At 55.6% G+C, this 230,686-nt stretch carries 172 protein-coding genes, 1 tRNA gene, 2 pseudogenes and 1 riboswitch (1 of these 176 cut by a window edge); of the genes and pseudogenes, 75 read left to right on the top strand and 100 right to left on the bottom strand.

Annotated elements, in window-relative coordinates:
• The 10 genes from QN378_RS02505 to rnr all read right to left on the bottom strand — a co-directional run.
• Positions 1-730: the 5' end (the start) of a circularly permuted type 2 ATP-grasp protein gene (locus QN378_RS02505; protein WP_322206562.1), read on the bottom strand. Its footprint begins 1,757 nt before the window's first position; 730 of the gene's 2,487 nt are visible here — the first part of the coding sequence; the start codon lies at positions 728-730; its stop codon lies off the left edge, out of view.
• A 94-nt stretch (positions 731-824) separates the two neighbouring features.
• A complete protein-coding gene (locus tag QN378_RS02500; protein WP_323550519.1) occupies positions 825-4,115 on the bottom strand; it encodes a transglutaminase family protein in 3,291 nt (1,096 codons plus the stop codon).
• A gap of 386 nt (positions 4,116-4,501) precedes the next feature.
• Entirely contained in the window at positions 4,502-6,802 is a 2,301-nt protein-coding gene (locus QN378_RS02495; protein WP_322206560.1) for a YgiQ family radical SAM protein, read from the bottom strand.
• 226 nt (positions 6,803-7,028) lie between these two features.
• Positions 7,029-8,423, bottom strand: coding sequence for a replicative DNA helicase (dnaB, locus tag QN378_RS02490; protein ID WP_323550518.1), 1,395 nt, complete (start codon positions 8,421-8,423; stop codon positions 7,029-7,031).
• A 109-nt stretch (positions 8,424-8,532) separates the two neighbouring features.
• Positions 8,533-8,979 carry a 50S ribosomal protein L9 gene (gene rplI / locus QN378_RS02485; RefSeq protein WP_322167390.1) on the bottom strand — a complete coding sequence of 149 codons (447 nt, stop codon included), beginning with the start codon at positions 8,977-8,979 and terminating at the stop codon, positions 8,533-8,535.
• A gap of 19 nt (positions 8,980-8,998) precedes the next feature.
• Entirely contained in the window at positions 8,999-9,895 is an 897-nt protein-coding gene (locus tag QN378_RS02480) for a hypothetical protein (RefSeq protein ID WP_323550517.1), read from the bottom strand.
• A gap of 36 nt (positions 9,896-9,931) precedes the next feature.
• A complete protein-coding gene (gene rpsR, locus QN378_RS02475; protein ID WP_002551829.1) occupies positions 9,932-10,162 on the bottom strand; it encodes a 30S ribosomal protein S18 in 231 nt (76 codons plus the stop codon).
• Between the two features lie 28 nt (positions 10,163-10,190).
• Positions 10,191-10,616: a 30S ribosomal protein S6 gene (gene rpsF, locus QN378_RS02470; protein WP_322167388.1), complete on the bottom strand. Its 426-nt coding sequence runs from the start codon at positions 10,614-10,616 to the stop codon at positions 10,191-10,193.
• Between the two features lie 256 nt (positions 10,617-10,872).
• The gene (rlmB, locus tag QN378_RS02465) at positions 10,873-11,631 is read right to left on the bottom strand and encodes a 23S rRNA (guanosine(2251)-2'-O)-methyltransferase RlmB (protein WP_297838593.1); all 759 of its coding nucleotides are present in this window, start codon (positions 11,629-11,631) and stop codon (positions 10,873-10,875) included.
• Positions 11,628-14,255, bottom strand: a complete 2,628-nt coding sequence (gene rnr, locus QN378_RS02460; RefSeq protein ID WP_323549852.1) for a ribonuclease R — start codon at positions 14,253-14,255, stop codon at positions 11,628-11,630. Before rnr ends, rlmB begins: the two co-directional genes overlap by 4 nt.
• 236 nt (positions 14,256-14,491) lie before the next feature.
• Here rnr and QN378_RS02455 point away from each other — a divergent pair.
• Positions 14,492-14,578: transfer RNA gene (locus tag QN378_RS02455), tRNA-Leu, on the top strand.
• A 136-nt stretch (positions 14,579-14,714) separates the two neighbouring features.
• On the opposite strand, the gene QN378_RS02450 is transcribed toward QN378_RS02455, so the two are convergent.
• The 5 genes and pseudogenes from QN378_RS02450 to QN378_RS02430 form a co-directional block, all read right to left on the bottom strand.
• Positions 14,715-16,649, bottom strand: coding sequence for a methyl-accepting chemotaxis protein (locus tag QN378_RS02450; protein WP_322206556.1), 1,935 nt, complete (start codon positions 16,647-16,649; stop codon positions 14,715-14,717).
• Between the two features lie 151 nt (positions 16,650-16,800).
• Positions 16,801-17,142: pseudogene (locus QN378_RS02445) on the bottom strand (adenylosuccinate synthetase); the annotation flags it as partial.
• A complete protein-coding gene (locus QN378_RS02440) occupies positions 17,024-18,142 on the bottom strand; it encodes a hypothetical protein (RefSeq protein WP_323550520.1) in 1,119 nt (372 codons plus the stop codon). The gene QN378_RS02440 and the pseudogene QN378_RS02445, both read right to left, overlap by 119 nt.
• A 161-nt stretch (positions 18,143-18,303) precedes the next feature.
• Positions 18,304-19,608 carry an MFS transporter gene (locus tag QN378_RS02435; RefSeq protein WP_323549850.1) on the bottom strand — a complete coding sequence of 435 codons (1,305 nt, stop codon included), beginning with the start codon at positions 19,606-19,608 and terminating at the stop codon, positions 18,304-18,306.
• 46 nt (positions 19,609-19,654) lie between these two features.
• Positions 19,655-20,782: a HesA/MoeB/ThiF family protein gene (locus QN378_RS02430; protein ID WP_323549848.1), complete on the bottom strand. Its 1,128-nt coding sequence runs from the start codon at positions 20,780-20,782 to the stop codon at positions 19,655-19,657.
• Positions 20,783-20,849: 67 nt separating this feature from the next.
• Here QN378_RS02430 and QN378_RS02425 point away from each other — a divergent pair, with 67 nt between their 5' ends.
• Positions 20,850-21,086, top strand: coding sequence for a hypothetical protein (locus QN378_RS02425; RefSeq protein ID WP_323549847.1), 237 nt, complete (start codon positions 20,850-20,852; stop codon positions 21,084-21,086).
• On the opposite strand, the gene QN378_RS02420 is transcribed toward QN378_RS02425, so the two are convergent.
• The 15 genes from QN378_RS02420 to QN378_RS02350 all read right to left on the bottom strand — a co-directional run bounded on the left by QN378_RS02420 (position 21,061) and on the right by QN378_RS02350 (position 38,324).
• Entirely contained in the window at positions 21,061-21,831 is a 771-nt protein-coding gene (locus QN378_RS02420) for a hypothetical protein (protein ID WP_323549845.1), read from the bottom strand. The genes QN378_RS02425 and QN378_RS02420 overlap by 26 nt on opposite strands.
• Positions 21,832-22,506, bottom strand: coding sequence for a TfuA-like protein (locus QN378_RS02415; RefSeq protein ID WP_323549844.1), 675 nt, complete (start codon positions 22,504-22,506; stop codon positions 21,832-21,834). It abuts the gene before it with no gap.
• A complete protein-coding gene (locus QN378_RS02410) occupies positions 22,487-23,737 on the bottom strand; it encodes a YcaO-like family protein (RefSeq protein WP_323549843.1) in 1,251 nt (416 codons plus the stop codon). The genes QN378_RS02415 and QN378_RS02410 overlap by 20 nt, the downstream gene beginning before the upstream one ends.
• Positions 23,738-23,790: 53 nt before the next feature.
• On the bottom strand, positions 23,791-23,961 hold the full coding sequence (locus tag QN378_RS02405) for a hypothetical protein (RefSeq protein ID WP_323549841.1): 171 nt from the start codon (positions 23,959-23,961) through the stop codon (positions 23,791-23,793).
• A gap of 1,453 nt (positions 23,962-25,414) precedes the next feature.
• Positions 25,415-26,707 (bottom strand): adenylosuccinate synthase, encoded by a 1,293-nt coding sequence (locus QN378_RS02400; protein ID WP_322206555.1) that lies wholly within the window; start codon positions 26,705-26,707, stop codon positions 25,415-25,417.
• Between the two features lie 54 nt (positions 26,708-26,761).
• Positions 26,762-27,949, bottom strand: a complete 1,188-nt coding sequence (locus tag QN378_RS02395; protein ID WP_322206554.1) for an ATP phosphoribosyltransferase regulatory subunit — start codon at positions 27,947-27,949, stop codon at positions 26,762-26,764.
• 291 nt (positions 27,950-28,240) lie between these two features.
• Positions 28,241-29,110, bottom strand: a complete 870-nt coding sequence (gene hflC, locus QN378_RS02390; RefSeq protein ID WP_322206553.1) for a protease modulator HflC — start codon at positions 29,108-29,110, stop codon at positions 28,241-28,243.
• Positions 29,110-30,291: an FtsH protease activity modulator HflK gene (gene hflK, locus QN378_RS02385; protein ID WP_322206552.1), complete on the bottom strand. Its 1,182-nt coding sequence runs from the start codon at positions 30,289-30,291 to the stop codon at positions 29,110-29,112. The genes hflC and hflK overlap by 1 nt, the downstream gene beginning before the upstream one ends.
• 96 nt (positions 30,292-30,387) lie before the next feature.
• Entirely contained in the window at positions 30,388-31,689 is a 1,302-nt protein-coding gene (gene hflX, locus QN378_RS02380) for a ribosome rescue GTPase HflX (protein WP_322206551.1), read from the bottom strand.
• A gap of 12 nt (positions 31,690-31,701) precedes the next feature.
• Positions 31,702-31,962, bottom strand: coding sequence for an RNA chaperone Hfq (hfq, locus tag QN378_RS02375; RefSeq protein ID WP_299828917.1), 261 nt, complete (start codon positions 31,960-31,962; stop codon positions 31,702-31,704).
• A 92-nt stretch (positions 31,963-32,054) separates the two neighbouring features.
• A complete protein-coding gene (gene miaA, locus QN378_RS02370; RefSeq protein ID WP_322206550.1) occupies positions 32,055-33,026 on the bottom strand; it encodes a tRNA (adenosine(37)-N6)-dimethylallyltransferase MiaA in 972 nt (323 codons plus the stop codon).
• Positions 33,026-34,936 (bottom strand): DNA mismatch repair endonuclease MutL, encoded by a 1,911-nt coding sequence (mutL, locus tag QN378_RS02365; protein WP_323549837.1) that lies wholly within the window; start codon positions 34,934-34,936, stop codon positions 33,026-33,028. Before mutL ends, miaA begins: the two co-directional genes overlap by 1 nt.
• The gene (locus QN378_RS02360; protein ID WP_322206548.1) at positions 34,933-36,351 is read right to left on the bottom strand and encodes an N-acetylmuramoyl-L-alanine amidase; all 1,419 of its coding nucleotides are present in this window, start codon (positions 36,349-36,351) and stop codon (positions 34,933-34,935) included. Before QN378_RS02360 ends, mutL begins: the two co-directional genes overlap by 4 nt.
• A gap of 18 nt (positions 36,352-36,369) precedes the next feature.
• Complete coding sequence (gene tsaE, locus QN378_RS02355) at positions 36,370-36,837, bottom strand: tRNA (adenosine(37)-N6)-threonylcarbamoyltransferase complex ATPase subunit type 1 TsaE (RefSeq protein ID WP_322206547.1); 468 nt, start codon at positions 36,835-36,837, stop codon at positions 36,370-36,372.
• Positions 36,825-38,324: an NAD(P)H-hydrate dehydratase gene (locus QN378_RS02350; protein ID WP_323549834.1), complete on the bottom strand. Its 1,500-nt coding sequence runs from the start codon at positions 38,322-38,324 to the stop codon at positions 36,825-36,827. Before QN378_RS02350 ends, tsaE begins: the two co-directional genes overlap by 13 nt.
• A gap of 63 nt (positions 38,325-38,387) precedes the next feature.
• Between QN378_RS02350 and queG the strand changes: the two genes are divergently transcribed.
• Positions 38,388-39,467: a tRNA epoxyqueuosine(34) reductase QueG gene (gene queG, locus QN378_RS02345; RefSeq protein ID WP_323549832.1), complete on the top strand. Its 1,080-nt coding sequence runs from the start codon at positions 38,388-38,390 to the stop codon at positions 39,465-39,467.
• Between the two features lie 118 nt (positions 39,468-39,585).
• On the opposite strand, the gene QN378_RS02340 is transcribed toward queG, so the two are convergent.
• Positions 39,586-40,200 (bottom strand): trimeric intracellular cation channel family protein, encoded by a 615-nt coding sequence (locus tag QN378_RS02340; RefSeq protein ID WP_322206544.1) that lies wholly within the window; start codon positions 40,198-40,200, stop codon positions 39,586-39,588.
• 92 nt (positions 40,201-40,292) lie between these two features.
• Complete coding sequence (orn, locus tag QN378_RS02335; protein ID WP_323549830.1) at positions 40,293-40,829, bottom strand: oligoribonuclease; 537 nt, start codon at positions 40,827-40,829, stop codon at positions 40,293-40,295.
• A 99-nt stretch (positions 40,830-40,928) separates the two neighbouring features.
• Between orn and rsgA the strand changes: the two genes are divergently transcribed.
• Complete coding sequence (gene rsgA, locus QN378_RS02330; RefSeq protein WP_323549828.1) at positions 40,929-41,960, top strand: small ribosomal subunit biogenesis GTPase RsgA; 1,032 nt, start codon at positions 40,929-40,931, stop codon at positions 41,958-41,960.
• 98 nt (positions 41,961-42,058) lie between these two features.
• Here the strand turns inward: rsgA and motB are convergent, their stop codons facing one another.
• Together motB and motA are read right to left on the bottom strand one after the other, a co-directional pair.
• Positions 42,059-43,090 carry a flagellar motor protein MotB gene (gene motB / locus QN378_RS02325; RefSeq protein ID WP_322206541.1) on the bottom strand — a complete coding sequence of 344 codons (1,032 nt, stop codon included), beginning with the start codon at positions 43,088-43,090 and terminating at the stop codon, positions 42,059-42,061.
• Positions 43,091-43,093: 3 nt separating this feature from the next.
• Positions 43,094-43,945, bottom strand: a complete 852-nt coding sequence (gene motA, locus QN378_RS02320; protein ID WP_322206540.1) for a flagellar motor stator protein MotA — start codon at positions 43,943-43,945, stop codon at positions 43,094-43,096.
• A gap of 207 nt (positions 43,946-44,152) precedes the next feature.
• Here motA and QN378_RS02315 point away from each other — a divergent pair, with 207 nt between their 5' ends.
• The 4 genes from QN378_RS02315 (at position 44,153) to QN378_RS02300 (ending at position 49,560) form a co-directional block, all read left to right on the top strand.
• Positions 44,153-45,688, top strand: a complete 1,536-nt coding sequence (locus QN378_RS02315; RefSeq protein WP_322206539.1) for an HDOD domain-containing protein — start codon at positions 44,153-44,155, stop codon at positions 45,686-45,688.
• 168 nt (positions 45,689-45,856) lie between these two features.
• A complete protein-coding gene (gene rhdA / locus QN378_RS02310) occupies positions 45,857-46,672 on the top strand; it encodes a thiosulfate sulfurtransferase (RefSeq protein ID WP_322206537.1) in 816 nt (271 codons plus the stop codon).
• Positions 46,673-46,721: 49 nt separating this feature from the next.
• Positions 46,722-47,585 carry an archaetidylserine decarboxylase gene (gene asd / locus QN378_RS02305; RefSeq protein WP_323549824.1) on the top strand — a complete coding sequence of 288 codons (864 nt, stop codon included), beginning with the start codon at positions 46,722-46,724 and terminating at the stop codon, positions 47,583-47,585.
• A 187-nt stretch (positions 47,586-47,772) separates the two neighbouring features.
• Entirely contained in the window at positions 47,773-49,560 is a 1,788-nt protein-coding gene (locus QN378_RS02300; protein WP_322206535.1) for a molecular chaperone, read from the top strand.
• 38 nt (positions 49,561-49,598) lie between these two features.
• On the opposite strand, the gene serB is transcribed toward QN378_RS02300, so the two are convergent.
• Entirely contained in the window at positions 49,599-50,813 is a 1,215-nt protein-coding gene (gene serB / locus QN378_RS02295) for a phosphoserine phosphatase SerB (protein ID WP_322206534.1), read from the bottom strand.
• A gap of 130 nt (positions 50,814-50,943) precedes the next feature.
• Between serB and QN378_RS02290 the strand changes: the two genes are divergently transcribed.
• Entirely contained in the window at positions 50,944-52,503 is a 1,560-nt protein-coding gene (locus QN378_RS02290) for a histidine kinase (protein ID WP_322206533.1), read from the top strand.
• 245 nt (positions 52,504-52,748) lie between these two features.
• On the opposite strand, the gene QN378_RS02285 is transcribed toward QN378_RS02290, so the two are convergent.
• The 12 genes from QN378_RS02285 to QN378_RS02230 all read right to left on the bottom strand — a co-directional run bounded on the left by QN378_RS02285 (position 52,749) and on the right by QN378_RS02230 (position 65,074).
• On the bottom strand, positions 52,749-53,453 hold the full coding sequence (locus QN378_RS02285) for a PqiC family protein (protein WP_322206532.1): 705 nt from the start codon (positions 53,451-53,453) through the stop codon (positions 52,749-52,751).
• A gap of 182 nt (positions 53,454-53,635) precedes the next feature.
• The gene (gene parC, locus QN378_RS02280; protein WP_323567421.1) at positions 53,636-55,894 is read right to left on the bottom strand and encodes a DNA topoisomerase IV subunit A; all 2,259 of its coding nucleotides are present in this window, start codon (positions 55,892-55,894) and stop codon (positions 53,636-53,638) included.
• A gap of 7 nt (positions 55,895-55,901) precedes the next feature.
• Positions 55,902-56,426, bottom strand: a complete 525-nt coding sequence (locus tag QN378_RS02275) for a retropepsin-like aspartic protease family protein (RefSeq protein WP_322206529.1) — start codon at positions 56,424-56,426, stop codon at positions 55,902-55,904.
• Positions 56,423-57,400 (bottom strand): esterase-like activity of phytase family protein, encoded by a 978-nt coding sequence (locus tag QN378_RS02270; protein ID WP_322206528.1) that lies wholly within the window; start codon positions 57,398-57,400, stop codon positions 56,423-56,425. Before QN378_RS02270 ends, QN378_RS02275 begins: the two co-directional genes overlap by 4 nt.
• Positions 57,400-59,304 carry a DNA topoisomerase IV subunit B gene (gene parE / locus QN378_RS02265; protein ID WP_322206526.1) on the bottom strand — a complete coding sequence of 635 codons (1,905 nt, stop codon included), beginning with the start codon at positions 59,302-59,304 and terminating at the stop codon, positions 57,400-57,402. The genes QN378_RS02270 and parE overlap by 1 nt, the downstream gene beginning before the upstream one ends.
• 38 nt (positions 59,305-59,342) lie before the next feature.
• Complete coding sequence (locus QN378_RS02260; RefSeq protein ID WP_322206525.1) at positions 59,343-59,948, bottom strand: YqiA/YcfP family alpha/beta fold hydrolase; 606 nt, start codon at positions 59,946-59,948, stop codon at positions 59,343-59,345.
• Between the two features lie 107 nt (positions 59,949-60,055).
• Complete coding sequence (cpdA, locus tag QN378_RS02255) at positions 60,056-60,865, bottom strand: 3',5'-cyclic-AMP phosphodiesterase (protein WP_322206524.1); 810 nt, start codon at positions 60,863-60,865, stop codon at positions 60,056-60,058.
• Between the two features lie 150 nt (positions 60,866-61,015).
• The gene (locus QN378_RS02250) at positions 61,016-61,402 is read right to left on the bottom strand and encodes a hypothetical protein (protein WP_322206523.1); all 387 of its coding nucleotides are present in this window, start codon (positions 61,400-61,402) and stop codon (positions 61,016-61,018) included.
• Positions 61,403-61,857: 455 nt separating this feature from the next.
• Positions 61,858-63,330: a hypothetical protein gene (locus QN378_RS02245; RefSeq protein ID WP_323546800.1), complete on the bottom strand. Its 1,473-nt coding sequence runs from the start codon at positions 63,328-63,330 to the stop codon at positions 61,858-61,860.
• Between the two features lie 2 nt (positions 63,331-63,332).
• A complete protein-coding gene (locus tag QN378_RS02240; RefSeq protein WP_323546798.1) occupies positions 63,333-63,812 on the bottom strand; it encodes an Hcp family type VI secretion system effector in 480 nt (159 codons plus the stop codon).
• A 201-nt stretch (positions 63,813-64,013) separates the two neighbouring features.
• A complete protein-coding gene (locus QN378_RS02235; RefSeq protein ID WP_322167351.1) occupies positions 64,014-64,466 on the bottom strand; it encodes a DUF1249 domain-containing protein in 453 nt (150 codons plus the stop codon).
• Positions 64,457-65,074: an NUDIX domain-containing protein gene (locus tag QN378_RS02230; RefSeq protein WP_322206520.1), complete on the bottom strand. Its 618-nt coding sequence runs from the start codon at positions 65,072-65,074 to the stop codon at positions 64,457-64,459. The genes QN378_RS02235 and QN378_RS02230 overlap by 10 nt, the downstream gene beginning before the upstream one ends.
• A gap of 206 nt (positions 65,075-65,280) precedes the next feature.
• Here QN378_RS02230 and QN378_RS02225 point away from each other — a divergent pair, with 206 nt between their 5' ends.
• Complete coding sequence (locus tag QN378_RS02225; RefSeq protein WP_323546796.1) at positions 65,281-66,030, top strand: DUF3298 domain-containing protein; 750 nt, start codon at positions 65,281-65,283, stop codon at positions 66,028-66,030.
• On the opposite strand, the gene cytX is transcribed toward QN378_RS02225, so the two are convergent.
• Both cytX and thiC read right to left on the bottom strand, forming a co-directional pair.
• Entirely contained in the window at positions 65,999-67,291 is a 1,293-nt protein-coding gene (cytX, locus tag QN378_RS02220) for a putative hydroxymethylpyrimidine transporter CytX (protein WP_322206518.1), read from the bottom strand. The two genes, QN378_RS02225 and cytX, sit on opposite strands and share 32 nt — an antisense overlap.
• An 85-nt stretch (positions 67,292-67,376) precedes the next feature.
• Positions 67,377-69,266, bottom strand: a complete 1,890-nt coding sequence (gene thiC, locus QN378_RS02215; RefSeq protein ID WP_322206517.1) for a phosphomethylpyrimidine synthase ThiC — start codon at positions 69,264-69,266, stop codon at positions 67,377-67,379.
• Between the two features lie 157 nt (positions 69,267-69,423).
• Positions 69,424-69,528, bottom strand: a riboswitch (TPP riboswitch).
• A 141-nt stretch (positions 69,529-69,669) separates the two neighbouring features.
• On the opposite strand from thiC, the gene QN378_RS02210 reads away from it, so the two are divergent.
• On the top strand, positions 69,670-71,109 hold the full coding sequence (locus QN378_RS02210) for a TolC family outer membrane protein (RefSeq protein ID WP_322206516.1): 1,440 nt from the start codon (positions 69,670-69,672) through the stop codon (positions 71,107-71,109).
• Positions 71,110-71,193: 84 nt separating this feature from the next.
• Here QN378_RS02210 and waaA read toward each other — a convergent pair whose 3' ends face one another.
• Both waaA and QN378_RS02200 read right to left on the bottom strand, forming a co-directional pair.
• Positions 71,194-72,471, bottom strand: a complete 1,278-nt coding sequence (waaA, locus tag QN378_RS02205; protein ID WP_322206515.1) for a lipid IV(A) 3-deoxy-D-manno-octulosonic acid transferase — start codon at positions 72,469-72,471, stop codon at positions 71,194-71,196.
• Positions 72,472-72,485: 14 nt separating this feature from the next.
• A complete protein-coding gene (locus tag QN378_RS02200) occupies positions 72,486-73,370 on the bottom strand; it encodes a LysR family transcriptional regulator (protein ID WP_323546793.1) in 885 nt (294 codons plus the stop codon).
• A gap of 92 nt (positions 73,371-73,462) precedes the next feature.
• On the opposite strand from QN378_RS02200, the gene QN378_RS02195 reads away from it, so the two are divergent.
• The 4 genes from QN378_RS02195 to QN378_RS02180 are packed head-to-tail and all read left to right on the top strand — an operon-like array spanning position 73,463 to position 76,829.
• Positions 73,463-73,795, top strand: coding sequence for a multidrug efflux SMR transporter (locus QN378_RS02195; protein ID WP_322206513.1), 333 nt, complete (start codon positions 73,463-73,465; stop codon positions 73,793-73,795).
• A gap of 50 nt (positions 73,796-73,845) precedes the next feature.
• Complete coding sequence (locus QN378_RS02190) at positions 73,846-75,036, top strand: NAD(P)/FAD-dependent oxidoreductase (protein ID WP_322206512.1); 1,191 nt, start codon at positions 73,846-73,848, stop codon at positions 75,034-75,036.
• A complete protein-coding gene (locus tag QN378_RS02185; RefSeq protein ID WP_323546792.1) occupies positions 75,033-75,842 on the top strand; it encodes an aldo/keto reductase in 810 nt (269 codons plus the stop codon). The genes QN378_RS02190 and QN378_RS02185 overlap by 4 nt, the downstream gene beginning before the upstream one ends.
• Positions 75,843-75,881: 39 nt before the next feature.
• Complete coding sequence (locus QN378_RS02180) at positions 75,882-76,829, top strand: metal ABC transporter ATPase (RefSeq protein ID WP_322206510.1); 948 nt, start codon at positions 75,882-75,884, stop codon at positions 76,827-76,829.
• 99 nt (positions 76,830-76,928) lie between these two features.
• Here QN378_RS02180 and hldE read toward each other — a convergent pair whose 3' ends face one another.
• Together hldE and msbA are read right to left on the bottom strand one after the other, a co-directional pair.
• A complete protein-coding gene (hldE, locus tag QN378_RS02175) occupies positions 76,929-78,350 on the bottom strand; it encodes a bifunctional D-glycero-beta-D-manno-heptose-7-phosphate kinase/D-glycero-beta-D-manno-heptose 1-phosphate adenylyltransferase HldE (RefSeq protein ID WP_323546790.1) in 1,422 nt (473 codons plus the stop codon).
• A 193-nt stretch (positions 78,351-78,543) separates the two neighbouring features.
• The gene (gene msbA / locus QN378_RS02170) at positions 78,544-80,343 is read right to left on the bottom strand and encodes a lipid A export permease/ATP-binding protein MsbA (protein WP_322206508.1); all 1,800 of its coding nucleotides are present in this window, start codon (positions 80,341-80,343) and stop codon (positions 78,544-78,546) included.
• 106 nt (positions 80,344-80,449) lie between these two features.
• On the opposite strand from msbA, the gene QN378_RS02165 reads away from it, so the two are divergent.
• A complete protein-coding gene (locus QN378_RS02165) occupies positions 80,450-81,100 on the top strand; it encodes a toluene tolerance protein (RefSeq protein WP_322206507.1) in 651 nt (216 codons plus the stop codon).
• A gap of 3 nt (positions 81,101-81,103) precedes the next feature.
• Here the strand turns inward: QN378_RS02165 and QN378_RS02160 are convergent, their stop codons facing one another.
• The 7 genes from QN378_RS02160 to QN378_RS02130 all read right to left on the bottom strand — a co-directional run bounded on the left by QN378_RS02160 (position 81,104) and on the right by QN378_RS02130 (position 89,673).
• Positions 81,104-82,330 (bottom strand): O-antigen ligase family protein, encoded by a 1,227-nt coding sequence (locus tag QN378_RS02160; RefSeq protein ID WP_323546788.1) that lies wholly within the window; start codon positions 82,328-82,330, stop codon positions 81,104-81,106.
• Positions 82,330-83,211: a glycosyltransferase family A protein gene (locus tag QN378_RS02155; protein WP_322206505.1), complete on the bottom strand. Its 882-nt coding sequence runs from the start codon at positions 83,209-83,211 to the stop codon at positions 82,330-82,332. The genes QN378_RS02160 and QN378_RS02155 overlap by 1 nt, the downstream gene beginning before the upstream one ends.
• Before the next feature lie 292 nt (positions 83,212-83,503).
• On the bottom strand, positions 83,504-84,460 hold the full coding sequence (locus tag QN378_RS02150; protein WP_322206504.1) for a glycosyltransferase: 957 nt from the start codon (positions 84,458-84,460) through the stop codon (positions 83,504-83,506).
• 30 nt (positions 84,461-84,490) lie between these two features.
• The gene (locus QN378_RS02145) at positions 84,491-85,897 is read right to left on the bottom strand and encodes a PIG-L deacetylase family protein (RefSeq protein WP_322206993.1); all 1,407 of its coding nucleotides are present in this window, start codon (positions 85,895-85,897) and stop codon (positions 84,491-84,493) included.
• A gap of 8 nt (positions 85,898-85,905) precedes the next feature.
• Entirely contained in the window at positions 85,906-86,802 is an 897-nt protein-coding gene (locus QN378_RS02140; RefSeq protein WP_322206503.1) for an antimicrobial resistance protein Mig-14, read from the bottom strand.
• The gene (locus QN378_RS02135; RefSeq protein WP_322206502.1) at positions 86,802-87,932 is read right to left on the bottom strand and encodes a glycosyltransferase; all 1,131 of its coding nucleotides are present in this window, start codon (positions 87,930-87,932) and stop codon (positions 86,802-86,804) included. The genes QN378_RS02140 and QN378_RS02135 overlap by 1 nt, the downstream gene beginning before the upstream one ends.
• Complete coding sequence (locus QN378_RS02130) at positions 87,916-89,673, bottom strand: carbamoyltransferase (RefSeq protein ID WP_322206501.1); 1,758 nt, start codon at positions 89,671-89,673, stop codon at positions 87,916-87,918. Before QN378_RS02130 ends, QN378_RS02135 begins: the two co-directional genes overlap by 17 nt.
• Positions 89,674-89,955: 282 nt before the next feature.
• On the opposite strand from QN378_RS02130, the gene QN378_RS02125 reads away from it, so the two are divergent.
• Positions 89,956-96,006: a membrane-targeted effector domain-containing toxin gene (locus QN378_RS02125; RefSeq protein WP_323546786.1), complete on the top strand. Its 6,051-nt coding sequence runs from the start codon at positions 89,956-89,958 to the stop codon at positions 96,004-96,006.
• A gap of 27 nt (positions 96,007-96,033) precedes the next feature.
• On the opposite strand, the gene QN378_RS02120 is transcribed toward QN378_RS02125, so the two are convergent.
• The 6 genes from QN378_RS02120 to glnE all read right to left on the bottom strand — a co-directional run bounded on the left by QN378_RS02120 (position 96,034) and on the right by glnE (position 104,697).
• Positions 96,034-97,470 carry a lipopolysaccharide kinase InaA family protein gene (locus tag QN378_RS02120; RefSeq protein ID WP_322206498.1) on the bottom strand — a complete coding sequence of 479 codons (1,437 nt, stop codon included), beginning with the start codon at positions 97,468-97,470 and terminating at the stop codon, positions 96,034-96,036.
• 116 nt (positions 97,471-97,586) lie between these two features.
• Complete coding sequence (gene rfaP, locus QN378_RS02115) at positions 97,587-98,393, bottom strand: lipopolysaccharide core heptose(I) kinase RfaP (protein WP_322206497.1); 807 nt, start codon at positions 98,391-98,393, stop codon at positions 97,587-97,589.
• Positions 98,390-99,514 carry a glycosyltransferase family 4 protein gene (locus QN378_RS02110; RefSeq protein ID WP_322206496.1) on the bottom strand — a complete coding sequence of 375 codons (1,125 nt, stop codon included), beginning with the start codon at positions 99,512-99,514 and terminating at the stop codon, positions 98,390-98,392. The genes rfaP and QN378_RS02110 overlap by 4 nt, the downstream gene beginning before the upstream one ends.
• Positions 99,514-100,575: a lipopolysaccharide heptosyltransferase I gene (gene waaC, locus QN378_RS02105; protein WP_322206992.1), complete on the bottom strand. Its 1,062-nt coding sequence runs from the start codon at positions 100,573-100,575 to the stop codon at positions 99,514-99,516. Before waaC ends, QN378_RS02110 begins: the two co-directional genes overlap by 1 nt.
• A gap of 11 nt (positions 100,576-100,586) precedes the next feature.
• Positions 100,587-101,621, bottom strand: a complete 1,035-nt coding sequence (gene waaF / locus QN378_RS02100) for a lipopolysaccharide heptosyltransferase II (protein ID WP_322206495.1) — start codon at positions 101,619-101,621, stop codon at positions 100,587-100,589.
• 127 nt (positions 101,622-101,748) lie between these two features.
• Positions 101,749-104,697 (bottom strand): bifunctional [glutamate--ammonia ligase]-adenylyl-L-tyrosine phosphorylase/[glutamate--ammonia-ligase] adenylyltransferase, encoded by a 2,949-nt coding sequence (gene glnE, locus QN378_RS02095; protein ID WP_322206494.1) that lies wholly within the window; start codon positions 104,695-104,697, stop codon positions 101,749-101,751.
• A 383-nt stretch (positions 104,698-105,080) separates the two neighbouring features.
• Here glnE and aceE point away from each other — a divergent pair, with 383 nt between their 5' ends.
• The 4 genes from aceE to msrA all read left to right on the top strand — a co-directional run bounded on the left by aceE (position 105,081) and on the right by msrA (position 113,398).
• Positions 105,081-107,726 (top strand): pyruvate dehydrogenase (acetyl-transferring), homodimeric type, encoded by a 2,646-nt coding sequence (gene aceE, locus QN378_RS02090; RefSeq protein ID WP_322206493.1) that lies wholly within the window; start codon positions 105,081-105,083, stop codon positions 107,724-107,726.
• A gap of 153 nt (positions 107,727-107,879) precedes the next feature.
• A complete protein-coding gene (aceF, locus tag QN378_RS02085; RefSeq protein ID WP_322206491.1) occupies positions 107,880-109,541 on the top strand; it encodes a dihydrolipoyllysine-residue acetyltransferase in 1,662 nt (553 codons plus the stop codon).
• Between the two features lie 336 nt (positions 109,542-109,877).
• The gene (locus QN378_RS02080) at positions 109,878-112,586 is read left to right on the top strand and encodes a putative bifunctional diguanylate cyclase/phosphodiesterase (RefSeq protein WP_322206490.1); all 2,709 of its coding nucleotides are present in this window, start codon (positions 109,878-109,880) and stop codon (positions 112,584-112,586) included.
• Between the two features lie 164 nt (positions 112,587-112,750).
• Entirely contained in the window at positions 112,751-113,398 is a 648-nt protein-coding gene (gene msrA, locus QN378_RS02075) for a peptide-methionine (S)-S-oxide reductase MsrA (protein WP_322206489.1), read from the top strand.
• 132 nt (positions 113,399-113,530) lie between these two features.
• Here the strand turns inward: msrA and QN378_RS02070 are convergent, their stop codons facing one another.
• Entirely contained in the window at positions 113,531-114,367 is an 837-nt protein-coding gene (locus QN378_RS02070) for a 23S rRNA (adenine(2030)-N(6))-methyltransferase RlmJ (protein WP_323546782.1), read from the bottom strand.
• Between the two features lie 180 nt (positions 114,368-114,547).
• Here QN378_RS02070 and QN378_RS02065 point away from each other — a divergent pair, with 180 nt between their 5' ends.
• The gene (locus QN378_RS02065) at positions 114,548-114,808 is read left to right on the top strand and encodes a hypothetical protein (RefSeq protein WP_322167316.1); all 261 of its coding nucleotides are present in this window, start codon (positions 114,548-114,550) and stop codon (positions 114,806-114,808) included.
• A 109-nt stretch (positions 114,809-114,917) separates the two neighbouring features.
• On the opposite strand, the gene QN378_RS02060 is transcribed toward QN378_RS02065, so the two are convergent.
• Entirely contained in the window at positions 114,918-116,027 is a 1,110-nt protein-coding gene (locus QN378_RS02060) for a GlxA family transcriptional regulator (protein ID WP_322206485.1), read from the bottom strand.
• A 469-nt stretch (positions 116,028-116,496) separates the two neighbouring features.
• Positions 116,497-117,873, bottom strand: a complete 1,377-nt coding sequence (locus tag QN378_RS02055; RefSeq protein WP_322206482.1) for an L-serine ammonia-lyase — start codon at positions 117,871-117,873, stop codon at positions 116,497-116,499.
• A gap of 487 nt (positions 117,874-118,360) precedes the next feature.
• Here QN378_RS02055 and QN378_RS02050 point away from each other — a divergent pair, with 487 nt between their 5' ends.
• From QN378_RS02050 to betA, 6 genes are all read left to right on the top strand, one after another.
• Positions 118,361-119,308: a choline ABC transporter substrate-binding protein gene (locus tag QN378_RS02050; protein ID WP_322206481.1), complete on the top strand. Its 948-nt coding sequence runs from the start codon at positions 118,361-118,363 to the stop codon at positions 119,306-119,308.
• A 66-nt stretch (positions 119,309-119,374) separates the two neighbouring features.
• Positions 119,375-120,220, top strand: coding sequence for a choline ABC transporter permease subunit (choW, locus tag QN378_RS02045; protein WP_322206479.1), 846 nt, complete (start codon positions 119,375-119,377; stop codon positions 120,218-120,220).
• A complete protein-coding gene (gene choV, locus QN378_RS02040) occupies positions 120,217-121,395 on the top strand; it encodes a choline ABC transporter ATP-binding protein (protein ID WP_322206477.1) in 1,179 nt (392 codons plus the stop codon). Before choW ends, choV begins: the two co-directional genes overlap by 4 nt.
• A gap of 235 nt (positions 121,396-121,630) precedes the next feature.
• On the top strand, positions 121,631-122,224 hold the full coding sequence (gene betI, locus QN378_RS02035) for a transcriptional regulator BetI (protein ID WP_322206475.1): 594 nt from the start codon (positions 121,631-121,633) through the stop codon (positions 122,222-122,224).
• A 78-nt stretch (positions 122,225-122,302) separates the two neighbouring features.
• Positions 122,303-123,775 carry a betaine-aldehyde dehydrogenase gene (gene betB / locus QN378_RS02030; RefSeq protein ID WP_322206473.1) on the top strand — a complete coding sequence of 491 codons (1,473 nt, stop codon included), beginning with the start codon at positions 122,303-122,305 and terminating at the stop codon, positions 123,773-123,775.
• A gap of 125 nt (positions 123,776-123,900) precedes the next feature.
• Complete coding sequence (betA, locus tag QN378_RS02025) at positions 123,901-125,595, top strand: choline dehydrogenase (RefSeq protein ID WP_323546779.1); 1,695 nt, start codon at positions 123,901-123,903, stop codon at positions 125,593-125,595.
• Between the two features lie 584 nt (positions 125,596-126,179).
• On the opposite strand, the gene QN378_RS02020 is transcribed toward betA, so the two are convergent.
• Genes QN378_RS02020 through QN378_RS02005 form a run of 4 tightly spaced genes read right to left on the bottom strand, consistent with a single transcriptional unit; the run spans position 126,180 to position 132,355 of the window.
• Entirely contained in the window at positions 126,180-127,172 is a 993-nt protein-coding gene (locus QN378_RS02020) for a sel1 repeat family protein (RefSeq protein ID WP_323546778.1), read from the bottom strand.
• A gap of 58 nt (positions 127,173-127,230) precedes the next feature.
• The gene (locus QN378_RS02015; RefSeq protein ID WP_323546776.1) at positions 127,231-128,223 is read right to left on the bottom strand and encodes a sel1 repeat family protein; all 993 of its coding nucleotides are present in this window, start codon (positions 128,221-128,223) and stop codon (positions 127,231-127,233) included.
• On the bottom strand, positions 128,208-131,537 hold the full coding sequence (locus tag QN378_RS02010; RefSeq protein ID WP_323546774.1) for a LysM domain-containing protein: 3,330 nt from the start codon (positions 131,535-131,537) through the stop codon (positions 128,208-128,210). The genes QN378_RS02015 and QN378_RS02010 overlap by 16 nt, the downstream gene beginning before the upstream one ends.
• Complete coding sequence (locus tag QN378_RS02005; protein WP_323546772.1) at positions 131,534-132,355, bottom strand: hypothetical protein; 822 nt, start codon at positions 132,353-132,355, stop codon at positions 131,534-131,536. The genes QN378_RS02010 and QN378_RS02005 overlap by 4 nt, the downstream gene beginning before the upstream one ends.
• A 367-nt stretch (positions 132,356-132,722) precedes the next feature.
• On the opposite strand from QN378_RS02005, the gene QN378_RS02000 reads away from it, so the two are divergent.
• The 7 genes from QN378_RS02000 (at position 132,723) to yccS (ending at position 142,884) form a co-directional block, all read left to right on the top strand.
• Positions 132,723-133,418, top strand: a complete 696-nt coding sequence (locus tag QN378_RS02000) for an RraA family protein (protein WP_322167301.1) — start codon at positions 132,723-132,725, stop codon at positions 133,416-133,418.
• Positions 133,419-133,638: 220 nt separating this feature from the next.
• The gene (locus QN378_RS01995; RefSeq protein WP_323546770.1) at positions 133,639-135,081 is read left to right on the top strand and encodes a TldD/PmbA family protein; all 1,443 of its coding nucleotides are present in this window, start codon (positions 133,639-133,641) and stop codon (positions 135,079-135,081) included.
• On the top strand, positions 135,081-136,415 hold the full coding sequence (locus tag QN378_RS01990; protein WP_323546769.1) for a TldD/PmbA family protein: 1,335 nt from the start codon (positions 135,081-135,083) through the stop codon (positions 136,413-136,415). The genes QN378_RS01995 and QN378_RS01990 overlap by 1 nt, the downstream gene beginning before the upstream one ends.
• A 7-nt stretch (positions 136,416-136,422) precedes the next feature.
• A complete protein-coding gene (mdtD, locus tag QN378_RS01985) occupies positions 136,423-137,853 on the top strand; it encodes a multidrug transporter subunit MdtD (RefSeq protein ID WP_323546767.1) in 1,431 nt (476 codons plus the stop codon).
• A 54-nt stretch (positions 137,854-137,907) separates the two neighbouring features.
• A complete protein-coding gene (dbpA, locus tag QN378_RS01980) occupies positions 137,908-139,287 on the top strand; it encodes an ATP-dependent RNA helicase DbpA (protein WP_322167297.1) in 1,380 nt (459 codons plus the stop codon).
• A 107-nt stretch (positions 139,288-139,394) separates the two neighbouring features.
• Positions 139,395-140,573, top strand: a complete 1,179-nt coding sequence (locus QN378_RS01975) for an NAD(P)/FAD-dependent oxidoreductase (protein ID WP_322206457.1) — start codon at positions 139,395-139,397, stop codon at positions 140,571-140,573.
• Positions 140,574-140,700: 127 nt separating this feature from the next.
• A complete protein-coding gene (gene yccS / locus QN378_RS01970) occupies positions 140,701-142,884 on the top strand; it encodes a YccS family putative transporter (RefSeq protein WP_322206456.1) in 2,184 nt (727 codons plus the stop codon).
• 18 nt (positions 142,885-142,902) lie between these two features.
• On the opposite strand, the gene QN378_RS01965 is transcribed toward yccS, so the two are convergent.
• Positions 142,903-143,640, bottom strand: coding sequence for a substrate-binding periplasmic protein (locus QN378_RS01965; protein ID WP_322206455.1), 738 nt, complete (start codon positions 143,638-143,640; stop codon positions 142,903-142,905).
• Between the two features lie 284 nt (positions 143,641-143,924).
• Between QN378_RS01965 and QN378_RS01960 the strand changes: the two genes are divergently transcribed.
• Positions 143,925-144,383: a GNAT family N-acetyltransferase gene (locus QN378_RS01960; protein WP_322206454.1), complete on the top strand. Its 459-nt coding sequence runs from the start codon at positions 143,925-143,927 to the stop codon at positions 144,381-144,383.
• A 7-nt stretch (positions 144,384-144,390) separates the two neighbouring features.
• On the opposite strand, the gene QN378_RS01955 is transcribed toward QN378_RS01960, so the two are convergent.
• From QN378_RS01955 to putP, 4 genes are all read right to left on the bottom strand, one after another.
• Positions 144,391-144,687 (bottom strand): winged helix-turn-helix domain-containing protein, encoded by a 297-nt coding sequence (locus tag QN378_RS01955; RefSeq protein ID WP_322206991.1) that lies wholly within the window; start codon positions 144,685-144,687, stop codon positions 144,391-144,393.
• A gap of 20 nt (positions 144,688-144,707) precedes the next feature.
• Positions 144,708-145,229, bottom strand: coding sequence for a M48 family metallopeptidase (locus QN378_RS01950; RefSeq protein WP_322206453.1), 522 nt, complete (start codon positions 145,227-145,229; stop codon positions 144,708-144,710).
• A gap of 42 nt (positions 145,230-145,271) precedes the next feature.
• Positions 145,272-147,401: a putative bifunctional diguanylate cyclase/phosphodiesterase gene (locus QN378_RS01945; RefSeq protein WP_322206452.1), complete on the bottom strand. Its 2,130-nt coding sequence runs from the start codon at positions 147,399-147,401 to the stop codon at positions 145,272-145,274.
• A gap of 388 nt (positions 147,402-147,789) precedes the next feature.
• Positions 147,790-149,283 carry a sodium/proline symporter PutP gene (gene putP, locus QN378_RS01940; protein ID WP_322206451.1) on the bottom strand — a complete coding sequence of 498 codons (1,494 nt, stop codon included), beginning with the start codon at positions 149,281-149,283 and terminating at the stop codon, positions 147,790-147,792.
• Between the two features lie 448 nt (positions 149,284-149,731).
• Between putP and putA the strand changes: the two genes are divergently transcribed.
• Complete coding sequence (putA, locus tag QN378_RS01935) at positions 149,732-153,685, top strand: trifunctional transcriptional regulator/proline dehydrogenase/L-glutamate gamma-semialdehyde dehydrogenase (protein ID WP_322206450.1); 3,954 nt, start codon at positions 149,732-149,734, stop codon at positions 153,683-153,685.
• A gap of 316 nt (positions 153,686-154,001) precedes the next feature.
• A pseudogene (locus QN378_RS01930) lies at positions 154,002-155,777 on the top strand (putative bifunctional diguanylate cyclase/phosphodiesterase).
• Positions 155,778-155,880: 103 nt separating this feature from the next.
• Here QN378_RS01930 and QN378_RS01925 read toward each other — a convergent pair.
• Together QN378_RS01925 and QN378_RS01920 are read right to left on the bottom strand one after the other, a co-directional pair.
• Positions 155,881-156,813: a hypothetical protein gene (locus tag QN378_RS01925; RefSeq protein WP_323546764.1), complete on the bottom strand. Its 933-nt coding sequence runs from the start codon at positions 156,811-156,813 to the stop codon at positions 155,881-155,883.
• Between the two features lie 124 nt (positions 156,814-156,937).
• The gene (locus QN378_RS01920) at positions 156,938-157,402 is read right to left on the bottom strand and encodes a phospholipase effector Tle1 domain-containing protein (RefSeq protein WP_322206447.1); all 465 of its coding nucleotides are present in this window, start codon (positions 157,400-157,402) and stop codon (positions 156,938-156,940) included.
• Positions 157,403-157,493: 91 nt separating this feature from the next.
• Between QN378_RS01920 and QN378_RS01915 the strand changes: the two genes are divergently transcribed.
• Positions 157,494-159,296 carry an acyl-CoA dehydrogenase gene (locus tag QN378_RS01915; RefSeq protein WP_322206446.1) on the top strand — a complete coding sequence of 601 codons (1,803 nt, stop codon included), beginning with the start codon at positions 157,494-157,496 and terminating at the stop codon, positions 159,294-159,296.
• A gap of 37 nt (positions 159,297-159,333) precedes the next feature.
• Here QN378_RS01915 and QN378_RS01910 read toward each other — a convergent pair whose 3' ends face one another.
• Positions 159,334-162,456 (bottom strand): glycosyltransferase family 32 protein, encoded by a 3,123-nt coding sequence (locus QN378_RS01910; RefSeq protein WP_323546763.1) that lies wholly within the window; start codon positions 162,454-162,456, stop codon positions 159,334-159,336.
• Positions 162,457-162,725: 269 nt separating this feature from the next.
• On the opposite strand from QN378_RS01910, the gene QN378_RS01905 reads away from it, so the two are divergent.
• Genes QN378_RS01905 through selO form a run of 3 tightly spaced genes read left to right on the top strand, consistent with a single transcriptional unit; the run spans position 162,726 to position 169,377 of the window.
• Complete coding sequence (locus QN378_RS01905; RefSeq protein WP_322206444.1) at positions 162,726-164,468, top strand: potassium/proton antiporter; 1,743 nt, start codon at positions 162,726-162,728, stop codon at positions 164,466-164,468.
• A 36-nt stretch (positions 164,469-164,504) separates the two neighbouring features.
• The gene (mscK, locus tag QN378_RS01900; RefSeq protein WP_323546761.1) at positions 164,505-167,864 is read left to right on the top strand and encodes a mechanosensitive channel MscK; all 3,360 of its coding nucleotides are present in this window, start codon (positions 164,505-164,507) and stop codon (positions 167,862-167,864) included.
• A 49-nt stretch (positions 167,865-167,913) separates the two neighbouring features.
• Positions 167,914-169,377, top strand: coding sequence for a protein adenylyltransferase SelO (gene selO / locus QN378_RS01895; RefSeq protein ID WP_322206442.1), 1,464 nt, complete (start codon positions 167,914-167,916; stop codon positions 169,375-169,377).
• A 161-nt stretch (positions 169,378-169,538) separates the two neighbouring features.
• Here the strand turns inward: selO and QN378_RS01890 are convergent, their stop codons facing one another.
• Together QN378_RS01890 and QN378_RS01885 are read right to left on the bottom strand one after the other, a co-directional pair.
• Positions 169,539-170,234 (bottom strand): hypothetical protein, encoded by a 696-nt coding sequence (locus QN378_RS01890; protein ID WP_322206441.1) that lies wholly within the window; start codon positions 170,232-170,234, stop codon positions 169,539-169,541.
• Between the two features lie 83 nt (positions 170,235-170,317).
• A complete protein-coding gene (locus tag QN378_RS01885) occupies positions 170,318-170,767 on the bottom strand; it encodes a hypothetical protein (protein ID WP_322206440.1) in 450 nt (149 codons plus the stop codon).
• Positions 170,768-171,052: 285 nt separating this feature from the next.
• Between QN378_RS01885 and trxC the strand changes: the two genes are divergently transcribed.
• A complete protein-coding gene (trxC, locus tag QN378_RS01880; RefSeq protein ID WP_322206439.1) occupies positions 171,053-171,487 on the top strand; it encodes a thioredoxin TrxC in 435 nt (144 codons plus the stop codon).
• 131 nt (positions 171,488-171,618) lie between these two features.
• Positions 171,619-172,029, top strand: a complete 411-nt coding sequence (locus QN378_RS01875; protein ID WP_322206438.1) for a PAAR domain-containing protein — start codon at positions 171,619-171,621, stop codon at positions 172,027-172,029.
• A gap of 6 nt (positions 172,030-172,035) precedes the next feature.
• Here QN378_RS01875 and QN378_RS01870 read toward each other — a convergent pair whose 3' ends face one another.
• The gene (locus QN378_RS01870; RefSeq protein ID WP_322206437.1) at positions 172,036-172,815 is read right to left on the bottom strand and encodes a ParA family protein; all 780 of its coding nucleotides are present in this window, start codon (positions 172,813-172,815) and stop codon (positions 172,036-172,038) included.
• Between the two features lie 319 nt (positions 172,816-173,134).
• Here QN378_RS01870 and QN378_RS01865 point away from each other — a divergent pair, with 319 nt between their 5' ends.
• From QN378_RS01865 to QN378_RS01775, 19 genes are all read left to right on the top strand, one after another.
• The gene (locus QN378_RS01865) at positions 173,135-173,857 is read left to right on the top strand and encodes a beta-ketoacyl synthase chain length factor (RefSeq protein ID WP_322206436.1); all 723 of its coding nucleotides are present in this window, start codon (positions 173,135-173,137) and stop codon (positions 173,855-173,857) included.
• Positions 173,833-174,645: a lysophospholipid acyltransferase family protein gene (locus tag QN378_RS01860; protein WP_322206990.1), complete on the top strand. Its 813-nt coding sequence runs from the start codon at positions 173,833-173,835 to the stop codon at positions 174,643-174,645. The genes QN378_RS01865 and QN378_RS01860 overlap by 25 nt, the downstream gene beginning before the upstream one ends.
• Positions 174,620-174,880 (top strand): phosphopantetheine-binding protein, encoded by a 261-nt coding sequence (locus QN378_RS01855; protein WP_322206435.1) that lies wholly within the window; start codon positions 174,620-174,622, stop codon positions 174,878-174,880. Before QN378_RS01860 ends, QN378_RS01855 begins: the two co-directional genes overlap by 26 nt.
• Positions 174,881-174,904: 24 nt before the next feature.
• Positions 174,905-175,159 (top strand): acyl carrier protein, encoded by a 255-nt coding sequence (locus QN378_RS01850; protein ID WP_322170669.1) that lies wholly within the window; start codon positions 174,905-174,907, stop codon positions 175,157-175,159.
• The gene (locus QN378_RS01845) at positions 175,156-175,701 is read left to right on the top strand and encodes a hypothetical protein (protein WP_322206434.1); all 546 of its coding nucleotides are present in this window, start codon (positions 175,156-175,158) and stop codon (positions 175,699-175,701) included. Before QN378_RS01850 ends, QN378_RS01845 begins: the two co-directional genes overlap by 4 nt.
• Positions 175,698-177,377 (top strand): acyl-CoA synthetase family protein, encoded by a 1,680-nt coding sequence (locus QN378_RS01840; RefSeq protein WP_322206433.1) that lies wholly within the window; start codon positions 175,698-175,700, stop codon positions 177,375-177,377. The genes QN378_RS01845 and QN378_RS01840 overlap by 4 nt, the downstream gene beginning before the upstream one ends.
• Positions 177,370-178,104 (top strand): glycosyltransferase family 2 protein, encoded by a 735-nt coding sequence (locus QN378_RS01835; protein ID WP_323546757.1) that lies wholly within the window; start codon positions 177,370-177,372, stop codon positions 178,102-178,104. The genes QN378_RS01840 and QN378_RS01835 overlap by 8 nt, the downstream gene beginning before the upstream one ends.
• Complete coding sequence (locus tag QN378_RS01830; protein ID WP_322206431.1) at positions 178,101-179,039, top strand: glycosyl transferase; 939 nt, start codon at positions 178,101-178,103, stop codon at positions 179,037-179,039. The genes QN378_RS01835 and QN378_RS01830 overlap by 4 nt, the downstream gene beginning before the upstream one ends.
• Entirely contained in the window at positions 179,020-180,567 is a 1,548-nt protein-coding gene (locus QN378_RS01825; RefSeq protein WP_322206430.1) for an aromatic amino acid ammonia-lyase, read from the top strand. The genes QN378_RS01830 and QN378_RS01825 overlap by 20 nt, the downstream gene beginning before the upstream one ends.
• The gene (locus QN378_RS01820) at positions 180,557-180,982 is read left to right on the top strand and encodes an acyl-CoA thioesterase (RefSeq protein WP_322206429.1); all 426 of its coding nucleotides are present in this window, start codon (positions 180,557-180,559) and stop codon (positions 180,980-180,982) included. The genes QN378_RS01825 and QN378_RS01820 overlap by 11 nt, the downstream gene beginning before the upstream one ends.
• Complete coding sequence (locus tag QN378_RS01815) at positions 180,979-181,581, top strand: outer membrane lipoprotein carrier protein LolA (protein ID WP_322206428.1); 603 nt, start codon at positions 180,979-180,981, stop codon at positions 181,579-181,581. The genes QN378_RS01820 and QN378_RS01815 overlap by 4 nt, the downstream gene beginning before the upstream one ends.
• Positions 181,582-181,606: 25 nt before the next feature.
• A complete protein-coding gene (locus QN378_RS01810; protein WP_323546754.1) occupies positions 181,607-183,934 on the top strand; it encodes a hypothetical protein in 2,328 nt (775 codons plus the stop codon).
• Between the two features lie 76 nt (positions 183,935-184,010).
• Positions 184,011-185,258 carry an NAD(P)/FAD-dependent oxidoreductase gene (locus tag QN378_RS01805; protein WP_322206426.1) on the top strand — a complete coding sequence of 416 codons (1,248 nt, stop codon included), beginning with the start codon at positions 184,011-184,013 and terminating at the stop codon, positions 185,256-185,258.
• Complete coding sequence (locus tag QN378_RS01800) at positions 185,255-185,998, top strand: class I SAM-dependent methyltransferase (protein WP_322206425.1); 744 nt, start codon at positions 185,255-185,257, stop codon at positions 185,996-185,998. Before QN378_RS01805 ends, QN378_RS01800 begins: the two co-directional genes overlap by 4 nt.
• A complete protein-coding gene (locus tag QN378_RS01795) occupies positions 185,995-186,483 on the top strand; it encodes a DUF3261 domain-containing protein (protein WP_322206424.1) in 489 nt (162 codons plus the stop codon). Before QN378_RS01800 ends, QN378_RS01795 begins: the two co-directional genes overlap by 4 nt.
• Positions 186,480-187,676 (top strand): beta-ketoacyl-[acyl-carrier-protein] synthase family protein, encoded by a 1,197-nt coding sequence (locus QN378_RS01790; protein WP_323546751.1) that lies wholly within the window; start codon positions 186,480-186,482, stop codon positions 187,674-187,676. The genes QN378_RS01795 and QN378_RS01790 overlap by 4 nt, the downstream gene beginning before the upstream one ends.
• On the top strand, positions 187,673-188,128 hold the full coding sequence (locus tag QN378_RS01785; protein ID WP_322206422.1) for a hotdog family protein: 456 nt from the start codon (positions 187,673-187,675) through the stop codon (positions 188,126-188,128). Before QN378_RS01790 ends, QN378_RS01785 begins: the two co-directional genes overlap by 4 nt.
• The gene (fabG, locus tag QN378_RS01780) at positions 188,125-188,853 is read left to right on the top strand and encodes a 3-oxoacyl-ACP reductase FabG (protein ID WP_322206421.1); all 729 of its coding nucleotides are present in this window, start codon (positions 188,125-188,127) and stop codon (positions 188,851-188,853) included. Before QN378_RS01785 ends, fabG begins: the two co-directional genes overlap by 4 nt.
• Complete coding sequence (locus tag QN378_RS01775) at positions 188,853-190,079, top strand: beta-ketoacyl-ACP synthase (RefSeq protein WP_323546748.1); 1,227 nt, start codon at positions 188,853-188,855, stop codon at positions 190,077-190,079. Before fabG ends, QN378_RS01775 begins: the two co-directional genes overlap by 1 nt.
• A 17-nt stretch (positions 190,080-190,096) precedes the next feature.
• On the opposite strand, the gene QN378_RS01770 is transcribed toward QN378_RS01775, so the two are convergent.
• Positions 190,097-190,996: a LysR family transcriptional regulator gene (locus QN378_RS01770; RefSeq protein WP_322206419.1), complete on the bottom strand. Its 900-nt coding sequence runs from the start codon at positions 190,994-190,996 to the stop codon at positions 190,097-190,099.
• Positions 190,997-191,111: 115 nt separating this feature from the next.
• Between QN378_RS01770 and QN378_RS01765 the strand changes: the two genes are divergently transcribed.
• Positions 191,112-192,374, top strand: a complete 1,263-nt coding sequence (locus QN378_RS01765) for an MFS transporter (RefSeq protein ID WP_407074501.1) — start codon at positions 191,112-191,114, stop codon at positions 192,372-192,374.
• Positions 192,375-192,465: 91 nt separating this feature from the next.
• Here QN378_RS01765 and hemE read toward each other — a convergent pair whose 3' ends face one another.
• From hemE to QN378_RS01705, 12 genes are all read right to left on the bottom strand, one after another.
• On the bottom strand, positions 192,466-193,536 hold the full coding sequence (hemE, locus tag QN378_RS01760) for a uroporphyrinogen decarboxylase (RefSeq protein ID WP_322206418.1): 1,071 nt from the start codon (positions 193,534-193,536) through the stop codon (positions 192,466-192,468).
• Between the two features lie 89 nt (positions 193,537-193,625).
• The gene (locus QN378_RS01755) at positions 193,626-196,997 is read right to left on the bottom strand and encodes a dermonecrotic toxin domain-containing protein (RefSeq protein ID WP_322206417.1); all 3,372 of its coding nucleotides are present in this window, start codon (positions 196,995-196,997) and stop codon (positions 193,626-193,628) included.
• Positions 196,998-197,255: 258 nt separating this feature from the next.
• Entirely contained in the window at positions 197,256-198,674 is a 1,419-nt protein-coding gene (locus QN378_RS01750; protein ID WP_322206416.1) for an FAD-dependent oxidoreductase, read from the bottom strand.
• A gap of 123 nt (positions 198,675-198,797) precedes the next feature.
• Positions 198,798-203,243 carry a glutamate synthase large subunit gene (gene gltB, locus QN378_RS01745; protein ID WP_322206415.1) on the bottom strand — a complete coding sequence of 1,482 codons (4,446 nt, stop codon included), beginning with the start codon at positions 203,241-203,243 and terminating at the stop codon, positions 198,798-198,800.
• Positions 203,244-203,611: 368 nt separating this feature from the next.
• Positions 203,612-205,201, bottom strand: a complete 1,590-nt coding sequence (locus QN378_RS01740) for an AAA family ATPase (protein ID WP_322206414.1) — start codon at positions 205,199-205,201, stop codon at positions 203,612-203,614.
• Positions 205,202-205,211: 10 nt separating this feature from the next.
• Entirely contained in the window at positions 205,212-206,318 is a 1,107-nt protein-coding gene (gene aroB, locus QN378_RS01735; RefSeq protein WP_322206413.1) for a 3-dehydroquinate synthase, read from the bottom strand.
• Between the two features lie 159 nt (positions 206,319-206,477).
• The gene (aroK, locus tag QN378_RS01730; protein WP_322206412.1) at positions 206,478-206,996 is read right to left on the bottom strand and encodes a shikimate kinase AroK; all 519 of its coding nucleotides are present in this window, start codon (positions 206,994-206,996) and stop codon (positions 206,478-206,480) included.
• 4 nt (positions 206,997-207,000) lie between these two features.
• On the bottom strand, positions 207,001-209,088 hold the full coding sequence (gene pilQ, locus QN378_RS01725; RefSeq protein ID WP_322206411.1) for a type IV pilus secretin PilQ: 2,088 nt from the start codon (positions 209,086-209,088) through the stop codon (positions 207,001-207,003).
• A 55-nt stretch (positions 209,089-209,143) separates the two neighbouring features.
• Positions 209,144-209,671, bottom strand: coding sequence for a type 4a pilus biogenesis lipoprotein PilP (pilP, locus tag QN378_RS01720; RefSeq protein WP_323546745.1), 528 nt, complete (start codon positions 209,669-209,671; stop codon positions 209,144-209,146).
• A complete protein-coding gene (gene pilO / locus QN378_RS01715) occupies positions 209,668-210,291 on the bottom strand; it encodes a type 4a pilus biogenesis protein PilO (protein WP_322206409.1) in 624 nt (207 codons plus the stop codon). The genes pilP and pilO overlap by 4 nt, the downstream gene beginning before the upstream one ends.
• Positions 210,288-210,854, bottom strand: coding sequence for a PilN domain-containing protein (locus tag QN378_RS01710; RefSeq protein WP_322206408.1), 567 nt, complete (start codon positions 210,852-210,854; stop codon positions 210,288-210,290). The genes pilO and QN378_RS01710 overlap by 4 nt, the downstream gene beginning before the upstream one ends.
• Positions 210,854-211,918: a pilus assembly protein PilM gene (locus QN378_RS01705; RefSeq protein WP_322206407.1), complete on the bottom strand. Its 1,065-nt coding sequence runs from the start codon at positions 211,916-211,918 to the stop codon at positions 210,854-210,856. Before QN378_RS01705 ends, QN378_RS01710 begins: the two co-directional genes overlap by 1 nt.
• Positions 211,919-212,128: 210 nt before the next feature.
• Here QN378_RS01705 and QN378_RS01700 point away from each other — a divergent pair, with 210 nt between their 5' ends.
• The gene (locus QN378_RS01700; RefSeq protein WP_407074130.1) at positions 212,129-214,573 is read left to right on the top strand and encodes a penicillin-binding protein 1A; all 2,445 of its coding nucleotides are present in this window, start codon (positions 212,129-212,131) and stop codon (positions 214,571-214,573) included.
• 196 nt (positions 214,574-214,769) lie between these two features.
• Here QN378_RS01700 and QN378_RS01695 read toward each other — a convergent pair whose 3' ends face one another.
• From QN378_RS01695 to rpmE, 3 genes are all read right to left on the bottom strand, one after another.
• Entirely contained in the window at positions 214,770-216,038 is a 1,269-nt protein-coding gene (locus tag QN378_RS01695; RefSeq protein ID WP_322206405.1) for a malic enzyme-like NAD(P)-binding protein, read from the bottom strand.
• A gap of 180 nt (positions 216,039-216,218) precedes the next feature.
• Complete coding sequence (locus QN378_RS01690) at positions 216,219-217,022, bottom strand: thermonuclease family protein (RefSeq protein ID WP_323546743.1); 804 nt, start codon at positions 217,020-217,022, stop codon at positions 216,219-216,221.
• 21 nt (positions 217,023-217,043) lie between these two features.
• Positions 217,044-217,286 (bottom strand): 50S ribosomal protein L31, encoded by a 243-nt coding sequence (gene rpmE / locus QN378_RS01685; RefSeq protein ID WP_322167238.1) that lies wholly within the window; start codon positions 217,284-217,286, stop codon positions 217,044-217,046.
• 165 nt (positions 217,287-217,451) lie between these two features.
• Here rpmE and QN378_RS01680 point away from each other — a divergent pair, with 165 nt between their 5' ends.
• From QN378_RS01680 to QN378_RS01635, 10 genes are all read left to right on the top strand, one after another.
• Positions 217,452-219,671 (top strand): primosomal protein N', encoded by a 2,220-nt coding sequence (locus tag QN378_RS01680; RefSeq protein ID WP_323546739.1) that lies wholly within the window; start codon positions 217,452-217,454, stop codon positions 219,669-219,671.
• A gap of 211 nt (positions 219,672-219,882) precedes the next feature.
• Positions 219,883-221,619, top strand: a complete 1,737-nt coding sequence (argS, locus tag QN378_RS01675; protein ID WP_322206402.1) for an arginine--tRNA ligase — start codon at positions 219,883-219,885, stop codon at positions 221,617-221,619.
• Between the two features lies 1 nt (position 221,620).
• Positions 221,621-222,316, top strand: coding sequence for an SPOR domain-containing protein (locus tag QN378_RS01670; protein WP_322206401.1), 696 nt, complete (start codon positions 221,621-221,623; stop codon positions 222,314-222,316).
• A gap of 187 nt (positions 222,317-222,503) precedes the next feature.
• Positions 222,504-223,034, top strand: a complete 531-nt coding sequence (hslV, locus tag QN378_RS01665; protein ID WP_322206400.1) for an ATP-dependent protease subunit HslV — start codon at positions 222,504-222,506, stop codon at positions 223,032-223,034.
• Between the two features lie 67 nt (positions 223,035-223,101).
• Positions 223,102-224,439 carry an ATP-dependent protease ATPase subunit HslU gene (gene hslU / locus QN378_RS01660; protein ID WP_322206399.1) on the top strand — a complete coding sequence of 446 codons (1,338 nt, stop codon included), beginning with the start codon at positions 223,102-223,104 and terminating at the stop codon, positions 224,437-224,439.
• Between the two features lie 91 nt (positions 224,440-224,530).
• A complete protein-coding gene (locus QN378_RS01655) occupies positions 224,531-224,908 on the top strand; it encodes a DUF971 domain-containing protein (RefSeq protein WP_322206398.1) in 378 nt (125 codons plus the stop codon).
• Positions 224,909-225,253: 345 nt separating this feature from the next.
• Positions 225,254-226,933, top strand: a complete 1,680-nt coding sequence (phaC, locus tag QN378_RS01650; protein ID WP_322206397.1) for a class II poly(R)-hydroxyalkanoic acid synthase — start codon at positions 225,254-225,256, stop codon at positions 226,931-226,933.
• 135 nt (positions 226,934-227,068) lie between these two features.
• Positions 227,069-227,923: a poly(3-hydroxyalkanoate) depolymerase gene (gene phaZ, locus QN378_RS01645; protein WP_322206396.1), complete on the top strand. Its 855-nt coding sequence runs from the start codon at positions 227,069-227,071 to the stop codon at positions 227,921-227,923.
• 174 nt (positions 227,924-228,097) lie between these two features.
• Positions 228,098-229,780, top strand: a complete 1,683-nt coding sequence (gene phaC / locus QN378_RS01640) for a class II poly(R)-hydroxyalkanoic acid synthase (protein ID WP_322206395.1) — start codon at positions 228,098-228,100, stop codon at positions 229,778-229,780.
• Between the two features lie 138 nt (positions 229,781-229,918).
• On the top strand, positions 229,919-230,533 hold the full coding sequence (locus QN378_RS01635) for a TetR/AcrR family transcriptional regulator (RefSeq protein WP_323546734.1): 615 nt from the start codon (positions 229,919-229,921) through the stop codon (positions 230,531-230,533).
• Positions 230,534-230,686: the final 153 nt, after the last annotated feature.

Below are 230,686 nucleotides of genomic sequence, written 5' to 3'. Positions count from 1 at the left end.
GGTACAAATGTTCAAAATAACTTTCGTTGAATCGGCCTGGGGTCAACAGCACCACTAATGGCGGCTCTTTATCAGTCGGGGCTTGGCGGGCCAAGGTTTCCTGCAGGGCACGGAAAAAACCGGTCAGGTGTTGGACCTGCAAGTCACGGTACAGGTCGGGAAACGCCCGCGACACGATCTGCCGGTTCTCCAGCGAATAACCTGCACCCGACGGTGCTTGCGTGCGGTCGGCAGTCACCCACCAACGGCCATCCGGTGTGCGCGCCAGATCCACAGCGTACATGTGCAGAAAAACCCCTTCGGGCGGTTTTACCCCCTGACATGGCCACAAATAGTTGTTATGACCAAACACCAGTTCGGCGGGCAGCAAGCCGTCGGCGATCAACTGTTGCGGGCCGTATAAATCCGCCAATACGGCGTTCAGCAACCGCGCACGCTGAGCTATCCCGGCGGCGACCAAAGACCATTCTTGCGCAGGAATCAAGTGCGGCAGCAGATCCAGCTCCCACGGCCGGTCTGCGCCCTTGGGATCGGCATAAACGTTGTAGGTGACGCCGTTTTCTTGAATTTGCCGAGACAGCAGCGCTTGGCGCTGCATTAACTGAGCGGGCGTGCTGCGTTGCAAATGCTCATAAAAGTGGCGCCAATGCGGCCGAATAGCACCGCTGGCATCGAGCATTTCGTGATATGTACCCGTAGTCAGCGGATAACAGTCAAGCAGGTCGGGCATGGAGGGCTCGGCAGACAACAAAGGACGTCAAATTAGCGCAGGATAATGACGCGCCGAGACTTAAAACTCCACGCGCCATCCTTTGAAATGCGCTTTAGTGAAGACGCATATCCAGCGTCATCGGCAGCTCATCATTAACAGTCAACAACGGCACTTTCAATTTTCCGGGGCTATGGCCAATGCGGAAGAAGCGAGAAAGACGTCGACTTTCGGCTTCGTTGGCATTGACTGGCAAGGTTTCATAGTTGCGCCCGCCGGGATGCGCGACATGATACTCGCAGCCGCCCAAGGAACGCTGCATCCATGTATCCAGCAGGTCGAAAACCAACGGTGCATGCACCGGAATATTCGGCTGAAGGCAGTTGGAGGGTTGCCAGGCACGGTATCGCACCCCGGCAACGAATTCCCCGACGCGCCCCGTGGGTTGCAGCGGCACCGCAATACCATTGCAGGTCAGCATGTAACGCTGCGGCGGTAGACCATTGAGCTTGACCTGCAAGCGCTCCAATGACGAATCTACATAGCGAACCGCACCACCCGCCGCGCCCTCCTCACCCAATACATGCCACGGCTCCAGCGCCTGACGTAACTCCAACTCGATGCCGCTGACGGCGTAATCGCCGACTTTCGGGAAGCGGAACTCCAAATGCGCCGCAAACCATTCAGCACGCAACGGATACCCCCCGGCGGTCAATTCAACGATGACGTCGGCGAAGTCCTGTTCGATGAAGTGCGCAAGCATGAAGCGGTCGTGCAATTGCGTGCCCCAGCGCGCCAGCTTGGCCGGTGCGTAAGGTTCACGCCAAAAACGCGCAACCAATGCTCGCAGCAGTAATTGCTGGGCCAGACTCATGCGTGCATGAGGAGGCATCTCAAACGCCCGCAGCTCCAACAAACCCAAACGCCCGGTCGCGCCGTCCGGCGAATAAAGCTTATCAACGCAGAATTCAGCACGGTGCGTGTTGCCCGTGACATCAATCAACAAATTGCGCAGCAGCCGATCCACCAACCATGGCGCGCACTCTTCACCCAGCTTGGGCATCTGCGAGAAAGCAATTTCCATCTCATACAAGGAGTCATTGCGGGCCTCGTCGACGCGCGGCGCCTGGGAGGTCGGGCCAATAAACAAGCCAGAAAACAGGTAAGACAGCGACGGATGGTTATGCCAATAACTGAGCAGGCTGCGCAGCAAATCGGGCCGCCGTAGAAACGGCGAATCGGCAGGGGTCGCTCCGCCGAGGACGAAGTGGTTACCGCCGCCGGTGCCGGTGTGACGGCCATCGATCATGAACTTCTCGGTGGTTAGACGAGTTAGCCGCGCCTGCTCGTAGAGAAACTCAGTGCGCTCAACCAGCTCATCCCAACTGGAAGAAGGCTGTACGTTGACTTCAATCACACCCGGATCCGGCGTGATACGAAAGTTCGCCAGACGCGGGTCGCTTGGCGGCTCATACCCTTCGAGCAAGACTGGGCAATGCAACTCTTCAGCCGTGGCCTCCACCGCGCTAACCAGTTCGAGGTAATCCTCAAGCTTTTCCAGTGGCGGCATGAACACATACAAACGCCCTTCCCGGGCTTCGGCACACAGCGCCGTGCGGGTGAGCCAATGGGCAGACTCGGCCGCCTTGGGTTCACGCTCCCCATCAAGGTCAACCTGTTCGGTCAAGCTATTGAGCTGCGACTGCACCTGATCGCTGCTCGGCAGCTCAGGAAACTCCTGATTATGGTCGGTAGGGTGAACGAACGGATATTCCGACGCCTTTACCCAAGGTTGCGAGGCCAGCGGCAATCGATAACCCAACGCCGAATCTCCCGGTACCAGTCGGCAGTGTTCGTCACGCAGGAACCAGCGACCGCTTTGCCATCTATCGCCAGATTTCGCTCGAGCCAGCGGCAGCACTTGGCCGATAACTTTTTCTAAACCCTGGGTGAAGACCTTGCGCAGGCGCGCACGCTCCAGCGTGTCTTCAAGGCGGGAATCTTCGGCGCTAACGTTCAGTGGCAACGCACCTTCACGCCACAGGTAATAGAAATTGTCTTCGTACGCCGGGAACACGAAACGTACTGGCAGCTTCAGGCGCTCGGCAACACTGGCAAGGAAACGCCCGGCCATTTCGCTATCAGCACCGTACTCTTCAGTTTCATCGGCAATCAAAGCATTGTTGTGCCACACAGGCTGGCCATCTTTACGCCAAAAGCAGTTCAGCGACCAGCGCGGCAATTGCTCGCCGGGGTACCACTTGCCTTGACCGAAGTGCACGATTCCCAGCGGCGCGTAATGCTTGCGCATGCGCTGATAAAGCTCGGCGGAAAGTCTGCGCTTTTCCGGACCCAGGGCGGCGGTGTTCCATTCATCGCCATCGCGGTCATCAATGGAGACAAACGTCGGTTCGCCGCCCATGGTCAGGCGCACATCGTCGGCGATCAGATCGGTGTCGATCTTACGGCCAAGCGCCTGAATCGCTAGCCACTGATCTTCGCTGTAAGGTTGGGTCACTCGGGGCGCTTCCCAGATCCGCTCAACCGACATTTCATGGGTGAACTCGGTTTCGCACGGTTCAACCAAGCCGCTGATGGGTGCCGCAGAGGAAGGCTCAGGGCTACAGGCCAACGGAATATGGCCTTCGCCCGCAAACAGGCCAGAGGTAGCATCGAGCCCGACCCACCCGGCGCCCGGCAAGTAGACCTCGCACCAGGCGTGCAGGTCAGTGAAATCAACATCAGTACCGGAAGGCCCGTCGAGGGCTTCAACGTCGGCTTTGAGCTGTATCAAATAACCCGACACAAATCGTGCAGCCATGCCCAAGTGACGCATCAACTGGACCAACAGCCAGGCCGAGTCGCGGCAGGAACCAGACGCGTTAGCCAGCGTAAACTCTGGCGTTTGAACGCCCGGTTCCATGCGAATCAGATAAGCAATGTCTTGGCTTAGACGCTGGTTCAGCGCCACCAGAAAATCGATGGTCGGCAGCGGCGTGCGGTCGATGCTCGCCAAGTAGGCAGCAAACTTCGGCGTCAGCGGCAATGTCGCGAGATAGGGCGCCAACTCGCGTTGCTCATCACTGGCGTAAACGAAAGGAATCTTTTGCGCATAAGGCTCGAGAAAAAAGTCGAACGGATTGAACACCGCCATTTCGGCGACAAGATCAACCTCTACCCGTAACTCGTTGGTTTTCTCTGGAAATACCAGACGCGCTAAATAATTGCCCTGAGGATCTTGCTGCCAGTTAACGAAGTGCTGCTCGGGCAAGACTTTTAGGGAGTAGGACAAGATACGCGTACGGCTGTGGGCCGCCGGACGTAGGCGCACGATCTGGGGGCCCAGTTCAACCGCTCGGTCGTAGCGGTAATGCGTAACGTGGTGCAAGGCAATATGAATCGACACGGCGTGCCTCCTGCGAGCCTGAACGGTAATGGAACCGCGCAAGACTTATGCCATCCGGGTAAAGCGGGCGGTTTCTGAAGACAACGAACGCGCTCGGCACCATTAAAGCGCTGCTACTCACCTACCGTGCAAGCGTTGCACAGAAAAAGGGCGACGTGAGACTAATTTTTATGAGACGCCGAGGCACCAGTGCCTCCTCGCCTGCCGAGAGACCGAATTAGTTCGAGAAACAGCCGACGCAGTGTGTCAAAAATACCGAGGCGTGCCATTCGCAGGCAAGCCTGACTCCCACAGTGCTGCGTCAACCCGCTAACTTGAGCCCCGCAGAATACACGCGGGAGTTGGCTTGCCGGCGACGATGGTTCCACCGCCACCAATTAATGGATTTAGCGCGGAACGACGGGTTTACGCTTCGGCGGCTTCGGACCTTTGCCCTTCGCGGCATCGATACGCTCTTTGGTCGCTTGCTTGTTGCGAGCAAACGCAGCGGCCTTAGCCTCTTCACGCTTATCCCACGGGTTGCCGCCATCGCTGGCGCGGGGAGGTAATCCGGTGTGCTGAGTCTGAATCAACGTGGTCTTAGCAACTTTATGGCTACCAACCGGCGTCGAGTTTTTACGACGAGCGCTCTGGTAACCGTCAGTGGCCGGCTGATGCAGAGGAATCAGCTGATCTTTGCCAGAACCGATCAAGTCGGCGCGACCCATCCGGATTAGAGCTTCACGCAGCGACGGCCAGCCTTTGGGGTCGTGATAGCGCAGGAACGCTTTGTGTAACCGGCGCTGCTCCTCACTTTTGACAATGGTAACGGCGTCGCTCTTGTACGTAACTTTACGCAGTGGGTTTTTGCCTGAGTGATACATCGCCGTCGCCGTTGCCATCGGTGACGGGTAGAAAGCCTGTACCTGATCGGCGCGGAAACCATTGCCCTTGAGCCACAGTGCCAGGTTCATCATGTCTTCGTCGGTGGTGCCGGGGTGGGCAGCGATAAAGTAAGGAATCAGGTACTGCTCTTTTCCGGCTTCTTTCGAATACTTCTCGAACATGCGCTTGAACTTGTCATAGCTGCCAATGCCCGGCTTCATCATCTGATTGAGCGGACCTTCCTCGGTGTGTTCCGGGGCAATCTTCAGGTAACCACCGACGTGGTGTGTCACCAGCTCTTTAACGTATTCCGGCGATTCCACCGCGAGGTCATAACGCAAGCCCGAAGCAATCAGAATCTTTTTCACCCCCGGCAATGCACGAGCGCTGCGATACAGCTGGATCAGCGACGAGTGGTCGGTGTTCAAATTCGGGCAGATGCCGGGGAATACGCAGGACGGTTTACGGCAAGCGGACTCGATTTCGGCGCTCTTGCAGGCGATGCGATACATGTTCGCCGTCGGGCCGCCGAGGTCGGAAATAACGCCGGTGAAACCTGGAACCTTGTCGCGGATCTCTTCGATTTCGCGAATGATCGACTCTTCGGAACGGTTCTGAATGATTCGGCCTTCGTGCTCGGTGATTGAGCAGAACGTGCAGCCGCCGAAGCAACCACGCATGATGTTCACCGAGAACCGGATCATGTCGTAAGCAGGAATTTTTTCCTTGCCATATACCGGATGTGGAACGCGCGCATACGGCATGCCGAACACGTAGTCCATCTCTTCTGTGGTCATCGGAATTGGAGGCGGGTTGAACCAGACGTCGACTTCGCCATGTTTCTGTACCAATGCACGGGCGTTACCTGGGTTGGTTTCCAGGTGCAATACGCGGTTAGCGTGGGCATAGAGCACCGAGTCGGCGCGGACTTTTTCCATGGACGGTAAACGAATAACCGTTTTATCTCGCGTCATCCGAGGACTGGCCAGCAACTGCACCACCTTGGCTTCTTGCGGATCATCCACCGGGCCCTTTTCTTGCTCGATAGCGCAAGCCTGGGTGTCCTGAGTATTGACGTAGGGGTTGATGATCTTGTCGATTTTACCCGGGCGATCAATACGCGTGGAGTCAACTTCGTACCAGCCTGCCGGCGTGTCGCGACGGATGAACGCGGTGCCGCGAACGTCAGTGATGTCTTCAATCTTGTGGCCGTACGACAAACGCTGGGCGACTTCGACGATGGCGCGTTCGGCGTTGCCGTACAACAGGATGTCTGCGCAAGCGTCGATCAGAATCGAATTTCGCACCCGGTCCTGCCAGTAATCGTAATGCGCGATGCGGCGCAACGAAGCTTCAATGCCGCCCAATACGATGGGCACGTGCTTGTAGGCTTCTTTGCAACGTTGGCTGTAGACCAAGCTCGCGCGGTCCGGACGCTTGCCGGCCATGCCGCCCGGTGTGTAAGCATCGTCGGAGCGGACTTTTTTATCCGCAGTGTACCGGTTGATCATCGAGTCCATGTTGCCAGCAGCGACCCCGAAGAACAGGTTCGGCTCGCCAAGCTTCATGAAATCGTCTTTGGAATGCCAATCTGGCTGGGCAATAATCCCGACGCGAAAGCCTTGAGACTCCAGCAGCCGACCAATAATTGCCATGCCGAAAGAGGGGTGATCGACGTAAGCGTCACCGGTAACGATGATGATGTCGCAGGAATCCCAGCCAAGCTGATCCATTTCTTCCCGGCTCATGGGCAGGAAAGGTGCTGGCCCGAAACATTCGGCCCAGTACTTGGGATAGTCAAATAACGGCTTGGCTGCTTGCATATCGAAAACCTGCGCGTGTACACGTTGGAAAATCGCGGGCGCGGAATATAGCACAAAATTTGACCAATTCCGACGGTAGTAGTCGGAATTAGCAGCGGAAGAATTTGATACGGGCACACTGTGGGACCGAATTCATTCGGGAAGGCGTTGATTCAGTTACAAAGGTCGCCGGACGTGCAATCCATTCCCGAATACATTCGGTCCCAGAAGACCGGGAAGCGTCGCATCAATCCTCGTCGAAGTTGTAGCTGCCCGGCGCGAGGTTTTCGAATCGGGTGTATTTACCGATGAATGCCAACCGTGTCGTACCGATGGGGCCGTTACGCTGCTTGCCAATGATGATTTCGGCGATGCCTTTGTGCTCGGTCTCGGGGTGATAGACCTCATCCCGGTATACAAACATGATCACGTCAGCATCCTGCTCGATCGCTCCAGACTCTCGTAAGTCGGAGTTGATCGGGCGCTTGTTGGGACGCTGCTCCAAGGAGCGGTTGAGCTGAGACAGGGCGACCACTGGGCAAGCAAACTCTTTAGCCAAGGACTTCAACGAGCGAGAAATCTCAGAAATCTCGTTGGTACGGTTGTCACCGCTTGAGCCAGGAATCTGCATCAGTTGCAGGTAGTCAATCATGATCAGGCCGACTTCGCCGTGCTCACGTACCACCCGGCGAGTGCGCGCGCGCATCTCTGAAGGGCTGATGCCGGCAGTGTCATCGATGAACAGTTTGCGGTCATTAAGCAGATTGACCGCCGAGGTCAGACGCGGCCAATCATCGTCTTCCAGTCGTCCGGCGCGGACCTTGCTCTGGTCGATACGACCCAGCGACGACAACATACGCATGATCAGTGATTCACCTGGCATTTCCAGCGAATACACCAGAACCACTTTGTCGCTACGAAGAACGGCGTTTTCTACCAGGTTCATGGCGAACGTGGTTTTACCCATTGATGGACGTCCGGCAACAATGATCAGGTCAGACGGTTGCAGGCCGCTGGTTTTCTCGTCCAGGTCGGTATAACCGGTGGACAAGCCCGTTATCGCGTTATCCGTGTTGAACAGCGTGTCGATGCGATCAATGGCTTTGGTCAGCAGGTCGGTAACGCGGACCGGGCCACCACTTTTCGGGCGTGCTTCGGCAATCTGGAAGATCTGCCGCTCAGCTTCGTCGAGAATCTCGGCGGCGCTGCGGCCTTCTGGATTGAACGCGCTATCAGCAATTTCCGCACTGATGCCGATCAACTGTCGCAAGGTCGCCCGCTCACGCACGATTTGCGCATAAGCCTTGATGTTGGCGACGGACGGAATGTTTTTCGCTAATTCACTTAAATAACCCAGGCCGCCTACTTGCGAGGTGTGCCCTTCTTTGTCCAGTTGCTCGGACAGTGTCACAACGTCGATAGGGCTGTTTTGATCAGCTAGTTTGGCAATGGCACGAAAGATCAGGCGGTGATCATGTCGATAGAAATCGCCATCGGATACTTGATCGAGCACGCGCTCCCAGGCGTTGTTGTCCAGCATCAAACCACCGAGCACGGCCTGTTCGGCCTCGATGGAGTGCGGCGGCACCTTGAGGGCGGCGGTTTGCAGATCGTATTGCTCGGGGGCGGATATTTCGTTCATGGCCACTTAAAAATCAGGGAGAACAGAAAAACAAAGGGCACGACCTGTGAACAGGATCGTGCCCGATGTTAAACGTCTAGCGAGCAAGTCGCCAAGCGTTAAGTGCTGCTTAAGCAGCTACCACAATAACGCGTACGGTTGCTTCTACGTCGCTGTGCAGGTGCACGGCTACGTCGAATTCACCAACGTTACGGATAGTGCCGTTCGGCAGACGAACTTCGCTTTTTGCAACTTCAACGCCAGAGGCGGTCAGTGCATCAGCGATGTCGTGGGTGCCGATCGAGCCGAACAGCTTGCCTTCGTCACCGGCGGTGGCAGTGATAGTCACTTCCAGCTCAGCCAGTTGGGCAGCGCGAGTTTCAGCCGAAGCTTTTTTGTCTGCAGCCAGTTTTTCCAGGTCAGCACGACGCTCTTCGAACGCAGCCACATTGGCAGCGGTTGCAGCGGTTGCTTTGCCGTACGGCAGCAGATAGTTACGACCGTAACCGGCCTTAACATTTACTTTGTCGCCCAGGTTGCCCAGGTTCGCGACTTTTTCCAGAAGGATCAGTTGCATGTGAAAATCCTCTTAACTTTTAACCTTCACCGTCCGCAGAGCCGTTACCAACGTCTTTCGACGCAAAACGACCGCGAAAATCAATCAGGCTGTCGACGATGGCAAACACCACCAGCAACGGATAGACCAGCTGCATGAACAGCAACAACGTTACGTACAACCCTACTAGCCAGAACCTACCCAGTCGCTTTTCAGCAACCAGGCCATGAACCAAAGCCAGCCCGGCGAACATCAGCGGTACGCTGCACAACGGTGTCAACATCGCCATCTGTGGACCGAAATTCGGCCCCAGAAGCATGAACACCAGCAGCAATAACGCTGGCACCCTCGGGAGTCTTATGCTGCGAAATTCGCGGCCAAAACCACCAGGGTTGTACAACAACGCTTGCCAGTAACGCCCTAGGATCAGGGTCAGCACACTGACGATTTGCAACAAAGCCGCAATCAGGCCGTTTAGTACTGGTGCTATCAATGCTCCCAGGCGCGCTCGCTCTTCTACCGATAACTGCTGGTAGAGCCCATCAAGGACTTGCGGCAGAAGTTTTTGCAACTCCTGCGCCATCACTTCGATGGGGTCGCGGAAAACCGCTCCCAAAATCACTGCATACAACAGACCCAGTGCCACGCTAACCAACAGCACGCGGACCCAAGACTCGCTGGCGCGTAACAACGCTGCCAACCCCAATGAACCGAGCAACACCATAAAGGTGCGAGGCTCACCGAAATACCACCAGACCAAAGCTGGCAGTAAAGCCCAGGCGAGGATGCCAACGGCATCACTCAAACCGCGCCGCAAAAGCACAAGGCATCCTGCGGCAGCACTTAACCAAAACAACAACGGCAAAGCCGCACATCCGACCACTACAAGAGTGGCCTGCACGCGGCCGCGCATGATGAAATTAGCCATGGCGCGCATGCGTTCTATCCCTTACTACTTGTCGACTGCCTGGTCTCAGCGGCCGTGGCTGTCGGTGTAGGCCAGCAGGGCCAGGAAGCGGGCACGCTTGATAGCGGTGGCCAGCTGACGCTGATAACGAGCTTTTGTACCAGTGATACGGCTTGGAACAATTTTGCCGGTCTCGGATACGTATGCTTTCAGAGTGTTGAGATCTTTGTAATCGATCTCCTTCACGTCTTCAGCGGTGAAGCGGCAGAATTTACGACGACGGAAGAAACGTGCCATGTAATTGGCTCCTCAAAAGGTCCGTGGATTACTCGTCAGCGTTATCGCTGGCGTCGCTGTTGTCACCGTCATCGCCATCGGCGTTGTCGGAGTGCTCAGGACGGTCACGACGCTCACGGCGCTCGCTGCGGTTTTCTTCGGCCTTGAGCATCTCGGACTGACCAGTTACGGCTTCGTCGCGACGGATGACCAGGTTACGGATCACGGCATCGTTGTAACGGAAGTTGTCTTCCAGTTCAGCCAAAGCCTTACCGGTGCATTCAACGTTCAGCATCACGTAGTGAGCCTTGTGAACATTGTTGATTGCATAGGCCAATTGACGACGGCCCCAATCTTCCAGACGGTGAACTTTACCGCCGTCTTCTTCAATCAGCTTGGTGTAACGCTCTACCATGCCGCCGACTTGCTCGCTTTGATCCGGGTGGACCAAAAAGATGATTTCGTAATGACGCATGAATGCTCCTTACGGGTTGTAGCCTGCCGCTAAAAAGCGGTCAGACAAGGAGTGAATGACACTTGTGAGTCTTGCCCAGCACAGGCACAGAAGCACCCGCCATGACAGCAAGGGGCGCAATTGTAGAGAAGGTAGGGCGATGGCGCAAGGAGATTGGTGTACACATCTGTAGGAGCCAACTTGTTGGCGAGGCGGCAAGCACGGCATGACCGATACAACGCGCCAGGCCTTCGCCAACCAGTTGGCTTCTACAGGGTTACTTCTTGGCGGCTGCCTTCACGCTACGCTGGCGCAGAGCTTCGAACAGGCAAACACCAGTGGCGACGGACACGTTCAAACTGCTAACGCTGCCAGCCATAGGCAGTTTTACCAAGTAGTCGCAATGGTCGCGCGTCAGACGACGCATGCCCTTGCCTTCAGCACCCATAATCAAGATGGTCGGACCGGTCAGGTCTTGCTGATAAAGTTCTACTTCCGCCTCCCCCGCCGTGCCAACAACCCACAAACCACGCTGCTGCAGTTTTTCCAGAGTGCGCGCCAGGTTAGTCACGGCCACCAAAGGAATCACCTCCGCGGCGCCACAAGCAACTTTTCGCACGGTCGGGGTCAGCGTTGCTGACTTGTCTTTCGGCACAATCACTGCCAATGCCCCCGCCGCATCGGCGGTACGCAAGCAAGCGCCGAGGTTGTGCGGATCTGTCACGCCATCCAGCACTAAGATCAAGGGCGGACCTTCGGTACGGTCGAGAAGCTCATCAAGCATCGCTTCGCCCCACACCTGGCTCGGACTGACTTCAGCTACAACGCCTTGGTGAACCCCTTCGACCCAAACGTCCATCTCGCGCCGCTCAGCTTGACCTACCGACACCCGATTTTCGTTGGCCAACTGAATCAATACCTGAACGCGCGGATCATTACGATTTTCCGCCAACCAGACTTGCTTGACCCGTTTTGGGTGATGACGCAGCAATGCTTCTACGGCGTGAACGCCGTAGATTTTTTCCAGCGAACTCATGACTTGGCCTTAGGTTTACGCACTCCGCCGCTTTTGTCGGCAGGTGCCGAGCCCGCTTTGGGCGGGCCCTTACGATGTTTACTTGGTTTGGCTGGCTTACCCGTCAAAGCAGAGTCTGCTTTATTGGACTTTCCCGACGCCGCCTTTCCACCACCTTTCGCTTCAGACAGCAGAGCCTGCTTCAATTCACGGCTTTTGCGCACTTCAGCGTTTTTTGCGGCAGCGTCACTTGGGCGATAAGCCTCGGCCACTGGCGCAGCCTTGACCGGCGCGCCACGGCGCCCTGCGGACTTGGCAGGTGCTTGGGTTTTACCCACCGGAGCCGGAGTTGTTTCAGCACCACGACGCTTGCGGCCAATTGGCGCGCTGATGGTCTTTTCAGACATTTCGAAGTCGATTTTTCGTTCATCGAGATCGACGCGCATGACCCGCACTTCAACCGTGTCACCCAATCGAAAGCTACGGCCAGTGCGTTCGCCTGCCAAGCGGTGATGCACTGGATCGAAGTGGTAGTAATCGCCCGGCAAAGCCGTGACGTGCACCAAGCCTTCGACGTAGATGTCTGTCAGCTCAACAAACAAACCAAAACCTGTTACGGCAGTGATGACGCCCGGGAACGATTCACCCACGCGATCCTTCATGAACTCGCATTTGAGCCAATTGACCACATCACGCGTGGCCTCATCGGCACGACGCTCGCTCATGGAACACTGTTCGCCCAACTGTTCCAGTGCAGCTTCATCGTAAGGATAGATGCGCGCTTTGGGAATGGTCATGGCGCCAGCACGACGAACATGCGGCGTGTCTTGCTTGGAACGGATCACGCTGCGAATCGCACGGTGCGTAAGCAGGTCCGGGTAACGGCGGATCGGCGAAGTGAAGTGCGTGTAAGCCTCATAATTCAGGCCAAAGTGACCCTGATTGTCGGCGCTGTACACCGCTTGACTCAACGAACGCAGCATCACGGTCTGAATCAGGTGGAAATCCGGACGATCCTTGATGCTGGCCAGCAATGCCTGGTAATCCTTCGGCGATGGGCCATCTTTACCTTTATGCAACGACAGACCCAGCTCACCGAGGAAGGTACGAAGTTTTTCCAGGCGCTCAGGCGGCGGGCCGTCGTGAACCCGATACAAGGCAGGAATTTCGTGCTTTTTCAGGAAAGCAGCGGTAGCCACGTTGGCAGCCAGCATGCATTCTTCGATTAGCTTGTGGGCGTCGTTGCGCGTGGTCGGGCGAATTTCGGCGATTTTGCGCTCGGTACCGAAGATGATCCTGGTTTCCTGCGTTTCAAAATCGATCGCGCCTCGGGTATGACGGGCCGCCAGCAGGACTTTGTACAGCGAGTACAGCTGCTTCAAGTCCGGCACAACGTCGGAATACTCTTCACGCAACTGCTTGGCTTCAGCCGTTTTCGGCTGTTCCAAAATTGCGCTCACTTTGTTGTAGGTCAGACGAGCGTGGGAGTGAATGATCCCTTCGTAGAACTGGTAGTCGGTCATTTCGCCGGTTTTCGAGATAGTCATCTCGCAAACCATGGCCAAGCGATCAACGTGCGGGTTCAGCGAGCACAGGCCATTGGAGAGTTGCTCAGGGAGCATTGGCACAACGCGCTCAGGGAAGTACACCGAGTTACCACGAACTTGAGACTCGGTATCCAGCGCCGAGCCAATTTTGACATAGCTCGATACGTCGGCAATGGCGACGTACAGTTTCCAGCCACCTGAGAACAGGCGCAGCTTGCCCGGCTTGGCTTCGCAGTAAACAGCATCGTCAAAGTCGCGAGCGTCTTCACCATCAATAGTTACGAACGGCAAGTGACGCAAATCGACGCGGTGTTCCTTGTCCTTTTCTTCGACTTCCGGCTTGAGCTTGGCGGCTTCTTTGAGCACGGCTTCCGGCCAGACATGCGGAATATCATAGGTGCGCAGCGCGACATCGATTTCCATGCCGGGCGCCATGTAGTTGCCCACCACTTCTACGACGTCACCTTGCGGCTGGAAGCGTGCAGTCGGCCAATGGGTAATTTTCACCTCTACGAACTGACCCACCTTAGCGCTGGAGTTGCGCCCCGGAGTGATCAGTACTTCTTGCTGAATCTTCGGGTTATCCGGCACAACAAAACCAATACCGCCCTCCTCGAAGTAGCGACCCACGATGGTTTCATGGGCGCGGGAGATGATTTCCACGATCACACCTTCGCGGCGACCCCGGCGATCTAGACCAGAGACCCGAGCCAGACCGCGGTCGCCATCGAACACCAGACGCATTTGCGCCGGACTCATGAACAGGTCATCAGAGCCATCATCAGGGATCAGGAAGCCGAAGCCGTCACGATGACCCGAAATGCGACCGAGGATCAGATCGAGCTTATCCACGGGGGCATAGGTGCCTCGACGGGTATAGATCAACTGAGCATCCCGCTCCATAGCGCGCAAGCGACGACGCAGGGCTTCAAACTGATCTTCAGTGGTCAGCCCAAACTCTTCCACCAATTGCTCACGGCTTGCTGGCGACCCGCGGTCAGCAAGGTGCTGCAAAATCAGCTCACGGCTGGGGATAGGGTTTTCGTATTTTTCCGCTTCACGCGCGGCCTCGGGATCGAGGGACTGCCAATCGGCCATTAGAATGAGTTCACCTTATCTGTATATATTTAGTTTGGCATATACCGGATTGAAACGCGAAGACACCATTTGTTACTCTGCCCCGCTATTGGGAAAAAATATTTCACAGCGGGGGGGTTTACAGCTCCTAAACTCATCCGTAAGATGCGCCCCACAACGACGGCAACGTTGTTGTAGTTGAAAGTAAACGATAATTTCCGAGTTAAATCAGACCTTATTGACGAACCCAACGAACTGCCCAGATGGTGAAATTGGTAGACACGCCAGCTTCAGGTGCTGGTGACCGCAAGGTCGTGGAAGTTCGAGTCTTCTTCTGGGCACCAATTTAAACAAAACCGAGCCCTGCGCTCGGTTTTGTGTTTTATGCGTTTGAGACGCTATATCAAACTTTCACACCGCAGAGAGCGCAGAGAAAGAGAGCCCCTAACACCCCCCTTCTCTTTGTTTCGTTACGCTCTTTTAGGCGCGAAATTGCCCAAGGCTCGCCTTCAGTTGCGCAGCCAAGCCATCCAACACCTTGCCACTGGCCGTCGTTTCGACCACCGCTTGCGCTGCGCGCTGTGCCTGAGCATGAATTACTTCGACCCGCCCTCTTACCGCTTGCGCACCCTGCGCCTGATGCTCAGCTGCCTGCGTTGCCAGCCCAATGGCTGCATGTACTTGCTCGACCGAGGCTTGTACCGACAATTGCAGCTTTGCGCTGTCTCGCAGCACCGCCAACCCCTCGTTCGCTTGGCGCCCCGCTAAACCAATAGCCGCAACCGCCTCTTTAGCACCCTGCTGCAATGCACCAATGTGCGCTTGAATATCACCCGTAGAGCGTTGCGTCTTACTCGCCAGTGCGCGAACCTCATCAGCTACGACTGCAAAACCACGACCTGTCTCACCTGCGCGGGCCGCTTCAATGGCTGCGTTCAGCGCCAATAAGTTCGTTTGTTCCGCAATTCCATGAATGACCGTGAGTACCACTTCAATTTGTTCGCTCTGCTGCGCCAATCGCTCGATGACCTTGGCCCCGGTGTCGACTTGGCTCGCTAGTGCCTCAATCAATCCGCCAACCTGCGCAGACGTCCGGGTGTTTTCGTCGGTGGCCTGACGAATTCCTACCACCTGCTGCAAAGCCGATTGCATGGCCTGACTTTCTGCCTGAGCTTCATCGGCCATCTGCGAAAGGGCTTGTAGGCTGGCAGCCACCTCATCACGCTGAGACTCTGCTGCTGCACCAGCACCGGCATTGCGACGGCTCAATGCACCAATTTCTACACCCGTGAGCTGAGCGACATCGCCCGCCTCGCGCACAATGGGCTGCAACTTGTCGACGAAGCGATTGACCGCCGCCGCCATGTCACCAATTTCGTCGTTGCTGCTTAGCTGAACACGCTTGGTCAGATCACCCTCTCCGGCCGCAAGATCGTTCAGCGCCGCGATCAGTAGATGCAATTTACTTACAACCCGACGACCGAGCACCACAGCTAATAGCAGCAGCACGCCCAACCCGACCAGCGCCAGCCCCAAGCCTATGCGCCAGCGCAACGTAGCTGCTGCTTCCTGGACAGTGCTGCTGGTATTGGCGGCCATTGCCGATGCGGCGGATTGTGCCGACTGCAAACGCGTGCGTAATGCTTTCGAACTGTCCGCCGCTGCGTTCACCAAGCTGTCAGACACTAACTGCTCGGCACCCACAATTAAAGCCGAGAACCGCGTGTCCAACGCCGCCAAATTGGTCTCTACCGTGGAGGTGGTGACACCCATCACCACTTTGCCGATTTCCACACCGTTCGGACTGATCGACGCTTCGACGTAGTAAACCGACGAGTCATGCTGGGCAGCGTTCAGGACTTTATCGATAGGCCTATCGCCCTCGCCTTTGGCCAGCAAGGCCTTGATCTGCGGGTTATCGCGATTCAAGTAGCGGGTCAGATGCTCACCCTGTGCGTCGTTATAAACCACGAACAATACATTGGGGTTTCGCTGAGCCCGGCGGGCGAACTCCGACAATGTTGGCGTGTCGTTATCCCACATGGCGCGCGGGGCGACTGCCGCCAGCAATTGAGCCATGTCGTTTGCCGAATCATGCAAATCTTTTTCGAGGGTGCCGCGCAACTGCACCTGTTCGTCTTTAAGACGCGACGACAGTCCAGCGCTTAGGCGTTGGCGAGTGCTGGAGGAAAGGGCGTCGAGACTGGAGGTCACTTCGCTACTTGCCTGCTCTAACTGAGCAGTAAGGTTTTGCGAATCAGCACCTAGACGGATCGCTAAATCGGCTTCAAGCGCAGTAACGGTGCTCCGGGTCAGGGCAACTGCCACAACCACCTGCACCAAAAGGGCAACGCCAAGGGCGATGAACACGGGTCGCAACAAGCGACTCCGCAAAAGAGAAAGGACGGCCGACATGGTGGAATTCCCCTACTGCAGACGCCATTAAAATGATGGCGTTCTTTAATAATAGAATTCACAGCAAGTGCCGTGCCGCTCCAGCACCCATCACATCACTCAAAAACAAAGGGCCGCATAAGCGACCCTTTGTATATCTTTCAACGACTTATCAGGCAAACGGATGACGCAACACGATGGTTTCGTTTCGATCCGGACCTGTCGAAATAATGTCAATCGGCGCGCCGACCAGTTCTTCTACGCGCTTGATGTAAGCCCGAGCGTTCGCTGGAAGCTCTTCCAAGGTCTTGGCACCCACGGTCGATTCGGTCCAGCCTGGCATTTCTTCGTACACGGGCACCAAGCCGATGTAGCTGTCGGCGTCGGTCGGGGCGTCAATGACGGCGCCGTTTTCGTTCTGATAACCCACGCAGATGTTGATGGTTTCCAGACCGTCGAGCACATTCAGCTTGGTCAGGCAAAGACCGGAGATGCTGTTGATAATGGCTCGCTGACAATCGGGCTAACGCCCGTCGAAAACTCTCTAACTTTGATATATCTCCCCGCGTTTTATGAGTAATAGCGCCATACGCATACGGGAGCAAGCCATCAAGCCAGTCTTGTGGATGGATCTCGACGCTGCTCTCTAATGTCGAGACGACCCAGTCAGAGAGCCATGACATATCGCGGTCAGAGAAGTTAACTTCACCTGCGATTAGCAACGCCAGCGTAGTACGCAACGACGTCTTATCCTTAATTAATAGCTCTTGTAGCGCTAGGCAAGCGGCCGGGTCATCCAGTAATACAAGAAGGTCCTTGGGTTTGTTCAGCTTGTGCGAGGCCGGAAGCAACGCAGACAATGCAGGCAACGAATCCACCCAGCGCTTTCGTACCTCCAGGTCAATGCCGACGAAGTCTAGTGCCGGGGCTGCTAGCGGCGGATGCCGGATGTCCGCAGGTATCAGGTAGCGCAGGCGAAGGCTCATGATGTCCATAAACAGCCGGTCGCTAGAGCATAAAAACTCCATCGCAGGTTTTGTGCGCAGTGTCTTTGATATCGGAGGGCCAATAATGAACGTTGCATTGCGTCGGTGGGGCAAGTAATGAATGTCGCCCCAACTATCGCTCAGGCAGTGGGCAAGCCAAGCTTGAGGCGTGGGGCCGTTGAACGGGTCGAGGTTCATGAGAACGCCAAAACCGTTCAGCACCACGTGACCGAGGGGATTAAGCCGGCTTTTCAATAGCTGATGGAACACGCGATCAAACATGACCGGGGCATAACCGCTTTGGGTATAAAGATCGACGATAATGACGTCGTACCGATCGGGGGTGACGACCAGAAAGTGTGCGGCATCAGCCACTACGCTTTCAAAGGTAATATGCGCTGCAAGTCGGTTCCGATTTTCGAAGCTGCGCACGAATGCAGTCTCGTCCATATCAACTGCCACCAAGCTGACTACCCTGGTGCTGGCTGCAATCGGCGCCAACGCTACGCCATCTGAAAGCCCAAGCATTAGAACCGAGATTTGATCCTTGGACGGATCCCCCAAAAAACCTGTACATCCCATGTCGTCATAATATTGGCCGCAGAAAATCTGTTCATGCCGAACAGATTCAGATCGATCCTTAGGATCTTGCATAGTGGAATCAACTCCGCGTGTAAGAGTGCGGCGCGTCAATGCGCAAACGCTTCAGGGTACTTATGTAAGTAGGCATCATTGAGCTGCATATCTAGAGAACGCATGAACATTTTGAAGTCGGGCACCAAGAAAACCAACAGAGAAAGCATTAGCACCATGATGCCCAGTGAAGTGATTGTTAGTGCGACTCCCAGATTGTCGATCAACGTATTCATCGCGAAACTACCCAAGGGGCTGGCGGCCGCAGACAGAAATGAAACCGTGGCGAAAATCCGGTTCCGATGAAACTTGGGCGTAGCCAGTAACCTCACAGCAGAGGTGGGGATGTTGATCAACATCAGACCGACTCCACCCAAGAAGAAGGCCGCAGGAACAATTAACGACGATGACACGGTGCCAACCACCACCAAGTTACACCCCAACAATGCAAAGCCTGCCGAGACACATACGTCACGAGGAATCCGGCCAGATAACCAGCCAATGATCTTGTAACTACCTGCCAGAATGCCCAGCCCGAAACACGAATCCAACAAACCGATGTAAGTGACTGGGTACTGAATAACATCCTTTACGTAAAGCGGGATCAGAATGGTGAAAAACGGAAACAAAGCGAAGTTGATGAGCATTGCAACGATGGCCAAATAAAACTCAACCTTGACCCCGTAAACCACTTTGAAGCCGGAATAGATCATGCTGAAACCGTCGGCACCCGAGGTTGTTTCAGCCTGGCCAGGGGCACCAAGCCGACTCGGTATAGTAGCGATCAATGCTGTGGCGACGAGAATCGCAAAAAAATCGGCCGCAAAGGCGAACGTGACACCGCCCCCGTAAATCAACCCGCTTGCTAGGATCGGCCCCAGCAAAATGGAAAAGGACGACATCACGCTTTTGGTCCGAAAAGCCAAAAAGACTTTATCGTCGCCTGCAAACAAAGGAATGATCGACGCCTGAAGAGGATCGCGCACACCGACAATCGCACTGCTGATCATCATTAGCGCACCCACCGCCCATGGATTGAACGTTTCTGTGGCAGACAGCATAACCATCAATAACACTGTCAGCAGACTGATCCATGAAGCCAGCTTGATAATCAAAACTTTGTTGTACTTGTCACCTAGCCAACCCAGCAAAGGTTTGGCTAACACCTCCGCAGCTATGGAACAGGCAATCATGTTGGCGAAGTAGAGCGCAGAGCCGGTTTCCTGCAAGGCCCACCAAGCAACCGCCAGTTGATTACACCTTCCTCCGAGAACCATGAGCAAAAAGCTGAATTGCACTTTCAGCAGACGCCGGTCGTTATCGGGAAAGTCCCAGATGATGCCTAAAAAATTTCCACTCATTAAAGTACCTTTGATCCGTATAAGGCAACTAAGTAGGCAGTAGCACTTAGGAAACGACAGGGAGGCATTCATCGGGATAGATCGCCGAATACCGGTCTATGCCACCCTCAAGGCTATAGAGTTTAGCGTCTGGGTTGATGCTGCGAACTGCCAGCAACGCTGCCTTGCTCCGCGCGCCCGACTTGCAGTAGAAAACGATTCGGCAGGTAGTATTGAGCTCATCTTGGCGCGTGATGATGTCTTTGAGCGGAATAAGTCTTCCGCCTAGCGAGCCCTGCTGATGCTCGCTGACGTCGCGCACATCCACCAATTGAAATGATGCTTGTATGGCTATCCAGTGATGGAGCGTGTCGGGTGACAACGAGTTGCTGTCGCTCCATGCTGCTGTAGTTATGGCTCCAAGCGTTCCCGCCGAGGGCAAGTCTCGTGTTTTTTTGTTGATCTTTAATAGGTGGAAACTGTTGTCTAGGCAGTCGACTGACAAAACCCGGCCGCTCAAAGGCTCCCCGACACGCAGGATCAGCTTGAGCACTTCATTGGCCTGAAAGCAACCGATCAAGCCAGGTATAACGCCAAGGACACCCGCTTCTGAGCAGCTTTGCGTAAGGTGCGGGGGCGGCGGCGTTTCAAACAGATCCCGGAAGCACGGCCCCCATTGTTGAGTGAAATGGTCGAAGTAATTAAACACCGATACCTGCCCCTCAAACTGACTTATTGAGGCATAGATCATCGGCTTACCGCACTCAAGACAGGCGTCACTGATGAGGTATTTCGCGCAGAAGTTATCAGTTGCATCGACGACGATGTCGTATTGCGGCAGCAGCGACAGAATATTGTCCGGGTTCAGCATCTTGGCTAGGGTGTGAACAATGATGTCCGGGTTCATCTGGTTGATGCGGCGCTTGGCTGCCAGGACCTTTAGCTCGCCTACATCGGAAACTGTATAGAGAATTTGTCGGTGCAAATTGCTTACATCGACAACGTCACCATCAACGATGCCGAGTGTTCCGACGCCAGCACCCGCCAAATATAGGAGTACAGGGCAGCCCAGCCCCCCAGCGCCAACCACCAGCACCCGACTATCCTTGAGACGCCGCTGCCCCTGTGCGCCAACCTCGCTGAGGATGATTTGTCGGGCATATCGGGAAAAGTCCGGTTTCAGGTCGCACTCCATGTCATCCACCTGCCACTGCGTTTATCAAAATTAATTTCGCGTTACTCTCTAGGGGACGAAAACGGTCATGCTCACTGCTCACCGGCATTCCGTCGACAAACAGCCCTACGAATGGCAACGGGTAAAGATCCTCGGAGAAGACCGGGCCAATCAGGTCTGGAAACCGCGCCGTCAGATTATTCAGTACATCGCAGACGCACAGCCCTTCTGTGGCGTGTGTTTTATGGTGGTCGGTATATGGCAAAAACTGTCGGGGAAAGTGAACGACTACCATGGGGTCATCCTTGAAAATAGTCAGTTGTAAGTTCGCTGGAGAACGCATCCAGCCGGGAGGTGATCAATTTTCCCATTTCGGACAGTTCGACCGAAGCTTGGAGAGTCGCTAGGCTTTTGAGAAAATATTGGTGTAGGTGTTTGAGTCGCTCGGGACGAGATCGCACAGAGCCGCTGACCAATAAACGCTGGTGGTAATTCACAGCACTGACCGCAAACAGACAGGCCAGCAGCACTCCCCTAGGATTTTTGCCGCCGGTACCGGATGGAAGTATGTAATTGTTCGAGCTGCCTTTAACCTGGAAGTCGTAAATTTCGGCTATCAAACTGGACCAGATATGGGACAGTTCATGCACAAGTAACTCCTCAAGGTCTGCAATGCTTGTAAAAGCGGCTTCGGCCAGGAACATTTGTTGCGGCAGCAGGGGATTGGTTAGGCTGATCTCTTGACTCAACAATTTATGAAACTTAATCGGCAGGTCCAATAGACTGTTCCATTCTGGAAACAAGGCTTTGATATTATTTTTCGCTTCGGCAAGCATGAAATATTCAGCGTTGCCAAACTCTTGATGAGGCGGGAACGCGGGCGCGCCTTCTACGTGCCGATTGTATAGAGCTGATATAATGTTTGGTTGTAGATAGGTGCCCAGAGGCAACCCACCGCCTTCGATATTTTTACGTACAACGGCAACAAGCGTTAAAAGCTTTTTGCTATTGAATGATTGGTTCACGAAGGGCAAACCGTCTATTTCAAACAGTACTTCTGATGGCGACATTTATTTTACCGACCTCATCCATGGTTGTAATTTGAGAAAATCTATCAAATCAAGATTCTTTATTCTGTAAACAGAGAAGTTTTTTAATGCATTATCTATTTCTTTCGCAGCGACCGGTAGTGCCAGCAGGGCTTCTTTTAAACATTCAAGCGTTCGATGTCCGAACCACCTATTTTTAAGATTATGAAGTACGTGTTGTTCTTGTACCTCCGTAATAATCTCTTGGATCGTCCAACACCTTAAAAACTGCCGAATATGAATGAGTGGCTCGCTGATTGAAAGAAAAGGTACTTCTGCTTGATGTATCAGGGTCACCTCGTCGTCAGCCATATCCGGATCGTTGACGAATTGTCGATATACTTCACCGAAGCCTCTCATTCCCAGCGTATTCATTTCACAAGCGCGTATAGCTCCCATGGATGACAGTCCCCAAATATGCCAACCCGCGCGAAGGGCATTCAGTATTTCGGCATGGCCGACGGCAGGGTGTGCATGGAATACGCCATCGACAATTGCGAGGTTTGACGGAGGCAATTGTGCTACTAAGCGTTCGATATCGCCGCGTTTAACGGGCGGTCTTAACACCACGTTGCCACAGGACAGTAACTGGCTGTCTATTCCTTGCAGAGAGGGACCTGCAAACAGCGTGCATACTTCAAGCGCTTTGTTTGACATGCGTAAGCAACCTCGGGCCAACCCTTTTTAAACCAGGCTCAAAAGCTTCAAGCCCCGGAATAATGATCCTGACCACGCTGATGTTGTCGGTAGTTTTACTGAGCAAAACCCTTAGTACGGTACCGAGCCCGATACTCTTTAAGCGTTCGATGAGCAGATCCCAAGCCGATTCGATCGTAGGTATTGCGGCTTCATGGCAATCGATAGACGAATAATCAATCATCTGGTTCCGAGAGGTGGCCACGGAACGCAAGCGTGAGATGGCATGAAGCTCGACCGAACGGCCCGTCTTTTCAAAGTACTTAACGCGCTCGATAATGTCGTCCCGACCTCCGTGGATGTGACTTAAACGACTTTGGGCCGCCTCGCAAATGGCCCGGATCAAGGCGATTTCCTTGACGGGATGCAATCCTGATCCCGTAGCCACTGAGATGGGCGCTTGGGCGGACTCTTCCATGATAAACGCCTGAAAATAGGCCAGACCAAAGCAGTTCTCAGTGTAACGAACTGATAGGGTTAATCCTGCATCGTTTATCTTAGTGATCAGTTCGGCTGCTTCTGAACTGCTGTGGCCCAGATTGACGAGGCAGGAGCGGTCATCCATGTGATTAAAAGCTTGAACATCGCGCTCCATGAGTTCGCAGATAGCGTGCACTGATGCTTCTACCAAATCATTGCCTGAAGCCAGCCCACTGGAGCTTTCCCCGAAGAGTCGTTGCCCGGGGTTTTCGGTATAGGGAATGAATACTAGCTCGGCGGGTGCAAGCACCTTTTGCTTAAGCAGTACGTCTTCCACTTCAATGGCCATGATGGGCGAGTCAGGCTCGACAGAGAAGCCAAACAACATACAAAACTGATTGAACGCTATTCGCTCTTTGTGGCTCTCAATGAGCTCCCTCGGCGTCGTCTTTACTAATGGCAGTTGCGCAGTGTTATATTGCGCAAGGCTAAACTCTATAGCCTCCATGTAAGCACCTATTTTTGCTTCTGCTTGTCGAAGGCCCTTACCAGCATTGACGCACAATGAGCCTTTCGAGGCATCGGGCCGTATACTCGCAAACACCGGAATACCAATGCGATCCAGCCAAGTTGTGTCGGTCACTCGAGTAACACCCAAGCGAAGGGCTAAATCTCCAATACTTTTTAAAGTCTCTTCGGCACTGCGGCGACGAAGGCTCGAACTTAGCCTTTGCATAAAAATTACACCCGGAGTAATGAGAAGTATAAACAAGCACTCTGCCTGGCACTATAAAAACAGGAGGGAACCCCTTCCCTCCCGTTTTTTTATGCTGCGACTTTCAAATCTTCAGGCAGCATTAGCGTGTTGTTGTTCGACTGATGCGCCACAAAACCAGCATGCATCAAGCTTTCATCGTTAAGGATAGCGGAGAATTTCTCCGCTGTTTCAGCGTCCAGCTCAAGTTCAAAAACTGCATCATTAATCATAGATTCCATTTTCATTATCCTTTTTATAGCAATTTATTGGAGTAAGTTCTGTTGCGCAACACCCATAGTTTTTGCAGGCAACGATGACCATGTCAAACTAATATTTTAATTTCATTTTGTTTCGGGCCTGCAAACCAACAAGTTTTGACCAGTTGCTTAAAGCTAATAACCGATTACACTGTTGCACCTTAGAAACTATGCTCGTAGGAAATTTCTTTCATAATTACCTATGAATCACACATCTGCCTATAAACTTAACAACACATTAACAGCCATGTTTAAACGGATGAACAATATATTTAGCACTCAACCAACGGCTAACATCAGCCGTCGAGCACACCTTTCACTAGGTTGCCGTCGGAGCGTTCTTAAGCGTAGTTGGACATGTTGTCGCGCCTTCCGGAAATAAACGCTGGCGCATTTATGGAATCGCCACCTCAAAATGGCTGTGTCCTCTACGTCATTGGTATTACCGGCTAGCATGACAGGCGGAAAACCTTCATCTCCTATAAACACTCTCGCGACCAACCGACTTCTTCGACTGTTTCCGTGCGGGGCAAAATGAATAGGACGAAACTGCTAGAGAATTAATATAAGTGCGGCCCTCCGCCACCGACGATTCAACGTTCAAGCCAGCATGCAATAAACGTTGCGCCGCCGTTATTTCGATGAGCGGTCGCTTTGACTCGCTGAATGCTAGCCATGGAGGCACAACTTTTCTGCGCAGGTCATAATTTCTAGCTATTCGGTGGATGGGTGCCTGTGGGCCGCGAAGGTAGCACCGCCGTCTCGATCTCGTTATGCCACGCCCAATGCGGCAGGGTGCAGGAATGACAGACGAATCAATCCTCCTCTGGCATGCAGCCATTCACGATCCAGTGAGGCCGCCCTTTGATTAGATTCAGTTCAAGCTCGAAGCGCCCCGCCCTTTCTCGTACCCTCTGCAGCACTCGCTCGGGCACAGTGAACAGCTGATCGTTATTTGCGCCCCTGAGTACCACTTTCAATCGGTCGCCTACAGGCACGACTACAGCATTGAAGCCGAAATCGCTGATTCTTGGATATAGAACCGGATGCGGGCCACCTGACTGATGAAGCGATAGTTTTCCAGACATCGAAAACGTAGCAAATTGCTATTATCAATCGAAAAATGCCTTATGCCCTCATAGCGCCGCAACGTCAGTTTCATGGCATCGACTAGGGTCATCTGACTGGGTCTCACCGTCCTCCCACGATAATAAAACAACCATAAGGCGAAGGAACTCTCAGCCACCGATCAATCGTAACCCGTGAGTCATGCAGCCCTTCTTCCAGCACGCGACGGCCGGGCTTCTCAAAGTTTTCAGGCAAGGCACCATTGTAGTTTTTCAAGGCAAGCCTTAATCCCATCTTTGCCATCGCCTTGACCCCAGAATAACAAAGGGCCGCATGAGCGACCCTTTGTATATCTTTCAACGACTTATCAGGCAAACGGATGACGCAACACGATGGTTTCGTTTCGATCCGGGCCTGTCGAAATAATGTCAATCGGCGCGCCGACCAGTTCTTCTACGCGCTTGATGTAAGCCCGAGCGTTCGCTGGAAGCTCTTCCAAGGTCTTGGCACCCACGGTCGATTCGGTCCAGCCTGGCATTTCTTCGTACACGGGCACCAAGCCGATGTAGCTGTCGGCGTCGGTCGGGGCGTCAATAACGGCACCGTTCTCGTTCTGATAACCCACGCAGATGTTGATGGTTTCCAGACCGTCGAGCACATCCAGCTTGGTCAGGCAAAGACCGGAGATGCTGTTGATCTCGATAGCGCGACGCAGGATAACCGCATCGAACCAACCGCACCGGCGCGCACGGCCAGTAGTTGCACCAAACTCGTGCCCACGCTTTGCCAGAAACGCACCAACGTCGTCAAACAGTTCAGTCGGGAATGGACCTGAGCCAACACGTGTGGTGTAAGCCTTGGTGATACCGAGGATGTAGTCGAGGTACATCGGGCCGAAACCCGAACCGGTGGCGATGCCGCCGGCGGTGGTGTTCGAGCTGGTCACGTAAGGATAGGTACCGTGGTCGATATCCAGCAGCGATCCTTGGGCACCTTCGAACATGATGTCTTTGCCTTCGCGGCGCATTTCATGCAGCGCAGCAGTGACGTCGAGCATCATCGGCTTGAGCAGCTCAGCGTATTCCATGCACTCGTCGAGTGTTTTCTGGAAGTCGATGGCAGGCTCTTTGTAGTAATTAACCAGAACAAAGTTGTGGTAATCGAGCAGCTCGCCCAATTTCGCGGCGAACCGCTCACGATGGAATAGATCGCCGATGCGCAGACCGCGACGCGCTACTTTGTCTTCATAAGCCGGGCCGATACCGCGACCGGTGGTACCGATCTTCAGTTCTCCGCGAGCTTTCTCACGCGCCTGGTCCAGCGCGACGTGGTAAGACAGAATCAACGGGCAAGAAGGGCTGATACGCAGACGTTCACGTACTGGAATACCCTTTTCTTCAAGCTTGATGATTTCTCGCATTAGAGCGTCAGGCGCAACCACTACACCATTGCCGATCAGGCACTGCACGCCTGCGCGCAGCACACCGGATGGGATCAGGTGCAATACGGTTTTTTCACCGTCGATGACCAACGTGTGACCAGCGTTGTGTCCGCCTTGATAACGGACCACGGCGGTAGCGTGTTCGGTCAGCAGATCAACGATCTTGCCTTTGCCCTCATCACCCCATTGGGTGCCCAGGACTACGACATTCTTACCCATAACACTTGTCCTCATTCACACAAACTAGGTGCCGGCAGCGGCCGACAGGAAAACTCAAGAGGCCAGCGGCAGCAACTGCCATAGCCCTTCATGCTGAACCAACTGCTGGTCACAATCGGCATCGTGCGCGGCAGACAACAGCTGGCCAGGCAATGCCTGAACGACGCGGTGACCTGCGCTACGCAATTGGCAGACCTGTTGCCAGAGTGCCGCATCCGTACTGTCGGGCATCCAGATACCGCCAGACGGTAGCTCGATTTCCGCACGCCCCATTGTCACCAGGGTTTTCAAATCGGTAGAAAAACCGGTAGCAGGACGCGCCCGGCCAAAATCTGCACCGATGTCGTCATAACGGCCGCCTTGCGCGATCGACTGACCAACACCCGGCACGAATACCGCGAACACGACGCCGGTGTGGTAGTGATAACCCCGTAGCTCACCGAGATCGAAGTACAACGGCAATTGCGGGAAACGCGCAGAAAGGCGCTCCGCAATGGTCAACAAATCATCCAGCGCAGCCAATACCGGCGCTGGCGCACGAGCGAGTCGATCACGGGCCGAGACCAAAACTTCAGGTCCGCCGCACAAATCAACCAGCGCCCGCAACATCGTTGCCAGATCAACCGGCAAGTTAGCGGTGAGCGCAATGACTTCGTCTATTGCCTTACGCTGCAAAGCATCGAATAACTGCTGCTCGACTTCGCCCGACAAACCAGCCGCACGCGCCAGACCACGGTAGATACCCACGTGGCCCAGGTCCATATGCACGTCCGGCACATCGGCCAATTGCAGCATTGCCAGCATAAGGCTAATGACTTCGACATCACTGCTCGGACTGGCGTCGCCATAGAGCTCGGCGCCTACCTGGATGGGGCTACGCGACGATGACAGCGCTCGCGGCTGAGCGTGCAAAACGCTGCCGGCATAACACAGACGGCTTGGCCCTTCGCGACGCAGCGTATGCGCATCGATACGTGCGACTTGCGGCGTGATATCTGCACGGAAGCCCATCTGCCGCCCCGATTGCGGATCGATCACTTTGAACGTCCGCAAATCAAGGTCCTGGCCCGCGCCAGTCAACAGCGACTCCAGGTACTCGATATGCGGAGTGACGACGAACTCATAACCCCAGCTCTGAAACAGGTCCAACACCTGACGACGCGCTGTTTCAATGCGCGCCGCTTCTGGTGGCAGTACTTCTTCGATGCCATCTGGTAGCAGCCAGCGGTCAACCGTTGCCATTACGCCAATCCCCTATGATCCGGGCGGCCAGCCCTGAGGGCGAGCCTTGAGTGAAGCAGAGTGTGGTCACGCTCTGCGTGCCTGTTCAATAACAAGCCCAACAGAACTGGCGCCCTAGACCCGCCCGGCAACCACTCTCCTCGAAAAACCTTGCCCCGCGCGTTACCACGCCGCGGCCTATCCATCGTGCAGACGCAAAAAAGCCGGGATTTTCCCGGCTGCCGCATCATACACACGTTTTCCCCCGTGATCACCCCACCGAGCAGTTTTGCCGCCCGGCGGGTGAATCGATTACGGCTTGGATTTTTCCAGGTAACGGAAGAAATCGCTGCTTGGGTCCAGCACCATCACGTCACTTTTACTTGCGAAACTCTCACGATAGGCACGCAGGCTGCGGTAGAACGCATAGAACTCTTGATCCTGACCGTAGGCTTTGGAGTAGATCGCAGCGGCCTGAGCATCACCATCACCGCGAGCCTCCTCAGACTCGCGATAGGCCTCTGCCAAAAGAACACGGCGCTGACGATCAGCGTCGGCACGAATGCCTTCTGCCAGCTCGTTACCCTTGGCCCGGTGATCTCGCGCCTCACGCTCACGCTCGGTACTCATGCGCTCAAAGACACTGCGATTAACCTCCTTCGGCAGATCGATAGCCTTCACCCTGACGTCAATGACCTCGATACCCAGCTCTTTACTGGCCATCGCGCTCAGTGAAGCGGTAATGTCGGCCATCAGCGCGTCACGCTCACCCGACACGACTTCATGCAAGGTGCGCTTGCCGAACTGATCTCGCAGCCCGGATTCAAGACGACGAGACAACCGCTCATCAGCGATTTGCTTGAGACCCGAAGTCGCCGTGTAGAAGCGCTCGGCGTCCTTCACACGCCACTTGGCGTAGGCGTCGACCATGACGGCTTTCTTTTCGAGCGTCAGGAAACGTTGCGTCGGCGCATCGAGGGTCAATAAGCGACCATCGAATTTACGCACCTGATTCACGTAAGGAATCTTCACGTGCAAGCCCGGCTGGACGTCGGGCTGGACGACACGACCGAATTGCAACAGGACCGCACGCTCAGTCTGAGTAACTATGTAGAAGCTGTTCCAGGCAACGACCGCCAGCACTACACAAACAATCAGGGCGATCAGCGATTTATTGCTCATCAGCGACTCTCCCTTGTACGCGTATCATGCTGCTGTTGAGTATCGGTTGCAGTGCGTGCCCCGATATCCGTACTAGCGGCAGGTGAACCGATTGTCGGAGCGTTGGTGGCGCGACCACTTTCGATCATCTTGTCCAACGGCAGGTAAAGCAGATTGTTCTGACCTTTATTGCCACCGGTCACGAGCACCTTACTGGTGTTGGTGAACACCTCTTGCATGGTGTCCAGATACAGACGCTCACGCGTCACTTCTGGAGCCTTGCGATACTCGACCACTAGCTTAGTAAAACGATCGGCTTCACCTTTGGCACGCGACACGACTTCATCACGATAACCGTTGGCGTTTTCGAGGACGCGCTGAGCCTGACCACGAGCTTCCGGAATGACACCGTTAGCGTAGGTTTCAGCTTGGTTGCGCGAACGTTGCTCGTCTTCACGGGCACGGATCACATCATCGAAAGCTTCCTGAACCTCGCGAGGTGCAGCAGCGCTTTGTACGTTCACCTGGGTCACAGTGATGCCGGTGCGATACGTATCAAGGAAGCGCTGTAGACGCTCCTTGATTTCACTGGCCATCAACTCACGTCCTTCGGTCAGTACCTGATCCATCGCAGTAGACCCCACGACGTGGCGCAAAGCGCTTTCGGTCGCGTGCTGCAGACTGACTTCCGGCTGATCAACGTTCAGCACGAAATCTTTCAGGTTGGTGATCTTGTATTGCACGGTCAGTGGTACTTCGACGATATTTTCGTCTTCGGTGAGCATCTGCCCCTGCTTGCTGTAGGCACGTTCGCGAGTGACGTTTTCCTGGTATTTACGATCGAACGGCGGGAAATAGATGTTCAAGCCCGCACCGACGGTTTCATAGTATTTACCGAAGCGCAGCACCACGGCTTGCTCCTGCTCATCCACTACGTAAATAGCACTGTAGAGCCAGATCGCGACCAGCGCGACCAGCCCAATACCGAGAAGACCCAGACCACCGCCCTTGCGCTGTCCACCCTCTTCACCGCCGCCACTACCACTGCGTTTCTTACCACCACCGAACAACCCATTAAGGCTTTCCTGTAGCTTTCGGAAGGCCTCGTCGAGATCTGGTGGCCCCTTGCGGTCGCCGCCCTTGCGCTTACCACCCCAAGGATCCTGATTATTCGAGTTGCCACCCGGCTCATTCCAAGCCATAGCGCTCTCCATCTGATAAAGCAAAGACGCGCCCACGGCGCGCCAACCAATGCTACAGAATGCCTGCGTTAGCGGCACAGCCGCTTTCTCAAGCTATTATTGCAAAGTGTGTTGCTCAATGAATTCTAGCGGTTGCATTCCTTCGCGACTCACCAGGCGATTGAACTCAACACGCGGCAAACGAACCGCCAGCAAACTGCCACCCTCGTTATCATGCTCTTCGCTCTGCACAGCGCCCAACTTGAAGAACTGTGCGCGCAGTCGAGCAAAACGCTGGGGCAAGCGCAAGGTGCCAACGAATAAATCGTCACCCAGCAGCTCAGCCACAGCTTGTTTAAGCAGACCTAATCCACGACCATCACGTGCAGACAACCAGACCCGCTGCGGCTTGCCATCGGCATCCCGCTGAATCTGCGGCTCTACGCCTTCGAGTAAGTCGAGCTTGTTATACACCTCAAGAATCGGTATTCCATCAGCGCCAATCTCGCCAAGCACTGCCATTACCTGCTCAATTTGCGACAAACGCTCCGGCTCGTGCGAATCGATGACATGCAGCAGCAAGTCAGAATTGCTTGACTCTTCAAGAGTGGCGCGAAACGCTTCGACCAGTTTGTGCGGCAAATGCCGGATAAATCCTACCGTATCAGCCAACACTATTGGCCCGAAGTCATTTAGCTCTAGCCGTCGTAGGGTCGGGTCGAGGGTAGCGAACAGTTGATCAGCCGCAAAAACGTTGGAGTCGGTCACTGAATTAAATAGCGTCGACTTGCCAGCGTTGGTGTAACCCACCAACGAAACAGACGGAATATCCGCGCGTTGACGACCTCTTCGAGCCTGATCCCGCTGACTGCGAACCTTTTCCAAGCGGCTCTTGATTTGCTTCACACGTACCCGCAGCAAACGCCGGTCGGTTTCCAGCTGGGTTTCACCTGGACCGCGCATGCCGATACCGCCACCCTGCCGTTCCAAGTGAGTCCATCCGCGAACCAGCCGCGTGCTCATATGATCAAGCTGAGCAAGCTCGACCTGCAATTTACCTTCATGAGTACGCGCACGCTGCGCGAAAATATCCAGAATCAAACCTGTACGGTCAAGAACGCGACATTCGAATACGCGTTCGAGGTTACGTTCCTGACTGGGCGTGAGGATGTGATTGAAGATAACGATGTCGACATGTTCAGCTTTTACCAGGTCGCGAAGCTCCTCGACCTTACCGCTGCCAATCAAATATTTGGCTGAAGGCCTGTGACGCGGTACGGTTATGAACGCAACCGTATCGGCTCCGGCCGAAATTGCCAACTCCTGAAACTCCTGCGGATCTTCGCGCGCCTCAGGATCCTGGCCATCCAAGTGAACGAGAATAGCCCGTTCACCACCACCGTGGCGCTCAAAGAACAAAGCAGACTCCTATCAGGCGTTACCTGGCTCAGCGTCACCCGCTTCGGTTTCGGTCGCGCTTGGCAAACGAATTGGACGAACAGGTACAACGGTAGAGATGGCGTGTTTGTAAACCATTTGGCTGACAGTGTTTTTCAGCAAAATCACGAACTGGTCAAAAGACTCGATAGTGCCTTGCAGCTTGATACCGTTAACCAGATAAATCGAAACCCCAACCTTTTCTTTACGCAAAGTGTTCAGGTAAGGGTCTTGTAGCGAATGCCCTTTTGACATGTGCCGCACTCCTTTAAGGATCAATAGAAAAAAATAGTAAGAAAATTGGCTTACGCCGCCACCCCCCAAGGATAGACGGCAATTGCAAGGTCTCAGCTCAATATGGAGACCGATCCCAAGTATTTCAAGGCACGCGGCAGATTGTCGCAAGCCAGGCTGTCCAACCAGCGCAAATCTTCCCAGCTCCGTAACCAAGTGAATTGCCGTTTGGCCAGCTGGCGTGTGGCAATGATGCCGCGCTCCTGCATCTGATCCCACATCATTTCGCCGTCCAGATATTCCCAGACTTGTCGATAGCCAACAGCCCTGATAGAGGACAACCCGGCATGCAGGTCACCTCTGGCTCGCAGGGCTAAGACCTCATCAACGAACCCCTGTTCCAACATCTGTGTAAATCGTTGCGTAATTCGTTCATGCAGCAAGTGGCGATCCACCGGAGCGATGGCCAACTTCGCGACAGTATAGGGCAATTGATGGCGTCCCGAAGCGGCTGCTTGGGCACTTTGCGCACTTTGTTGCTCGCGATGTGCGGTCATACTCAAACCGCTTACTCGATACACTTCCAGAGCTCTAATCAGACGCTGCGGATCGTTTGGATGGATTCGGGCAGCAGACACCGGGTCGATTTCCGCCAATTGATCGTGTAAATCTTGCCAACCGAGGGCTGCGGCTTCGGCCTCAAGGTGCGCACGAACAATAGGATCGGCCGGCGGCATGTCCGCCAGCCCCTCCTGCAGAGCCTTGAAATACAGCATGGTGCCGCCTACCAGCAGCGGAATTTTGCCGCGGGAAGTGATTTCAGCCATTGCAGCCAATGCATCTGCGCGAAAATCGGCGGCCGAGTAACTCTGCACAGGATCAAGAATATCGATCAACCGGTGCGGAAACTCAGCCAACTGTTCTTTGGAGGGCTTAGCGGTGCCGATGTCCATGCCCCGGTAAACAAGTGCAGAGTCTACGCTGACCAGTTCACACGGAAGCGCTCTGGCGAGCGCCATTGCCAAATCGGTTTTGCCAGCAGCGGTTGGTCCCATCAGGAAAATCGCCGGGGGTAAGTCACTCATCAGCGACCGCGCAGAAACAGTTTGTCCAGATCATCCAGACCCATCTGTGTCCAGGTCGGGCGGCCGTGATTGCATTGGCCGCTGCGCTCAGTGTTCTCCATGTCACGTAGCAAGCCGTTCATTTCCGGCAGAGCCAGTCGCCGATTCGCACGCACCGCACCGTGACAGGCCATGGTGCCAAGCAATTCATTGAGGTGCGCTTGGATACGGTCGCTGGTGCCGTATTCCATCAGGTCAGCCAGCACATCGTGGACCAATCGGTTGGCTTCGGCCTGCTTAAGGAGCGCCGGAATTTGCCGAATCGCCAAGGTTTCCGGCCCTAATCGCTGCAGTTCGAAACCCAGACGTTGGAACCAAACCATGTGCTCGTCGGCGCAATCGGCTTCACGCTGACTGACAGCGATGGATTCCGGCACCAGTAGCGGCTGGCCGCTTAGCCCTTCGCTGGCCATAGCGATTTTCAGGCGCTCATACATGATGCGTTCGTGGGCAGCATGCATGTCCACCAACACCAGACCCTGTGCATTTTCCGCGAGGATATAAATACCCTTGAGCTGCGCCAGAGCATAACCCAGCGGAGGAATATCGTCTTGGGAATGGGGCAACGGTGCCGAACCCGCGCCTGGCAACGGCGCAAAGAACTCTCTGTATGCACTCTGGGCTTCAGCCGCTGGCAATACCGCACCAGCCCGCGGTGGCGAATATTGGTACTGGTAACCGGCCCCTGCCCCCGTGCCGGCAGGCCGTGCGTAGGGCTCGGCTTGCGGTTGCTCCAGTAGATTACTGGCCAGTCGCATTTCGCCCTGCGGCCCGAACTCGCCAGCATCTGGTCCGGTCGGACGCACGATAGCCGTCACCGGTACCGAGCCGCTCAAATGATCTTCAGGACGGACATCGCCAAGAGCTCGGTGCAACGTGCCGTATAAAAAGTCGTGAACCATACGCCCATCACGGAAGCGAACTTCGTGCTTGGTCGGGTGTACGTTGACGTCGACAACTGCTGGATCGACTTCGAAAAACAATACAAACGTCGGATGACGGCCGTTGAACAACACGTCGCGGTACGCCTGACGTACAGCGTGAGCAACCAGCTTGTCGCGCACGGCACGGCCGTTCACATAAAAATATTGAAGATCAGCCTGGCTACGAGAGAACGTCGGCAAACCGACCCAGCCCCAGAGGTGCAGGCCATTGCGCTCGACCTCGATAGGCAGCGCTTGCTCCAGGAAACCCGCACCACAGATAGCGGAAACACGCCGAGCGCGGGCGTTGTCATCATTGGCTTCGTGCAGGCTAAAAATGGTTTTCCCGTTGTGTCGCAGATGAAACGCGACGTCGAAACGCGCCAGCGCCATGCGTTTGATCACTTCTTGCAGGTGATCAAATTCGGTTTTTTCTGCCTTGAGAAACTTACGCCGCGCGGGCGTATTGAAGAACAGATCCCGAACTTCCACCGATGTTCCTACGGGATGCGCTGCGGGTTGCACCCGGGACGCCATATCGCGGCCTTCGGTTTCGACCTGCCACGCCTGATCGGCGTCTTTGGTGCGGGAAGTCAGGGTCAACCGTGCTACAGAGCTGATCGAGGCCAATGCTTCGCCACGAAAGCCCAGACTCATGACGCGCTCAAGGTCCTCCAGTGCGCGAATCTTGCTAGTGGCGTGACGCGCAAGGGCCAACGGCAAATCGTCGGAAGAGATACCACCGCCATCGTCGCGCACCCGCAGTAGCTTGATTCCGGCCTGTTCGACGTCTATGTCGATACGCTTAGCACCCGAGTCGAGGCTATTTTCCAACAACTCTTTGATCACTGACGCGGGCCGCTCCACCACTTCGCCAGCGGCGATCTGGTTAGCGAGTCGCGGGCTTAGCAGCTCTATCCGGCTACTGCCGCCGACCAACTCATTCATGGCTGAGCTACCAACGTTGTGTTTGGGATATTTAATCGCTGACCAATCAATAATTCGTCGGTCTTAAGGTGATTGGCATTGCGTAAACTGCCGACGCTTACCTGATAACGCACAGCTATCATTCCCAGCGTCTCACCTGAACGGACAGTATGATCACGCGGTCCTTGGACAATTTTTCCGTTATCTCGTAACCATGCGATATAAGTGCCCAGAGGCGGGTTTTGCTGGAAGAACTGCCTGACGCCAGCACTGATCGACCGCGCCAAGGCTTGCTGATGAGAAGCCCCGGTCAGCTTCGCAGCCTCCGCAGCGTTGGAGATGAAACCGGTTTCCACCAAAATCGACGGGATATCGGGGGATTTGAGCACCATGAACCCCGCTTGCTCAACCCGTGATTTATGCAAAGACGTAACGCGACCAATGTTGCTCAGCACCTTCTGCCCAACGTTTAGGCTTGACGATAAAGAAGCTGTCATGGACAGGTCGAGCAGCACGCCCGCCAGCATCTTGTCTTTGTCGTCCAGGCTTACTGCGCCTGCCCCGCCGATCAAGTCAGAACGGTTTTCGCTGTCGGCTAGCCAGCGTGCAGTTTCGGACGTGGCGCCGCGCTCGGACAGCGCAAACACTGAAGCTCCAAACGCCGCTGTTGACGGGGCTGCGTCGGCGTGAATCGAGACGAACAGGTCAGCGCCCTTTTTGCGTGCGATCTCAGTGCGCTTGCGCAGCGGGATAAAATAATCGCCGGTACGCGTCAGTTCGGCGCGATAGCCTTTCTCTGCGTTAATCTGGCGCTGCAGTTCTTTGGCGATGGACAGCACGATATCTTTCTCTTTCTGACCTCGTGCACCACCTGCGCCGGGGTCTTCACCGCCGTGGCCCGCGTCAATAGCAATCACAATATCGCGCTTGCCGTTGGGCACGGGAATCAGTTTGATTTCAGGTTTAGCGGGACTGACAGGCACGGCAGGTGCTGTGTTGGCCGCAGTGTCCGGGATGGTCGGACTTGGATTGGCATCGGCGGCATCATCGAATAGGTCCACCACCAGTCTATTGCCGTACTGTTGGTTCGGCGCCAACATAAAGCTTTTTGGCGTAACTGCTTTTTTCAGGTCGATGACCACTCGCAGATCAGTGGGTGAGCGTTGCGCAGAGCGCATGCTGATAATCGGCGTATTGGCCGTGGACAGCTTCAGCGGGGCAGCCATAGTTGCGCCGTTGATGTCGATGACTAAACGATCCGGGGAGGTGAGGGTGAACACGCTGTGCTGTACAGGGCCGGTAAGATCAAAAACCAATCGCGTGTTGTCCGGCGCACGCCATAGGCGAACACTTCGGACCTGTGAGGCAGCTATAGCATCAACAGCCAGTGCCGTGAGCAGCAGACCTACAACAGTAACAAGCGCGCGCATGCGCATACCTAACCCCATCATTTATTAAAATTTCGAAGCCAAAGCGGCACACCAGGTATCACCACGGGAGTTATTTGGACTCAAAGTCAGCGTTCGACCTTCCGCATGCGGCCCAATGGTAATGGTCAAGTCAGGCTTTGGCAAAAAACCCTCACCCTTTTGAGGCCACTCGATCAGGCAAAGCGCCCCGCCATCGAAGTAATCCCTAATACCCATATACTCTAGCTCTTCGGGGTCAACCAGCCTATACAGATCAAAGTGATACGCGCGAATCATGCCAATTTCATAAGGTTCTACCAACGTAAAGGTCGGGCTTTTAACCGCCCCTTCATGACCGAATCCCCGAATGATCCCTCGTGACAAGGTAGTTTTACCCGCGCCCAGATCGCCTTTCAAAAAAATGATGCCCACCCCGGCAGTAACCTGGGCGATACGCGAACCGAAGCTCATCATGGCGTCTTCATTGACCATATGCAGCGTTAGTTCAGACAAGGTGAATGCTCCTCCAATAAGCGACGAATGGTTGGTATCAAATCAGTGGCCGCCACCCCGCGCCCCTTTGCACCTGCCTGCTCACCTGCGCGAGCGTGCAACCATACAGCCAGGCACGCTGCTTCAAAAGCTGGCAGCTTCTGCGCCATCAACGCTCCAATTAGTCCAGACAGCACATCGCCTAGTCCAGCAGTTGCCATGGCAGGGTGACCGTGATTACAGAGCGCCAAGCGTCCATCAACGTCGGCGATCAAACTTCCCGAGCCCTTGAGCACTACTACCGATTGATATTTTTGCGCCAGCCCGCGTGCCGCTGCCGGACGATCTGCCTGAACTTGTTTAATACTGATCCCTAACAAGCGCGCAGCTTCGCCGGGATGCGGTGTGATGACACTGTGCGACGGTAACGAAACCCAGCCGCGTGCCAACTGATTCAAGGCGTCAGCGTCCCAGACCTGCGGCCGCTGAACATTAGCGGCCGCAGACAACAAAGCGCGCCCCCAACTTTCCTGCCCCAGCCCCGGACCGACGACCAGCACAGTCGCTGGCTCAATCAACGCACCTAACTCGTTGGACGAGCGAATACCTGCGCACATCACCTCCGGCAGACGCGTCAGGGCGGCAGGCACATGGGCTTGACGAGTTGCCAAGGTGACCATGCCCGCACCACTGCGCAATGCGCACTCAGACGACAATACAATGGCGCCGCCGAAACCGTGATCCCCACCGACCAGCAACACCCGACCAAACATGCCTTTGTTGGCTGTTACAGCACGGGCAGCCAAACGGGGGGCGTTTACCTCTTTTAATAACTGGGCGCTGACCGGCATTGAAGCGACAATTGCCGAGTCAGCTTGCAAGTCGTCGAAGACCAATTCGCCCACCTCATCCGCACCATCTCCGGTGAACAACCCGATCTTCAGCCCGATAAACGTCACCGTGAGCTGCGCTCGCACAGCAACGCCGAGCCTTGCACCAGTGTCGGCGGACAATCCGGACGGTATGTCCACCGACGCAACCGGCAGACCGCTGGCATTGATCGCGTTGATCGCACCGAGATAGGGTTCGCGAACATCGCCGCTCAGGCCGGTGCCCAGCAATGCGTCCAACACGATACCGCTCAAGGATTGTTCGGCGGTCCAACGTTCAATGACAACGCCTGCGATGACCGCATCCGCATGTGCTTGCCCCGCGTCACCGAACAGTTGCGACGGATCACCCACAGCCAGGACAGTCACATGCCACCCGGCTTGCCGAGCCAATACGGCGACTAAATAGCCATCGCCTGCGTTGTTGCCATGCCCTGCCATGACGGTTAACTCCCGCGCTTGTGGCCAATGGCGACGAAGGGCGCGCCACGTGGCATGGGCCGCACGCTGCATCAATTCCAGGCCAGGCGTGCCATTGGCAATCAGCTTGGCGTCAAGATCTCGCACCTGCGCGGCGCAATACAACGCGTCGGGTAATTGAGCTTTAGTGAGTTGCATGCGTTATCGGGCTCCAATGTCTGGCAGAATTATACGCACCTCAGCTCCGGTTGCCCCTTTCGCATGCCCGTTATTACTGCCGATCAGCCAATTACTGCCGACCTGGCCGACCTCGCCCAATCGATCAAGGACTGGGGTCGCGAGCTGGGCTTTCAACAAGTGGGCATTACCGACCTGGAGCTGGGCGAACACGAACAGCATTTACAACGCTGGCTGGAGGCAGGTCACCACGGCGAGATGGACTATATGGCAGCCCATGGCAGCAAACGTTCGCACCCGGAGGAGTTGGTGCCCGGTACGTTGCGCGTGGTGTCGTTGCGCATGGATTATCTACCGGGCGATACCGAGATGGTCCAGCGCTTGGCCGAATCAGAAAAGGCCTACGTCTCTCGTTATGCCCTGGGTCGGGATTACCACAAGCTAATCCGCAAGCGCGTACAACAATTGGCTGACCGCATTCAGCAGGTTATTGGCCCGTTTGGTTATAGGGCCTTCGTTGACAGCGCGCCGGTCCTAGAGAAAGCCATCGCTGAAAAAGCCGGGCTGGGCTGGATTGGCAAAAACACGCTGGTACTGAATCGCAAAGCGGGCAGTTATTTTTTCCTCAGCGAATTGTTTGTCGACCTGGCCCTGCCCGTCGATCCGCCCCACGCCACCGAACATTGCGGAAGCTGCACAGCGTGCATGGACATCTGCCCCACAGCAGCCTTTGTCGGCCCCTACCAACTAGACGCCCGGCGCTGTATTTCTTACCTGACCATTGAGCTTAAAACTGCGATTCCCGAAGAGTTACGCCCGCTGATAGGCAACCGGGTATTCGGTTGTGATGACTGCCAGATTGTCTGCCCCTGGAATCGCTTCGCTCGAGCCACCAGCCAAGGGGATTTTCAACCCCGGCACAACTTGGACAACGCAGGCCTGGCTGAGCTGTTCCTTTGGGATGAAAGCACCTTTCTCAGCAACACCGAAGGCTCACCGCTACGCCGTGCGGGTTATGAACGTTGGCTGCGCAATTTGGCGGTGGGGCTGGGCAATGCCCCGTCGACCATACCGGTGCTGGAAGCGCTTGAGGCAAGGCGTGATCATCCGTCAGAGTTGGTTCGCGAGCATGTTGACTGGGCGTTGCGGCGGCATGGTCGGTGAAGACCTGAACTCGGCACCGCAGGAACCTTGTGGGACCGAATTTATTCGGGAATGGATTTCACATCACCGACGCCTTCCCGAATAAATTCGGTCCCACAGATAACAACCCGGTGCTGCGCTATTGCGGCATGTCGCGATAGATGAACTTGGGCATTTCCCAACAGAACCGAATCGCCAGCAGCCTGAATAGCAGGCCTCCCGACAGAGTAATCAGAATCGCTTGCTCGTTCGGCAGCGCCAGGTAATGGCAGAGCAAGAAACACCAAGCGGCGGCAAACGAAACGCTGGCATACAGCTCGCGACGGAAGACCAACGGGATGTCATTGCAGAAAATATCCCGCAAAATTCCGCCAAACACCCCAGTAATCACCCCGCAAACCGAGGCCACCATCAAGCCGTTGCCGGTTTCCAGCGCCGTCATGCAGCCGATCAAGGTAAATGCCACTAGCCCCAAGGCGTCCAGCACCAAAAACAATGAACGCAAGTGACGCATCAACGGCGCGATGACGATCGTCATCAGAGCAGCAACGCTGGTCAGAATCAGGTATTCCGGGTGTTTGACCCACGTCAGCGGATAGTTTCCCAGCAGGACGTCGCGAACCGAACCGCCACCCAATGCCGTGACGCAAGCGATCAACACCACGCCAAACCAGTCCATTCCGCGGCGCCCCGCTGACAAGGCACCGGTCATAGCCTCTGCGGTTATGGCGATGAGATAAAGCATCAGCAACATGGCAGGGTCCCTGTAAAAAGGCGCGCAGTCTATTTGGGACTCAATAAGTTGGGTCCCAAATAGAATCTGCATCGTTCCGGTCTGAATGCCGATTACACCTTAATGAAGCGCTCACGGTAGTAGCGCAGTTCACCAATGGATTCGCGGATATCGTCTAGCGCCAAATGAGTGCCACCCTTTTTATATTTCAGTTCGGGCGCCCAACGTGCTGCCAGCTCCTTCAGGGTGGATACATCAAGGTTACGGTAATGGAAGTAGTTTTCCAGCAACGGCATGTGCCGATACAAGAAACGACGATCCTGGCAGATGCTGTTGCCACAAATCGGCGAGGTGCGCTCTGGAACCCATTGCTGGATGAACGCCAACGTCTGCGCCTCGGCTTCTGCGGCACTGATGCGGCTGTCGCGAACCCGTTGAACCAAGCCAGAACCGCCATGTTGACGCGTGTTCCACTCATCCATCGCCGCCAACGTCGCGTCGCTCTGATGCACAGCAATCACCGGACCTTCGGCCAGCGTGTTCAACTCGCTGTCGGTGATGATGGTCGCCATTTCGATAATGACGTCGGTATCAGGGTCCAAACCGGTCATTTCCAGATCGATCCAAATCAGATTTTGCGTGTTCTGCATGTCAGCGCTCCTCAACTTAGGCGCGCAGTTTAGCCTAGCCGAGCGTGCTAGACTCCTTCGCGTTTATCTAATCAGCTGCTTTATCAAATCGGAACACCCATGGCCAAACGCCAACTCAATCGTCGTCAAAACTGGCGCATCGAAAAGATTCAAGGCGAGCGCGCTGCGCGTGCTGCCAAACGTGAATCGGCAACCCTTGAAACCCTTGAGGGCGGTGACCTCGGTCCTGAGCAGACCGGGCTAGTCATCGCGCACTTTGGCGTACAGGTCGAAGTCGAAGTGCAAGAAGGTGAACAGGCCGGCCAGGTTTGCCGTTGCCACTTGCGCGCCAACCTGCCCGCTTTGGTTACTGGCGACCGAGTCGTCTGGCGTGCTGGCAATCAAGGCATCGGCGTCATCGTCGCGCAATTGCCGCGCACTACCGAGCTTTGTCGCCCGGACAGCCGTGGTCAGCTGAAGCCTGTGGCTGCCAACGTCGATATGATCGTAATCGTCTTTGCTCCCTTGCCTGAACCTCATGCCAACCTGATCGACCGTTATCTGGTTGCGGCTGAGCATGCAGGCATCCGCCCCCTGTTACTGCTGAACAAAGCGGACCTGATCGACGATCAGAACGCCCCGGCGCTGAACGCATTGCTGGCGGTTTACCGGCAGTTGGGCTATCCATTACTGGAGGTGTCTGCACACCAAGGCGACGGCATGCAACAGCTGCAAGATCAGCTGGATGGGCGAATCAGCGTGTTTGTGGGTCAGTCCGGGGTGGGCAAATCATCGCTGGTAAACAGCTTGCTGCCAGAAGTCGAAGCACGTGTAGGGCCGCTTTCGGAACAGTCCGGCCAAGGTACGCATACCACGACCACTGCCCGCCTGTTCCACTTCCCGCGTGGCGGCGATCTGGTCGACTCCCCTGGTATTCGCGAGTTTGGCTTGGGGCACGTCAGTCGCTCAGATGTGGAAGCCGGTTTTATCGAGTTCAATAACTTGATCGGCACCTGCCGGTTCCGCGATTGCAAACATGACCGTGAGCCCGGCTGCGCACTGCTCAAGGCCCTGGAAGAAGGTCGCGTGCAGCAGCAGAGGATGAACAGCTACCGCTCAATCATCGCCAGCCTGCCGGAAAACAGTTACTGACTCGGCCTGTCCAACGTTTTCTGTAGATGCCGCCTTGACCCTCACCACGTCACTGCCCTTCGCCAACAAGCTGGCTCTACAGAGAAACGGAACAAGAACTACTTTTTGGGCTGATCTATCTTCAATGCGTTGTCTTCAAAAATGTTGAGCTTTTGCCGAAGCTCATGTGGCTGCACAGCCTCATCGGGATTAACCGGAACCGGCGCGCTTGAGGCAGGAGCGTCCGGCGTCACGGGTCCGGTAGCGGGTGAAGGCGCGGGAGCGGTACCGTTCAGCGACGGTGACAATGTTCCGTCGATACGCTGCTGAGCTTTCTTCGTCAGTACAATAATGTCGATGCGACGGTTGATCGCGCTTTGCGGATGCTCCTTGTCGTACAAGGATGACGAGGCATAGCCTACAACCCTTGCCACCTGCGGTTCCGGATAACCACCTGCAACCAACGCCCGACGAGCCGCGTTAGCCCGGTTCGCCGACAACTCCCAGTTACCGAACTCGCCACTGACTGCGTAGGGCGTCGCGTCGGTGTGACCGCTAATGCTGATCTTGTTCGGCACTGCTTTAATGGTGTCGGCCATGGCCAACAAGATGTCTTCGAAATATGGTTTCAAGCGCGCACTGCCAATGTCAAACATCGGCCGGTTTTCCGCATCCATTATTTGGATGCGCAAACCATCCTGAGTAATCTCGAATTGAATCTGGTCCTTGAATTTCTTCAACTGCGGATTTTCATCGACCTTAGCCTGCAGCTCTTGCAAGAGCATATCCAAGCGTTCTTGCTCAACTTGTTCCGCCAGTGTTTCAGACTGGTCGGTCTCGGTCTTGATTTTATCCGGCTGCGGTTCGGACTTGACCTCAGGGTTGAGAGTCTTGTCCGGCGCCAGCGCGGGCGAGCCGCCCAAATCAATAACATAAGGCGTGCCGCTTTCGGTGAACCCTATAGGGTCTTTGAAGTACCCGGCAATCTGAATTTTTTGCTGAGGGGTTGCAGAGGACATCAGCCACAACACCAGGAAGAACGCCATCATCGCCGTCGCAAAGTCGGCGAATGCAATTTTCCATGCGCCGCCGTGATGCCCAGCGGCATAGCGCTTGACGCGCTTGACAATTATTGGCTGATTATTTTCCATGACTCAGCGACCGCGAACCGCTTGTTCAAGCTCACTGAAGCTAGGTCGGTGCTTGGGGTACAAGACCTTGCGACCGAATTCCACCGCCAGCGAAGGCGGCATACCGGACGCTGAGGCAACCAGCGAGGCCTTGATGGACTCGAACACATTAAGTTCTTCCTTGGCATCGTGAGCCAAGGACGTTGCCAACGGGCCAAAGAAACCATACGCAGCAAGAATACCGAAGAACGTACCCACCAGCGCCGCACCCACGTGCGTACCGATAGCAGCCTGATCACCATCACTCAACGACGCCATGGTCACCACGATACCTAGCACGGCCGCAACGATACCGAAACCGGGCATGGCGTCAGCAATACCGGTAACCGCGTGCGAAGGATGCTCAAGCTCTTCCTTCATGCTTTGCAGTTCCATGTCGAACAAGCCTTCAAGCTCGTGCGGCGCCATATTCCCTGATGACATGATCCGCAGGTAGTCGCAGATGTAAGCGGTCATACGCTCATCTTTGAGCACGCCAGGGTATTTAGCGAAAATGGGACTGGCCGAGGCGTCTTCGATGTCACCTTCAATCGCCATCATGCCTTCGCGGCGGCTTTTGTTGAGAATTTCGTAGACCAGACCCAGGATTTCCAGATAAAACGTGTGAGAAAATCGGGAGCTGAACATCTTCAGCGATTTCTTGATCACATGCATGGTCATGTAACCGGGGTTGGCCTGAAGAAATGCTCCAAAGGCGGCGCCACCGATGATCATGACCTCGAAAGGCTGGATCAATGCCCCGATCTTGCCGTGTGACAGGACGTATCCGCCGAGAACGCTCGCGAAAACGACAATAATGCCGATAATTTTAGCCATATAGAGAGAGTTCTTACTGAGTAGGGTTCGAGATCATGAGTGGAAGTTCTTGAAACTCTTCTTCTACTTATCGGCGTAAGTGCGCCAGACTATAGTCAGTTCAGGCGAAAAGCCAGTTCGACCCTAGTAGCAGGGCGCTTGCACTGACATGCCATGAGTGTTGCATCCAATATTTGTCCTAATTATTAGCCGTACAGGCCGCCTGCAATGCCACCAGAAGCATCAGCACCGCTCCCCATTCCACGCACCCTTGACGCATGGCACAAACAATTGGACGCGATTCGCCTGCCGGTACCAATCGACAGCCACGCCCAAGTACTGAGCGCGCTTGGTGATAACCGTCGGTCGCTACGCGACATCGCTGAATTGATGCAGGAAAGCCCTTCGTTGGTCCTCAGCGTTTTGCGCGAGGTCAACCATCACAGCATGGGCTTGAGCGAGCCAGCGGAAAGTCTAGAGGTGGCAATTAACCGTCTGGGTCTGAAGCGGACAGAAGAGCTCCTGCAACGTCTACCGGCCCTGGAGTTCGAAGATATTTCGCCGAATTTGCGACAATTTCAAATGATCAGCCAACATGCAATGCAGCAGGCCAACGGTCTGTTCGCCGGCCGCCTGGCGCGGCTATGGCAGGATATACATTGGGGTAGCCTGCTGTTTTTGTCTCCGCTCTGGCCGATGGCTCTCGCGCACCCGAAACTGCTTGAAGAATGGGAGCTACGCGTAATTCACAAAGGTGAGTCGGCGCGCATTGTCGAGAACGCATTGTTCGGGGTTAGCCTGCTCAAGCTATGCCAAAATCTGGCCGTCGCATGGCGTCTACCCATCTGGGTAACTCAGGGCTATAACGCGCTGATCAATGAGCGTCGGCTGCTGGTTAAAGCATTGCATATTGCTCGCGACCATCTGAATCCATTGCATCAGAGGCAATGCCTCGACGCAGACCCCGCACTGCGTCGCTGGCTTAATCAGCCCGCCAATACAATCCTTCTCGCAAACGGCATTGCATTGTCTGCACAACAAGCCTGGGACAGCCCGCACAGCCTGCGCTGGCAAACGCTGACCTGCCTTTACCTGCAAATTTCGCTGGATGAACTTCAACAGCAAGTACATCAACAAGCAGTACAAAGCGCTCGAAAACATTATGCGACAGGGCTATGGCACCCTGCCGAGGCGCTCATTTGGCCAGCGGAAACACGGCGTATTCATCGTGGAATGTTACCCGCCCCTCCACCCTCAGCCGAAGCTCTACACCAGTGGCGAAAGTATTGCACCGAGCTATTGGAGGAACCTAGTCGATTCAATAATGCCATGCACCTCACAACACTTGCCCGCGACGCACTGGTTGCCTGCGGTATGCAGCGCGTCATGCTGCTGATGATTGATCGTAATATGACTGTTTTACGTGTCCATCAAATTGCCGGGTTGGAAAAGGACGCCATGCACCTGACACTGGACATCGCGCAGAGTACGGTGTTGCAGCGCCTATTGGCTCAGCCGACTCAATTACGCCTGACGCCCGCGAATAATGCTCAATTTTCAGCTTTGCTGCCCGCAAGATTAAAAAGCCTGTTTAGCGGCGACCATTTATTGTTGCGCTCGCTCAGCAGCAAAGAGCGAGTGGTGATGTTGGTGTTTGCGGATCAGGGTGGTGGACCTCTTTCGGAAATCAGCGTCCAGGCATTCGGCAAAACCTCGCAATGCATCGAACGCGCACTTAGCAGCTTCAGCAATCGCAAAGTCTGAAGTCTCCGAATCAGGCGGTTGCCCCACGGGCGGCGTCGAAGGCCGGGCGGCATCTTGTAACGTAATTAAGTTAAGCCCGGTGCGCCTACGCGGGCGTCAGGCACAGCTGTCAGAGACGGCGATGGGATCTCTAAGCTACAATTCGCCTCTTTTTTCTGGAGATCTCACATGTCTGAATTCTCTAGCTTGCCGTTAGTCATAGAGCCCAGCGACTTGCTGTCCCGTCTTGACGCGCCTGAGTTGATCCTCATCGACCTGACCAGCAGCGCTCGCTATGGCGCCGGACATATTCCAGGCGCACATTTTGTTGACCCAAAACGCACCCAACAGGGGCAGGCACCGGCACCGGGGTTACTGCCCTCGCTCGCCCAACTGGAAGTGTTGTTCGGCGAGCTAGGGCATAACTCCAAAGCAGTTTATGTGGTCTACGACGACGAGGGTGGCGGGTGGGCCGGACGTTTCATTTGGTTGTTAGATGTGATTGGTCACTCGCACTACCACTATCTGGATGGCGGCCTGCACGCTTGGCTGGGTGAAGACCTGCCCCTGTCGACCGAGGCTCCAGAGACCGTTGGCGGCCCGGTGCCACTGACTTTGCACGGGGAACCCACTGCAACTCGCGAATATTTACAGAGTCGTTTGGGTGCGGCAGATCTGGCCGTCTGGGATGCACGCGGACCTACTGAATATTCCGGTGAAAAAGTCCTCGCGGCTAAAGCCGGTCACGTTCCGGGCGCAGTGAACTTCGAGTGGACCGCTGGCATGGACCCTACACGTAACTTGCGTATTCGTAAGGACATGCCGCAAATCCTCGAAAGGCTAGGCATTACCCCGGACAAAGAGATCATTACCCACTGCCAGACCCACCACCGATCAGGCTTTACCTATTTGGTGGCCAAGGCGCTGGGCTATCCCCGGGTAAAAGGCTACGCGGGCTCTTGGGGTGAATGGGGCAACCATCCCGATACGCCAATCGAGAAATAAGACACGCTGCAAACCGTAGCTATTTATTAAGAACATGTTAGGAAATGTAATGAAACAGCGTTTGTTTATCTTCAGCCAATACTTTCTTGCGCACCATCTGCTGTCCCGTCTGGCCGGCTGCGTAGCCGAATGCCGGGTCCGGTGGTTCAAAAATGCATTCACTGCCTGGTTTGCTCGGCGCTATCAGGTGGACATGACGCAAGCGCTGGTTGAAGACCTGACTGCTTACGATCACTTCAATGATTTTTTCACCCGTGCATTAAAGCCAGGTGCTCGACCGCTGGATCAAACTCCGGGTGCGATTCTCAGCCCTGCTGACGGAGCAATCAGCCAAATGGGCCCTATTGAGCATGGTCGAATTTTCCAGGCCAAGGGTCACAGTTTCAGCGTGCTTGAACTTCTGGGTGGCGATGCCAATCTTTCTGCGCCATTCATGGGAGGCGAGTTTGCAACGGTCTATCTGTCGCCAAAAGACTACCACCGTGTACACATGCCATTAGCCGGCACCTTGCGTGAAATGGTTTATGTTCCTGGACGCCTCTTCTCGGTTAATCAGACCACAGCCGAAAACGTTCCCGAGCTGTTTGCCCGTAACGAACGGGTCGTCTGCGTGTTCGATACCGAGTGTGGTCCGATGGCCGTCGTTCTGGTGGGTGCAATGATCGTTGCCTCGATCGAGACCGTGTGGGCCGGTCTGGTCACTCCCCCGAAGCGCGAACTGAAAACAGTACGCTACGACGAAACCGCTCGTGCACCGATTCACCTGGAAAAGGGAGCAGAGCTCGGACACTTCAAACTCGGCTCAACTGCCATTGTGTTGTTTGGACCCAATCAGGTGAATTGGGCGGGACAACTGGGCGCTCTCAGCTCGGTTCAAATGGGTCAAGCGCTCGGCCACGCTAACCAGGCATGACATCAAGTCACGCCGTTAGCAGCATCACACCGATAGGCTGTTAGGAACAATCTGACAGCCATGGCGGATAAAAGACCATAGAAAGCAGCCAGCGCAAGCCGATGCTGCTAGAGTCGGTTGTCGGACTTGGCTTTGTTTAGAATGAGCAACCGCTCTAGCCATTGCGTGATTGGAGTTTCCCGAGCAAATGAGTAATTCAAGTCTTCATCTGTCGTTGCGCGCGCCTATGCCTTCGCCGACGCAGTTGAGTCTGTCGTTTTGCGAGCCTACGCCGCGTGACTTGAAACGCTGGATTGCCGTTCTGCCCAAAGCCAATCTAGGTGAGACCGCTCGCTTGCTTTATCAGGCCTTGGGCGAACTTAACCATCTGTTGACACCCAGCGAAAACCGCCTACAGCTGCTTGAACTACTGCGCCCAGAGGTCTATTACGTCTGCAAGAACCTTGAGCGGCATTTCCTAAGTCAGGCCATCGTGCTCGACGAGCGCCCACGCAAAGTCGCCAACCTGTGCCAAGCACTTCAGAACCAGCTGGCGGCGGGCTACAAACAGATCATTGTCCGTATCTCACCGCGCTTTTCCAAAGACCGCACCACGCTGCTGGCCACGGCAACGCAGCGTGCACTACACAGCCTAAATGGCACGCTCATTCGAGCGAGCCAACTGTACTGTCCCGTGCCGGAAGGCTTATGGCTGGAACTGCATCAGATTTACCTGATTGCTCGCCACCATCAATTGCACAACATTGCGATACCCGACCCTCTCGCCAGCCACACTAAGACGATGAGCGCAGAACAAACCTATGTAGTGGCCGTCTTGCTGGGTTGTTCACGCTGCAATCAAATGCGCCAACTCAACATCGGTCGACTCGCCGAGGTTCTAGAGCCTTGGAGCCGACTGGTAAAGCTGCAATCTCCTGCCGAGCCTTCCAGCCTGTTCGCTGTAGCACAGGATGCTGATGCCCCTCCACGCTATAAGTCGCTCTACCTGGAGGAGCAAATGCCAAGTCTACTGGGTATCAACCCACTGTCTTTGGCGTCAGCAATCAAGGCATATCTCGATTTGCCCGTCGATAAGCGCGCAGGCTCAGAGCTTCTGGTACCCCACGGTTTTTCTCTCGACCTGCTACAACATTTGGCTGCTGCGTGGGGCGACGTCTCGGAAAGAACATTTCAGCGCACTGCGGGGCAAGGCCACCTCACGCTGTGCATCGGCATGAGTGCACTGCACTACTACCTGGGTGGCCAAAAGTCGTTCAGCGAAATGCTTAAAATCCCCGCCATGAACAAAGCCGCGCAATTTCATACCCAACTTTCGATTAATGCGACGATCGATCCCTGGTCAGCCGCCTTCGACGCCGCCCGGGAGTCTTCTGCACAGCCATATGAAGAAATTCGGTACGAGCACGTCGACGTCGACGGTGGTGATTTAGCTTCGAATACTCAGCACACATTCCCTACGTTCGCACTGAATGTCATTAACCACAGCCCCGGCGGTTACTGCTTGGCATGGCCGAAAGACGTTCCCAGCCAATTGCAGGCTGGGGAAATGGTCGGCATTCAGGATGGCAGCGGTCAAGGCTGGAGCATCGCCGTCGTGCGCTGGATTCGTCAGGTACGTAGCGGCGGCACGCAAATGGGTATTGAGCTGGTGGCACCGTTTGCCCAGCCCTGCGGCTTGCAGTTGATGCGTAACACTGACCCCGCCAGCCCCTATCTGCGCGCGTTATTGCTGCCCGAAGTGCGGGCAATCGATCAGCCAGCGACCTTGCTTGCGCCACGATTACCGTTTCAGGAAGGCCTGAGCGTAATGATCAACAACAGCGGCGATGAGCATCGCGCAGCTCTAGGTAAACGCCGCGCAGGCACGGGCAGTTTCAACCAGTTCGAATATAAAACCATCGAAATGCCACGTAAGTCGCCATCGCTCGATACGGTGCCCGAAGAAGAATTTGATTCGTTGTGGACATTATTATGATCGGTCATGCGGCGTGGCCAAAGCACCGCAATATTTTATCAACCTCGCCCGTCGCGATCCCGAAAGCCCAGCAGATAAAGAATTCCGTCCAGGCCCAATGTAGAGATCGCCTGCCTTGCTGATTGTTTCACTAACGGTTTGGCCCTGAATGCTACGCCTAGACCCGCGATCGCCAGCATCGGCAGGTCATTGGCGCCATCTCCAACGGCAATGGTCTGCTCCAGGCTCAAGCCTTCCTTTTGCGCCAATTCACGCAGCAGATCAGCTTTGCGCTGTGCATCGACAATGGGCTCAATGGCCACGCCAGTCACTTTACCGTCGACCACTTCCAGCTCGTTGGCAAACACATAGTCGATGCCGAGCTTCGCTTGCAGCTGTTTTGCGAAGTACGTGAAACCACCCGATAAAATCGCGGTTTTGTAACCCAGTCGCTTGAGCTCCGCGAACAATGTTTCGGCGCCCTCGGTCAAGCGTAACGAGGCGCCGATTTCATCCAGCACGCTGACATCCAGACCTTTGAGCAACGCCAGACGCTCTTTGAAACTGGCGCGAAAGTCCAGCTCGCCGCGCATCGCGCGCTCTGTGATTTCAGACACCAACTCTCCGATGCCGGCGGCCTTGGCCAGCTCGTCGATGACTTCGGCCTCGATTAATGTCGAGTCCATGTCGAACACCGCCAGACGCCGATTACGCCGAAATAAAGAGTCCTGTTGGAAAGCAATATCGACATTCAACTCCTGCGCGACACTCAAAAATTCAGCCTGCATCGCCTTCGGATCTGCAGGCTCGCCCCGCACCGAAAACTCAATACAACCTTTGCCTTTGTCGGCGGGCGTGTTTAAAGGCATCCGCCCGGACAGTCGATCTATCTGGTCAATATTCAAACCGTATTTAGCCGTGATCGAACTGACACGCTGCAACTGCTCCGCCGTCACCTTGCGTGTCAGCAACGTCACGATATGCCGCGCCTTGCCTTGGCCGTCAACCCACTGCTCATAGTCTTCTTCGGAGACAGCCGTGAAGCGCACTTGCTGATCGAGTTTGTAGGCCGTGAATAAAATATCTTTAAGCACTGAAGAACCTTGCTCAGTTCTCGGAATCTCAACCAGAATGCCAAACGACAACGTGTCGTGGATCACCGCCTGACCAATATCAAGAATGTTGACTCCACCCTGGGCAAGTACCCCAGTGATGGCCGCAGTGAGACCGGGACGGTCTTCACCCGTGATGTTTATCAGGACGATTTCGCGCAAGGCGCACCCCCGCAGTGGAAAAAAACCGCATTCTAACCACTTTCAGTGACCATCGGGCACAGCAAGCGCTTTGCCGCTCAAGGGTCGATCGTTATACTGCCCGGCAACTTCACCAAAAGAGCCGTGCTCAGTGAACCGGCCCACGCCAGTTAAAACCGATAACTTCTTCCTGCTGATCTTTCGGGCATTGCGCCATCGCCGTGTACCGCTTGCCTTGCGTATCGCTAGCCATAACGTGATCCTTGTCGCTTTGGCGCTGCTGATCTACGCCTGTGTCATGGGCCTGCAATTCAAGCAGGCCATGCACGAACAGGCCGACGCACTTGGCCAGGCGCTGACAACGCAGACAGCCACCTCCGCCACTGAACTGCTGGTGTCCAACGATATCCTCAGCCTAAACGTGCTGTTGGGCAACCTGGTGAAGAACCCGTTGGTAGCCCATGCCGCTATTTACAGTGTGGACAATCGCATTCTCGCCGAAGCCGGAAATCGTCCGAAAAATGGCCTACTGGGTGAAGCGGGCGGGTTGTACGAGATAAAAATCACCTTCCAGGATGTAACGGCCGGGCACTTGCGTATCAGTCTGGACATGACTCAATTCCAGCAGCCGATGACCATCAGCTTGCAGAGCATGGCGATTCTCAGCGGAATTTTGCTGGCGCTGGCGCTGGCGCTGAGTTTGCGTCTTGGCCGAAATATTTCTACGCCGCTGCTGCAATTGCGCGTGTGGCTTCGCGATATTGACGAACACACGCCAGCCACTGACCGTCAGGATGAAATCGGTGATCTGGCTCGGCAGCTGCACGCGTCATTCGCGCCCGAACCACCTGAGCCTCCGCCAATACGCGAACCTGAGCATAACGAAAGTGAAGGCCACGATCCGTACCTAGAAACGCAAGACGACGTTGAACCAATGTTCGCCAGCAACGAACTACACGACCGAGGCTTTGACAAAGCACCCAAAACTCGGGTGACAGGCACAGTGCCGCGGCGCATCCTCGCAGACGAAGATGAAGAGGACGAAGAAGATCCTTTTGCTGATCTGCGTGATCACTCCGTGTCAGCCCCAATGATCAGACCTATCGTGATAGCGCCCGCTGTACCGGTTCAACCACTGCACAGCGCGGTCCTGGCAGTGCAACTCGGGGCGCAAGATCAGCTACGTCGCCTACCCCGTGCACGATTGACAGACCTGCTGCAACGCTACCGCGACTGTATCGATCAGGCCGCCTCGCTCTATGAGAGCGAAGTGCACACGCTGAATGACGGCAGCACGCTGATGCTGTTTCACAGCCAACAAAGCGGTGATGACTACCTGACTAATGCGATTTGCTGCGGCGAACTGCTCAGGGCGCTTAGTCATGCCTTGCAAATAGAAGTCGCTGATAGCGGTATTACGCTGCAACTGCAATTAGGCCTGACCCAAGGTGATGACTTGTCAGACCTCAGCCAAATCGACCTGCTGCTCACCGACACGGCGCAAAGCGCATTGGCCCTTTCGCAACACAGCCGTAACTTATTGTTGGTAGAACGCAGGATCATTGATGACCCGCTGGTACATCAACGCGCCCGAATACGCCCTATCGCCAATCCGGAAGGCGCCTGCTGTGTCGAACGCCTGATGGAGCCGTACCCCTCGATGCTTGAACGCCAGCTGTCACGGATGCACGAGAGTCGCGGCAAGGTCTAACCGCAACGCCGCTATGCCTTAAAGAGTTACCCCCGTCGCGCAGCCTTAAGGCTATGGGGTGTCTAGACTTGACATGCTGTCATAGCATCTGTCATCGAACAGGTGATCCCGTGGTCGCAGGGCATTCGCTGATATCGATCAGAGCAGGCATGATGAACCCGAGGCGTCGGGGTTTTTCGTCCCGTAATTGCGCTTTTGAACGCTTTGATCAACCCACTGCGTATGCAGACTTTCCGTCCGTTCGACTAAAAGCGGAATATTTCCATATCTGTGCGAATCGGCGAGGCCATGGGCATCTTTGGCTTGTCGTGGTCTTTAATATTTCGGACCTGAGCGGGAGCTGCTTTTTTAGGTTCGTCTAACGGCTGGCTTGCCAAGGGTTTAACTGCAACAGCCAACTGATCGGCCAATCGCTGTAACAATACGCCTTGGGCTTTCACCTGAGCGGCTGAGCTGCCCAAGTGCGGCTCTTCCATGTGCACCAATTTGCTGTCACGAACTTGACCCCTGCGATCCAGCAAACGCCATTGAGCGTCCAGAATTGCAGGTTGGTTCACGCCTGAGTCAAGCCGGGTGATGGAGAGCACCACTTGCACATCAGGAGTGAAACTGGTGGTAGCCGGGGCCAGTACCACGCGCTGACTGTCAAGTTTCCAAGCCAGTTGGCGCAAAAGCAATTGATCGATATCTGAAGACAGACTGCCCGCCCAACGACCGTCAGTCGATGCAGTCAGGCTGCCATCTGGTTGACGCTGCAACAAAGTTTCCCGTTGCAGGTAATCGGCCACTGAAACTGGACCCAATAAAACGGCCACTCCAGCGCTTTGTTTAGGCTGACCCGGTTGCCCGGCATCGAGTTGATAAAGAGAAGTAGGCTGCTGAACGCTGCAACCGACCAGGCCCAGTACGCTGGTCATTAACACTACAAAAGATAGGCGCGCAAAATTCATCATCACATCCACATAGCCGCCACAACGCGGGCCACAGTCTAAAAATATTCACAATAAATATGAAGGCACTCAGCCATGCTGACGAGGCGAGACGCCATATCATCCGTGAATATTGATCATGACTCCAGCGATTATGCGTCGATCTTCCAGTCAAAACGAAGATCAGACGCCCAATATCGCCTTTATGATGCGCTTTCCACCAGCAACGCATCTACGCGCTGGAAACCACGTGGAAGCTTGTTACCGCGACGACCGCGCTCACCTTTGTAGTGTTCCAAATCATCAGCCTTGAGCGACAGCGTGCGTTTACCCGCTTGCAGAATCAACGTTGCGCCTTCTGGTATGACAGCCAGATCAGTAACGTACTCTTCGCGGCTAGCCACGCGCTCGCCGAGGATGCCAATGATCTTATTGCCCTTGCCTTTGCCCAACTGCGGCAAATCGCTGACTTTGAAGATCAGCAAACGACCCTCGGTTGTTACCGCTGCGAGCCAATTCCGTTCACGATCGGAAACCGGACGGGGGAGGATGACTTTTGCGCCCTTAGGCAAGGTGAGCAAGGCTTTACCTGCTTTGTTTTTGGCCTGCAAGTCTTCGCCCCTGACCACGAAGCCATAACCGGCATCAGAAGCAATGACGTACAACGCATCGTCATCAGGCAGCAGCACACACTCAAAGGTCGCGCCCGGCGGCGGCTGCAACTTGCCGGTCAGCGGTTCACCTTGGCCGCGGGCCGAAGGCAATGTGTGGGCCGCCAAGGAATAGCTGCGCCCGGTAGAATCGATAAACACTGCAAATTGGTTAGAACGCCCCGCTGCCGACGTTTTGAAACCATCGCCAGCTTTATAGGACAACCCTGTGGCGTCGATATCGTGGCCTTTAGCGCAACGCACCCAGCCTTTTTCCGACAACACAACGGTCACTGGCTCGGTCGGCATTAGCTCGTTTTCGGACAACGCCTTGGCTTCGGTACGGGAAACGATGGGCGAGCGACGGTTATCGCCGTAAGTTTCAGCATCGGCGATCAGTTCAGTGCGGACCAGCTTGCGCAACTTGGTTTCGCTGCCCAACAACGACTGCAGACGCGTTTGCTCTTTGCGCAATTCGTCTTGCTCAGCCCGCAGCTTCATCTCTTCCAGACGAGCCAACTGCCGCAAGCGCGTATCGAGAATGTAATCAGCCTGAATTTCGGTCAGCCCAAACCGTGCGATCAGCTCGGGTTTAGGATGTTCGGCAGTCCGAATGATGTGAATCACTTCATCCAGGTTCAGATAAGCCGTCAGCAAGCCGTCCAACAGATGCAAGCGGCGTTCGACTTTGTCCAAGCGAAACTGCAAGCGTCGACGAACCGTGCCGATGCGAAACACCAGCCACTCACTGAGCAGCGCTTTCAGGTTCTTGAGTTGGGGTTTACCGTCCAGGCCGATGATGTTGATGTTCACCCGGTAGCTGGACTCCAGCTCGGTAGTGGCAAACAAATGCTGCATCAGCTCATCGAGTTCGACACGGTTGGAACGTGGAATGATCACGATCCGGCACGGGTGCTCGTGGTCTGACTCGTCGCGCAAGTCGGCAACCATCGGCAGTTTTTTGGCCTGCATCTGCGCGGCGATCTGTTCCAGCACCTTGGCGCCGGACACTTGATGCGGCAACGCAGTCACGACGATATCGCCATCTTCTATACGGTATACCGCCCGCATGCGGACCGACCCCTTGCCGGTTTCATACATTTTCAGCAGGTCGGTACGCGGAGTAATGATCTCTGCTTCGGTGGGATAATCCGGACCCTTGATGTGCTCGCAAAGCTCTTCAATGGTGGCTTTAGGTTCGTCGAGCAAATGGATACACGCCGACGCGACCTCCCGCAGGTTATGCGGCGGTACATCGGTGGCCATGCCTACCGCAATACCCGTAGTGCCATTGAGCAAAATATTCGGCAAACGTGCCGGCAAAACGGCGGGTTCATCCAGGGTGCCGTCGAAGTTGGGCACCCAATCCGCTGTGCCTTGGCCCAACTCGCTGAGCAGCACTTCGGAATAGCGAGACAACCGGGCTTCGGTGTAACGCATGGCGGCGAATGATTTGGGATCATCCGGCGCACCCCAGTTTCCTTGGCCGTCTACCAGGGTATAGCGATAACTGAACGGCTGGGCCATCAGCACCATGGCTTCATAGCAGGCCGAGTCACCGTGGGGGTGAAACTTACCAAGGACGTCGCCGACAGTACGCGCTGACTTTTTGTGCTTGGAGTCGGCATCAAGGCCCAACTCACTCATGGCGTAAATAATGCGCCGCTGAACGGGCTTCAGACCGTCGCCAATATGTGGCAAGGCACGGTCCATGATTACGTACATGGAGTAGTTGAGGTAGGCCTGTTCGGTGAAGTCAGCCAGTGATCGACGTTCTACGCCATCCAGGCTGAGGTCAAGGGAATCGCTCATGCAAGCCTCATCGTTGTGTGGTCTGGCGCAGCAGCATGGTGCCGCCGCGCTGGGTAAATTCGAGTTGTTTCATTGCACTCATACCGAGCAGTATCTGTTCGCCGTCAAGGCCGGGCAACACCATGGCACGCACGTCATGCAGGACGATGTCGCCAATCTGCAAACGTTCCAGCGAAGTCCGAAAGCCCTGAGCCATGCCGTTGGCGGTGCTGGTGGTCACGGGCATGCCGCGTTTCAACTGCAAGGTGTCAGCCACCTCCGCAGGGATCGCAACATCTGTGGCGCCGGTATCGAGCAAGAATTCCACGGTCTTGCCATTAATCTGGGCGTTGCCGACAAAATGGCCCTGGGCATTGCCCTGCAATAAAACCTGGATATAGCCATCACCGTGCTGCGACGTCACGACCGGATTCGGATTTTCCTGACGCTGTTCCCACAACCCAAAATAGCGGGTCGCCAAAAACAAACCGGCACACCACGCAAGAATCAGAAGCACACGCCCGGCGCGCTTGCCCGGAGGCGACTGGTTCAAGGCTTGGCGCTCCAACCTTCCTTGGGTGCCGCGAACCGCCAGACAATCGGCCGGGTCTCACCATCTGCCCGCGCACCAAAGTTGTTATCGACGCCGATCCAGGCGCCCTCGGCATCTATGACCAACGCTTCAGCCAAGCCGAATTTCTGCGCGTAACGTTTTTCCGGCACCAGCGCGTCGTCAGCGAACGACCAGCAGCGCTCGACTGCCCCGGTGTCGAGATCACGGCGGCACACTTGGTAAGCCGCACGTTCCAAGGTAAATAGCTTCCCTTCATACAGCGAGATATCGGAGAAATCTTTCGAAGCGCTACGACTGCCCATTTGTGCAGGCATGGTCTGTTTACCGCCCTCGCTGAGCACCACGCAACTGCCTTTGCAGTCCCAGGCACCTTGCTCGCGGCGCACCAACAGCAAGCCGCGCTTTTCACGCTCTGCTGCAAGCCAAAGTTGATCACCACCCGGACTGATCGCAATGCCCTCGAAGATCGCATTGAAATTCTGCAACAGGCCGCTGTCCCGTGCCTGTTGAACCACGCTCTTGGGAAGGGGCAACCAGTTCGGCGCCCCTGTCACCGGCACTTGCAATACAGAGGCATAGCCTTCGCTAACCAGGTATCGATTGCCTGCGGCATCACACGTCACGCCTTCAAAATCCAGGCTACCGCCTCGAACCAGCGAGGAGGCTTTGGCCATCGAAACCAAGGTAAATGGCAGACCGCTGTCTGGTACTGGGGGCACCTGAATCGCCTGACCTTCTGCCTTCCATACGGTAGCCGACGTGTCGAGGCGATAGAGCAACGCATCGTCGCGGTCCGAGACGGTCCACAGCACGCCATTACAAGACGCCAACCCTGATAAGTTACCGCCCACCATGCCGTCAACCGCATGCTCGGCAAGCATTTTCAGCTGTGGCACAGGGGCAGCGAACACAGACGGCGCGATCAACAATAATCCGGTTAACCAACGTCGCATCAAGTCAAAACCTCAGCCAGGTTGCCTTTGGATTCGAGCCATGTCTTGCGATCACCCGCGCGTTTTTTCGCCAGCAGCATGTCCATCATTTCAGATGTGGCCGCGTAATCATCCAGCGTAAGCTGGACCAGACGACGAGTGTTCGGGTCCATGGTGGTTTCCCGCAGCTGCGGTGGGTTCATTTCGCCCAGACCTTTAAAGCGTGTGACTTGGGGCTTGCCGCGCTTTTTCTCAGCCACCAGACGGTCAAGAATCCCGTCGCGCTCGGCTTCGTCCAGTGCGTAATAAATTTCTTTGCCAAGGTCGATCCGGTACAGCGGTGGCATTGCAACGTAAACATGACCCGCATCAACCAGCGGACGGAAATGCTGAACGAACAACGCACAGAGCAAAGTTGCGATGTGCAGGCCGTCTGAGTCGGCGTCGGCGAGGATGCAAATTTTGCCGTAACGCAATTGGCTGATGTCGGCGACACCCGGATCCACGCCAATAGCGACGGCAATGTTGTGCACTTCCTGACTGGCCAGCACCTCACCACCATCGACTTCCCAGGTGTTCAGGATTTTCCCGCGTAACGGCAGAATCGCTTGAAACTCTTTGTCCCGCGCCTGCTTGGCCGACCCGCCAGCGGAATCGCCTTCCACCAGAAACAGTTCAGAGCGCATAGGGTCCTGACCAGCGCAATCAGCCAGTTTGCCCGGTAACGCAGGCCCTTGGGTGACGCGCTTACGCTCGACCTTCTTGCTGGCCTTCAGGCGGCGACCAGCGTTGTTGATCGCCAGTTCGGCCAGTTGCATGCCCAGCTCGGAGTTGGCGTTGAGCCACAGGCTGAATGCATCTTTGACGACACCGGAAACAAACGCCGCAGCCTCACGGGAGGACAACCGCTCTTTGGTCTGGCCAGAAAATTGCGGCTCCTGCATTTTCATCGACAAGACGAACGCAATCCGCTCCCACACATCTTCCGGCGCAAGCTTGACGCCACGCGGCAGCAGGCTACGAAACTCGCAAAATTCGCGCATCGCATCCAGCAGCCCCTGGCGTAAGCCGTTGACGTGAGTACCGCCCTGCTGAGTCGGGATCAGGTTGACGTAGCTTTCCTGAACGCTGTCGCCACCCTCGGGCAACCACAGCAGCGCCCAATCGATGGCTTCTTTATTGCCGGCAAAACTGCCGCAAAACGGCACGTCGGGTAGGCGCAGAAAACCACTGACCGCGTCCTCCAGATAGGAGCGCAAGCCATCTTCGTAATGCCATTCGATTTTTTCGCCGGTGGCTTTGTCTTCGAAGCTGACTAACAGTCCCGGACACAGCACCGCTTTCGCTTTGAGCACATGCTTGAGGCGGCTGACCGAAAATTTCGGCGTATCAAAATATTTAGGGTCCGGCGCGAAATACACGCTGGTCCCGGTATTGCGTTTACCGACGGCACCAATGACCGCGAGCTCACTGGCCTTATAGCCATCGGCAAAGGTCATTTCGTATTCGTTGCCGTCGCGCTTTACCCGCACCCGAACGTGATTTGACAGCGCGTTCACCACGGAAATACCTACGCCGTGCAAACCGCCGGAAAATTGGTAGTTCTTGTTTGAGAACTTGCCGCCAGCGTGGAGCTTGGTGAGAATCAGCTCGACGCCCGAAACACCCTCTTCCGGGTGAATATCTACCGGCATGCCGCGACCATCATCGGACACTTCCAACGAATTGTCGGCGTGGAGGATGACCTGAACTGACTTCGCGTGCCCGGCGAGGGCTTCATCGACGCTGTTATCGATGACTTCCTGGGCGAGGTGGTTTGGCCGCGTGGTGTCGGTATACATGCCCGGACGCTTGCGAACCGGGTCGAGGCCCGAGAGGACTTCGATGGCGTCTGCGTTATAAGAGCTAGCGCTGGGATTGGCCATGGGGTCTCGTCGTCAGTTATTCATTAAAATTCGGGATCTTACCTGTTTACATTTACAAGCTCTGGCGCGAAACCGGCCAGTATCAGTAACACCGGCAAGCACTCGGCGAAGCCCTGAAAACTGTGGTCGCCGCCCGCCTGAATGCGCAAAGCACAGGCTCGGTAAAACGTCTGAGCGCGGCGGTAGTCAAGGGTTTCATCCCCGGTTTGCAGCCATACCTGAAAACGCTGCGGGTCTTGCGGAGGCAGTACTTCCAGCTCGGCCAAGGCCGTCACATGATCGTGGGTCAGTTCCCAGCTTTCGCCGCTGTACAGGTTCTGCTGGGTGCCGAGTAAACCGTCGAACAATCGATGCGGGTTGACCGCTGGATTGATCAGTACGGCCTTGAGGCCATGGCGCTCAGCCAAGTGAGTCGCATAGTAGCCGCCGAGGGAGCTGCCGACCAGCAGTGGCCGACCCAGTTCGGCAATTGCAGCGTCAAGCTGGGCGATGGCCTCACGCGGATGATGATGAAGTGCAGGCACGCGCAGCTGTGCGGCAAGTCCCAGCTTGTGCATCAACGCTGATAACTGACTGGCTTTTTTCGACAGCGGCGAGCTGTTCAAACCGTGGATATACAACAGTGTGGAGGGTTCGCCGGTCATAATCGCTCCTGTAAACAATTGATCACACGTAAAGACGCGGAGTTTACAGGGACAATCGCCCGATGACTCACTCTCAGACATTTCCCGCTAAATTAAGGAGAAGTCGCTCAATAACCTTCGCCGCTGTAGTCCACCTCGAAATCCAGCCCCTCCACCCGGGAAACCCCTGTATCGAGTCGGCCATCGGCATACAAGCGCAACCAGCGATAACCCGGCGCTGTCGTGTCGACCTTAAATTCGACACTGCCCGGCGCGAACTGTATGCAGGTCGAGGGCGATGCCAGCAAGCGCGCGCCGTTACGCAATTGATCGTATTCCTGATGAACGTGCCCCCACAGCACCGCACGCACGTGGGGGAATCGATCAAGCACCGCAAACAGCTTCTCAGGATTACGCAGGCCAATGGGGTCCATCCACTGACAGCCAATGGGAACCGGATTGTGGTGCAGGCACACCAGATGATGGCGTTCCGGCGCTTCGCTCAATGAGCGGGCCAGCAATTGCAGTTGCGCGTCCTGCAAAAAACCGGGTACTGAGCCGGGGACGGCGGAATCCAGCAAGGTAATGCGCCAATGGCCGAGATCGATGATCGGCTCCAGATACTCACTGTGACGGGCGGCCTCAGCCATCTCCGGTAGCTCGTCGTGATTACCGGGAATCCAGCGAGTGGGTGCCGAAATTTGCGCACTGACCTGACGAAACGCCTCGTAAGACTCAACGCTCCCGTCTTGGGACAAATCACCCGTGGCTATTAGCAAATCAACAGCCGGTTGTTCGGCCAAGACACGCTCGATCACGGCATTCAGGCTGTCGCGGGTCTTCATGCCCAGCAGCTTGTCGTCCGCGTCGGCAAATAGGTGGCTGTCGGACAGTTGGACTACTAGCACCGACGATGCTGGATGGGATGCGCTCGGCAAAGGCCGTCTCCTTAAAGCGAAGTCAGGCGATTATGGTCGTAAGCGCACGGGTCGGCAAACCTTGGGGTGGCGAATGGGTCACATCATGGGTAAGCCGATGGCTCGTATCGGTCATAGATCATTGTGCGTGCGCTCCGGCAGTTATCAAAACTAGTCACGACCAAACTTGGCATACGCTGCAAGTCCACACATAACCAATAGCAGCCCCCAACCAGCCCACTGCATAACAATCAGTTGGCGCTTCAGACTGGCGGGGAAATTCTTAAGATCCTCGGCGCTAACCGCCCCCCTCCGAAGAGCCATACCAGGCGTGACCATCATCCCCATTATTAACCCAAAGACATGCATCCGCCCCCAAGGACCCGCGTGTATCAAAAACCTGCGAATCATAACTATCGGACTATTCTTCATGTGGCCCAACATCAGGTCCATTTTGGTGTAGGCGAGATACATCGCTATGGCGATCCAAATGAAAATACCTCCAAAATCAATCAGGCCAACACAGAGGAAGATTTTGTCAGCGGTACTCACGCTCATTTACTGACCTCGTAAATCACTTCGCTTATCGCTTCAATGCGGTTGATGAGGGCGAGTAAGTAACCGCAAAAGCTAGCCACGGCCGAACTTAGCATACGCTGCAAGTCCACACATAATCAATATCAGTCCCCAATTAACCCACTGCATAACAATTAGTTTACGTTTCAGATCGGCGGGAAAATTCTTCAGATCCTCGGCACTAACGACTCCCTTCCGGAGCGCTATACCATGAATGACCATCAGCCCCATTATTAACCCAAAGACATGAAGCCGCCCCCATAAACCCGCACGTATCAAAAACACGCGAATCATAACTATTGAACTATTCCTCATATGACCCAGCATCAGATCCATTTTGGTGTAAGCGAGATGCGACGCTATTCCAAGCCAAACGAAAATACCTCCAAAATTTACTAGGCCCACACAAAGAAAAATTTTGTCAGCGGTACTCACATTCATTTATTGACCTCGTAAATCACTTCGCCTAGCGCTTCACCAGTCATTCCACCAAAATACCCTCCGGCGAAAGACCCTCCCCCCACTACCACAAGACCACATACAAGTGTTCCCACCCCAGCAGTCGGAACCCCGATAGCAAAGCAGATCGCTCCAGTTCCGACGGCGCTTAAAACTCCGCCTGCGACAAAACCGCCCGCAGCCCCGCCGATAAAACCCCCTGCCTCCGTAAACTTCACCTTCTCACACGCCTCAGCATCCCCCGCACGGCATACATCCTGCACTTTCATATAAGAAGCCCCGCCGCCAATAGCGGTGCCCACCCAACCACCGTAATTTATGTACTTGGAGGCCTTGGCCACTTTGGCCAGATGAGTGGCATATCCAGGGTTCATGTCATGGGCACCGGCCCGGCCCCAGCGATGCACCAAACTACGGCTGGAAATACCCAGGGCGGTTTTCAGTTTCGGGTGGTCAGGGTAGTCGATGGTATGTTTGGTCAGTTTGGTGAGATGGGTGTCGAGTTGAGCAAACAGTTCTTTGCGTTCAGCAAAGAACTCGGGGGATCGCAGGTGCCCGTGTTGGTTGAAGGTGCGCTTGTGCAGGTCTTCTATGGCTTCCAGGATTTCTCCTACCGCGTCTATGTTGTCCTTGTAAACCGCCGCGGCCATGCTGGTCCCAATAGAGCCGTACTTGATTAAAGACTCGATTTCGTCGCGGTGGCGAACCATGAAGTCGGCTTCTTCAGGACTAAGATCCTCCAACGCCATATTCACCACTTTTGCCGCGTCCATCAGGCGCGCTTCTTCCTCAGTGCATTGTCCATTATTGGGATCACTGAGCACGATCATTTGCCCGGCTTTTATCTGATCCAACCCAGGGTTCAGGATCCTGAATTTAGCAATGACCGCAGAACTGGCTGAGGTGAACAACTGCGCTTCCAGTCGTTCAACCGTGGTGCTTCTGGGGACAATATAGAACCCGGGGTCGTGCAGTTCGATGGGTTCTGATTGCAGCTCTGGAGGAAAAAGCCTGTAACGTTTATAAATGGACGTCGGGACGGGCAGGTGCAGGGTTGCCAGGGTCTTTTCATTGCTTACCTTGAGATGTTGAGCAAAGACATATCGCAGTAAGCGTTCAGGATCAGGTCGCATAACCGGTTGGATGAGCCGTGGCACTGGAATGCGTTTGACGCTGTTGCTTATGGCACGCTGGCGATCACGCGCCAACGCCTGCGATTGACTCGCGAGACTGCGGTGCTCTTTCAATAGGGCGTCTATGCCCTGGGTGGGGGTTTTACGACCGAGTTCAACGTCATCAATAATATGCTTGGCGTAATAGGACACTTCCCGAATAAACCACACGCGCCCATTACCTTGATCAAGGTGTCGGGCGCTAACACTAATGGCTTGTCCTTGCAGTTGTCCTGCTGCTTGGTGGACATCCCAGATATCATCACGGCTGGCGCTCATCGTTATTCACCCCAAAAGCTATAGCCGCTGGTAGCCGCTTTGAGGTTCGTGTAATTAATCTCACGGTAACGAAAAGCGACTTGTTCTCGCATTTCACCGTCAGATTGAAAAATCACATCGGGCATATCCTGCGTCAGGTCGACAATAAGTCCGCCCTTGATCGATATCGAATAAAACTTCTCCTGCGTACCCGAGGGCGTTGTTTGATAAAAATCAAACGTGCACTCTAGCTCCTCTCTTCGGGTCAGGGCTTGTTCCAATAAAGGCGAAGATTTATCAACATATTTGGAGATAATGATAGGGCCATGAGTTGACTGGTTGTTATTTTCAAAATTGGCCAGGTTACGAGTATAAGAAAGCACCATTATTTCGTCGGTATGCGCTAACTGGTGTTTGTTGCCGATCGACTCTTTACTGGAGCAGCCTGCCGAAATCAATCCTTGAGCCTTGCCGGTAATCGTCATGTATGCAGGGTTAGCCATAATTACCTCTCCTTTTGATTGGAGGGTAGTTTATTGGAAAGTGAACCCGGCAGGCTGTAGGACGCGTCTGAAAATCAAGCGATAACAAATAGACTCAGATTTATATCACATCGACTTTCAGCACTATGTTGGGCAATTCTTCGTACGGTGTTGCGCAACTTATTGCGCAACTCAAGAACCCACTTATAAAAATGGAAACTCTCAACGCACCACTTCAAACTCATGCCCACACGCCAAACAATGACTCAGCCACTCACCCAAAAACAAGTTGAGTTGAGCCTTTTCATCCGGCTGGTGCATCGCTTCATTGGGATACGGGTAGATGCCACGAAAACGGCGGGCATGTTCGGCGCCGATGACTTCGGCCATGCGCGCGTCGTGATACACCTGAACTTCCAGCTTGGGCACCGGCAGCCATGGCAGGCTGTGCTCCTGGCGGACCTGTAAGGTGGTGGTGTAAGGACAATCCAGCAGGACTTCCACCGCCAACACGCCGAGCATTTGATCGCCCTGGGTAACCGCGACCCGGCGCGAACGTTGTTGATTGCGCATGTCCGGGAGCAACCGCATCAAGCGCGCATAGTTGGCCTCGCAGGCGGCTTGCAGCCCGACGAGGTCAACCCGGTAGCGCTCGCGCACAAGTCTCACGACCATAGCCCCCTGATTTCAGTTCGGTTCAATGCCAGCCATTGCAAAGCAATAAGCGTAGCGGCATTAAAAATTCGTCCATCGTTTATGGCTTTTAGGGCATCGTCAAATGCCCACACCGATACGCGAATATCTTCACCTTCCGCTTCCAGACCGTGCAAGCCACCCGCCCCTTCACTGTCACAATGCCCCAAGTACAAGTGAACGTATTCACTGCTGCCACCCGGGGAAGGAAAGTACTTGGTAATCGGCACCATTTCGCTGAAGACCAGACCAGCTTCCTCTTCTGCCTCGCGGTGGGCAACCTCTTCCGGCTGCTCATCCTTGTCGATCAGCCCGGCGACCAATTCAATCAGCCAGGGATTGTCGATTTTGCCCAGAACACCCACGCGAAACTGCTCGATCAACACCACTTTGTCGCGCTTGGCGTCGTAGGGCAGCACGCACACCGCATCATGGCGAACGAACAATTCACGACTGATTTCCTTGCTCATGCCCCCGTTGAACAGCTCGTGGCGCAGGTGTACGCGGTCCAGGCGGTAAAACCCCTGATAGCAATTTTCGCGTCGAGTAATCTCTACCGCCGAAGGGACGGAGTTGTTCGTGTCAGTCATAAGTTTCTCGCTACAGAGCCTGAACCGGCTTCGCAACATCCTAACGCGCCCTACCGCCAGATGCAGCCCCCCAACACTGCCATTGAAGCAACCAAGGTAGACTGCTTGCCCGCAGACGACTTCAGGTTAGCGTAGTGGCGAACTGATCGAGCCGCTTGCAGTCCAAGCACGTCGACCCGTCTTTTTTGTTTTTGCCAAGGATCACCATGTCATTGTTGAGGATCACTACACTGGCTTGCTTCGCACTGGCGCTGGGCGCCTGCCAAAGCTTGTTTCAACCCAACTACAACTCACCGCTGGAAGCACAGCGTGACGCCTCGGAACAGATCAAACCGGGCTACGCAACGCCAGACTGCCCGTTGGTGAATGTCGACACCGTGCATTTTCCTGACGAACCGAACCTGGACAGCCTGATCCAGAACACCTTGCTGCAGATGGCCCGCAATACACCGGGGGCTACGCCATTACCGGCATCGCTCAAAGCCTATGAACAGCAATTCCTGCAGCAAGCACCGAACAGTACCAACAGCTATTTGCAGGCCAAAGTACGTGAGCAGCATGACGGTCTGGTGATCATCGAACTGTCCAGCTATTTGGAAAACGGCAATGAACATGGCACGCCGGGGCGCGCGTTCATCAACTATTCCCGCCCGCTGCACAAAGCCCTGACGCTACAAGACATGTTGTTGCCCGGTCAGGAAGAGGCGTTCTGGTTAACGGCGCAGCAAGCGCATAAAGAATGGATGATCAACAACAAAGTCGCTCAAGATCCCGCGTTCGTGCACGCTTGGACGTTTCAGAAAACGCCAAACGTCGCACTGACGTATGGCGGGGTCATCCTCAAATATGGCGTAACTACGATAGCGCCGTACGACATGGGCCACATTGAGCTGAAGATGTCTTACCTCCAGCTCAATGGCATCCTCAAGCCGGAGCTGTTCCCGCGCCGCGGTTAAATACGCGACCCAGCAGCAATTGCAGCACGCCAGACACCACCAGCGCTGGCAGTGTTGCACCCACATTTGGGTAGAGATTCGCCAACAGGTGATAAGTGCTGACGCCGCCCAACCACGCCAACAGGCTCATTCCACGCAAACCAAGGGTGGCGGTCGGTAGGTTGCGACGGCGCAGAATGAAGTGATCAACCAATACCACGCCGAACAACGGCGCGAATACCGAGCCAATCAGCAGCAAGAAATTCTGATACTGCGCCAACGGCGCCAAACAGGCGATCAATGTGCAAATCACACCAATGCCCAACGCCAGGTGTTCGACCTTGATCCGCAACAGAATTCCGCTGGAGACCGCCGCCGAGTGAATATCGGCGAAAGCGTTTTCCGATTCGTCGATCAGAATCAGCAGCAGCGGAATGCCCATCCCGGCGCCAGCCAAGGCAAGCAACAGCGGACTCATTTCACCACTTGGCGCGAAGGCCAAGGTGTAGGCGACGCCCAAGCTCATCAGCCAGAAATTACCGATGAAGAAACCCAACGCAGTACCACCGAACACGCCTCTGGCGCGCTTGCCGAAACGTGAGTAGTCGGCAATCAACGGCAGCCAAGACAGTGGCATGGCGATTGCGATGTCGAAACCGACGGCAAACGGCATCGTCCCGTCACCGGCATGCGCCCACAGCGCGGTCAGATCGGTCTTGGTCAACAGGTTCCAGGTAAGCCACACACACGACGCCAGCAAAAGCCAAATGCCCCACTTACGCAGCACCTTGCGGACGAAGGTCAATGGTCCGCTGACGGCCAGAAAGGTCGCCAGCGCACCGAAAATTACGGTCCAGACCAGTGGATTCGCCCACAAGCTGCCTTCGGCAGATGCCCGCGCACCCAACAAACTAGCGGCGTCGCGCATCACAATGATCTCGAAAGCGCCCCAGCCAATCAGTTGCGCCAGGTTCAATATCGCCGGCAGCGATGCGCCGTGAGTGCCCAGGCTGAGCTTAAGCGCCGCCATGGCTGAAAGTCCGGTGTCGCTGCCAATCACGCCAACGGCCGCCAGCAGCAATACGCCAACCAGCGTACCGAGAAAAATAGCCAGCATCGAACCCGACATGCCCAGCCCCGGCGCCAACAACGCACCGGTTTGGAGGACCATCAGGCCGATGCCGAGGGAAAACCACAGGGAAAACAGATCTCGGCCGCCGAACACACGCTTGCCCAGAGGCACAGGAATGTCGGGAGAGTAGGTGTTGGATGCAATAGTCACGGGTGTGATCTCGGAGGAGCGGTTTATCCAAAACCTGTAGGAGCCAACACGCTGGCTCATACAGGGGATTTTTCATCGGTTCAAATCAAACCTTCTTATACAACTGACTACCTTCCTGCTTGAAGCGCTCGGCCTGCTCGCGCAAACCTTCCTGCACGGCAGCATCCACGGTGTCGATCTTTTGGTTAGCCGCATAGATGCGGACTTCCTGAGTGATCTTCATCGAGCAGAACTTCGGCCCGCACATGGAGCAGAAGTGCGCGACTTTAGCCGAGTCCTTCGGTAGGGTTTCGTCGTGATACGAGCGTGCGGTGTCGGGGTCGAGACCCAGGTTGAACTGGTCTTCCCAACGGAATTCAAACCGTGCCTTGCTTAAGGCGTTGTCGCGAATTTGGGCACCGGGGTGTCCTTTGGCCAAGTCCGCCGCATGGGCCGCGATTTTGTAGGTGATGATCCCGGTTTTGACGTCATCCTTGTTTGGCAGGCCCAAGTGTTCCTTCGGCGTGACGTAGCAGAGCATCGCGCAACCGAACCAGCCAATCATGGCCGCGCCGATACCCGACGTGATGTGGTCGTAGCCAGGCGCGATATCTGTGGTCAGCGGCCCGAGGGTGTAGAACGGCGCCTCGTCACAGCACTCCAACTGCTTGTCCATGTTCTCTTTGATCAACTGCATCGGCACGTGGCCTGGGCCTTCGATCATGGTTTGTACGTCATGCTTCCAGGCGATTTTGGTCAGCTCGCCAAGGGTTTCCAGCTCGCCGAATTGTGCTGCGTCGTTAGCGTCGGCAATCGAACCCGGACGCAGGCCATCGCCCAGCGAGAAGCTGACGTCATAGGCCTTCATGATTTCGCAGATGTCTTCGAAATGCGTGTACAGGAAGTTTTCCTGGTGATGCGCCAAGCACCACTTGGCCATGATTGAGCCGCCACGGCTAACAATACCGGTGACGCGCTTGGCGGTCAGCGGTACGTAGCGCAACAGCACGCCGGCATGAATAGTGAAGTAGTCGACGCCCTGCTCGGCTTGCTCAATCAGCGTGTCGCGGAATAATTCCCAGGTCAGGTCTTCGGCCGCGCCATCGACTTTTTCCAGCGCCTGATAAATCGGCACGGTACCAATTGGCACTGGTGAGTTGCGGATTATCCATTCGCGGGTTTCGTGAATGTGCTTGCCGGTGGACAAGTCCATGACCGTGTCCGAACCCCAGCGGATGCCCCAGGTCAGCTTGGCCACTTCCTCTTCGATCGAAGAGCCCAGTGCGCTGTTGCCGATGTTGCCGTTGATTTTCACCAGGAAGTTGCGGCCGATGATCATCGGCTCCAACTCAACGTGGTTGATGTTGGCCGGAATGATGGCGCGACCGCGGGCGATTTCGTCACGGACGAATTCAGCGGTGATGTGTTTCGGAACGCTGGCCCCGAAGCTGTGACCGGCGTGTTGCTGAGTCAGCAGACCCGCCGCGTGGGCTTCCTGCAGCTTCATGTTTTCACGAATGGCGACGTATTCCATCTCGGCAGTAATGATGCCCTGACGCGCATAGTGCATCTGGCTGACGTTGGCACCGGCTTTAGCCCGACGCGGGTTGCGTACATGGGCGAAGCGCAGTTTGGTCAGTTCGGCATCGCTGAGGCGCTGTTGGCCAAAGTTAGAACTCAAACCCGACAGGCGCTCGGTGTCGTCGCGCGAGTCTATCCACGGCGAACGAATGTCAGCCAAGCCTTTGCGCACGTCAATAATCACGTTGGGGTCGGTGTAGGGGCCTGAGGTGTCATAGATGACCACGGGCGCATTAATCTCGCCGCCGAAATCGGTCGGTGTTATGTCAAGGCTGACTTCACGCATCGGCACCAGAATGTCTGGGCGCGACCCTTGAACGTAGATTTTTTGCGAACGGGTGAACGGCTGAACTGATCCTGAATCGACTTGGGCCGACTCACTCAAGTTAGCGGTGTTTTTTGATTTTGTACTCATCACAGGCACTCCAGACATCATCCAGCGGCGGATTTATTGTCGGAGTGAAACCTGAAAGGCACGGGTGCACCAAGAACGGTGCTGAGCATAGAAAGGAAGCGCTGCTGCTCATTTCATGAACAATAGACCCCGGACGATACTCAAGAGGACTCGCCGGGAGACGAGAAATCTTGTTCCCTACGCAGGCGCTAACCTGATCAGGTTCAACGGGATCCGGATTAACCGATCTCAGCCTCATAGCAAGGCACCCCGACAAGAACGTCGCCAGTCTAGTGCAAGAGATGGGCAGAACGCCAATAACGTTGAATATCACTCGATAAATGGCTGATATGCAGGATTGTTGCGAACTACACCGGGCACTACACTCGCTACGCGAATTATTACTCTCTCTAGGAAACGCCTCATGCTGCGCAAACTTTCACTGGCTCTCGCCGTGTCTTGTGCTTCCAATGGAATGGTCTGGGCCGTTGACGTGCCTTTGCCGACCAAGACGGGCTTGGTCAACGTCTACCAGGAGGCTGTGGATAACAATTCAGACCTGGCCGCTGCCCGCGCTGACTACCAGGCTCGCAAAGAAATCGTGCCTCAGGCGCGGGCTGGCCTGCTACCGAACTTGTCGGCAGGTGCTAACGTTCAAACCACCCGCACCCAAATCGACCAGCCTTCGACAAACTTCACCCGTAGCGGCACGGTGTATCAGGCCACCTTGAGCCAACCGATCTTTCGGGCGGACCGCTGGTACCAGTTTCAAGCAGCCAAGGACGTCAATGAGCAAGCGGTGTTGGAGCTTTCTGCCACTGAGCAAAACCTGATTTTGCAAAGCGCTCAAGACTACTTTACGGTCTTGCGTACCGAAGACAATCTGGCGTCTACCAAGGCCGAAGAAGCGGCGTTCAAACGTCAGCTAGATCAGTCCAATGAGCGTTTCGATGTCGGCCTTTCAGACAAGACCGACGTGCTGCAGGCGCAAGCCAGCTATGACACAGCACGAGCCAACCGCATCGTTGCTAAACGACAGGTAGACAATGCCTTCGAAGCACTGGTGACATTGACCAACCGTGAGTACAACTCCATCGAAGGCATCGTGCATACGCTGCCGGTGCTTGCGCCGACTCCAAATGACGCAAAAGCGTGGGTCGACACGGCCTCGCAACAGAATCTGAATCTGCTCGCCAGCAACTACGCAGTGACGGCTGCAGAAGAAACCCTGCGCCAGCGCAAGGCCGGTCACGCTCCCACCCTCGATGCGGTAGCAAGTTATAAGCGCGGTGATAATGATGCGTTCGGTTTCAGCAATCCGAACTTTACCGGCCAGAACTATGGCGGCAACGTTGAGCAGCGCAGCGTCGGTGTAGAACTGAACATTCCGATCTACAGCGGCGGATTGATCAGTTCCCAAGTGCGAGAAGCTTACGCACGGCTAAACCAGAGCGAACAACGTCGTGAAAGCCTGCGCCGTCAGGTTGTGGAGAACACCCGAAACCTGCACCGCGCGGTGAACACCGATGTTGAGCAAGTTCAGGCGCGCAAGCAGTCGATCATCTCCAACCAGAGTGCGCTGCAAGCCACTGAAATCGGTTATCAGGTGGGCACCCGCAACATCGTCGACGTGCTTGACGCCCAACGTCAGCTCTACAGTTCAGTGCGCGATTACAACAACACGCGCTACGACTACATTCTCGACAACCTGCGTTTGAAACAGGCAGCAGGCACTTTGAACCCTGGAGATTTGCAGGATTTGTCGCGCTACTTGAAAGCTGACTACAACCCGGACAAAGACTTCCTGCCGCCCGACTTGGCTACAGAAGCGGCGAAAAACTTTCAAAAGCCTACGCAGAAGTGATTGGCTGAATGACGTGCTGGTGTGCCCAATACCGCCATCCCAAAGCTCTTCACAACGTTGAAGGGATTTGGGCAGGCAGGCCTGTCAAAGGCCTCCCACACGCGTCAACATGTCCAACAACCGCTGCAACGCGCCCTGGTTGGCGCCCATCACTTTCAGCCCGGCGACGGCCATTTGCTGGGCCTTAGCGGGTTGATCGACTAACTGTTGGATCGCAGCTGCCAGTCCCGTCGCATCGCTGACCTCTTCTAACGCTCCGGCAGAGCGCAGCAGTGCTGCTATTTCCAGAAAATTGAACAGATGAGGACCGCTTAACACCGGCTTCGCCAGAGCAGCCGGTTCCAGCAGGTTATGCCCGCCGTTGGGCACCAGGCTGCCGCCGACAAACGCACAATCGACCACTGCGTAAAGAAACAGCAACTCGCCCATGGTGTCGCCCAGCAACACCGAGGTGGTGGAGGTGACGGGCTGCGCGGTTGAGCGGCGAACCGTTTCGAACCCTTGCTGCAGACACAAATCGTAAACGCTGTTGAAACGCTCAGGATGGCGCGGTACCAAAATCAATAATGCGTCTGGATGGCTGATCAGCAGTTGCCGATGAGCGGACAACACGGTTTCGTCTTCGCCAGCATGGGTGCTGGCCGCGATCCATGTAGGGCGTTCCCTGGATTGCCATTGCTCACGCAAATCTGCCGCTCGAAGCAATAACTGCGGGTCGATACTCAAATCGAACTTGATCGATCCGGTGACTTCGACACATTCCGGTCGGGCGCCCAGATCAAGAAAGCGCTGCGCTTCCGTTTCAGTCTGCACTGCGAAACCACTCATTTCAGCCAGCATCGGCCGCGTCAGCTTGGCGAAACGTCCGTAGCCACGTGCCGAACGCTCAGATAATCGGGCGTTGGCCAGCACTACCGGAATTCTACGCTTGGCACACTGGTGAATATGATTGGGCCACAGCTCGGTTTCCATGATCACAGCCAACCGAGGCTGCACGTGATCCAGGAAGCGCCCAGCCGCCCAAGGCAAATCGTAGGGTAAATAACAATGTTGAATCCGGGATTCGCCTGCGAACAACGCCTTGATGCGTTCTGAGCCAGTGGGCGTCATGCAGGTTAGGGTAATCGGCAGGTGCGGGTAGCGCGCCAACAGAATTCGGATCATTGGGGCTGCAGCGATGCTTTCTCCAACGGAGACGGCATGCACCCAGATCCCGCCGGTTTGCATAGGCGCCAGCCCGAACGAGAAACGCTCGCCGATCCTCTGCGCGTAGGCAGGCGCCTTGCGCGCCCGCAACCAAAGACGCAGGGCTATCAGCGGCAAACCCACGTGAAACAACACGCTATAAAGGAATCTATTCATGGCGGCGGAGTTTATCAGCCAATCGCTTGAAGATGCTGGGCAAAGCTATCGGCCAGCCACCTCGCCGCAGGGCCCAGAGGCTCATCCCGGCGCCAGACCATTTCCACGACCAGCGCAGGCGGCGTCCAGTCGCTGATCAGCTCGACCATTAGATTTTGATACGCCGGGTACTGCACCACATGTCTTGGTAGCCAAGCCCAACCGAGGCCGCGCATCAACAGTTCGGCCATCACGTAGAAACTGTCGGCACGCCAGACCTGCGCGCTGATCTGTTCGCCTCCGGGGTAACCGCTTTGCTGCGGCGCGATCAATAGCTGACGGTGACGACCTAGCAACTGGCGACTCACGCGAAGCTCGCTGGCCAATGGGTGCCCTACCGCGCATACCGTGACCATCTCAACGCTACCCAATGCCCGTCGTTCCAAGGCTTCGGACATTTGCTCATGATGGAACAGCAGGCCCAAATCCGCCCGACGCTCAACCAGCTTGCGCGCCACATCACCTTGGGCGCCGCTGGCCAGCTGCATTTCCAACGTCGGAAAACGTTCGGCCAAGGCTTCAAGGCTGTCCAGCACTGGTTGATATGGCATGGCTTCATCGTGGGCCAACCGCAAGCGCGCCTCTTGACCGCGCATCAACGCCAACGCCCGGCCATCGAGGCGATCACACTGGCGCAACAACTCCCGCGCTTCTTCCAGCAATGCCCCGCCAGCTTCGGTCAACCGGGGTTGTCGGCCGCTGCTGCGGTCGAACAGGCTGACACCTAAGTCCGCTTCCAATAATGCAATGGCGCTGCTGACGGCTGATTGCGCGCGCTTCATGTCACGCGCCACCGCGGAGAACGAACGCTGTTCGGCGACGCTGACGAACAATCGAATTTGCTCAAGATTCCACTGCAAGACTGTTCAGCCTATCGATTTTGAAGATGGGTAATGACTTTACCCCATCTCTTGAAGCTCTAGAATGAGCAGCTTATGAAAAGGAGTACACCATGACCGCTTATTATTATCTGGCCATTGCCATCTGCGCCGAAGTTATTGCAACCGTCTCCATGAAAGCGGTTAAAGGTCTCAGCACACCAGTACCGCTGCTATTAGTCATCGTGGGTTATGGCATTGCGTTCTGGATGTTGACCTTGGTAGTTCGCAGCATTCCAGTGGGCGTTGCCTACGCGGTCTGGGCCGGCATGGGGATTGTCATGGTGAGCATCGCTGCACTGTTCGTTTACGGACAAAAACTCGATGTGCCCGCCATGCTTGGCATGGGCCTGATTGTGGCTGGTGTGGTTGTGATTCAGCTGTTCTCAAAAACCGCCGGGCATTGAAAACGCGATCCTCTATAATGGCGGCATTCGTATAGCCACTGAGGTCGCTCATGCCATCTGTGTCCACTCCCTCCATCCTGACCACTGACGTACTGATTGTCGGAGCTGGCGCTGCCGGTCTCTGGCTGAATGCGCGTTTGCGGCGCCAAGGGTTCTCGACCGTTGTAGTGGAAAACGCCAGCCTGGGCGGCGGACAAAGCACAAAATCCCAAGGGATCATCCACGGCGGCGCCAAATACGCGCTGCATGGCGCCTTGAGCGGGGCATCGGAAGCAATCGCCGACATGCCTCGCCGCTGGCGTGAAGCATTGTCAGGCAAAGGCGAGCTTGACCTGTCCAGCGTGCGCCTGCTGTCCGAAGCCCATTATCTGTGGTCTCCAGGCACCCTCGCGGGCAACCTCACCAGTTTTTTTGCCAGTAAAGCCGTGCGTGGCCGCGTCGACCAAGTCACCGGCGCTGACTTGCCACCTGCGCTGCAAAACCCCGCATTTAAAGGCAAGGTCTATCGGCTGGCTGAGCTAGTGATCGACGTGCCCAGCCTGATTGAACGCCTTGCCGAGCTGTCGGGCGACAGCTTGCTGGCCGGCGAAAAAATCGAGCCGCTGTATGCAGGGGAGGAGTTAGTCGGACTGCGGGTCGATGGCCGGGAGATTCATGCTCAGCGGGTGGTCTTGAGCGCAGGAGCAGGCAACGCAGAGCTGCTCAAATCTCTGGGTGTCACCTTCCCGATCATGCAACGCCGCCCACTGCATATGGTGATGGTCAAAGGTCCAACGTTGAAACCGCTGTACGCCCACTGCCTCGGCGCAGGGCCAAAACCTCGGATCACAGTCACGACTCATTTGGCAGCTGACGGTCAGTGGGTTTGGTACCTGGGCGGCGATCTATCTGAAGCTGATGGCGTTGCTCGCAAACCGGAAGCACAGATTGCGGCGGCAAAAAAAGAACTAGGCAATTTGCTCCCGTGGGTCGATTTGAGTCAGGCACAGTGGGCGACTCTGCGTGTTGATCGCGCAGAGCCCTCGCAGTCAGGCCTTGTCAGGCCAGACAACGCCTACTTATCGACACAAAAAAGCCTACTGGTGGGTTGGCCCACCAAACTCGCCCTGGCCCCTGACTTTGCAGATCGAGTACTGGCAGCGCTGGCACGCGATGGTGTTCACCCAACGCCGCAGCTGCCTTTGGTTGGCTTGCCAAAACCGCCGATGGCGATACCTGTGTGGGATCAATTACTGCCATGAAAGCCCTGCACGAACTGCATCGCCCATTGGGCAGCACGGGCTTGAGCGTTTCTCCGCTGGGTCTGGGTACCGTGAAGTTGGGCCGTGATCAAGGGGTCAAATACCCCAACGGTTTCAAAATCCCGGATGACCATGAAGCACGGATGCTGCTTAAATTGGCGCGGGATTTAGGCATCAACCTGATCGACACCGCACCGGCTTATGGCTCCAGCGAAGCACGTCTCGGGCCGCTGTTGCGCGGACAACGTCATGAGTGGGTCATCGTCAGCAAGGTCGGTGAAGAGTTCGAAAGCGGCCGGTCACGTCATGATTTCAGCGCGGCACATACCCGTCTGTCAGTTGAACGCAGCCTCCAACGCCTCGAAACCGACTTCATCGATTTAGTGCTGGTTCACTCCGACGGCAATGATTTAGCCGTACTTAATGACTCTGGTGTCTATGAAGCGCTGGCCGAAATGAAACAACAGGGCAAAATTCGCGGTTTTGGTTTCTCCGGAAAAACCGTCGAGGGCGCCTTGCTGGCGTTGCGCGAAGGCGATTGCGCAATGGTCACCTACAATCTCAACGAGCAAACTGAAAGGCCGGTTCTGGACTATGCCACCAGCCATGGAAAAGCCGTTCTGGTAAAGAAAGCGTTGGCCAGCGGGCATGCCTGTCTAAGCCCGGGAATTGATCCGGTTCGGGCCAGCTTCGAGCTGCTGTTTGCACATCCAGGTGTCGCCAGTGCTATTGTCGGAACGATTAATCCTCTGCACTTGGCCCATAACGTGGCAATTGCTGCCGCCGTGATTCTTGGCAAAACCTGAGTCTGGCGACAGCCGACCCCAACGAACGAAGGAGCCGCAATGCCGCGAACGTTGATTCGGAAAAACCCCAGCAACTTTAAAACCCTGCCATTAATTGTCGATGCCACACCTGAAGGTTTGAGTTACCAGAGCGTCGGCATGCCGTTGAATTTCTCCCAGACACTGCAGCGTCGTCGCAAGATCGACGTACCCGATGCCGATCGATTTTCGGTGGAGCTGGCCAATCTTGGGGTCTCAGTACGGCTGACCTTGAATTGGCAAAATCGCGATTACTGGGTGCTGGTCCGCCAGCGTCGGCAAGACCGTGGCGACGTAGTGCTCAAGTTAATTTCCGGCTATGTGCCCGCCCATGAATTAAATTTGCCCCTACACACCGCCATTCAAGAAGTCGCCGAAGAATGCCTGATCGAAACCCCGCAGGGCTGGCTTAGCGGGCGATTCGGCGACACGTGGCTGCCGGCGCCCTATGCTTCGGCGTTGCACTACCGTGAGGCCCTACCCTTTCGCTTAAGTCCGTTATCCGGGGCTGCAAGACCAGTGCGCTGTGGCAACATGATGCTGATGGAACGCCCGCGCGCATACGTGCATTTACCCACTTCATCACTGCAATTGATCTATGACATGCGCCTGGAAGTGCCCAAAGATGCACGGCCGCTTAGCCTGTTCCATGTCGATGAGAGCTTGGAAAACGACGAACTGGTGGCACGTCTGAACCGCAGCAAGCCGGACCTGTATTTAATGCCGCTAGAAGACGGCGTGCCCAAAGCCGAGTTGTACACGCTCAAGCGCGACAAGCTGCAACCGGCAGGAACCCGCGGACTTTACTTGGCAGAAAGCTTTGCAGAGCAACAGGGCTGGGTTGTAAGAGAAGAACGAATTCGCTGGAAGGACTGGCTAAGGCAGCAAGGCATGACACCGCCGCCGAGAAAGACCGGTCTTAAACGCTTGACCGGCAAACTGATGCAACTCGCCCGCGGGCGTTTGTAATTTACGCGCCGATAGTCTGTGGAGCCAACGTGTTGGCGAATGCCCTGACGCGGTTGATACACCGCCTCGCCACAAGTTAGCTCCAGATAACCCTTCAAATCACTGGTTACGAATTTTCTCGACGATCGCCGTGGTTGAGCTGTTCGCGACCAGGCCCAGCACTTTGACCGTGCCGCCGTACCCTTGAACAATCTCGGCGCCAACGACTTGATCGATACCGTAATCACCGCCCTTGACCAATACGTCCGGCTTCACTTGCGACAACAGATTTTCCGGCGTTCCCTCGCAGAAGCTGATCACCCAATCCACCGCCCCTAAGCCAGCTAATACGGCCATGCGCCGGTCAACGCTGTTGATGGGTCTACCCGGCCCTTTTAAGCGGCTGACAGACGCGTCATCGTTAACCGCTACGATCAAGCGATCACCTTGAGCGCGGGCCTGCTCCAGATAAGTCACATGCCCGGCATGAAGAATGTCAAAGCAGCCATTGGTGAAAACGATCGACTCTTTGTGCGCGCGCGCATCATCGATTGCTAGCAGCAGTTGTTCGAGGCTAAGAACACCTCGTTCAGATCCCTCTTCGCGTTGAATCGCACGACGCAATTCCGGTGCGCTGATGGCCGCAGTACCTAGCTTGCCGACCACAATCCCCGCAGCCAAATTAGCCAGTGCAACAGCGTGAGGAAGCTCTTCGCCTGCGGCAATGGCAGCCGCCAGAGTAGAGATCACCGTATCGCCAGCCCCGGTGACATCAAAAACCTCACGGGCACGGGCGGGCAAATGCAAGGCGGGCTGATCAGGACGGAGTAGGGTCATGCCGTGCTCGCCTCGGGTGACCAACAGCGCTCCTAGGTTCAGCTCGCTCATCAACTGCGCGCCTTTGGCGACCAGTTCAGCCTCGTCGGTGCAATGACCAACAATCGCTTCAAACTCGCTGAGGTTCGGGGTAAGCACACTGGCGCCGCGATAAATCGAGAAATCCTTGCCTTTGGGATCGGCCAGTACCGGAATACCTCGCGCCCGTGCCGCCTGAATCAGGACTTGATGGTTTTGCAATGCACCTTTGCCGTAGTCGGACAGCACCATGACTTTGATACCGTCGAGCATGTTTTCAACATCGGTGCTCAGCGCTTGCGCATCAGTGGCGAACGGTTCTTCAAAGTCGATACGCAGCAGTTGCTGGTGACGGCTCATGACCCGCAACTTGACGATGGTCGGCTGATGGGCAATGCGTTGGAAACGCGCATTTACACCTGCGCCTTTAAGGCTATTGGCGAGGCTGTCGGCCGCCTCATCTTCCCCTGTCACCCCGACCAAAGAGGCCGGCGCGCCTAAGGCAGCAATGTTCAAGGCAACGTTAGCGGCACCGCCTGGGCGATCCTCGATTTGCTCGACCTTGACCACTGGCACAGGCGCCTCAGGTGAAATCCTTGAGGTTCCGCCATGCCAATAACGGTCGAGCATGACATCGCCAACCACCAAGACAGGCGCCTGATCGAAACGCGGCATGGACAACTTCATCAAACAACCCGTTACTAGAATGAACAAGGGCGGAATCTTAGCACAGGGTTGGAAAGGGGACTCTAGGTGGCTGAACGGCCGATGACTCAGGATGCTCGAGGCGCGAGGCATAAAGCTTCTCGAATGAATTCGCTCCCAGTGGGGATTGCATATGCCCCGGTGGGAGCGAATTCATTCGCGAAGGATTTGACGGTCAGGCGATACCCGCTACCACTACTGGATCATCCAGACCCAAAGCATTCAGACGAGCGTAGTAGCCATTCTGGGCGAGCAATTGCGCATGAGTGCCGCGCTCGACAATGCAGCCTTGATCCATAACCAAAATCATATCAGCCTTTTCGATAGTCGATAGACGGTGCGCGATGACCAGCGTGGTCCGGCCTTTCATGACTTGATCCAGCGCCGCCTGAATATGACGCTCTGACTCGGTATCAAGCGCCGAGGTTGCTTCGTCCAGAATGAGCAGCGGCGCATTTTTGAGCAAGGCCCGGGCAATCGCCAGACGCTGGCGCTGCCCACCGGAAAGCAACACCCCGTTTTCACCCACTTGAGTGTCGAAACCTTCCGGCAACTGCTCGACGAATTCCAGCGCATAAGCATCGGCGGCAGCGGCTTCGATGTCCGCACGCGGTGCACCCGCCAGGTCACCATAAGCAATGTTATTTGCAATGCTGTCGTTGAACAGCGTGACGTGCTGAGTGACCTGAGCAATGTGCCGACGCAGATTGCGCAGGCGGTACTCTTCAATGTCAACGCCGTCCAAAAAGATTTCACCGCCACCATGATGGTAGAAGCGCGGGATCAGACTCGCCAACGTTGACTTACCACTGCCCGAACGCCCAACCAATGCAACCATCTGCCCAGGTGCTGCCGTGAAGCTGATGTTGTTTAGCACCTGCCGATCTGTACCAGGGTAGGTAAAGCTCAAGTTCCGCACTTCAAGATGGCCGCTAACACGGTCACGCTCAACAGTCCCGGTATCGAGTTCTGGTTCAACGTCCAATTGCTCGAAGATGCTTTCAGCGCCAGACACACCTTTCTGAATGGTCGAACTGACTTCCGACAGCTGGCGGATCGGTTTGGGTAGCAGGCCCGCAGCAGTTATGTAAGCTACCAGATCACCGGGGGTCGCATCGCCACGCAGGTACAGCACTAAAAACATCAGCACCGCCATGGCGGTATAAATCACCAGTTGCAACATTGGCGTATACACGGCACTGGTCTTGTTCATCCTCAGTTGCTTATCGGTATTGCCTTGGCTAGCAGCCCGAAAACGCGCTTCTTCATAGTGCTCGCCACCAAAGCTGCGGACCACGCGGTAACCTTGAATGGTTTCCGAGGCCACGTGGGTCACATCGCCCATGGCGACTTGAATCTTTTTACTTTGACGGCGAAATTTTTTGCTGGCACTGCCCACCATAATCCCGATCACAGGCAGGATTGCCAACATGACAATGGTCAGGTGCCAGTTCATCCACAGCAAATAGATAAACAGGAACACCACCGTCAAGCCTTCACGAATTACAGTTTTAATTGCGTCGGTAGCCGCGCCGGTAACCATGGTGACGTTGAACGTAATGCGTGAAATCAGGTGACCCGAGTTATGCGTATCAAAATAACGATTGGGCAACACCAACAGCTTATTGAATAATTCGACGCGCAAATCGTGCACCAAGCCTAGCGAGACTTTGGCCAGAAAATAGTTGCCCAAGTACGAACCCAAGCCTTGCCAGGCAGCAATCAACACGATCAACAACGGCACCGCTTGCAAAAGCTGCAAGTCTTGCAGATACGGAACATTGGGAAATAATGCGGCTTCCGGATTGCTCAGGCCATCGACAAAATACTTGAGGATACCGGCCAGCATCGGCTGAGTTGAAGCAAAGATCACGAAACCGATGATGCTGATGACAAAGATGCCGATATAAGGCATGACATAGGTCAGCAGTCGGAAATAGATTTTTATACTGGAGCTTTGTTCTGGGTTGCTCATAGTCATCGGTACAGAAAAGAGAGCCGGAATACTATCACAGCCCGGAGCCATTAAACCCTAGGCCACCCGGCTGGGGTATGATGGCCGCCATTTTGAAGGAGCCCGCATGCTCGCACTCGCTTACGCTGACTACCAGGCCTTACGCAAAGATGCGGAGGTGATCGAGGCTGATTTTTTTGGAGACAAGGTGTTGCGCCTCGAAGACGGCAACTTCATGAAATTATTTCGGCGCAAACGGCTGATCTCGTCCGCGGCGCTATTCCCCTATGCCCAACGGTTTTCCGATAACGCACTTGAGTTAAAAAAGCGTGGCGTGCGCTGTCCGGATATTCTTGCCACCTACCGGGTCGCTAATATCGCCCGTGACGTAGTGCATTACGAACCATTACCCGGCCTGACATTACGGCAAATAATCGCTGATCCCGCGCACTTCAGCGATCCTGAGTTACTCCAGGCGTTTGGCCGTTTCGTCGCGAAACTGCACAATTTGGGGATTTATTTCCGCTCACTGCACTTGGGCAACGTGGTGATGACGCCAGACAACGAACTGGGGTTGATCGATATTGCCGATTTGCGGACCTTGCGCGGTCCATTGCGCAAGAGCATGTGCCTAAGAAACTTCCAGCATATGCGCCGCTATCGGAGCGACCATGAGTGGTTACTTCAAGAGCACGGCGCACATTTCTTTAACAGTTACAGCGCCCACAGCAGTCATGGCTGGGAGCGCAGTACCTTGGCAGAAAAGCTAGCGCTTTAGGATTCAGAGGCGGTTACTCAATGTCCGCTCGCTGACCGGCGTCCTACTCAGGCATAAACTGAGCAGAAACGGCACCCAGACCACCATCCACATCGCGCGCGCGCGCCCGAACAATACAAACACATCAAACTGCAAGGCCACCGAGGCAAAGACCCACGCCAGCAGCACCGCCATGCCAAGCGCCTGATCGCGACAACGCCAGGCGCGCAGTCCAACCCAGCCCCAGAGAAACACCCAAAGCGCGGTAAAAATCACGCCATATTGCAACGTCGTATCCAGCACGAAATTATGACAGTGGTCGAAGATCACACCACCGGCAGATACGGCATAACTGGCGCCAAGACCTATGCCGAGCCAAGGGTGCTGCGCAGTAAGCTCTACTGCGCTCTTTATTAACGCCAGCCGTTCGGAATCACCTCGCTGTAACAAGGAAGGCTCAAGTAAAAACAGAAAACCTGCAGCGATCACCAATACCACTGCAAGGGTTCTGTAGAGCGGTCTTCCTCCCGCCAACATCACCACACCAGCAACCGCCACCAATGAAAGAAGCGGGCCACGGCTGCCGGTCATGATCACAAATGATAGTGAGCATGCTTGCAAAGCGGCCCACGCCAGCCGTGCCCACATGCGTTGAGGCCACCAAGTGCAACTTAGAACCAGCAAAAACCCGATGGTATAACCGGCTGGATTGGGATTATCCATATAGCTGCCGAAGCCATACATTCTCGGCAGACCGCGCATTGGAAATGCAATGATCGACACCAGAGCGTATACGCCAGCCATCGCGCCCCAAATAATAAGCAGACTTTGCAACTGCCTATTGAACATCCGACCCCAAACGATCCAGCCCAATACCAGCGACAGAAAAAGCAGTTCGCGCTTGATCAACGTCAGATAATTTTCACCCGTAACACTCCAGCTCAGGGAGATGACTGACCAGCAAAACAAAAGAAGAAACAGCCACAGTTCATGCCGAACTTGGACGGTATCGCGAAAATCCCCAAAACGTTTGATTAGCAAATAGATAGACGGTAAGTACACAAACGCCGTTAACAACCAATCAAAAAGCTTCATTGAGGGTGTCAACAGCACCCCTGCGACGCTCCAAAACAAACCAAAGCCAAGCAGTAGGCCAGCGATTCCGAAATGATTGCGGAGCGCCCTCAATTGCGTTTGGATGTCGCTGAAGCCGTCGATGAAATTACTGGAATGTTGAATATTGCGGCTCACTAAACACCCTTAACTTTATTAGTTTTGAAGAGAAAATGCCTAAAGCGTTTCCACGTGAGCCTGTTCCAGCGGTAAACCGGAATGCTGGAAAACAATCCGCGAGCGAATGCCTTGTCGGCGACCACCGACTCTTTTAACGCTTTATTGACGATTGCTAATTTAGCTGACGCATAAGCTGGGTTTTCTTTGTATAACTCAATGACCTGCAAGTCGTAAATCAACTGACTCTTGTAAGCCACCTTCGAAATGTTTGTATCGTGTCGACGGTATAAGGTGACGAAGTCAGGCAGGATATCAACGCGATAATCCAAATGCGCAATTTTCAGGGTCATCTGAAAATCCTGGACCTTGATGGATGGATCGTAGCCGCCAACCCTGTCGATTGCTGCACGGCGGTACATGGCAACTGGCGCACCTACCGCGTAGGCCTCTGCGAGAAGTTGATCGAACGTCCAGCGCTGCACCGATTTTTTGGGGGCCTCGCTGTGTTTGAGGAGCGTCCCTTCGGCGTCGATATAGATGACCCTGGCACCGAGCAGGCCAACGTCCGGGTGCTCTTGCAAATAACTGACCTGACGACGCAAACGGCCTTCGAGCATCACGTCATCGGAGTCGTGGGTAATGATGAATTCGCCAGCGGCATGGCTCAAAGCGGTATTCAGCGCGGCACTGACACCCTGGTTTTCCTGCTGATAGAACTGGAAGCCATGGATCTGGCGCAACGCCTCGATTTTCTGAGCGCTGGAATCCGTCGATCCGTCGTTAACGACAATCAATTCAAAGTTGTCATAGTCCTGCCGCAGGATGCTCAACAGGCACTCTTCGATGTATCGCTCGTGATTAAAACACGGCACCAAAATCGAGACCAAAGGCCATTTCATGTTTACATCCAATCCTTCGCTTAATGCCGCTGCTTGGTTGCAGTGGTGGTTCGCATCTGCTTGGAGTTTGCAAAAACAGCAATCTCGCCTGGAAATAAGTGCGCATCCTCACGCAGCGCACAGCTTATTGCCATCATTATTGTTAAAGCCGACATTTCATATAAAAGACTGCATGCTTACGCCAAACCACCCTCGCCCACGCATTTGCGTCTCCATGCAAAGCACGTAAAACCAAAGCAGCATCCCCTTAGAAACGGTGCCCGTCAAACCAATGTAGAGTTCATCCGACGCGTTAAATACCAAACTTCCCACGTAGACGGTCGACCCAGGTGAGCGGCGTTTGAGCACCCAACGCAGGCTCGAGCTCTTGGACAATGCGTTTACCAATAGCTGCGAAACTGAATTGGGATGAGACAAGATTTCTACCGCTGATCGCTATGCGCCCAGCCATTTGGGGGTCAGCGCGTAACAATGCGAGCTTTTGCTGCAACTGGGCAATAGTGCTGTAAAACACCACGTTATGCATATCTTGCAGACCTAATGCGTCGTTTTCGGCCGCCCCTTGATCGAAGGCCAACAGCACGCAGCCACACGCCATAGCTTCGAAGTTCTTGATCATGTATTCGCCCATGCCAACATCAGCGCTTACAAAAAACCGAATCCGATTCAACGTGTCACAGTATTCCTCACCGGATTTGGTACGGGTCACCACAAGTGTTTCAACTCGGCCTAACTCTTCAAGCAGAGCCTTGCGGCCGCTATAGGCAATGCTGTCAGTGCTGCCGACGAAGGCCAGTTCGATATCCCGCTCGCGCCCTTGGTCCTGCAATAAGTTCTGATCGTAGCCTTTGGGGACGAACACTGCGTCGAAACCTTCTTCGCGCAGGCGCTTGCTGACCATAAACCCTGAACTTATAACCCGCGCCCACGGCAGCTTGCGGTAATGCGCGCTAAATTTGCCGGTGTATTTGCAGGGAATATAATTTTGATAGGCATCGTGTTCAAGAATGACCAGATTAGGTACCGTACGAATGAACGGGACTTGGCGAATCTCTTGTTTGAAGCGGAGAAAGAAAACGATGCGATCGTAGCGTGTGATATCCACTTCACGCCGAAAGTAGCCTCGCAGATTTCGCTGTTCAGCAGAGGTCAGCCAGCGTAAATCACACTCACAATGCTCCGCGACGCCTTCATATAGACGATCCAGAATGGCACGCTGTTCCTTTTGCACCAAAAATAGAACTTTCATCGTTTTCCCCAACGCGCGCTGCAGGCTAAATCAATGGTCTTTGCGCCAGAACAATTCGTGTCGGCGAACAGCTTTTCTAAAAAATTCATTTTCACCTTCAGCCGGCCAACGTCGGCCAGCCAGCAACTGTTGCAACCAACGGCGAACCCGGCGCTTGAACGGCGGTAACGGCTGCAAATCGTGCATCATGCCCAGCGCCATGGCCTTGTCACGTTGTGCCGAGGCCGAAAGCTCAAGGCTGTAAGGGATCAAATCGACGCCTGCAAAATAAGGCGGCAAACTCACGCCAGTGTAGGCGTTACCCATGGGCCAACGGTCGTTATCATAAAGATGATTGGCATAGCCGAGAATCGTCTGCGGCTGCCATTCCAATCCATGCAGCGCCTCAAGCACTGCTGCCTGAGCGCAAATATGATCGGGATGCGGATCAATTGATGGATGCGGCATGACCAACACTTGAGGACGAGCCGTCAACAACAAAGCTCGCAGATCGGCGAGTAAGTTGTTCCAAGTCGGCGCACCGTCCGAATCGCCAGGCAGCAGCATCGGATTGAACTGCCGAAACAGTCGGGTATCGCTTAACTCGGCTTCGCGGGACGCTATAGGTTGCTCCGGCGCGGCCTGCATTGCCGGGAGCTGCAGACAGAAATACCCGAGCTGTACGCAGTGCGCTTCCGGCACCCCACCCCAACGCGGCACGGCGACGCTGTCCCATGCACGCAAACGACCTTTGACTCGGGCGGCTTCGGCAGGTTGCATGCCCATTTGCCGATAATGCTCGGCTTCGATTTCGCCAGCAGTGAGGGTCACGATCCAGGCTTCGGCGGCTTGGCTATATAAGCCGAACGCGGCCAATTCGGCGTCGTCAGCGTGAGGCGCAATCACCATGACTCGCTGGCGTCTGACGTCAGTGTGACGAAACACCCACAACCTCGGCAGCCCCTGCAAACGGCAAAACCGACCGCGCACACGAAGCGAACCATCCGCCAACGCGGCGCCAAGGCCAGTCAGATTCAGGTAGCGCAAACCGTCGACCCCGCGCTCGAAGGCTTGTTGGTCGCGTAGGTCAGTGCCCAGCAGGTTGATGGCAGGGTCAAGAAAGCGTCCAATCCACGAACTTTTAATCCGTAGCCCAAGGACCAAGGTTTCATCGCCGGTCAACGCCAACGGTTGACCCACTTGCAAAAATTCGCCCTCCAGACGGACATTCGGCTGTTCGCAGTCATCCGGAAAACGGTAGTGATAATCGTCTTTGGGGGAGTAAAACAAATGGTCGGCAAACCAGGCTTCATGGGCCACCCATGCGAGGACCGCCAACAGCAGCGGCAACCACCACGCTACCAGAATGCCTATTACGACTAGTAATAACAGGCCGATCAGCAGCACCGCGCGTTTGTTGCGACGATGGCGCTTAAGCAATTGCTGCTTGCGGTTCACGCCCGAATTCATACTTGAAACACCGGCACCTGGCTGCACCACCGGTCCTTGTATTCGCGATCAGCACGCCCAAAAGAGAAACGCAGCGGTTTGTTATTAGCACGCGCCTGTTCCCAAGCACTTTGAGTATTAAGAAAACTGAGGACGCTGCCAGGACTAAAACCGCGGTTTTCCGGATCGACACCGCCGTTGATGTATTCCACGCTGATCCACTCCGGCGCTTCGACCCGATACACCAACTGGATGGCGATAGGTGAGTCGTTAAGGAACAGCACCGAGCCAATCATCAGCTCACGCAACAACTCAATCACGTCCGCCATCCGTTCGGCGCCGGTAGCAGGGAACCCCCAGCGGCGCTGGAACAGGTCGCAATACATAGCGGCTAATTCAGCGCTGGTGAACTCAGCCACAGGGCGCGCTACGCCGCCCGCTTCTTCCAACAGACGCAACTCACGGCGTTGGTTGTAGCGGAATTTTTTCGACAGCTCTTCCGGCGCACGGGACATGGCCAGCGATTCTGGCTGAGGTTTCAGGGTACTGACCCGGCCTTCATTCAGGGCCGATAGATAGCGCGCTCTATGGCGCAACGCAACCTGCGCGCCAGCAGCCACAGGCAAAATCAATTCGGCATTGCCCAAATCGAACAGACCTTTTTTGCCCTGGCGCTTGAGCACGTCTTTTGAGAGGGCCAATGAGCGGCCCCACGTCGGGATCGCGGCCTGCAATTCGCCGCTCTGCTCCCAGCCTAAATAACGCACCGGGATATCAGCCAGCGCAGCCAAGCGTTCGACAACCAAGGGATGGGTTGCGACGCTGCCGCCAAAGCGTTGCCAAGCCTGGGCATAGGTTGGGGCATCGATAAGAGTCCAACCACGTTCACGCCAGCGTTGAAATCGGTTGAGCATCAGGACTCCGCGATCAGGCTGGTGACTTGCGGCAAGCGCCAGAACACCTCGCGTACAGATTGATCGGAGAACCGCTCTTGCAATCGCAGCAGCATCAACTCGGCGCAAGCCGTTCGCTGTGCCTCATCCAGTGTCGCCAGATGAATAAGCCCTTGGGCCAAACGCTGGTCATCGCCCAACGGAAACAGGATGCCGACGCCTTCAACCACTTCCTTGGCGCCACCCGCCGCCGTTGCCAGCAGTGGAACACCCGCGACCATGGCTTCAAGCAGCACCATACCGAACGGTTCGTGATCCGAGCTCAACGCGAACACATCGAACGCTTTGTAATAACGGTGAGCTTCACGGATCTGCCCAAGAAACAGCACCTGCGAACCAACGCCCAACTCCAGCGCTAACGCTTTGAGGTCTTGTTCCAGCCGCCCGGTGCCGAGAATTACCAGCTGGCTCTCGGCAGGCAGGTTCGGCAGCGCCAAAGCGAAACCGCGCAGCAACGTCGCTTGATCTTTGTCCGGGTGCAGACGACCGACGTTGCCGACGATCCATGCACTGAGCGGCAAGCCCAATTCAACACGCGCCTCGGCGGCAGACAACTGAGTAACCTGTAACTGCTCAACGTCGATACGGTTGTACAGGGTTTGAATACGCCCGACTGGCCACTTCGGCAAGCTTTTACGCATGTCATCGCGCACTGCGTCGGACACGCCCAGCAGGCTCAAGCGCCGGCGGAAGATATACGCGAACAGCTTGCGGGTACGGCGGTGATAGTCGCCAAACGCGTGGTGGATACCGATCACTGGCAAGCGCGTCGCCAACAATGCGATGTAAACCGGTTTGAAACGATGGGCGATGCAAAAACTAAAAGAACGCGTAGCGGCGATTTTTCGCAGATCGCGGATCGCCCCTAGCTTCAGGCCACGAATGGCCTTGGAGCTGTATTCGAGAAATAACACTTCGTCCGAAGCACAAGCAATTGCCACCTCAGGATCAGCGGCTCCGGTCAGGAATACCGTGGTCACTCGATACCCTTTACCGGCAAACAAGCTGGCGTATTGCCGGGCGCAGTCGAGAAACGGCCCGTCATAGCCGTGACAAAACTGCAGCACATGGCGATCAGCCGAACGTGTCATAAGCCTCTACACCGTCTTTGAGGACCAAGATGTCTTCCATAATCAGGTATTCCAGATCGGAACCGAAGAACATGTTCAACGCGTCAGTCGGAGAACAGATCATCGCTTCACCACGTCGGTTGAGCGAGGTATTGAGCGACACACCGTTGCCGGTCAATTCTTCCAGCGCTTTCATCATGTCGTAATAGCGCGGATTGAACCTGCGCTCCAGCACCTGTGCGCGAGAAGTGCCATCTTCATGGACGACTTCCGGCACGCGGGCTTTCCACTCGTCAGCCACTTCGAAGGTGAAGGTCATGAACGGCGCGGGATGATCGACTTTGATCATCTGTGGGCCAACCGTATCGAGCATAGACGGGCAGAAAGGCCTCCAGCGCTCGCGGAACTTGATCTGTTCATTGATCCGGTTGGCCACGCCAGGAATGCTCGGGCAACCAATAATCGAACGGCCGCCCAGTGCACGCGGACCAAACTCCATACGTCCCTGGAACCAAGCCACAGGATTTCCTTCGACCATGATCTTGGCGATGCGCTGCGGGGTATTGTCGATTTGGCGCCACACCGGCTTGCTCGGATGACGGGCGCAGGCAGCGATCACGTCTTCGTTGCTGTATTCCGGGCCGAGGTAAACGTGCTCCATCTTCTCGACCGGTACACCACGGGCGTGAGATACATAAGCAGCAGCACCCACTGCGGTGCCGGCATCACCGGACGCTGGCTGCACGAACAGCTCTTTGACTTCCGGGCGAGCAATGATTTTCTGGTTCAGTTTGACGTTCAGCGCGCAGCCGCCTGCGAAGGCCAGCTTACCGGTTTCCCGGAGGATGTCGCCCAGATAGAAATCCATCATCTGCAACGAAAGCTTCTCGAACAGCGCTTGAATGCTGGCCGCGTAGTGGATATACGGTTCGTCAGCGACGTCGCCCTGACGGCGCGGACCTAGCCATTCGATTAGTTTCGGCGAGAAGTAGAAACCCTTGCCATTCTCTTTATAGCGACGCAGGCCGACGACGTTGGCGTAATCGGTGTTAATCACCAGCTCGCCATTTTCAAAGGTCGCCAGACGCGAAAAATCGTATTTGCTGGCATCGCCATACGGCGCCATGCCCATCACTTTGAATTCACCATCGAGCATTTCGAACCCGAGGAACTCGGTAATCGCCCCGTACAGGCCGCCGAGGGAATCTGGATCGAAAAATTCTTTGATCTTGTGAATTTTGCCGTTTTCGCCGTAACCGAAAAACGTAGTGGCGTATTCACCCTTGCCGTCGATGCCCATGATCGCGGTTTTTTCTTTAAAACCTGAGCAATGGTAAGCACTAGAGGCATGAGCCAAATGATGTTCAACCGGTTCGATCTTGATTTTCTTTGGATCGAAGCCGAGCTGCTCCAAGCAGAACACAATCTTGTTGCGATAGCGTTTGTAGCGACGGTTACCCATCAACAGCGCGTCGAGGGCACGGTCAGGCGCATACCAATAGCGCTTGGCGTAATGCCAACGCGCTTTGCCAAACAGGCTGACCGGCGCGAACGGAATCGCCACCACGTCAACGTCTGACGGCTTGATACCCGCTTGCTCCAGACAGAACTTCGCCGACTCGTACGGCATACGGTTCTTTGCGTGCTTATCGCGAACGAAGCGCTCTTCTTCAGCGGCCGCTACCAGCTTGCCGTCGATATATAGGGCTGCGGAAGGATCATGGCTAAGGGCGCCGGACAGGCCAAGAATCGTCAATGCCAAAGGGGTCTAGCCTCATGAGTCTGTATGCAGGCGACGTGCGCCTGAGAAAATATGCCCTCGCAACAGGCGCGAGGAACAGCTAAAGCGCGAGATTATAGCGTAATGAGACTGTATGTGGTCGGGTGGCGACAGCATCGGAATACCGAGGAGAACTTAAGTTGTCTGGCCGGTTTTCTCGCTCAGGTTTCCGCCCCCAAACCCTGATAACTATCTAACACTACACAGGCTCGTTTTTTGGTTGGATTGAGGCGAACACCCATACAGCCATCAAAAGAGTTCCGCATGCAAACACCATCGAATAATCGCTCAACACTCCTCACCCGTCTGACAGCGCTAAGCACCACGTTGACGAAAGAACTTGTGTACTTGCCTGAGGCGCAAGACCTGACACTGCAAGAAATGCAGAACCGCATCGATTTTTTCTGGGTCGCGCCGAGCGCCCAAGGCACGCCACGACGGGAAGTGTTTATTGCGGGTATCGAGCAAGCCCTGCGCGATGAAGTCGCGCTCAAGATTTCCGACGGGTGCTTACACCCTGCCTACCGAGACTGCTTGCCATTGCCCGCAGCGGACAGTGGCGAGCGCCTCGCACCTGCATTCCACAGCCTGCAACTGAAGTTGAATGATCAAAACACCATTGAGTTAGCCGGCGCCCTCGTGATCATCAACCATCAAGGCCCGACTTTACTGGTACTGCCGGGGTATGGCGTGGAAGGTTTTGCCAGCCATGCGTTGCTGGTCGAGACCCTTACGAATTGGGCCAACGACTCCGCCCTGCGCAGTCTGCTGCTTAACAACGCCGAGCAACGCGTGCAGAACATGCTCCTCGACATTGAAGCCGATCCTGACCTGTTTCTTGAACCCGTTGATGCGCTGGATTGGCAATTGACCTTTATCGCTGATAAGCCCTTCGAGCACGCTTTCGAAAGACAACTGGACAAACAACGCGCTGATATTAGCTATGCGTTCGAGGGCAATGCACGTCAGATCAATCAGGCCATACGCATGGGCGGAAGATTTGGCCCGGCGGCAATGCTCGAACTGCGTGAGGTCAGCCATAACGCAAGCGAGCAGCGCAAAGCTCTGCCGGACTGGCTCTCGATCGCTAGCCGGGAGGAACTCCAGTGCTACGTTGAAAGCTTGAGAGCGTACGAGCAAATACGTGGCGCATTATCGAGCATGCTCGGCGGCGCTTCGTCACCAGAACAATTCGCCACTCAGCGCCTGCGTGCTCAAATCGAAAATGATCTGGGCCATGATCTGAGCCCGGAACATTTGATGATTTCCACATGGCGCCAGTTACCGCTCAGCAACGAGCCATATAAGGTTACCCGTTCGTTGACTCAGCTGGCGCTCTACGGACTGCACCCCGGCGACATGGACACTGGTTCGGTTTTCCTGACCTGGAGCACCATCAACCTTCAGGGGCAGCCACTGGCCTCTGACTACCCAGGACTGACCAACGCCTATATTGGTGGACTGATCCAGACACTGGATCTACGCAGGGCGTTTGGCCCGGCTCAGCGCGAAGCCTACGGCTCGCCTCACGCCCAAAGGATCATGCGCGACGTTACTCGACAGCAGGTGAAGGCCATGGCCTACGCTGCAAAGCTGAAAGGGCACATTTCACCTCGGGACTACGACCTGATAAGCGCTTTGAGCCAACCCGAGCGCGAAACAACAGGCGGCGCGACCCGTGTGCAACAGGTGACGTTGAACAATCGCCATGTGTTGAGCAACGTGCTGCTGTTTCGTCAAGAGGATGCCCAAGGTCGGCTCGAACGTTTGGTGATGTTCATGTCCGACAACCCGCGAGGCCGCCAATTTCAGGGATTCGACAACGAACGCCAATTGTGTCAGGAACTGGTGGGCTGGAGCGCCTTTGCTGACATGAGCGACTACCTGCTCACGCAAGTCAGCTCCACCCACCGTACCGCCCTGGCAAAGCAGTTATCAGCGCTGAAACAAAAACCTCAACCGCCGGCCGACTTCGTTAACCTTGCTCCACCGTTGCCTTATGAGGAAGCGTTACGCGCTTTGGTGAACAAGCGCATTGGTGTGATTCTCTCCGACCAGGAACATCACACTCCAAATTGGTACTTGAATGCCAATACAAACCAACGTCAACAGTTGGTTGCTCTGGAGGATGCTATCAATGCCGCGCAAGCACATTACCAGGCCAAAGCCCATGCACAGGTTCAGACATTTGATGACTACGTGCATAAAAGAGCTATGCAGAAGATTAATGAGTTGCTCGGCACCGCCGAAGGCCAGGTCGACCCCGACAAGATCATCATCACCACGAACCGAGAAACGCTGAACTACACCCAGATGCTGCGCAACGGCTATGACGACAGCATCAACCCGGTCAACACTAACCCTGTTGCCGATGCACGATTCAAGGGTCCAGACGGTATCGACCTGACTCCGTTGACTGCAGAGAAAGTAGCGCGCTCGGTACACGGTGCGTGGCTCAGTGATCAATACGTGGCCCACATCAAAAACACCCTGCTCAACGCGGACACCACGGGATACACATACCGTCGCCGTACCAGCCTGCTTATTGCTCAACTGCAGATGAACGCCGCTGCCCTGCGCAGTTATCTTAAAAGCGAGATCAATGCTCAGCAGTATCAATGGCTCAAGGCATCCATTGAGCAGATGCATGTAAGCGACCCGGCAACCCGTCGTCGCTACCCCCTATACCCGTTGCAGTTCAAATTGGACAACCCGTTGATCGCCACCAACGTAGCTGAACTTGGCAGCTTACTGGATTTTCTGCCGCTGCCTGGCACCCAGATAGAAACTGTACAAGGCTGCCATGTGCTAACTCCCGAGCTCTCCGCCAATACTCGAGACGCCCTGCTCTATACGCCAAATGCACCGGATGACGTGGACTTTCGCCCCTTCGGCAACTTCGTCGACACGCTCAAACGCGAAGGCATGAGCGACTACTACAAGGATCGCTGCCGCATTCGCGCCAACCGCAAGCTGGCGTTTTTTCTGGCAGACATGAAAGCAGGCGGCAACAGTCAGCCGCCAGCACTACCAGACTCACCGCTGACAGACCTTCACGATCAGCACTTCAACCAAATCATCCAACGCAAAATCCACGACGTCGAAGACGCCACCACCGGACGCAACGACATGCTTCAGAAGCTGATCTGGACCAGTGTCGAACTGATCGCCACCGCAGTCACCCTGCCGTTCCCCCCCGCCAGTTTCGCGGTAGGTGCCTTATTGTCGATGCGCGACAGCCTCCACGCGCTAGAAGCATTCAGCGATGGCGATCAGGAAGCCGCCAGTGGCTACATTCTTAGTTCCCTGCTCAATGGCCTCGGTGCGGCGGGCGATCTGCATCCGGGCCTCAAGGGTTTTGCCCATGTTCTGCGCACCGCGTCCCGCAACGCGGGAAAAAGTCAGATTCTCGACAGCGCCACACACCTCCAACGAATTTTGCCACCCCTGAAAAACCTTCGTCCGATGCAGGTTCATGGCGAGGTGTTTTGGACCACCCCCTCGACAACGAACGGACACGCGCCGTTGTTCAGAGTAAATGTCCGGCACCCCGACACGCTGATTCCCAGCGGTCAATTCGCGGAGAAGGATATCGCCGGCGTCTGGCAACCGTTACGCCGCGAAACCGACCAGGCAACTCCCCAAGGCACGCTCAATCGGAGCTATGCCGTGGGCGTGTCGCTGCGAGAAACCGCGCCTATCGCCAACGGACATGCCAAAGGCGTCACGCTGCTTCAGGGTCAGCATTACATCGAACTGGAAGGGCTGACGTTCAAGGTCCAGTTCGACGCTCGAATTCGTTGCTGGCACATCGTTGATAGCAACAACCCTTTTGCGTTTTTCGGCAAGCAGCCGGTTTGCCTCAATAACAAAGGTCAATGGCAGTTGGTGGACCTAAACCTGCGGGGCGGCGGCCGGCCGAAATATCATCCGTTTGAGGAGGAAATTGCCGGCCAAAACTCTGCAGCCAGCGACTTGAGCAACTATGAACTGCCCGCGGCAATGCGGCCTTACACCCACAGCATCGTCGACCCCACGGCAGCAGACGATCTTGGCGTCAGCGGCCTCGGAATTGAGCAATGGATGGGGCCGATGTTGACGGACCTGCGAAAAACTTACGCCGAATTCAGGAAAATCCTCTACAGCGACGCCAACGCGTTTTTTAATCAGGTAACACCTCCTATTCGGCCCGAACTGCCCATGCTTGACGAAACGGTGCGCCCTGAGAAGCTACTCAGCAGCATCTTCGAAAAAACCAATGGCTTGGTCATCAGCGAGGCGCCCCGGGCAGTTGTCAGCAAACAATGGCTGATCGACAACATGCCCCTGCTCGCCGAGCAAAAAATCGAGATCCTGTACATCGAACATCTATTCACTGATCTCCATCAGAGCAAGCTGGCCAAGTACAAAAAAGTGGGCAACAAGACAAAATCTGGATCGAGGGAAATCAAATTCCACCTTAAACATCTTGGTGGTGGCGCACTGGATAACCAGAGCAAGGAGTACGACTACTACCACCTGATAAAAGCGGCGCACAAATACGGTATTGAGGTTAAACCATTGAACTCAGCGGTCAGCTACCCCTTTAATAACAACCCGGTAGCGATTGCAGCGAATGACCCTGCAGCCGCACAAAAAATGAGTAACTTTTTCGGTCACAAGCTGATCAGTGCGGACATGAGGGCACGGCCAGAAAAGCGCTGGATCGCGTTGCTCGACCAAAAAATGGCGAACACCTGGCGACAGGTTCCGGGCATAGCTGACTTGAGCGGCGCAATCAGCCTACGATTTGAAGGCCTGCCCACCGGCAGTCTTTCGCGGATGCGTCGAGATACCGCTGGATCAATTGCGGGTGATCCGCTGGCCAAGGCCGACTTTACATTGCAAATGGCTGATTTCAGGATTGCAGCACTCGCGGCTTTCCCCACGACGACCTCAATTACGCGTCTGGACGATGCTTTATATTCGTTGCTCGAAGGCAGGATGAGAACGACTGCGGACAGTGTTCACCCGTATGTCGATGCTCATGGCTTTCAATTGGATGAGGCCGGTCATTGGCAACGAGCGGACCCTGACTCATGGCCGACGGAACACTCTATAACAGCCATTCAACACTCGTTACTCGACACCCGATATGATCTGCCCATTGAACTGCGACCGACGCTGCATGAGCTGGCGAACTTCCGTGATGGAGGTATTCATGAAGACTATGGTTTTACCGCCGACCATCTGACTCAGGCCCGGGAAGTATTTTTCGACCTGCGCAGGCAACTGCAAAAAGATTCACGACAGGTCATTTCCGGCGACCTACCGCCGCGTCCAACCCTGCCCGAGGTAGCTGCGGGCACAACGATTCCAGACTTCATAGATAACCTGTACGAGAACACCTCGGGCGTGGTGGTCGGCGAAGCGCATGCCTCCATTGGCAGTAAAAAATTTATCATCGACCACTTGCCGCAACTCTCGCGCAGGCAGGTAAAAACCTTATACATGGAGCATCTGCTGACGGACCTGCATCAAGCAGATCTCGATCGCTTCGCCGACACCGGGCAGATGAGCAAGACCCTGCTGCACGACCTGAAAAAACTGGATCAGGATTACCGCACGGATCCAAAAAAGGTCTATACCTTTGAAAACCTGGTCATTAGCGCGCGCAAGCAAGGTCTGGAAGTCAGGGCCATCGATTGTTCAGCCAGTTACTACCTGGAAGGGCTAAGTCGTTCGGCACCCACCACTCGCCAGCAAATGATGAATTTCTTCGCCTCGCGGACCATTCGCAAGCATCAAGAGGTAATGGGGCCGCACAACTGGATTGCGTTGGTGGGTAATACCCATGCCAATACCTTCCAAAAAATCGTGCCCGGCGTTGCCGAGCTCGAGGGAGCTATCGGGGTTCGTGTCGTCGACGTCGGCCCGGGGCAGGGACGTGCACCATTCAGGGATCTGGGCGAACAACTGGTCGAAAACCATGCCAGCACAAGCGTCTTTCTGCAGAGCGACTACCGCTTGGATATACCGACGCTAGATAGTGCGGCCGAGTCGATAATCGTAAACAGACCGCCCCTCGCTTTGCCCGCTGAAGCAGAGCTGACCGAGCCAGGAATGTTCCTCATCGATGAGTCAGTATCGGACCGCCCGGTGATCGTATATCGATCAGAAGAGGGCGGCGTTGAGCGCATGCTCATTGACCGGAATGAACACGGCCAGTTGTACGTCGAGCATCCGGCGTGGGAATCGGTTCATCAGCATGCTTACGCTGATCTGTGGGATTTGATTCAGGCGCTTGAGGGGTTGAATTTGATCCGGGTCGCCTGATTAATCCAGAGATAACGTGTAGGCAAATCAACACCGAGGCAAGCGCTGCTCCAGCAATTGGTGCAGCGCGCTTTCGGGTGGCCAGTTGCGCATGAATCGTGCCCGATCTCGCGCAAATGCAGATGAAAAAGAAGAAGCTGAGGTGTGTTGACACATGGCGTCGAGATCGATCAGCGCCCAACGGTCTTGATGCCAGAACACGTTGTGTCCTTTGAGATCACCATGGCTGATTCGCTCGTCAATCAGCCGAGCGAACAGGTGGTCAAGCGCCAACAACTCCGCTTGCGGAACATCGCCCGAGGCCACATGCGGCGCAAACTGCTCAATAATGTCCGGCCCCGGCAAATATTCAGTGATCAGGTATGCCTTGAACCGCAGCCAGAAAAATCGCAGCTCCAGCATCGCCAGCGGCTTAGGTGTTGCAATACCAAGAAACGCCAGCCGATTGCCTTCGCGCCATGAATGCCAAGCGCGGCTCGGACGCCAAAAACGTTTGAGCCAGTGAGCGAAATTTTTAACGTTGTAGCGTTTGATCACAAGCTGCCGACCTGCCACCTCAACTCGCCCTACGCTGGCCGCTCCTCCGGTCTTGTACAAATGACCGTGATCAAGCAACCCATCGGCGTCAGCCAGCACCGGCGACATTGCGGCCTCTTCTTCGCGACGAATAGCGCGCAGACTGAAAGGACCATCGTAGACGCTAAACAAACTGCAATCGCGCGCGACTTTGCCCAGGAAGTCTTTCAAACGCCAGTTGCGGGTCTTGTTGATCTGTTTTTGCAGTGCTTGCATGGGCAAGGCGTGTTCGCCATTGCTCAGCAAATAATGCACCAACAGCTCTTCGGTGAACGGTTCCAAGGCCTTTGGCAACTGAGCAAAAAAAACACCCAGATTTTCCAACACCCGCTGCCGCGACAACGGATTACCTGCCTGTTCGGCGCGAATGCCCGCCCCATCAATCAGATACAACTGCCCTTGATAACGCAGCAGGTTGTCCAAATGAAGGTCTTCTTGCCACAACCCTTTGCTGTGTAGCGTTGCGATTATTGACAGTGCCTCCCCCAATACCGTTTGCTGCTCATACGCGAGGGGGGGCAATGTTTCGACCTCAGCCCAACTATCGCCGAGGCTTTGCGCGCCTTCCAGAAACTCGAATAATAGCCAGCCGCCCTGACCTTCTTTGAGGCCTTCGACCAACAATAACGGGGTCGTCATGCCCTGCTCGGCTAGGTGGTGGACACCATCACGCTCGCGTTGAAAGCGTCGAGCCGCCTTAGAGCCGACCAACAGTTTCGCCAGCACCGTACGGCCGCGCCAGATACCGGCGCCAACATAACGTTGCCCCGGCAAAACACGCAGTAACGTCAACAATTGCAGTTCGGCTGGGCCAGCAGCATCGGCCAGCGCCAGGTTGATGGGCAGTATCGGCGTACGTCCGGCGAATTTCAGATCAGACAACTGCATCAACATACCTCTTTATAACTACTGCACTTTGTCAGACCCTTGTGGGCGAACAGCATCGGCCGCCGCTGTATCCACGTGCTCAGGTCAGTCCAGCTATCCACGTTTGCCTGCGGCCATCAGAGTGCATCACCGTAACGTCGTTTGCGCTCGTAAAGCTTACTGGCTTTAGTCTCCAGCCAAGCGAGCAATGCCGACTCTTGTGCGACGACTTGACGCAACGGAAGTTGAAAGTATCCGCACATGTAGCGCAATTTATCGCGCGAGGTCAGCCCAATGTCCAAAGCCGAGAAATACAGGGCGGCCAGATCCTTGTTGCGCCAGCGCAAGGTAATCGTCTTGCGCGTCTGGGCGCGGTGCAGATCGATCAGCGACAGCTTGAAGTCATCGGCGGTCACCGGTTTGTCGGTGTGCAACAGAAAGTGGCAGATGTAGCAATCGCGGTGGTTGACACCAGCGCGGTGCATGATGCCGGTCATGCGCGCAACTTCGGCTATTAACGCACGCTTGAGGCGCGGTGCCGGTGGCTCCTGACGCCAATGAATACTGAAATCTTCCAGGCTGACAGTAGGCGCCAGCTCCTCGGTGACGATGAACGAATGCTGTGCGGCAGGGTTATTCCCGCGCTCACCGTAGGCTACGGCGGTCATGGTTGGCACGCCGACTTCATGCAGACGGTTGATCGCCCGCCACTCCTGACCGGCACCCAGCACCGGCAACTTGGCGGTTACCAGATTTTTGGCCACTTCGCCCCAGCCAATTCCCCGATGAATCTTGACGAAATAACCGCGACCCTCGACTTCAGTACGTAAAGTGCGTCGACCTTCTAGCTCACGATAAACCTGACCGTCCAAAGCCTCGACTTCGGCGAACGCATCGCGACCATCCCAAAGTCTTTTGAACGGTTCAGCGAGAATCAGTTTCATCCGTGGTGCTCCGCCAGAATTACATCGGCCGCGTGCTGCGGCATGCTGTAAAGGTCCGCTGTATCGGCAAAGACCAAACCGTGCTGGCTCCAGGCTGCACGCGCCGAATCATCAGCCAACATGGTAGCGAGGTATTGATTGAGTTGCGCCTGTTCGAACGGGTGGGTCAGCACCCGCCCACAGTCAGCTTCGGCAATGTAATGCGCATAACCACATACAGCGCTGACCAGTACCGGCAGGCCCGCGACCAAGGCTTCGAGTAAAACAGTACCGGTGTTTTCGTTGTATGCCGGGTGAATCAATAGGTCGGCACCCATCAGGAAGCGGGGTATGTCGCTGCGCCCCTTGAGGAACTGCACCTGCTCGCTGATCCCCAACGTGGCGCTTTGCACCTGGAATACTTTGGGGTCGTCCTGACCGATTACAAACAGTCGCGTGCGCGCTTTCAGCTCAGGCGGCAATGCGGCCAACGCCTTAAGGCTGCGGTCCACGCCCTTGGTCTTGAACCCTGAACCAATTTGTACGACCAGCAAGTCGTCATCGGCAAGGCCGAACTCCTGACGGAACTCGGCACGAATCTGCGGCGCATCCGCAGGCGCTCGACGGTCCAACCCAATCCCCGGCGGCAGCAGATGAAAGCGCTCAGCAGGGGTGCCGTAGTGTTTGACGAACAACGGTTGCTGTACTTCGGAGATCATCAGCACGTCGGTTTTAGCGTCTTTGGCAAATACCGCTCGCTCGTAAGCAGCGAAGTGACGATAGCGGCCCCAGCGGCGATACAGCGAACTGCGCAGGTTTTGCGCTTTGTCTTCGAAGCAGCCATCAGCGGCGTAGTACACATCCAGCCCCGGCATTTTATTGAAGCCGATCAGACGGTCCACCGGACGCTTGAGCAGATCCGCCTCGACCCACGCGCTGAGCCTTTCGTAACGCGTGTGATTGAACAGCGCCTTGACCGGCACCATCACCACCTCAAATCCGGACGGTACTTCACCTTCCCAAGTTAGCGTGTAAACGCGAATATCATGACCGCGTTGCTGACACTCCAGGGCAATGCGCATGAAGTCGCGTTGCAGACCGCCGAACGGAAAGTATTTGTACAACACAAACGCCAATTGCATCAGTTGGGTTCCTTTGCCAGCAACAGCGAGCCCAACTGGCTCGCTACTCGCTCGGGATTCAAACGAGTGAAGCACAACGGCCACTCGCTACTTAGATCGAAACGACGCTGTTCTTCAACGGTCGGGCGATAGGTGCATTTCTTTTGCAGGCAGGGCGCGCAGGGGAAGTCGCTGGCCATGTGTACCTGGGATCTACCATAAGCACCGGTCAATACCGGGTCAGTGGGACCAAACAGTGACAGGGTCGGCACGTCCAGCGCAGCCGCCAAATGGCCGAGGCCGGTGTCCACCGCCACACATGCCTGAGCGCCAACCAACACCCGCGCGACACCCGCCAAGTTGAGTTTGGGCAGCACCACAACGTTATCGAGCCCAAGTGCGATGCGTTCTGCGCGGGCCAACTCGGCGGGATTGCCCCACGGCAGGCGCACTTGCAGCCCACGCCCGCTCATGATCTCAGCCAACTGCCGCCAGTAGAGCTCCGGCCAGTGTTTGGTGGCCCACGTGGTGCCATGTAAAAACAGCACAAACGGCTCGTCCACCGGCGCATCAATCAAGCGCGAACGATCAAGGCCGTAATCGCCGATATCGTCCGGCACCTCATAGCCCAACGCCTGGGCAAATAACAACCGCGAGCGTTGCACCGCATGCTGCTCAGGATTGACGGGGAAATGCCGATCATAGAATCGGCTCGCCAATGGTTCGCGGGCCGACAGCCGATCAAGGCCAACTACCGGCGCCTTGACGTAACGAGTAAGCCAGGCACTTTTTACCAGCCCTTGGGCGTCAATTACCAAGTCGTAACGGGTTTCGCTTAAGCGTTTCTTCAAGCCGCGCCATTCGCCGTTCCTGAAGGTTTGCCAGAGGTTTTTACGCCAGCGACGAATCGCCACCGGAATGACCTCAGCCACCGCAGGATGCCAAGACGGGATCTCGGCGAAGCTTTCTTCAACCACCCAATCGAACTGAATGCCCGGTAACGCACGAGCAGCGTCGGTCAACGCTGGCAACGCATGAATCACATCCCCCAAAGAGGAAGTCTTAATCAACAGTACCCGCAAACTACACAAAATCAGGAAACCTCGACCGGGGTGCCGCCCAAGCGACTCAGCGCCTCGACCACAGGTTTGGGTTCAAGCAGACGCAAGCAATTGTAATGACCGAAACGGCAGGTACGCTCGAAGCAAGGGCTGCACTCGATGCCCAATTGGACGATTTCGACGTGTTCAGCCAGTGGTGGCGTAAAAGCTGGCGAGGTAGAGCCGTAGACCGCCACCAATGGCCGGTTGAGCGCTGCAGCCACGTGCATCAGCCCTGAGTCGTTGGACACCACCGCGTCGGCGCAAGACATCAGATCGATGGCTTCGGCCAGCGAGGTTTCGCCGCAGAGGTTGATTGACTCTTCACGCAAACCCGGAATCAACCGTTCGCGAATACTTTCGCCGACCGGATGATCCTTCTTTGAGCCAAACAGCCACACTTGCCATCCCTCTCGAACCTTCGCCTCAGCCACTTTGGCGTAGTGCTCGGCTGACCAGCGCTTGGATTCGCCGAACTCAGCGCCGGGGCACAGCACCAACAACGGACGATCCAGGCTCAAGCCAAACTTCTGCAGTGCGACGTCGCGGGTAGCGGCATCGATTTGCAGGCTCGGGCGTGGATAAGGCCGTGGAATCTCAGCGTCAGCTTCGAAGGCCAGCGCCATAAACCGCTCAATCATCAGCGGGTAACGCTGTTTGTCCAGGGTGCGCACGTCGTTGAGCAATCCGTAGCGAAACTCGCCACGCCAACCGGTGCGCTTGGGGATGCCCGCAAAAAAGGGGACCAGCGCTGACTTCAGGGAGTTGGGCAGCAGTATCGCCTGGTCGTACTGCCCCTTCAGTGACTTGCCGATCCGGCGCCGAGTGGCTAATTCAAGTACGCCGTGGCCGAGCGGAAAGCTCAAGGCCCTACGCACTTGCGGCATGCGCTCAAGGATGGGCCGACTCCATTCGGGCGCCAGCACATCGATTTCACACTGGGGATGACGCTGCTTCAAGCATTGAAACAGTGTTTGTGCCATCACCATGTCGCCGACCCAGCTTGGCCCTACGATCAGAATTCTCATGCTTAATCCAAAAACCATCAGAAACGATCAGGGAGGCTTATCAGGTTGCGGAGCGGTTCCACACAACCTGACGCCTCCCTGTCATAGCTATAAAGGCATACCACCCTTGGCACGCCGGATAAGACTGTTAACTCAAACCCAACCCCGCCCAGATCCGCAGCACTTCGCGCCTTTCGGCATGAAACTGATCACCACTGACCACCCCGGCTTGCTTCTGCAAAGCCTGACGGTGCGCGGCTGCACGATAGACTTTATAAGCCTCCCGCAACAGATCTGCATCTGCGCTCGGGATTAGACTTGCGTGTTCCAGCCCTTCGAGTATGCGGATGTTGTCGGTGTAGCGCAGCAGCTCCGGGTGCTCCCAGGACCATGCCAAGGCGGCGTATTGCACCATAAATTCGATATCGACGATACCTCCGGCATCCTGCTTGAGATCGAACGGTGCCGTGGCTTCAAAGGCGTTGGCGGCGGTTCCGGCCACGGTAGCCTTGCTGCCGAGGGTGCCGCGCATCTTGGCGCGCATCTCACTGACGTCGGTCCGTAAGGCCGTTAAATCACGTTCACGACTCAGCACCGCTGCGCGCACTGCCTCAAACGCCGAGCCGACCTCATGACTCCCAACCAATACGCGCGCACGAACCAGCGCCTGATGTTCCCAGGTCCAGGCTTCGCTTTGTTGATAGCGATCGAACGCGCCCAATGAACTGACCAGCAATCCAGATGCGCCCGAGGGTCGCAGGCGCATATCAACCTCGTACAACTGGCCAGAATTAGTTTGGGCGGTCAGCAAATGAATAATTCGCTGACCCAGTCGGGTGAAGAACTGCGCGCTGTCGATGGGTTTGGCGCCATCGGTTTCCGCGTGGGGATCACCGTCATGGATGAACACTAGATCCAGGTCCGAGCCGTGACCCAATTCGATACCGCCGACCTTCCCATAGCCTACGATGATAAAGCCCGGATCACACAACGTGCCATCAGAATGCTTAGGTGTACCGTGTTTAGCCACGGTGTGTCGCCAAGCCAGCGCCAGTACTTGTTCAAGAATCGCTTCCGCCAGCCAGGTCAGGTAGTCGCTGACTTTCATCAATGGCAGATTACCGCTGATCTCCGAGGCCGCCACCCGCAAGCTGTGCGCCAGCTTAAAATGGCGCAGGGCTTCCATTTGCTGTTCCAGGTCGTCCTCAGGAATACGCGTCAGCCGTTCGCGTAACTCAGCGCCCAGCTCCGGGGCCAAAGGCGGGCTAAACAGACGGTCCTCGTTGAGCAGCTCATCGAGCAATAGTGGAAAACGCGCGATTTGCTCGGCGATCCACGGACTGGCCGCACATAGCGTCAACAGGCGCCGCAAAGCTCTCGGATTTTCAGTTAGCAACACCAGATACGCCGAACGTCGAGCAACAGCTTCGACCAGCGGCAGCACGCGCTCCAGCACCAAGTCCGGATCACTGTGCTCAACCGTTTGGGCCAGCAGCCTCGGAATAAACGCATCAAGACGCTCGCGACCCAGGCGTTGCATGGCACGCAGTTGCGGGCTATTGCGCAATCCCGACAGACGTTTCAACGCATTAGCGGCGTCAGCAAAACCGCCATCTTCCAGCTGCCGACAGGCTGCGCCTTCATCCTGAGAATCTTCCCATAACGGCAACCACTCTGTGCCCAACACTACTACCCGGCCTTCATCGCCGTCCTCCTCATCCGGGTCGGCGATGACCTGACGGAAATGCCACGCCACTCGGCCGCGCCAATACATTAGTCGCTCGAGAAAACTTGCCCAGTCGGCAAAGCCCAGCATGAAAGCCATACGCGCTTGATCAACTTCGCCATCGGGCAGCATCTGGGTCTGACGATCAGCGATTGCCTGGATTGCGTGCTCGGTGTACCGCAAGAACTCATAAGCTTGGCGCAACTCACCGACCACCGCCGGCGGCAAATAACCTTGGCCTTCCAAGGTATTGAGCACTTTTAACAAAGGTCGTTGCTGCAAGCTGAGGTCGCGACCACCATGGATTAGTTGGAACGCCTGGGCGATAAATTCGACTTCTCGAATACCGCCAGAGCCCAGTTTTATGTTGTCGGCCATACCTTTACGGCGGACTTCCTGATGAATCAGCTGCTTCATCGTGCGCAGCGCTTCGATGGCTGAAAAGTCCAAATAACGCCGATATACAAAGGGCCGTAGCAGGTCGATCAACAGGGCACCGGCCTGTTGATCTCCGCCTACCACTCGCGCCTTGATCATGGCGTAGCGCTCCCAGTCACGACCCTGGTCCTGGTAATACTGCTCTAGCGCATTGAAGCTAAGCACCAGCGCGCCGGATGAACCGTAAGGCCGCAGACGCATGTCAACGCGGAACACAAAGCCGTCCACCGTGATCGGATCTAGGGCTTTGATTAGCCGTTGACCCAACCGGATAAAAAATTCCTGGTTGTCGATAGACCGCTTGACCCCTTGGGTTTCGCCACCTTCGGGGTAGCCGAAGATCAGGTCTATGTCGGACGACAGGTTGAGCTCCACCGCGCCTAGCTTGCCCATTCCGAGGATCACCATCTGTTGCGGCTCCCCGCTGCGACGACCCATCGGCGTACCGAACTGCTGACAATGACGCAGGTACAACCACTGATAAGCCAAATCGATGCAGGCATCCGCCATGTCTGACAGGTCACGGCAGGTTTCTATAAGGTCGGCCTGGCGGCTCAGGTCACGCCAGACAATGCGAATTTGGTGGCGGGTGCGCTGTCTGCGCAGTAGGCGGCCCAAGTCGTCTTCGGTTTCGGCGGTCTGCACGGCGGCGGCTATTTGCTCGCGTAACTCCCCTGCCCAAAAACTGCGATCCAGTTGCCCGGAGTCCATCAAGTCCAAAAACATTGAGGTGTCGCGAGACATTTGCTCGGCCACAAAATCGCTGGCCGCGCACACCCGTTCGAACGTTACACGGCGGGAGTCGGGCCATGCATCAAGTTGAGCCAGGGCGGCATCCGATAAAGCGGTGGCATTAGTGCGTAAAGTCAGTTGCGCACGACCGACAAACGGAAGGAGGATGGCCGGCAGTTCGGCCAGCAAAGGGAGACTCATGGGCTATCCTTGGTCGGCGTGGGGAGGGACCGCCGCAGTGGCAGGAACAAATGCATAACTGACAGAATCGTCGAACAAAAGTTAGAAATAGCTAAAAACCAGAATTTATTGGCAGCTAACATCAACTTTTAACCTGTTACAGTTCACTTCGCACTCACATTATCGATTTACATCACAACACAATAGGAGCTGCACTTACGCTCTTCTGTAGTTTTACTACTAGGAGACAAAGTCGAAAGGCTGAAATGGCCGACGATTTGTAGTAAAACTACACAACGCCGGTACAACCTCCGGTCATCCAAGAATTTTATGTCGTCTGCCCACAAGGCCAGTCGCTAACTCAGGCAACCGATTCTGGAAGCCTTTCCGCCCTGGAGCAAGCCATGCAAGACCTCGATCCCGTCGAAACCCAGGAATGGTTGGACGCCCTGGAATCGGTTCTCGACAAAGAAGGCGAAGACCGCGCCCACTATTTGATGACCCGTATGGGCGAGCTTGCCACCAGAAGTGGCTCACAGCTGCCTTACGCCATCACCACGCCATATCGCAACACGATTCCCGTTACCCACGAAGCACGCATGCCTGGCGACCTGTTCATGGAACGCCGCATTCGCTCGTTGGTGCGATGGAACGCTTTGGCCATGGTGGTCAAAACCAACATGAACGACCCCGATCTGGGCGGCCATATTTCCAGCTTCGCCTCAAGCGCAACCCTGTATGACATCGGTTTCAACTATTTTTTCCAGGCTCCGACCGATGAACACGGCGGCGACCTGATCTACTTCCAGGGTCACGCATCACCAGGCGTTTACGCCCGTGCATTCATGGAAGGCAGGATTACCGAAGACCAAATGAACAACTTCCGTCAGGAAGTTGATGGCAAAGGCCTGTCGTCATACCCGCATCCGTGGCTGATGAAGGATTTCTGGCAGTTCCCGACCGTCTCCATGGGCCTGGGCCCGATTCAGGCGATCTACCAGGCACGCTTCATGAAGTACCTGGAACATCGCGGCTACATCCCTGAAGGCAAGCAAAAAGTCTGGTGCTTCCTCGGAGATGGCGAGACTGACGAACCAGAATCGCTGGGCGCAATCTCTTTGGCCGGTCGTGAAAAACTCGACAACCTGATTTTCGTCGTCAACTGCAACCTGCAGCGTCTTGACGGTCCGGTTCGCGGCAACGGCAAGATCATCCAGGAACTCGAAGGCGTGTTCCGTGGCGCTCAATGGAACGTGACTAAAGTCGTTTGGGGCCGTTTCTGGGACCCACTGCTGGCTAAAGATACCGACGGTATCCTGCAACGCCGGATGGATGAAGTCATCGATGGCGAATACCAGAATTACAAAGCCAAAGACGGCGCATTCGTTCGCGAACACTTCTTCAACTCGCCTGAACTCAAGGCGATGGTTGCTGATTTGTCCGACGACGAAATCTGGAAGCTCAACCGCGGTGGTCATGACCCGTACAAGATGTATGCGGCCTACCACCAGGCAGTCAACCACAAGGGTCAACCGACCGTGGTATTGGCCAAGACCATCAAAGGTTATGGCACTGGCGCCGGCGAAGCGAAAAACACCGCGCACAACACCAAGAAAGTTGACGTCGACAGCCTGAAAAGCTTTCGCGACCGTTTCGACATTCCGATCAAAGATGATCAATTGGATACCCTGCCGTTCTTCAAACCAGAACCAGACAGCGCCGAAGCCCGTTACTTGAGCGAGCGCCGCACTGCACTCGGTGGTTTCGTCCCTCAGCGCCGCGCCAAGAGCTTCAGCTTGCCGACGCCGCCGCTGGAAAGCCTTAAAGCACTGCTTGACGGTACTGGCGACCGCGAAATCTCCACCACCATGGCCTTCGTGCGGATTCTGTCGCAATTGGTCAAGGACAAGGAAGTCGGCCAGCGTATCGTGCCGATTATCCCGGATGAAGCCCGTACTTTCGGTATGGAAGGCATGTTCCGTCAGTTGGGCATCTACTCGTCCGTCGGCCAGCTCTACGAGCCAGTCGATAAAGAACAAGTGATGTTCTACCGCGAAGACAAGAAAGGTCAGATTCTCGAAGAAGGCATCAACGAAGCAGGCGCTATGTCCTCCTTCATTGCTGCCGGTACCTCGTACAGCAGCCACAACCAACCGATGATTCCGTTTTACATCTTCTATTCGATGTTCGGTTTCCAACGGATCGGTGACTTGGCTTGGGCCGCTGGCGACAGCCGCACCCGTGGCTTCCTGGTTGGCGGCACGGCCGGTCGAACCACGCTCAACGGTGAAGGTCTGCAGCACGAAGACGGTCACAGCCACATTCTGGCCTCGACCATCCCGAACTGCCGCACATTCGACCCGACTTACGGCTATGAACTGGCGGTGATCATCCGTGAAGGCATGCGCCTGATGTTCGAAGAGCAGCAGGACGTTTTCTACTACCTGACCGTGATGAACGAGTCCTACGCGCACCCGGCCATGCCGGCGGGTTCCGAGGCAGGCATCATCAAGGGTATGTACTTGCTTGAGGAGGACACCAAGGAAGCGGCGCACCACGTCCAACTCATGGGCTCGGGCACTATCCTGCGTGAAGTACGCGAAGCGGCGAAGATTCTGCGCGAGCAGTTCAACGTCGGTGCAGATGTCTGGAGCGTCACTAGCTTCAACGAACTGCGTCGCGACGGTCTTGCCGTTGAACGCAGTAACCGTCTGCACCCAGGTCAGAAACCTGTCCTGAGCTACGTGGAAGAATGCCTCACTGGCCGTAAGGGTCCGGTGATTGCATCGACCGACTATATGAAACTGTTCGCTGACCAGATTCGTCAGTGGGTACCGACCAAAGAATACAAAGTCCTGGGCACTGACGGTTTCGGCCGCAGTGATAGCCGCAAGAAGCTGCGTAACTTCTTTGAAGTTGACCGCCACTTCGTGGTGCTGGCGGCTTTGGAAGCCTTGGCTGATCGCGGCGACATCGAACCTAAAGTAGTGGCTGAAGCCATTGCCAAGTTCGGCATCGATCCTGAAAAACGTAACCCACTGGACTGTTAAGAGTCTGTCTCAAGATCGCAAAGGGCGCTGACAAGAAGCGCGGAACAGCTGAGGATGCGGAATTTACCCACGTAAATGAGCGTCCGACGCTGTGTTCGTCGCAACCAACACAGTGCAGTCGAGAGTGAACAGGTTCTCCGAAGGAGAGACATTGTGAGTGAGCTAATTCGAGTACCCGACATCGGCAACGGTGAAGGCGAAGTCATTGAGTTAATGGTCAAGGTCGGCGATCGCATCGAAGCCGAACAGAGCATTCTTACGCTGGAATCGGACAAGGCGAGCATGGAAATCCCTGCGCCTAAAGCCGGTGTCATCAAAAGTATGAAAGTGAAACTGGGCGACCGCCTTAAAGAAGGCGACGAACTGTTTGAGCTGGAAGTAGAAGGTGACGCAGCTGCGCCTGCCGCCGAAGCAGCTGCCGCCGCACCCGCTGCGGCCGCGGCTCCAGAAAAAGCAGCGCCCGCTCCAGCTGCGGCTGAACCGGCAGCTGCTCCTGCGGCTGCGGCTGCGGCTGCGGCCAGCGAAACCATTCAGGACATCCACGTTCCTGATATTGGGTCATCCGCCAAAGCCAAAATCATCGAAGTAATGGTTAAGGTCGGCGACACCATCGTGGCGGATCAATCACTGATCACCCTCGAATCTGACAAGGCCAGTATGGAAATCCCTTCGCCGTCCGCCGGCGTAGTGGAAAGCATCATTATCAAGCTGGACGATGAAGTCGGTACCGGTGACCTGATCCTGAAGTTGAAAGTGGCCGGCGCAGCTGCACCCTCCGCACCGGCTCAAGCCGCAACACCAGCAGCTCCAGCGAAGGCTGACGCGGCGCCTGCGTCAGTAGCAAAAACGGAAGAAGCACCTGCCTCTCAAGCGCCTGCACCCGCACCTGCTAAAGACGGGGCCAAGACTCACGCGGGACCGGCTGTGCGCCAATTGGCCCGTGAATTGGGCGTAGAGCTGGGCGCTGTCGGAGCAACGGGCCCACACGGTCGCGTGCTCAAGGAGGACGTGCAAGTTTACGTCCAGGCCATGATGCAGAAAGCTAAGGCTGCACCCGCTGCCGGTGCTACCGGCGGCGCAGGTATTCCGCCGATTCCGGTGGTTGATTTCAGCCGTTATGGCGAAACCGAAGAAGTGCCGATGACGCGCCTGATGCAACTGGGTGCTGCCAGCCTGCATCGCAGCTGGTTGAATATTCCGCACGTGACTCAGTTCGATCAGGCTGATATCACAGAGCTTGAAGCGTTCCGTATCGCGCAAAAATCCGTTGCAGAAAAGGCCGGTGTCAAGCTGACCGTATTGCCACTGCTGCTCAAGGCCAGTGCCTTCCTGCTTAAGGAACTACCGGACTTCAACAGCTCGTTGGCGCCAAGCGGCAAGGCCATCATCCGCAAGAAATACGTGAACATCGGCTTTGCCGTGGACACACCGGAAGGTTTGCTTGTCCCGGTCATCAAGAACGTCGATCAGAAAAGCTTGCTGCAACTGGCGGCTGAAGCCGCTGAACTGGCCGAAAAAGCCCGTTCAAAGAAGCTGTCTGCTGACGACATGCAAGGCGCTTGTTTCACGATCTCAAGCCTTGGGCACATTGGCGGTACCGGGTTCACGCCAATCGTCAACGCACCAGAAGTGGCGATCCTTGGCGTATCAAAAGCTACCATCCAACCCGTATGGGATGGCAAAGTCTTCCAGCCGAAACTGATGCTGCCGCTGTCATTGTCCTACGATCACCGTGTTATCAACGGCGCTGCTGCTGCACGCTTCACCAAACGCTTGAGCGAGCTGCTAGCGGACATCCGAACGATGCTGCTGTAACAAACGGTGCAAAAACCTGTAGAAGCCAACTTACTGGTGGGAGGATTGATGCGGTTTTCTTGAAAACTCGCCTCACCAACAAGTTGGTTCCGACAGGCACTATTTCCGAGCTGCCACGCTCGTACCTCAACCCCGCCAACTTGGCGGGGCTTTTTTTGCCTAAAAAGAAGCGCTAAACAGTATTACGTCAGATCTCATGCACTAAACCGATAGATTTATAGCACTAAGCCACCGCGCTCACTTGTCAGCCAGAGCTGCATGATGCAACCTTGCGGCACGCGACATAAAAGAGGGCTTTAGCCCGTGCGCGATCAGCATTCTGAAAGCGAGCCCTTGATGAAAAGCCAACCCGATGCCGTCGGTCGAACCGCGGCCGAGGTAGTGACGCAATTACCGGTGCCTTCTCGGCTCGGTATGTTGCGTTTCGAACGGCTGAACGAAGCTAACTGGGCGCTGCTGTACCTTGATCCCAATTGCGAAAAACAGTTCGGCTTGCCCGCAGTAGAGCTGTGTGCGCTGGTTGGCTCGCCGTATGCAAACCTGATGGAGCCGCAAGCGCGCCATCAGATGCACGAAGCCGTACAAGCACAATTGAAAGACAGCCCGTTCTATCTGATTCGCTACACACTGCACACTGCAAAAGGCGAGATAAGCCTGCTAGAGGTTGGTGAAGGATACCGACAACACAACCGCGACTTGCTGCGCGGTTACTTGATGGTGGTGCAAGGACTATTCGACAACAACGATCCGAGCGCCGCCCAAGATCTGGACACTCAAAACAACCGTTTGCACATCGCGCTTGAACTTAACCAGCGCGCTCAGCATGAACAGTTGCAGCACCTGGAGCGGGTACGCGCCCAGCAAAGCCTGATTCTACGGCTGGCCCGTCATCGCTACAGCACACATGACTCAGTACAAGAAGCAGCCAAGTTGATCACCCAAAGCGCCTGCGAGATATACGATATCTCGTGTGCAAGTATCTGGAATCTCAGCGGCAGTCATTTGGAGCCCATCGCGGCGTACCACCTCGACACTGGTGATTTCGTACAGCCCAAAGCGATTGATCTTGCCCATTTCCCGAATTACCTCGAAGCGCTGCACACCAGTCGAGCCATTGATGCCAACGATGTCATGCACGATCCGCGCACAAGCGAATTAGCCGACAAACTGAGGCCCAGAGACATCAATGCAATACTTGACGCAAGCATCCGCATTGATGGCTTGGTGGTTGGCGTACTGTGCCTTGAACAGATCGGCATAGCGCGCCCGTGGCAATCCGATGAAATTGCATTCGCTGGCGAGCTGGCTGACCAGTTTGCCCAAGTCATCAACAACCACAACCGACGCACCGCTACCAGCGCCCTGCACCTGTTTCAGCGTGCCGTGGAGCAAAGTGCCAACGCGTTTTTGCTGGTCAACTGCAACGGTGTGGTCGAGTACGTCAACCCTAGCTTCACCGCGATCACTCAATACACCACTGAAGAAGTACATGGTCACCGACTGTCCGAGCTTCCGGCGTTAGAAAATCTCAATGAACTGCTGATCGACGCCAACTCCAGCCTCGACAAAAGCAACAGCTGGCAGGGTGAGTTCAAGAGCCGCCGAAAAAATCTCGAACCTTACTGGGGTCAGCTTTCAATTTCCAAGGTGTATGGCGACGACCGAGAGTTGACCCACTACATCGGCATCTACGAAGACATTACTCAAACCAAGGCGGCACAACAGCGCATTGAACGCTTGGCGTACACCGACAATCTCACCAGCCTGGGTAACCGGCCGGCGTTCATCCGCAACCTTGATGAGCGTTTTGCCAGAGACAGCGACACGCCGATCAGCCTCTTGCTGGTGGATATCGACAACTTCAAACGCATTAATGACAGCCTTGGCCACCAGACCGGCGATAAATTGCTGATCAGTCTTGCCCGGCGCCTGCGCAATAGCCTGAGCCCCCGTGGCAGCCTTGCGCGTTTCGCCAGCAATGAATTCGCCGTGCTGCTAGATGACACTGATGTCGAGGCCGGTATACAAATCGCTGTCCAGGTACTAAAGACCCTGGACAAACCAATGTTCGTCGACAACCAATTGATCAGCGTCACCGGCTCCGTAGGCTTGGCCAGTGCGCCGATTCACGGGCGCGATCCACAAACATTGATGAAGAACGCCGGCTTGGCGCTGCACAAAGCCAAAGCAAACGGCAAGCATCAGGTGCAGGTCTTTACCGAAGCACTGGACGCAGAAGCCAGCTATAAGCTGTTCGTCGAAAACAACCTGCGTCGTGCACTGACTCAGAATGAACTGGAAGTTTTCTACCAGCCCAAACTGTGCCTGCGCAGCGGCCGCTTGCTAGGAATGGAAGCGCTGTTACGCTGGAATCATCCGGAAAAAGGCATGATCCGCCCGGACCAGTTCATCAGCGTTGCGGAGGAAACCGGGTTGATTATCCCTATCGGGAAATGGGTTGCGCGCCAGGCTTGCCGCATGAGCAAAGAGCTGACTGCCGCAGGGCTGCACCACCTGCACGTAGCAATCAACGTCTCACCCAAACAGTTTTCTGATCCAGACTTAGTGACTTCGATTGCCAACATCCTCAAGGAAGAACGCTTGGCTGCAACCATGCTTGAGCTTGAGCTTACCGAGGGGCTGCTGCTGGAAGCGACCGATGACACTCGCCAACAACTCGACTTTTTGAAACAGCTGGGCCTGAGTCTTGCCATGGATGATTTTGGCACTGGTTATTCATCACTGAGCTATTTGAAAAAATTTCCGATTGATGTGATCAAGATTGATCGCAGTTTCATCCGTGACATACCCGATAACCAAGACGATATGGAGATCACATCCGCGGTGATCGCCATGGCTCACAACCTTAAACTCAAAGTGGTCGCCGAAGGGATCGAAACCGTTGAACAACTGAGATTCCTGCGCCGACACCGATGTGACGTCGGCCAAGGCTATTTGTTCGACCGCCCCATTCCAGGCAGTGATCTAATCGAAAAGCTCCGACGTTACCCTCGCGGCCCACTGGTTGATCTCCAGTCCTGCTGATACCGCTGCCGCTCTGAATACTACGTTCGTCCTGATTCCTCCTTCTCCCCTTCCCTCATAGCTGAACTGTCGGGCAAACTGTCGGTCTTTCATCTATCACCCCCATTAAGACGTCATCGACCATCCCCATTCTGTTACCTCGCGCTGACAAGAGGACATGAATCATGGCTTTGCGCTCGGAGATACTTGTGAACAAAAACGTACTGCCTACCTCCGAACAAGCACTACCGGGTCGCGAAACTCCTATGAGCGTTCCGGAAAAACATTTCGTCAACGGCAATCCGCTGCTGGGTCCATTCCCTGGCAGTGTTGATTTTGCGATCTTTGGTCTGGGCTGCTTTTGGGGCGCCGAACGTCGGCTATGGCAGCAACCCGGCGTCTATAGCACTTCAGTGGGTTACGCCGGCGGTATTACGCCGAATCCAACGTATGAAGAAACATGCTCCGGCCTGACCGGCCATAGCGAAGTGGTGCTGGTGGTTTATGACACCGAACAAACGACGTACGAAGCGTTGTTGAAAGTTTTCTGGGAAGCCCACAACCCAACTCAGGGTATGCGCCAAGGCAACGACATCGGCACGCAATACCGTTCGGTTATCTACTGCACAAAAGAGTCACAGCTGGAAGCAGCGATAGCCAGCAAAGAAACGTTTCAAGCTGAATTAGATAAAGCAGGCTTGGGCAAAATCACCACTGAAATCGAAGAAGCGCCGACGTTCTACTACGCAGAAGCCTATCACCAGCAATACCTGGCCAAGAACCCGGCGGGTTATTGCGGGCTGGGTGGGACCGGGGTTTGTTTGCCGGCGTGAGAGCCAGGGGCGCCCAATAACCCGCATTTTTTCGGCAAGCCGGCTCCCACAGGTTTTGCCCTGCACACATCGATGGGAGCAGCAAGCCTGCGAAAGGGCCGATCAAGCACCAACGATTTGTCTGGTTACGCGCTACTCCGCAATCAACCAATCCATCTGCCAACCACCTTGGGTTTGCCCCAAGGTCTGGGCCAGCCATGGCATTAACTCGCGCAGCTCTTCCTCCAATCCCCATGGCGGATTAGCGATAACCAAACCCGAACCGTTCAAACTCTGCGGCGTGTTCAACGGATGCACGAACAACTCGACACGCAACAGCTTCGGCGCGCCCGTCTCGGCCAAATCCTGATAGAAACGACGCAGCAGACGCGTGTCTTTAATTGGGTACCATATGGCCGCCACCGTCTGACGCATACGACCGATGGTTTCTTTTAAGGCCACCGTGCAGCGTTTCATCTCATCCAATTGCTCGAACGGCGGGTCAATCAGCAGCAGTCCACGCTTTTCCGCCACTGGCAGCAGCGCACGCGGCACGTGCCAGCCTTCGCCTAAGTGCACGGCAACACGTCGATCACCACGCATGTTCTCTTTGAGCAAGCGACCGTCTTGCGGATGCTTCTCGTTTAGCAGGATGCGCTCGCGCTCACGGGTCAGGCGGCGGGCGATTTCCGGAGAACCCGGGTAATAGCGCAATTCGCCATCCGGGTTCATGTCGTGCAGCACTTGCATGTAATCGGCAGTGAGCGCCGGGAGGTCCGAGGCGCCCCACAAACGACCAACACCTTCAAGCCATTCACCCGTGCGGCTGGCCTGATCGCCCTTAAGATCATACAGACCAATCCCGGCGTGGCTGTCGATGTAAGCGAACGGTTGCTCTTTGCGCGCCATAAGGGCGATCAAGCGAGTCAGAGTCAAGTGTTTGAACACATCGGCGTGGTTGCCAGCGTGGAAAGCGTGACGGTAATTCATGGCGGCTCCTGGAAGGCCGCAAAGTCTACATGAATTTGCCTCAGGCAAAAAAACGCAAAGGCAGCGAGTTAACTGAAAACGACCTGTTTATAGGTATACCGGCCATTGCACTCACTGGGCCTTGCCGCCGAGCAAGAGCAGAACCAGAATCGACCCATACCGAATAAAGGAGCAGATCACATGATGCATGCGGATTTAATTGACCAAGAAGACCTGCTCGGCCAACTCAGGGCATTGGGCTTCGATATGCCCCCTGGCGCCACCGCTGAACAAGCGTGCGCCCAAGCGGTGTGCGGCCTAACAGAGGCCCGCGCCACGGCATTACGCCGAATGATCGAGCAAATGCTGACAGGCAGCGCAATGATTTTACCGGCCGTGCGCCAGGCGATTGATCAGCAGTTATTACCGGCGTTGGCGGTCTATAAACAGAGCCGAGGGTAAACGCATTGGCAAACCTGTGGAACCGAATTCATTCGGGAAAGGGCCGTATTTGACACACCCCCTTCCCGAATGAATTCGGTCCCACAGTGTGAGTTTGTCGTTACATCAACTACAACCTCACACTCGCAAAGGTAGATTCATTCCGCGCCTGGCTCAGCGCTGATAGAGGGCCAGACAAAGGTGTCAGCAGCAGTGATTGTGGAATAGGCATCATCGCCACTTGCTGTGCGGTATTTGAACCTACGCGCTCGTCGCGTGGTGGAATCCCGAAGTATTCGCGATAGCACTTGGAGAAGTGTGGGGTGGATACAAAACCGCAGACCGAAGCCACTTCGATGATTGACATCGGCGTTTGCTTGAGTAGTTGCCGGGCACGGATTAAGCGCAGCTTGAGGTAATAACGCGACGGCGAGCAGTGCAGGTATTTCTGGAACAGTCGCTCCAACTGACGACGGGACACCGCGACGTACACCGCCAGCTCGTCCAAATCAATCGGTTCTTCGAGGTTAGCCTCCATCAACGCGACGATTTCCTGAAGCTTGGGCTGATTGGTGCCGAGCATGTGCTTGAGCGGCACACGCTGGTGATCCTGCTCGTTGCGAATACGCTCGTAGACAAACATCTCGGAGATCGCTGCCGATAACTCGCGACCGTGATCACGACTGATTAAGTGCAGCATCATGTCCAGCGGTGCGGTGCCGCCCGAACTGGTAAAGCGAGTTCGGTCGAGGGTGAACAAACGAGTGCTCATGGAAACGCGCGGGAAAGCTTCCTGCATCGACGCCAAGCATTCCCAATGCACGCTGCAATCAAAACCATCCAGCAGACCCGCGCATGCCAACGCCCAACTGCCAGTGCAAACCGCGCCTAGACGACGGGATTGGCGTGCCTGGCTCTGCAACCAGCTCACGTGTTCGCGGGTTACCGTGCGCTGAATGCCCACACCGCCGCAGACAATCACGATATCGAGGACTGGCGCTTTATGCATAGAAGCATCGGGGGTGATTTGCAAACCATCACTAGCCCAGACTTGGCCACCATCCGCACTCAGAGTGGACCAGCGATATAGCTCGCGACCAGACAGCTGATTGGCCATTCTCAGCGGCTCTACGGCTGAAGCCAGCGAGATCAGCGTGAAGTTGTCCAACAGCAAAAAGCCGATGGATTGAGGCGTGCGGTTCTGGTTCTGGGACTGAGCACCAGAGTTGAACGAAGTCATCGCGGTATCTCCTCACACTAGGCGGTTAATGGCCTCAGGAAGAGGCTCTTGTTATTTCCCCCATTCGTGGAGGGTTTTGGATATCACAACGCAATTGCCATGCCTAAGTTGAATGGGCATTCAATAAAACCTGAAAACGACGTCGTGATGTGTCTATATAAGGAGGTTTACCACCACAGGCTATAAGGCGACAAACGCCGCGTAAAGCAAGGGTTTAGGGAGGTTGAGCAGTTCGGTATCACATGTGTGAAGCGCGTACCGGGTCTGACTAAAAGAGTGTCACTGCGGTGCACGAACAGACTGGCGGTCAGCGTTTGAGGTATTGCGCGCCAAAAGGTGGCGCTGGCTTCAGCAAATGATCGATAACCGGGCAGCCGTGTTTTAAACAACTCCTAATCGCGAATGAATAGGTTCCCACAGAGAAATCAGCTGTGGGAACCCATTCATTCACAAAGGCATCAGTAAGGGCTCAACACTCAACCGCACTTACCGCCAAACCTCCGCGCGAGGTCTCTTTGTACTTGTCGTGCATGTCAGCACCAGTGTCGCGCATGGTACGAATCACCCGGTCCAGCGAGATGAAATGCTGACCGTCGCCGCGCAATGCCATCTGCGCGGCGTTGATTGCTTTCACGGCGGCAATTGCATTGCGTTCAATACACGGTACTTGGACCAGACCGCCGACCGGATCGCAGGTCAGGCCCAAGTTATGCTCAAGACCGATTTCCGCCGCGTTGCACAATTGCTCCGGTGTTGCGCCCAAAATATCCGCGAGCCCCGCTGCGGCCATGGCACAGGCGGAACCGACTTCGCCCTGACAACCGACTTCAGCCCCTGAAATCGAGGCGTTTTTTTTGCACAGAATGCCAATGGCTGCCGCCGCTAGAAGGTAGTCGACCACATTGGCCTCGCTAACTTCGTCGCTGAACTTGACGAAATAATGCAGGACTGCCGGGATAATCCCTGCGGCACCATTGGTCGGAGCCGTCACCATGCGGCCGCCAGCGGCGTTTTCTTCGTTGACTGCCAAGGCAAATAAATTCACCCATTCCATGGCACTAAGCGTCGAGCCGATCACGTTAGGTTTACCCAATTCTTGCAGGCTGCGGTGCAAACGTGCAGCGCGACGGCGAACGTTCAAACCGCCGGGCAAAATACCTTCGTGCTTGAGACCCTGTTCGACGCAATCCTGCATGGCTGCCCACAAACGCATCAGGCTGCTACGGATTTCTTCTTCGCTGCGCCAGACCTTTTCGTTGGCCATCATCAATTGCGAAACGCGCAAACCGTGCTGATTGCAAAGCCGAAGCAGTTCGTCCGCGCTGGAAAAGTCGTAAGGCAATACGGTGGAGTCCATGTCCAATACTCCGCTGGCGGCCTGCGCTTCATCGACGACGAAACCGCCACCGACCGAGTAATACGTGTCGCGATGCACATCGCCGCTCTCGCCCTCGGCGATCAGGGTCATGGCGTTTGGGTGAAACGGCAGGTTTTCATCGATGAGCAACATGTCGCGCTGCCACTCAAAAGGGATCGGCAGGTCGCCATTGAGCAATAGCGTTCCGGTTTCTTTCAGCGTCTTAATGCTCAAGCCGATTTGAGACGGATCAATCGAGTCTGGCCACTGGTTCATCAGCCCCATGATCACTGCGTTGTCACTGCCGTGGCCGATACCGGTAGCGGACAGGGAGCCATACAGGCGAACTTCGATGCGACGAACTTGTTCCAGCTCGTTGCGTTCACGCAACCCTTGGGTGAACAGCGCGGCGGCGCGCATCGGTCCTACGGTGTGAGAGCTGGAAGGACCGATACCGATCTTGAACAGGTCGAACACGCTGATAGCCATTATCGCAAACCCTCTGTAGTCAAGACTCCCGACGCCCAAAGCGTCCGGTGACGGAGCTGCTACGCTGAAGCTGCTATCCGCCGAGATGGGCGCATCATCGGGCTTTTGCCCAGGCGCACGTCGTCTGACACCGACTCACCCATACCCACCAACGTCGTATTGACCAGGAGTTTTCACGCAACAGGATTTCCGACCGATTTGACCACTCGAACTGCGCAGTGACCCTTGAAAAGGGTCTTTTCGCCCGCTAATAAATCTGTAAGCGACCTTGCCGACACTGGATGCGACCCACTATGTACTGGATACGACTACCCCTGTAGGCGTTTGTTTTCCCCTGTTACATGATCAGTCTCGACTCGATTGCCAGGCGCAGTGGTAGAGCTGTCGCGTGAAACGCCTCGCCATTCAGCTGTAACACGCTAAACCACATGAACAGCGTCAGTCGTTACAGGCTGATGACGAGAAGAAAATACCTAGGAGTGCATCGATGAAAGGTTCTCAAACGTTGCTGTTGGCCGCCGCACTGAGTCTCCCCCTGTTGGCGCAAGCCGCAGAACCCGCCCAGTGCGACACCGTCAACTTTTCAGATGTCGGCTGGACTGACATTACGGTTACTACCGCGACCACCAGCGTGATCCTCGACGCTCTAGGCTACAAAACCAAGACCACGATGATTTCCGTTCCAGTGACCTATAAGTCGTTGGCCGACGGTAAAAACATGGACGTGTTCCTTGGCAACTGGATGCCAACGATGGAGAACGACATCAAGGCTTACCGCGACGCAGGCACCGTGGAAACCGTTCGCGCCAACCTGGAAAACGCCAAATACACCTTGGCCGTTCCTCAAGAGCTCTACGACAAGGGTCTACATGACTTTGCCGATATCGCCAAATTCAAGAAAGAACTCGACGGCAAAATCTACGGCATCGAACCTGGCAACGACGGTAACCGCCTGATCCAGAGCATGATCGACAAAAACGCCTTCGGCCTCAAAGATGCGGGCTTCAAAGTCGTTGAATCCAGCGAAGCGGGCATGCTGTCACAGGTGGATCGCGCTCAGCGCCGCAACACTGCAGTAGTGTTCCTGGGCTGGGAACCGCATCCAATGAACACTCGTTTTAAAATGAAGTACCTGACCGGTGGGGACGACTATTTCGGCCCGAACTTCGGTCAAGCAACCATCTACACCAACACCCGCAAAGGTTATACCCAGGAATGCAGCAACGTCGGTCAGTTGCTGAAGAATCTGCAGTTCACGTTGAATATGGAAAGTTCGCTGATGGGCAATGTCTTGGACGACAAGATGAAACCCAATGTAGCGGCTACCGCTTGGCTGAAGAAAAACCCCCAGGTGCTGGATGCCTGGTTAGCCGGTGTAACCACAGTAGACGGTAAACCAGGCCTGGAGGCCGTTAAAGCCAAGCTGGCCAAGTAACTGGTATGCAGACGGGTTCGCCCGTCTGCTGTTGTAATTATTCCCCGCATGCGGACATTCAATACCATGCTGACTGAACACAAAATCCCTCTGGGCGAGTACATCGCCGCCTTTGTTGAATGGCTGACAAAACACGGCGCCAACTATTTCGATTTGATTTCCTCGACCTTGGAATCATTGATCCACGGGGTAACATTTGCCCTGACGTGGTTCAATCCGCTGGCATTGATTGGCCTGATCGCGCTGCTCGCGCACTATATTCAGCGCAAGTGGGGCCTGACCGCATTCGTCATCCTTTCGTTTTTGCTGATCCTCAACCTGGGTTATTGGCAAGAAACCATGGAAACCTTGGCACAGGTGCTATTCGCGACCTTTGTCTGCGTCATCATTGGGGTGCCATTAGGCATTGTCGCTGCTCACAGACCCTTGTTCTACACCCTGATGCGTCCGGTCCTGGACCTAATGCAGACCGTACCAACCTTCGTTTACCTTATTCCTACTCTGACCCTATTTGGTCTGGGTGTAGTACCTGGCCTGATCTCGACAGTGGTGTTTGCGATAGCCGCGCCGATCCGCCTGACTTACCTGGGTATTCGCGACGTACCGCAAGAGTTGCTGGACGCTGGCAAAGCCTTCGGCTGCTCACGTCGCCAACTGCTTTCTCGCATCGAATTGCCCCACGCTATGCCAAGCATCGCGGCAGGCATCACCCAATGCATCATGTTGTCATTGTCGATGGTGGTAATCGCGGCACTGGTGGGCGCGGACGGCCTGGGCAAACCCGTGGTCAATGCGCTGAACACGGCGGACATCGCTTTGGGCTTCGAAGCAGGCCTGGCAATCGTATTGCTAGCGATCATGCTCGATCGTATCTGCAAACAACCTGATGCAAAAATACCGGGTGACGCATGAGCATAATTCGCTTTGAGAACGTAGATGTTGTTTTTGCCAGAGACCCCCGTGAAGCCCTGAAGCTTCTCGACAATGGGATGACTCGCGACCAAATCCTTAAGAAAACCGGGCAGATCGTCGGCGTTGAAAACGCGAGCCTGGACATTGAGAAAGGTGAAATCTGCGTCTTGATGGGGCTTTCCGGCTCTGGCAAATCCAGCCTGCTGCGCTGCATCAATGGCCTGAACACGGTCAGCCGCGGCAAGCTATTTGTTGAACACGAGGGCGCGCAAATCGATATCGCCTCGTGCACACCCGCTGAACTGAAGTTGATGCGTACTAAGCGTATCGCCATGGTCTTCCAAAAATTCGCGCTAATGCCTTGGCTTACGGTTCGCGAGAACATCAGTTTCGGCTTGGAAATGCAGCACCGTGCGCCTCAAGAACGTAACAAGTTGGTAGATGAAAAACTCGAGCTAGTAGGCCTTGTCCAATGGCGCAATAAGAAACCCAACGAGCTTTCCGGTGGCATGCAACAGCGTGTCGGTCTAGCTCGCGCGCTGGCCATGGACGCCGATATTCTGTTGATGGACGAGCCGTTTTCCGCGCTCGACCCGCTGATCCGCCAAGGCCTTCAAGACGAACTGCTGGAACTGCAACGCAAGCTGAACAAAACTATCGTGTTCGTAAGCCACGACCTTGATGAAGCCCTAAAGCTAGGCAGCCGGATCGCGATCATGAAAGACGGTCGGATTGTCCAATACAGCAAGCCTGAAGAAATCGTCCTCAACCCGGCCGATGACTACGTAAGAACCTTCGTTGCTCACACCAATCCCCTCAACGTGTTGTGCGGCCGCAGCCTGATGCGAACACTGGATAACTGCACTCGCGTAAACGGTGAAGTGTGTCTCGATCCGGGCGGTGATTCGTGGATTGGCTTGGGTGAAGGCAATTCCGTCACTGGCGCTCGACAAGGTGCAGCCAATATCGACCTTCAAAATTGGGCTCCGGGACAATCGGTGGAAACCCTAGGCCGCCGTCCAACCTTGGTGCATTCCAACATCGGCATGCGCGACGCGCTGCAAATCCGCTACCAGACCGGCAATAAACTGGTCCTACAGGAAGACAACAAAGTGGTCGGTATCCTGGGTGACAGCGAGCTATACCACGCATTGCTGGGCAAAAGTCTCGGCTGACACCTTATTCTCTGTAAGAGCCAACTTGTAGGCGAGAGGCTTTGGGCGGTGTACCGATTACATCGCCTTGCCAACAAGTGGGTGTCTGCAGTTTCCCCTTATCGACCTTCGCAAAGCTGCCCAACTATCCGCCCATCGTTTTTTATTGATTGAACGTTCAATTAAAACCAAATAGACTGGCCATCGCAGAAACGGTCACTTCAGGACCATTGAGCGACCAAAGGAGACGCTTGATATGCCCAAAGTCGGTATGCAACCCATCCGCCGTCAACAGCTGATCCACGCCACTCTAGAGGCGGTTGATCAAGTTGGAATGGGAGACGCCAGCATTGCGCTGATCGCTCGCTTGGCGGGTGTGTCCAACGGCATCATCAGTCACTACTTTCAGGACAAAAACGGCCTGATCGCAGCGACCATGCGTCATTTGATGAATGCCCTCAGCCAGAGCGTTCACGACCGCCGTCTGGCACTCGGCGACGACAACCCACGGGCTCATCTTCAAGTCATCATCGAAGGTAACTTCGATGCCAGCCAGGTCAACGGCCCGGCAATGAAAACCTGGTTAGCCTTCTGGGCCACCAGCATGCACCAGCCGTCATTGCACAGGTTGCAGAGGATCAACGATCACCGGCTTTATTCAAACCTGTGCTGCCAATTTCGCCGAGTGCTGTCATTGAGCGAGGCGCGCACCGCTGCTCGCGGCCTGGCGGCATTGATCGACGGTTTGTGGTTACGCGGCGCGCTGTCAGGCGATGCATTCGACACCGAGCAAGCGCAGCAAATCGCTTACGAATATATGGACTTCCAACTGGCAAAACAGGCGAGCTAGTGCGTTCTTGCGCATCTGCATATCAGCCCTGTGCTCAGTAGCCTTGAAACCCAGACATACCGCACTTGCGAGGACACCATGCCCCGATTCGAACTTCAAAAACTCTACATCGATGGCGGTTACGTCGATTCCAGTAGCGACGCTACGTTCGACGCCATCAACCCGGCTAACGGCCAAATCTTGGCTACCGTGCAGCGCGCAGGCAAAGACGACGTCGAACGCGCCGTGGTCAGTGCCGAAAAAGGCCAAAAAATCTGGGCCGCCATGACCGCCATGCAGCGTTCGCGGATCTTGCGCCGCGCCGTGGACATCTTGCGTGAGCGCAACGATGAGCTGGCCGACCTGGAAACCCTCGACACCGGCAAAGCGATTTCCGAAACCCGTTACGTCGACATCGTGACCGGCGCTGACGTGCTGGAGTATTACGCAGGCTTGGTGCCCGCCATCGAAGGCGAGCAAATTCCTCTGCGCAGCACCTCGTTCGTGTACACCCGTCGCGAACCGCTGGGTGTAGTGGCCGGGATCGGCGCCTGGAACTATCCGATCCAAATCGCCCTGTGGAAATCCGCACCGGCGCTGGCGGCGGGCAATGCGATGATCTTTAAACCCAGCGAAGTCACGTCGCTGACCACGCTGAAGCTGGCGGAGATCTACACCCAAGCCGGCGTTCCAGATGGCGTATTCAACGTGCTGACCGGCAGCGGCCGTGAAGTAGGCACATGGCTGACTGAACACCCGCGCATTGAAAAAATCTCGTTCACCGGCGGGACTGACACTGGCAAAAAAGTCATGGCCAGCGCGTCGAGCTCGTCGCTCAAAGACGTGACCATGGAATTGGGCGGCAAGTCGCCGCTGATTATCTTCGACGACGCCGACCTTGATCGCGCCGCCGATACGGCGATGATGGCCAACTTCTACAGCTCCGGCCAAGTCTGCACCAACGGCACACGGGTGTTCATACCGCGCTCGTTGAAGGCCGCTTTCGAGGCAAAAATCCTCGAACGCGTGAAGCGCATTCGGGTTGGCAACCCGCAAGATGAGAACACCAACTTTGGTCCGCTAGTGAGTTTTGCGCACATGGAAAGCGTGCTCGGCTATATCGCCAAAGGCAAAGAAGAAGGCGCCCGCCTGCTGTGCGGGGGCGAACGGCTGACTGACGGTGAGTTCGCCAAAGGCGCATTCGTCTCAGCCACGGTGTTCACTGACTGCACTGACGACATGACCATCGTTCGCGAAGAAATTTTCGGCCCGGTCATGAGCATCCTCAGCTACGACACCGAAGAAGAAGTCATCCGCCGCGCCAACGACACCGAGTTCGGTTTGGCGGCGGGCGTCGTCACCAAAGACCTGAACCGCGCCCACCGCGTGATTCACCAGCTTGAAGCCGGCATCTGCTGGATCAACGCTTGGGGCGAATCAGCGGCAGAAATGCCGGTAGGAGGTTACAAACAATCAGGCGTCGGCCGTGAAAACGGGATCAGCTCGTTGGCGCAATACACCCGTATCAAGTCGGTGCAGGTAGAGCTTGGGGAATACACGTCGGTGTTTTGATCCCTACTGGCATCTTCGCAAATGATTTCGCTCCCACAGAGAAATGAATATCACCTGTGGGAGAAAACTCATTGGCAAAGATAGCCTAACTGACCCACCCCACCCATTCATCGAGGGTGCATTTAATGTCCCAAGAATTCGACTACATCATCATCGGAGCTGGCTCCGCTGGTAATACCCTGGCCGCCCGCCTGACCGAAGACCACGGCGTCAGCGTGCTATTGCTGGAAGCGGGAGGCCCGGATTATCGCTTCGATTTCCGCACACAAATGCCTGCTGCGCTGGCCTTCCCACTGCAAGGTCGCCGCTACAACTGGGGCTACGAAACCGACCCGGAACCGCACATGGACAACCGGCGCATGGAATGTGGCCGTGGCAAGGGCCTGGGCGGTTCTTCGCTGATCAATGGCATGTGCTACATCCGTGGTAATGCCATGGACTACGACGGCTGGGCGAAAAACCCAGGTTTGGAAAACTGGAGCTACCTCGATTGCCTGCCGTATTTTCGCAAAGCCGAAACCCGCGATATCGGCCCGAACGATTTCCACGGCGGCAATGGCCCGATCAGCGTGACCACACCCAAAGTCGGCAACAACCCGCTGTTCAAGGCCATGGTTGAAGCGGGCGTACAAGCCGGTTACCCACGCACTGACGACCTCAACGGTTATCAGCAAGAAGGCTTCGGCCCAATGGACCGCACCGTGACCCCCGAGGGCCGGCGTGCCAGCACCGCTCGCGGCTATCTTGATCAAGCCAAACAACGCTCGACCCTGACCATCGTTACCCACGCGTTGACCGACCGAATTTTATTCGATGGCAAACGGGCGGTGGGCGTGGCCTACCTGGTGGGCGACAGCGATACGCGCATCGAAGCCTCCGCACGCAAGGAAGTGCTGCTGTGCAGCGGCGCGATTGCCTCGCCACAAATCCTGCAACGCTCCGGCGTCGGCCCGGCACAGGTGCTGCGCCAACTGGATATTCCAGTGATTCATGACCTGCCCGGCGTGGGTCAGAACCTTCAAGACCATTTGGAAATGTACCTGCAATACGCCTGCACTCAACCGGTCTCGTTGTACCCATCGCTGCTGTGGTGGAATCAGCCAGCCATCGGCGCGCAGTGGATGTTCCTTGGCAAAGGCATTGGTGCCAGCAACCAATTTGAAGCGGGCGGCTTCATCCGTTCGAGCGACGCATTCGAGTGGCCGAATATTCAGTACCACTTCTTGCCAGTGGCGATTAACTACAACGGCAGCAACGGCGTTAAAGAGCATGGTTTCCAGGCGCACGTCGGCTCGATGCGCTCGCCAAGCCGTGGCCGGGTTCAGGTGAAGTCCAAAGACCCGCGCGAATACCCAAGCATCCTGTTCAATTACATGGCCACCGAACAGGACTGGCAGGAATTTCGTGACGGCATCCGCTTGACCCGGGAAATCATGCAGCAACCGGCACTGGACCCCTACCGGGGTCGCGAAATCAGTCCAGGGCTTGAGGTGCAGACTGACGAACAGCTTGATCAGTTCGTGCGCGAACACGCCGAAACCGCGTTCCATCCGTCGTGCTCGTGCAAAATGGGCAGCGATGACATGGCCGTGGTCGATGGCGAAGGCCGGGTGCATGGTCTGCAAGGATTACGCGTGGTCGATGCCTCAATCATGCCGCTGATCACCACCGGCAACCTCAATGCACCGACGATCATGATCGCCGAGAAAATCGCCGATAACATCCGGGGTCGTACACCCTTGCCGCGCAGCACAGCGGATTACTACGTGGCCGGCAATGCGCCCGCCCGGGGCAAACCGCTGCGGGAAGTGAGCCGCTAACCTCTGTAGGAGGGTCCGCCACGTCTTCGACGCCGCGCTGTCGCGCAGCAAACTGTGTGGCACTTTGTGTGGTTTGAGGTTGCAGGGTGTCAGGACTGAAGCCTTCCCGAATGAATTCGGTCCCACAGATTTTGGCGCTGCACAGATTTTTGTAGGAGCTGCCGAAGGCTGCGATAGGTCCGAAGGACCTTCGCCACAAGTTGGCTCTACAGATGGCCGCCTGCCTGTAGATCACAAGTGAATTGAATATCAAATTACGGAAAGAGGCCCCGTGAAACCATGCGGCCGGAGTGAGGGAAGACCGAGCCTAAGCGAGGGCCCGCATGGTGGGGCAAGCGTTTTGGGTTACCTTTTTGCGGTTCGGCGTCCCGATGTTTGAAAAAGGTGACTCGCTGTAAAAGCGAAACCATAAGCTCAGCAACCACAAAGGCCGGATATACACACGTAACCCAGCGCCAACCCATTGCTTTTAAAAGATTAAAAAATAGTTTGATAAGAGCCAACGTGTTGGCGACAGGCTTGATGCGGCGAGCCACGCACACCGCGTCAATCCTTCGCGCACGGAAGCGATCCGTCAGCCGGCCTTAAAACCCGAACTTAGGTGGAAATCTCGACAGCGGCGGATGGGTTTTTGCCCATTCTTTGGCGTAGGCTTTGCCGGCTTCGATTTGTTCGGGAGTCATTTTGGCAGCGACCTCTGGCAGTACCTGCCCTCCGTAGCCTGGCGATGACGGCCCTCTTCCGGGATCAGCTTCTGCCATGAGCAGTGTCAGGCCATAGGCTTTTACCAGATCAAGCGGGTAGCCGACTTCGTCGGGCATGTGCGCGGTCCACGCAGCGTAGCCGGACATTGCACCAAAGTGGCCGGCTTTAGCCGACCGCTCGATCCAGTGACCATACCCTTGACGGTCTCCGCGCTTATGCAGCAAATCAGCGTAACTGTTCATGCCGGGTGGATAGCCGCCTTCTGCCGAGGCCTTGTACCATTTCTCGATTTCTTTTTCTCGGTTGCCGGGGATTAGAAAAGTGCCTACACCTTCTTTGTATAGAGAGCCGAGCCATTCCTGTGCATCAGGGAAGCCGGACTCCGCAGCTTTGATTAACCAATCAAAATGACCGGTTATCATGAAAAGTTGCTGCATGGCCTCACCATCCCCCTGAGCAGCCCTTTCTTTGGCCAGTGAACGAGCGCTTTCCAGCCACTCTTTAGGTGTTTTTATATCAGGAGAGCAGTTCTCCATGATGTGGCAAAGGTCATCACCTTTATCGGACAATCGCATCATGGCGTAAATATCACCTTTTTCGGCAGCCGCTTCGTGCAACGCTTGTGCCTTCGGTGTTATGAATTTTTGGTTCCGCCTAAGAATTTCAGCCAAATAATACTGTGACTCTGTATCACCAGCCTCGGCTGATATTTCAAGGAAAGGGCTTGCCATTGCACTCCTGATCATATTTAAGAAAAACAGACCTCGGCTGCGCGCCTCTTCTTGCTCTAATGTTAATTCAGCCCAAGCACTGTTACAGACAATGAACAACGTGAAGATCGACGTTGTGATGTAAACAAACAGTTTATGCATGCAGTTACCCTCCATAGTAATAGGCGCTTCACTTGTTGAATGAAGCGCCCAGCGACTATTAAAACCCGAACTTAGGTGGGAATCTTGATAGCGGCGGATGGGTTTTCGCCCACTCTTTGGCGTAGGCCTTGCCTGCCTCGATTTGTTCGGGAGTCATTTTGGCGGCGACCTCTGGCAGTACCTCCCCTCCGTAGCCCGGAGATGACGGCCCTCTTCCGGGGTCTGCTTCTGCCATAAGCAGTGTCAGACCGTAGGCTTTTACCAGATCAAGCGGGTAGCCAACTTCGTCGGGCATATGCGCGGTCCACGCAGCGTAACCGGACATTGCACTAAAGTGACCAGCTTTGGCCGACTGCTCAATCCAGTAACCATACCCTTGACGGTCTCCGTGCTTTTTCAGCAGATCGGCGTAACTGTTCATGCCGGGTGGATAGCCGCCTTCTGCCGAGGCCTTGTACCATTTCTCTATTTCTTTTTCCCGATTGCCGGGGATCAGAAAAGTACCGACACCTTCTTTATATAGAGAGCCGAGCCATTCCTGTGCATCAGGGAAGCCGGACTCCGCAGCTTTGATTAACCAATCAAAATGACCGGTTATCATGAAAAGTTGCTGCATGGCCTCACCATCCCCCTGAGCAGCCCTTTCTTTGGCCAGTGAACGAGCGCTTTCCAGCCACTCTTTAGGTGTTTTTATATCAGGCGGGCAGTTCTCCATGATGTGGCAAAGGTCATCACCTTTATTGGACAACCTCATCATGGCGTAAATATCACCTTTTTCGGCGGCAGCTTCATACAGCGCTTGTGCCTCGGCGGTGATATATTTTTTTCGGATCCGTATAAGTTCTGCCAAATAATATTGAGACTCTCCATCTCCAGCCTTTGCAGCTATTTCAAGAAAGGGCTTCGATGTATAGCCATCATTCATATTGTAAAGAAAGACACCCTTAACCCGTGCAGCTTCTTGCTCTGATGTTAATTGAGCCCACGCACAATTACTTAATATAAATAATAGACCGATCATCCTCACTGCGATAATCAATACATTGGCCATGGTGCCAGCTCCGTCCCTACCTCTGGTTTCCAGAACTGTGTCATTGATGCAAAATCACAGGCAGCATCCATCTTTTCGCCTAATACTTTTCTTGCGGAAAAATATCTTGCTTGCATTCTATTATCATCAGGCAACGCCCCGGCATTTGCCGCCATAAAATTACTCATTCGGTATACATTCTCGCAATAAATCACATCGGGACGAGCAGGTTTATTAAAAGATGAAAAACGCAGTACCGCTTTGCCAAACCGCTCTTGTGCCGAGGCGAGGCGTTCATAGCCGATCTTGCTGGACGCATTTGCCGTCGCATTCTCATAGATGGACGTTAAAATGATTTCTATCGCTTGCTGCTGCAATAAATGACATTGCTGCTCGGTATACCTCACCGTACTTGTGTCACCCATATCGCCCTGCACTGCTACTTCAAACGCTCTTGGCGTTTGAAGTAGCGTATCTAGCAGCGACCCCAACCCCTCTGGCGTTAAGCTGGAATACCACTGTTTAAAATCAACGTTTTTTACGTTTAGGACAACATCCCGCGCCATCGGTCCCGCCCGCCCGCCGGCCTTTATCGCGTCATACATCCGATTAACAATGTTATACCCCCTCAAGAACACCCACTGTATGTCCACGCCCAGCGCGCTGAGCAGTTGCAGTTTGCTGAAGTAAGCGAAAGCTTCCGGTTGCACCCAGGCCATTTTTTTATAGTTATTTTCAACCAGTGCCTTATTGAAGATGTCCAGGATCTGGATAATTGCCTTGTAGCCCACGATGAAGTTGAAGGCGCCCTGCACGCCGGGGCCGGCGATGATGGTGGCGTTCATGCGCAGGATCACGTAGCCGTTTTGCAGGGACAGGGTTAGCCCGGCATTGGTGCCGACACCCAAGGCGGCGGAGGCGTCAATGCCGAGTGTGGCGAGTTCCAGCCAACCGTCGTTGTCTACGTGCTTTTTGAAGACCGGGTGACGCAGGGTCAGCAAGTCGTCGGGCGGGGTCCAAAGCAGTGAGCCGTTGATTTTGATCCCGGCTTGCGCGCCGGCGAACAGGTTGAACTGTCCACCAAGCACCTCGTCGTGGCGGATGTGGGGCCTCAGGCCGGATTCTGCGCGGCTGAGACGGCGTTCCGCATCACGCCCGGTGTCGAGGCCGAGTTCGTCGTTTTCCTGTTTGTTCGGGCCCACGCGCAGGTTGGCGCTGAGCATCATTGAAGCGCCGGCGAAGCCCCAGGCTTTGAGGCTGCCGCTCAGGCAAAACGCCCCGATCGAGACAGTGCCGTTCGCGACTTTCTGGCCCTGGTCGTCGTTCTCGTTTGTGTAACTCAGCGTTAACGGTTTCGCCTCGGCCCGGCTTGGCAGCTCAAACGAGGCCACCTCGATTTCGCCCTGCGCCAGGTTGACGTCCAGCGTCACGTTGGCCGACGCGCCCAGGCCTTTTTTCATGCTGACGCTGGGGGCCAGTACTTGGCTGGCAAGTTGCACGTCGCTCTGGCCCTGGGTCAAGCACCGGATCAAGCGCGCTTGCGGGCTGTTGTCGTACAGGCGCAGGGGGCCGAGGGTGCTGTGTTTGAAAAGCATTTGCCGCAGGTCTTTACCCCACGCGTCGAAGGTGGCGTCGTCGCGCAGGTTTTCGATGTAGATTTTTTCGGTGTTGATGTAACGCTTGAACGTTTCAGGCTGAAAGAAGCCGTTGCGGTCGAACCAGCCGTCCTGGATGTCAAGGGGCCGAGCGTCGTTCATTCTCAGCCACGAGGTGAACAGGTCCGGGTCGGCAGAGGCAGTGCCCGCCGCCAGTTTTAAGTTAGGATCTTTGGCTTGGGCCAGTGTTTTTTTCAGGTCTTCCTTGAGCAGGTCCCGGGTGCGTTGATTGAGGTGTTTGAATACGTCGGTGAGGCTCAAGTGGCGCAGGCGCGTGCGCTCGGTGGGGACGCTGATTTCTCGCAGCGGGAAGTTTGTGCGCACCAGCCGTTGTTGCGGTTGTGGTGTGAAGCTCTCGGGGTTCCAGAGCAGGTGGCGTTGGGGGCTGGAGTGTTTGACGAATGCTTCGGCCTGTTTCTTCAGCGCCTGTTCCTGGGCGTCAAGCGCCTGCCACTGCACGGCTTCGGTGGTGAACAGGCTGCTCGGAGGCTGTTGTTTGGCGACGTCGACCCAATTGTCGAAGGATTTTTCCACGTGTTGATTCAGGGCTGCTTTTTGCCTGAGCAACGCGTGGTATTTCTCGTACGCTTCGAACCCTTGCTCAATATTCCCGTGGTCGCCTTGCAGGGCGTATTCGGGCAAGGCCAGGCCGTAAGCGGCAGCTTCGAGAAGGGTTTTGACCAATTCGCAATAGTGGAATTGGCCTCTGGACTGAAGAAGCCACAGCTCAACGTCCCGTCGCGGCTCGGTGCGGTGCGCATTTGCGTACTGCAACTCAGCAATGATTTCCGTGTATTCCTGTTGATACTTCTCCAGTTCTGCGGGACTAAAGTGTGCTTTGCCCTGATCGATGAAGACCTGGCGCTGCTTGAGGTAGCGTTGAATAATATCGCGAGCCCTCGTCGCTTCGGCGCTGTACAGATGACCGCCTTCAAAACTGTAGCCGCGTTCGAGGGCGATTTTATGACCCCGGGCGTCGAGTACGGCCCGCTCGCGGCGTAACGGCAAGGCGGCCTGTTGCTGTTGGTTGACGTGCTTGAGCTGCTCAACCGTGAGATTCGGTACGTGCTTGACGTCCTGCAAGCCCTCTTCGCGGACCCCGAAACGCCCGAGGTCGTGCCCTATCTGCTCCAACTCATGCTCGATCTGCAAATACCGCTGGCTGTCCTGCGCATCCAGAAAGCTGCTGGTTTTGGGCTCCAGAAAGGGTTCCAGTAAGTCCGCGTCATTCAACGCGCTAACCCGCGAATCCGGATCACTGGTCAGCAGTTTCTTTTTCAGGTCATCGGCGGCCTCGACCAGCGTATTTAATGTGTGTTCGCGCAGCAGCCAGAAGCGCTCCTGGCCGACCTCATAAATAATATCCGCGTAGTGCCCGGGGCTTTTACACGCCTGCTCGCCACAGAAATTGATGCTGCACTGTTCAGGCGCCGCGGCAATGGGGTCCAGGTGCAACACCCCCTGGGCGTTGGTATCTGCTGCGGGCGGTGGGCTGTCCGCCACAGGCGCCACGGGCACGTCGGTGGCGTCCGGCACGTTCAGCGTCCACCCCGTGCGGAGGTAGTTCGGGTTATTGATAAAGGGGTTGAGGCGCCGTAATTCGTTAACGCTGCTACTTAATCGTTGCGCGATAGCGCTGAGGGTGTCCCCTTGCTGGACGGTATAAAGAGGCGTGGTCATGGCTGTAACTCCTGAAGCAATTGCTCGACCCGATGGTGTGGCCGTTGGTGCGACGTGAGGATGGGGAGCAGGTCTTCGCGCTCACGCAGATCGCCATGGGTGACCAGCGCAGACAGCTGCAACAGGTGACCGTCAGCGCCGATGCCGTGCTTCATGAAAAAATCGAGGTTGCTGACAACGCGGGGCAGCTCGGGGTCTGGCACCTGAGCAAAGTGCTGCGGGTGCTGCCGCAGCCAGTGCAACCAGCGGATATCGGTGTAGGTCGAGTACAGGGTGTCAGGGAAAGCGAGGGGGTATTGGCAAGGCCCGGTGGCCGGCGTTTCGGCTTTCCAGACATGCCACTGATGGGCGGTGGGATCAACGGCAGGGACCGGGGTGTAGACCTCATGCCACGGACCAAACAGGCAGGCATGTTGCCCAACGTTCTCCATGGCCAGTGCGGCCCAGATAACAGGGTCGTGAATGGCCAATACTTTCGGCGGGGTCATGCTCAGCAATGTTCGGGCATGCGCCAATGCCTGCAACGGGTCGGTGCAAGTCAGGGCCATGCCAGCCGGGCGTTGATGACACACCTGCGCCAGCCCATCGACGCACTGCGCATTGACCACAAACCAGGAAGGCCCTTGGGCCATCTGCGCCTGAAACGGCGTGCCGGACCACAGGGGCTCAACCTTGAACTGCGCACCTTTTTGCATCAGTACCGCCCATGCGGCAGTGGCGTGGGCAGCTTCGATAAGGAACGCCATCTTCTGCCCATGTTCCAGGCGAGGACAGTCCAGAGTGGGGCGGTTAAGAAACCGGGGGATCGCGTCAGGCATAAAAACGGTTCGTCCTTATGAAGTGTCAGAAAGGGCGAAACATGCCGTGAATAAAGCGCTGCTTCAATGCGGGGAGCACGAAAGAGACGTTTCCAGTACGGTTTGAGGATTGTTCTTACAACGATAAAAAACCCACACGTGACGCGATCCGCCAACCCCCTGTAGCCAACTGGTTGGCCATAGGCTTCATCCGCCGGGTGTCACGCCAACACATTGGCTCGTACAGATCCCACCACACCCCATAGACCAAGGCATCACTTGTCCGGCCTTGATCCGACGGGTGCGCAGGCCTAATCTATCGCCACGCAAACGATCACCCCCCGCTCTATTCGACAAGCCGGCAATGACTGGCCACGAGGCTTTTTCCATGTTTGATGTAGTGTCTTCGAGCACCTGGCCCACCGGCTATTTGATTAATCCAAACGCTGAACCCCTCGATCCGATGTGGCTTCAAGCTTTTAGCAAAATCCCCGCTGCGGCAGTCAGTGACTGCTTGGGCCGCAATGTGGGCGGCCTGGGACTCAAAGCGTTTCACGGCAATGCGCCGATGCTGGGCAGCGCCTTGACCGTTCGCGTTCGTCCCGGCGACAACTTGATGATTCTCAAAGCCATGCAAATGGCTCGTCCTGGCGACGTATTGGTCATCGACGGCAGTGCCGACCTGACCCGTGCAGTGTTCGGCGGTATCATGCGCGCCATGGCACTCAAGGCCGGTATTGTCGGCGTGGTCATCAACGGCGCTCTGCGTGACTTGGATGAATGGCAAACCGGTGAGCTTCCCGCCTATGCCATCGGCGGCGTGCATCGGGGTCCCAGCACCGACGGCGGCGGCGAAATCAACGTACCTATTTCCTGCGCAGGCATGCTGGTCATGCCCGGTGATTTGATGATTGGTGACGGCGATGGCGTTGTTGCTGCCGCCCGTGCCGAGTTGCCTGAGTTGCTGGAGCGCTGCAAAGATTTGCTGGCGCGGGAACAAGCGACCTTGGCGGCCATCGAATCAGGCACGCTGGACCCGGATCGTTTTGACGCGATCCTGCGCAGCAAGGGTTGCCCGGTTTAAGCGATCAGGCTTTCGCGAATGAACTCATTCCCACAGTAGATTCGCGCAATTGCGGGGGACACTGTAGGACCGAATTTATTCGGGAAGCGGTCAACGCGGTGTATCTGATACTCCTCGTCGCGGCCTTCGCGAATGAATTCGCTCCCACAGATCTGCGTAAGCCCCTGTGAAGCCAATTCATCCGCGACGGCATCAGCCCATTTGACGGAGCCATTGTGCAATGTTCGATTTCTCCGCTCAGCTCAAGCAGCGGTTTAGCGCGCTGCGCAGCCCTGCCGAATTTTTCTCCCTGCGTTACGTCCGACAAACCAGCCAGCACTTATCCGTGCGCAAGAACGTCGCCGAGCCGCCTTACCTGAGTACTGATGAAGGCGCGATGCTGACCGTGCGCGTCAATGGCGTCGAAGCCTATGCGGCGACCAACGATCTCTCGCAACGCGGGCTGCAAGCAGCACTTGAGCAGGCCGAGCAACACGCCCGGCGTTTGGCGCCTTACGCCCTGCTCGACCTCCGCGATCAGCCGGTCTCCAACAGCCGCGCCGATTACCTGTCGCCGCATTTGGCCGATGTTTTCCCATCATTGGGCGATTGCTATCAACTGCTATCAACCGAATCGTCAGCGGTGCCCAGCGACAAACGCCTGGTGAGCTGGCAAGTCAGTCTTGGGCTGGAAAACGTCGAGCAAATCTACTTGAACACCGCAGGCGCCGAGGTTCGTCTGGCCCAGCGCTACGTTTATCCGGGCATGAGCGTCACGGCGTATGACGGCAGCGACAGCCAAACTCGAAGCCTGGGCCGCGATAATTTCGGCCAACAGGGCGGCGCAGAGGTCATCAGCAACTGCGGATTGATCGGCGCCGCTGCACAGGTCGCCGATCAAGCGCTGCAACTGATCATGGCGCCGAATACCCCGTCCGGGCCGCGAGACCTGCTGTTGACGCCCGACCAAATGATCCTGCAAATCCACGAGTCCATTGGTCACCCCCTGGAGCTGGACCGGATTCTCGGTGATGAACGCAATTACGCTGGCACCAGTTTCGTCAAAGCCAGTGATTTTGGCAGCCTGCAATACGGCTCCGAACTGCTCAACGTGACGTTCAATCCAGACATCCCCGAACAGCTGGCGAGTTACAGCCACGACGATGACGGCACCCCCGCCAGCAAACAATTTCTGATCCGCGACGGTGTGCTGGTCCGACCATTGGGCGGTGCGCTGTCGCAATTTCGATCTGGCATGGAAGGCGTTGCCAACAGCCGCGCATGCAGCTGGAACCGTCCTCCCATCGACCGCATGGCCAACTTGAACATTGAACCCGGAGACACGCCCCTTCACCAACTGATCGGCAACATTGAGCACGGTATCATGATGTCAACCAATCGCTCATGGTCCATCGATGACGCACGCAACAAGTTCCAGTTCGGTTGCGAGTGGGGCCAATTGATCGAGAACGGCGAACTCAAAGGCGTGGTGAAGAACCCTAACTACCGGGCGATCTCCGCACATTTCTGGCGCAACCTCGCGGCCGTGGGCGATGCCAGCACCTTCGAGGTCCTGGGCACGCCTAATTGCGGCAAAGGCGAACCCAACCAAGTAGTGCGTGTCGGCCACGCCTCACCCGCCTGCGTGTTCTCGCAGGTTGATGTATTCGGAGGGGACGCTTAATGGAACACCTGACTCAGCAACAACAATTCACCGCGCTGGTCGATTGGCTGCGTGGCGCGATTGCCGCCCCCGAAGCGTTCACCTTGGGCTACAACGCCGAAGCCTCAGAATTCATTCGTTTCAACCATGCCAAAGTGCGTCAGGCCGGGCATGTGCAGCAGGCTGATTTGAACCTCAAGTTGATCAACGATGGCCGTCATGCTGACTTGCGCTTGACCTTGTCGGGGGACGCCGAGGTTGATCAAAGTCGCTTGGCGGCGGCCTTGCAACAGTTACGGGAAACCCTGGTGTTGTTGCCGCAAGACCCGTACTTGCTGCCCAACACTGACGATTGGCAGATCAGCAACACTCAGCATCAACCCCTGCCAGACAGCGCGCGGGTGCTGGCGCAAATCAGCGAATTGGCCGAAGGCCTGGACCTGGTGGGATTTTATGCCGCAGGCCCGTTGTACCGGGGTTTCGCCAGTTCATGGGGCGCGCTGGGTTGGCATCAGGCGAATAGTTTCAACTTCGACTGGAGCCTGTTTCACGCCAACGGTCAGGCGGTGAAAGCGAGCTATGCCGGGGATCACTGGGACGACCAGACGTTCGCCCAGCGCTTCCAGCAAGCCCGGAAACAACTCGAGTTTCTTGGTCGACCCCTGCATGCCTTAGCGCCCGGCGAATACCGCGCGTACCTGGCTCCTGCGGCACTTGAAGAAGTGATCGGCATGCTCTGCTGGGGTGGCTTTTCCGCCGACGCCATCGCCAGTAAAACCAGCCCGTTACAGCGGCTGTACAACGGCGACGCGCACCTCAGCCCGTTGGTGAGCCTGAACGAACAGGTCACCGGCTCGTTGTCGCCTGCGTTCTCCGGCGAAGGCTATCCGCGCAGTGACTTGTCGCTGATCAGCGAAGGCCGCGCCCACGAACAACTGGTCGGTTCGCGCAGCGCGGCGGAATATGGCCTGACCGCCAATGGTGCGGGCGGCGGCGAATCTCCCAGCGCCCTGAGCATGGCCGGCGGAACCCTGGCGCTGAAAGATATCCTCAAGCAACTCGGCACCGGGCTGTACATCAGCAACCTGTGGTACTTGAACTTCTCTGATCAATCCGCCGCACGCTTGACCGGAATGACCCGCTTCGCCACGTTCTGGGTCGAAAATGGTGAAATAAAGGCGCCGGTCAACACCATGCGTTTCGACGACAGCGTCTACAGTCTGCTGGGCAGCGCACTCGAACAATTGACTAGCGAAAGGGAACTGATCTTGTCCACCAGCACCTATAGTCAACGTCAAACCGCTTCAAGCCTGCTGCCAGGTGCGCTGATCAGTCGCTTGACCCTCACGCTCTAAGGAACGCATGCCAACCAGTACACCGATTCTGGATGCCCGGACCCTGCGCTGGTTGCCTTGGGTCGTCGCCATCGCGTTTTTCATGCAGAGCCTCGACGGCACGATTCTCAATACCGCCCTTCCGGCCATGGCCCGCTCGCTGAATGAAGACCCCTTGCGCATGCAGTCGGTGGTCATTGCTTACATGCTCACCGTGGCGTTGTTGATTCCGGCCTCGGGCTGGATCGCCGACCGGTTTGGCATCAAGCGGATTTTCTTTGGCGCGATCCTGCTGTTCAGCCTTGGCTCGCTGCTGTGCGCGCTGTCCAACTCGCTGGGCATGCTGGTCGCGGCGCGGGTGATTCAAGGCCTGGGCGGCGCATTAATGGTGCCCATCGGACGCTTGATTGTGTTGCGCGCTTACCCGCGATCGGATCTGGTGCGGATCATGAGTTTCATCACCGTACCCGCTTTACTGGGGCCGCTGATGGGGCCGACCGTGGGTGGCTGGATGGTCGAGTACCTGAGCTGGCACTGGATCTTTCTGATTAATATTCCGGTGGGTCTGATTGGTTGCTACGCGATCAATGCGTTAGTGCCGAACTTGCCAGGCGGCGGTCGCACGCGTTTCGACGGGGTCGGCTTTCTGTTATTCGGCGCCTCAATGGTGCTGATCACCATCGCGCTCGAAGGTTTGGGTGAATTGCACCTGCCGCATATGCGCGTGGTGCTGCTGTTGTTTGGCGGGATGGCATGCCTGGCGGCCTACTGGTTGCGGGCCGGGAATATCAATTACCCGCTTTTTGCCCCCACGCTGTTCCGAACTCGGTCCTTTGCCGTGGGTATTTTCGGCAATTTATTCTCGCGCCTCGGCAGTGGCGCCCTGCCGTTTCTCGTACCGCTGTTGCTGCAAGTGGCGCTGGGCTATTCGCCGTCCCAAGCGGGGATGAGCATGATCCCGCTGGCGGTTGCCGCGATGATTTCCAAATCATTGGCGCGGCCGCTCATTGAGCGTCTGGGTTTTCGCATCGTACTTACCGGCAATACGTTTCTGCTGGGCTTGCTGCTGGCCAGCCTGGGTCTGGTGGATGCACAGACCCCGTATTGGTTGCTGTTGATCCACCTCGGATTTGTGGGTGCGGTGAACTCGCTGCAATTTTCCGCCATGAATGCGGTAACCCTGATAGACCTTGACGATGCGAGTGCTGCTAGCGGCAATAGCCTACTGTCAGTGGTGGCGCAACTGTCCTTGAGCCTGGGCGTGGCCTGTGCCGCAGCCTTACTCGGCGGTTTCACCGACGACATTACCGGCGGTGCAGTGAGCGGCTTATTGGGGGCGTTCCAAAAGACGTTCCTTAGCGTTGGGGTGCTGTCGATGCTGGCTGCGGGGATTTTTCTACAGCTACCCCCTCAAGGCGGACGAAGTGTTCCTCGTCAGGAACCCGAGATCCACGACTAGGACGGGACCGCGACCTGATACACTGCGCGACATTTTGTTTTGCAGGCCCGTCCCGTGACTAGCACCGCTTTTAACTCACTGCCTCTTTCCGCCCCCATGTTGGCTAACCTGGAGTCCCTTGGTTACGCCGAGATGACGCCGATTCAGGCGCAGAGCCTGCCGGTGATTCTCAAGGGGATGGACCTGATTGCTCAGGCCAAGACCGGCAGTGGCAAAACCGCCGCGTTCGGCATCGGCTTGCTCAACCCGATCAACCCACGCTTCTTCGGTTGCCAGGCATTGGTGCTGTGTCCTACCCGTGAACTGGCTGACCAAGTGGCGAAAGAAATTCGTCGTCTGGCGCGTTCGGAAGACAACATCAAGGTCCTGACCTTGTGCGGCGGCGTCTCCTTCGGGCCGCAAATCGGTTCGTTGGAGCACGGCGCGCACATCATCGTTGGCACGCCGGGGCGTATTCAGCAGCATTTGCGCAAAGGCTCGCTGGTATTGGACGGCCTGAACACGCTGATTCTCGACGAAGCTGACCGCATGCTCGACATGGGATTCTACGACGCCATCGAAAACATCATTGATCAGACACCAAAAAAACGTCAGACCTTGCTGTTCTCGGCAACTTACCCAGCCGGCATCAAGCAGCTGTCTTCGAAGTTCATGAAAGACCCGCAAACGGTCAAGGTCGAGGCGCTGCATGCCGACAGCCAGATCGAGCAGCACTTCTATGAAATCACCCCGGAAGACCGTCTCAACGCTGTGGTTAAAGTGCTTGGGCATTTCCGTCCACAGTCCTGCGTTGCGTTCTGCTTCACCAAGCAGCAGTGCCAGGAAGTGGTCGACCACCTGACCGCCAAAGGCATTTCCGCAGTCGGCCTGCACGGCGATCTGGAACAGCGTGACCGTGACCAAGTGCTGGCGATGTTCTCCAACCGCAGCACCTCGGTATTGGTTGCCACCGACGTCGCTGCTCGCGGTCTGGACATCGATGCGCTGGACATGGTGCTCAACGTTGAGCTGGCCCGTGACTCCGAAATGCACATCCACCGTGTAGGCCGTACCGGTCGCGCTGGTGAGAAAGGCCTTGCCATCAGCCTGGTTGCTCCGTCCGAAGCGCACCGCGCCCGAGCCATCGAAGACGTGCAGAAAGCCCCGCTGAAGTGGGAACAACTGGACGATTTGAAAAGCAAAGGCGGCGCACCGCTGCAACCGACCATGACCACGCTGGTGATCGGCGCAGGCCGTAAAGACAAGGTTCGCCCTGGGGATATTCTTGGCGCCTTGACCGGCGATGCCGGCATTCCAGGCACCCAGGTCGGCAAAATCGCCATTTTTGATTTCCAGGCCTACGTGGCCGTCGAAAGCGTCGTGGCCATGCAAGCGCTGGAGCGTTTGAACAACGGCAAAATCAAAGGTCGCTCGTTGCGGGTTCGGATTTTGTAAGACCCCAAAAAGCTTCCCGAATAAATTCGGTCCTACAGGGGGCGATTGAATTCGGGAAGGGGCCATGTCGGACCATAAAGTTTTAACCGTTACCTGAGGATTTCGCTTTGCCCGTTACTGACGTTGTGATCATCGGCGCTGGCGCCGCAGGTTTGATGTGCGCCCTCACGGCGGCCAATCGCGGGCGCAAGGTGGCGCTGATTGATCACGCGAACAAGGCCGGCAAAAAAATCCTCATGTCCGGCGGTGGACGTTGCAACTTCACCAACATGTACACCGAACCCGGAAATTTCCTTTCGCAAAACCCGCACTTCTGCAAATCGGCGCTGGCGCGTTATACCCAGTGGGATTTCATTGCGCTAGTCGCCAAACACGGTGTGCCGTATCACGAGAAGAAACTCGGCCAGTTGTTTTGCGATAACAAATCCAGCGACATCCTTGAGCTGCTGCTTAACGAATGCGAACAAGCCGGTGTCAGCCTGCATCTGGACACATCGGTACAAGACATCGAAAAAACCGACGACGGCTATAGCCTCGGCACGGCGCTGGGCACGTTGAATTGCCAATCGCTGGTGATCGCCACCGGAGGCCTGTCGATCCCGACGCTGGGCGCGACCGGGTTTGGTTATCAAGTCGGCAAACAGTTCGGTCATACCTTGCTGCCGACCCGCGCCGGACTGGTGCCGTTTACCATCACCGACCAACTCAAAGAACTGTGTACCGAACTGTCCGGCACTTCGGTGGATTGTCTGGTCAGTTGCAATGACATTAGCTTTCGCGAAAACCTTTTGTTCACTCACCGGGGCCTGAGCGGACCGGCGATTTTGCAGATTTCCTCGTTCTGGCACCCCGGCGAAACCGTCGAAATCAACCTGCTGCCGGATCACGATGCGCTTGAATGGTTACTGCAGCAGCAAGCGGAACGGCCTAACAGCGAACTCAAAACCTTGCTGGGTGAACTCTTCACCAAAAAGATGGCCAACCTGATCGCCGAGCATTGGTTCGCCTCCAAACCGATGAAGCAATACACACCGGGCGAACTCAACGACATCGCTGAAAAGCTCGCCTGCTGGAATGTGGTGCCTGCGGGGACCGAAGGCTATCGCACGGCAGAAGTGACACTCGGTGGTATCGACACCCGCGAGGTGTCGTCCAAGACCATGGAGTCGCTGAAATCACCGGGGCTGTATTTCATTGGTGAAGTGCTCGACGTCAGTGGCCACTTGGGCGGCTTCAACTTCCAATGGGCCTGGGCCTCGGCCTACGCGGCTGCGCAGTTTGTCTGAAGACAACAGAGGGTGGTGACCTGTTGGCTGCAAAAAGATTTTTGCTGAACCTTATGTACAGCTGACACTTAGCGCTGTAGATACTTATGTGGTCTGAATCAACAGCGAAGAAGGCCGTTAGCCCCTTATGCCGTCACCTACTTTTCGTCATACGCTCCGTCGTTTGTGGGCGCTGGATAAGTTCAGCTATAGCCTGCGGGTTTTCATTGCCCTGACCGGAGCAATGGCGCTGTGTTGGTATCAAAACGAAATGGCTCTTTTGATCCCGGTGTTTCTGGGGATTATTGCCAGCGCGTTGGCCGAGACCGATGACAGCTGGCAAGGCCGTTTGAATGCTCTGGCCGTGACGCTGGTGTGTTTCAGCATCGCCTCTCTATCGGTCGAACTGTTGTTTCCCTACCCGCTATTTTTCGTCTGTGCCTTGGCCATCGCAGCTTTTTGCCTGACCATGCTTGGCGCTTTGGGCGGGCGCTATGGCGCCATTGCGTCCGCCACCTTGATTTTGTCGGTGTATACCATGATCGGCGTCGATCAGCGCGGCGGTGAGGTAACGGACGTTTGGCATGAGCCAATGTTGCTGGTCGCTGGAGCTGCCTGGTACGGCTTATTGTCCGTGCTGTGGCAGATGTTGTTTTCCAATCAGCCGGTCCAACAAAGCTTGGCCAAGCTGTTTAGCGAACTGGGACATTATCTGGAACTCAAGTCGACGCTGTTTGAGCCCATCCGCCAATTGGACCTCGAAGGTCGGCGCCTGGCGTTGGCGCAACAAAATGGTCGCGTCGTCGCCGCGCTCAATGCTGCTAAGGAAATCATCCTGCACCGCGTGGGCGATGGTCGACCTGGGGCAAAGGTCAGTCGCTACTTGAAGCTGTATTTTCTGGCACAAGACATCCATGAGCGTGCCAGCTCGTCCCACTACCCGTACAACGCGCTGGCCGATGCATTTTTCCACAGCGACGTGCTGTTCCGTTGCCTTCGATTGCTGCGCCAGCAAGGGATCGCATGCCGTCGATTGTCAGAAACCATCCAGCTACGTCAGCCCTTTGTTTACGACGAAGGCTTCGCCCATGCGCTGGAAGACTTGCATGCCTCGCTAGAGCATCTGCGCATTCAGAGTAATCCGGCGTGGCGTGGACTATTGCGCTCGTTGCGTGCCTTGGCTGCAAATTTAGGAACGTTGGACCGTCTACTTAGAGACGCCAGCAATCCCGACAGTTTGGCAGATGCCTCTGACAGCAGCCTGCTCGACCGCTCTCCAAGCGGTCTTAAGGACGTGTGGAACCGAGTCCGGCTGCAACTGACGCCGACGTCGCTGTTGTTCCGCCATGCCTTACGACTACCGCTGGCGTTGAGCGTCGGCTATGGCATGGTGCATTTGGTGCATCCATCGCAGGGGTATTGGATCATTTTGACGACGCTGTTCGTCTGCCAGCCCAACTATGGCGCGACGCGGCGTAAGCTGGTGCAGCGAATCAGCGGCACGGCCATTGGTCTGACAGCCGGATGGGCATTGTTTGATCTGTTTCCGAGCCCTTTGATTCAATCAATGTTTGCCATTGCGGCGGGCATTGTGTTCTTCGTGAATCGCACCTCGCGTTACACCCTGGCCACCGCGGCGATGACCTTGATGATTCTGTTCTGCTTCAACCAGACCGGTGATAGTTACGGGCTATTTCTGCCTCGCTTGCTCGATACCTTACTTGGCAGTCTGATTGCCGGCCTCGCCGTTTTCCTTTTTCTGCCGGACTGGCAAGGGCGACGACTCAATAAGGTGCTGGCGAACACACTCACCTGCAACAGTATTTATTTGCGGCAAATAATGCAGCAGTATGCGCACGGCAAGAATGACGACTTGGCTTACCGCCTGGCCCGTCGTAACGCCCATAATGCCGACGCTGCACTATCGACCACCTTGGCCAACATGCTTATGGAGCCAGGACACTTTCGCAAAGACGCTGATGTAGGCTTCCGCTTTTTAGTGCTGTCCCACACGCTGTTGAGTTATCTATCAGGGCTGGGGGCGCACCGCGAAACGCAGTTGCCGTCCGAGACCCGCGAGCATTTGATCAATGGCGCCGGTGCCAGCCTGGCGGCGAGCATTGATGAAATCGCCCAAAGCTTGGCCAACAAGCAACCCGTCGCGATTCAGAGTGACGCGGAGGAAGCACTGGCTAATGAACTTGAACAGATTCCTGATGAAATAGACGACGGTCAGCGATTGGTACAAACCCAGCTCGCGTTAATTGGTCGTCAATTGGGGCCACTGCGAACGTTGGCCGCGCACCTGATCAAAGAATCCATCGCGGCCTGAAAAGATCATCAGTTTCAATTACAGGCCGTGCTCACGGAACAGACGATCGTAGCTGCCATCAGCTTTCATCGCGGCTATCTCGCGATCAAAGTTCGCAACGATTTGCGTGTGATCGGGATTCTTCAGGCTGACCAGAATATGCAGGCTGTTTTCGCGCAGTGATTTGGGCAGAAATTCGACGCTGTCTCGCACCTGCTGTGGCTCGTGACTCAAGTTGTAACGGGCGACATATTCATCTTCCAACGTCAGCGCGACCCGTCCTGCTTGCAGCATTTGCAACGCCATGGAAAAACTGTGGACCGGGACTCTTTGCAGCTGCACATCGCTATCAAACTCAACCGAATAGGCATATCCCCGCACGACAGCGATGGGGTATGAGTGAAGCTGTTGCACGCTATCGAAGACGATAGGGGAATTTTTACGCTTAAGAAAGCGGACGCGGTTGAGCAGGTATTCGTTGGAAAACTCGCCTAAAAGGGTACGTTCATGACTGAACCAGGCATCGACCAGCACGTCATAGCGCCCCTCGCCTAACCCAAATAACGCACGCGCCCAGGGCACTTGTTCAAAACCTGTGGAGTATCCAGCACGCTTTAATGCCGTACTGACAATGTCCGTAGCCAATCCACCGTTAACCAAATTGATGTCGGTAAACGGTGGCCATGCATCAGCGACCAAGCGCAACGGTGCCGCGTGGGCGCCGTGTGCCATCAATAACAATCCCAGCAAACCCATGGCTCGAAGCAATCGTGGCATGCTCAAAATCCTGAGGCGGACAACTGCCCGCCATACGGGGGACGCATTGGATCACGGCCCGAACTAATACCCGCTTTTACCCCACCGAAATCCAGAGACGGCGTGCAGATTACACAATCGAAAACCTTGCGACCAACAGTCCTGAGGGCCCGTCGTCTCGATCAAAAACTTTTTCTTTTCGGCCCCACTCGTAGCGTTTTGTATTAAAACGCTACAGTTCTATCTGGCATCTAATCGGACACTGGTTTTAGTATCCGCCCAGAATTCATTCTTAGGTCTGTCACATGTCTATCAACTGGTTATGCAAACACCACACCGACCTCAGCAAAGAACAGCTTTACGCCATATTGCGTTTGCGTGCAGAAGTTTTTGTGGTTGAGCAAAAGTGCTGGTATCAGGACGTCGACGGCCAGGATCTGGCGGGTGACACCTGCCACCTAATGGCGTGGGAAAACGAAATACTGGTGGCCTATTTGCGTCTGCTTGATCCGATCCAACAAGGCGGTGATGTCGTCATCGGCCGCGTTGTCACCGCACCCGTTGCGCGTAACAGGGGCATGGGCCACGCATTGATGGTTCAGGCATTGCTACATGCCGAAAAGAAGTGGCCTGATCAGCCGATCTACCTCTCAGCTCAAGCTCATTTACAGGGCTACTACGGACGCTATGGCTTCAGGCCTGTTGGCGAGGTGTACCTGGAGGACGAAATCCTTCACATCGGCATGCGCCGCGACCTGGACTAGTGCTTATTTACGGGTAGCCCAATACCGTTTTTATGGCGGACAGATTTTGAGCGATCCAGCCTTTGTCGAGGGCTCCCCACTCTCTGATCTGATAACTGCCGATATGATTGCGCGCGCCGTCTTGCTGCTCAAACTCACACACAATGTCAAGGTCTGCCAGCGCCGCGATGGTGTCTTGGGCTGTGCGGCGGGGCATTCCCGTTGCTTCACACAGCGCCGGAACACTGACGGCGGTGCCGCTATCAATCAAATACGCCACGTACAGACGGCGATAAAAACTGCTTTTAGTCTTGTTAACATCCATCGCCTGGGCCTTTGGGAGGTTCATTGGGCAGCTTTGCCTTGTAGATCACGGTACGTGAGGTAAATGCGCAGATCGAACTCCAACTGGTGATAGCCAGGCTGCATGTGCTCGCACAGCTGATAAAACGCTTTGTTGTGATCTGACTCTTTGAAATGCGCCAGCTCGTGAACGACGATCATTTTTAAAAACTCGGGCGCGGCGTCCTTAAACAGCGAAGCGATACGAATTTCTTTCTTGGACTTAAGCTTGCCGCCCTGAACACGAGAAATCGTCGTGTGCAACCCCAGCGCACGGTGTGTCAGGTCCAGACGATTGTCGAACAGCACCTTATCGATATTCGGCGCGTTGCGCAGATGCTCTTGCTTTAATGCCAGCGCATAAACGTACAACGCTTTATCGCTCTGCACCGCGTGGCGCTCGGGATAGCGTTGTTTTAAGTACGCGTCCAGTCGATTTTGCGCAATCAATTGCTGCACCTGCTCCTGGAGAGCAGGCGGATAGGCTTGCAGGTATTTCAACGGAGCAAGAGCAGGCGCGATCATATGGGCGCAACGAAGATTTCAAAGGGCGCCAGTGTACCGAATTCAAATCCCCTTGCACTCGTTCCAGTCGAACGGCTTAACAAATTGTCGGGCATCTTCAACCGTCAGCGGCGGTGCGACCCAGGCACCCTGAACCAGGTGACAGCCGTTTTCTGCCAGCCAGTGATACTGCTCTGCTTTCTCAACACCCTCGGCAATGATCAATATGCCCAACTCACGACAGAGCTGAATTACGCTGCGCGCCACCGCTGTCCCGCGCGGCGAATCGAATAGCCTGGCCACAAACTGGCGATCAATCTTCAACGTATCCAGTTCAAGCGTGTGCAGGAGGGATAGCGAGCATTCACCGACGCCAAAATCATCCATCGCAATACGTACCCCAACGTCACGTAGCGCTTTTAATTGCTTGCGTGAGTGATGAGGGTTTTGCGCTAACGAACCTTCGGTAATTTCAACCTCAAGCTGATGTGGTAAGAGTCCGTAACGGTCGATAGCGCGTTCAAGTTCCGTGGCCAGGTTAGGCATGCTGAACTGCGCTGTGCTCACGCTCACGGCCAGCACTAAATGTTGCGGAAAAATGACGTTCCAGGCTTGGCGCTGCTGCGCAGCCTGCTCAAATATCCAGCTGCCTAGCTGATTGATCAAACGCGTCTCTTCGAGCAGCGGGATAAACAGCCCGGGGGGCACATCGCCAACATCGGGATGTTGCCAACGCAGCAATGCCTCAAAGCCACGCACGCAGCCACTCGCGATAGAGACCTGAGGCTGGTACACCAACAAGAACTCATTCCCCTCAATGGCCTTTCGCACACTGTCTTCGAGCATCAATCGCGAGCGAGGGCGACCGTTCATTTCATGGTCATAAAAACGATATTGCTGACGCCCTGCGCGTTTGGCTTCGTACATGGCAATGTCGGCGGCGCGCAGCAAGCCATCGATATCAGCGCCGCAGTCCGGGTACGTTGCAATACCGATACTGACGCCCAAAGTGATATCCAGACCGTCGATCTGCTGCCGCACAGACACGCGCTCAATCAGTTTTTCGGCGATGATCGCCGCTTGCTCTGGATAATCCAAACCGTCTATCACTGCGGTGAATTCATCTCCGCCCACGCGCGCCAAAATGTCATAAGGGCGCAGACAATCCCGGAGCTGTTCAGCAACCCAGAGCAACACCCGGTCGCCCGCATCGTGACCCAGTGAGTCGTTGACACGCTTGAACCCATCAAGATCCAAGTACAACACCACCAGTGATTTTTCCACACGGTCGGAACGCGCCAACGTGTTTTCAACCGTTTGATAAAATCCGCGGCGGTTAAGTAGCCCTGTGAGCGGGTCGGTCACTGCCTGCTGCTCAAGTTGCTGGCACAAGTCGCGCACCACCGACATATCGAGAATACTCAGCACCATCGACCGATGCTCAGCGGGCAAAGGCGCGCAGGACAAGGCCACCGGTACTTTAGAACCATCAGCCGTGCGCAGTACCGCGTCGTGCATGCGGTACGTATCCGCGTTGCGATAACTGCGATAGAAATCCGATTCCGACCATTGCACAATGTGCGGCTTGCTTAGGTAATCAATCACTTCAGCGCCCTGCAACTCATCGACGGTTGCATTGAGCAATCGACAAATCGCCGGGTTGGCGAAACTGATTACTCCCCCTTCGTCGACAACCAAGATACCTTCGGCAACGTTCGACAGCACTGATGCATTAAAAGCGCGAGCAGCTTCCAGATCGTGGGTGAGGGTTTTCAGGTTTTGACAATGACGCTGATGTTCCAGCAACGCCTGGATTTTCGGCTTAAGCACCTGCGGATCGAAAGGCCTGAACAGATAATCCACAGCGCCACTGGCATAGCCTTTGTGGACAGATTCTTGAGAGTATTCGCTGGCGGTCAGGAAAATAATCGGTGTGAAACGGGTCCGCTGGCTGCCACGCATTAATCGAGCGACCTCGAAACCATCCATGCCCGGCATGTGAACATCGAGTAACACTAGATCGACGTCCATTGTAAGCAGGACATTCAGAGCTTCGGCCCCGGAAGCGGCCGTGACGACATGCCAATCCTGTCGATGCAAGACGGCACGCATGGTGATCAGATTTTCAGGGTAATCATCAACTACCAACAGAACAAAGGTAGCGTCCAACGGCTTTAATTGCAGGCATTCCATGCTGCTTCTCTTCCTATAGCCCTTACGCCAGGGCGTAGGGCGAGGCCAGAATTCTACTAGCGGCTTACTCTAGCCCTGGCAAAACAAAAGCAGAAGCGAGGCACGCATCATCTGGTGGCTAAATGCCGTCCACCCGACTAACGGTAGATGTTTGCACAAGGCCACTACACACCAAATCCGTTTTTTCACAAAAAAAGACCTTAGCTGTTGGACGAAAACATTGAACCCGAGCAGCCCAGCGGTCAATCAAGCGCGAGCGCTCTTTGTACCTCTGGGGTCGGAGGGCGAAGGAGATAAGCGACTTTCTACAACAGGGTTATTAATCACGTAAAGGACCAATAACCTCGAGTAAAACGGCTCATTGCATGGGCCGTTTGTAGCGGTTCACTCATTCAAGCGTAGCGGCCTTGAACTCTTTTTCCGCCGCCGCAAAGCGTGTCAGCATGCCCTCGGTCGGCGCTTTACCCAGCAGACTGAACACCAGGATTGCGACGCTGGCGAAGAGGAAACCCGGAATGATTTCGTACAACCCTAGCAACGCGGATTGCTTCCAGACGACAACCGTAACGGTGCCAACCAGAATGCCCGCGAGCGCGCCATTGCGCGTCATGCCTTTCCACAACACTGAAATCAGCACTACCGGGCCGAATGCAGCGCCGAACCCTGCCCACGCATAACTCACCAGACCCAAAACACGATTGTTCGGGTTCGACGCAATGAAAATCGCGATCACGGCAATTAACAACACCATTGCCCGACCCACCCACACCAGCTCGGAGTCTGATGCGCGCTTGCGGAAGAAAGCCTTGTAGAAGTCTTCAGTCAGCGCACTGGAGCACACCAATAGCTGACAGCTCAACGTGCTCATTACCGCCGCCAGAATGGCCGATAACAGCACACCGGCAATCCATGGGTTGAACAGCAATTTGGCCAGCTCGATGAACACCCGCTCAGGGTTCTCCGTGACCGGCGTGGCAAACTCTGGATGCGCTGAGAAGTAGGCAATCCCAAAGAAGCCCACCGCGACTGTGCCGCTCAGGCACAAAATCATCCAAGTCATGGAAATACGACGTGCCTTGGCAATCGACTTGACCGAATCGGCTGCCATGAACCGCGCCAGGATATGCGGCTGGCCGAAATACCCCAAGCCCCAGCCCAGCAGAGAAATGATGCCGATAAACGACGTATTCTTAAGCATGTCGAAATGGGTTGGGGCTTTCGCTTCGATAGCCAGCAAGGTGGCGTCTATGCCGCCCGTGGCCAGCAACACAATGATCGGTGTAAGGATCAGCGCGAAGATCATCAGAGTGGCCTGCACCGTATCGGTCCAGCTCACAGCGAGGAACCCCCCAACAAAAGTGTAGGCAATCGTTGCAGCAGCACCGGCCCACAAGGCAGTTTGGTAAGACATACCAAATGTACTTTCAAACAGGCGAGCGCCGGCAACAATACCTGAAGCGCAATAAATGGTGAAAAACACCAGAATCACCACGGCCGAAACAATCCGCAGCACCCCACTTTTGTCTTCAAAGCGACTAGTGAAATAATCCGGCAAAGTCAGTGCATCGCCGTTGTGCTCGGTCTGTACGCGAAGGCGGCCGGCGACAAACAGCCAGTTCAGATAAGCACCCATGGCCAGGCCGATGGCGATCCAGCCTTCGGATAGGCCCGACATATAGATAGCGCCTGGCAGCCCCATCAATAGCCATCCGCTCATATCCGATGCACCGGCCGACAAGGCAGTGACTACGGAGCCGAGGCTGCGGCCACCAAGAATATAGTCGGAAAGATTATTCGTAGAGCGATAGGCCATCAGGCCGATTAGAACCATTGCCGCGATGTAGATCACGAAGGTGATCAGAGTGGGATTACTGACAGTCATAAAATGGCGCCCTGGCGTTATTATTTGCACGGCAATCAATCGGTGCGCAACGATCAAAACGTTCCACACGGATGAATAACTAGCCGCACGCTGGACTGAAGTTTCCCCAGGAAAACGTCAGCTGATGTACCGAGAATGAACACGCATCACCTCGAAGGCTGGAATCCTAGTCAACAACGCAAATAGGGTGCAACCCATTTTTCCCATCAAGTTGTACCTGTAAGGTATTTTTAGTTACCTCATGTTTTGCTCCGTTTCAGAGCCTCGCGCTGTAATCAAGGGCTAAAAAGCACCGTTCTAGCGCCCTTAATATGGGGTCAAGCGTTGCAGGGACGGATCAATAATATTTCTGAAAAAAAACGGGTTGCACCGGGTTGCACCAGTAGAATTTCGAGATTAACCTGAGCGTCGGCTATGCCACACGATGGTGGCGATTAGAGGATGAGAAATGGCGACAACCACCTTGGGTGTCAAACTCGATGATGCTACCCGTGAGCGCTTGAAAGCCGCCGCGCAGTCCATTGATCGAACCCCCCACTGGCTGATCAAGCAGGCCATCTTCAACTACCTTGAGAAGCTTGAGGGCGGCGCGACCCTCATGGAGCTCAATGGCCTGACCGGAAAAGAGCCCGACGAACTGGTCGACCATCACGCCGATGTTGCCCATCAGTGCTTCCTGGAATTTGCCGAAAGCATCCTTCCACAATCAGTTCTTCGTGCCGCGATCACTTCCGCTTATCGCCGCCCCGAACCTGAAGTTGTGCCCATGCTGTTAGAACAGGCGCGTCTGCCAGGGGCCATGGCCGAAGCCACCCAGAAGCTTGCGGCGAGCATTGCCGAGAAACTGCGCAATCAAAAAAGTGCTACTGGTCGTGCGGGCATCGTTCAAGGCTTGTTGCAAGAGTTCTCGCTGTCGTCCCAAGAAGGCGTAGCCCTGATGTGCCTGGCCGAAGCGCTGCTGCGCATCCCGGATAAAGGCACTCGCGATGCGCTCATCCGCGACAAGATCAGCACCGGTAATTGGCACCCGCATTTGGGCAATAGCCCGTCGCTGTTCGTCAACGCGGCTACGTGGGGTCTGCTGCTGACCGGGAAACTGGTCGCCACCCACAACGAAGCCGGGTTGACCTCATCCCTGAGCCGCATCATCGGTAAAAGTGGCGAACCCATGATCCGCAAGGGCGTGGACATGGCCATGCGCTTGATGGGCGAACAGTTTGTTACCGGCGAAACCATCGCCGAAGCCTTGGCTAACGCCAGCCGCTTTGAAGCCAAGGGTTTCCGCTACTCTTACGACATGCTCGGTGAAGCAGCGCTGACCGAACGCGATGCGCAGAAATACCTTGCCTCCTACGAGCAGGCCATCCACTCCATTGGCAAAGCGTCCCATGGTCGTGGCATTTATGAAGGCCCAGGCATCTCGATCAAGCTTTCCGCCTTGCACCCCCGTTATAGCCGCGCGCAATACGAACGCGTTATGGACGAGTTGTACCCGAGATTGTTATCGCTGACCCTGCTGGCCAAACACTATGACATTGGCCTGAACATCGACGCCGAAGAAGCTGACCGCCTTGAGCTGTCACTGGAGCTGCTAGAGCGCTTGTGTTTCGAGCCGCAGTTGATTGGCTGGAACGGCATCGGTTTTGTCATTCAGGCGTACCAGAAGCGGTGCCCGTATGTTATCGACTACGTCATTGATCTTGCGCGCCGCAGCCGCCATCGCTTGATGATTCGTCTGGTTAAGGGCGCGTATTGGGACAGCGAAATCAAACGCGCCCAAGTCGATGGACTGGAAGGCTACCCGGTATACACCCGCAAGGTTTACACCGACGTTTCCTACATCGCTTGCGCAAGAAAGCTGCTGTCGGTGCCGGAAGTTATCTATCCTCAATTCGCGACACACAACGCCCATACCCTGGCCGCGATTTACCATATCGCCGGTCAGAATTACTACCCTGGCCAATACGAGTTCCAGTGCCTGCACGGCATGGGCGAACCGCTGTATGAGCAGGTGGTGGGCACAGTGGCCGACGGCAAGTTGAATCGACCGTGCCGGGTCTACGCGCCGGTGGGTACGCACGAAACACTGCTGGCCTATCTCGTCCGCCGTTTGCTCGAGAACGGCGCCAACACCTCGTTCGTCAACCGCATCGCCGACCAGTCTATTTCCATACAGGAATTGGTGGCTGATCCAGTGAACAGCATCGAGCAGATGGCGACGCAGGAAGGCGGCTTCGGCTTGCCGCACCCGCGCATCCCTCTGCCGCGTGATCTTTATGGCCCGGACCGCGCCAACTCCAGCGGTATCGACCTGGCCAACGAACACCGATTGGCATCACTGTCTTCGGCATTGTTGGCCACCGCACATAACGATTGGAAAGCCGGACCAATGCTGGGCAGTCCTGCGAGCGTTGGCATATTTGCTCCCGTGCTGAATCCCTCGGATTTGCGCGACGTCGTTGGCCACGTCCAGGAAGCCAATCTGGAAGACGTCGACAACGCCATTCAAAGTGCTTTAAATGCTGCGCCTATTTGGCAAGCAACCCCGCCTGCAGAACGCGCCGCTATTCTTGAGCGTGCCGCCGATTTGATGGAAGGCGAAATTCAGCCGCTGATGGGCCTACTGGCCCGCGAGGCCGGGAAGACCTTCGCCAATGCCATCGCCGAGGTCCGCGAAGCGGTAGATTTCCTGCGGTATTACGCCGTACAGGCACGCAATGACTTTACCAACGACGCCCACCGCCCGCTGGGTCCGGTGGTTTGTATCAGCCCGTGGAACTTCCCACTGGCTATTTTCAGTGGCCAGGTCGCCGCTGCGTTGGCCGCCGGCAATCCAGTGCTGGCCAAGCCTGCCGAGCAAACGCCGCTCATTGCTGCGCAGGCAGTTCGGCTACTGCTCGAGGCCGGCATTCCGGAAGGCGTCGTGCAATTGCTTCCAGGGCCCGGTGAAACAGTCGGTGCGCGTCTGGTGGGTGATGACCGAGTCAAAGGCGTGATGTTCACCGGTTCAACCGAGGTTGCCCGCCTGCTGCAACGCAATATTGCCGGACGCCTGGATGCACAAGGCCGACCGATCCCGCTGATCGCCGAAACCGGCGGACAAAACGCGATGATCGTTGACTCCTCGGCGCTGACTGAACAAGTGGTCACCGACGTTGTGTCTTCGGCATTTGACAGCGCGGGTCAACGCTGCTCGGCCTTGCGCGTACTCTGCTTGCAGGAAGACTCCGCCGATCGCGTGATCGAAATGCTCAAGGGTGCCATGGCCGAATGCCGTCTCGGCAATCCGGAACGCCTGTCTGTCGACATCGGCCCAGTGATCGACGCCGAAGCCAAGGCCGGTATCGAGAGGCACATTCAGGCCATGCGCGACAAAGGCCGCAACGTTTATCAGTTAGCCATTGCCGACAGTGATGAAATCAAACGTGGCACCTACGTCACGCCGACCTTGATTGAACTGGAAAGCTTCGACGAACTGCAGCGCGAGATCTTCGGTCCGGTGTTGCACGTTGTTCGCTACAAGCGCAAAGAGCTCGACCTGTTAATAGGTCAGATCAACGCGTCCGGTTATGGGTTGACCTTGGGCGTTCACACACGCATCGACGAAACCATCGCCAAAGTCATCGATAACGTCAACGCGGGCAACGTTTACGTAAACCGCAACATTGTGGGCGCGGTAGTCGGCGTTCAGCCCTTCGGCGGTGAAGGTCTGTCTGGCACTGGCCCGAAAGCCGGTGGCCCGCTGTACTTGTATCGTTTGTTATCCACGCGCCCCGTGAACGCCATCGAACAATCCTTCGCCCGTGGCGATGCGCTCAATACACCCAACACCCAAATGCGCGATGCCATGAGCAAACCGCTCAAGGCACTGCAAACCTGGGCCGCCAGCCAACAGCTTGAACCGCTTGGCGCCCTGTGCAATCAGTTCGCAGCACAGTCGCAAAGCGGCATCACTCGGGTGTTGAACGGGCCAACAGGTGAACGCAACAGCTACAGCCTTCTGCCGCGCGAGCATGTGCTGTGCCTGGCCGAAAGCGAAGCTGACTTGTTGACTCAATTGGCAGCCGTTTTGGCAGTCGGTAGCACGGCTGTCTGGCCTGACAGTGAACTGGGCAAAACCCTGCGTACTCGTTTGCCTAAAGACCTACAAGCGCGCATCCAACTGGTAGCAGATTGGAACAAAGACGACGTGGTCATTGATGCGGTTCTGCATCATGGCGACTCGGATCAGCTCCAGACCGTCTGTCAGCAAATCGCCCAACGCGATGGTGCCATCATTGGGGTTCACGGACTGTCCCACGGGGAAACCAATATCGCGCTTGAACGTTTGGTGATTGAGCGAGCGTTGAGTGTGAACACCGCCGCCGCAGGAGGGAATGCGAGCTTAATGACCATTGGCTGATACCTGATGCGCACGAAAAAAGGGGAGCTTCGTCTCCCCTTTTCATGTTTAGCCCCTCCTCCCCTGTCACGAAGCAGCGATTTTTACTAATACAAAGCTTTTACATAGATTTATTTATGTATAAGTTTATCGTGTAAGTATGTACAAGTTGGTATGCACTCACATCAAAGCGCCATCAGCGATGTTGCGTCTTTAGGCCGGGTGACCCTGTCGTGACGAGACTCGATATCGAGAATCGTGCGCGCCGTACGAACTGGACGTTGTACATAAGAAATGAGGCCCCCCCGTGACCCAACCGTATCTCGATGAACACATCATGGAAAGATTGCGGCTGCTGGAATCTGTCGTGGTTCATGCCAAGGACGCGATTCTGATCACCGAGGCCGAACCCGTCGATCTACCAGGACCCCGAATCGTCTACTGCAACGCCGCTTTTACTGCCACCACCGGCTACAGCGAAGCCGAGGTGCTGGGAAAAACACCTCGCATACTTCACTGCGATAACACCAATCGCGAAACCCTGAACCAGATAAGGACAGCCCTTGGAGGATGGCAACCGATCGAAGTCGAGTTGCTGAACAAGCGGCGCGATGGCAGCGAGTTCTGGGTTCAACTGAGTATCGTTCCTGTGGCCAATGAACACGGTTGGTTTACCCACTGGATCTCTGTTCAACGCGATATCAGCGAACGAAAGGAGGCCGAAGAGCTCGCTCATAAAGCACACGTGGTATTGGCCGAAAAAAATGCGTTGGAAATAAGGCTGGTCGAGCGGCAACAGATCGAGCAGGAGTTGTCCTACGCCGCGTCACATGATGCCCTCACCCAGCTAAACAATCGCGCATTCATCATGGCGCGGCTAAGCCAGGTGTTCGAGCGGCGACAACTCAAAGGGCATCCTCACGCCACTATTTTGTTCATGGACCTGGACCGCTTCAAGCTGGTCAACGACAGCCTGGGGCATCGCACTGGAGACCTTCTGCTCTCTGCCGTGGCTCGTCGACTTGAGCAGTGTTTGCGCCCATCTGAAATCCTCTCGAGATTCGGCGGCGATGAGTTCGTTCTTCTGGTCGAGGGCCAATTAACCGACGCTGATGCTGCCGCTCTGGCGATGCGAATCATCGAGCAATTACAGGCACCGCTCCATATCTGTGGGCAGGACATCTTTACCGCCTGCAGCATTGGCATCGTCAGCATCAATAAAAGCCATGAGACACCCGAAGAGCTACTGCGCGATGCCGACGTCGCCATGTATACCGCCAAGTCCAAAGGCGGAGGTCAATACGCACTTTTCGACCATTCAATGCGCGAGAAAGCCATTGAAGCCCTATCGCTACAGAGTGCCCTCAAACAAGCCATCGCTCGCAATGAGTTCGTGCTGCATTACCAACCGATCTACGACCTGCTGACGGGCAATATGAAAGCGGTCGAGGCACTGATTCGCTGGAATAACCCACAGCGCGGTCTGGTGAGACCTGACCTGTTCATCCCCTTCGCCGAAGAAATCGGCGTCATTCAGGAAATTGGCTATTGGGTCATGAGCGAAGCGTGCAGGCAGCTTCAATAATGGAAAAGCAGATACCCGGAAATGGATTTACAACTCAACGTCAATGTCTCCGGACGAGAGCTTAAGTACTCCGGATTCATCGCCCAGCTGGAACAGGTTCTGCACAATACTCACTTCCCTGCCAACCGCCTGCAGATAGAGGTTACCGAGAATATTTTTCTCCAAGAGCCCGAAGCCATCGGTTTGATACTCAAAAAAGTACGTGAATTAGGCGTGCGTGTTGCGCTGGATGATTTCGGCACCGGGTACAGTTCATTGGCTTACATTGATCGTTATCCTATCGACGCGATAAAAATCGACCGCTCATTTGTCTCACGCATGATGACCCATAGCCGGACCCTGGCGATTGTGCAAAGCATCTTGTGGCTGGGTCGAAAACTCGGGTTTGATATCACGGCAGAAGGCATCGAAACCCCAACGCAACTGGAGCGGCTTAAAGAATTGCGCTGCCCTTCGGCGCAAGGTTACCTGCTTGCGTATCCAATGCCGCCGCAACAGCTGGCAGAGTTGTTGGCTGCGCAGCGTTGAAGGTTCAGTTGACCTATAGGAGCGAACGTGTTCGCGAGGCGTTTTGTCAGGCATACCGCGTCAAACCCCTTGGCCAACACGTTGGCTCCCACAGGTGGGTGGATTAGCCACCCACGGCGCCTTTGATTTGGTCCAGCCAACTGGTTTTCTCTTCGGCGGGAAGACTGTCGAACAAGTCTTTGGCCATTTTTGCGACCTTCGCCGTTTTGTGGGCGTTGAGCAGGGCTTTAAGCTCTGGCGTGGTGGCGGTTTCTTCGCTGAGGGTGGGCGGAATCGGCAAGGCGTTAACCAGTTTCAGTACGTCGCCGGTGTCTTGGGTGAAGGCGCGGAGGTTGTCGAGGTTGCTCAGCATGGGCAGGGCCATGCCGGTCAGGGTGTCGAAGGCGCTGATGCCCGGCAGGCCGACTTTGCCTCGAAACACCGGAATCCCAAACGACGGTGCCAACAACCCCACCAGATAACGGGGGTCATGACGCTTGATGCTCAGGCCAATGCTGGCGACCGCGACAGCGACACCTATCACTTGCTCAGTGAACACCAGAGGTGACAGGGCTTTGCTCGACTCGTTGTCGAAGAAAATGCAGCGGTAGCGGAAGTAATCGGTGAATAACTCGCGCTCGCCCAGGGCGGCGTTCATGAACCAGGCACGGGAGTCGTGAACCTGCTCGTCGAAAAAATCGGTCAGGGTCTGCGCTCTATCGCTGAGGATTTCAAAACTGCGGGGGGCGTAGAGCTTGTTGAAGACGATATTGGCCTTTCGGCGCATTCGAATGTATTCCTCGGCTTCGTCCTCTTCGTTGGTCAAGTACACCCAGCCGCCCAGGGTGACGTGGGCGAGGGTGGCAAGGCTAACGGTATCGGCGTCCCACGACAGCCCCCAAAAAGAGGGCACGTAGTCACGGCGAAACTCGTCCATGGCGTTGTCCATTTGCGCTTGGTCAAGGCTGGGTTCGAAGGCTTTGCGCATGTTGAACGTCGTCGGTTTTTCAGCACCGATACGTTGTTCGTAGGCCAGTTTGATCGCCAGCTGTTCCATGGCCAGTTTTCTTTCTGCTCAGCGCTGAGCGCAATCGAGGGCGCTTGCAATGGGGCTCCGACGGAATAGGCTTCCGCATACATATGCTGCAGCGGAATTTGCGACAGTACATCCTGACTTCCCGCTATCGCCTTCCCCTGTTCACCCGGCGCATAACCACCGCCACATCCGAGTGGACGCCGGGGTACAGGTATTCAAACGTTCCATTACGGTAGGTTGACCCGCCGTTCGGATCGTCAGGATTGTCCTTGCGCCGAATCGAATCCAGTGGAAAACAGCCGCGCTGTTCATGAGCCGCGACCAAATGCACGCAGCGCTCCAGAAACTTCTCTGAATCCGGCAAACGCATGGAGTCATCGGCCCAACCCATGTGCCCGGCGGCAAACGGGGCCACGGTATCGAACAGTCCCATGAAGCCAATGCTGATGGGGATTCCGGCGAACAGGTAACAGGTTTCGCCCTCCACTTCGACCTTGGTCAGTGCCTCCAGCCAGTTGGCGAACGCCCGGGCCTCGGCAGCGCCCCGAGAGAAACCATAGATCCACAGGCGCATGCCGATGATGCGCGGGACGGTCTTGCGCACTTGCACGTTTTACCCCTCCATCACCCACATCAATCTTGCTATTCAGCCTCTCGCGTCTGCGCCTAGACTTCAGCCATTCCAAAATAGGTAGGCCGCCATGTCCGAGATGCTTCTGAGTTCACGCAACCTGGCTTTCGAGCTGTATGAAGTGCTGGACGCCGAAGCCTTGACCCAGCGCGAGAGGTTCGCTGAGCACAATCGCGAAACGTTCGATGCTGCGATCGGAACCGCACGGACCATCGCCGAAAAGTTTTTCGCCCCACATAACCGCAAGGGTGACGAAAACGAGCCTCGCTATGAAAACGGCGAAGCGGTGCTGATCCCGGAAGTAAAACCGGCAGTGGATGCGTTTCTTGAAGCTGGCTTTCTGAACGCCGCGCGCAGCTTTGAAGCGGGCGGCATGCAATTGCCCACGCTGTTGTCTCAAGCCTGCTTTGCACACTTTCAGTCGGCTAACGCGGCGTCAACGTCTTACCCGTTCTTGACCATGGGCGCGGCCAACCTGATTGAAAGCTTCGGCAGCGATGAGCAGAAGCAACGCTTTTTGCAGCCCATGATCGACGGGCGCTTTTTTGGCACCATGGCGCTGACCGAGCCCCATGCAGGTTCGTCGCTGTCGGACATTCGTACCCGGGCCGAGCCATCGGCGGACGGCACCTATCGTCTGCGCGGCAACAAGATTTTCATCTCGGGTGGCGACCATCCGCTGTCTGAAAACATCGTGCACATGGTCTTGGCAAAACTGCCGGATGCGCCTTCAGGGGTGAAGGGCATTTCGCTGTTCATCGTGCCTAAATTTTTGGTGAACGATGACGGCAGCTTGGGCAAACGCAATGACGTGCTCTTGGCGGGTCTGTTTCACAAAATGGGCTGGCGCGGCACGACGTCAACGGCGCTTAATTTCGGCGACAACGGCGAATGCATCGGCTACTTAGTGGGCAAACCGCATCAGGGCCTGAGCTATATGTTCCAAATGATGAACGAGGCGCGAATCGGCGTTGGCATGGGCGCTGTAATGCTCGGTTACGCCGGTTATTTGTACTCGTTGGAATATGCCCGCGAACGACCACAGGGGCGCCTGCCCGACAACAAACATCCCGATACCGCACCGGTTTCGATCATTCAACACGCCGACATCAAACGGATGTTGTTGACGCAAAAAGCCTACGTCGAAGGCTCCTTTGACCTTGGCCTCTACGCCGCTCGTTTGTTCGATGACACAACGACCGGCGAAACTGACGAGGTTCGGAAACAGGCTCATGAGTTGCTGGATTTGCTGACACCCATCGTCAAGTCCTGGCCTTCGGAGTTTTGCCTCAAGGCCAATGAGCTGGCAATTCAGATTCTCGGTGGGCATGGTTACACCCGTGAATATCCGGTGGAGCAGTATTACCGCGACAATCGTCTGAACCCGATTCATGAAGGCACTCACGGCATTCAATCGCTGGATTTGCTGGGTCGTAAGCTCGCGCAAAACGGCGGCGCCGGACTCCAGCAGTTGATTCGCTTGATTGCCGATACGACTGCCCGGGCGCAGGTGTACAAGGGATTAACTCCGCTACGCCAGCCGTTGGAACAACTGGTCGCGCGCTTGCAAACGGTAACCATTGGCCTTCTGACCGATCTGAGCGAAGGCAAAATCAACAGCAGCTTGTCTAACTCAGCTTTGTACCTGAAAGTTTTCGGTCACACCGTAATTGGCTGGCGCTGGCTGGAACAAGCAATTCGTGCTGAGGAAGGTTTAACCAAGGGTAACCCAGCTGACGCGAGTTTCTATAAAGGCAAACTACAGGCAGCCCGGTACTTTCTGACATGGGAAATACCGGGCTGCCATCATGAGTTAACGATACTGGAAGCACGCGACGATACGTGCCTGGCTATGCAGGATGACTGGTTTTAGCCCTTAAGACTAAGCGTGGAGCTCATCGTATGGCGACTCACCATTCGTTTGCGCTCCCTGCCAGGATCCGGGTTTTGCGTTTGAAGGGGAAGTAGAAGTCCCGCGCAGCCTCCATACGCTCGGTATAGGCGGCGGAAATAATCACCTCTGGCTTGAGGCTTCGTGCCAACAGATCAAAATAATCCGGCCGCAGCTTCCTGATGACATCAGAAAATAAGCCTGGCCCCGTCAATTCAAAGATCTTGGTCATATAAGGGGCCATTGCCGCTTTCGACCCAACACGCAGCTCTTCCGTTGATCTGTCTATATGGGGCCGCGGCGTCGTGAAAAACACAGGGTCTTCACTGACGAAACGCCCGTGCATTTCCCGCATCAGTTCTTTCAATACCGGATTTCGAGGATGGCTGGCAAAGTGACTCGTGTTGGGTCCGACATAATTAACTGATGGGGCACTGATTTCGTTCCCCATCAACACATCGCAAGGCCCCGCGTCGAGGCTGATCCCTTCAAAAGAACTCACGATGGTGTCGTCGCAATCCATGTAGATTCCGCCGTATTCGTAAATCAATCGATAGCGGAGGACATCGGACGCCGCCGCCAGGTTTTGATAGTCTCCATAGCGGAAATAATTAAACATTGGTGCCAGTTCGCTTTTCAGGAAGTCCGAATAAAAAGCCTCATCTCTCAACCTGGAAATATGAATATTAGGGTGGTTGGTGAAACGCGAAGACAGATCATGAAAGGCCAGATCGCTATCTATATCGATATGGAGGATAAAAGTCAGGTCCGAACTTTTTGCCGCGTTTCTTGAAAGGTTAATTAATAATTTTTCGCCGGGCAGTCTATCACCCATCCAAATGTAGTGAACTTCCCGTGCGATAGGTGTGGTATTGGTGGGTAGTCGTGGCAGTCGCGCAAACGTGTAGATCTGGTGTTCCTTACTTTGAGGAATCTTGTCTTCGAGTTTTCTATACACTTTCGCGTCTACGCTACGCCATTCGCCTTTCGCATCTCTCCAAACGTAGTCACCCGTATTCAACGTCCAGCCGGGTAGCTCCGGATCAGCGTCATAGTAAACCGGCGTCCTTTTACCTTTCAGGTGGATAAAATACTTATCTTCTGCGCTTTCAACTCCATCCATGGGCAGTTCTATTTGAATTTTTGGAATGTCCGGCTGAAAAATGAGCGGCACATCTGGTAGCGGCTGAACGGATGCAATACCTGGATCAAGAGGCGCTAGTGATGATGAACCGTCAAAACTTTCGCCGCCGCGCAATGCTGGCTTCAAATCCACGTCCCATCGACCAAGGCTTAGCTCCTTAACATATGGCCCTGGGAGACCTTCGCTATACGGCGCACGAATACGAAATTGGCTGGCCGCTTCTACCCATTCAACCCGGTAAATCCTGGAATGCAACCGAATGAAATACTCAGTTGTGTTCGCCTGAAAATTGAACGCCTGATAAACCTCATTAGTGCCGTTAGCAGATGACCATGCACCGTTTTTCAGCGGTGGCGAATACTCGAGCGCCTTAAGCTTCAATCGCATTTGCGGTTGCAATGAACGTAGACCTGCAGGTTCAATACCGAAACTACGCTCAGTGTCATCAATGGTTTTATGCCGGGCTTGCTCTGCGAGTCGCGCCTGTTCTTCTCTGGCGGCGAGGCTTGCGGGGGTCTCAGCATCTACGTCTACTGAGTCCCCCCATTTAACAGTAGCGACGTCGATCTTGGCCCCCCACCTAACGGCTTCGGCGCTATCCCTAACCGCTCGCCCAGCTTCCATCACGCTAACAACACCCTCTCCGATAAGAGGCAAAGCGTTTAATACACCAAATTGGATATGCCTAAGCCCTTGCTCTTTTTCAGCCTCATCTCGCCCCTCAACCACTTCGTCGACGCCCAGTCCCACTAACGCGATCGATAACGCGCCGAGAAGTGGAGCAACTTCAGGCGCCACCATAACGACCCCTCCCAAAACCAAAATAGCGTCGGTTATCCCGTGAGCAGACGCAGCTTTCCAATAATCACTTTGGGTATGTATCGATTGCACCGCGTCAGAGCCGAGCCGCTCTTTGAGACGTTCCCGGAAATGGCTAAACGGCCAGAGCGTGATAGCGGCCCCAAACTTGATGGTGGACTGAGGGGGCCAGTAACCCGTGGCTTGGTTCAAAAATTTTGGATAAACCGCCATGCCGGCTAACGCTGCATGCAACCCGCTTAAAAACACTCCATCGCCGTCATCTTCCATTCTGAAATGGCTTTCCAACGCTTTCCTTTTCCGAGGATCCCGGCACTGCCGCCCCAACCAATCCTTGGCCAAGCGCTCCGAATCAAAACCGTGTAATGGAGATGAATTACCGGGAATATAAATAATGACGCGACCCGTTAGTTCGTTTTTGATAGCCAGTATGTCGGTGGCCGTGTAACGGTAAACAATCATCTCGCGAAATGTGGCATTACTAGAAATGGGGGCGTTAACGAATTGATCCCAGGTGAGGCTTTCCCATGTCTGGCCTTCGTCCAGTCCCAAGGCATTCAATAAAAAACTTTTGTCCGCGACCGTTAATTCCCCCGCCGTCGCCTGCGCATAAACGACCTTTAATAACGAACCTTTGATCAGAAGGTTGTAATGGGGCTCATGTTCTTTCCAGAATTGGGCAAGCCTGGCTCTATAGTGAGCCTGAAGATTACAGTCCCACACGTACTGCTTGAATTCGTCTGCTCGAATATAAAGATGGGTGGAAGCGTCATAACGCTGCGGGGTGGTTTTGCGGTAAACAGCTTCATAGGCAACGCAGTCCCAAAGCGGTAGCGGACTCTTCACGAGATTGACTGCATAGCCTCCTGGCCTGTAACCCTCAAGCCTGCTGAGGTGCTCAAAAAATTCGCCACTGCCCTTTTGCTGCCAATTTCGCAGCATCGCTTGGGTTAGCGTCATGGAAAACGCTACGTCTGCGTTGAACGGAGCTTGCCTGCCTGCCGTTTCAATGTAGAGCGTGGCAATGACCATTTCGTCCGGATCAAGAAGAACTCCCCATTTCTGCTGCGCGTAAGTGCGAACTGTTTCCTTCGCGTATTCTTCTGGCGATTCGTACTTGATGTTCAGGCTTTTAAAAACCTCGTCAGCGAGAGCATCCGGAGCGTGTACTTCGTACATAACTTGACATCCTGTCGTTAGTTGGACAGAAACCATAAATAACGCCTGCTGCCTCGATGAGGTAAATACTTATCTCCTCATTAATTTATTGCTCGCGTCTTCAATGCCCGCTGAGCATCACGGCAACGGCTTCGCAGCAGCCCATTACCGGGGATCAAGATACAAAGCTTTGACAGCTCTCCAATTCAACAGGTTAGAATCCCTTGGCACGCGGACTGCATGGCCAGTCCCCGCCTTGCTTTCTCGATTTCGATTTGGAGTACCGCCTTTTGGATGCAAACACCATCAACAGCCTGTTCTTGATCGGCGCGTTGCTGGTGAGTGCAAGTATTCTGGTCAGCTCACTGTCCTCGCGCCTCGGCATCCCGATCCTGGTGATCATCCTCGCAGTCGGGATGACGGCAGGTGTTGATGGTGCCGGCATCGTTTTCGATAATTACCCCACAGCCTATTTAGTCGGCAACCTCGCACTGGCAGTCATCCTGCTCGACGGCGGACTGCGTACCCGTGTCGCCAGTTTCCGAGTGGCGTTATGGCCGGCATTGTCACTTGCCACGGTTGGCGTACTGATCACCACTGCACTGACCGGCATGGTCGCCGCATGGTTGTTTAACCTGAATTTGATTCAAGGCTTGTTGATCGGCGCCATTGTCGGTTCGACCGATGCTGCTGCGGTGTTCTCACTGCTGGGCGGCAAAGGCCTCAATGAGCGCGTAACCGCCAGCCTGGAAATTGAGTCCGGCAGCAACGACCCCATGGCGGTGTTTTTGACCGTGACCCTGATCGACATGCTGCACAGCGGCGAAACCGGTTTGCACTGGAGCCTGCTAGGGCATTTGATTCAAGAGTTCGGCATCGGCGCAATCATTGGTTTGGGCGGCGGATGGATAATGCTGCAACTGGTCAACCGAATTCACCTGGCAACCGGCTTGTATTCAATACTGGTAGTAGCGGGGGGGCTGGTGGTTTTTGCGCTGACCAACGCCATTCACGGCAGCGGCTTTCTCGCGGTGTACCTGTGCGGATTAGTCTTGGGCAATCAGCCAATTCGTAGCCGCCACGGAATTTTGCACATGCTCGACGGCATGGCCTGGCTGGCGCAGATCGGCATGTTTTTGGTGCTGGGCTTGCTGGTCACACCTCATGATTTGCTACCCATCGCGTTGCCTGCACTGGGATTGGCCCTGTGGATGATTCTAGTGGCCAGGCCGCTGTCGGTGCTGGTCGGACTGCTTCCATTCAAAGCGTTTCACACGCGAGAAAAAGCATTTATTGCCTGGGTAGGACTACGCGGCGCGGTGCCGATCATTCTTGCTGTGTTCCCGCTTATGGCCGGCCTTCCTCATGCTCAGCTGTATTTCAACCTGGCGTTCTTTATCGTACTGGTGTCGCTGCTGGTCCAAGGCACGAGCCTGCCATGGATTGCCAAACTGCTAAAAGTTACTGTCCCCCCAGAGCCCGCACCGATTTCCCGCTCTGCGCTGGAAGTGCATGTCACAAGCGAGTGGGAACTGTTCGTTTATCGCCTGGGCGCTGAAAAATGGTGCATCGGCGCAGCGTTGCGTGAACTGAAAATGCCCGAAGGAACTCGAATTGCAGCCCTGTTTCGTGGCCAGCAACTGCTCCATCCGTCGGGTAGTACGAAGTTGGAGGTGGACGATTTACTGTGCGTAATCGGCCATGAACACAATTTATCGGCCTTGGGCAAGTTGTTCAGCCAAGCCCCACAACGCGGCCTCGATCTGCGATTCTTCGGCGACTTCGTTCTCCAGGGAGACGCTCAGCTCGGGGCTGTCGCGGCATTGTACGGATTGAAGCTCGACGGACTGGACGCCAATATGCCGCTTAGCCAATTCATCACTCAAAAGAATCGTGGCGAGCCCGTTGTTGGTGACCAGATCGAGTGGAATGGCACCCTGTGGACTGTCGCAGTCATGGACGGGAACAAGATCCTTAAAGTCGGCGTCAAATTTCCCGAAGGAAGCCGCCCAGGCCCTGGATTGTTCCTTTAAACTCCCCTCTTTCTTCATTCGGTTCGACCGGTATTTATGTTGACCTTGCGACCTTTTTTTACTGCCGCCTTAATTGGACTTTGCCTTTTCATTACCACCGTTCAGGCTGCCGACCCACCCACAAGCGCCGCTGTGCAGCAAAGCTTGGCCAAAATTGCTGACCGTAAATTGGCTGATGCTGATCAAAAAGCCCTGCAGCAAGTCCTGGAGCAGACCCTTTCTTTTATTTCGAGCAAAGAAGACACCGAAAAGCGGCTGAGCGAACTCAAACAGCAATTGAGCCAGGCACCGCGCCAGACCACGGACAATCAGCGTGATTTAGCGCGATTGAAAGTCAGCAAAGTGGTCCCGATTGTTCAGCGTTTCGCGAACCTCAACGTGGCTCAACTTGAACAAATGCTCGCTGAACGCGGCACCCAGCTAGCCGATCTGCAAAAAGCACTCAACGATGCCAACAGTCTGACCATTACTGCACAGACTCGTCCGGAGCGAGCTCAAGGCGAAATCAGCGCCAATCAGACACGCAGTCAGCAAATCAATAACATCCTGAAATCCGGCAAAGACAGCGGCAAAAGTATCAATGCCGATCAACGCGACCAACTCAACGCCGAATTAGCTTCGCTCAATGCGCTCACCCTGCTTCGCCGTCAAGAATTGGCAGGCAACAGTCAATTGCAAGACTTGGGCAACAGCCAGCGAGACTTACTTACCGAGAAGGTCAACCGGCAAGAACAGGACATCCAAGACCTGCAAACGCTAATCAACGACAAGCGTCGTGCTCAATCACAACAGACCGTAACCCAGTTGTCTTTGGAGGCTCAGAAAGCGGGCAGCAGTAGCCTGCTGGCAACCGAGACCGCAACCAACCTCAAGCTGTCCGACTATCTGTTGCGGGGTACCGACCGGCTCAATGAGCTAACACAGCAGAACCTCAAGACCAAGCAGCAACTGGACAGCCTGACTCAAAGCGATCAGGCACTCGACGAGCAAATCAACGTGCTTCGCGGCAGTTTGTTGCTGTCCAAAATTCTCTATAAACAGAAACAAGCCCTGCCGTTGTTAACCCTTGACAGGGGTCTGGCTGACGAAATTGCTGACATCCGTTTGTATCAATTCGAAGTCAACCAACAACGGGAAGTGATGAGCAACCCTGGCGCGTATGTCGAAAAATTACTCGCTACGCAACCGCCTGAAGACGCGACCCCGGCGCTGCGCAAAACCTTGCTCGATCTCGCGGTGACTCGCACCGATTTGCTGGAACGCCTGAACAAAGAATTGAGCTCGCTGCTCAACGAATCCATCACCCTGCAGCTCAATCAAAAGCAACTGGTCGGTACCGCCGTCGGCCTACGCGCAACCCTTGACGAGCAAATGTTCTGGATCCCGAGCAACAAACCACTGGATCTGGACTGGATTGAGGGTATTCCACCGCGCCTCAGCAAACAAATCACCACCCTGCCCTGGGCCTCTAGCGTGAGTGAGCTGACCGATGGTCTGACACAACGCCCCCTGTTATTTTTGCCACTGCTGGTGCTGATCGGGGCTTTGGTGTGGAAACGAAAGGCGCTTTACGAAAAGCTCACTCGATTGCATTCGGATATTGGCCACTTCAAACGCGACAGCCAATGGCATACGCCGCTGGCAATTCTTATCAATATTTTGCTTGCCGTACCGGTAGCACTCGGATTGGCGCTGTGTGGATACGCCTTGCAGATAGACGCACGCGGTCAAAACGTCAATTTGGGCTCGGCATTGCTGCAAATTGCCTTGGCGTGGCTGATGTTTTACACCGCCTATCGCGTCCTGGCGCCAGGTGGGGTTGCCCAACTGCACTTCCGCTGGGAAAAGCCACAGGTTGAATTTCTTCAGGGTTGGATTCGGCGCTTGGGGCTGGTTGTGTTGGCCTTGGTTGCCGTAGTGGCCGTGGCAGAACACCAACCGGCGGCGCTAGCAGATGACGTGCTTGGCATCGCTGTGGTTTTGGCCTGCTATGCCTTGATGACTTGGCTACTAAGTCGCTTGCTGATCCGCAGTCCCACGCAGCATAGCGCCTCATTTTTTCGAAAAATCATCGGCGTGTTGTTCACCGCATTGCCGGTAGCGCTCTTTCTCGCAGTGTGCTTTGGCTATTACTACACCGCACTGAAACTGAGCGATCGATTGATCGACACCCTTTATTTATTGATGTTGTGGCTGGTAATCGAAGCCGCGTTCGTTCGCGGGCTGAGCGTTGCCGCCCGGCGACTGGCTTACCAGCGCGCCCAAAGCAAACGTCTGGCAGCAAGAGAAAACGGCGATGGCGATGTGGTGGAAGAGCCAGCGCTGGACATTGAAAAGGTCAACGATCAATCATTGCGTCTGATTCGGCTAGCGCTGCTTGCTGGCTTTATCGCCGCCCTGTATTGGGTCTGGTCGGACCTGATCAGCGTGTTTTCGTACCTGGACAACATCACGCTATACGAATACACCAGTGGCACGGGCGCCACGATGAGCATGGTACCCCTGAGCCTAGGTGACCTGGTGGGTGCACTGATCATCATCGGCACCACCGCAGTGTTGGCTGGCAACTTGCCCGGACTGCTAGAAGTGCTTGTCCTGTCGCGTTTGAATCTTGCCCAAGGCAGCTCGTACGCCACCACCACGTTGCTGTCATATACCATCGCGGGCATTGGTTTTGTTTCGACATTGTCAGCATTAGGCGTGAGCTGGGACAAGTTGCAATGGTTGGTGGCTGCACTTTCGGTCGGTTTAGGCTTCGGCATGCAGGAAATTTTCGCCAACTTCATCTCTGGCATTATGATTCTGTTCGAGCGCCCGGTTCGTATCGGCGACACCATCACTATTGGCAGCCTGTCGGGAACCGTCAGCAAAATTCGCATCCGTGCCACAACCATCACTGATTTCGACCGCAAAGACATTATCGTCCCGAACAAAACATTCATTACTGGGCAACTGATCAACTGGTCACTGACCGATACCATCACCCGCGTGACGCTCAAAGTAGGCGTCGATTACAGTTCGGATCTGGAACTCGTGCGCACCCTGCTGTTACAGGCCGCCAAAGACAACCCAAGGGTACTGAAAGAACCGGAGCCGCAAGTTTACTTTTTGAACTTTGGCGAGAGCACCCTCGACCACGAATTGCGCATTCACGTACGTGACTTAGGTGACCGCAATCCGGCAGTCGATGAGATTAACCGCTTCATCAATAAAGAGTTCAAAGCCAACAACATCAACATTTCGTTCCGGCAGATGGAGATTCACCTCAAAAATCTGCATGGGCAGGAATACAGGTTGGTGCCCACCGACGAACCGGGCGACGCAGGCAAACCCTCGCTTCCAGCCCCCTCTGCGATCAGCGACGTACCCGAGCCACCAGAGGCTAAGCTCGACTGATGGCTTTAATCCCAGCAGAATGGTCGGACATTCTGCTGGGAGATGGCCCTTGAAAGCCCTCGACGAACTGACCTTCGACAACCGCTTCGCCCGACTGGGGGACGCGTTCTCAACGTCGGTGCTGCCTGAACCCATTGCTGACCCACGGCTAGTCGTGTCAAGCGCGGCGGCCATGGCGTTGCTTGACCTCGATCCGGCCCAAGCCGAACTGCCGGTCTTCGCCGAAATTTTTAGCGGCCATAAACTGTGGGCCACCGCCGAGCCTCGGGCAATGGTGTATTCCGGTCATCAGTTTGGCTCTTACAACCCACGTTTGGGTGACGGCCGCGGCGTGCTGCTGGGCGAGGTCTACAGCGACGCAGGCGAACATTGGGACCTGCACCTCAAAGGCGCCGGGCAAACGCCGTATTCAAGAATGGGTGACGGTCGAGCGGTATTGCGCTCGTCGATTCGCGAATTTCTGGCGTCCGAAGCCCTGCATGCGCTGGGCATTCCCACAAGCCGCGCTTTGTCCGTGATCGGTTCAAGCACGCCCGTTTGGCGTGAAAAGCAGGAGCGCGCGGCCATGGTGTTGCGCCTGGCGCCGAGCCACATTCGTTTCGGCAGTTTCGAATATTTTTTTTATACCAAGCAGCCGGATGAACTCAAGGCGCTGGGCGAGCATGTACTTGCGATGCACTACCCCGAATGCTTGGAGCACGCCGAACCGTATTTGGCGATGTTCCGCCAGATCGTCGAGCGCAACGCCGAGTTGATTGCGAAATGGCAAGCCTACGGTTTTTGCCATGGCGTCATGAACACCGACAATATGTCGATCCTAGGCATCACCTTCGACTTCGGCCCATTTGCTTTTCTCGATGACTTCGATCAGAACTTCATTTGTAACCACTCCGACCATGATGGCCGCTATTCCTTCAGCAATCAGGTGCCCATTGGTCAGTGGAATCTCAGCGCCCTCGCCCAAGCCCTGACGCCGTTCATCAGCGTAGAGGCATTGCGTGAAGCCCTGGCTTTGTTCCTACCGCTGTACCAGGCTCATTACCTTGACCTCATGCGCCGTCGTCTGGGCCTGACCAGCGCTGAAGACGAAGACGCCACATTGATCGAGCGCCTGCTCAAACTGATGCAAACCGGTGGCGTCGACTACACGCTGTTCTTCCGGCGCCTGGGTGATGAATCGGCTGAAGTGGCGTGCAGTCGGCTGCGGAATGACTTCATCGACATTAAAGGTTTTGACGCCTGGGCCAGCGACTACCAAGCGCGAATCGGACGGGAAAACAACGGCAGCGAACTTGAACGCCAAACCCGGATGCACGCCGTCAATCCGCTCTACATCCTGCGCAATTACCTGGCACAAAAGGCCATTGACGCTGCCGAGAACGGTGACTACGAAGAGGTCCGTCGTTTGCACAGTGTCCTGACCAAACCCTTCGAGGCTCAGCCAGGAATGGAAAGCTACGCTGAGCGGCCGCCGGAGTGGGGCAAGCATTTGGAGATCAGTTGTTCGTCGTGACCCCATCTGCGGCGCAGTTCGTTCTGTAGGAGCCAACTTGTTGGCGAAGCGCCTGATCCGGTGACGCGGTATTTCAGCTAAGCCGCCTCGCGAACAAGTTCGCTCTTACAGAATAATGAGTGACTGTAGGAGCTGCCGAAGGCCGCGAAAATTTCGCGATATTATTTATTAGTTGCAATAGATCCGGGCCCAATTTTACTCTGCAGGTCGGTCGCATAGCCCTCAGGAAACTGCGCTTGTTCAATACGCGGTAAGGTTCGGTAATGAGAGAGCATTTCAGCCAGCACTTTGGGGGTCTGCGCGGTTCCGGTTCGGTTGTATTCTTCCATGGCCATGTCGGCAACCTTTTTGCACCATGCCTCCTCAATGTGGTCAGCACAGTAAGAAGCGGCCCGTCGCTCATTCACCGTATACAAGCCACTGTCGTCAAAAGTGATAAGAGCAAGCTGATCCCGTGACAGGCCATCAAAAGGGTTTTTCACTGTCTTGCCCCCTACAGCAGCACTGTTCACGTATTCAGTGGCCTGTTGGGCTCTAGCGATTAATTCAGGATCATTAGAATCGGGGGCTTCACGGTCATGTTGGGCCTTGTGAGAAAAATAGCCCTCACCCGAAAAAGTGTTGGTCAGTGTATTGCCCAACTCGGTGAGCTGTTTTCGACTCAAACGCTCATCCCGTAGTTCAGCGCGCGTTGCGCTATCACTCAGTTGACGGGAAAGTGTTGAAATCGTCGGCAAATTGTAGGCAACGCCATCAATTGCAGTCGGGTCTGCCGCCTTTTGCGGGTTGAGGCGGGCCGTAGTGATGGAGTCGACCACGGTACTGTTTAACATCGGGGCTTGTATATTATTAATCACTGCCACTCCTTAGAGCACCGAACCATAACCTTGTCGAGTGAAAGTGTGGACCCAACAAGGTTATGGAGTTCAATGGGCACGTCTTATTTCATCGTAAACTCGGCCGACCATCCATAATTTGAATAGTTAGTAGCCGTAATAGTCGCGGTGCAGACAGCGCCGCCCCCAGCAATTGCGTTTTTCTTCCACTTCGGAACTTTGACCCCGCCCCGAAGCATCGTGTTGACGAATGTCGTTGTAAACTGACAACTTTTTTGGCCTATCTGGTAACGAACAGTGGCGTAATTTGAATCGGGAGAAAGGCCACTTTGCACCGTGTAGCTGCTGCTACCTCCAGACTTTACAGTGGCTCTAGGTTTGGGCGAAGCATTAGTATGAGTACCCATTTCATTACGACCAGAAGCCGAGTACACAGCGCCTGCTGAACCTTGATTTTTAAAGGTGACCTGTACGGGCGGCCCTGCGTGCGCAAGTGTCGACAGCGCCGAGGCAGCCAACGCCATCGAAAACGCAATAGGCTTAACTATTTTCATGTTGAGATCCCCACCTTAACAATTGCCAAAAAATCGATTTAAAAATATCGAACAGTTCGTCGTTTGGCCGGATAACAATCTCGTCAACTAAATAAGTCATTGGAGATTACGGAGCATTAGCAGTGAGCACTACTCCCCGAACGAGTAGGCCCAAAGAAATAAGAAATACGGAGGTAATACGCTTGTAGATCCCACATCACATAATGAATATCTACGCGTTCCCACCTTGATAACGTCGCTATTGGACTCCAACTCAATCCTATTGGCCAACTATCGGATACCATCATGCCCCACCCTCTAACGATCCCTTGCCCGCACTGCAACGGGCTCAATCGCATTCCTGCCGACCGCGTTGGCGATCAGCCCAAATGTGGGCGTTGCAAGGACCCGGTATTGCTCAGCACGCCCTTTGCGGTGACCCAAGCCACCTACGCCAGCCAGATTAAAGGCGATTTGCCGCTGCTGGTTGATGTGTGGGCCGAGTGGTGTGGGCCGTGTAAGACATTTGCGCCGACCTTCGCGCAAGCAGCAACTCAGCTGTTGGGGCGATGCCGACTGGCGAAGCTGGACAGCGAAACCAATCAGACGTTGTCCGGGCAGTTGAACATTCGTTCAATCCCTACCTTGATCCTGTTTAAAGATGGCCGAGAACTCGCACGTCAAAGCGGCGCCTTCCCGTTGCCGCAACTGCTGGCCTGGTTGAAAAGCCAGGGTACTTGAGCCTTGCACAGGCCCAGTGGCACGCGCTGAGTTTTCCGTAGGGCATTTCCCAAACAGCTTTTTCGCATACTCACCGGCATTTTTCTGCTCTAGCCTTATCGACTCAAATTGAGCAACGGCCGGGAGCAGTCATGACGTATGTCATCAGGGAAGGTGATCGCACAACCACAGACGGATTCGTCATCAGCGCTTCGGGCAAGGTCGTCGTGCAATCGCGCAAGTTAGCGCGGATGGGAGACCTCGTCTGGTGTCCCGGTTGCGAGCGAGTCGGCTTCATCGCCGAAGGAAATCCGACGTGCATTGACCACTATGTGGCCGTCGCGACCCAAGGCCAAGCTGTACAGTGCGGGTGCCCACCGGGCAGTCATCGGCTGCTGGCAAGCGCGGACAGTATTGCCGCAGACATGGACGCGACCATTAGCATCCCGCCTGACTTGGCCGAGGTCGCACGCATGGCTGCAGAACAGCTGTTGAGCGCCATTCAGGCCGGCACGCTCCGCGCACAGTTGTTTTCACCCTTACGGCCACTCGTTGAGCCCTAACGCCTATCAATGCGGCGAAGCGCTCTCCAGCAAGCTATGCAGTTCGACGAATTGCTGAGTCAGCTTGTGTCGAGGATCGAGGTAGATCAGCGGCGTATTGGCTTGATGCGACTCACGCATTTTTACCGAGCTGTTGAGATAGACCGGCAACACTGGCAAACCTTCAGCAATTAACTCATCGAGTATTTGCTGCGGCAGACTGGCTCGAGACTGGAACTGATTGACGATAATGCCTTCAATTTCCAGGCCCTCATTATGGTCTTCCTTCAGTTCTTCAATCTCCTTGAGCAAGCCATATAGCGCCTGGCGAGAAAAGCTGTCGCAATCAAACGGAATCAGGACTCTGTCCGCAGCAATCAACGCTGAAACAGCGTAAAAGTTAAGCGCTGGCGGCGTATCCAGATAGATACGGTCATAGTCCTCATCCAACTCCTCCAGCAGTTTGCGCAGCTTGTTTATTTTATGCTTGGCTTCGAGCTTGGGCTGAAGGTCAGCCAACTCAGCGGTGGCAGTCACTACGTGCAAATTATCGAAAGGCGTTTCGTAGATATCGACCTTGTTTTTCTTGGCGAACGGCCCGGAAGACAAGGTTTGTTTGAAAAAGTCGGCGATCCCCATTGGGATATCGTCGCCGGTCAAACCAGTAAGGTACTGGGTTGAATTGGCTTGGGCATCAAGATCGATCAACAGCGTCCGATACCCTTCAGAGGCGCTGACTGCCGCAAGATTGCAGGCAATGCTGGATTTACCCACGCCACCCTTTTGATTGAACACCACACGCCGCATGCGAAAACTCCTTGGTTCTGAAATGAGTCCAGAATCGCCCGAGTCTATGCAAAGCAGCTCTCTAGGGCGAGTGAATGATCTAAGGACATCAGTAGTGGCACAGAGTGACACCCGTAAAGCGAATTTCCTACAGCACAACGTCAGAACAGAAAGCGAATAAACGTAGGAGAAAGCTGATTTAAATAAACTATCTGTAACAGAATTTGCTACTGATCATCGCCATCGGGATAATGCGCGCCACTCGGCTAAACGTCGCGCCAAGGCTGGCCCCGTTCGGGAAGCTGTACAAGAAGTAGTCCGCAGGGACGGGAAGAGAATCGTGATCACCTTCAACATCGCACAGTGGCGTGCCTGGGCTCCCGGCCTGAAAACGACCGAGGACTGGCAACAGTGGAACATCGGCCAGGCCAATGTCGACATTGGCGACACGGCGCCTGACGTCTCGTTCTTGCCAGCCATGCAGCGCCGACGCCTGAGCCGTCTGGCAAGGATGGCGTTCAGCGTCGGCTGGCCACTGGCCGACGGGCGAGAGCAGCTGCCTCTCGTCTTCGTCTCCCGCCATGGCGAAACCCCGCGCACTTTCGAAATTCTTAGCGAACTGGCTGCCGAGCAACCGCTGTCACCGACTCAGTTCAGCCTATCGGTGCACAACGCGGTGATCGGCCTGTGGTCGATCATGCGTGGCGAAACCAGCGAAATGACCGCATTGGCTGCGGCTGGCGACGGCCTTGAACATGGCGTGATCGAAGCGGGTGCGCTGCTCGCTGAAGGTGCGTCGGCGGTATTGCTCATCATCACCGAAGAACAGCCGCCAGAGGCCTACGTCGCTTGGGTCGACGACGTGCCCTTTCCTTACGCCGTCGGTCTGTTACTGACACCGGGCACAGACTGGCAACTGTCGCTGAGCACCACATGCGAGGCAGAACAGCCGCGCGTGCAGCTACCGCACACCCTGAACCTGCTGCGCACTTTATTGAGCGAGCATTCCTGCTGCCAACATTCATGGAAGAACCGCCTGTGGAACTGGCAACGACAAACTTAAGCAAAAGCCGCGACGCCTATTATTGGCGTCTACTGGCAACCGCCATGAGCTTTGCCCTTTTCGGGATCGTAGGCCTGTGTCTGCAATTATTGATTTTTCCGATCCTCAGGTGCTTGCCGGGCTCGGTAATTAGCCACCGGCGACGTGCTCGACGCACGGTTAGCCGACTGTTCTGGCTGTTTATTCGACTCATGGCCCGAACCGGCGTGTTGACGTATGACGTTCAAGGCGCTGAGCGCCTGGGTCGGCCGGGACAACTAATCATCGCCAACCATCCGTCGCTGATCGACGTGGTATTTTTAATCGGCCTAGTGCCTGACACCAATTGCGTGGTCAAACAAAGTCTGTTTCAAAACCCCTTTACCCGTGGGCCAGTAAATTCCACTCACTACATCAGTAACGACGGCAGCATGGACATGCTTGATGCTGCCGCCGCCGCACTACAAGACGGACAGACACTGATCATTTTCCCGGAAGGCACCCGCACCCAACCCGGACAGGCACCGGCCTTTCATCGCGGTGGTGCCGCAATTGCTCTGCGGGGTGCGAAACTCGTCACCCCGGTCACTATCCAAGTTAACCCCAGCACCCTGACCAAGGCTGAACCCTGGTATCGAATTCCACAACGGCGCTTTCACTTCAGTTTGAAAGTAGGTGCCGATATAGACCCACAAGCCTTTGTTGCGCTTGGCCCGGCACCCGTGGCGTCGCGCAAGCTAAACGACTATTTGCATCAATACTTCATCAAGGAGCTCGCCATAGATGAGCGATCTGCACCTGGAAATTAAGCAACTGATCATCGATGCCCTAGGCCTCGAAGACATCAGCACCCAAGACATCGGCAACGACCAGACTCTGTTCGGTGAAGGTTTGGGGTTGGACTCGGTAGACGCACTGGAACTCGGCCTGGCTATCCAGAAACACTACGGTATCAAGATCGACGCCGACGCCAAGGACACCCGCAACCATTTCATCAGCGTCGACAGCCTAGCGGCGTTCGTCAGCGCCCGACGGGCGGCTTGAGGCATGACCACTCAAGAGCATGTGATGCAAACACGTGAAGACATTTTTGAAACCCTGCGCACTGCGCTGGTTGAACTGTTCGAACTTGAACCCGAGCGTGTCACCCTGGAATCCAACCTGTATCAGGACCTGGAAATCGACAGCATTGACGCTGTTGATCTGATTGATCACATCAAACGCAAAACCGGTAAAAAAATCGCTGCCGAAGAGTTCAAAGCCGTCCGCACCGTCAACGATGTGGTCGAGGCTGTCTATCGCCTGGTTCACCCCGCCGCATGAGTCGGCTGATCGGCCTGGTGCTGTTGCTGGCAGGCATGTTGTACCCGTTCGCCGTTTATTTCGGTCTGGGCCACATCGCGCCGTGGCAGTTCGCCTTGCTGCTGGGTTGCCTGTGGCTGCTCCGGGGGCTGACCGGGGAACGAAAACCGGGAAGCCTGTGGATGGCGGGGGTTGCCATCGGTTTTTGCCTGTTATTGGGTTGGGCCGACAGCCCCGCGCTGTTGAGCTGGTATCCGGTGCTGAGCAGCGCTTTCATGTTGACTTTGTTTGGCGCAAGCCTGATCTATGAGCCGCCAATCGTTGAGCGACTGGCACGCCTGAGCGACCCGCAATTGTCTGACGTCGCCGTTCGCTACACCCGCACAGTGACCAAAGTCTGGTGCCTGTTTTTCCTCGGCAATGGGCTGATTGCGAGCGCATTGACCCTGTGGGCGCCGCTCAGTTGGTGGACGCTGTACAACGGATTGATTTCATACGGGCTGATGGGCCTGTTGTTTGCTGGCGAATGGTTAGTACGCCAGCGCGTAAGAGGCCGCGCATGAACTGGATAACCCTTGAGCGTCAGTTACTCGACGCTTTGCCGGGCCGTGAGCTGACCCGGGCCCCAGCCCTTGATCACGCTCACTTCCGCGAACAAGCGCTGAGCCTTGCTGCCGGGCTTGAAATCCGAGGCATCAAACGATTGGCGGTGCATTTGGAGGATGCGGGCGAATTGGCTGTGGCGCTGTTTGGCGCTTGGCGTGCCGGCGTTAGCGTGTTGATGCCGGCCGACTTGCAAGCGCCAACTCGGGCGCGCTGGTCGAGTGAAGTCGATCTATGGTTAAGCGATCAGGTCGAAGACACCCAGTTAAACGATCTGCGGGCTGAACCGCTGCCGCCTGCTCTGCTGGACCTGGACACCTGCCATCTAAGCCTGTGCACCTCCGGTTCCAGTGGCGAACCGAAGTTGATCAAAAAGTGTTTGCGCCAGTTAGCCAATGAAGTCGAGGCGCTGGAGCAACTGTGGGGCGCAAACCTGGGCAGCGCCTGCATCATCGGCAGCGTCGCCACCCAACATATCTATGGCTTGCTGTTTCGGCTGCTGTGGCCACTGTGTGCCGGTCGCACCTTTGTCCGCCATCAACTGCCCTTCCCTGAAGACTTGCAGCGCGCTAGCCGCCAATACCCGACATTTGCTTGGGTGGCCAGCCCTGCCCTGCTCAAGCGCATGGGCGACAATCTGGACTGGCCGGAACTGAGCGCCGTGCGACGAGTGTTTTCATCCGGGGGCGCGTTGCCGGCCGACGCAGCTCAAATCCTTCATCGACGCTTGGGGCAGTGGCCGACCGAGATTTTCGGCAGCTCAGAAACCGGTGGTATTGCCTGGCGTCAGAGCGATAGCCTGTGGCAAGCCTTTGAGGGCGTGAACCTGAGCCAAAGCAGCGATGGCGCGCTGCGCATTGATTCGCCCTATCTCCCGTCAGGTCACATCGAACAGACCGCCGACGCAGTATGCTTCGCCGCCGACGGCCGTTTCGAACTGCTGGGCCGTTTGGATCGCATCGTCAAGCTCGAAGAAAAGCGTATCTCACTGCCGCTGCTGGAACGCGCATTGGAAACACACGGCTGGGTCAGCGAAGCTCGGCTGGGCGTCGTTCAAGAGAGACGGGCATCGCTGGGGGCGTTATTGGTTCTCAGCCCAAGCGGCCTGCATGCCTTGCGCAATCAAGGCCGACGGTCATTAACCGAGCAACTACGCGAGCATTTACGCCCACATTGCGAAGCGCTCGCCCTGCCCCGTCGCTGGCGGCTGCTGCGCCAATTGCCCTTCAATGCACAAGGCAAACTGGCTCAGGCTGATGTGGACGCCTTACTGCACGCTCCTCGTCCACTAGGGCCCGAGCTGCTCAGTCAACGCCAACTAAACAGCGAATGGCACCTCGAATTGGTCGTCCCACCCGATTTGGCGTATTTCAGCGGGCACTTCCCGCAGATCCCCGTGTTACCCGGCGTGGTGCAAGTGGATTGGGCGATAAGCATGGGCCAACGCCTGCTGGGCCTTCCAACCCGATTTGCAGGCATGGAAGTGTTGAAATTCCAACAACTGGTACGCCCCGGCGATGAGATTTCCCTGACCCTGCGTTTCGATGCCGAACGCAGCAAATTGTATTTCACCTACCGCAACGCCGATGCGGCCTGCTCCAGTGGCCGGATCTTGTTGGAGGCCGCGCATGCATAACCCGTGCGCGGTGATCCCGGTCTATAACCACGAACGGGCGGTGTCTGCTGTCGTGCAGGAGTTGTTAAGCGCTGGTTTACCCTGCGTATTGGTGGATGATGCCAGCAGCCCACGTTGCGCCGCGGTACTACAGACCCTGGCAAAACAACCCAACGTCTATCTGCTGCGCCTGTCCACCAATCGGGGCAAAGGTGGTGCGGTGATGGTCGCATTTCGTGAAGCGGCGCGCTTGGGGTTCAGCCATGCGTTGCAGGTCGATGCCGATGGCCAGCACGACCTGCAGGATGTGGCGCTGTTTCTCGATGCTTCCCGCGCCAATCCGCAGGCGCTGATTTGTGGCTACCCGCGGTACGACGCAAGCGTGCCAAAGGGTCGTTTGTATGCACGCTACCTGACCCACGTCTGGGTCTGGATCAATAGCCTGTCGTTGGAGATTATCGATTCCATGTGTGGCTTTCGGATCTATCCCCTGCCACCGGTACTCAACCTGATGGACTCGGTACAGATCGGTCAGCGTATGGATTTCGACTCGGAAATCCTGGTGCGCCTGTCATGGCGTAATCAGCCTATGCGCTGGCTGCCCGTTCGGGTGCATTACCCCCAAGACGGCGTGTCGCATTTTCGACTGCTCCATGACAATGCGCTGATTTCAAAAATGCACGCCAAACTGTTCATCGGCATGTTGGGTCGGCTGCCGTTGATCCTCTGGCGGCGGTGGCTGCCATGAGCGACACCAAACACCATTGGGCTAATCACCGGGAACGTGGCAGCTTTTTACTGATGAAACTGACCGCCTGGGCCGTGCGTCATGTCGGCCGGAGGGTATTGAGCCCCGTCCTGCACGGGATTGTTTTTTACTTTTTCGTGTTCGGGCACACCGCGCGAAAAAGTGTCTGGCAATACCAGCAACACTTGGCCGACTGGAGCAACCAAGCGTTGCTACGCCCCACCCGCTGGCGCGTGTTCAAACAATTCAGGGCGTTTGCAGACTCGCTGCTGGACAAGCTCGACATATGGAACGGCAGACTTAAAGTCGAGCACATTGAAATCGTCGACCCCGCCTTATTGCGCCAGGATCTACGTGGTAAGCGTGGGCAAATGCTGGTGGGCGCTCACTTGGGTAACCTTGAGGTCTGCCGCGCACTGGCCGAGTTGGGCGAAAAAGTCACCATGAACGTGTTAGTGCACACCAAGCACGCAGAACACTTCAATCGATTGCTGGGAGAAGCAGGCGCGCCCCACCTGCGTTTAATCCAAGTCAGCGAACTTGACCCAGCGATCATGCTCCAACTGAGCCAGCGCTTGGAACGTGGCGAGTGGCTGGCCATCGCGGGTGATCGCGTTGCGCTGCGCGGCGGGCGCAACGTGCAAGTGGATTTCCTCGGCCACCCGGCACTGTTCCCGCAAGGTCCATGGCTGTTGGCCGGATTGTTGAAATGCCCAATTAATCTGATTTTTTGCTTGAAAGGCGCCCACGGCTATCGAGTCATTCTCGAGCCGTTCGCAGAGGCCATTCTATGGCGTCGCAGCGACCGCCAGCAGGTCATCGCCGAACACACTCAGCGCTACGCCGACCGCCTGGGTTTTTACTGCCTTGAGGCGCCACAGCAGTGGTTCAATTTCTATTCCTTTTGGAAAACCCATGACGACCCAAGCGCTTGAATCGGTAACCTTCGGCGAACGGCCGTTGCAGATCGAAGATGTCCTGGCACTGGCCAAGCGCCAAGCGCCAACCCGCTTGCAAAATGACGCTGCCTTTCGCCAGCGAATAGCCAAAGGCGCGCAATTTCTTGATTCCCTATTAAGCAAGGAAGGCGTGATCTATGGTGTAACCACCGGCTATGGCGATTCGTGCGTAGTGGCAGTTCCACTGCATCACGTTGAGGCGCTACCGCGCCATTTGTACACATTCCACGGCTGTGGCTTGGGCAAGATGCTTGACGCACAAACCACCCGTGCCGTGCTGGCCGCGCGTTTACAGTCCTTGTGCCAAGGGGTTTCCGGGGTCCGGGTCGAATTACTTGAACGCCTGCAAGCGTTTCTCGACCAAGACGTTCTGCCGCTGATCCCGGAGGAAGGTTCAGTGGGCGCCAGCGGCGACTTGACCCCTCTGTCCTACGTCGCCGCCACGTTGTGCGGTGAACGGGAAGTGATGTTCCGTGGCGAACGCCGTGAAGCCAGCGACGTGCATCGTCAGTTGGGCTGGGATCCCTTGGTGCTGCGGCCCAAAGAAGCCTTGGCGCTGATGAATGGCACGGCGGTGATGACCGGCATTGCCTGCCTCGCGTTCGCCCGGGCCGACTATTTGCTGCAACTGGCGACTCGCATCACAGCAATGAACGTGGTTGCGCTGGAAGGAAACCCTGAGCATTTCGATGAGCGCCTTTTTGCCGCCAAGCCACACCCTGGCCAAATGCAAGTTGCCGCCTGGTTGCGCCGGGACTTGGCCATTGATGCGCCGACCGCGCCGCTGCACCGCTTGCAAGATAGGTACTCATTGCGTTGCGCGCCGCATGTATTGGGGGTATTGGCCGATAGCCTGAATTGGTTGCGCTCGTTCATTGAAATCGAACTGAACAGCGCCAACGACAACCCGATCATCGACGCCGAAGACGAACGCGTGCTGCACGGCGGACACTTCTATGGCGGCCACATCGCGTTCGCCATGGACAGCCTGAAAACGCTGGTCGCCAACGTCGCCGATCTGTTGGACCGGCAATTGGCGCTGTTGGTGGACATGCGTTACAACCATGGACTGCCGAGTAACCTGTCAGGCGCCAGCGCTGAACGGGCGATGCTTAATCACGGGTTCAAAGCGGTGCAAATCGGTACCAGTGCCTGGACCGCCGAAGCGTTGAAAAATACGATGCCGGCCAGCGTGTTCTCGCGTTCCACCGAATGCCACAACCAAGACAAAGTGAGCATGGGCACCATCGCTGCCCGCGACGCGATTCGGGTGCTGGAGCTGACCGAACAGGTCGCGGCTGCCACCTTGATTGCTGCGAACCAAGGCCTATGGCTGCGCAGTCAGGCAGCAGACGCACGGCCACTGCCGCCTGCACTTGCGACAATGCATCAGCAGTTGCAGGAAGACTTTGCGCCGGTGATCGAAGACCGCGCGCTTGAGAGTGAGTTACGCCTGTGCCTCAAGCGAATCGCCGATCGCCATTGGAGGCTGCATGCGCAGTAATGGCCCTATTTACGCAGACACTGAAGTAGTGGTGCCCTTTTTCGATATCGATATGATGAACGTCGTCTGGCATGGCCATTACATCAAATACCTTGAAGTCGCCCGCTGCGCACTGCTCGACCAACTCGGCCACAACTACATGCAGATGCTGGAATCCGGTTATGCCTGGCCAGTGATCGACCTGCAACTGCGCTACGTGCGCGGCGCGGTGTTCGGTCAACGACTGAATGTTCGGGCCAACCTGATCGAATGGGAGAACCGCCTGAAGATCAATTACCTGATCTCCGACGCCCTCACCGGTGAGCGCCTGACCCGCGCCACCACAGTTCAAGTGGCCGTTGAGGTTGCCAGCCGCGAGATGCAACTGGCCTCGCCCAAGGTGTTTATCGATGCGGTACTGAGAGCGCTGCCATGACGGTTGTTTTAAAAATACTCTGCGCCGCAGCGCTGGTTTGCCTGTCATCGGTCGCTAATGCTTTCGACCTGCAGCAGCTCAGCGCGCAGTTGGGCAAACCTTCGATCATTCACGGCGATTTCATTCAGGAAAAACACCTGCGTGCCCTGCCGCACCCCTTGACCAGCAAAGGCAAATTCGTCCTGGCTAAAGACTTTGGCCTGCTCTGGCTACTGGCGACGCCGCTGAAACAGGATTATCGAATCAACACTGCCGGTATTGCCCGACGCGATGCCCACGGCTGGCAATTGTTGCCAAATAAAAACGCCGGAGCGGAACAGAACCGCTTATTTCTAGCGGTGCTGCAAGGCGACAGCAGCGGCCTACAACGCGATTTCGACTTGCAGTTGAAGGGTGACGCCCAGGCATGGCAGCTGACCTTGATCCCGCGCTCACTGCTACTGCAGCAGGTGTTCAAGCAAATAAATATCGACGGCGGCGCACTGGTGCAACGTATTGAACTGCTGGAAACCCAAGGCGACAGCACGTTACTGCAGATGGTCAACAGCACGGGCACAGAGCCGTTGAGCGACACGGAGCACCACGACTTTGTTGACTAGTCGCGGCCCGATAAAACATAGCTCGATGGAATACTGGCTGCCGCGCTTATTCCTGCTCGGCTTGCTGGCGGTGCTAGCACTCGCAGGCTGGCAATGGCGCGACGGTCCTCCGCTGTCGGCCAACTTGATGGAGCTGGTTCCCGGCTCGACCCCGGACACCTTGGAACTGCGTGCGCAAGAGCGCATGCAAGAGCCACTCAACCGCGAAATGCTGGTGCTGGTGGGCCACACCGACCGCCAACAGGCAATCGATCTCGCTCACAAACTCGGCGAACAATGGCAGGCCAGTGGTCTGTTCGAAAAGGTCCAGTGGAACCTGCAGGCGGACTTGCCGGGCCTACGCCAACAATTGCTGCAAGGGCGATTGGCGATGCTGGCGCCGGCTGATCGCAGTCAGTTGATCGAACAACCTCAAGCGTTTATTCAGCAACGTGTGGAAAGCCTGTTTGACCCGTTCACAGGTTTCAGCCTGGTCGCAAGTCAGGATGACTGGCTGGGTCTGACTGGACGTATTCAAAACAGCCAGCCACAACAGGGTTCGGTACAGCTCGACGTCGGCAGCGGTGCGTTGATCGCCACGGCAGCCGGCAAAAGCTGGGTGTTGCTGCGCGCACGAACCAAGGGCAATGCGTTCGACATGCACTTACCGATGAAGGTCGCGGACTTGCTCAGCGCTGCACGTTTGCAGGCCCATCAAGCCGATGCGCAATTGCTCGCTGCCAGCGGCCTGCTGTATGCCGCTAATGGACAGCGTCAGGCCACTCGTGAAATCACTTGGGTAGGCGGCGGTGCAACGCTTGGAATTCTGTTGCTGCTTTTATTGGTGTTCCGTCGTTGGCGAGTGCTGCTGGCATTCGTGCCGGTGGCGGTCGGCATGCTGTTCGGCGCGGTGGCCTGTGTCGCGCTGTTCGGTCATATGCACGTCATGACGCTGGTGTTGGGTTCAAGCCTGATCGGCGTGGCGGTGGATTACCCGCTGCACTCGCTGTCGAAAAGCTGGAGCATGAAACCCTGGCGCAGTTGGGGCGCGCTGCGCCTTACACTAAGCGGCCTGAGCCTGAGTTTAGCCACCAGTTGCATCGGTTATCTGGCCTTGGCCTGGACACCGTTTCCGGCACTTACGCAAATTGCAGTGTTCTCGGCAGCCGGTCTGGTAGGCGCTTATTTGACCGCCGTGTGCCTGTTACCAGCAATGCTCAATAACCTGGAACTGCGCCCTGCCCGATGGCCGTTACTTATCGCCGAGCGCTTGATGAGCTGGCGTGAAGCCTTGCTCCTCCGCGTTGGCACACCCGTGCTATTAACCCTGTTGCTGATGTTTTGTGCCGCAGGGTTGTGGCAACTGACCACTAAAAATGACATCCGCCAATGGGTCGGTGCACCGCCGCAGTTGCAGGCCGAAGCGCAGGCCATCGCGCGCATCACCGGCTATCAACCCACCAGTCAATTCTATTTGGTGCGTGCAGCCAACCAACAGCAATTGCTAGAACGTCAAGCCGAGTTAAGCAAGCGCCTCGATCAACTGGTCAGCTTGGACAAGTTGCAGGGTTACTTGGCGCTGAACCAGCTGCTGAGCTCGCCTTTTGAACAACATCGAGTGCGGAATGCGTTAGGTAAACTGCCTTTGTTTTGGCAGCCGCTGATAGACGTCGGTGTTCCCGAAGCCAACTTGCAAGCAGAACTGACCCGGTTGCAGATGCTGCCGGACCAAGACATCGACGCTGCGCTGGCCGGACCACTCGGCGAACCTTGGCGCACGTTATGGCTAGGTTCGACCGCCGATGGCGTTGCAGGCATGGTCAGCCTGCGAGGCTTAAACGATGCCAACTTGTTACGCGTACAGACGCTGGACATCGAAGGCGTACAGTTGGTTGATCGTCTCGGCGACTTGAACAACGTTTTTGCCGCCACACAAATCAGTGCAGCGGAGTTGAAATTGCTGTCCTGCGCGTTGATCGTACTGCTGCTGATTCTGCCGTTTGGTCTCAAAGGAGCTTTGCGGATCATCGCGCTTCCGCTGCTGGCGGCGCTGTGCAGTTTGGCGAGTCTCGGCTGGATGGGTCAGCCGCTGACTCTGTTCAGCGTGTTCGGGCTGTTGTTGGTCACCGCCATCAGTGTCGATTACGCCATTTTGATGCGCGAGCAGATCGGCGGGGCAGCGGTAAGTTTGCTCGGAACCTTGCTGGCGGCGGTCACCACGTGGCTGTCATTTGGTTTGCTGGCGATTTCCAGTACGCCTGCGGTGAGCAATTTCGGTCTGTCGGTCAGCCTCGGCCTGGCCTTCAGCTTCATGCTCGCGCCGTGGGCCGGGCGTCCAGCGGATACCCAGACTGTTAATGAGCCCGCCATATGATGATCGTGCGGCTGTTTGCACTGGCGGGCATGAACCGAACTTTTATCAAGATTGCCGAACAGGTAAGGGAGCCTCTGTGCCAATAGCTGAAATGGAGCGACGCCAGATTGTGGTCATCGGGGCGGGGCCTTCCGGTGCAATTGCCGCTGCACTGCTCAAACGCCAAGGTCACGACGTACTGATCATAGAGCGTCAGCTTTTTCCGCGTTTTTCCATCGGTGAAAGCCTGCTTTCGCATTGCCTGGATTTCGTCGAAGAAGCCGGCATGCTCGACGCGGTAAACGCGGCCGGGTTTCAAATCAAGAACGGCGCGGCTTTTGCCTGGGGAGATCGTTACTCTCATTTCGACTTTGGCGACACGTTCAGCAACGGCAAACCGACCACCTTTCAGGTAGAGCGCGCCAGCTTCGACAAGCTACTTGCCGATCAGGCTGCGCTGCAAGGGGTGGAAATCCGTTATCAGGAAGAAATCATTGCGGTCGATTTCGACGCAGTAAAACCCACCCTTCGTGCGCGCCGTGAAGATGGCCGCGTGTACAGCATAGAAGCAGATTTCGTTCTCGATGCCAGCGGTTATGGCCGCGTTTTGCCGCGTTTACTGGACCTCGAAGCACCGTCGAGCTTTCCGGTTCGCCACGCGGTGTTCACCCACATCGAAGACCGTATAGATGACCCACATTTCGACCGTCAGAAGATTCTTATCACCACCCATCCCGAACATCGCGATCTGTGGTTTTGGCTGATCCCCTTCAGCAACGGCCGCTGCTCACTGGGCGTGGTCGGGGCGGTCGAAAAGATCAAAGATAAACCCGCAGACTTCGATGCGTGCCTACGAGCGTTCATCGCCGAAGCGCCAGTGTTGGAAACACTGCTGCACGCCGCCGTGTGGGATACCCCGGCACGGACCATCGCAGGCTACTCCGCTAACGTGAAATCCCTGCATGGCAAGGGCTTCGCGTTGCTGGGCAATGCCGCTGAATTTCTCGACCCGGTGTTCTCGTCGGGCGCCACCATCGCCATGCGCTCCGCGAGCATGGCCGCCGCCGTATTGAATCGTCAGTTGCAGGGCGAAACCGTCGACTGGGAAAGCGAATTCGCTGTGCCGCTCAAGCGCGGTGTCGACACCTTCCGCGCCTACGTGGAAGGTTGGTATGACGGCAGCTTTCAAGACGTCATTTTCCATCCCGGCAGCTCTCATGAGATTCGACGCATGATCAGTTCGATTCTCGCGGGTTATGCCTGGGACGAACGCAACCCGTTTGTCAGCGAACCCAAGCGCCGTTTGCGCATGATCGCTGAAATTTGCGCGAGCACTGCCCAATGAGCACCGATTACTTAAGCGAAACCTACGTCGAGGAAACCCGTTTCGGCTTGTGGTTTCTACGCAGCCACACGTGGCAGCATCATGTGTTGCGCGTCGCAATCAATGACCTGCAGCGTCTGTTCAATGACTCTGGCACGCCCCCACCCGCCGACCCGGTGTTGCTTGATGTGGGTTGTGGTCAGGGCAAATCGTTTCTGCGCTTGAAACAAGTGTTCGCCCCGGCTCGCCTACTGGCCGTGGACGCCGATCCGAAAAGCCTGACCCTCAGCCGGACCGAAGCGCGCAAGCAGGGTATTAGCGTCGAGCTGACTGGCAGTGATTGCGCGCAACTGCCGATGCCGGACGCCAGCGTTGACCTGCTGTTTTGCCATCAGACGTTTCACCATTTGGTGGAACAGGAAAAAGCCCTCGCCGAATTTTATCGGGTGCTGAAACCGGGTGGTTATCTGCTGTTCGCTGAATCGACCAAGTCTTACATCGATACCTGGGTCATCCGTTGGCTTTTTCGCCATCCCATGCAGGTACAAAAAAGCGCGGCGCAATACCTGGACATGCTACGCGGCCAAGGATTTGAGTTCGGCCCGCAAAACGTTTCATACCCGTACCTGTGGTGGAGTCGCGCCAAGGATTTCGGTTTGTTAGAACGTTTCGGCCTTAAGCGTCCTCCACCCTTTGGCCAGCGTGATGAAACGCTGGTCAACGTGGTGGCGCGCAAACCCATGCAAGGCGCTGCCGGATGATCCGTCGTCTGCTGCTCAGTGTTGGCCTTCTGCTGCTGTGTGCCTGCGCCAGCCATGCGCCACTGCCTGAGCACTCCCCACAACTGGCGCTGCCGATGCAGCTGCATATTTTGCGCGAACAGGCTGAGCAGCGTCAGGACTGGTTATTGGTGATCCAACAGGAAAGCGGCGGCTTGCGTTGGTCGTTGATCGACCCATTGGGGATTCCCGTGGCGCGCCAACGCCTGATTAACGGTAAGTGGCAGGCCGATGGTTTGTTGCCGCCCAACCCTCAAGCCCGCGAACTGTTTGCTGCATTGCTGTTCGCCCTGACGCCTGCCGCCGAACTGCGTACTAACTATCCGCAAGCGCGAACTAAAGACGGGCAGCGCGACCTTGGCAGCCGTTGGCACGTCGAGTACCGCCGACCCGATGTGTTCGAGATGCGGATGGATCCAAGGTTGGTATATCACGTCAGCCCATTGGATGACGAGGTCAGCCCATGACGGCATACCTCAATGCGATGGGGGTTATCTGCGCGCTTGGCAATAACAAGCCCGACGTTGCGCGCACTCTATTTTCGGGGGATTGTTCGGGCATGCTTGACGACAGTAGCCGGGGGACTGGGCGCTCTTTCCCAATCGGGGCTGTTCAGGGGGAGCTGCCATCTATTCCCAACGAATTGGCCGAGCACAGCAGCCGCAACAATCAACTGTTGTTGGCGGCTGCACTGCAAATCGAAGACGAAATCCGGCAGGCGATCAAACAGTTCGGCCCATCACGGGTTGGCGTAGTTCTCGGCACCAGTACCTCGGGTATCGATGAAGCAAGCCGTGGCCTCGCCTCCTATCTGCGGGATCAGAAATTTCCCGCCGATTATGACTATCAGCAACAAGAGCTGAGCGCACCCTCGAACTTTCTCGCGGCGTGGCTGGACCTCAGCGGTCCCGCCTATGTGATTTCTACGGCCTGCACATCCAGCGCCAGAGCCTTACTCAGTGCCCGGCGCTTGCTCGACATGGGCTTGTGCGATGCGGTGTTGTGCGGCGGCGTCGACAGTTTGTGCCAGCTGACACTCTGTGGGTTTTCCGCGCTGGAAGCGATCTCGGCACAACGCTGCAATCCGTTTTCAAGCAACCGCAATGGGATCAATATCGGGGAAGCCGCCGTGCTGTTTTTGATGACTCGCCAAGCCAGCGACACCCACTCGATTGCTCTGCTAGGTGCGGGCGCCACGTCGGACGCGCACCATATTTCCGCGCCAGAACCCAGCGGTCGAGGCGCACGCGAAGCCATGCATAAAGCGCTGACCAACGCCGGGTTGACGGTCGAGAACATTGATTACCTGAACCTGCATGGCACTGCGACGCTACACAATGATGCTATGGAAAGCTTCGCGATGGACGCGGTTTTCCCGCAAGGCGTGCCCTGCTCTTCAACTAAACCGTTGAGCGGCCATACCCTCGGTGCCGCCGGGGCACTGGAAGCTGCGTTTTGCTGGTTGTGCCTGGCCCCTGAAAATAGCGAAAACGCGCTGCCCCCGCACATATGGGACGGTCAGGCAGACCCACAGTTGCCTGCGTTGCAGTGGGTCGAATCAGGGCAGCGCCTGACGCCTACTCGCCCACGCCACTTGATGAGCAATTCCTACGCTTTCGGTGGCAACAACATCAGCCTGATTATTGGAGACGCCCCATGATCGACTGGCCAATTGCCGAACTGCTGCCCCACTCGGGGAACATGATCCTGATCGATCAAGTGCTGTCGTTCGACGATGAGCAAATCCGCACCCAGTTGACGGTGCGCCCCAGTGGATTGTTCAACCGCGTCGATGGCAGCCTTCCGGCGTGGGTTGGCGTTGAGCTCATGGCGCAGAGCGTGGCCGCGTTCGCCGGCTGTCGAGCTCGGCAACAAGGCAATCCGGTGCAGTTGGGGTTTCTGCTGGGAACACGCAAGTTTGAATGCAACGTCGAACACTTTCCCGTCCGCACTGAATTGACGATCCACGCCCTGCGCTCTTTGCAGGATGACAATGGCATGGCGGTATTTGAATGCCATCTGACGGGCCTCGGCATTCACGCCACGGCGCGCCTCAACGTGTACTGCCCGCCTCAAGCCGCCGCCTATCTTGCCGAAGGACTTCCCGCATGACTGAATCGATACTGGTCACCGGCTCTAGCCGTGGAATCGGCCGCGCCATTGCCCTGCGTCTGGCTCAAGCCGGGTATGACCTTATTCTGCATTGCCGCAACGGTCGAACTGAAGCTGAAGCGGTGCAGGTTGAGATCCAGGCCATGGGGCGCTCCGCACGCATCCTGCAATTCGACGTCGCCGACCGAGCGGCCTCCAAAGCTGTTTTAGAAGCCGACGTGGAGACCTACGGCGCGTATTACGGGGTAGTCTGCAACGCCGGCTTGACTCGAGACGGTGCGTTTCCGGCACTGACCGATGAAGACTGGGACATAGTAATGCGTACCAATCTCGATGGTTTTTACAACGTGCTGCATCCAGTGATGATGCCGATGATTAGGCGTCGCGCTGCCGGACGTATCGTCTGCATCACCTCGGTGTCGGGGATGATCGGCAACCGTGGCCAGGTCAACTACAGCGCGTCGAAAGCAGGGATCATTGGCGCGGCTAAAGCACTGGCCATCGAACTGGGCAAACGCAAGATCACCGTCAACTGCGTCGCACCCGGCTTGATCGATACTGCGATGCTAGACGAGCACGTGCCGGTGGAGGAGTTGATAAAGATGATCCCGGCACAACGCATGGGCACCCCCGAAGAGGTCGCCGGTGCTGTGAATTTTCTGATGTCGGCTGAAGCGTCTTACATCACCCGCCAGGTATTGGCAGTCAACGGAGGCCTGTGCTGATGAAACGCGTCGTCGTTACCGGCATGGCCGGCATTACCTCGCTAGGCAGTGATTGGGCGAGTATCGAGGCCAATTTCATCGCCAATCGCAGCGGCATTCGGCGGATGGATGAGTGGAACCGCTTCACTGAGCTCAACACTCGACTCGCGGGGCCCATCGATGATTTCGCCGTGCCCAAACACTGGAACCGTAAGCAACTACGCAGCATGGGCCGAGTCTCGCGGCTGGCCGTGGGTGCCGCCGAACAAGCGTTGCTGGACGCCGGGTTGTTGGGCGACGCGATCATTCGGGACGGGCGGATGGGCGTGGCCTGCGGCTCGTCCACCGGCAGCACCGACGAAATCAAAGCCTTTGGCAACATGTTGCTCAATTCCGTGGCCGAAGGGCTGAACGCCAACTCATATGTGCGGATGATGCCCCACACCACCGCAGCGAATATCAGCATTTTTTTCGGCCTGACCGGGCGCTTGATTCCTACCTCCAGCGCCTGCACCAGCGGCAGCCAGGGGATAGGTTATGCCTATGAATCGATCAAATTCGGGCGCCTGCCATTGATGCTCGCCGGCGGCGCTGAAGAGTTATGCCCAACCGAGGCCATGGTGTTTGATGCGCTGTACGCCACCAGCCTGAAAAATGATGCCCCGCACACTACACCACGCCCCTACGACAGCGGTCGCGATGGCTTAGTGATTGGTGAGGGCGGCGGCATGCTGGTGCTCGAAGAGCTGGAACATGCCTTGGCCCGCGGTGCGCACATCCATGCGGAGATCGTGGGCTTTGGCAGCAACGCTGACGGCGCTCACTCCACCCGCCCGGAGCAAGTCACCATGCGCCGCGCCATGGAGTTGGCCCTGGAAGACGCCGGCCTGACGCCCGATGCCATCGGTTACGTAAACGGTCACGGCACCGCCACGGAACAAGGCGACATGGCCGAAACCCTGGCCACTAGTAGCCTGTTTGGCGCGCGGATGCCCATCAGTTCGCAAAAAAGTTTCTTGGGGCACACCTTAGGCGCCTGTGGTGCGTTGGAATCATGGTTCTGTATCGAAATGATGAACCGCGACCGTTATGTCCACACCCTCAACCTCGACGTTATCGACCCCCAGTGCGGCGAACTGGATTACCTACGCGGTGAGATGCGTCAAATGAGTAATCAATACGTGATGAACAATAATTTTGCTTTTGGCGGGGTGAATACATCGCTGATTTTCAAACGTTGGGCGTGAGTTGACACAGAGCAGCGTTAGCCTTGGACTACTGACCGCTGCGTTAACAACTCAACAAACGCCTTGGCCATCGGCGAATTTTGCTCTTTACGCTGTACCAGCCACACCGCCGTGTTAGCGCCTTCGTCCAGCACCGTCCGATAGACAACGCTGTCAATTCGCATGCGCTGATAAGACGCCGGCAACACGGTTACGCCCAATCCCGCTGCGACCAATCCGATAATGGTCATCGGTTCACCCGCCTCTTGTGTAATCAACGGACTAAATCCGGCTTGTCGTGCCAGGCTCATTAACTGCGTATACAAACCGCTGCCGTAGGTGCGAGGAAAAAAAACAAAGGGTTCAGCAGCCAAGGCCGAGAGGTACAGGCCTTTTTCGCTACCCGCCGCCAGTGGGTGATCGGCACGAATAATGGCTACCAACGGCTCACGGAACAACTCGACGGCGACCAATGAGTCGGGCAACGGCAACGGTCGCATGATCCCGACATGCACCGAGTTTTCCACCAATGCTTGCGCGGTTTCCATGCTACTCATTTCCTGCAGTGCCAAATGGACGGCTGGAAAGTCCTGACGAAACGCGAAGATAGCTTGGGGGATGCTGGAGTTGAACGGTGCCGACGCCGTGAATCCAATTTTCAGTTCGCCCAGCTGCCCCAACTGCGCACGACGTGCTACATCGGCGGCTTTGCCTACCTGAGCCAAGACCAAACGCGCCTCATCAAGAAATAACCGGCCGACTTCGCTTAACTCAACCCGTCTATTGGTCCGATCAAATAATCGCGCGCCCACCTCTTTTTCCAGTACCTGAATTTGCTGACTTAGGGGAGGTTGCGAAATACCCAATGCCAGCGCGGCCCTGCCGAAATGAAGCTCTTCAGCTACCGCGATAAAATACCGCAGATGACGTAACTCCATATTTCCCCATTAAGTCTTTTTAAATATCAAATAGGTCGAACAATATATTGGAAAGAATAATTAGCGAACTATATTCTTTTCAGATTGTTCGCCGCCACGTTCATCGAGGTTCATATTGAAAACTGCTGTTGCCCCAGCCCCCACGCACGTCAGCGATGGTGTCGATACGCTGGCAGATGTCTATATCGAAAAAGGCACCCCGTTATTCTTGCGCACGGTGCTGGCATTATTCTCCGGTGGTTTTGCGACGTTTACGCTGCTGTATTGTGTACAGCCGTTAATGCCGGTGCTGTCCCACGAATACTCAATTAATGCAGCGCAAAGCAGCCTTATATTGTCGGTCGCTACCGGCATGCTCGCATTTGGCCTGCTAATTACCGGGCCGATTTCGGATCGACTCGGGCGAAAACCAGTGATGGTAACGGCGCTGTTTTGCGCCGCGCTATTCACTTTACTCGGCGCGTTGATGCCGACATGGGAAGGTATTCTGTTAATGCGCGCGCTGGTTGGTCTGTCGCTCAGCGGTTTGGCGGCCGTGGCAATGACCTACCTGAGCGAAGAAATACACCCGCAACACATTGGCTTGGCGATGGGGCTTTATATAGGCGGCAACGCCATCGGCGGCATGAGTGGTCGGGTGATCACCGGGGTATTGGTAGATTACGTTAGCTGGCATACCGCAATGCTTTTCATCGGCGGCTTGGCGTTGATCGCCGCCGGGGTGTTTTGGAAGATACTTCCGGAGTCACGCAACTTCCGCCCGCGCTCAATGCACCCCCTTAGCCTGCTTGACGGTTTCGCGTTGCAGTTTCGAGACGCTGGCTTGCCGTGGCTGTTTCTGGAAGCATTCCTGCTGATGGGCGCGTTCGTCACGCTATTCAATTACATTGGCTACCGCTTGCTGGCCGAGCCTTATCACATGAGTCAGTCATTCGTCGGACTGTTCTCAGTGGTTTACCTGTCGGGTATCTATAGCTCGGCGAAAGTTGGTGCTCTGGCCGATAAGCTCGGTCGACGCAAAGTGCTCTGGTCGGTCATCGTCTTGATGCTAATGGGCGTTGCTCTGACCATGTTCAGCCCGTTATCGATGGTCATATTCGGGGTGCTGTTATTCACGTTCGGCTTCTTCGGCGCGCACTCCGTAGCCAGCAGCTGGATCGGACGCCGGGCAATCAAAGCCAGAGGGCAGGCGTCGTCGCTGTATCTGTTTTGCTACTACGCGGGTTCAAGCATCGCAGGCACCGCAGGTGGGGCGTTTTGGCATTACGCAGGTTGGAATGGTATCGGCGGGTTCATAGGAGTGTTGTTGCTCGTCGCATTGGCTGTGGCATTACGTTTGGCGAAACTGCAGCCGTTGGAACTCAGTATTAAGGGTTGAAGATAGGTCAGAAGGTGTAAACCTTATTCAGGACGGGACATACCCAACAAAAACCTGCCACGGCGAATGCGGCAGCAGGATTGGGCGCGACTTAGTTGGCGTGATACTGGGCAGACATCTCGTGCACGGCTTCCATAAAGACGCCCGCGTTGGCCGGGTCAACCTCTGGCGTAATACCGTGACCGAGATTGAAGACGTGGCCGGTGCCGCTGCCGTAGCTGGCGAGGATACGTGCGACTTCACTGCGTATCGCGGTAGGGTTTGCGTAAAGCACAGTAGGGTCCATGTTGCCTTGCAAGGCGACTTTGTTGCCGACGCGCTGACGGGCTTCGCCGATGTCGCACGTCCAGTCCAGGCCCAGTGCATCAGCGCCCGCGTCAGCGATGCTCTCCAGCCACAGGCCGCCGCCTTTGGTGAACAGGATCACTGGCACTTTACGCCCGTCGTGTTCACGGATCAGGCCATTGACGATTTTGCGCATGTAGGCAAGTGAAAACTCCTGGTAGGCCGCCGACGACAAGCTACCGCCCCAACTGTCAAAAATCTGCACCGCTTGTGCGCCAGCGAGAATTTGACCGTTGAGGTACGAAGTCACGGACTGCGCCAACTTATCCAGTAATAAGTGCATGGCCTGTGGATTGTCATAGAGCATGGCTTTGGACTTGCGAAAATCTTTCGATGAACCGCCTTCGACCATATATGTTGCCAAGGTCCATGGACTGCCAGAGAAGCCGATCAAAGGTACACGGCCGTTGAGCTCGCGACGGATGGTACTGACCGCATCCATTACGTAACCCAAGTCTTTCTGCGGATCTGGAATGGGCAACGCTTCGATATCGGCCAAGGTGCTGACCGTTTTTTTGAAGCGTGGACCTTCGCCAGTTTCAAAATACAGGCCCAGGCCCATAGCGTCCGGAATGGTCAGGATGTCGGAAAACAAGATGGCCGCGTCCAGCTGTGGATAGCGGTCAAGCGGTTGCAGCGTGACTTCACAAGCGAATTCCGGATTCATGCACAGGCTCATGAAGTCGCCGGCCTTGGCACGACTGGCGCGGTACTCTGGCAGATAACGACCAGCCTGACGCATCATCCACACAGGGGTAACATCGACGGGCTGCTTGAGCAGGGCACGAAGGAAACGATCATTCTTAAGGACAGTCATGTCGGTATCCGTTTAAAAAGTGCGGGCATTTTCTCAGAGCCAGACGAAAAAGGCACGGCCAGAGCCATGCCTTTTATCAATGACGGCGATTAACCTCTATGGGTATTTGCCACACTATGGAAGATCAGCACCGTTTCAGAGTTTCCATCGGCATCCTTAATTTTGGATTTTTGTAAAATTAAGCGCCATTTACCTCGCCCCGTACTTCCCCCGATGCCTGGAAGATCAATGCTTACAGCCCCTTTGAAAGCACCCAGCAGAACATGGGAGCTGCCCGCACGGTCGTTGATATACTTTTCAGCGGCCGCTTCGATAGCATCTTCAAGCGTCTTCTTATCGACCTTTGTATCCTTTACAGCCTTTGCAAACGCATCGGTTTCAGCAAAGTTTTTCACATCAACTCTTGCCCGCTTCATGCCCGGTGGCCGGATATTGACCGAACTGGATGCTGCCGGCGTGTCGCTGGCGTTAGCGCCTTTGCGACTTTTAGGTACTTTGGGTTTATTGTCGTTTCCCCCACCCCGCAACGCGATGTTGTCGTAACTCCATTGCCCCTGCTCATCGAAACGAATCGGCATCTGGTAATAAGCGTCTGGCCGTCGGGGATCAATCATTCGCCACGTCGCGTTTTGCGCATCATAGCGAATGGCAAAGGTTTTCCCTGCGTTTTGGGCATAGAAATCCAAATAGTTTGCAGCATTCACTTTTTCGTACACGCCGCTATAAACGCCGTCGGTACGCAATTTCATTCCCTGTGGTGTAGATGCCAGCGCCATTGCGGATTTCAGACCACCAGAGGACACCGATTTCACCTTAGGCTTCTTCACTCCCGGCAGACCATCCGTCAGGAGCAGTGCTGCTTGTACAAAATGCAATGCAGCGCTGCTGTCTTGCTCACCCACCGCACGGGCGCCTTGTGAGAGCGCGTACAAACTACGAGCGGCGGCGATTGGCAACCTCACCTTGAATGGCGTGAACTCAAGCGCCAGTTCGGCGAATGCACTAGCAATATTCCATGCGCTCTGCCAGTTGGCTTCGCCAGTGCTGGTCGTTTGCGCATCGATTTGCGCGATCACACGCTGAACTTCGTCCTCGTAACTGGCGAAGTAGAAGTTATCCGTACGCAATAATGTAGGTACGATCTTCAAGTGACCATCAACGATGAGGGTGCCGAACACTTCACCCAATGAGGCCTTTTGCTCTATAGGCAGCCGGCTTATCAAGTAGTCAGCTACCAGAGGGTTAGTGAATAGCTTCTCGAGCATTTCCTGCTCGCTTGCATACTCACGGAAACTCACGCCGTCCGGAGCCAAAGGTGTATAGACCACCACACTCGGAACACTCTGCCTGGATTCGGGAGCGATCATCAGTATGCCCCGCAACGTCAGACCATCGAATTGGCCTGGAGAATAAACGCCAGGCGGGCCGTAATAATGCAGGTTAGTCGGCGCCGAATCGGAGAGTTTAAGAGTCCACACCTGAATACGATGGCCTTCAACCACCGCGCTGGTAGCGCTATCGAGCGCGCGGTCAAGGACCGCCATCACCCATTTATAACCTCGGTCGGCGAGCGCAGATGGCAAGCTACCGTCATCGAGAAAATCCTTCGCCATCTTGGCTTCGATGACGTCCAGCCGCATCTGCGTGTCCATTACCTGAGCATATTGATCGCGGCTCCACTGTCCAAAAGAGGACGCTAGCAAGCGCTGTTTGAGAAACGCCGTGTAGCTGGTACCCACATCCAACTCACGCACTAGGCCATGTATATAACGTTTACTCAATCCCGCGATTGGACGACCGTTCTTATCCAGAAAGCGCGCCGTCAACCAGAAGTCCCCATCAGTTATTAATATATTCTCCAAACAGAGCTGGGGAAGGCTGCGGTATGTGGGGGTGTACTCAAAATCTTCACCAGACTCTGGACTGTATACGTCCAGATCCAGAATGGGTGGCACCTCCTGATTTCCGGTCCATTGGTTTGTAGTGATCTCGACAGTTATTTCTTCGGGCTCCAGTTGCAAACCGAGATCAAGATCTAGCCGGTACTTAAGCTGATTCCCGGCATAGACGCGCAGCTGCTCAAGATCGCCGTATTCGCTGACGTCTGGAAGATCCGGTGCCTGCGCCTCTATCAACGCTTGCCGATAGTTATGCAGCGCTGTGTTCCACATGAGTTTGTCGGCAGAAGAAGCGTCCCTTAACCAATCAGGAAACAGTTCAACCTTCGCCTGAAGCGGGCTTTGCGAGTCAAACCAGCCGCCGCTGGCGTTAGCCGCCGCATCGCCGAGTATTCTGCGAAAGCCTGCGACATCCGTCTCGGACTGCATTCCCAAAGCGGTACGCTCATGAGGTTGCAGCACCGAAGCAATCGCCCGATAGAAGCTATCGGTACCCACATTGAAACGGTTGACCTGATCATCATTGAGGTTTTTAACTGCGTAATGACCATCGGCGCTATGTAACAAGAGAATTGAGGTCTGCGAAAGTTCAAGATCACGGGGGTACTGACCCGTCGCGTCCACTTCAGCGATCAATAGCTCGTAGCCCAATCGAGCTCTCAACACCTGTTGGCCAAAGGTTCTGGCCAGCACATCCGCGTCAATGTTGTAAGTTCTGGTATGAAACAAGCCATCGAGTCCTCGGTCCTTGCGCCATTCCTCCAAGGACTGATCCAAGGCCTCAATGAACGCAGCTGGCAACTCTTCGTCTTCCAGAAAGTCATGTTCTTGCGCTTCCGACAGAGGAAATCGCTCCAACAGCACATTGAGGCGCTCAACCGGCACTTCAGGATGTATAGCCTTTAACAGGTTTAATGCAGGAGGCCGCTCGGTAGTTTGCCGCCTCCAAAGGGGTAGAAGGCGGTTGTACCGACTGAAACCTAGATCGCACTTCATCGCATCATCGTCGGCGAGCAATGCCTCAAACGCGTTTGCTTGCTCAGACTTGAGCAACTCGGACAACTCTTTGCGCAGCGTGACAATTCGCCCGGCGGTACTGGAACTATTCGAGAAGTTGCCACCCATACCCAGTCTTGAGCCCTGGGGAAGTTGGTCAATTATGGTTTGAAATAATGTTTCCTCGCCATGGACGGTCGACGTGGCATATTCGCCAAAGCGATCTCGCACTACCGAAATGCTGTTTTGGATAACGCTGGGGTTGTTACCTTTGAGATAGGTCGCGACAGCATCGCCGTGTTCGTCAACGATTTTGAGCTGCAAAACTGCAGGCCATTCAGCCAACTGAGGCAGTAACGAAAAAATCAGTGACTCGCAATCCAACGGAAAAAAACATTTTTCCGTGAACCCTTCGATGAACTGATTGATCGTCCGATCGGCCTTCTCTCGAGCGCGTTGCTCGCGTGCTGATACCGAACTGGGCCTGAACCTTTCGGATTCAGTAGCGGTGGCGGACGCGTTTTCGAAAAATACGGGAGTATGAAGTGAAGCGCTGTAAGTGGTCATATTTGCATCCTTGCAAATAACGTTAATCGCGGGAGTACACCGGTTGCGGTGAATCTCCTGCCGTGAACGGTGAACACTAGCATTGAATTTGGACTAAAAAACACACTGAAATATCAGGAAATCACATCCCCTGTAGAAACCGTCGAGGGCTGCGACCCATCGAAAACCGCCCAGTCTTTAGAGACCGTCGAAGGCATACCGATCCTTTCCGCAGCCTTCGGCAGCGCCTAAAAGAAGCTGCCTAATGCGGGAAAAAGTTTACACGCCCAAGTAGTCCAAAATTCCTTCGGCCGCGTTTCGGCCTTCAAAGATTGCGGTTACTACCAAGTCAGAACCACGAACCATGTCGCCACCGGCGAAGACTTTCGGGTGGCTGGTCTGGTGCTTGAACTGCGCCTGTTCCGGGGCGATGACGCGGCCCTGGCTGTCGGTCTGGATGCTGAACGCTTCGAACCACTGCGCTGGGCTTGGACGGAAACCGAAAGCGATCACCACGGCGTCTGCCGGAATAATCTCTTCCGAACCCGGAATCGGCTCGGGACTACGACGGCCACGAGCATCAGGCTCGCCAAGACGCGTCTCGACCACTTTCACGCCTTCAACTTTGTCTTCACCCACGATAGCAATCGGCTGACGGTTGTAGAGGAATCGCACCCCTTCTTCCTTGGCGTTCTTCACTTCTTTGCGCGAGCCCGGCATGTTCGCTTCGTCACGACGGTAAGCACAGGTCACCGACTTGGCGCCTTGACGAATTGCAGTACGGTTGCAGTCCATCGCAGTGTCACCACCGCCCAGCACCACAATCTTTTTACCCTTCATGTCGACGAAGTCTTCCGACGACTTTTCAAAGCCAAGATTGCGATTGACGTTAGCGATGAGGTAGTCGAGCGCGTCATGCACGCCCGGCAGGTCTTCACCGGCAAAACCGCCCTTCATGTAGGTGTAAGTGCCCATGCCCATGAACACGGCATCGTACTCTTCGAGCAGTTGATCCATGGTCACGTCCTTACCGACTTCGGTATTGAGACGGAACTCAATACCCATGCCAGTGAAGACTTCGCGACGGTGGCTCAGTACGGTTTTTTCCAGCTTGAATTCAGGGATACCGAAGGTCAGCAGACCGCCGATTTCCGGGTTCTTGTCGAACACCACCGGAGCCACGCCGCCGCGCACCAATACGTCGGCGCAACCAAGGCCTGCAGGCCCTGCGCCGATGATTGCAACACGCTTGCCGGTCGAAACGACTTTGGACATATCCGGACGCCAGCCCATGGCGAAGGCGGTGTCGGTGATGTATTTCTCGACCGAACCAATAGTCACCGCACCAAAACCGTCGTTGAGGGTGCAAGCGCCCTCACACAGACGATCCTGAGGACACACACGGCCGCAAACTTCCGGCAGCGTGTTGGTCTGATGCGACAGCTCAGCGGCGGCCAGAATGTTGCCTTCCGCAACCAGCTTGAGCCAGTTGGGAATAAAGTTGTGCACTGGGCACTTCCACTCACAGTACGGGTTACCGCAGCCCAAACAACGATGGGCCTGGTCGGCCGACTGCTGGGGCTTGAACGGTTCATATATCTCGACGAACTCTTTCTTGCGCTGACGCAAGAGCTTCTTCTTCGGATCTTTGCGCCCAACGTCGATGAACTGGAAGTCATTACTCAGACGGTCAGCCATTCTTGAAAACTCCAAATTGCAGCTCCAAGCGCAAAGCTTCAAGCTGCAAGAAAATCGTATTAAGCCGACACGCCGCACGCTGCTTCTAACTTGCAGCTTGCGGCTTGAAGCTTATGGCTGCTTTTATTCCGGATTCGCTCGGGTACTGGACAGCAGCGATTTCAAGCTCGCTGCTTTTGGCTTCACCAACCAGAACCGACGCAAATAGTCATCGAGGTTTTCCGAGAGGTTACGGCCCCACTCACTGTTGGTTTCCTCGACATATTCGGCCAATACACGCTGCAAATGGCTGCGGTTGGCTTCCATCGATTCACCGCTGATCCGCTGGATTTCCACCAACTCGTGGTTAACCTTGTCGACGAAGGTGTTGTCTTGGTCCAGCACGTAGGCGAAACCACCGGTCATGCCGGAACCGAAGTTGTTACCGGTTTTGCCCAGCACGCAGATGAAACCGCCCGTCATGTATTCGCAGCAGTGATCGCCAGTGCCTTCGACAATCGCGTGGGCGCCGGAGTTACGTACACCGAAACGCTCGCCTGCGGTACCAGCAGCAAACAACTTGCCACCGGTTGCGCCGTACAAGCAGGTGTTGCCGATGATGGCGCTGTCCTGAGTCTTGAACGCACTGCCAACTGGTGGAACGATGACCAGCTTGCCGCCAGCCATGCCTTTACCCACGTAGTCGTTAGCGTCGCCTTCGAGGTACATGTTCAAGCCGCCGACGTTCCACACGCCGAAGCTTTGCCCGGCCGTGCCTTTAAAGCGGAACGTGATTGGGGCCTTGTCCATGCCGTGGTTGCCGTGCAACTTGGCCACTTCACCGGAAATCCGCGCGCCGATGGAGCGGTCGCAGTTACAGATATCCAGTGAAAACTCGGCGCCGCTGAGTTCGACAATGGCTGGTTTGGCCAGCTCGACCATTTTCTCGGCCAGCAAGCCTTTGTCGAACGGCGGATTGCGGTCCACGGTGCAGAACTGAGCTTTGTCGGCAGGGATGTGATCGCTGCCCAACAACGGTGTCAGGTCCAACTGCTGCTGCTTGGCAGTTTCGCCCGGCAGGATTTCCAGCAAGTCCGTGCGACCGATCAGCTCTTCGAGGCTACGCACGCCCAACTTGGCCAACCACTCACGGGTCTCTTCAGCGACGAAGGTGAAGAAATTAATCACCATGTCGACGGTACCGATGTAGTGATCTTTACGCAGCTTCTCGTTCTGAGTGGCAACACCGGTGGCGCAGTTGTTCAAGTGGCAGATACGCAGGTATTTGCAACCCAGGGCGATCATGGGCGCAGTGCCGAAACCGAAACTTTCCGCGCCGAGAATCGCGGCCTTGATCACGTCGAGGCCGGTTTTCAAACCACCATCGGTTTGCACCCGAACCTTGCCGCGCAGGTCGTTGCCACGCAGGGTCTGGTGAGTTTCGGCCAAGCCGAGTTCCCACGGAGCGCCCGCGTATTTGATCGACGTCAGCGGCGATGCACCGGTTCCGCCGTCGTAGCCGGAAATTGTGATCAGGTCCGCGTAAGCCTTGGCGACACCGGCCGCGATGGTACCGACGCCCGCTTCAGCGACCAACTTGACCGAAACGAGTGCCGCCGGGTTGACTTGTTTCAAGTCAAAAATCAGCTGCGACAAGTCTTCGATGGAGTAGATGTCGTGGTGCGGCGGCGGCGATATCAGGGTCACGCCCGGTACCGCATAACGCAGTTTGGCGATCAAACCGTTGACCTTGCCGCCGGGCAACTGGCCGCCTTCGCCGGGCTTGGCGCCTTGAGCGACTTTGATCTGCATGACTTCAGCATTGACCAGGTATTGCGCGGTGACGCCAAACCGGCCGGTCGCGACTTGCTTGATCTTCGAGCTTTTAATCGTGCCGTAACGCGCCGGGTCTTCACCGCCTTCGCCCGAGTTAGAACGCGCACCCAGGCGGTTCATGGCTTCGGCCAGGGCTTCGTGAGCTTCCGGCGACAGCGCGCCGAGGGAAATGCCGGCCGAGTCGAAACGCTTGAGAATCTTTTCCAGCGGCTCGATTTCGTCAATCGCCAACGGCTGGTCGAGGGTCTTGAGTTTAAACATGTCGCGAATCATCGACACCGGACGGGTGTCAACCAGTGTGGTGTATTCCTTGAACTTGCTGTAGTCGCCCTGTTGCACGGCGGCTTGCAGGGTGGTGACCACTTCCGGGTTGTAGGCGTGGTACTCACCGCCGTGTACAAACTTGAGTAGTCCGCCTTGTTGGATCGGCTTTCGCGGGCTCCAGGCTTCGGCGGCGAGCAATTTTTGCTCGGCTTCGAGATCGCTGAAGCGCGCACCTTTGATCCGGCTCGGTACACCACGGAAGCTCTGGCTAACGATCTCGTCGGACAAGCCAATAGCTTCAAACAACTGCGCTCCACGGTAGGACGCAACCGTCGAGATACCCATCTTCGACAGAATTTTCAGCAGCCCTTTGGAGATGCCTTTACGGTAATACTTGAACGCTTCGTCCAGGTCCGCCAGCACTTCGCCGGTACGGATCAAGTCGGCTAATACCTCGTAAGCGAGGAACGGGTAAACCGCCGACGCCCCGAAACCGATCAGCACCGCAAAATGGTGCGGATCGCGGGCCGTGGCGGTTTCAACCAGGATGTTGCTGTCGCAACGCAGGCCTTTTTCGGTCAAGCGGTGGTGGACCGCACCGACCGCCAACGCCGCGTGAGCCGGCAATTTACCCGGGGCGATATGGCGATCGCTCAGCACCAGCTGAGTTTTGCCGGCACGCACAGCTTCTTCGGCCTGATCGGCGATGTTCAAAATCGCCGCCTCAAGACCGACGCTCTCGTCGTAGTTCAAGTCGATGAAATAACGCTCGAAACCCGGACGCTCCAAAGTCATCAACGCACGCCATTTCGGCGGGGAAATAACCGGCGAGCTGAGAATCACGCGGGACGCATGCTCAGGCGATTCCTGGAAGATGTTGCGCTCGGCACCGAGGCAGATCTCCAAAGACATGACGATGGCTTCACGCAGCGGATCGATGGGCGGGTTGGTCACCTGCGCAAACTGCTGACGGAAGTAGTCGTAAGGCGAACGCACACGCTGGGACAGCACAGCCATCGGCGTATCATCGCCCATGGAGCCGACGGCTTCCTGACCTTGTTCAGCCAAAGGACGCAGCACCTGATCACGCTCTTCAAACGTCACCTGGAACATTTTCATGTATTGCTTTAGCTGGTCCGAATCGTAGCTGGCTTCACCTTGGTCATCGACCAGGTTGGCCTGGATACGCAGGGCGTTCTTGCGCAGCCATTGTTTGTAGGGATGACGCGACTTCAAGCGGTTGTCGATGGAATCGGTATCGAGGATCTGACCGGTCTCGGTGTCCACCGCAAAAATCTGCCCAGGACCGACGCGGCCTTTGGCAATTACGTCTTCGGGCTTGTAATTCCAGACACCGATTTCCGATGCCAGAGTGATGTAGCCGTTTTTGGTGGTAACCCAGCGCGCTGGACGCAGACCGTTACGGTCGAGCAGGCACACTGCGTGACGACCGTCGGTCATTACGACACCAGCCGGGCCATCCCACGGTTCCATGTGCATGGAGTTGTATTCGTAAAAAGCGCGCAGTTCGGCGTCCATGGTGTCGGCATTTTGCCACGCAGGCGGAATCAACATCCGCACACCACGGAACAGGTCGATACCGCCGGTCACCATTAGTTCAAGCATATTGTCCATGCTCGATGAGTCCGAACCTACGCTATTGACCAGCGGGCCCAGCTCTTCCAGGTCCGGGATCAGTTCGTTGGCGAACTTGGTGCGACGGGCCTGAGCCCAGTTGCGGTTGCCGGTAATGGTGTTGATCTCACCGTTGTGGGCGAGAAAGCGGAAAGGCTGTGCCAGCGGCCATTTGGGCAAGGTGTTGGTCGAAAACCGCTGGTGGAATACACAAATTGCGGTTTGCAGGCGCTCGTCGCGAAGGTCTGGGAAGAAGGCCGTCAAATCGGCCGGCATCATCAGGCCTTTATAAATGATGGTTTTGTGCGAAAAGCTGCACACGTAGTGCTCAGTGTCAGCGGCGTTGGCCACCGAAGAGCGACGACGGGAGCTGAACAGCTTAATCGCGAATGCTTGATCGCTGAGGCCTTCGCCACCAATGTACACCTGCTCGATTTGCGGCAGACGCTCCAGGGCTAGACGCCCGAGTACGCTGGTATCAATCGGGACTTTACGCCAGCCGATCAATTGCAGGCCGGCAGCCTGAATCTCTCGATTCATGTTCGCGCGCGCGGCATCGGCTTTGGCCGTGTCCTGATTGAGGAACACCATGCCGACCGCGTACTGCTTGGGCAAATCGACATCAAAATGTAGCTGGGCCATCGCCCGCAGGAACGTGTCGGGTTTTTGAATCAGCAGTCCACAGCCGTCGCCGGTCTTGCCGTCTGCATTTATCCCACCACGGTGGGTCATGCAGGTCAGCGCTTCAATAGCCGTCTGCAACAGGTTATGGCTCGCCTCGCCTTGCATATGGGCGATCAGGCCAAAACCACAGTTATCCTTGAACTCATCTGGATGGTACAGACCTGCTTTCATAGACACTTTCTCACCAGGCTGCCTCATTTCGAGGTAAATTTCTTTTTAATTCAACCAGTTACCGGCCGCGCCAGACGTTTGCCAGCTTTGCGGTGGAAAAAGGGAGGTCATTGTACACACCGACACAAAGGCTCACAAACTTGGCGACGAACAGTCGCAAATCTATGTCGCATTATTGAAAGGTTTAATGCCAGATGTTGTGGTAGTCAAAGTCTTTTTTTTCGAAATCGACCAGAGCGCCCTAACCCTTCACCAATGCCTGTAACGCAGGCACTAAAAAGCGCGCTGCTTTAAGCAGCACGCTGACGAAAGATCCCGGGAATCAATACTGGCGGCCCACCTTTTTTAAGGCGCCGGCCGCCGGAACTTCAGCGACTTGCGGCCAGTTCCTGTTGGATGCTGGCGACAGTACGAGGCCAAGGTTTACCAGCCTGTACCTTGGCTGGCAAGACCTTGATTGCCGCGCTCGCTGCGGCGTGGGTCGAAAAGCTACCAAAGGTCACCACATACAAGGGTTTACCTTGCAGGGTTTTCTTGAAGTAACGGTACTCGCCGCCTTGCTCATGAACAAACGTCTGAGCGGTAGTTTCGGAACTGGTACCTAGAACCTGCACAACGTAATTGCCCGGCGCCTGACCCGCGTACCAGCTGCTGCCAGGAGCAGGCTTGGCCGCAGAGACCGCTGGCTTCTCGGTCACCTTTGGCGTTGGCCTGGCTGTAGCAACTTGAACCGTCGGCTGCTTGGTCGCCGCGACCGGTGCAGTGCGAGTAGGTGCCGGCGCGACGGCTGCGGCTGGGCCAGCAGGAACGCCTACCGGTGGGGCGGTGGTGGTCACAGTGGGGGGCTGAAGATTCCCCGCTGGGCCGCTTTCGTCCCCATCGCTATTACCCGCTGCCTCAGCTAGCGGGCCGCGCATTACCGGCTGCGACTTGCCCACCAGGGGCAACGGCATCGGCTGCGAGTTACCAGCGAACTCAATCGCCGGCCCGCTTTGATTGTTTGACTGCTGAGCGCCGGGTTGTCCCTGACCAAGGGGCAATTGCGCTTGGGCATTGGCAGGTGAGGTGACGGCCGGCGCAGTGGCTGTGTTGTTGGCACTACGGCCCGGCATCAGCCATGCAGCCATTATTCCGACAACGACCACGGCTCCTAAGGCCAGTACATGTTTCTTTGGCATCTTGAACCCCATACTTGGACGCTTAACCGCGGTGCGGCTAGCGATCATGGCTTCGATCATTGCATCGCGGGCCACCAGGTTGATAGCGCCCGGCCAGCCGTTGGAATGCTCGTGAATATCGGCAATCTGATCAGCCGTGAACAGTTCAATGCCTTGTCCGGCACCGTCCAGTCGCTGAGCCAGGTACTCGCGCGTTTCATCTACGGTGTAGGGTTGCAACTCGATGACGTGGAAGCGTTCTTGCTCTTCCTCCGCAGTGAGCTGATCCAGACGGTCGATCAACGACGACTCGCCAAACAGGAAAACATGCGGACGGCCTTCTGGCGTCCCCACAGCTAAACCAAGTAAGGCTTCGAGTGCCGATTCGCCAAGTTGTTCGGCATCGTCGACCAATAAATAAACTTCTTGCCCGGTCAACCCCAGTTGCAAGACCTGTGAAAGGATTGCGCGGATCTCCGGCTGAACCACGCCAAGCGCCTGGGCGACCTGACGAATTACACCGGCAGCATCGGTGGCACCGCGTGCTGATATGACGACGCTTTGCACTGATTGCTTATTGGTGCTGGCCACGAGCGCTTGACGCAACAACGTCTTGCCACTGCCTTGGGGACCTGTGACTACCAACAATAATTCGCTATAGCGCGCCAAGTGGTGGAGCTGACCGAGCACCGGTTTACGCTGCGCCGGGAAAAACTTGAAGCCAGGCACCCGCGTTGCAAAGGGGTCATGACTCAACTGGTAATGGCCGAGAAAGGCCTCGTCGGCATGCAAACTAGTCATCGATTTTTCATTAACCTCTAAGCTGGTCCACCAGGGTGCGGTAGTCCGCCCCCAACGTGGCCTGTAATACTTCTTTCGGATAATCGGCAGTCACGATGGCTTCGCCGATCCGCCGCAGCAGTACCAGGCGTAAACGTCCGTCGATGACTTTCTTGTCAATGGCCATGTGTTCGAGAAAATCCTCGACAGCCATGTTTTCCGGCGGCACCACAGGCAGTCCAGCCCGCTGGAACAGTCGAATTGCGCGATCACGCTCTTGCTGGGTAATCCAGCCCAACCGCATGGACATCTCAAGCGCCATGACCGTGCCTGCGGCAACGGCCTCGCCATGCAGCCATACGCCGTAACCCATGTGGGTCTCAATGGCGTGGCCAAACGTATGACCCAAGTTAAGCGTTGCACGAATACTGCCTGTCTCGCGCTCATCTACACCGACGACTGCCGCTTTCGCCGAACACGAGCGCTCGATAGCAATTGTTAGCGCTGCCTGGTCGAGGGCGCGCAGCTGATCTACATTTTCTTCGATCCAGGTCAGAAACGGCTCATCGCAAATAAGGCCGTATTTGATGACTTCCGCTAATCCGGCCGACAGCTCACGCTCAGGCAAGCTTTTGAGAGTCGAGGTGTCAATCAGTACCACATTAGGCTGATAGAACGCCCCAACCATGTTTTTGCCCAAAGGATGATTGATCCCGGTTTTTCCGCCTACGGATGAGTCAACCTGGGACAACAAAGTGGTCGGGATCTGGATGAAATCGACACCGCGCTGATAGCAAGCGGCCGCAAAGCCAGCCATGTCACCGATCACGCCACCACCCAAGGCAATAACGGTAGTGCGCCGGTCATGCCGCGCGGTCAGCAAAGCGTCGAAAATAGTTTGTAAGGTTTCCCAGTTCTTGAAGGCTTCGCCATCAGGAAGCACCACCGGTAACACGCTGTAGTTGCTCAACGTGCGAGTCAGTCGCTCAAGGTAAAGGGGCGCAACGGTCGCATTGGAGACTATCGCCACTTGCCGTCCGGCAATATATGGCGCCAGCAGTTCAGACCGATCTAGCAAGCCTTCGCCAATGTGAATCGGGTAACTTCGTTCGCCCAGCTCGACCGTAAGTGTCTGCATGTATCCCCACGCTGATGAAGAGTGCGCCTGCTGCGCCATCTCTGAAATCTGATTATCAAACCATGACCGCTATAAAAATCATGGCTTTAAGCCATATCACAACACTATTTTCTAACGTCTAGGTTAAGCCACGGAGAATAGCGCATTTCGCCCTACGCTTTAACGGGGAGCAAGTTCGGCCAATCGAGCGAGGATGTGTAATACCACCAATCGCGGTGGCCGCTCATCGGTTTCTACCACTAAATCGGCGATTTCTCGATAGAGCGGATCACGGATTTCCAGCAGTTCGCGTAGCACGCGGGCAGGGTCGGCGGTTCGCAGCAAAGGTCGGTTGCGATCGCGGGCAGTACGTCCGACTTGCTGCTCTACCGAAGCATGCAAATACACCACGCGCCCACCAGCATGCAGCGCGTGGCGATTTTCGCTACGCATCACTGCGCCGCCTCCTGTGGCAAGAACGATTCCCTCTGATTCGCACAATTCAGCAATCATTTGCTGCTCGCGATCACGGAAACCAGGCTCACCTTCCTTGTCAAAAATCCACGGGATATTGGCGCCGGAACGCAGTTCAATTTCCTTATCGGAATCTTTGAACGGCAAGCGCAACTCTTTAGCTAACAATCGACCGATGGTGCTTTTACCCGCCCCCATCGGCCCTACAAGTATTAAATTTCGCACAGAATCAACGACTCACGGCAATCGCCTGGTTGTTCATGATCCGCGGGGTAAGAAACACCAGCAGTTCGGATTTCGCCTCTGACACGATGTCGCGCCGGAAAAGGCGGCCAACATACGGCACATCACCCAAAAATGGCACCTTTTCAACGGTTTTACTTTGTGTGTTGGAAAATACGCCACCAATAACGATCGTTTCACCATCCGCCACCAGAACCTTGGCATTCACTTCGTTTTTCTTGATGGGCGGTACACCGAGTACGGTGTTAACGTAGTCCGGTTCATCCTTAGTGACCTTAACTTCCATGATGATGCGGTTATCTGGGGTGATCTGCGGCGTTACTTCTAGCGACAAAGCCGCTTCTTTAAAGGACACGGACGTCGCGCCGCTAGAGCTGGCTTCTTGATACGGGACTTCAGTACCCTTAAGGATTTTCGCCGTTTCCTTATCTGAGGTAACAACCTTGGGTTGCGATACCACTTCGCCATTACCCGTTTTTTCCATGGCGCTGAGCTGAAGGTCCAACAAGACGTTATCGGACAAGAAGGAAATGCCAATTCCTGAGGTCGCATTGGCTGCCCCCAGATCGACATACGGAGAGTTAAGGTTAGGCGCTGTACCTGAGGGCCTCGTCACTAAACCGCGACCACCTACCGTCACGTCACTACTACCGTTAACGTTGGTCGAACCGCCCCACTGAACACCCAGTGCTTTGTCGTAACCGACATTGGCTTCAACAATCCGCGCTTCGATCATTACTTGGCGCACCGGGATGTCCAATTGCGAGACGATGCGGCGCAACTCATCGAGTCGATCCTGAGTCTGGTAGGCAATGATATTGTTGGTCCGCTCATCCACGGTGATCGAGCCACGTTCCTCGGTTTTAGCCTCGGCGCTGGTAACCGACTGGAACAGCTTGGCGATATCAGCCGCTTTGGCATAGTTCACTTGGAGCAGCTCGCGACGCAGCGGCGCTAGCTCGGCAATCTGCTTCATCGATTCTAATTCCTGCCGTTCGCGTGCTGCAATCTCCTCTGCCGGGGCGACCAACAATACGTTGCCAACCTTGCGTTTATCCAAACCTTTAGTCTTCAGCACTAAGTCCAGCGCCTGATCCCAGGGCACGTTCTGTAAACGCAGTGTAATTCCGCCCTGCACTGTGTCACTGGCAACCAGATTGAGGTTGGTGAAATCAGCAATCAGCTGTAGAACCGACCGAACGTCGATGTCCTGAAAGTTAAGAGAGAGTTTTTCGCCAGTATAGACCAGCTTATCGAGATTTCGACGCTCTACATCATCGATGGTCAACGGCCGCACGCTGATGGTCAATTTGTTATCCGTTTGGTAGGCCGAGTAATCGAATGCCCCTGTTGGCTCAATATTGATACTGGCTTTATCACCCGTCGCACTGGCTGTGACGAACTGCACCGGCGTTGCAAAATCTTTTACGTCAAGCCGAACACGCAATGGGTCCGGCAATTGGGTTTTGGCAAAATCCACACGAATCTTACCACCCTGCTCCTGAATGTCCGGAGCGATGCTCGGGTCACTCAACTCGATTACAACGTTACCCTCGCCCAATTCGCCGCGCTGGAAGTCGATGTTTTTGATCGCCTTGCCTATCGCGGCATAGGTCTTTGCTGGAGCGGCAGCTGGCACTGAAACCCGAGCGGCCCCCTTGGCAGTACTTGGCTGGGAGCGTTGAGCCGTTGATGCACCTTGACCGACGACCACGAATAAGTTGTTGCCGTCGACCCGCGTACTATAAGGCGCAAGCGTCGTCATATTAATGATCACCCGCGTACGGTCCTTCGCCTCGACCACCACAACACTTCGAGCATTACCCACCCCCAATTCGCGGCTTTTGGTCACCAACTGGCTTGTCACGCCCGGCAAGTCCAAGGCAATTCGCGCGGGCTGTTCAGTGGTGTAGCCGTGCGGAACTGGAATAGGGCCGTCGAAGGCCAGCTTCAACTCCACGCGATCTCCCGGCAACGCCGCGACATCCAGCGTTTTCAAGCTGGCAGCCTCAACCATCGGCGATATCATCGCGACCCAAAGCGAAACGCCAATAACCGAGAGAATTCTGTTCATGATCAAATTCCGTTGTGCTGATCCGAGGGTGTTGTACATGCTTGGCTCCACCCTTTTATGATTTCTCTTTGAGGGAAATAATGCGTGGCCGCTCTAGCCATGCGCCCTCTCCATCAGGAACTATTTCAACGACGTCGACCTGCGAATCACTGATCGCAACGATGCGTCCTTCATTGCGCCCCAGATAATCGCCGACTTTCATCCGATAGACGCCCCCGGCACCACGCATCAAGGCAAAGATTCCCGAAGGGTTGGCCATCGTGCCGACCATTTCAAATTGCTCTATGTTGAACCCTTCAAGGAACTGCTTGACCCGGGTTTCATCTGGCTTGACCTGTTTCGAACTTTTTTGACGCCGGGTCAGGTCAATCTTGATCGGCGGCTGAAACGGGCTGCGCAGCGCGGCGGCGCTATAAGAAAACGCTTCATAAGGACGAAATTTGGGGAGAGGTTCGATCGCGCCGGTAGGACGAGCGCGTACCTCGTCCATATAGGTCTGCAGGTCACTAAACTGATTAGCGTTGTCGCAACCGGCCAAGCTCATCAAGGCCACGCTGATGCACAACAGTCCAGTGGCCCTCATTTCTGCTGCCCTTTATCGTTGTATCGGTAGGTCTTTGCCAGAATGCTCATGCGCAATTTTTGCGTACCGCCGGGCTCGACTGGTTTGATCTGGAAGTCATGCAACGTTACAATTCGCGGCAGGCTGGCAACCCCGCTGGCAAAGGTTGCAAGGTCGTGATAAGCCCCTACGACGGTGATTTGGATAGGCAGCTCTATATAGAATTGCTGGGTGACCTCAGGCAACAACTTGATCTCTTCGAACTCCAGACCACTGCCCAGCCCCGTACGGGTGATGTCCTCAAGCAGTCCCGGAACTTCCGTGTCGCTGGGCAACTGCCGTAACAGTGCACCGAAAGAGTTTTCCATTTCCTTCATTTGTATTTTGTAGGCATTCAGGTTTGCCGCCTGATAGGCCTTGGTGGAAAACTGTTCTTTGAGCGTGACCTCACTGGCCAATGATTGGTCGAGCTGGTCCTGTAAATCCTTCAGGTAAAAGTTGTAACCCAATCCCAGCACGATAGCTAAAACCAGCATGCCGGCGATGGTTTTGACTGCCGCAGGCCACGAGCCAAGATTGTTAAGGTCCAGGTCGTTGAAATCTATCTTGCGCAGGCTGTCCAGCCACTCTCTAGGATTCATCGCTTGCCCCCCTCAACCTTAGGCAGCGTCTGACGCACGGTCAGCTGAAACGTATTCGCCTGGTCGACGCCGCCTGCAGTGGTGGCCTTAACCTCGGTCAAACTGGCACCCTGAAGCCAGTCAGAAGATTCAAGATTACGCATCAGGTCCGAAACGCGGTTGTTCGATTCCGCAGCACCGGAAATACTAATGAGCTTGTCCGTCATTTTTACTTCAGTGAAATACACGCCATCCGGCAGCGTTCGCGCCAGCTGATCGAAAATCCGACCAATAATTGGACGATTGCCTTGCAGGTCCTGGATGATTTTCATCCGCTCCAGCAACTGCTTGCGTCGCGCTTTCAACTCGCTGATCTCTTTGATTCGCTCGTCGAGTTGAGCAATCTCTTTTTGCACATAGGCGTTGCGGGCAGCCTGATGCTCGATGGACTTGGTGATGTATTGATCGCAGAGAAAAATAACGCCAACAGCGATGACCAGAATGCCGACAAGGGCAGTCAGAAAGCGCTTTTTCCGTTCTTCACGCAGCTGATCGCGCCACGGAAGTAAGTTGATTCGCGCCATTAGTCGAAACTCCTCAGCGCGAGGCCACAGGCGATCATCAATGCCGGCGCATCACTGGCGAGCGCCCCGGCATTGACTTTACTGCTCAGCGCCATATCGGCGAAGGGGTTGGCTACCAGGGTTGGCGTGCCAATTCGTTGCTGGATCAGATGGTCCAGCCCCGCGATCGAGGCGGTACCGCCAGCCAACATGATGTAGTCCACGGAGTTGTATTGACCGGCGGCGAAGAAGAACTGCAAAGAACGCGACACCTGCTGAACCACCGCATCCTTGAACGGTTGCAACACTTCAGTGACGTAGTCATCCGGCAGCCCACCTTGCTTCTTCGCAAGGCCTGCCTCTTCCACCACAAGGCCATAGCGTCGTTGAATTTCTTCGGTAAGTTGACGGCCACCGAACAGTTGCTCGCGGGTATAAATAATCCGACCGCTATGTAGGACGCTCAAGGTGGTCATCGTGGCGCCGATATCGACCACTGCAACGGTCAGTTGGTCGTGATCATGGCCGAGCTGCGCGGTAAGAAGGCCAAAGGAACGCTCCAACGCATAGGCCTCAACATCAACCACTTTGGCTGTCAGGCCTGCCAGCGCCAAGGCAGCTTCACGGACTTCGACGTTTTCCTTACGGCATGCAGCCAGCAATACTTCAACGCGCTCAGGGTTACGCGCAGAATAACCTTGGACTTCAAAGTCAATAGCGACTTCCTCTAGAGGATAGGGAATGTACTGATCAGCCTCAATTTTCAGCTGATTTTCCATCTCATCGTCTGTAAGGCCGGCATCCATCTCAATGGTTTTGGTGATAACCGCAGAACCGGCCACCGCAACCGCCACGTTTTTGACATTAGTCTTGGCCTTGATCAGCAGTCGTGACAACGCCTGACCAACCCCTTCGAGCTCGGCAATATTTTTTTCAACTACAGCGTTGGCCGGCAGTGGTTCAACTGCATACGACTCAACTTTGTAGCGGGTGCCGGAGCGACTCAGTTCAAGGAGTTTTACCGAGGTGGAGCTAATATCGATCCCTAGAAGGGTATTGGCCTTCTTACTAAAGAGTTCGAACACAAACCGATTCCCTATGAGTTTCCGTCACTTACGGACTGTTTAGCGCCTTATGCCTTTTGCACCTGCCGAGACAGTAGCGCAAATAACGCTCGGAGACGAAAAATGCTTATAATGCCCAGCGTTTTTTTCGTAAAGCCAAGCTTCAAGGCATACCTCTTTTTTGATGCTTTCGCTTAACCCATTCTTTTATCTGGAAATCCAAAAGCCTTGATACGCCTGCTGAAGTTTTTCTGGTGGTCCTTCGTCGCGGTATTTTGCGGGCTCCTGCTCGTATTAAGCGGCGCCTACCTCTACCTGACCCCTGGCCTACCGTCTGTGGACGCGCTGCGGAGCATTCAGCTACAGATCCCGCTTCGGGTCTATAGCAGCGATGGCAAATTGATCGCTGAGTTTGGCGAAATGCGCCGTTCGCCCATTCGTTTCGCCGATATTCCTCCAAACTTCATCAATGCGCTGCTTTCTGCCGAAGATGATAACTTCGAGAATCACTACGGCGTAGATCCAAGTAGCTTAATGCGCGCGGCGTCGCAATTAATCAGAAGTGGGCATATCCAATCCGGCGGCAGCACTATCACGATGCAAGTCGCAAAAAACTTCTTTTTGACGAGTGAACGCAGTTTTTCACGAAAAACCAATGAAATCCTCTTGGCCTTGCAAATTGAGCGCCAACTGACGAAAGACGAAATCCTGGAGCTGTACGTCAACAAAATATACCTGGGTAACCGCGCGTACGGCATCGAAGCTGCCGCGCAGGTGTATTACGGCAAATCAATTCGCGATGTAAGTATTGCGCAAATGGCCATGATCGCCGGGCTGCCTAAAGCACCATCCCGCTTCAACCCGCTAGCCAACCCGGTGCGCGCCAAAGAACGCCGCGATTGGATTCTCGGTCGCATGTACAAATTGGGCAAAATTGATCAGAAGGCTTACCAAGTTGCGTTGGCTGAGCCAATCAATGCTAGCTACCACGTCCCTACACCAGAAGTGAACGCACCTTACATCGCTGAAATGGCCCGAGCTGAAATGGTCGGTCGGTATGGTAGCGAAGCGTACACAGAGGGCTTCCGCGTTACCACTACCGTGCCAAGCAACCTTCAGGAAGATGCCAACACAGCGGTTCAGGAAGGGTTGATCAGCTACGACCAACGACACGGTTACCGTGGTCCGGAAACACGTCTGGCGGGCAAGACCCATCAAGCGTGGGTGTTGGAAATGACCAAACAGCGCACGGTCAGTGGGCTGGAGCCTGCCATCGTGACCCAAGTTGATAAAGCCGGACTACACGTGTTGACTCGCAACGGCGAAAAAGAAGAAATCGTTGCCTGGGATAGCATGAAATGGGCTCGACCCTACCTAAACACTAATAGTTTGGGCAAAGCACCCTCGCAACCTTCCGACGTTGCACAAGTTGGTGATCTGATTCGCGTCCAACGTCAATCCAATGACGCCCTCAAGTTTAGCCAGATCCCGGCAGCCCAGAGCGCACTGGTGTCGCTTGACCCGCAAAACGGCGCCATTCGCGCACTGGTTGGTGGTTTCGCGTTTGAACAAAGTAACTACAACCGGGCCTTGCAGGCCAAGCGTCAACCGGGCTCCAGCTTCAAACCTTTCCTGTACTGCGCGGCGCTGGATAACGGCTTTACCGCCTCAAGCCTGGTCAACGATGCGCCCATTGTATTTGTCGACGAATACCTGGACAAAGTCTGGCGCCCAAAGAACGACACCAACACGTTCCTTGGTCCGATCCGGTTACGTGAAGCGCTCTATAAATCGCGCAATTTGGTGTCCATCCGCTTGCTCCAAAGCCTGGGTGTGGAGAACGCGATTAATTACATCACTCGCTTCGGCTTCAATAAGCAGGACTTGCCGAGAAACTTGTCACTGGCGTTGGGCACCGCAACGCTGACGCCGATGGAAATTGCCACGGGATGGAGCACCTTCGCCAACGGCGGTTACAAAGTCGCCCCGTACTTGATCCAACGGATCGAAAATCGTGACGGTGTAACGCTGTTCGAGGCTAATCCTCCGAGCGTGCCGGCCAACGACGCCAAGGTCGCGGTCGACACCTCCACCTTTGCGGCAAAAGACAGTCCGAGCATTGTGCCTTCGACCACACCCGCACCGACCGATCCTCAGGTGCCTGCAGTTGCAGAACGTATTGTTGACGGCCGCACCACCTACATCCTTAACAGCATGTTGCAAGACGTGATCAAGAAAGGCACCGGCCGCCGCGCGCTATCGATGAATCGTCCAGACATTGCGGGCAAAACCGGGACAACCAACGAATCTAAAGACGCCTGGTTCACTGGTTATAACGCTGATTACATCACTACCGTTTGGACCGGTTTCGACCAGCCAGAAAGCTTGGGCCGTCAGGAGTTTGGCGGAACTGTCGCGCTGCCAATCTGGATGAACTACATGAGCGCTGCGCTGAAAAACAAGCCGCCGCACGTTCAGACCGAACCGGAAGGCATACTTAGCTTGCGGGTTGACCCGATCAGCGGACGCGCGGCCTCGCCTGGAACACCAAACGCCTATTTTGAACTGTTCAAAAGCGAAGACACACCACCGAGCGTGAACGAAATCGGCGGCAGCGGCACCGGGCCTAACAGCCCGTTGCCAGCGGATGAGTCAGCGCCGATAGATTTATTCTAAACAGCATCGGCGAGCGGCAAGCTCCAAAAAGTCGGGATAATTGCACGACTCCTAAGAACCAACTTGCGGTAAAGGCAGGTGACTGATTCTTGGCATCAAGCCTCTCGCCACCAAGTTTGCCCCTACAGCCGGATGAATCTGCTCCTACAAAAAACCCTGCATCGCTGCAGGGTTTTTTGTGGATCGCGATGAGAACCTAGCTGTTGAAAACGTCATCCACGCTTTTCAGCGGGTAATTCTTTGGATAGGGAAGCGTGGCAACACCGGTCTCGATGGCGGCTTTAGCTACGGCATCGGAAATCACGCCCAGCAAACGGGCATCCATCGGTTTCGGGATGATGTACCCACGACCGAATTCCAGTTTGATTCCGCCGTAAGCGTCACAAACTTCCTGAGGAACCGGCAGCTTGGCCAGTTCACGCAGGGCATTGGCGGCGGCAATTTTCATTTCTTCATTAATGCGCTTGGCGCGAACGTCCAGCGCACCGCGGAAGATGAACGGGAAGCCAAGCACATTGTTGACCTGGTTCGGGTAGTCCGAACGGCCAGTGGCCATGATCACGTCATCACGTGTAGCGTGAGCCAACTCTGGCGCGATTTCCGGATCTGGGTTCGAGCATGCGAACACGATCGGATTAGCCGCCATCAGCTTCAGGTTGTCGGCGCTAAGCAAGTTTGGACCCGACAGGCCCACGAATACGTCAGCATCCAGCAGGGCATCGGACAACGTGCGTTTTTCGGTAGCGTGAGCGAATACAGCCTTGTACTGGTTCAGATCGGTGCGACCGGAGTGAATCACCCCGGTACGGTCGACCATGAATACGTTTTCAATTTTTGCGCCCATGCTTACTAGTAGCTTCATGCATGAGATGGCCGCAGCGCCAGCACCCAGGCACACGATTTTCGCGCTCTCAAGGGTTTTGCCGACGATTTCCAAAGCGTTGATCATACCGGCCGCAGTCACAATAGCCGTGCCGTGCTGGTCATCATGGAACACCGGAATGTCACATTGTTCAATCAGGGCTTTTTCGATTTCAAAACATTCAGGCGCCTTGATGTCTTCGAGGTTAATGCCGCCGAACGTAATGGAAATACGCTTAACCGTATCGATGAAGGCTTGCGGGCTTTCCGCATCGACTTCGATGTCGAAAACGTCGATCCCGGCGAAGCGCTTGAACAAAACACCCTTACCTTCCATCACGGGCTTGGAAGCCAGCGGGCCAAGGTCACCCAAGCCAAGGATAGCGGTGCCGTTGGAAATCACTGCTACCAGATTTCCTTTGCCGGTGTACTTGTAGGCAAGTTCAGGATCACGGGCAATTTCGCGCACAGGCTCAGCAACACCCGGGCTGTAAGCCAAGGCCAGATCGCGGGCAGTTGCGGTTGGCTTTGTTAGCTCGACGCTCAGTTTCCCTGGGCGAGGATAGGCGTGATATTCGAGAGCGGCAGTTTTCAGATCTGACATGTGGGCATTCCGCTTTTTTTACTGTTGGATGACGGGTCGCCGAGGATACGCAAGATGGAAAGTCCTAACAAGACTGGTCAGTCACTTGTGTCAAGCCCCAGCGCTTACGACTTTACGCCTAGGGCCACGGAACACAAGGCCTGCAGTGTTCACAATCCGCTATCAAGACTGTCTACAATTTTATCTATCGGGGAGATAGAGCATTGAAGGATGAGTGATGGGCAGCATCCATCGCGCCTGACCTGCGAACTGACCACCACGGCGGGAACGGTCAATGACCCAGCCACGCGCTTCGACGGTTCGGCCTTTAGAACGCAGCAGCCGCGCAACATCGAATTGACTCAGGAGCTTGGGCGCGATGCGCAGAACCAGCGATCCCTCCAACTCGATCCACAGCCCGCCGCCATTACGCTGAACATCGGCGACCCGGCCAGTAACCAGGGTAAATCCACCAGCGTTGATTTGCCCGACACGCTGCACCGGGGATACTCGCCACACGCCCAATCCTGCCTGACGGGCAACCCGCTCCGCCGCCTGCTGACACGCCAACAAAGCGACGTTCGGCGTAATTGCCACTTGATAGCCCAACCCCTCGACCAGCAACTGCGCCTCAAGGTTCTCACCCTCACGACCAAAAATATTGGCCAGTGTACGGCCGTAATGGTCTTTCGGATCCTGCCCGACCCGCACACTGACTTGACCGTCATTGGCGTCGATCAGCGCTTGCAACCGACGCTTGGCAGCATCGGCGAATGGCTCGGCAGCACGGCCTTTCTTACCGGTCTCGGGCGCATTCAAGCCAATCATCCGCACGCTGCGTCCGTCACTAAGGCGCACGGTGTCGCCATCTACCACCCGCTGAACGGCGAATACCGGAAGGGTATTAGGTGCAGGACATAGCGCCTGAGCCGTAGACAACCAAATCGCAGGCATAAAAAAAGCGCCCGCGAGGGACGCCTTTTTAAGCAGTCTGGAGAAGCCCATCGGACCTCCCAGACCCACCATTTACTCTGCAGCAGTTTCTGCGGCAGGAGCTTTTGTAGCGCCGAATGCACCGAAACGCGACTTGAACTTGTCGACACGGCCGCCGATATCAAGAGTCTTCTGCTTGCCGGTGTAGAACGGGTGGCACTCGTTGCACACGTCAAGGCTCATTGGCTTGGCGAGGTTAGAGCGAGTGTGGATCACATTGCCGCAGCTGCAAGTGGCGACAATGGCTTCGTATACTGGATGAATATCAGCTTTCATGGTATTTCCTCGGCTAGCGTGCCGCCACTCAACACTATTGTTGAATACCGCACGTAATAAGGCTGCGGATACTACCAGACAATTGCTAAGACGCAAGCGAACGTTTAAACCGGCCGTCTGCTAAGATCGCTGCTTCGTCACAGACCGTTACAGAGAACCCTCCGCGTGCCCGACGCCATCTTGCGCCTCGCTCTGCCCTCGCCGCTCAGACGTTTATTCGACTACCGCGCTCCTTCTGGAGTGTTGCGTAGCACGCTGCAACCCGGCATGCGGGTGCGGGTGCCGTTCGGTCGTCGGGAGATGATCGGTATTTTGATCGAAGTGGTTGACCATAGCGAGATAGCGGCCGAGAAGCTTAAGGCCGCCGTGGCGATATTGGACCAACAAGCGCCGCTGCCACCGTCATTGTTCAAGTTGTGCCTGTGGACCGCGCAATATTATCAACACAGCCTTGGCGACACCTTGAGCTGGGCGCTGCCGGTGTTGCTGCGCCAAGGCGAACCCGCCGAATCTCGTCAAGAGCGGTTCTGGCAAGTGACCCCCGGCGCTCGACTGGACGACCCGAGAATCGCCCGCGCGCCCAAACAACGGGAAGCACTGACCACGCTGGCGCAGCACCCCCACGGCGTCGCGCATCAGTTGCTCAGCAAATTAATGCTGAACCGCGAGAGCCTCAATCTGCTGCTAGCTAAAGAATTGGTCAAGGTCGAGGTGCGTCGCCATGCGCCCAGCGAACGCCACGAACGCTGGCTGGCGCAGCCAGAGTTGCCGCTGAACCCGGAACAACGCGCCGCGTATGAAGCCATCCGTGCCGGCTTCGACAGCTTTCATGCGTTTCTACTGGCGGGCGTCACCGGCAGCGGCAAGACCGAAGTCTATTTACAGTTGATCCGCGAAACCCTTGAAGCCGGCAAGCAAGCGCTGGTCTTGATCCCCGAGATCAACCTTGGCCCGCAAACCTTGGCGCGTTTCGAGCAGCGTTTTAACGCGCGCATCGCGTTGGTACATTCAGCGGTCAATGATCGAGATCGCCTCGACGCCTGGTTGGCAGCTCGGGACGGAGAAGCTGACATTATTATTGGCACCCGTTCCGCGCTGTTCACACCGATGAAGAATCCAGGTCTGATCATTGTTGACGAAGAGCACGACGGTTCTTATAAACAGCAGGAGGGCCTGCGTTATCACGCCCGTGATCTGGCGTTGGTCCGCGCGCGGCAGGAAAACATTCCGATTGTGCTCGGCTCTGCCACGCCTTCACTGGAAAGCCTGCATAACGCTTACACCGGCCGCTACGGGCTTTTGCGTCTGAGCCAACGAGCAGGCGGGGCGCAGCAACCGAAGTTTTTGCGTTTGGACGTAAAAAGCAGGCCGCTGGACAGCGGCATCTCTGGGCCAATGCAGCAGGCGATTGGCCAAACCCTCGCGGCAGGCCAGCAAGTGTTGGTGTTCCTCAACCGTCGTGGGTTTGCGCCGACGCTACTGTGTCACGACTGCGGTTGGCTGTCTGAGTGTCCGCGCTGTGATGCGCGAATGACCGTGCATCAACGCTCCGGCGAACTGCGTTGTCATCATTGCGGCCATGTCGAGCGCACGCCGCGTCGCTGCCCATCGTGCGGCAAGGTCGATTTACGTCCGGTCGGCGCGGGTACCGAGCGCGCTGAAGAGCGCCTGGGGATTTTGTTTCCAGACTTCCCGGTGTTGCGGGTGGATCGCGACAGCACTTCGCGCAAAGACGCAATGAATCAGTTGTTTGCCACCATTCAGCGCGGTCATCCGTGTATTTTAGTCGGCACGCAAATGCTTGCTAAAGGGCATCACTTCCCACGGGTGACCTTGGTGTCAATTTTAGATGCCGATGGTGGGCTGTTTTCTGGCGACTTCCGCGCCAGCGAACGCATGGCGCAGTTAATCGTCCAGGTCGCCGGTAGAGCCGGGCGCGCTGAAGAGCCTGGAAGAGTCATCATCCAGACCCATTTGGCCGACCACCCACTGCTAATTCAACTGACGGAACAAGGCTATTTTGCCTTCGCCGAACAAGCGCTTAGCGAACGCCGTGCAGCTAGTTTGCCACCGTTTTCCCACCTGGCATTGCTGCGAGCTGAAGCGCACAAACCAGGCCAAGCCGAAAGCTTTCTCGACAACGCTTGCGCCGAAGCCGAGCGCTTGCTCGCGGAAATGAACCTGGGCGCCATTGAACTACTAGGCCCGGTTCCTGCTCCCATGGAGCGCCGCGCCGGACGCTACCGCGCGCAGTTGCTGTTGCAAGCCAGCGCCCGTGCGCCGCTGCACCGGCTACTCAGTGCGTGGTTATTGGTGCTTGAACAAATGCCCAGTGGCCGACAAGTGCGCTGGTCTCTGGATGTGGACCCGGTGGATTTGTATTGAGCGACTCCCTACATCTTTTTTTAATAGTCAGCGGGTTAGTGAGGGTCTGTGTGCCAGTGCGGGTATTGTCTCGCTAAACCCTAACAAACGGGGTCATCTGTGAGACCGCATATCCATCATGGTTGGCAAGCCCGCCGTCGCAACGGATAATGCCCAGTTTTTCCACCCGCGCATCCAAGCGCCGCCGCGCTTGCGGTCGAAAGAGAGCATCATGAAAGACACTATTCGCCAGTTGATCCAGCAAGCCCTGATACAACTCGTCAACGAAGGCGTGCTGCCTGAAGGGCTGACCCCGGCGATTCAAGTGGAAAACGTGCGGGATAAAACCCACGGTGATTTCGCGAGCAATATCGCGATGATGCTGGCCAAACCTGCCGGTATGAAGCCGCGTGACTTGGCAGAAAAACTGGTCGCCGCGATACCTGCCGATCCGCAGGTCACCAAAGTGGATATTGCTGGCCCCGGCTTCCTCAACTTCTTTCAGAACACTAAAGCACTGGCAGCACGCCTCGATGGCGCGCTGGCCGATTCGCATCTATCGGTGCGCAAGGTCGGCGCTGCACAACGGGTAGTGGTCGACATTTCCGCACCCAACCTGGCCAAAGAGATGCACGTCGGACATTTACGCTCGACCATTATTGGCGACGGGGTGGCTAATGTGCTGGAGTTTCTCGGCGACACCGTTATTCGGCAGAACCATGTCGGTGACTGGGGTACGCAGTTCGGTATGCTGCTGGCTTATTTGCAGGAAAAACCGGCGGCCAGCGACGAATTATCAGATCTGGAAAACTTCTACCGCGCCGCCAAATGCCGCTTCGACGAATCCGAGGAGTTTGCCGATCGCGCTCGGGGACTGGTGGTCAAACTACAAGCGGGTGACCCTGATTGCCTCGCGTTGTGGGCGCACTTCAGAGACATCTCGTTACTGCACTGCCAGCAAACCTACGAACGCCTCAACGTCAAACTGACTCTGGCTGACGTAATGGGCGAAAGTGCCTACAACGATGACTTGCCGAAGGTTGTCCGAGATCTCAAAACTGCCGGCCTGCTGGTTGAAAGCAACGGCGCGCAGTGCGTATTCCTTGAAGAGTTTAAAACTGCCGAAGGTACCCCGCTGCCAGTAATCGTGCAGAAGAATGGGGGCGGCTATCTGTATGCCACCACCGATCTGGCGGCGATCCGCTATCGCAGCAACTTATTAAAAGCGGACCGCGCACTGTACTTCGTCGACCAACGCCAAGCGTTGCACTTTCAGCAGGTGTTCGAAGTCGCACGCCGCGCCGGTTTTGTGACCAATGGCATGCAGATGGAACACATGGGCTTCGGCACCATGAATGGCGCCGATGGCCGTCCGTTTAAAACTCGTGACGGCGGCACCGTGAAGCTGGTCGATCTTCTGGATGAAGCGCAAGAACGCGCCTACACGCTGGTTAAAGAAAAGAACCCGGAAGTCGCTGAAGACGAGTTGCGCAGCATCGCCAAGGCCGTCGGCATCAGCGCAGTAAAGTACGCGGATTTATCCAAACACCGCACCAGCGACTACAGCTTCAACTTCGACCAGATGCTCAGCTTCGAAGGCAATACTGCCCCCTACCTGCTATATGCCTACACCCGTGTGGCCGGTATCTTTCGCAAACTGGGTAAGCCGTTCGACGTCACGCTGGGGCAAATCGTCCTTCAAGCGCCGCAAGAAACAGAGCTGGCAGCACGGTTGGCACAATTTGGCGAAACCTTGAACAACGTCGCTGAAAAAGGCACGCCGCATGTGTTGTGCGCTTATGTCTACGACCTGGCAGGCTTGTTCTCCAGTTTTTACGAAAACTGCCCGATCCTCAGTGCGCAAAACCCGGAACAACAGCAAAGCCGCCTGCGCCTTGCCGCGCTGACCGGCCGCACCCTCAAGCAAGGCCTGGAACTCTTGGGTCTGGACACTCTGGAGCGCATGTAAGTTGGCTGTGAAGAAAAAACCTGCTCCCAAGCGCGGCGCCAGCCGTTATCAGGCACCTGCAAAGAAGCCGATCCCAGGATGGTTGTGGCTTGCAATTGGCCTTGCGGTAGGGGCCTTCGTGGTCGTACTAATGAAAATCGGACCCAGTGGCGCTGAGGTCAAGCGCGTCAAAGAAGAGACAAAAGCCGCAAAAATCGCCGAAGCTAATAAAGTACCGCCTAGCCCTCAGGCGCCAGCGAAGCCAAAATACGATTTCTATACCTTGCTGCCTGAGTCTGAAGTCATAGTGCCCAACGAAGCGGTGCCGGAAAAAACCCCACCGATTGTTGCGCCAATTGTCGCGCCGGTCACCCCGGAGCAGGCAGCGAAAATCGACACGGCCCGCGCTCAAGCGGCCCTCAGTGGAGTAGTCCCACCGCCTGCGCCACCGGTGCTCAAACCCGGCCCGGCAGCCGTGACCAAGTTCTTCTTACAGGCAGGCTCGTTTCGCAAGGAAACCGACGCAGATAAGGTCCGCGCGCAGATAATTTTGCTCGGGCAAGCGGTGCAAGTTGAGTCCGGCACGGTCAAAGACGAAACCTGGTTCCGGGTACTGGTCGGCCCCTTCAGCAACCGCGAACAGCTGACCATTGCGCAAAAGCAATTGGCTGGCAGTGGGTTTAATAACTTGTTGTTACAGCAACGCCAAGGTAAATAACGACTGGGGAATATGGCGTCAGATTCCGAAGCTTGCTCCCGCCGAGCTTCGGTTTGACTTAAGCTCGGTATCCAGTCTGACGCCCATCATTGAGTCACCATTCATCCCCCACGGTTGAAATGCCAGTCCCCACCCCCATATGAGTTTTCACTAGGGCATTTTCGCCCCGCTGCGTGGAGACTCTCCCTTGACCACCATCGTTTCAGTGCGCCGTAACGGCAAAGTCGTCATGGCCGGCGACGGCCAGGTTTCCCTCGGCAATACCGTCATGAAAGGCAACGCAAAAAAAGTGCGGCGCTTGTATCACGGCGAAGTGATCGCCGGATTCGCCGGGGCCACCGCTGACGCTTTCACGCTGTTCGAGCGTTTCGAAGGTCAGCTTGAAAAACATCAGGGCCACTTGGTACGCGCCGCTGTTGAATTAGCCAAAGAATGGCGTACCGACCGGTCCTTGAGCCGCCTTGAGGCGATGCTCGCGGTTGCTAACAAGGACGCGTCACTGATAATCACCGGCAACGGTGACGTCGTTGAACCCGAAGATGGCTTGATTGCTATGGGCTCCGGCGGTGCTTTCGCTCAAGCCGCTGCCCGCGCTCTGCTGATGAAAACCGAACTCTCAGCGCGTGAGATAGCCGAAACCGCACTGGGCATAGCTGCCGATATCTGCGTGTTTACCAACCACAACATCACCATTGAGGAGCAGGACCTCGCCGTCTAAGCCGATTCCCAAGCCGCCTCAAGTGTGCGGCACGAGCGTTTTTTTCAGCTAGAGGTCCGCCACTATCATGTCTATGACTCCCCGCGAAATCGTCCACGAACTCAATCGGCACATCATTGGCCAGGACGATGCCAAGCGCGCCGTCGCCATTGCATTGCGTAACCGCTGGCGCCGGATGCAACTGCCTGAGGAGCTGCGCGTTGAAGTGACGCCGAAAAATATCCTTATGATCGGCCCGACCGGGGTTGGTAAAACTGAAATTGCCCGTCGCTTGGCGAAGCTGGCCAACGCGCCGTTCATCAAGGTCGAAGCCACCAAATTCACAGAAGTGGGCTATGTTGGCCGCGACGTCGAATCAATCATCCGTGACTTGGCTGATGCCGCAATAAAACTGCTGCGCGAACAGGAAATGACCAAGGTTCAACATCGCGCCGAAGAAGCTGCTGAAGACCGCATCCTCGATGCCTTGCTGCCGCCTGCACGAGTGGGCTTCAACGAAGATGCCGCGCCAGCCTCCGACTCCAATACTCGTCAGCTGTTTCGTAAACGACTGCGAGAGGGGCAGTTGGATGACAAAGAAATAGATATTGAAGTTGCCGACACGGTGGGTGTCGATATTTCCGCGCCGCCTGGCATGGAAGAGATGACTAATCAGTTACAAAACCTGTTCGCGAACATGGGAAAAGGCAAAAAGAAAAGCCGCAAACTCAAAGTCAAAGATGCGTTGAAGCTGGTGCGTGACGAAGAAGCGGGGCGATTGGTCAACGAAGAAGAACTCAAGGCCAAAGCGCTGGAAGCCGTAGAGCAACATGGCATTGTATTCATCGATGAGATCGACAAAGTCGCCAAGCGCGGCAATACGGGTGGCGTCGACGTTTCCCGTGAAGGCGTGCAACGTGACCTGTTACCGCTGATCGAAGGCTGCACGGTGAACACCAAACTGGGCATGGTCAAGACTGATCACATCCTGTTCATCGCGTCTGGCGCGTTCCACTTGAGCAAGCCGAGCGATCTGGTGCCCGAACTGCAAGGTCGTTTGCCAATACGCGTCGAGCTCAAAGCCCTAACGCCGCAAGACTTTGAACGCATCCTCAGCGAGCCTCACGCGTCGCTGACCGAACAGTACCGTGAGCTGCTTAAGACAGAGGGCCTGAACATCGAGTTCTTGCCCGAGGGCATCAAGCGCATCGCCGAGATTGCTTGGCAGGTCAACGAGAAGACCGAGAATATCGGGGCGCGTCGTTTGCACACGCTGCTCGAACGTTTGCTTGAAGAAGTTTCATTTAGCGCCGGTGACCTCGCTGCTGCTCAAGGCGCAGAGACCATCCGAATAGACGCCGAGTACGTCAACATTCACTTGGGCGAACTGGCCAAAGACGAAGATCTATCGCGTTACATTCTCTGAGTCAGCTGCAAGCTGCAAGCTGCAAGCTGCAAGCTGCAATTGGATTGCGTTCTTCTTGTAGCTTGAAGCTTGCCCCTTTAAGCTCTCCCCTATGCTCAAACTTCCCTCTGCTATCAATCTCCACAAAGCCTCGAAAATCTTGACGCTGAAATATGCGCCTGATGAAGAGTACCAACTGCCCGCAGAATTTTTGCGCGTGCATTCGCCGTCGGCGGAGGTTCAGGGCCATGGTCATCCTATACTGCAATTTGGCAAGCTGGGTGTTGGCCTTAGTAAAATCGAACCGGCCGGGCAGTACGCACTAAAATTGACCTTCGACGATGGCCATGACAGCGGACTGTTCACTTGGGAATATCTGTACCAATTGGCGCAACGCCAAGAGCAGTTATGGGACGATTATCTTGCTGAGCTAAAAGCGGCTGGAAAATCCCGCGACCCTTCCGAGCAAATCGTCAAGCTGATGCTCTAGCTCAACCGTCTAGCCTTTTAGGGCGACCATTCTAATTCTGTTTGTTCTAATGTCCCTTGCAGAGGCCAATGACTGGCCCTGCTTGCGATTTTGTGAAATCTCGGGTAACCAATAGATCTGGCAAGTTCCCTGCATTTACTTCATGCAGCACCAATGCGTGCATATACGTAACGAATGAAGTCCCGCTGCCGTGTTCGTTTAGGGCTGTTCGTTATTGTAAATGCCAGCTGGGAACGTCTGGTTTAGCCATCATCGATTACCCGAGCAGTAGTACTGGAATTGACCTGTGTTGCTGCCTTTCACGGGGATGCTCAGTACTCGTCTCAGGACAATGGAGAGTCATAGATGAGTAGCAACAACAACGATGACCTGCAGCGTCAAGCCTCTGAAAGCACGTTGAATTTGAATCCTGTTGTGGGACTGCGACGTAAAGATTTGCTGACGACTGCCCGCATGGTGCTAAGCCAGGCCCTCAGACAACCTATCCATAGCGTCAAGCATGTGGCCCATTTCGGCATAGAGTTGAAGAACGTTTTACTCGGTAAGTCCACTCTACAACCTGCCTCCGACGACCGCCGCTTCGCCGACCCTGCGTGGAGCCAGAACCCGCTGTACCGCCGTTATTTACAGACCTATCTTGCTTGGCGCAAAGAACTGCACGACTGGATCGGCGACAGTGACCTTTCGCCGCAAGATATTAGCCGCGGTCACTTCGTCATCAACCTAATGACCGAAGCCATGTCACCGACCAACACAGTGGCTAACCCAGCGGCGCTTAAACGCTTCTTCGAAACCGGTGGCAAAAGCGTTCTGGACGGCCTATCGCATTTGGCTAAGGACTTGGTACACAACGGCGGGATGCCGAGCCAGGTCAACATGGATGCGTTCGAAGTCGGCAAGAGCCTGGGCACCACTGAAGGCTCGGTTATATTTCGCAACGACGTACTTGAGTTGATCCAGTACAAGCCCATCACCGAACAAGTGCTTGAACGTCCCCTGCTGGTGGTCCCACCGCAAATCAACAAATTTTACGTGTTCGACCTTAGCCCCGAAAAAAGCCTCGCACGGTTTTGCCTGCGTGGCGGCGTCCAGACGTTCATCATCAGTTGGCGCAACCCGACCAAGGCACAGCGCGAATGGGGGCTATCGACCTATATTGATGCCCTCAAGGAGGCGGTTGACGTGGTTATCGCCGTCACCGGTTGCAAAGACATCAATATGCTCGGCGCCTGCTCGGGAGGTATCACTTGCACCGCGTTGTTAGGCCATTACGCCGCGTTGGGCGAGCAGAAGGTCCACGCGTTGACATTGTTGGTCAGCGTGCTCGACACCACTATGGAGACCGAAGTCGCACTATTCGTTGACGAAAAGACCCTTGAATCAGCCAAGCGTCACTCCTATCAGGCTGGCGTATTGGAAGGTCGTGATCTGGCGAAAATTTTTGCCTGGATGCGCCCTAACGACTTGATCTGGAACTACTGGGTTAATAACTACCTACTGGGTAATGAGCCACCGGTATTCGATATTTTGTTCTGGAATAACGACACTACCCGGCTGCCGGCCGCCTTCCACGGCGATCTGATCGAGATGTTCAAGAACAACCCGCTGACTCGCCCAAATGCATTGGAAGTCAGCGGGACGCCCATCGATTTGAAGAAAATCACCAGCGACGTATTCTGCCTCGCGGGTACCAACGACCACATCACACCGTGGGGGTCTTGCTACAAATCGGCACGTCTATTCGGTGGAAAAACCGAATTCGTACTGTCCAGCAGCGGTCACATCCAAAGCATTCTTAACCCGCCGGGCAATCCAAAGTCACGCTACATGACCAATTCAGAACTGCCGCTCGATGCCAAAGAATGGCAAGAGAACGGGACCAAACATACGGACTCATGGTGGCTGCACTGGCAGGTTTGGCTGGCCGACCGCTCAGGCAAATTGAAAAAGTCGCCGACGAGCCTGGGTACTAAGATTTACGCGGCCGGCGAAGCGTCACCGGGCACATACGTACACGAACGCTAGACAACAATAAGGGGGGCCGGATGCTCGGCTTCCGATGCGCGATTACGTGACCAAGTAGCATGAGGACAACTCCGACCTGATCTGTCAAAGCGATGGACAGCTTTGTCAGCGGTATAACCCATAGGGCTTTCGCGCATGCCACAACCGTTTGTTTTTCGTACCGTCGACCTGGATGGCCATACCCTCCGCACCGCCGTGCGCGCGGGCAAGAAACATATGACGCCGCTGCTGATCTTCAACGGTATTGGCGCCAACCTGGAGCTGGTATTTCCGTTCGTGGACGCACTTGATCCCGACCTTGAAGTGATCGCGTTCGATGTGCCTGGGGTCGGCGGGTCTTCAACGCCCAACAGGCCATTTCGTTTTGCAGGCTTGGCCAAGCTGACGGCTCGTATGCTCGATTACCTTAACTACGGCCAAGTTAATGTAATCGGCGTTTCCTGGGGCGGTGCGTTGGCTCAGCAGTTTGCTTACGACTACCCAGAGCGCTGCAAAAAACTGGTACTGGCGGCGACGGCGGCAGGAATGGTAATGGTGCCGGGTAAACCGCGTGTCTTGTGGCTGATGGCCAGCCCACGGCGCTATATCCAACCTTCCCACGTGATTCGAATTGCACCGGAAATCTACGGCGGATCGTTTCGGCGCAATCCTAGTCTAGCGGCTAGCCACGCGGCCAAAGTCCGCTCGTCCGGAAAGCTCGGCTATTACTGGCAACTGTTCGCTGGGATGGGTTGGACCAGTATTCATTGGCTGCACAAAATTCATCAGCCAACCTTGGTGCTGGCGGGCGATGACGATCCCCTCATTCCGTTGGTAAATATGCGCCTGCTAGCTTGGCGGATACCCAATGCCCAGCTACACATAATCGACGATGGTCATTTATTTTTGATCACTCGGGCCGAAGCTGTGGCGCCGATCATCATGAAGTTCCTCCAAGAAGAACGACAGCGCGCGGTAATGCATCCGCAGCCTGCACCACTGGTGCGATAACCGAACCACCTTGGCTCAACTGCCCTTGAAGTAGCTCTACAGGAGAAATTGCTCACCCACCGCGCCCAGGCCGGAGTGCTCTGCGGCGCAGAATCTCGCAACCCAGTGCGCTTGTGCAGCGGCTGATATGTGCGCGTTTATGTGTTGATGGCCTGACGAAGGAGTGTTGTCGCGATGCGAAACAAATCCACATTGAGCCCGGCGCCGACCCCGGCCACATTTATTAACGCGCAAAGCGCCATTACGGGATTGCGCGGCAAAGATCTGTTTTCCACCTTGCGCAGCGTGGCAGCACAGAGCATGCGTCACCCTATCCACAGCGCCCGACATGCACTGGCCCTCGGCGGACAACTGGGCCGTGTGCTGATCGGCGATGTCCCTTACCCGCACAATCCACGTGACGCACGCTTTGCGGATCCAGCGTGGCAGCAAAATCCTTTCTACCGACGCAGTTTGCAGGCGTACTTGAGCTGGCAGCATCAGCTCAAAAGCTGGATCGACGACAGCAGCATGTCCGAGGATGATCGTGCCCGCGCGCACTTCATTTTCTCCTTGATCAACGATGCATTCTCACCGTCGAACACCTTGCTCAATCCTTTGGCGCTAAAGGAACTGTTCAACTCCGGCGGCAGCAGCGCGATCAAGGGCCTCAGCCACATGGTTGATGATCTGTTACATAACAACGGACTGCCCAGCCAGATAACCAAGGATGCATTCGAAGTTGGCAAAACCGTTGCGACTACGGTCGGCGCTGTGGTGTTTCGCAACGAACTGCTAGAGGTGATGCAGTACAAATCGATGAGTGAAAAGCAGTACGCCAAGCCGCTGCTGATCGTGCCGCCGCAAATCAATAAGTACTATATTTTTGACCTCAGCCCGGCCAACAGCTTTGTCCAATACGCGCTAAAAAATAACCTGCAAGTGTTCATGATCAGCTGGCGTAATCCAGACGTGCGCCATAGAGAATGGGGACTGTCCAGTTACGTCGAAGCCCTTGAAGAAGCACTGAATGTAGTCCGCGCCATCACCGTCAGCCGAGAAGTGAATCTGGTCGGCGCTTGTGCAGGTGGCTTGACCATGGCGGCGCTGCAAGGGCATTTGCAGGCCAAACGGCAATTACGTCGGATCTCTAGCGCAACCTATATGGTGAGCCTTTTAGACAGCCAGATCGAAAGCCCGGCCACGCTTTTCATTGATGAGCAGACGCTGGAAGCAGCCAAGCGACGCTCGTACCAGCAAGGTGTTCTCGATGGCCGGGACATGGCAAAAATCTTCGCCTGGATGCGCCCCAACGATTTGATCTGGAGCTATTGGGTCAACAACTACCTGCTGGGGAAAAGCCCGCCGCCGTTCGACATTCTTTACTGGAACAACGACAGCACACGCTTGCCCGCCGCACTGCACGGGGACTTATTAGACTTCTTCAAACACAACCCGCTGAGTCATGTCGGCGGACTGGAAGTGTGCGGGACACCCATTGACTTGCAAAAAGTCACGGTGGACAGCTTTAGCGTGGCCGGCATCAACGACCACATCACGCCGTGGGACGCGGTATATCGCTCGACCCTGCTACTGGGGGGAGATCGACGCTTCGTTCTATCCGACAGCGGTCACGTGCAGAGCATTCTGAATCCGCCTGGCAACCCTAAATCCAACTTCATTGAGAACCCCAAGCTCAGCAGCGACCCACGTGCCTGGTTTTATGACGGCAAAACCGTCGAAGGCAGTTGGTGGCCGAGCTGGCTGGAATGGATTCAACAACGCTCCGGCGAACAACGGGAAACACTGATGGTGCTGGGTAACCAAAACTATCCACCGATGGAGGCAGCGCCGGGGACTTACGTTCGCGTGCGTTAAATCATGAGGCAATCCACATGAACTGTAGGCTCAACTTGTTGGCGATGCGATTAACCAAATTCACCACATCAAGCCTCGCCAACAAGTTGGCTCCAGAGAAGCATTTCAAACCAAGATCCCTTTAAACAAGAAGACTGGATGAAAACCCGCGACCGTATCCTTGATTGTGCCCTGCACCTGTTCAATCAACAGGGTGAACCCAACGTTTCGACCTTGGGGATTGCCAACGAAATGGGCATCAGCCCTGGAAATCTCTACTACCACTTTCACGGTAAGGAACCGTTAGTGCTGGACCTGTTCGAGCGCTTTCAAGCCGAACTCACCCCCCTGCTCTATCCTCCGGCCAACGCACAGTTGGCGCCGGAAGATTATTGGCTATTCCTGCACTTGATCGTCGAACATTTGTCGCACTACCGCTTCTTGTTCCAAGACCTGTCCAACCTCGCCGGTCGCCTGCCAAAACTGGCACGCGGCATCCGCAACTTGCTCAACGCCCTCAAGCGCACATTGGCGTCGTTGCTCGCCCAGCTAAAAGCTCAAGGGCAAATGGTCAGCGACACCCAAGCACTGGGGCAACTGCTCGAACAAATCAGCATGACCCTGCTGTTCTCGCTGGATTACCAGCGGATCTTGGGTAAGGAAGGGCAAGTTCGGGTGGTGGTTTATCAGATCATGATGCTGGTGGCGCCGCATTTGATTGCGGGGTCGAGGGAGGCGGTTGAAGACGGGGCAAAACGGTATTTGGAGCAGTAGGTGATTTTCACAAGATACTGAACTGCGCCCCAAATGTTGGACACCCATCCAACTACCGGGGTGTTTTTCATGGGTAAATATTCAACGCAGTTCAAGCGGTCCGCCATCAATGCTTTCCTTGAGCGCGGTCAAGGTTTTCGTCACATAGCCGCT

This window comes from Pseudomonas sp. 10S5 (genome assembly GCF_035019745.1).
Lineage (GTDB): Bacteria > Pseudomonadota > Gammaproteobacteria > Pseudomonadales > Pseudomonadaceae > Aquipseudomonas.
Note: the sequence above shows the minus strand (reverse complement) of the source record. Positions and strands in the feature narration are given on the sequence as shown.

What these genes read in the sequence shown, in the direction of transcription:
- QN378_RS02495 (WP_322206560.1), bottom strand. Translation starts at nt 6,802, where the DNA reads ATGCAAGCAGCCAAGCCGTTATTTGACTATCCCAAGTACTGGGCCGAA.
- dnaB (WP_323550518.1), bottom strand. Translation starts at nt 8,423, where the DNA reads ATGAACGAAATATCCGCCCCCGAGCAATACGATCTGCAAACCGCCGCC.
- rplI (WP_322167390.1), bottom strand. Translation starts at nt 8,979, where the DNA reads ATGCAACTGATCCTTCTGGAAAAAGTCGCGAACCTGGGCAACCTGGGC.
- QN378_RS02480 (WP_323550517.1), bottom strand. Translation starts at nt 9,895, where the DNA reads ATGCGCGCCATGGCTAATTTCATCATGCGCGGCCGCGTGCAGGCCACT.
- rpsR (WP_002551829.1), bottom strand. Translation starts at nt 10,162, where the DNA reads ATGGCACGTTTCTTCCGTCGTCGTAAATTCTGCCGCTTCACCGCTGAA.
- rpsF (WP_322167388.1), bottom strand. Translation starts at nt 10,616, where the DNA reads ATGCGTCATTACGAAATCATCTTTTTGGTCCACCCGGATCAAAGCGAG.
- rlmB (WP_297838593.1), bottom strand. Translation starts at nt 11,631, where the DNA reads ATGAGTTCGCTGGAAAAAATCTACGGCGTTCACGCCGTAGAAGCATTG.
- rnr (WP_323549852.1), bottom strand. Translation starts at nt 14,255, where the DNA reads ATGGCCGATTGGCAGTCCCTCGATCCCGAGGCCGCGCGTGAAGCGGAA.
- QN378_RS02450 (WP_322206556.1), bottom strand. Translation starts at nt 16,649, where the DNA reads ATGTCGGCCGTCCTTTCTCTTTTGCGGAGTCGCTTGTTGCGACCCGTG.
- QN378_RS02440 (WP_323550520.1), bottom strand. Translation starts at nt 18,142, where the DNA reads ATGCTTGGGCTTTCAGATGGCGTAGCGTTGGCGCCGATTGCAGCCAGC.
- QN378_RS02435 (WP_323549850.1), bottom strand. Translation starts at nt 19,608, where the DNA reads ATGAGTGGAAATTTTTTAGGCATCATCTGGGACTTTCCCGATAACGAC.
- QN378_RS02430 (WP_323549848.1), bottom strand. Translation starts at nt 20,782, where the DNA reads ATGGAGTGCGACCTGAAACCGGACTTTTCCCGATATGCCCGACAAATC.
- QN378_RS02425 (WP_323549847.1), top strand. Translation starts at nt 20,850, where the DNA reads ATGCTCACTGCTCACCGGCATTCCGTCGACAAACAGCCCTACGAATGG.
- QN378_RS02420 (WP_323549845.1), bottom strand. Translation starts at nt 21,831, where the DNA reads ATGTCGCCATCAGAAGTACTGTTTGAAATAGACGGTTTGCCCTTCGTG.
- QN378_RS02415 (WP_323549844.1), bottom strand. Translation starts at nt 22,506, where the DNA reads ATGTCAAACAAAGCGCTTGAAGTATGCACGCTGTTTGCAGGTCCCTCT.
- QN378_RS02405 (WP_323549841.1), bottom strand. Translation starts at nt 23,961, where the DNA reads ATGGAATCTATGATTAATGATGCAGTTTTTGAACTTGAGCTGGACGCT.
- QN378_RS02400 (WP_322206555.1), bottom strand. Translation starts at nt 26,707, where the DNA reads ATGGGTAAGAATGTCGTAGTCCTGGGCACCCAATGGGGTGATGAGGGC.
- QN378_RS02395 (WP_322206554.1), bottom strand. Translation starts at nt 27,949, where the DNA reads ATGGCAACGGTTGACCGCTGGCTGCTACCAGATGGCATCGAAGAAGTA.
- hflC (WP_322206553.1), bottom strand. Translation starts at nt 29,110, where the DNA reads ATGAGCAATAAATCGCTGATCGCCCTGATTGTTTGTGTAGTGCTGGCG.
- hflK (WP_322206552.1), bottom strand. Translation starts at nt 30,291, where the DNA reads ATGGCTTGGAATGAGCCGGGTGGCAACTCGAATAATCAGGATCCTTGG.
- hfq (WP_299828917.1), bottom strand. Translation starts at nt 31,962, where the DNA reads ATGTCAAAAGGGCATTCGCTACAAGACCCTTACCTGAACACTTTGCGT.
- miaA (WP_322206550.1), bottom strand. Translation starts at nt 33,026, where the DNA reads ATGAGTGACTTACCCCCGGCGATTTTCCTGATGGGACCAACCGCTGCT.
- mutL (WP_323549837.1), bottom strand. Translation starts at nt 34,936, where the DNA reads ATGAATGAGTTGGTCGGCGGCAGTAGCCGGATAGAGCTGCTAAGCCCG.
- QN378_RS02360 (WP_322206548.1), bottom strand. Translation starts at nt 36,351, where the DNA reads ATGCGCATGCGCGCGCTTGTTACTGTTGTAGGTCTGCTGCTCACGGCA.
- QN378_RS02350 (WP_323549834.1), bottom strand. Translation starts at nt 38,324, where the DNA reads ATGCAACTCACTAAAGCTCAATTACCCGACGCGTTGTATTGCGCCGCG.
- queG (WP_323549832.1), top strand. Translation starts at nt 38,388, where the DNA reads ATGCCCGTTATTACTGCCGATCAGCCAATTACTGCCGACCTGGCCGAC.
- QN378_RS02340 (WP_322206544.1), bottom strand. Translation starts at nt 40,200, where the DNA reads ATGTTGCTGATGCTTTATCTCATCGCCATAACCGCAGAGGCTATGACC.
- orn (WP_323549830.1), bottom strand. Translation starts at nt 40,829, where the DNA reads ATGCAGAACACGCAAAATCTGATTTGGATCGATCTGGAAATGACCGGT.
- rsgA (WP_323549828.1), top strand. Translation starts at nt 40,929, where the DNA reads ATGGCCAAACGCCAACTCAATCGTCGTCAAAACTGGCGCATCGAAAAG.
- motB (WP_322206541.1), bottom strand. Translation starts at nt 43,090, where the DNA reads ATGGAAAATAATCAGCCAATAATTGTCAAGCGCGTCAAGCGCTATGCC.
- motA (WP_322206540.1), bottom strand. Translation starts at nt 43,945, where the DNA reads ATGGCTAAAATTATCGGCATTATTGTCGTTTTCGCGAGCGTTCTCGGC.
- QN378_RS02315 (WP_322206539.1), top strand. Translation starts at nt 44,153, where the DNA reads ATGCCACCAGAAGCATCAGCACCGCTCCCCATTCCACGCACCCTTGAC.
- rhdA (WP_322206537.1), top strand. Translation starts at nt 45,857, where the DNA reads ATGTCTGAATTCTCTAGCTTGCCGTTAGTCATAGAGCCCAGCGACTTG.
- asd (WP_323549824.1), top strand. Translation starts at nt 46,722, where the DNA reads ATGAAACAGCGTTTGTTTATCTTCAGCCAATACTTTCTTGCGCACCAT.
- QN378_RS02300 (WP_322206535.1), top strand. Translation starts at nt 47,773, where the DNA reads ATGAGTAATTCAAGTCTTCATCTGTCGTTGCGCGCGCCTATGCCTTCG.
- QN378_RS02285 (WP_322206532.1), bottom strand. Translation starts at nt 53,453, where the DNA reads ATGAATTTTGCGCGCCTATCTTTTGTAGTGTTAATGACCAGCGTACTG.
- parC (WP_323567421.1), bottom strand. Translation starts at nt 55,894, where the DNA reads ATGAGCGATTCCCTTGACCTCAGCCTGGATGGCGTAGAACGTCGATCA.
- QN378_RS02270 (WP_322206528.1), bottom strand. Translation starts at nt 57,400, where the DNA reads ATGCGACGTTGGTTAACCGGATTATTGTTGATCGCGCCGTCTGTGTTC.
- parE (WP_322206526.1), bottom strand. Translation starts at nt 59,304, where the DNA reads ATGGCCAATCCCAGCGCTAGCTCTTATAACGCAGACGCCATCGAAGTC.
- QN378_RS02260 (WP_322206525.1), bottom strand. Translation starts at nt 59,948, where the DNA reads ATGACCGGCGAACCCTCCACACTGTTGTATATCCACGGTTTGAACAGC.
- QN378_RS02250 (WP_322206523.1), bottom strand. Translation starts at nt 61,402, where the DNA reads ATGAGCGTGAGTACCGCTGACAAAATCTTCCTCTGTGTTGGCCTGATT.
- QN378_RS02245 (WP_323546800.1), bottom strand. Translation starts at nt 63,330, where the DNA reads ATGAGCGCCAGCCGTGATGATATCTGGGATGTCCACCAAGCAGCAGGA.
- QN378_RS02240 (WP_323546798.1), bottom strand. Translation starts at nt 63,812, where the DNA reads ATGGCTAACCCTGCATACATGACGATTACCGGCAAGGCTCAAGGATTG.
- QN378_RS02235 (WP_322167351.1), bottom strand. Translation starts at nt 64,466, where the DNA reads ATGGTCGTGAGACTTGTGCGCGAGCGCTACCGGGTTGACCTCGTCGGG.
- QN378_RS02230 (WP_322206520.1), bottom strand. Translation starts at nt 65,074, where the DNA reads ATGACTGACACGAACAACTCCGTCCCTTCGGCGGTAGAGATTACTCGA.
- QN378_RS02225 (WP_323546796.1), top strand. Translation starts at nt 65,281, where the DNA reads ATGTCATTGTTGAGGATCACTACACTGGCTTGCTTCGCACTGGCGCTG.
- thiC (WP_322206517.1), bottom strand. Translation starts at nt 69,266, where the DNA reads ATGAGTACAAAATCAAAAAACACCGCTAACTTGAGTGAGTCGGCCCAA.
- QN378_RS02210 (WP_322206516.1), top strand. Translation starts at nt 69,670, where the DNA reads ATGCTGCGCAAACTTTCACTGGCTCTCGCCGTGTCTTGTGCTTCCAAT.
- waaA (WP_322206515.1), bottom strand. Translation starts at nt 72,471, where the DNA reads ATGAATAGATTCCTTTATAGCGTGTTGTTTCACGTGGGTTTGCCGCTG.
- QN378_RS02195 (WP_322206513.1), top strand. Translation starts at nt 73,463, where the DNA reads ATGACCGCTTATTATTATCTGGCCATTGCCATCTGCGCCGAAGTTATT.
- QN378_RS02190 (WP_322206512.1), top strand. Translation starts at nt 73,846, where the DNA reads ATGCCATCTGTGTCCACTCCCTCCATCCTGACCACTGACGTACTGATT.
- QN378_RS02185 (WP_323546792.1), top strand. Translation starts at nt 75,033, where the DNA reads ATGAAAGCCCTGCACGAACTGCATCGCCCATTGGGCAGCACGGGCTTG.
- QN378_RS02180 (WP_322206510.1), top strand. Translation starts at nt 75,882, where the DNA reads ATGCCGCGAACGTTGATTCGGAAAAACCCCAGCAACTTTAAAACCCTG.
- hldE (WP_323546790.1), bottom strand. Translation starts at nt 78,350, where the DNA reads ATGAAGTTGTCCATGCCGCGTTTCGATCAGGCGCCTGTCTTGGTGGTT.
- msbA (WP_322206508.1), bottom strand. Translation starts at nt 80,343, where the DNA reads ATGAGCAACCCAGAACAAAGCTCCAGTATAAAAATCTATTTCCGACTG.
- QN378_RS02165 (WP_322206507.1), top strand. Translation starts at nt 80,450, where the DNA reads ATGCTCGCACTCGCTTACGCTGACTACCAGGCCTTACGCAAAGATGCG.
- QN378_RS02155 (WP_322206505.1), bottom strand. Translation starts at nt 83,211, where the DNA reads ATGAAATGGCCTTTGGTCTCGATTTTGGTGCCGTGTTTTAATCACGAG.
- QN378_RS02150 (WP_322206504.1), bottom strand. Translation starts at nt 84,460, where the DNA reads ATGAAAGTTCTATTTTTGGTGCAAAAGGAACAGCGTGCCATTCTGGAT.
- QN378_RS02140 (WP_322206503.1), bottom strand. Translation starts at nt 86,802, where the DNA reads ATGCTCAACCGATTTCAACGCTGGCGTGAACGTGGTTGGACTCTTATC.
- QN378_RS02135 (WP_322206502.1), bottom strand. Translation starts at nt 87,932, where the DNA reads ATGACACGTTCGGCTGATCGCCATGTGCTGCAGTTTTGTCACGGCTAT.
- QN378_RS02125 (WP_323546786.1), top strand. Translation starts at nt 89,956, where the DNA reads ATGCAAACACCATCGAATAATCGCTCAACACTCCTCACCCGTCTGACA.
- QN378_RS02120 (WP_322206498.1), bottom strand. Translation starts at nt 97,470, where the DNA reads ATGCAGTTGTCTGATCTGAAATTCGCCGGACGTACGCCGATACTGCCC.
- rfaP (WP_322206497.1), bottom strand. Translation starts at nt 98,393, where the DNA reads ATGAAACTGATTCTCGCTGAACCGTTCAAAAGACTTTGGGATGGTCGC.
- QN378_RS02110 (WP_322206496.1), bottom strand. Translation starts at nt 99,514, where the DNA reads ATGCAATTGGCGTTTGTGTTGTACAAATACTTTCCGTTCGGCGGTCTG.
- waaF (WP_322206495.1), bottom strand. Translation starts at nt 101,621, where the DNA reads ATGAGAATTCTGATCGTAGGGCCAAGCTGGGTCGGCGACATGGTGATG.
- glnE (WP_322206494.1), bottom strand. Translation starts at nt 104,697, where the DNA reads ATGAGTCTCCCTTTGCTGGCCGAACTGCCGGCCATCCTCCTTCCGTTT.
- aceE (WP_322206493.1), top strand. Translation starts at nt 105,081, where the DNA reads ATGCAAGACCTCGATCCCGTCGAAACCCAGGAATGGTTGGACGCCCTG.
- QN378_RS02080 (WP_322206490.1), top strand. Translation starts at nt 109,878, where the DNA reads ATGAAAAGCCAACCCGATGCCGTCGGTCGAACCGCGGCCGAGGTAGTG.
- msrA (WP_322206489.1), top strand. Translation starts at nt 112,751, where the DNA reads ATGGCTTTGCGCTCGGAGATACTTGTGAACAAAAACGTACTGCCTACC.
- QN378_RS02070 (WP_323546782.1), bottom strand. Translation starts at nt 114,367, where the DNA reads ATGAATTACCGTCACGCTTTCCACGCTGGCAACCACGCCGATGTGTTC.
- QN378_RS02065 (WP_322167316.1), top strand. Translation starts at nt 114,548, where the DNA reads ATGATGCATGCGGATTTAATTGACCAAGAAGACCTGCTCGGCCAACTC.
- QN378_RS02060 (WP_322206485.1), bottom strand. Translation starts at nt 116,027, where the DNA reads ATGACTTCGTTCAACTCTGGTGCTCAGTCCCAGAACCAGAACCGCACG.
- QN378_RS02055 (WP_322206482.1), bottom strand. Translation starts at nt 117,873, where the DNA reads ATGGCTATCAGCGTGTTCGACCTGTTCAAGATCGGTATCGGTCCTTCC.
- QN378_RS02050 (WP_322206481.1), top strand. Translation starts at nt 118,361, where the DNA reads ATGAAAGGTTCTCAAACGTTGCTGTTGGCCGCCGCACTGAGTCTCCCC.
- choW (WP_322206479.1), top strand. Translation starts at nt 119,375, where the DNA reads ATGCTGACTGAACACAAAATCCCTCTGGGCGAGTACATCGCCGCCTTT.
- choV (WP_322206477.1), top strand. Translation starts at nt 120,217, where the DNA reads ATGAGCATAATTCGCTTTGAGAACGTAGATGTTGTTTTTGCCAGAGAC.
- betI (WP_322206475.1), top strand. Translation starts at nt 121,631, where the DNA reads ATGCCCAAAGTCGGTATGCAACCCATCCGCCGTCAACAGCTGATCCAC.
- betB (WP_322206473.1), top strand. Translation starts at nt 122,303, where the DNA reads ATGCCCCGATTCGAACTTCAAAAACTCTACATCGATGGCGGTTACGTC.
- betA (WP_323546779.1), top strand. Translation starts at nt 123,901, where the DNA reads ATGTCCCAAGAATTCGACTACATCATCATCGGAGCTGGCTCCGCTGGT.
- QN378_RS02020 (WP_323546778.1), bottom strand. Translation starts at nt 127,172, where the DNA reads ATGCATAAACTGTTTGTTTACATCACAACGTCGATCTTCACGTTGTTC.
- QN378_RS02015 (WP_323546776.1), bottom strand. Translation starts at nt 128,223, where the DNA reads ATGGCCAATGTATTGATTATCGCAGTGAGGATGATCGGTCTATTATTT.
- QN378_RS02010 (WP_323546774.1), bottom strand. Translation starts at nt 131,537, where the DNA reads ATGACCACGCCTCTTTATACCGTCCAGCAAGGGGACACCCTCAGCGCT.
- QN378_RS02005 (WP_323546772.1), bottom strand. Translation starts at nt 132,355, where the DNA reads ATGCCTGACGCGATCCCCCGGTTTCTTAACCGCCCCACTCTGGACTGT.
- QN378_RS02000 (WP_322167301.1), top strand. Translation starts at nt 132,723, where the DNA reads ATGTTTGATGTAGTGTCTTCGAGCACCTGGCCCACCGGCTATTTGATT.
- QN378_RS01995 (WP_323546770.1), top strand. Translation starts at nt 133,639, where the DNA reads ATGTTCGATTTCTCCGCTCAGCTCAAGCAGCGGTTTAGCGCGCTGCGC.
- QN378_RS01990 (WP_323546769.1), top strand. Translation starts at nt 135,081, where the DNA reads ATGGAACACCTGACTCAGCAACAACAATTCACCGCGCTGGTCGATTGG.
- mdtD (WP_323546767.1), top strand. Translation starts at nt 136,423, where the DNA reads ATGCCAACCAGTACACCGATTCTGGATGCCCGGACCCTGCGCTGGTTG.
- yccS (WP_322206456.1), top strand. Translation starts at nt 140,701, where the DNA reads ATGCCGTCACCTACTTTTCGTCATACGCTCCGTCGTTTGTGGGCGCTG.
- QN378_RS01965 (WP_322206455.1), bottom strand. Translation starts at nt 143,640, where the DNA reads ATGCCACGATTGCTTCGAGCCATGGGTTTGCTGGGATTGTTATTGATG.
- QN378_RS01960 (WP_322206454.1), top strand. Translation starts at nt 143,925, where the DNA reads ATGTCTATCAACTGGTTATGCAAACACCACACCGACCTCAGCAAAGAA.
- QN378_RS01955 (WP_322206991.1), bottom strand. Translation starts at nt 144,687, where the DNA reads ATGGATGTTAACAAGACTAAAAGCAGTTTTTATCGCCGTCTGTACGTG.
- QN378_RS01950 (WP_322206453.1), bottom strand. Translation starts at nt 145,229, where the DNA reads ATGATCGCGCCTGCTCTTGCTCCGTTGAAATACCTGCAAGCCTATCCG.
- QN378_RS01945 (WP_322206452.1), bottom strand. Translation starts at nt 147,401, where the DNA reads ATGGAATGCCTGCAATTAAAGCCGTTGGACGCTACCTTTGTTCTGTTG.
- putP (WP_322206451.1), bottom strand. Translation starts at nt 149,283, where the DNA reads ATGACTGTCAGTAATCCCACTCTGATCACCTTCGTGATCTACATCGCG.
- putA (WP_322206450.1), top strand. Translation starts at nt 149,732, where the DNA reads ATGGCGACAACCACCTTGGGTGTCAAACTCGATGATGCTACCCGTGAG.
- QN378_RS01925 (WP_323546764.1), bottom strand. Translation starts at nt 156,813, where the DNA reads ATGGAACAGCTGGCGATCAAACTGGCCTACGAACAACGTATCGGTGCT.
- QN378_RS01915 (WP_322206446.1), top strand. Translation starts at nt 157,494, where the DNA reads ATGTCCGAGATGCTTCTGAGTTCACGCAACCTGGCTTTCGAGCTGTAT.
- QN378_RS01910 (WP_323546763.1), bottom strand. Translation starts at nt 162,456, where the DNA reads ATGTACGAAGTACACGCTCCGGATGCTCTCGCTGACGAGGTTTTTAAA.
- mscK (WP_323546761.1), top strand. Translation starts at nt 164,505, where the DNA reads ATGTTGACCTTGCGACCTTTTTTTACTGCCGCCTTAATTGGACTTTGC.
- QN378_RS01885 (WP_322206440.1), bottom strand. Translation starts at nt 170,767, where the DNA reads ATGAAAATAGTTAAGCCTATTGCGTTTTCGATGGCGTTGGCTGCCTCG.
- trxC (WP_322206439.1), top strand. Translation starts at nt 171,053, where the DNA reads ATGCCCCACCCTCTAACGATCCCTTGCCCGCACTGCAACGGGCTCAAT.
- QN378_RS01875 (WP_322206438.1), top strand. Translation starts at nt 171,619, where the DNA reads ATGACGTATGTCATCAGGGAAGGTGATCGCACAACCACAGACGGATTC.
- QN378_RS01870 (WP_322206437.1), bottom strand. Translation starts at nt 172,815, where the DNA reads ATGCGGCGTGTGGTGTTCAATCAAAAGGGTGGCGTGGGTAAATCCAGC.
- QN378_RS01855 (WP_322206435.1), top strand. Translation starts at nt 174,620, where the DNA reads ATGAGCGATCTGCACCTGGAAATTAAGCAACTGATCATCGATGCCCTA.
- QN378_RS01850 (WP_322170669.1), top strand. Translation starts at nt 174,905, where the DNA reads ATGCAAACACGTGAAGACATTTTTGAAACCCTGCGCACTGCGCTGGTT.
- QN378_RS01845 (WP_322206434.1), top strand. Translation starts at nt 175,156, where the DNA reads ATGAGTCGGCTGATCGGCCTGGTGCTGTTGCTGGCAGGCATGTTGTAC.
- QN378_RS01840 (WP_322206433.1), top strand. Translation starts at nt 175,698, where the DNA reads ATGAACTGGATAACCCTTGAGCGTCAGTTACTCGACGCTTTGCCGGGC.
- QN378_RS01835 (WP_323546757.1), top strand. Translation starts at nt 177,370, where the DNA reads ATGCATAACCCGTGCGCGGTGATCCCGGTCTATAACCACGAACGGGCG.
- QN378_RS01830 (WP_322206431.1), top strand. Translation starts at nt 178,101, where the DNA reads ATGAGCGACACCAAACACCATTGGGCTAATCACCGGGAACGTGGCAGC.
- QN378_RS01825 (WP_322206430.1), top strand. Translation starts at nt 179,020, where the DNA reads ATGACGACCCAAGCGCTTGAATCGGTAACCTTCGGCGAACGGCCGTTG.
- QN378_RS01820 (WP_322206429.1), top strand. Translation starts at nt 180,557, where the DNA reads ATGCGCAGTAATGGCCCTATTTACGCAGACACTGAAGTAGTGGTGCCC.
- QN378_RS01815 (WP_322206428.1), top strand. Translation starts at nt 180,979, where the DNA reads ATGACGGTTGTTTTAAAAATACTCTGCGCCGCAGCGCTGGTTTGCCTG.
- QN378_RS01810 (WP_323546754.1), top strand. Translation starts at nt 181,607, where the DNA reads ATGGAATACTGGCTGCCGCGCTTATTCCTGCTCGGCTTGCTGGCGGTG.
- QN378_RS01800 (WP_322206425.1), top strand. Translation starts at nt 185,255, where the DNA reads ATGAGCACCGATTACTTAAGCGAAACCTACGTCGAGGAAACCCGTTTC.
- QN378_RS01795 (WP_322206424.1), top strand. Translation starts at nt 185,995, where the DNA reads ATGATCCGTCGTCTGCTGCTCAGTGTTGGCCTTCTGCTGCTGTGTGCC.
- QN378_RS01790 (WP_323546751.1), top strand. Translation starts at nt 186,480, where the DNA reads ATGACGGCATACCTCAATGCGATGGGGGTTATCTGCGCGCTTGGCAAT.
- QN378_RS01785 (WP_322206422.1), top strand. Translation starts at nt 187,673, where the DNA reads ATGATCGACTGGCCAATTGCCGAACTGCTGCCCCACTCGGGGAACATG.
- fabG (WP_322206421.1), top strand. Translation starts at nt 188,125, where the DNA reads ATGACTGAATCGATACTGGTCACCGGCTCTAGCCGTGGAATCGGCCGC.
- QN378_RS01775 (WP_323546748.1), top strand. Translation starts at nt 188,853, where the DNA reads ATGAAACGCGTCGTCGTTACCGGCATGGCCGGCATTACCTCGCTAGGC.
- QN378_RS01770 (WP_322206419.1), bottom strand. Translation starts at nt 190,996, where the DNA reads ATGGAGTTACGTCATCTGCGGTATTTTATCGCGGTAGCTGAAGAGCTT.
- hemE (WP_322206418.1), bottom strand. Translation starts at nt 193,536, where the DNA reads ATGACTGTCCTTAAGAATGATCGTTTCCTTCGTGCCCTGCTCAAGCAG.
- QN378_RS01755 (WP_322206417.1), bottom strand. Translation starts at nt 196,997, where the DNA reads ATGACCACTTACAGCGCTTCACTTCATACTCCCGTATTTTTCGAAAAC.
- QN378_RS01750 (WP_322206416.1), bottom strand. Translation starts at nt 198,674, where the DNA reads ATGGCTGACCGTCTGAGTAATGACTTCCAGTTCATCGACGTTGGGCGC.
- gltB (WP_322206415.1), bottom strand. Translation starts at nt 203,243, where the DNA reads ATGAAAGCAGGTCTGTACCATCCAGATGAGTTCAAGGATAACTGTGGT.
- QN378_RS01740 (WP_322206414.1), bottom strand. Translation starts at nt 205,201, where the DNA reads ATGACTAGTTTGCATGCCGACGAGGCCTTTCTCGGCCATTACCAGTTG.
- aroB (WP_322206413.1), bottom strand. Translation starts at nt 206,318, where the DNA reads ATGCAGACACTTACGGTCGAGCTGGGCGAACGAAGTTACCCGATTCAC.
- pilQ (WP_322206411.1), bottom strand. Translation starts at nt 209,088, where the DNA reads ATGAACAGAATTCTCTCGGTTATTGGCGTTTCGCTTTGGGTCGCGATG.
- pilP (WP_323546745.1), bottom strand. Translation starts at nt 209,671, where the DNA reads ATGAGGGCCACTGGACTGTTGTGCATCAGCGTGGCCTTGATGAGCTTG.
- pilO (WP_322206409.1), bottom strand. Translation starts at nt 210,291, where the DNA reads ATGAATCCTAGAGAGTGGCTGGACAGCCTGCGCAAGATAGATTTCAAC.
- QN378_RS01710 (WP_322206408.1), bottom strand. Translation starts at nt 210,854, where the DNA reads ATGGCGCGAATCAACTTACTTCCGTGGCGCGATCAGCTGCGTGAAGAA.
- QN378_RS01695 (WP_322206405.1), bottom strand. Translation starts at nt 216,038, where the DNA reads ATGTCAGATCTGAAAACTGCCGCTCTCGAATATCACGCCTATCCTCGC.
- QN378_RS01690 (WP_323546743.1), bottom strand. Translation starts at nt 217,022, where the DNA reads ATGGGCTTCTCCAGACTGCTTAAAAAGGCGTCCCTCGCGGGCGCTTTT.
- rpmE (WP_322167238.1), bottom strand. Translation starts at nt 217,286, where the DNA reads ATGAAAGCTGATATTCATCCAGTATACGAAGCCATTGTCGCCACTTGC.
- argS (WP_322206402.1), top strand. Translation starts at nt 219,883, where the DNA reads ATGAAAGACACTATTCGCCAGTTGATCCAGCAAGCCCTGATACAACTC.
- hslU (WP_322206399.1), top strand. Translation starts at nt 223,102, where the DNA reads ATGTCTATGACTCCCCGCGAAATCGTCCACGAACTCAATCGGCACATC.
- QN378_RS01655 (WP_322206398.1), top strand. Translation starts at nt 224,531, where the DNA reads ATGCTCAAACTTCCCTCTGCTATCAATCTCCACAAAGCCTCGAAAATC.
- phaC (WP_322206397.1), top strand. Translation starts at nt 225,254, where the DNA reads ATGAGTAGCAACAACAACGATGACCTGCAGCGTCAAGCCTCTGAAAGC.
- phaZ (WP_322206396.1), top strand. Translation starts at nt 227,069, where the DNA reads ATGCCACAACCGTTTGTTTTTCGTACCGTCGACCTGGATGGCCATACC.
- phaC (WP_322206395.1), top strand. Translation starts at nt 228,098, where the DNA reads ATGCGAAACAAATCCACATTGAGCCCGGCGCCGACCCCGGCCACATTT.
- QN378_RS01635 (WP_323546734.1), top strand. Translation starts at nt 229,919, where the DNA reads ATGAAAACCCGCGACCGTATCCTTGATTGTGCCCTGCACCTGTTCAAT.